Origin of the sequence: Paenibacillus taichungensis, from assembly GCF_050994985.1 — a bacterium.
Lineage (GTDB): Bacteria > Bacillota > Bacilli > Paenibacillales > Paenibacillaceae > Paenibacillus > Paenibacillus taichungensis.
In genome coordinates this window covers 6,054,968-6,285,653 of the sequence record NZ_CP194720.1, presented here as the reverse complement: position 1 = coordinate 6,285,653, position 230,686 = coordinate 6,054,968, and the positions used below count along the sequence as shown (strand labels likewise).

At 46.2% G+C, this 230,686-nt stretch carries 204 protein-coding genes, 1 tRNA gene, 4 pseudogenes and 1 other annotated feature (2 of these 210 cut by a window edge); of the genes and pseudogenes, 54 read left to right on the top strand and 155 right to left on the bottom strand.

Annotated elements, in window-relative coordinates; genetic code table 11:
* The 3 genes in view from ACR1R9_RS28420 to ACR1R9_RS28410 are tightly spaced (at most 26 nt apart) and all read left to right on the top strand, a layout consistent with a single transcriptional unit that may run on beyond the window.
* Positions 1–545 carry the 3' portion of a polyphosphate polymerase domain-containing protein gene (locus ACR1R9_RS28420; protein ID WP_076287341.1) on the top strand. The gene continues 274 nt to the left of window position 1, outside the view, so only the last 545 of its 819 coding nucleotides appear in the window; the start codon falls outside the window, past its left edge; it ends in the stop codon at positions 543–545.
* Complete coding sequence (locus ACR1R9_RS28415) at positions 538–1,218, top strand: DUF4956 domain-containing protein (protein WP_076287340.1); 681 nt, start codon at positions 538–540, stop codon at positions 1,216–1,218. The genes ACR1R9_RS28420 and ACR1R9_RS28415 overlap by 8 nt, the downstream gene beginning before the upstream one ends.
* 26 nt (positions 1,219–1,244) lie before the next feature.
* Positions 1,245–3,572, top strand: coding sequence for a carbohydrate-binding domain-containing protein (locus tag ACR1R9_RS28410; RefSeq protein ID WP_433922181.1), 2,328 nt, complete (start codon positions 1,245–1,247; stop codon positions 3,570–3,572).
* Positions 3,573–3,808: 236 nt separating this feature from the next.
* On the opposite strand, the gene ACR1R9_RS28405 is transcribed toward ACR1R9_RS28410, so the two are convergent.
* The gene (locus ACR1R9_RS28405) at positions 3,809–4,387 is read right to left on the bottom strand and encodes a class I SAM-dependent methyltransferase (RefSeq protein ID WP_433922182.1); all 579 of its coding nucleotides are present in this window, start codon (positions 4,385–4,387) and stop codon (positions 3,809–3,811) included.
* 156 nt (positions 4,388–4,543) lie between these two features.
* A complete protein-coding gene (locus ACR1R9_RS28400; protein WP_099857942.1) occupies positions 4,544–5,215 on the bottom strand; it encodes an FHA domain-containing protein in 672 nt (223 codons plus the stop codon).
* Between the two features lie 223 nt (positions 5,216–5,438).
* Between ACR1R9_RS28400 and ACR1R9_RS28395 the strand changes: the two genes are divergently transcribed.
* Positions 5,439–5,594, top strand: a complete 156-nt coding sequence (locus ACR1R9_RS28395) for a hypothetical protein (protein ID WP_163755688.1) — start codon at positions 5,439–5,441, stop codon at positions 5,592–5,594.
* Between the two features lie 394 nt (positions 5,595–5,988).
* Here ACR1R9_RS28395 and ACR1R9_RS28390 read toward each other — a convergent pair whose 3' ends face one another.
* On the bottom strand, positions 5,989–8,577 hold the full coding sequence (locus ACR1R9_RS28390; RefSeq protein WP_433948850.1) for a DUF2339 domain-containing protein: 2,589 nt from the start codon (positions 8,575–8,577) through the stop codon (positions 5,989–5,991).
* Between the two features lie 250 nt (positions 8,578–8,827).
* On the bottom strand, positions 8,828–9,862 hold the full coding sequence (locus ACR1R9_RS28385) for an LCP family protein (protein WP_326066741.1): 1,035 nt from the start codon (positions 9,860–9,862) through the stop codon (positions 8,828–8,830).
* Between the two features lie 110 nt (positions 9,863–9,972).
* Here ACR1R9_RS28385 and ACR1R9_RS28380 point away from each other — a divergent pair, with 110 nt between their 5' ends.
* Entirely contained in the window at positions 9,973–10,947 is a 975-nt protein-coding gene (locus ACR1R9_RS28380) for an aldo/keto reductase (RefSeq protein ID WP_433922185.1), read from the top strand.
* 96 nt (positions 10,948–11,043) lie between these two features.
* On the opposite strand, the gene ACR1R9_RS28375 is transcribed toward ACR1R9_RS28380, so the two are convergent.
* The 3 genes from ACR1R9_RS28375 to ACR1R9_RS28365 form a co-directional block, all read right to left on the bottom strand.
* A complete protein-coding gene (locus ACR1R9_RS28375) occupies positions 11,044–11,505 on the bottom strand; it encodes a MarR family winged helix-turn-helix transcriptional regulator (protein ID WP_099857938.1) in 462 nt (153 codons plus the stop codon).
* 99 nt (positions 11,506–11,604) lie between these two features.
* Positions 11,605–12,282, bottom strand: coding sequence for a TIGR00266 family protein (locus ACR1R9_RS28370; RefSeq protein WP_076287331.1), 678 nt, complete (start codon positions 12,280–12,282; stop codon positions 11,605–11,607).
* The gene (locus ACR1R9_RS28365; RefSeq protein WP_076287330.1) at positions 12,279–12,674 is read right to left on the bottom strand and encodes a winged helix-turn-helix transcriptional regulator; all 396 of its coding nucleotides are present in this window, start codon (positions 12,672–12,674) and stop codon (positions 12,279–12,281) included. The genes ACR1R9_RS28370 and ACR1R9_RS28365 overlap by 4 nt, the downstream gene beginning before the upstream one ends.
* 162 nt (positions 12,675–12,836) lie before the next feature.
* Here ACR1R9_RS28365 and ACR1R9_RS28360 point away from each other — a divergent pair, with 162 nt between their 5' ends.
* Both ACR1R9_RS28360 and ACR1R9_RS28355 read left to right on the top strand, forming a co-directional pair.
* Positions 12,837–14,045 carry an MFS transporter gene (locus ACR1R9_RS28360; RefSeq protein ID WP_433922186.1) on the top strand — a complete coding sequence of 403 codons (1,209 nt, stop codon included), beginning with the start codon at positions 12,837–12,839 and terminating at the stop codon, positions 14,043–14,045.
* A gap of 201 nt (positions 14,046–14,246) precedes the next feature.
* Complete coding sequence (locus tag ACR1R9_RS28355) at positions 14,247–15,092, top strand: aldo/keto reductase (protein ID WP_433922187.1); 846 nt, start codon at positions 14,247–14,249, stop codon at positions 15,090–15,092.
* A gap of 248 nt (positions 15,093–15,340) precedes the next feature.
* Here ACR1R9_RS28355 and ACR1R9_RS28350 read toward each other — a convergent pair whose 3' ends face one another.
* From ACR1R9_RS28350 to ACR1R9_RS28310, 9 genes are all read right to left on the bottom strand, one after another.
* On the bottom strand, positions 15,341–17,440 hold the full coding sequence (locus ACR1R9_RS28350; protein WP_433922188.1) for a glycosyl hydrolase family 18 protein: 2,100 nt from the start codon (positions 17,438–17,440) through the stop codon (positions 15,341–15,343).
* A complete protein-coding gene (locus tag ACR1R9_RS28345) occupies positions 17,441–19,012 on the bottom strand; it encodes a chitinase (RefSeq protein ID WP_099857934.1) in 1,572 nt (523 codons plus the stop codon).
* Between the two features lie 380 nt (positions 19,013–19,392).
* A complete protein-coding gene (locus ACR1R9_RS28340) occupies positions 19,393–20,469 on the bottom strand; it encodes a pectinesterase family protein (RefSeq protein WP_433922189.1) in 1,077 nt (358 codons plus the stop codon).
* A complete protein-coding gene (locus tag ACR1R9_RS28335; protein WP_099857932.1) occupies positions 20,466–21,578 on the bottom strand; it encodes a glycoside hydrolase family 88/105 protein in 1,113 nt (370 codons plus the stop codon). The genes ACR1R9_RS28340 and ACR1R9_RS28335 overlap by 4 nt, the downstream gene beginning before the upstream one ends.
* A gap of 44 nt (positions 21,579–21,622) precedes the next feature.
* Positions 21,623–22,606: a LacI family DNA-binding transcriptional regulator gene (locus tag ACR1R9_RS28330; protein ID WP_076287697.1), complete on the bottom strand. Its 984-nt coding sequence runs from the start codon at positions 22,604–22,606 to the stop codon at positions 21,623–21,625.
* A gap of 32 nt (positions 22,607–22,638) precedes the next feature.
* Positions 22,639–24,234: an extracellular solute-binding protein gene (locus ACR1R9_RS28325; protein ID WP_433922190.1), complete on the bottom strand. Its 1,596-nt coding sequence runs from the start codon at positions 24,232–24,234 to the stop codon at positions 22,639–22,641.
* 55 nt (positions 24,235–24,289) lie between these two features.
* Entirely contained in the window at positions 24,290–25,171 is an 882-nt protein-coding gene (locus tag ACR1R9_RS28320; RefSeq protein ID WP_063565907.1) for a carbohydrate ABC transporter permease, read from the bottom strand.
* Positions 25,172–25,200: 29 nt separating this feature from the next.
* Entirely contained in the window at positions 25,201–26,118 is a 918-nt protein-coding gene (locus ACR1R9_RS28315) for an ABC transporter permease (protein WP_063565906.1), read from the bottom strand.
* A gap of 475 nt (positions 26,119–26,593) precedes the next feature.
* Positions 26,594–27,487: a helix-turn-helix domain-containing protein gene (locus ACR1R9_RS28310; protein ID WP_433948852.1), complete on the bottom strand. Its 894-nt coding sequence runs from the start codon at positions 27,485–27,487 to the stop codon at positions 26,594–26,596.
* 117 nt (positions 27,488–27,604) lie between these two features.
* On the opposite strand from ACR1R9_RS28310, the gene ACR1R9_RS28305 reads away from it, so the two are divergent.
* Complete coding sequence (locus ACR1R9_RS28305) at positions 27,605–28,831, top strand: MFS transporter (protein ID WP_433922192.1); 1,227 nt, start codon at positions 27,605–27,607, stop codon at positions 28,829–28,831.
* An 85-nt stretch (positions 28,832–28,916) separates the two neighbouring features.
* The gene (locus ACR1R9_RS28300; RefSeq protein ID WP_433922193.1) at positions 28,917–29,696 is read left to right on the top strand and encodes an ABC transporter ATP-binding protein; all 780 of its coding nucleotides are present in this window, start codon (positions 28,917–28,919) and stop codon (positions 29,694–29,696) included.
* 114 nt (positions 29,697–29,810) lie between these two features.
* On the opposite strand, the gene ACR1R9_RS28295 is transcribed toward ACR1R9_RS28300, so the two are convergent.
* The 5 genes from ACR1R9_RS28295 to ACR1R9_RS28275 form a co-directional block, all read right to left on the bottom strand.
* Positions 29,811–30,539: a class I SAM-dependent DNA methyltransferase gene (locus ACR1R9_RS28295; protein ID WP_433922194.1), complete on the bottom strand. Its 729-nt coding sequence runs from the start codon at positions 30,537–30,539 to the stop codon at positions 29,811–29,813.
* 156 nt (positions 30,540–30,695) lie between these two features.
* Positions 30,696–31,991: a glycosyltransferase family 2 protein gene (locus ACR1R9_RS28290; protein ID WP_433922195.1), complete on the bottom strand. Its 1,296-nt coding sequence runs from the start codon at positions 31,989–31,991 to the stop codon at positions 30,696–30,698.
* A gap of 162 nt (positions 31,992–32,153) precedes the next feature.
* Entirely contained in the window at positions 32,154–33,029 is an 876-nt protein-coding gene (locus ACR1R9_RS28285) for a diguanylate cyclase domain-containing protein (protein WP_433922196.1), read from the bottom strand.
* 114 nt (positions 33,030–33,143) lie between these two features.
* Positions 33,144–34,244: a glycosyl hydrolase family 8 gene (locus tag ACR1R9_RS28280; RefSeq protein WP_433922197.1), complete on the bottom strand. Its 1,101-nt coding sequence runs from the start codon at positions 34,242–34,244 to the stop codon at positions 33,144–33,146.
* 53 nt (positions 34,245–34,297) lie between these two features.
* Entirely contained in the window at positions 34,298–34,804 is a 507-nt protein-coding gene (locus ACR1R9_RS28275; RefSeq protein ID WP_433956405.1) for a MarR family winged helix-turn-helix transcriptional regulator, read from the bottom strand.
* A 141-nt stretch (positions 34,805–34,945) separates the two neighbouring features.
* Here ACR1R9_RS28275 and ACR1R9_RS28270 point away from each other — a divergent pair, with 141 nt between their 5' ends.
* On the top strand, positions 34,946–35,386 hold the full coding sequence (locus ACR1R9_RS28270; RefSeq protein WP_076287315.1) for a GNAT family N-acetyltransferase: 441 nt from the start codon (positions 34,946–34,948) through the stop codon (positions 35,384–35,386).
* Between the two features lie 341 nt (positions 35,387–35,727).
* Here the strand turns inward: ACR1R9_RS28270 and rlmN are convergent, their stop codons facing one another.
* The 3 genes from rlmN to greA form a co-directional block, all read right to left on the bottom strand.
* The gene (rlmN, locus tag ACR1R9_RS28265; RefSeq protein WP_433922198.1) at positions 35,728–36,822 is read right to left on the bottom strand and encodes a 23S rRNA (adenine(2503)-C(2))-methyltransferase RlmN; all 1,095 of its coding nucleotides are present in this window, start codon (positions 36,820–36,822) and stop codon (positions 35,728–35,730) included.
* A gap of 176 nt (positions 36,823–36,998) precedes the next feature.
* Complete coding sequence (locus ACR1R9_RS28260) at positions 36,999–38,354, bottom strand: sodium-dependent transporter (RefSeq protein ID WP_076287313.1); 1,356 nt, start codon at positions 38,352–38,354, stop codon at positions 36,999–37,001.
* A 411-nt stretch (positions 38,355–38,765) separates the two neighbouring features.
* Positions 38,766–39,242 (bottom strand): transcription elongation factor GreA, encoded by a 477-nt coding sequence (greA, locus tag ACR1R9_RS28255; protein WP_063565893.1) that lies wholly within the window; start codon positions 39,240–39,242, stop codon positions 38,766–38,768.
* A 268-nt stretch (positions 39,243–39,510) separates the two neighbouring features.
* On the opposite strand from greA, the gene ACR1R9_RS28250 reads away from it, so the two are divergent.
* The 3 genes from ACR1R9_RS28250 to ACR1R9_RS28240 all read left to right on the top strand — a co-directional run bounded on the left by ACR1R9_RS28250 (position 39,511) and on the right by ACR1R9_RS28240 (position 41,671).
* Positions 39,511–40,347: an arylamine N-acetyltransferase family protein gene (locus ACR1R9_RS28250; RefSeq protein WP_433948853.1), complete on the top strand. Its 837-nt coding sequence runs from the start codon at positions 39,511–39,513 to the stop codon at positions 40,345–40,347.
* An 80-nt stretch (positions 40,348–40,427) separates the two neighbouring features.
* The gene (locus tag ACR1R9_RS28245) at positions 40,428–41,120 is read left to right on the top strand and encodes a 4'-phosphopantetheinyl transferase family protein (protein WP_433922200.1); all 693 of its coding nucleotides are present in this window, start codon (positions 40,428–40,430) and stop codon (positions 41,118–41,120) included.
* Positions 41,121–41,356: 236 nt separating this feature from the next.
* Positions 41,357–41,671 carry a hypothetical protein gene (locus tag ACR1R9_RS28240; protein ID WP_024629712.1) on the top strand — a complete coding sequence of 105 codons (315 nt, stop codon included), beginning with the start codon at positions 41,357–41,359 and terminating at the stop codon, positions 41,669–41,671.
* A gap of 184 nt (positions 41,672–41,855) precedes the next feature.
* Here the strand turns inward: ACR1R9_RS28240 and ACR1R9_RS28235 are convergent, their stop codons facing one another.
* The 12 genes from ACR1R9_RS28235 to ACR1R9_RS28180 all read right to left on the bottom strand — a co-directional run bounded on the left by ACR1R9_RS28235 (position 41,856) and on the right by ACR1R9_RS28180 (position 61,198).
* Positions 41,856–43,337, bottom strand: coding sequence for an MDR family MFS transporter (locus ACR1R9_RS28235; protein ID WP_433922201.1), 1,482 nt, complete (start codon positions 43,335–43,337; stop codon positions 41,856–41,858).
* Positions 43,334–43,570 carry an MbtH family protein gene (locus tag ACR1R9_RS28230; protein WP_072733826.1) on the bottom strand — a complete coding sequence of 79 codons (237 nt, stop codon included), beginning with the start codon at positions 43,568–43,570 and terminating at the stop codon, positions 43,334–43,336. The genes ACR1R9_RS28235 and ACR1R9_RS28230 overlap by 4 nt, the downstream gene beginning before the upstream one ends.
* A gap of 12 nt (positions 43,571–43,582) precedes the next feature.
* Positions 43,583–50,821, bottom strand: coding sequence for an amino acid adenylation domain-containing protein (locus ACR1R9_RS28225; RefSeq protein WP_433948854.1), 7,239 nt, complete (start codon positions 50,819–50,821; stop codon positions 43,583–43,585).
* Positions 50,818–51,867, bottom strand: a complete 1,050-nt coding sequence (locus tag ACR1R9_RS28220; protein WP_310854194.1) for an isochorismatase family protein — start codon at positions 51,865–51,867, stop codon at positions 50,818–50,820. The genes ACR1R9_RS28225 and ACR1R9_RS28220 overlap by 4 nt, the downstream gene beginning before the upstream one ends.
* Before the next feature lie 86 nt (positions 51,868–51,953).
* Entirely contained in the window at positions 51,954–53,567 is a 1,614-nt protein-coding gene (locus ACR1R9_RS28215) for a (2,3-dihydroxybenzoyl)adenylate synthase (RefSeq protein ID WP_433923784.1), read from the bottom strand.
* A gap of 3 nt (positions 53,568–53,570) precedes the next feature.
* On the bottom strand, positions 53,571–54,905 hold the full coding sequence (gene dhbC / locus ACR1R9_RS28210; RefSeq protein ID WP_433922204.1) for an isochorismate synthase DhbC: 1,335 nt from the start codon (positions 54,903–54,905) through the stop codon (positions 53,571–53,573).
* Between the two features lie 23 nt (positions 54,906–54,928).
* Positions 54,929–55,714 (bottom strand): 2,3-dihydro-2,3-dihydroxybenzoate dehydrogenase, encoded by a 786-nt coding sequence (locus ACR1R9_RS28205; protein ID WP_433922205.1) that lies wholly within the window; start codon positions 55,712–55,714, stop codon positions 54,929–54,931.
* 168 nt (positions 55,715–55,882) lie between these two features.
* Positions 55,883–56,743, bottom strand: coding sequence for an alpha/beta hydrolase (locus tag ACR1R9_RS28200; protein WP_099857915.1), 861 nt, complete (start codon positions 56,741–56,743; stop codon positions 55,883–55,885).
* A 485-nt stretch (positions 56,744–57,228) separates the two neighbouring features.
* A complete protein-coding gene (locus ACR1R9_RS28195; RefSeq protein WP_433922206.1) occupies positions 57,229–58,275 on the bottom strand; it encodes an ABC transporter substrate-binding protein in 1,047 nt (348 codons plus the stop codon).
* A 49-nt stretch (positions 58,276–58,324) separates the two neighbouring features.
* Positions 58,325–59,542, bottom strand: a complete 1,218-nt coding sequence (locus ACR1R9_RS28190) for an AraC family transcriptional regulator (protein ID WP_076287304.1) — start codon at positions 59,540–59,542, stop codon at positions 58,325–58,327.
* 270 nt (positions 59,543–59,812) lie between these two features.
* A complete protein-coding gene (locus ACR1R9_RS28185) occupies positions 59,813–60,562 on the bottom strand; it encodes a Bax inhibitor-1/YccA family protein (protein WP_433922207.1) in 750 nt (249 codons plus the stop codon).
* A gap of 279 nt (positions 60,563–60,841) precedes the next feature.
* Complete coding sequence (locus tag ACR1R9_RS28180; protein ID WP_090902968.1) at positions 60,842–61,198, bottom strand: nucleotide excision repair endonuclease; 357 nt, start codon at positions 61,196–61,198, stop codon at positions 60,842–60,844.
* A 672-nt stretch (positions 61,199–61,870) separates the two neighbouring features.
* Between ACR1R9_RS28180 and ACR1R9_RS28175 the strand changes: the two genes are divergently transcribed.
* Genes ACR1R9_RS28175 through ACR1R9_RS28165 form a run of 3 tightly spaced genes read left to right on the top strand, consistent with a single transcriptional unit; the run spans position 61,871 to position 64,710 of the window.
* Positions 61,871–63,322: a PLP-dependent aminotransferase family protein gene (locus tag ACR1R9_RS28175; protein ID WP_076287302.1), complete on the top strand. Its 1,452-nt coding sequence runs from the start codon at positions 61,871–61,873 to the stop codon at positions 63,320–63,322.
* 12 nt (positions 63,323–63,334) lie between these two features.
* On the top strand, positions 63,335–64,255 hold the full coding sequence (locus ACR1R9_RS28170) for a D-alanine--D-alanine ligase (RefSeq protein ID WP_076287301.1): 921 nt from the start codon (positions 63,335–63,337) through the stop codon (positions 64,253–64,255).
* The gene (locus ACR1R9_RS28165) at positions 64,252–64,710 is read left to right on the top strand and encodes a GNAT family N-acetyltransferase (protein ID WP_076287300.1); all 459 of its coding nucleotides are present in this window, start codon (positions 64,252–64,254) and stop codon (positions 64,708–64,710) included. The genes ACR1R9_RS28170 and ACR1R9_RS28165 overlap by 4 nt, the downstream gene beginning before the upstream one ends.
* An 84-nt stretch (positions 64,711–64,794) precedes the next feature.
* Here ACR1R9_RS28165 and ACR1R9_RS28160 read toward each other — a convergent pair whose 3' ends face one another.
* The 3 genes from ACR1R9_RS28160 to ACR1R9_RS28150 all read right to left on the bottom strand — a co-directional run bounded on the left by ACR1R9_RS28160 (position 64,795) and on the right by ACR1R9_RS28150 (position 67,210).
* Positions 64,795–66,300, bottom strand: coding sequence for a copper amine oxidase N-terminal domain-containing protein (locus ACR1R9_RS28160; RefSeq protein ID WP_256716704.1), 1,506 nt, complete (start codon positions 66,298–66,300; stop codon positions 64,795–64,797).
* A gap of 211 nt (positions 66,301–66,511) precedes the next feature.
* On the bottom strand, positions 66,512–66,643 hold the full coding sequence (locus ACR1R9_RS28155) for a hypothetical protein (RefSeq protein WP_256222229.1): 132 nt from the start codon (positions 66,641–66,643) through the stop codon (positions 66,512–66,514).
* 99 nt (positions 66,644–66,742) lie between these two features.
* A complete protein-coding gene (locus ACR1R9_RS28150) occupies positions 66,743–67,210 on the bottom strand; it encodes a YfbM family protein (protein WP_433922208.1) in 468 nt (155 codons plus the stop codon).
* 116 nt (positions 67,211–67,326) lie between these two features.
* Between ACR1R9_RS28150 and ACR1R9_RS28145 the strand changes: the two genes are divergently transcribed.
* Together ACR1R9_RS28145 and ACR1R9_RS28140 are read left to right on the top strand one after the other, a co-directional pair.
* Complete coding sequence (locus ACR1R9_RS28145; protein WP_433922209.1) at positions 67,327–67,803, top strand: DUF4385 domain-containing protein; 477 nt, start codon at positions 67,327–67,329, stop codon at positions 67,801–67,803.
* A gap of 97 nt (positions 67,804–67,900) precedes the next feature.
* Positions 67,901–69,661 (top strand): cellulase family glycosylhydrolase, encoded by a 1,761-nt coding sequence (locus ACR1R9_RS28140; protein WP_433922210.1) that lies wholly within the window; start codon positions 67,901–67,903, stop codon positions 69,659–69,661.
* Between the two features lie 251 nt (positions 69,662–69,912).
* On the opposite strand, the gene ACR1R9_RS28135 is transcribed toward ACR1R9_RS28140, so the two are convergent.
* The 5 genes from ACR1R9_RS28135 to ACR1R9_RS28115 form a co-directional block, all read right to left on the bottom strand.
* Positions 69,913–70,974 (bottom strand): LLM class flavin-dependent oxidoreductase, encoded by a 1,062-nt coding sequence (locus ACR1R9_RS28135; protein ID WP_310854206.1) that lies wholly within the window; start codon positions 70,972–70,974, stop codon positions 69,913–69,915.
* 174 nt (positions 70,975–71,148) lie between these two features.
* Positions 71,149–71,961, bottom strand: a complete 813-nt coding sequence (locus tag ACR1R9_RS28130; protein WP_175381955.1) for a class I SAM-dependent methyltransferase — start codon at positions 71,959–71,961, stop codon at positions 71,149–71,151.
* A 431-nt stretch (positions 71,962–72,392) separates the two neighbouring features.
* Positions 72,393–74,051: a DUF4179 domain-containing protein gene (locus ACR1R9_RS28125; protein ID WP_433922211.1), complete on the bottom strand. Its 1,659-nt coding sequence runs from the start codon at positions 74,049–74,051 to the stop codon at positions 72,393–72,395.
* Complete coding sequence (locus tag ACR1R9_RS28120) at positions 74,008–74,565, bottom strand: RNA polymerase sigma factor (protein WP_433922212.1); 558 nt, start codon at positions 74,563–74,565, stop codon at positions 74,008–74,010. The genes ACR1R9_RS28125 and ACR1R9_RS28120 overlap by 44 nt, the downstream gene beginning before the upstream one ends.
* A 192-nt stretch (positions 74,566–74,757) precedes the next feature.
* Complete coding sequence (locus tag ACR1R9_RS28115; protein WP_076287691.1) at positions 74,758–75,099, bottom strand: zinc ribbon domain-containing protein YjdM; 342 nt, start codon at positions 75,097–75,099, stop codon at positions 74,758–74,760.
* A 249-nt stretch (positions 75,100–75,348) separates the two neighbouring features.
* Here ACR1R9_RS28115 and ACR1R9_RS28110 point away from each other — a divergent pair, with 249 nt between their 5' ends.
* On the top strand, positions 75,349–76,503 hold the full coding sequence (locus ACR1R9_RS28110) for a VanZ family protein (protein ID WP_433922214.1): 1,155 nt from the start codon (positions 75,349–75,351) through the stop codon (positions 76,501–76,503).
* 169 nt (positions 76,504–76,672) lie between these two features.
* Here the strand turns inward: ACR1R9_RS28110 and ACR1R9_RS28105 are convergent, their stop codons facing one another.
* The 7 genes from ACR1R9_RS28105 to ACR1R9_RS28075 all read right to left on the bottom strand — a co-directional run bounded on the left by ACR1R9_RS28105 (position 76,673) and on the right by ACR1R9_RS28075 (position 83,884).
* Positions 76,673–78,133 carry a carboxylesterase/lipase family protein gene (locus ACR1R9_RS28105; RefSeq protein ID WP_433922215.1) on the bottom strand — a complete coding sequence of 487 codons (1,461 nt, stop codon included), beginning with the start codon at positions 78,131–78,133 and terminating at the stop codon, positions 76,673–76,675.
* 350 nt (positions 78,134–78,483) lie between these two features.
* Positions 78,484–79,494: a metallophosphoesterase family protein gene (locus tag ACR1R9_RS28100; RefSeq protein ID WP_433922216.1), complete on the bottom strand. Its 1,011-nt coding sequence runs from the start codon at positions 79,492–79,494 to the stop codon at positions 78,484–78,486.
* Positions 79,494–79,829, bottom strand: a complete 336-nt coding sequence (locus ACR1R9_RS28095) for a DMT family transporter (protein WP_076287289.1) — start codon at positions 79,827–79,829, stop codon at positions 79,494–79,496. Before ACR1R9_RS28095 ends, ACR1R9_RS28100 begins: the two co-directional genes overlap by 1 nt.
* The gene (locus tag ACR1R9_RS28090) at positions 79,826–80,593 is read right to left on the bottom strand and encodes an HAD family hydrolase (RefSeq protein ID WP_433922217.1); all 768 of its coding nucleotides are present in this window, start codon (positions 80,591–80,593) and stop codon (positions 79,826–79,828) included. The genes ACR1R9_RS28095 and ACR1R9_RS28090 overlap by 4 nt, the downstream gene beginning before the upstream one ends.
* Before the next feature lie 87 nt (positions 80,594–80,680).
* Positions 80,681–82,060, bottom strand: coding sequence for an ABC transporter substrate-binding protein (locus tag ACR1R9_RS28085; protein WP_433922218.1), 1,380 nt, complete (start codon positions 82,058–82,060; stop codon positions 80,681–80,683).
* 34 nt (positions 82,061–82,094) lie between these two features.
* Positions 82,095–83,009, bottom strand: a complete 915-nt coding sequence (locus tag ACR1R9_RS28080) for a carbohydrate ABC transporter permease (protein ID WP_433922219.1) — start codon at positions 83,007–83,009, stop codon at positions 82,095–82,097.
* A complete protein-coding gene (locus ACR1R9_RS28075; protein ID WP_099857897.1) occupies positions 83,009–83,884 on the bottom strand; it encodes a carbohydrate ABC transporter permease in 876 nt (291 codons plus the stop codon). The genes ACR1R9_RS28080 and ACR1R9_RS28075 overlap by 1 nt, the downstream gene beginning before the upstream one ends.
* Positions 83,885–84,084: 200 nt before the next feature.
* On the opposite strand from ACR1R9_RS28075, the gene ACR1R9_RS28070 reads away from it, so the two are divergent.
* A complete protein-coding gene (locus ACR1R9_RS28070) occupies positions 84,085–84,651 on the top strand; it encodes a GbsR/MarR family transcriptional regulator (protein ID WP_076287286.1) in 567 nt (188 codons plus the stop codon).
* Positions 84,652–84,789: 138 nt separating this feature from the next.
* Here the strand turns inward: ACR1R9_RS28070 and ACR1R9_RS28065 are convergent, their stop codons facing one another.
* The gene (locus tag ACR1R9_RS28065; RefSeq protein WP_433948855.1) at positions 84,790–88,365 is read right to left on the bottom strand and encodes an S-layer homology domain-containing protein; all 3,576 of its coding nucleotides are present in this window, start codon (positions 88,363–88,365) and stop codon (positions 84,790–84,792) included.
* Positions 88,366–88,657: 292 nt separating this feature from the next.
* Entirely contained in the window at positions 88,658–89,401 is a 744-nt protein-coding gene (locus ACR1R9_RS28060; protein ID WP_433922221.1) for an SDR family oxidoreductase, read from the bottom strand.
* Between the two features lie 237 nt (positions 89,402–89,638).
* Here ACR1R9_RS28060 and ACR1R9_RS28055 point away from each other — a divergent pair, with 237 nt between their 5' ends.
* Positions 89,639–90,028, top strand: coding sequence for a winged helix-turn-helix transcriptional regulator (locus ACR1R9_RS28055; RefSeq protein ID WP_433923785.1), 390 nt, complete (start codon positions 89,639–89,641; stop codon positions 90,026–90,028).
* A 108-nt stretch (positions 90,029–90,136) separates the two neighbouring features.
* Positions 90,137–91,183, top strand: a complete 1,047-nt coding sequence (locus ACR1R9_RS28050) for a CdaR family transcriptional regulator (protein WP_433922222.1) — start codon at positions 90,137–90,139, stop codon at positions 91,181–91,183.
* 106 nt (positions 91,184–91,289) lie between these two features.
* Here ACR1R9_RS28050 and ACR1R9_RS28045 read toward each other — a convergent pair whose 3' ends face one another.
* From ACR1R9_RS28045 to ACR1R9_RS28035, 3 genes are all read right to left on the bottom strand, one after another.
* A complete protein-coding gene (locus ACR1R9_RS28045) occupies positions 91,290–92,438 on the bottom strand; it encodes a glycerate kinase (protein WP_433922223.1) in 1,149 nt (382 codons plus the stop codon).
* Positions 92,439–92,461: 23 nt separating this feature from the next.
* Positions 92,462–93,757, bottom strand: coding sequence for a GntP family permease (locus ACR1R9_RS28040; protein ID WP_076287280.1), 1,296 nt, complete (start codon positions 93,755–93,757; stop codon positions 92,462–92,464).
* 162 nt (positions 93,758–93,919) lie between these two features.
* A complete protein-coding gene (locus tag ACR1R9_RS28035) occupies positions 93,920–94,354 on the bottom strand; it encodes an Lrp/AsnC family transcriptional regulator (RefSeq protein WP_064641603.1) in 435 nt (144 codons plus the stop codon).
* Between the two features lie 161 nt (positions 94,355–94,515).
* Between ACR1R9_RS28035 and ACR1R9_RS28030 the strand changes: the two genes are divergently transcribed.
* Positions 94,516–94,977 carry a VOC family protein gene (locus tag ACR1R9_RS28030; RefSeq protein ID WP_433922224.1) on the top strand — a complete coding sequence of 154 codons (462 nt, stop codon included), beginning with the start codon at positions 94,516–94,518 and terminating at the stop codon, positions 94,975–94,977.
* A 129-nt stretch (positions 94,978–95,106) separates the two neighbouring features.
* On the opposite strand, the gene ACR1R9_RS28025 is transcribed toward ACR1R9_RS28030, so the two are convergent.
* Positions 95,107–95,646, bottom strand: coding sequence for a hypothetical protein (locus tag ACR1R9_RS28025; RefSeq protein WP_076287277.1), 540 nt, complete (start codon positions 95,644–95,646; stop codon positions 95,107–95,109).
* A 96-nt stretch (positions 95,647–95,742) separates the two neighbouring features.
* Between ACR1R9_RS28025 and ACR1R9_RS28020 the strand changes: the two genes are divergently transcribed.
* Entirely contained in the window at positions 95,743–96,660 is a 918-nt protein-coding gene (locus tag ACR1R9_RS28020) for a phosphatidate cytidylyltransferase (protein ID WP_326066698.1), read from the top strand.
* Positions 96,661–96,864: 204 nt separating this feature from the next.
* Here ACR1R9_RS28020 and ACR1R9_RS28015 read toward each other — a convergent pair whose 3' ends face one another.
* The gene (locus ACR1R9_RS28015; RefSeq protein ID WP_433948856.1) at positions 96,865–97,446 is read right to left on the bottom strand and encodes a hypothetical protein; all 582 of its coding nucleotides are present in this window, start codon (positions 97,444–97,446) and stop codon (positions 96,865–96,867) included.
* A 229-nt stretch (positions 97,447–97,675) separates the two neighbouring features.
* On the opposite strand from ACR1R9_RS28015, the pseudogene ACR1R9_RS28010 reads away from it, so the two are divergent.
* The 4 genes and pseudogenes from ACR1R9_RS28010 (at position 97,676) to ACR1R9_RS27995 (ending at position 101,251) form a co-directional block, all read left to right on the top strand.
* Positions 97,676–98,550, top strand: a pseudogene (locus ACR1R9_RS28010) (DMT family transporter).
* A gap of 93 nt (positions 98,551–98,643) precedes the next feature.
* Entirely contained in the window at positions 98,644–99,693 is a 1,050-nt protein-coding gene (locus ACR1R9_RS28005; RefSeq protein ID WP_099857877.1) for a bifunctional transcriptional activator/DNA repair enzyme AdaA, read from the top strand.
* A gap of 70 nt (positions 99,694–99,763) precedes the next feature.
* Complete coding sequence (locus tag ACR1R9_RS28000; protein ID WP_433922226.1) at positions 99,764–100,537, top strand: isocitrate lyase/PEP mutase family protein; 774 nt, start codon at positions 99,764–99,766, stop codon at positions 100,535–100,537.
* Positions 100,538–100,732: 195 nt separating this feature from the next.
* Positions 100,733–101,251: a hypothetical protein gene (locus ACR1R9_RS27995; protein ID WP_076287273.1), complete on the top strand. Its 519-nt coding sequence runs from the start codon at positions 100,733–100,735 to the stop codon at positions 101,249–101,251.
* 55 nt (positions 101,252–101,306) lie between these two features.
* Here ACR1R9_RS27995 and ACR1R9_RS27990 read toward each other — a convergent pair whose 3' ends face one another.
* From ACR1R9_RS27990 to ACR1R9_RS27960, 7 genes are all read right to left on the bottom strand, one after another.
* Positions 101,307–102,005, bottom strand: coding sequence for a hypothetical protein (locus ACR1R9_RS27990; RefSeq protein WP_433922227.1), 699 nt, complete (start codon positions 102,003–102,005; stop codon positions 101,307–101,309).
* Entirely contained in the window at positions 102,002–102,877 is an 876-nt protein-coding gene (locus ACR1R9_RS27985) for an ATP-binding cassette domain-containing protein (RefSeq protein ID WP_076287271.1), read from the bottom strand. The genes ACR1R9_RS27990 and ACR1R9_RS27985 overlap by 4 nt, the downstream gene beginning before the upstream one ends.
* Entirely contained in the window at positions 102,874–103,254 is a 381-nt protein-coding gene (locus ACR1R9_RS27980; RefSeq protein ID WP_063565917.1) for a GntR family transcriptional regulator, read from the bottom strand. The genes ACR1R9_RS27985 and ACR1R9_RS27980 overlap by 4 nt, the downstream gene beginning before the upstream one ends.
* Positions 103,255–103,352: 98 nt before the next feature.
* The gene (locus ACR1R9_RS27975) at positions 103,353–103,523 is read right to left on the bottom strand and encodes an aspartyl-phosphate phosphatase Spo0E family protein (protein WP_076287270.1); all 171 of its coding nucleotides are present in this window, start codon (positions 103,521–103,523) and stop codon (positions 103,353–103,355) included.
* 241 nt (positions 103,524–103,764) lie between these two features.
* Complete coding sequence (locus ACR1R9_RS27970; protein ID WP_076287269.1) at positions 103,765–105,147, bottom strand: transcriptional regulator; 1,383 nt, start codon at positions 105,145–105,147, stop codon at positions 103,765–103,767.
* 274 nt (positions 105,148–105,421) lie between these two features.
* Positions 105,422–106,339, bottom strand: coding sequence for an aldo/keto reductase (locus ACR1R9_RS27965; RefSeq protein WP_063565845.1), 918 nt, complete (start codon positions 106,337–106,339; stop codon positions 105,422–105,424).
* Between the two features lie 174 nt (positions 106,340–106,513).
* Positions 106,514–107,404, bottom strand: coding sequence for a diacylglycerol/lipid kinase family protein (locus ACR1R9_RS27960; protein WP_064641592.1), 891 nt, complete (start codon positions 107,402–107,404; stop codon positions 106,514–106,516).
* Between the two features lie 343 nt (positions 107,405–107,747).
* Between ACR1R9_RS27960 and ACR1R9_RS27955 the strand changes: the two genes are divergently transcribed.
* A complete protein-coding gene (locus ACR1R9_RS27955; RefSeq protein ID WP_433922228.1) occupies positions 107,748–109,268 on the top strand; it encodes a leucine-rich repeat domain-containing protein in 1,521 nt (506 codons plus the stop codon).
* Positions 109,269–109,427: 159 nt separating this feature from the next.
* Here the strand turns inward: ACR1R9_RS27955 and ACR1R9_RS27950 are convergent, their stop codons facing one another.
* Positions 109,428–110,342, bottom strand: a complete 915-nt coding sequence (locus ACR1R9_RS27950) for an AraC family transcriptional regulator (protein ID WP_433922229.1) — start codon at positions 110,340–110,342, stop codon at positions 109,428–109,430.
* A 119-nt stretch (positions 110,343–110,461) separates the two neighbouring features.
* Here ACR1R9_RS27950 and ACR1R9_RS27945 point away from each other — a divergent pair, with 119 nt between their 5' ends.
* Positions 110,462–111,799: a glycoside hydrolase family 30 protein gene (locus ACR1R9_RS27945; protein ID WP_175381974.1), complete on the top strand. Its 1,338-nt coding sequence runs from the start codon at positions 110,462–110,464 to the stop codon at positions 111,797–111,799.
* Between the two features lie 117 nt (positions 111,800–111,916).
* Here the strand turns inward: ACR1R9_RS27945 and ACR1R9_RS27940 are convergent, their stop codons facing one another.
* Positions 111,917–112,879, bottom strand: a complete 963-nt coding sequence (locus tag ACR1R9_RS27940; RefSeq protein WP_063565840.1) for an endo-1,4-beta-xylanase — start codon at positions 112,877–112,879, stop codon at positions 111,917–111,919.
* 319 nt (positions 112,880–113,198) lie between these two features.
* Between ACR1R9_RS27940 and ACR1R9_RS27935 the strand changes: the two genes are divergently transcribed.
* Positions 113,199–114,389, top strand: coding sequence for an MFS transporter (locus ACR1R9_RS27935; RefSeq protein ID WP_310854230.1), 1,191 nt, complete (start codon positions 113,199–113,201; stop codon positions 114,387–114,389).
* Positions 114,390–114,632: 243 nt separating this feature from the next.
* Positions 114,633–116,918: a 5'-nucleotidase C-terminal domain-containing protein gene (locus ACR1R9_RS27930; RefSeq protein WP_326066688.1), complete on the top strand. Its 2,286-nt coding sequence runs from the start codon at positions 114,633–114,635 to the stop codon at positions 116,916–116,918.
* A 79-nt stretch (positions 116,919–116,997) separates the two neighbouring features.
* Here ACR1R9_RS27930 and ACR1R9_RS27925 read toward each other — a convergent pair whose 3' ends face one another.
* The 3 genes from ACR1R9_RS27925 to ACR1R9_RS27915 form a co-directional block, all read right to left on the bottom strand.
* On the bottom strand, positions 116,998–117,516 hold the full coding sequence (locus ACR1R9_RS27925) for a hypothetical protein (RefSeq protein WP_326101813.1): 519 nt from the start codon (positions 117,514–117,516) through the stop codon (positions 116,998–117,000).
* Positions 117,517–117,729: 213 nt separating this feature from the next.
* Positions 117,730–118,668 carry a macrolide 2'-phosphotransferase gene (locus ACR1R9_RS27920; protein WP_433922230.1) on the bottom strand — a complete coding sequence of 313 codons (939 nt, stop codon included), beginning with the start codon at positions 118,666–118,668 and terminating at the stop codon, positions 117,730–117,732.
* 124 nt (positions 118,669–118,792) lie between these two features.
* A complete protein-coding gene (locus ACR1R9_RS27915; RefSeq protein WP_310854234.1) occupies positions 118,793–118,933 on the bottom strand; it encodes a hypothetical protein in 141 nt (46 codons plus the stop codon).
* Positions 118,934–119,208: 275 nt separating this feature from the next.
* On the opposite strand from ACR1R9_RS27915, the gene ACR1R9_RS27910 reads away from it, so the two are divergent.
* The 3 genes from ACR1R9_RS27910 to ACR1R9_RS27900 all read left to right on the top strand — a co-directional run bounded on the left by ACR1R9_RS27910 (position 119,209) and on the right by ACR1R9_RS27900 (position 123,315).
* Positions 119,209–119,454 carry a hypothetical protein gene (locus ACR1R9_RS27910; RefSeq protein ID WP_433956404.1) on the top strand — a complete coding sequence of 82 codons (246 nt, stop codon included), beginning with the start codon at positions 119,209–119,211 and terminating at the stop codon, positions 119,452–119,454.
* A gap of 291 nt (positions 119,455–119,745) precedes the next feature.
* Positions 119,746–121,191: a DEAD/DEAH box helicase gene (locus ACR1R9_RS27905; RefSeq protein ID WP_433922232.1), complete on the top strand. Its 1,446-nt coding sequence runs from the start codon at positions 119,746–119,748 to the stop codon at positions 121,189–121,191.
* A 288-nt stretch (positions 121,192–121,479) separates the two neighbouring features.
* Positions 121,480–123,315 carry an AbfB domain-containing protein gene (locus tag ACR1R9_RS27900; protein WP_433923786.1) on the top strand — a complete coding sequence of 612 codons (1,836 nt, stop codon included), beginning with the start codon at positions 121,480–121,482 and terminating at the stop codon, positions 123,313–123,315.
* A 135-nt stretch (positions 123,316–123,450) separates the two neighbouring features.
* On the opposite strand, the gene ACR1R9_RS27895 is transcribed toward ACR1R9_RS27900, so the two are convergent.
* The 5 genes from ACR1R9_RS27895 to ACR1R9_RS27875 all read right to left on the bottom strand — a co-directional run bounded on the left by ACR1R9_RS27895 (position 123,451) and on the right by ACR1R9_RS27875 (position 127,009).
* Positions 123,451–124,038: a hypothetical protein gene (locus ACR1R9_RS27895; protein ID WP_433922233.1), complete on the bottom strand. Its 588-nt coding sequence runs from the start codon at positions 124,036–124,038 to the stop codon at positions 123,451–123,453.
* Positions 124,039–124,065: 27 nt separating this feature from the next.
* Complete coding sequence (locus ACR1R9_RS27890) at positions 124,066–124,623, bottom strand: class I SAM-dependent methyltransferase (protein ID WP_175381984.1); 558 nt, start codon at positions 124,621–124,623, stop codon at positions 124,066–124,068.
* A gap of 244 nt (positions 124,624–124,867) precedes the next feature.
* On the bottom strand, positions 124,868–125,413 hold the full coding sequence (locus tag ACR1R9_RS27885; RefSeq protein ID WP_433922234.1) for a GNAT family N-acetyltransferase: 546 nt from the start codon (positions 125,411–125,413) through the stop codon (positions 124,868–124,870).
* Between the two features lie 158 nt (positions 125,414–125,571).
* Positions 125,572–125,838 carry a CD3324 family protein gene (locus ACR1R9_RS27880; RefSeq protein ID WP_433922235.1) on the bottom strand — a complete coding sequence of 89 codons (267 nt, stop codon included), beginning with the start codon at positions 125,836–125,838 and terminating at the stop codon, positions 125,572–125,574.
* Positions 125,839–126,109: 271 nt separating this feature from the next.
* Positions 126,110–127,009 carry a helix-turn-helix transcriptional regulator gene (locus ACR1R9_RS27875; protein ID WP_433922236.1) on the bottom strand — a complete coding sequence of 300 codons (900 nt, stop codon included), beginning with the start codon at positions 127,007–127,009 and terminating at the stop codon, positions 126,110–126,112.
* A gap of 74 nt (positions 127,010–127,083) precedes the next feature.
* On the opposite strand from ACR1R9_RS27875, the gene ACR1R9_RS27870 reads away from it, so the two are divergent.
* On the top strand, positions 127,084–127,617 hold the full coding sequence (locus ACR1R9_RS27870; RefSeq protein WP_433922237.1) for a dihydrofolate reductase family protein: 534 nt from the start codon (positions 127,084–127,086) through the stop codon (positions 127,615–127,617).
* Positions 127,618–127,729: 112 nt separating this feature from the next.
* On the opposite strand, the gene ACR1R9_RS27865 is transcribed toward ACR1R9_RS27870, so the two are convergent.
* From ACR1R9_RS27865 to ACR1R9_RS27850, 4 genes are read right to left on the bottom strand one after another with little or no spacing between them, the layout of a single operon-like run.
* Positions 127,730–128,854 (bottom strand): SGNH/GDSL hydrolase family protein, encoded by a 1,125-nt coding sequence (locus ACR1R9_RS27865; RefSeq protein ID WP_099857841.1) that lies wholly within the window; start codon positions 128,852–128,854, stop codon positions 127,730–127,732.
* Between the two features lie 48 nt (positions 128,855–128,902).
* Positions 128,903–129,385 (bottom strand): SRPBCC family protein, encoded by a 483-nt coding sequence (locus tag ACR1R9_RS27860; protein ID WP_433922238.1) that lies wholly within the window; start codon positions 129,383–129,385, stop codon positions 128,903–128,905.
* A 55-nt stretch (positions 129,386–129,440) separates the two neighbouring features.
* Positions 129,441–129,809: a DUF4180 domain-containing protein gene (locus ACR1R9_RS27855; protein WP_099857839.1), complete on the bottom strand. Its 369-nt coding sequence runs from the start codon at positions 129,807–129,809 to the stop codon at positions 129,441–129,443.
* Between the two features lie 25 nt (positions 129,810–129,834).
* On the bottom strand, positions 129,835–130,431 hold the full coding sequence (locus ACR1R9_RS27850) for a TetR/AcrR family transcriptional regulator (RefSeq protein ID WP_076287251.1): 597 nt from the start codon (positions 130,429–130,431) through the stop codon (positions 129,835–129,837).
* Between the two features lie 205 nt (positions 130,432–130,636).
* On the opposite strand from ACR1R9_RS27850, the gene ACR1R9_RS27845 reads away from it, so the two are divergent.
* Entirely contained in the window at positions 130,637–131,395 is a 759-nt protein-coding gene (locus tag ACR1R9_RS27845; RefSeq protein ID WP_433922239.1) for an MBL fold metallo-hydrolase, read from the top strand.
* A gap of 37 nt (positions 131,396–131,432) precedes the next feature.
* Here ACR1R9_RS27845 and ACR1R9_RS27840 read toward each other — a convergent pair whose 3' ends face one another.
* Complete coding sequence (locus ACR1R9_RS27840) at positions 131,433–132,773, bottom strand: sensor histidine kinase (protein WP_433922240.1); 1,341 nt, start codon at positions 132,771–132,773, stop codon at positions 131,433–131,435.
* A 231-nt stretch (positions 132,774–133,004) separates the two neighbouring features.
* On the opposite strand from ACR1R9_RS27840, the gene ACR1R9_RS27835 reads away from it, so the two are divergent.
* Positions 133,005–134,075: an SDR family oxidoreductase gene (locus ACR1R9_RS27835; RefSeq protein WP_433922241.1), complete on the top strand. Its 1,071-nt coding sequence runs from the start codon at positions 133,005–133,007 to the stop codon at positions 134,073–134,075.
* Between the two features lie 55 nt (positions 134,076–134,130).
* Here the strand turns inward: ACR1R9_RS27835 and ACR1R9_RS27830 are convergent, their stop codons facing one another.
* From ACR1R9_RS27830 to ACR1R9_RS27795, 8 genes and pseudogenes are all read right to left on the bottom strand, one after another.
* The gene (locus ACR1R9_RS27830; RefSeq protein WP_099857831.1) at positions 134,131–134,502 is read right to left on the bottom strand and encodes a winged helix-turn-helix transcriptional regulator; all 372 of its coding nucleotides are present in this window, start codon (positions 134,500–134,502) and stop codon (positions 134,131–134,133) included.
* A gap of 206 nt (positions 134,503–134,708) precedes the next feature.
* Positions 134,709–135,128, bottom strand: a complete 420-nt coding sequence (locus ACR1R9_RS27825; RefSeq protein ID WP_175381992.1) for a MarR family winged helix-turn-helix transcriptional regulator — start codon at positions 135,126–135,128, stop codon at positions 134,709–134,711.
* A 67-nt stretch (positions 135,129–135,195) separates the two neighbouring features.
* Positions 135,196–135,930, bottom strand: coding sequence for an SDR family NAD(P)-dependent oxidoreductase (locus ACR1R9_RS27820; protein WP_076287245.1), 735 nt, complete (start codon positions 135,928–135,930; stop codon positions 135,196–135,198).
* A gap of 40 nt (positions 135,931–135,970) precedes the next feature.
* The gene (locus ACR1R9_RS27815; RefSeq protein ID WP_433922242.1) at positions 135,971–136,786 is read right to left on the bottom strand and encodes an SDR family NAD(P)-dependent oxidoreductase; all 816 of its coding nucleotides are present in this window, start codon (positions 136,784–136,786) and stop codon (positions 135,971–135,973) included.
* A 266-nt stretch (positions 136,787–137,052) separates the two neighbouring features.
* Positions 137,053–137,538: a hypothetical protein gene (locus ACR1R9_RS27810; RefSeq protein ID WP_433922243.1), complete on the bottom strand. Its 486-nt coding sequence runs from the start codon at positions 137,536–137,538 to the stop codon at positions 137,053–137,055.
* Positions 137,539–137,645: 107 nt separating this feature from the next.
* Entirely contained in the window at positions 137,646–138,269 is a 624-nt protein-coding gene (locus tag ACR1R9_RS27805; protein ID WP_433956463.1) for a polysaccharide lyase family protein, read from the bottom strand.
* Positions 138,255–139,215, bottom strand: a pseudogene (locus tag ACR1R9_RS27800) (rhamnogalacturonan lyase B N-terminal domain-containing protein); the annotation flags it as partial. The pseudogene ACR1R9_RS27800 and the gene ACR1R9_RS27805, both read right to left, overlap by 15 nt.
* A 506-nt stretch (positions 139,216–139,721) precedes the next feature.
* Positions 139,722–140,069 (bottom strand): DoxX family protein, encoded by a 348-nt coding sequence (locus tag ACR1R9_RS27795; protein WP_433956403.1) that lies wholly within the window; start codon positions 140,067–140,069, stop codon positions 139,722–139,724.
* Positions 140,070–140,217: 148 nt separating this feature from the next.
* On the opposite strand from ACR1R9_RS27795, the gene ACR1R9_RS27790 reads away from it, so the two are divergent.
* Positions 140,218–140,577 carry a winged helix-turn-helix transcriptional regulator gene (locus ACR1R9_RS27790; RefSeq protein ID WP_076287241.1) on the top strand — a complete coding sequence of 120 codons (360 nt, stop codon included), beginning with the start codon at positions 140,218–140,220 and terminating at the stop codon, positions 140,575–140,577.
* 139 nt (positions 140,578–140,716) lie between these two features.
* Here the strand turns inward: ACR1R9_RS27790 and ACR1R9_RS27785 are convergent, their stop codons facing one another.
* Positions 140,717–141,682 carry an SMI1/KNR4 family protein gene (locus tag ACR1R9_RS27785; protein WP_433922244.1) on the bottom strand — a complete coding sequence of 322 codons (966 nt, stop codon included), beginning with the start codon at positions 141,680–141,682 and terminating at the stop codon, positions 140,717–140,719.
* 148 nt (positions 141,683–141,830) lie between these two features.
* Positions 141,831–142,454, bottom strand: coding sequence for a hypothetical protein (locus tag ACR1R9_RS27780; RefSeq protein ID WP_433922245.1), 624 nt, complete (start codon positions 142,452–142,454; stop codon positions 141,831–141,833).
* A gap of 168 nt (positions 142,455–142,622) precedes the next feature.
* Between ACR1R9_RS27780 and ACR1R9_RS27775 the strand changes: the two genes are divergently transcribed.
* The gene (locus ACR1R9_RS27775) at positions 142,623–143,360 is read left to right on the top strand and encodes a glycosyltransferase (RefSeq protein ID WP_076287238.1); all 738 of its coding nucleotides are present in this window, start codon (positions 142,623–142,625) and stop codon (positions 143,358–143,360) included.
* Positions 143,360–144,091 (top strand): glycosyltransferase, encoded by a 732-nt coding sequence (locus ACR1R9_RS27770; protein ID WP_433922246.1) that lies wholly within the window; start codon positions 143,360–143,362, stop codon positions 144,089–144,091. The genes ACR1R9_RS27775 and ACR1R9_RS27770 overlap by 1 nt, the downstream gene beginning before the upstream one ends.
* A 106-nt stretch (positions 144,092–144,197) precedes the next feature.
* Here ACR1R9_RS27770 and ACR1R9_RS27765 read toward each other — a convergent pair whose 3' ends face one another.
* The 6 genes from ACR1R9_RS27765 to ACR1R9_RS27740 all read right to left on the bottom strand — a co-directional run bounded on the left by ACR1R9_RS27765 (position 144,198) and on the right by ACR1R9_RS27740 (position 152,156).
* Entirely contained in the window at positions 144,198–146,297 is a 2,100-nt protein-coding gene (locus ACR1R9_RS27765) for a TerD family protein (RefSeq protein ID WP_433922247.1), read from the bottom strand.
* 402 nt (positions 146,298–146,699) lie between these two features.
* A complete protein-coding gene (locus ACR1R9_RS27760) occupies positions 146,700–148,205 on the bottom strand; it encodes a malate:quinone oxidoreductase (protein ID WP_433922248.1) in 1,506 nt (501 codons plus the stop codon).
* A 358-nt stretch (positions 148,206–148,563) separates the two neighbouring features.
* Complete coding sequence (locus ACR1R9_RS27755) at positions 148,564–148,980, bottom strand: contact-dependent growth inhibition system immunity protein (RefSeq protein ID WP_433922249.1); 417 nt, start codon at positions 148,978–148,980, stop codon at positions 148,564–148,566.
* Between the two features lie 89 nt (positions 148,981–149,069).
* Positions 149,070–150,125: a WXG100 family type VII secretion target gene (locus ACR1R9_RS27750; RefSeq protein ID WP_433922250.1), complete on the bottom strand. Its 1,056-nt coding sequence runs from the start codon at positions 150,123–150,125 to the stop codon at positions 149,070–149,072.
* A gap of 389 nt (positions 150,126–150,514) precedes the next feature.
* Positions 150,515–151,237, bottom strand: a complete 723-nt coding sequence (locus tag ACR1R9_RS27745; protein WP_400348143.1) for an NPCBM/NEW2 domain-containing protein — start codon at positions 151,235–151,237, stop codon at positions 150,515–150,517.
* A 115-nt stretch (positions 151,238–151,352) separates the two neighbouring features.
* Positions 151,353–152,156 (bottom strand): DNA-binding protein, encoded by an 804-nt coding sequence (locus ACR1R9_RS27740; protein ID WP_433922251.1) that lies wholly within the window; start codon positions 152,154–152,156, stop codon positions 151,353–151,355.
* Between the two features lie 172 nt (positions 152,157–152,328).
* Here ACR1R9_RS27740 and ACR1R9_RS27735 point away from each other — a divergent pair, with 172 nt between their 5' ends.
* Positions 152,329–152,676 (top strand): helix-turn-helix domain-containing protein, encoded by a 348-nt coding sequence (locus ACR1R9_RS27735; protein WP_433922252.1) that lies wholly within the window; start codon positions 152,329–152,331, stop codon positions 152,674–152,676.
* Between the two features lie 10 nt (positions 152,677–152,686).
* Here the strand turns inward: ACR1R9_RS27735 and ACR1R9_RS27730 are convergent, their stop codons facing one another.
* The 8 genes from ACR1R9_RS27730 to ACR1R9_RS27695 all read right to left on the bottom strand — a co-directional run bounded on the left by ACR1R9_RS27730 (position 152,687) and on the right by ACR1R9_RS27695 (position 162,984).
* Positions 152,687–153,400, bottom strand: coding sequence for an MAE_28990/MAE_18760 family HEPN-like nuclease (locus ACR1R9_RS27730; protein WP_433922253.1), 714 nt, complete (start codon positions 153,398–153,400; stop codon positions 152,687–152,689).
* Positions 153,401–153,403: 3 nt separating this feature from the next.
* Positions 153,404–154,441 (bottom strand): DUF262 domain-containing protein, encoded by a 1,038-nt coding sequence (locus ACR1R9_RS27725; protein ID WP_433922254.1) that lies wholly within the window; start codon positions 154,439–154,441, stop codon positions 153,404–153,406.
* Positions 154,442–154,483: 42 nt separating this feature from the next.
* The gene (locus ACR1R9_RS27720) at positions 154,484–155,533 is read right to left on the bottom strand and encodes a DNA cytosine methyltransferase (protein ID WP_433922255.1); all 1,050 of its coding nucleotides are present in this window, start codon (positions 155,531–155,533) and stop codon (positions 154,484–154,486) included.
* Positions 155,534–155,982: 449 nt separating this feature from the next.
* Positions 155,983–157,677 (bottom strand): diguanylate cyclase, encoded by a 1,695-nt coding sequence (locus ACR1R9_RS27715; protein ID WP_433922256.1) that lies wholly within the window; start codon positions 157,675–157,677, stop codon positions 155,983–155,985.
* Positions 157,678–158,008: 331 nt separating this feature from the next.
* Positions 158,009–158,779, bottom strand: coding sequence for an AAC(3) family N-acetyltransferase (locus tag ACR1R9_RS27710; RefSeq protein ID WP_433923788.1), 771 nt, complete (start codon positions 158,777–158,779; stop codon positions 158,009–158,011).
* 193 nt (positions 158,780–158,972) lie between these two features.
* A complete protein-coding gene (araA, locus tag ACR1R9_RS27705; RefSeq protein WP_269054707.1) occupies positions 158,973–160,397 on the bottom strand; it encodes an L-arabinose isomerase in 1,425 nt (474 codons plus the stop codon).
* Between the two features lie 271 nt (positions 160,398–160,668).
* Positions 160,669–161,364: an L-ribulose-5-phosphate 4-epimerase gene (locus ACR1R9_RS27700; protein WP_076287227.1), complete on the bottom strand. Its 696-nt coding sequence runs from the start codon at positions 161,362–161,364 to the stop codon at positions 160,669–160,671.
* A 3-nt stretch (positions 161,365–161,367) separates the two neighbouring features.
* Complete coding sequence (locus tag ACR1R9_RS27695; protein ID WP_433922257.1) at positions 161,368–162,984, bottom strand: xylulokinase; 1,617 nt, start codon at positions 162,982–162,984, stop codon at positions 161,368–161,370.
* 395 nt (positions 162,985–163,379) lie between these two features.
* On the opposite strand from ACR1R9_RS27695, the gene ACR1R9_RS27690 reads away from it, so the two are divergent.
* Positions 163,380–164,471: a GntR family transcriptional regulator gene (locus tag ACR1R9_RS27690; protein WP_099857794.1), complete on the top strand. Its 1,092-nt coding sequence runs from the start codon at positions 163,380–163,382 to the stop codon at positions 164,469–164,471.
* Between the two features lie 97 nt (positions 164,472–164,568).
* Here the strand turns inward: ACR1R9_RS27690 and ACR1R9_RS27685 are convergent, their stop codons facing one another.
* Both ACR1R9_RS27685 and ACR1R9_RS27680 read right to left on the bottom strand, forming a co-directional pair.
* A complete protein-coding gene (locus ACR1R9_RS27685) occupies positions 164,569–165,330 on the bottom strand; it encodes a leucine-rich repeat domain-containing protein (protein ID WP_326066657.1) in 762 nt (253 codons plus the stop codon).
* A gap of 142 nt (positions 165,331–165,472) precedes the next feature.
* Positions 165,473–166,282, bottom strand: a complete 810-nt coding sequence (locus ACR1R9_RS27680) for a GNAT family N-acetyltransferase (RefSeq protein ID WP_433922258.1) — start codon at positions 166,280–166,282, stop codon at positions 165,473–165,475.
* Positions 166,283–166,327: 45 nt separating this feature from the next.
* Positions 166,328–166,564: a binding site (T-box leader), on the bottom strand.
* Positions 166,565–166,858: 294 nt separating this feature from the next.
* On the opposite strand from ACR1R9_RS27680, the gene ACR1R9_RS27675 reads away from it, so the two are divergent.
* From ACR1R9_RS27675 to ACR1R9_RS27660, 4 genes are read left to right on the top strand one after another with little or no spacing between them, the layout of a single operon-like run.
* Positions 166,859–167,944, top strand: a complete 1,086-nt coding sequence (locus ACR1R9_RS27675) for an iron-siderophore ABC transporter substrate-binding protein (RefSeq protein ID WP_076287223.1) — start codon at positions 166,859–166,861, stop codon at positions 167,942–167,944.
* Entirely contained in the window at positions 167,937–168,977 is a 1,041-nt protein-coding gene (locus ACR1R9_RS27670) for a FecCD family ABC transporter permease (protein WP_076287222.1), read from the top strand. The genes ACR1R9_RS27675 and ACR1R9_RS27670 overlap by 8 nt, the downstream gene beginning before the upstream one ends.
* The gene (locus tag ACR1R9_RS27665) at positions 168,974–170,005 is read left to right on the top strand and encodes a FecCD family ABC transporter permease (RefSeq protein WP_433922259.1); all 1,032 of its coding nucleotides are present in this window, start codon (positions 168,974–168,976) and stop codon (positions 170,003–170,005) included. The genes ACR1R9_RS27670 and ACR1R9_RS27665 overlap by 4 nt, the downstream gene beginning before the upstream one ends.
* Positions 170,005–170,820: an ABC transporter ATP-binding protein gene (locus ACR1R9_RS27660; protein WP_076287220.1), complete on the top strand. Its 816-nt coding sequence runs from the start codon at positions 170,005–170,007 to the stop codon at positions 170,818–170,820. Before ACR1R9_RS27665 ends, ACR1R9_RS27660 begins: the two co-directional genes overlap by 1 nt.
* Before the next feature lie 121 nt (positions 170,821–170,941).
* Here the strand turns inward: ACR1R9_RS27660 and ACR1R9_RS27655 are convergent, their stop codons facing one another.
* Together ACR1R9_RS27655 and ACR1R9_RS27650 are read right to left on the bottom strand one after the other, a co-directional pair.
* On the bottom strand, positions 170,942–171,649 hold the full coding sequence (locus ACR1R9_RS27655) for an ATP-binding protein (RefSeq protein ID WP_433922260.1): 708 nt from the start codon (positions 171,647–171,649) through the stop codon (positions 170,942–170,944).
* Between the two features lie 783 nt (positions 171,650–172,432).
* Positions 172,433–173,572, bottom strand: a pseudogene (locus tag ACR1R9_RS27650) (5-methyltetrahydropteroyltriglutamate--homocysteine S-methyltransferase).
* A gap of 165 nt (positions 173,573–173,737) precedes the next feature.
* Here ACR1R9_RS27650 and ACR1R9_RS27645 point away from each other — a divergent pair.
* Positions 173,738–174,073, top strand: a pseudogene (locus ACR1R9_RS27645) (SDR family NAD(P)-dependent oxidoreductase); the annotation flags it as partial.
* A gap of 98 nt (positions 174,074–174,171) precedes the next feature.
* On the opposite strand, the gene ACR1R9_RS27640 reads toward ACR1R9_RS27645, so the two are convergent.
* The 5 genes from ACR1R9_RS27640 to ACR1R9_RS27620 form a co-directional block, all read right to left on the bottom strand.
* Positions 174,172–174,672 (bottom strand): GNAT family N-acetyltransferase, encoded by a 501-nt coding sequence (locus tag ACR1R9_RS27640; RefSeq protein WP_433922261.1) that lies wholly within the window; start codon positions 174,670–174,672, stop codon positions 174,172–174,174.
* A gap of 133 nt (positions 174,673–174,805) precedes the next feature.
* Positions 174,806–176,659, bottom strand: coding sequence for a hypothetical protein (locus ACR1R9_RS27635; RefSeq protein WP_433922262.1), 1,854 nt, complete (start codon positions 176,657–176,659; stop codon positions 174,806–174,808).
* An 11-nt stretch (positions 176,660–176,670) separates the two neighbouring features.
* On the bottom strand, positions 176,671–178,962 hold the full coding sequence (locus ACR1R9_RS27630; protein ID WP_433922263.1) for a glycosyltransferase family 2 protein: 2,292 nt from the start codon (positions 178,960–178,962) through the stop codon (positions 176,671–176,673).
* Positions 178,962–180,059: a glycosyltransferase gene (locus ACR1R9_RS27625; RefSeq protein WP_433922264.1), complete on the bottom strand. Its 1,098-nt coding sequence runs from the start codon at positions 180,057–180,059 to the stop codon at positions 178,962–178,964. The genes ACR1R9_RS27630 and ACR1R9_RS27625 overlap by 1 nt, the downstream gene beginning before the upstream one ends.
* Before the next feature lie 232 nt (positions 180,060–180,291).
* Complete coding sequence (locus ACR1R9_RS27620) at positions 180,292–180,825, bottom strand: YceI family protein (RefSeq protein ID WP_433922265.1); 534 nt, start codon at positions 180,823–180,825, stop codon at positions 180,292–180,294.
* Between the two features lie 226 nt (positions 180,826–181,051).
* Between ACR1R9_RS27620 and ACR1R9_RS27615 the strand changes: the two genes are divergently transcribed.
* The gene (locus ACR1R9_RS27615; protein ID WP_326066649.1) at positions 181,052–181,774 is read left to right on the top strand and encodes a YheC/YheD family protein; all 723 of its coding nucleotides are present in this window, start codon (positions 181,052–181,054) and stop codon (positions 181,772–181,774) included.
* An 85-nt stretch (positions 181,775–181,859) separates the two neighbouring features.
* Here the strand turns inward: ACR1R9_RS27615 and ACR1R9_RS27610 are convergent, their stop codons facing one another.
* The 4 genes from ACR1R9_RS27610 to ACR1R9_RS27595 all read right to left on the bottom strand — a co-directional run bounded on the left by ACR1R9_RS27610 (position 181,860) and on the right by ACR1R9_RS27595 (position 186,665).
* Entirely contained in the window at positions 181,860–182,198 is a 339-nt protein-coding gene (locus ACR1R9_RS27610) for a hypothetical protein (protein WP_076287210.1), read from the bottom strand.
* Between the two features lie 203 nt (positions 182,199–182,401).
* Positions 182,402–184,525, bottom strand: coding sequence for a 5'-nucleotidase C-terminal domain-containing protein (locus ACR1R9_RS27605; RefSeq protein ID WP_175380699.1), 2,124 nt, complete (start codon positions 184,523–184,525; stop codon positions 182,402–182,404).
* Between the two features lie 184 nt (positions 184,526–184,709).
* Complete coding sequence (locus ACR1R9_RS27600; RefSeq protein ID WP_433948857.1) at positions 184,710–185,972, bottom strand: polysaccharide deacetylase family protein; 1,263 nt, start codon at positions 185,970–185,972, stop codon at positions 184,710–184,712.
* A 33-nt stretch (positions 185,973–186,005) separates the two neighbouring features.
* Positions 186,006–186,665 (bottom strand): hypothetical protein, encoded by a 660-nt coding sequence (locus tag ACR1R9_RS27595; protein ID WP_246317866.1) that lies wholly within the window; start codon positions 186,663–186,665, stop codon positions 186,006–186,008.
* 396 nt (positions 186,666–187,061) lie between these two features.
* Between ACR1R9_RS27595 and ACR1R9_RS27590 the strand changes: the two genes are divergently transcribed.
* Both ACR1R9_RS27590 and ACR1R9_RS27585 read left to right on the top strand, forming a co-directional pair.
* Positions 187,062–188,039, top strand: a complete 978-nt coding sequence (locus ACR1R9_RS27590; protein WP_433922267.1) for a YndJ family transporter — start codon at positions 187,062–187,064, stop codon at positions 188,037–188,039.
* Between the two features lie 172 nt (positions 188,040–188,211).
* Positions 188,212–188,661 carry a HEAT repeat domain-containing protein gene (locus ACR1R9_RS27585; RefSeq protein WP_433922268.1) on the top strand — a complete coding sequence of 150 codons (450 nt, stop codon included), beginning with the start codon at positions 188,212–188,214 and terminating at the stop codon, positions 188,659–188,661.
* Between the two features lie 457 nt (positions 188,662–189,118).
* Here the strand turns inward: ACR1R9_RS27585 and rlmH are convergent, their stop codons facing one another.
* The 4 genes from rlmH to ACR1R9_RS27565 form a co-directional block, all read right to left on the bottom strand.
* A complete protein-coding gene (gene rlmH / locus ACR1R9_RS27580; RefSeq protein WP_053781980.1) occupies positions 189,119–189,598 on the bottom strand; it encodes a 23S rRNA (pseudouridine(1915)-N(3))-methyltransferase RlmH in 480 nt (159 codons plus the stop codon).
* A 300-nt stretch (positions 189,599–189,898) separates the two neighbouring features.
* On the bottom strand, positions 189,899–190,066 hold the full coding sequence (locus ACR1R9_RS27575) for a CxxH/CxxC protein (RefSeq protein ID WP_063870633.1): 168 nt from the start codon (positions 190,064–190,066) through the stop codon (positions 189,899–189,901).
* Between the two features lie 324 nt (positions 190,067–190,390).
* The gene (locus tag ACR1R9_RS27570; RefSeq protein ID WP_433922269.1) at positions 190,391–190,912 is read right to left on the bottom strand and encodes a hypothetical protein; all 522 of its coding nucleotides are present in this window, start codon (positions 190,910–190,912) and stop codon (positions 190,391–190,393) included.
* Positions 190,913–191,210: 298 nt separating this feature from the next.
* The gene (locus ACR1R9_RS27565; RefSeq protein WP_063567361.1) at positions 191,211–192,488 is read right to left on the bottom strand and encodes a S1C family serine protease; all 1,278 of its coding nucleotides are present in this window, start codon (positions 192,486–192,488) and stop codon (positions 191,211–191,213) included.
* 731 nt (positions 192,489–193,219) lie between these two features.
* On the opposite strand from ACR1R9_RS27565, the gene ACR1R9_RS27560 reads away from it, so the two are divergent.
* Complete coding sequence (locus tag ACR1R9_RS27560; protein ID WP_053781978.1) at positions 193,220–193,432, top strand: hypothetical protein; 213 nt, start codon at positions 193,220–193,222, stop codon at positions 193,430–193,432.
* Here the strand turns inward: ACR1R9_RS27560 and ACR1R9_RS27555 are convergent.
* The 27 genes from ACR1R9_RS27555 to rpsF form a co-directional block, all read right to left on the bottom strand.
* Complete coding sequence (locus ACR1R9_RS27555) at positions 193,401–194,207, bottom strand: MBL fold metallo-hydrolase (protein ID WP_062327768.1); 807 nt, start codon at positions 194,205–194,207, stop codon at positions 193,401–193,403. The two genes, ACR1R9_RS27560 and ACR1R9_RS27555, sit on opposite strands and share 32 nt — an antisense overlap.
* A gap of 6 nt (positions 194,208–194,213) precedes the next feature.
* On the bottom strand, positions 194,214–194,957 hold the full coding sequence (gene yycI, locus ACR1R9_RS27550) for a two-component system regulatory protein YycI (RefSeq protein WP_091001357.1): 744 nt from the start codon (positions 194,955–194,957) through the stop codon (positions 194,214–194,216).
* 232 nt (positions 194,958–195,189) lie between these two features.
* Positions 195,190–196,470, bottom strand: a complete 1,281-nt coding sequence (locus ACR1R9_RS27545; RefSeq protein WP_090809392.1) for a YycH family regulatory protein — start codon at positions 196,468–196,470, stop codon at positions 195,190–195,192.
* Positions 196,454–198,304 (bottom strand): cell wall metabolism sensor histidine kinase WalK, encoded by a 1,851-nt coding sequence (gene walK / locus ACR1R9_RS27540; RefSeq protein ID WP_076287197.1) that lies wholly within the window; start codon positions 198,302–198,304, stop codon positions 196,454–196,456. Before walK ends, ACR1R9_RS27545 begins: the two co-directional genes overlap by 17 nt.
* Complete coding sequence (yycF, locus tag ACR1R9_RS27535; protein ID WP_062327757.1) at positions 198,304–199,026, bottom strand: response regulator YycF; 723 nt, start codon at positions 199,024–199,026, stop codon at positions 198,304–198,306. Before yycF ends, walK begins: the two co-directional genes overlap by 1 nt.
* Positions 199,027–199,288: 262 nt before the next feature.
* Positions 199,289–200,821 (bottom strand): peptidoglycan DD-metalloendopeptidase family protein, encoded by a 1,533-nt coding sequence (locus ACR1R9_RS27530; RefSeq protein ID WP_076287196.1) that lies wholly within the window; start codon positions 200,819–200,821, stop codon positions 199,289–199,291.
* 611 nt (positions 200,822–201,432) lie between these two features.
* Positions 201,433–202,218, bottom strand: a complete 786-nt coding sequence (locus tag ACR1R9_RS27525) for a hypothetical protein (RefSeq protein WP_076287195.1) — start codon at positions 202,216–202,218, stop codon at positions 201,433–201,435.
* Positions 202,219–202,444: 226 nt separating this feature from the next.
* A complete protein-coding gene (locus tag ACR1R9_RS27520) occupies positions 202,445–203,731 on the bottom strand; it encodes an adenylosuccinate synthase (RefSeq protein WP_076287194.1) in 1,287 nt (428 codons plus the stop codon).
* A 444-nt stretch (positions 203,732–204,175) separates the two neighbouring features.
* The gene (gene dnaB / locus ACR1R9_RS27515; RefSeq protein ID WP_062327745.1) at positions 204,176–205,537 is read right to left on the bottom strand and encodes a replicative DNA helicase; all 1,362 of its coding nucleotides are present in this window, start codon (positions 205,535–205,537) and stop codon (positions 204,176–204,178) included.
* A 1-nt stretch (position 205,538) separates the two neighbouring features.
* On the bottom strand, positions 205,539–205,982 hold the full coding sequence (rplI, locus tag ACR1R9_RS27510; RefSeq protein ID WP_024629550.1) for a 50S ribosomal protein L9: 444 nt from the start codon (positions 205,980–205,982) through the stop codon (positions 205,539–205,541).
* On the bottom strand, positions 205,979–207,967 hold the full coding sequence (locus ACR1R9_RS27505) for a DHH family phosphoesterase (protein ID WP_099857747.1): 1,989 nt from the start codon (positions 207,965–207,967) through the stop codon (positions 205,979–205,981). Before ACR1R9_RS27505 ends, rplI begins: the two co-directional genes overlap by 4 nt.
* Positions 207,968–207,978: 11 nt before the next feature.
* On the bottom strand, positions 207,979–208,899 hold the full coding sequence (locus ACR1R9_RS27500; RefSeq protein ID WP_256716698.1) for a DUF2232 domain-containing protein: 921 nt from the start codon (positions 208,897–208,899) through the stop codon (positions 207,979–207,981).
* Positions 208,896–209,198, bottom strand: coding sequence for a MazG-like family protein (locus ACR1R9_RS27495; RefSeq protein WP_024629547.1), 303 nt, complete (start codon positions 209,196–209,198; stop codon positions 208,896–208,898). The genes ACR1R9_RS27500 and ACR1R9_RS27495 overlap by 4 nt, the downstream gene beginning before the upstream one ends.
* A 264-nt stretch (positions 209,199–209,462) precedes the next feature.
* Entirely contained in the window at positions 209,463–209,888 is a 426-nt protein-coding gene (locus ACR1R9_RS27490) for a CBS domain-containing protein (RefSeq protein WP_063567369.1), read from the bottom strand.
* Between the two features lie 186 nt (positions 209,889–210,074).
* A complete protein-coding gene (locus ACR1R9_RS27485; RefSeq protein ID WP_063567370.1) occupies positions 210,075–211,109 on the bottom strand; it encodes an LCP family protein in 1,035 nt (344 codons plus the stop codon).
* A gap of 320 nt (positions 211,110–211,429) precedes the next feature.
* Entirely contained in the window at positions 211,430–213,022 is a 1,593-nt protein-coding gene (locus ACR1R9_RS27480; protein WP_433922270.1) for an MFS transporter, read from the bottom strand.
* Positions 213,023–213,254: 232 nt separating this feature from the next.
* Positions 213,255–215,675 carry a S9 family peptidase gene (locus ACR1R9_RS27475; protein WP_433923789.1) on the bottom strand — a complete coding sequence of 807 codons (2,421 nt, stop codon included), beginning with the start codon at positions 215,673–215,675 and terminating at the stop codon, positions 213,255–213,257.
* 121 nt (positions 215,676–215,796) lie between these two features.
* The gene (locus ACR1R9_RS27470) at positions 215,797–216,687 is read right to left on the bottom strand and encodes a D-alanyl-D-alanine carboxypeptidase family protein (RefSeq protein ID WP_076287189.1); all 891 of its coding nucleotides are present in this window, start codon (positions 216,685–216,687) and stop codon (positions 215,797–215,799) included.
* A 251-nt stretch (positions 216,688–216,938) separates the two neighbouring features.
* Positions 216,939–218,765, bottom strand: coding sequence for an oligopeptide ABC transporter substrate-binding protein (locus tag ACR1R9_RS27465; protein ID WP_433922271.1), 1,827 nt, complete (start codon positions 218,763–218,765; stop codon positions 216,939–216,941).
* A 19-nt stretch (positions 218,766–218,784) separates the two neighbouring features.
* Entirely contained in the window at positions 218,785–219,690 is a 906-nt protein-coding gene (locus tag ACR1R9_RS27460; RefSeq protein WP_063567375.1) for an ABC transporter permease, read from the bottom strand.
* Between the two features lie 29 nt (positions 219,691–219,719).
* Complete coding sequence (opp4B, locus tag ACR1R9_RS27455) at positions 219,720–220,682, bottom strand: oligopeptide ABC transporter permease (protein ID WP_099857737.1); 963 nt, start codon at positions 220,680–220,682, stop codon at positions 219,720–219,722.
* Between the two features lie 7 nt (positions 220,683–220,689).
* Positions 220,690–221,622, bottom strand: a complete 933-nt coding sequence (locus tag ACR1R9_RS27450) for an ABC transporter ATP-binding protein (protein WP_099857735.1) — start codon at positions 221,620–221,622, stop codon at positions 220,690–220,692.
* 4 nt (positions 221,623–221,626) lie between these two features.
* A complete protein-coding gene (locus ACR1R9_RS27445; protein ID WP_218642248.1) occupies positions 221,627–222,667 on the bottom strand; it encodes an ABC transporter ATP-binding protein in 1,041 nt (346 codons plus the stop codon).
* Positions 222,668–223,357: 690 nt separating this feature from the next.
* The gene (locus ACR1R9_RS27440) at positions 223,358–223,951 is read right to left on the bottom strand and encodes a M15 family metallopeptidase (protein WP_076287184.1); all 594 of its coding nucleotides are present in this window, start codon (positions 223,949–223,951) and stop codon (positions 223,358–223,360) included.
* 220 nt (positions 223,952–224,171) lie between these two features.
* Entirely contained in the window at positions 224,172–224,444 is a 273-nt protein-coding gene (gene rpsR / locus ACR1R9_RS27435) for a 30S ribosomal protein S18 (protein ID WP_062327715.1), read from the bottom strand.
* 55 nt (positions 224,445–224,499) lie between these two features.
* On the bottom strand, positions 224,500–224,985 hold the full coding sequence (gene ssb / locus ACR1R9_RS27430) for a single-stranded DNA-binding protein (RefSeq protein WP_024629535.1): 486 nt from the start codon (positions 224,983–224,985) through the stop codon (positions 224,500–224,502).
* Positions 224,986–225,033: 48 nt separating this feature from the next.
* A complete protein-coding gene (gene rpsF, locus ACR1R9_RS27425; RefSeq protein ID WP_024629534.1) occupies positions 225,034–225,327 on the bottom strand; it encodes a 30S ribosomal protein S6 in 294 nt (97 codons plus the stop codon).
* 201 nt (positions 225,328–225,528) lie between these two features.
* Between rpsF and ACR1R9_RS27420 the strand changes: the two genes are divergently transcribed.
* Positions 225,529–225,723 (top strand): YjzC family protein, encoded by a 195-nt coding sequence (locus ACR1R9_RS27420; RefSeq protein ID WP_053781958.1) that lies wholly within the window; start codon positions 225,529–225,531, stop codon positions 225,721–225,723.
* Positions 225,724–226,128: 405 nt separating this feature from the next.
* Here the strand turns inward: ACR1R9_RS27420 and ACR1R9_RS27415 are convergent.
* The 4 genes from ACR1R9_RS27415 to ACR1R9_RS27400 all read right to left on the bottom strand — a co-directional run bounded on the left by ACR1R9_RS27415 (position 226,129) and on the right by ACR1R9_RS27400 (position 227,726).
* Positions 226,129–226,219: transfer RNA gene (locus ACR1R9_RS27415), tRNA-Ser, on the bottom strand.
* 112 nt (positions 226,220–226,331) lie between these two features.
* Positions 226,332–226,541 (bottom strand): DUF951 domain-containing protein, encoded by a 210-nt coding sequence (locus ACR1R9_RS27410; RefSeq protein WP_063567381.1) that lies wholly within the window; start codon positions 226,539–226,541, stop codon positions 226,332–226,334.
* Positions 226,531–227,472 (bottom strand): mechanosensitive ion channel family protein, encoded by a 942-nt coding sequence (locus ACR1R9_RS27405; protein WP_326066637.1) that lies wholly within the window; start codon positions 227,470–227,472, stop codon positions 226,531–226,533. Before ACR1R9_RS27405 ends, ACR1R9_RS27410 begins: the two co-directional genes overlap by 11 nt.
* Before the next feature lie 14 nt (positions 227,473–227,486).
* Positions 227,487–227,726, bottom strand: a complete 240-nt coding sequence (locus ACR1R9_RS27400; RefSeq protein ID WP_433923790.1) for a DUF3343 domain-containing protein — start codon at positions 227,724–227,726, stop codon at positions 227,487–227,489.
* A 140-nt stretch (positions 227,727–227,866) separates the two neighbouring features.
* Here ACR1R9_RS27400 and yyaC point away from each other — a divergent pair, with 140 nt between their 5' ends.
* Positions 227,867–228,472, top strand: a complete 606-nt coding sequence (gene yyaC, locus ACR1R9_RS27395) for a spore protease YyaC (RefSeq protein ID WP_099857731.1) — start codon at positions 227,867–227,869, stop codon at positions 228,470–228,472.
* On the opposite strand, the gene ACR1R9_RS27390 is transcribed toward yyaC, so the two are convergent.
* The 3 genes from ACR1R9_RS27390 to ACR1R9_RS27380 all read right to left on the bottom strand — a co-directional run.
* Complete coding sequence (locus tag ACR1R9_RS27390) at positions 228,447–228,947, bottom strand: DUF4446 family protein (RefSeq protein WP_076287182.1); 501 nt, start codon at positions 228,945–228,947, stop codon at positions 228,447–228,449. The two genes, yyaC and ACR1R9_RS27390, sit on opposite strands and share 26 nt — an antisense overlap.
* Positions 228,948–229,181: 234 nt before the next feature.
* Positions 229,182–230,342, bottom strand: a complete 1,161-nt coding sequence (locus ACR1R9_RS27385) for an aminotransferase class V-fold PLP-dependent enzyme (protein WP_433922272.1) — start codon at positions 230,340–230,342, stop codon at positions 229,182–229,184.
* 152 nt (positions 230,343–230,494) lie between these two features.
* On the bottom strand, positions 230,495–230,686 hold the final stretch of the coding sequence (locus ACR1R9_RS27380; protein ID WP_024629526.1) for a ParB/RepB/Spo0J family partition protein. 654 nt of this gene lie beyond the right edge of the window; the window shows 192 of its 846 coding nt (coding positions 655–846); its start codon lies beyond the right edge, outside the window; its stop codon occupies positions 230,495–230,497.

The window sequence follows — 230,686 nt, the reverse complement described above, 5'->3', positions numbered from 1 at the left end:
AAGTATTTGGCCTGGTGAACAAACGCCGAACTGCCCTGAAGCTGGATGAAGCCTACGAATTCGTACGGACAGGCAAAGCGCCTGATCTCGCCGATTATATGAACAAACAGGTTGTCGAAGAGATCAAGTATTTCCTCCGGCTGTACGATCTGGAACCAAAAGTATATCTGGCGTATGAACGCAAAGCGTTGTTCGACAAGAACAGCCGCGATCTCCGCATCACCTTTGATACCAACATCCGCAGTCGCAGATACGATCTGAAGCTGGAGCAAGGGGATTACGGTGAACCACTGGTGAAAGATGGACGCTGGCTGATGGAAGTCAAAGCCGAGAAAACCGTTCCGATGTGGCTCTCTCAACTGTTATCCGAACACGGCCTATATCGCACCGGATTCTCGAAATACGGCAATGAGTACAGACATCTGGCCAGAACAACCAACCTGAACTACCAGACGGAACGAGAATTGCTGCCGGGTACCGATTTCAACCCATCCATAGAACAAGAAAAAACAATCACAGAAAGAGAGCGTGTAGTATATGCTTGATTCCATTTTCAGCTCAGCTTTAACAGACACCACCCTAACTTTTAGTAATGCGATTCTAACGATCGGACTTGCCATCATCATGGGGGTCATCATCAGCCTGACGTACATGAAGACAAATCAAAGCACTTATTCCCAAAGCTTTACACTAACTATGGTCGTCTTGCCAGTCATCGTAGCCATCATCATTCTTCTGATCGGCAGCAACATTGCCCGTGCATTCAGCCTCGCGGGTGCCTTCTCCATCATCCGATTCAGAAGTGCGCCTGGTGACCCGAAAGACATTGCTTATGTTCTGTTCACCATGGCTTCCGGTCTCGCCTGCGGTGTAGGCGCATTCGGTTATGCTGTAATGTTCACCATTATCCTGTGTGTACTGATGTTTGTCCTGAGTCGCTTCAACTTCGGAGGGAAGAAAGCCCAGCAAAAAACGCTGAAAGTAACCATTCCGGAAAACTTGAGCTACGAAGAAGCACTGAACGAAGTGTTCCATAAATTTAACGTACCTTTTGATCTCAAAAAAATCAGAACGACCGAACTCGGCAGTCTGTACGAGCTTGTCTACAGTGTTACCATTCACGAAAGTGTAAGCCAAAAGGAATTCTTGGACGCGATTCGTACACGAAACGGAAATCTGGATATCTCGTTAACGATGAGTCCAACACCAGAATACTAAATTGAATCCGAAGGGAACGATATACTATGAAAAAGAAAATCATAACTGGCAGCAAACTGTGGTCCGTCGCGATGATTACTGCAATGGTTACGGCTTGCAGCGCCCCGGCAGCAACCAGCAGCACTGCAAACGCCGCAGTGTCAACGACAGGGACAACCAAAACAGTATCCGTCAGTGAACAAACCTCAGTGAAATATGCCGATCTGGTCACGATGGATGCAGACGATACCAACGTTAGCTGGAGTGCAACAGATTCCACAACGATTAAGCTGAACGGTACGACCGCTTCCATCACAGGATCGGGTGTAAAAGCAGCAAACGGATCGGTAACCATCTCCGCAGCAGGTACCTATGTACTTAGTGGCAAGCTTACCGATGGACAGATTGTGGTCAATGTTGCTGATAAGGGCACCGTACATCTCGTATTAAACGGGGCAACCATCAATGATAACGACAGTGCAGCTATCTATATCCAGAAAGCGGGCAAAGCCATTATTACGTTGGAGGAAGGAACCGAGAATGCTGTCTCGGATGGCAAGACTTACGTATACGCAGACGCTACAACGGATGAGCCGGATGCAGCCATCTTCAGCAAGGCAGACCTGACGTTCAATGGTACAGGCAAGCTGACAGTTACGGGTAACTATAATGAAGGTATTACGAGCAAGGATGACCTGAAAATCGTCAGTGGCACAATTAACGTCAAATCCGCCGATGACGGCATCAAAGGTAAAGATATGGTGGCGATTCAAGCCGGTACCATTACCATTAATTCAGAAGGTGACGGCATCAAATCCACAAACGATACGGATACGACCAAAGGCTTCGTTGCCATTGCTGGAGGCACATTCAACATCCAGAGCGGCAGCGACGGCATTCAAGCGGAAACCGCATTGGTTACGGATGGCGGCACATTTGACATCGTAACCGGAGGCGGCAGTGCCAATGCACCAGAAAAAGTAGAAGAAGGACCATTTGGCGGCGGTGGCGGCGGATGGGGTGGCGGTACACCTCCAACCGATATGGGCACACCACCGGATGGGGAACCACCTGCTGATATGCCGAACAATAATGGAACGAACGCAGCAGGCGCAGCACCATCCAGCTCTACAAATGCAACAGCACCTGCTGATTCCAATGCAGATGCAGACACAAGCACAACAGCTGCAGAAGAAGAAACAACGAGTGCCAAAGCACTTAAAGCAGGAGCAGATCTTACCGTCAATGGCGGTACGTATACGATCGATTCCATGGATGATTCCCTGCACAGCAACAACAATGTGACCGTCAATGACGGCAAGTTCAGCATTGAATCCGGTGATGACGGTATTCATGCAGATCAGGCGCTTACCATTAACGGCGGAACGATCACTATTGCCAAGAGCTATGAAGGACTTGAAGGTGCAATTATCACTATGAACGATGGGAATGTAGATGTGACTGCATCAGATGATGGCGTGAATGCTTCCGGTGAAATAACTGCAACTGATGCGGATGCAACCACCACTGCAGATGGCAGCACTCAAACAGCCGATACCGATACAACTGCAGTCTCCAACACTTCTGTTACAGAGACGACTGGCACAATATCAACTACGGATCAGGCCAATCAAAGTACAGACGCGAATAGCAATACTCGCCCACAAGGCGGTGCTCCAGGTGGTATGCCGGGTGAATCCGCCAGCAACAGTGAGCTTCATATCAACGGCGGTTCCCTCACTGTCAATGCAGGCGGCGACGGACTGGATTCGAATGGCTCCATCTATATGACAGACGGTACGGTCATTGTGAACGGTCCTACAGACAGCGGCAACGGAGCACTGGATTATGACGGTAACTTCGAGATTAGCGGTGGATATCTGGTCTCAGCTGGCAGCTCTGGTATGGCTCAGGCAACATCTGAAGCATCGACTCAAAATACCATTGCCATGACGTTCCCTGAAACGCAAAAAGCAGGAACACTGGTACACGTGGAAGACAGCGAAGGCAATAATATCCTGACCTTTGCTCCAGCGAAAGATTATCAAACGGTGGTAGTCAGCTCCCCGGACCTGAAAAAAGATGGCTCTTACGTGATTTATTCCGGCGGATCATCGACTGGTAAAGCTGTGGATGGGCTCTATACAGACGGAACGTATAGTGGCGGAACCAAAGTGGTTGCCTTCCAATCCACAAGCAATGTAACTTGGGTGAATGAATCTGGTGTTACAACTGCCAATTCAGGTATGGGTGGTCCAGGCGGAGGCCGTGGCCAAGGTGGATTCGGAGGAGGTAGAAACAGAACGCAATCCGGTACATCGGGCACAACAACAGACACTACAGGTACAACGGGCACTACAGATACCGCCAAGTAAGCTAAGATTCAGGCTATAAAAAGCTAACGATTAAACAATTAAAAATAAGGGATGTCCCATACGTCATGAATATGACGAGGGACATCCCTTATTTTTGCTATTTTTTTCTATAGAAGCTGGTACACCCTATTCGCTCTCAATTGCCCAGGTCTGTGAAGGAATAACGTTGCTGATGTTCATTAAATGCTGCAACCCTTGATATCCATCTTTTAAAGATGCTGTACATTCGTTAGCGCTCAAAACGTATATACATACACCTTGGTACGCAGCGTATCCCGGCATGTAATCGTCCGTAGCGGTACCTTACCTGGCAGTGCAAAACAAACACTAATCACCTTTGCTCCCGGCGGAAGCTCCCGATTGAATTTGTCGACGAGACGTTTCATTGCTCCAGGGAACAAATAACAGATGACGCAATCTGCGTGTTCATATGAACTGGTATAGATGTTGCCACGGATGAATCGCAGCCGCCCCTCCAGAGAATGACGCTTTCCTTTCGCTCGCCGTAAGCGGACACTTAGAAAAGCAATGAATTTGGAGGCCCATAAGGGAATGATTGAATTTTCGATCCCCGTAAGCCGTTTGCCTGGGCAATGCCTCACCACATCCAGTCCGAGCGTTCCCCACCCGGAGCCTGCTTCAATAACATCGCCGTAACCGGGAATGCGGTTGACCTCCTGAATGACTGTCTGCCTGACGATGCTGGATGTAGGCATCGGTGAGATTCCATTTTTCCAACTGACCAGCACGATGGATACTACCGATATAAGTGTCACCACAGCAATGAGCCATGGTATAAATTGAAATATGAACATAACCTCAACCCTTTGGATTTTAATTAAGAGGCGGCATTTGCACCTTCATCATAACAAAAGAAGCTTCCCCAGGTCTAAAAAAACCTGACAGAAGCTTCCTGCTTGTTATTCTATTTTGGGTTAATCTCATTCCATCCCGCTGCTCATTTCACGCATTCAGTCCGGCACATGGGACTTCATGTATACACCCTTTTTGTACACCGACTTGATTGTAAAATGTACGCCCAGCTTGCGATTCGTCCGGTAGATGAGCGAGTTAATCTCGTCAATGCCCACCGGCTCACTCTCCAGCATGCTTCGCTCCGGCCACACTTGGCCGACAATCTGCTCCCGTGTCACAAAGTGATCCAACTGGCTGTACAATAGCTTGAACAGTTGGTACTCCTTCTTGGACAGTGGAATCTCCACTTCTCCAATCTGCACGGTTTGCAGGTGATCCTGTAACCGCACGCCTTCGCCCAGCAGGTCAGATAGCCGATATTCTCTCGTTTCTTCGAGATCCCCTTCTACACGAAGCTGAATCAAGCCGTTGACCAGCGTCAGGCTGTCTCCTTCGGCAAACGGATATTTCTCATAAGGAACGAGGCGTTGCCCGTTCAATTCCGTTCCATTTTTGCTATCCAGATCCTCAATCCACAGTTGCTGCTGCGCATCATAATGAATACGGCAATGCCGCTTCGATATCAACTGATTGTAGACAGACAGGTCCAATTCATCTCCACCCGTATAACGCCCCACTGTAATGGAACGCCCCTGGCTGACATAAGCGAATGAACCATCACTTTCCTGCCCTGGCGTACGAATGACGATTTTTGCCGTCTCCCGCATGTTATTCTCCCACCTTCAAATATCACTCTATCTCTATGAGCGCTTTCGTTCATAAATAATGATAAATTTATCAGATTTGTTCCATTGTTTGCATCCATCATAATTTATATAGTGTATACAGGCATCGTTATATGCTTTTCTCTACTATATCAGACGTTGTGCCTTTTTTCTCATAACCGTCGTATGCATGCCTTAGCCCAACCAACAAGAGAGGTCCCTCATCATGAACAAAAAAAACATTTTCATATATGTGCTGCTCGCCTTCACCCTGTCTATTACATTAACAGTGCTCTCTCGCATCAACGATGATCGCGGAGAATCATTGAAAGGCATAACCACAACCGAAACATCATGGTTGCAACTGAATACCCAGCGGTAAGTATACTCTATTATAACGTGATCAACAGAAAAAACGTTTCACGAATGTCATCTTATGCTGGGTCATACCATCCTGAATGAGGATCATATCTTAATCCATTCATCAGAATAAGGCCCCTGGACGCTACCAACCAGCGCTCAAGAGCCTCATTTTAATATAATTTTATGATATGGATACCGATCAGTGCATCCGATAATGAAATTATGTCAAAAGCGATGTTGCAACGGCATTCCCTGCACTTAACGCCGCTTTTTCCTGATACCAATTTTCCTCCACCCATACACTATGAGTGCTACAGGGCCAGCAATCCATAACAGTTGCCATAACATGATACTCAGGTCAAATCCCATGTTGCATCCCTCCCCCAAAGATTGTGAATGCTGCATCAACGATCCTAAAATTGGTTTTTTTCATCCCCCGGTAGATCGGATTCATCAGACTGTTTGGTCTCTCTAACCTGAATTTCCTCCATCCGGCTCGACACCTTCTGATACAGATAAGAAATGCCAAGCAGCAGTACGCCAAAGCTGAAATAGGCAATAATCTTGCTGCCCGATGTAAGCAATCCCACATCATAGAACACCATTTTCCCGGTGGAAAACAACGTCAGACCCAGACCGAGGCGCCGAATCATTACATATTTTCTGCGGAACCCATAGGCAATGTACAGGATCGCAAGCAGTAGATAGATTAGGCTGAATAACAGCCCTACATCTCCCCACTGGAATTGGATCGTCAGGAACACGGTGATGACACCCAGCAGATAGACCCCTGCGATAACCGGATACCATTCAATGCTTTTGAACTGCCCACGGATTGCCGTGATCAGCAGATCCCTTCCTGCAAAGAACACGCCCACATTAAAGATGATTAATACGAGTAAACCTACGACTTCAGCCGCTGTGTGCTGCTGAACATCCGGCTGAAGTGCCGGCATGGATAACGTTACTGCCAGTGCAATACAACAGCCCACCGCATGCAGGAAGACGATATAACCCTGCACGATCCGATCACGCAAAAGCCTCACTTTACCCAATCCATAGGCCATGGCAATGGTCAGCGCAGCGAACAACAGCCATTTGTAGAACAGGTATAACAGGAATGAGTCATCGACTGCTTTCATATACAATTCATTCGATTCATACAGCACATATAACCACAGATTGGCGAGTGTGACGTACTTGAATGCATTCAAAAAGCCAAGCTCTGTCTGGCTATATTGATACTTCTCCCCGGATAGGGAGCCGTTGCGATCTAAGGCGTAATAGAGCGTAATAAGCAGCGCACCCAGCGTAATGCAGGAGTATTTTAGCATGAAATAGGATTGCTCCCCCATGATGAACAGCACCAGCACGTCATAGTACACAAAGGTGAACATGCACAGAAGCACGATTCCCCATCCGGCGCGCTCCACCAATTTGAATCGCTTCAGATGTCCGAACGTAACAAGTAGAACCCCTTCGATTAGCCAGCCCATAGACAGCCACTTTGCACCAAACTGGAACGGTATAATCAGAATGGCAAAGGTCAGGGAAGTCACGTAGAACAATAGAAGGGTCTGCTTTTCCTGAGGCATCCTCTGCTGGATAAAACGGGCGAGCCCGAAATAGACCAGAGCGAAAATCAGAGCAAGCAAGCCTTGTGCGTCATTCCACCCTGCGGCATCGAACAATATATACAACATCAGGCAGCTGTTGCTCGTATTCATGGCCAGCAGTGCGAAGTCCCACCAGGTTAACTTCACGCGATGTTTGAAGGGATACGCCAGTGTAATGCCAAGATATAATGCAAATGTCACAATGGAATACACCATGCCGATCTTCTCACTTGGTGAGAGCCATAACAGGATGAGCATGGACGGTGTGTTGAACAGAAAACTGATATAATGCACAATCGGCCACCGTTTACCAAATGAAATCAAAACAATAATTCCGTTTAAGAGCAAAAGATAGATCATGGCAACATACACAGCCGAATCTTGAAGGCCGAAATAGGCCATGTAGGAGATTAATGGTAAATACCCTCCAACCAAACCAAGTGAGCAGATGGTCCTGGACTGATACCTCAACGATAGCAGCACGGATATGGCCGAAACTAACACCGACAAGGCAAGTCCCGTATATAACCCGATCATATGCAGTAAAAAGTAACTGTAGAAGATCGAGCCAAACAGAACCGATATCCCGCCTCCCAGCAGCCCCATCGCGAACGTCTGTCTTTTACGCCGGAACAGCCATTCTCCCCCGGCAAGCATAAGCGCACCAAGCAGGAAGAACGCTACGCCTTTCACCTCATCGCTGAACCAGGTCTTGTAGGAGTACTGAAAGGCTGCACCAACGCCAAGAATGATCAGCAGGATGGCGACCTTGTTGATCCAGCTCAGGCCAATCTTCATCTCCATCCGATTCTGGCGAATGCGCCGCTGAATGGTCTCTTCGCTTAAGCCTTCTTCTGCCATATGCTCATATCCTTGTTGCATCTGTCCGCGCAGCGCCTCTTCCCTCTCCCACAGGGTCTGCCTATGCAATGCAATACGTTCCTGCACCTCAGCAGCCAGATGAGCAATTCTTTCCTTCATCTCATTGGCGTCACCCTGAAGTTCCTCTGAAGCTCGGTTGAATATGGCATTCAAATTCACTTTGGCGCGGTGCTCATGCGCCACGAGCCGATCATTATGTACACTCGTCTTTCCCCGAAAGTAGGTCTCCATCTTCTCCTGGGATACACGAATGAGATTCAATTTCTCATCCAGCATCTGTTCGGATAGAGCCATGCGAAGACGGGCATTCTCCTCTTCCATTTTCCGTGTGCGTACTTCAAGATGTTGCAGCTTGAGTTGGTGCGCTTCATATTGCGTTCGCAGTTGTTCGTTCTGCACGATCAGATCATCCGATTGATACTCCTGAAGCAGTGCATTATATTCCTTTACCAGCTGCTTCTGCTGCTCCTGAACCTGGTGAAGCCGATCCTTGAACTCTTTCATGAGCTTCCTCCGTTGGGTGATGTTGATGTCGTTCCCTATATTTTACTATATGTATTCCATAAAATGGGGTTTAAGGAATAGAATCATTCAACCGTTCTCTGCGGATTGGAAGTCGTTACGGGATTTTTGCAAAATGCTTACATTACAAAAAGCCCGGGAAGCATCAGCTTCCTGGACTCTCATTCATTGATATAGTCATTCTGTACATGTATACAACTTCTGGTCATCTTACTGAGCCTTGGATACTTACTTACGCCGGATCTTTCGTATCCGCCGTCTCCGGCTCCATAATTTCAGTAGTATCCGGGTCTAGCCAGTTCGCGAGCAGGGTTCGCACATATTGCAGATCACTCTCTGACAAATCATAGTACCATGTGCCGCTGCGCGTTGCGCCTTCACCCTTCAGCATGTAATTGCTGATTGTTGGCGTGCTGTCTTTCATATATAGAGACTCGGCAAATTTCACGATGAAATCCGAGTTCATGTTGGTTGTAAAATTCGATCCAGCGATTTGGATAACGTCCGGAATCTTGGTCAGGTTTTTGACCTCAAGCGCACGATTCATGAAGGCACTTAGAAAAAGACGGTGCCGCATCGTCCGATTGAAATCGGAATCTTCCCGGTAACGGACATAGCCCAGCGCTTCTTCGCCGCTGTAGATCGGTTTGTTCGCTTCAACAAACAGCTTCTCATGCGTTTTCAATTTGTTCTCAATATTTTTCTTAATCGGCAATTCAACACCGCCAACCGCATCAACAATATCCTTGAGTCCGTTAAAATTAATCGCGGCATAGAAATCGACTTTGTTTTCCAACAAATGCTCCACGGTATCCATCGCCATCTTGGCTTCACCATGTGCATAGGCTGAATTAATCTTCGACTTCACATCCCGGCCGATAATATCGGTGTAGGAGTCACGTGGAATCGACAGCAGCAACACTTTATTTTCTTCCGGACGCACAACAGAATAGATCATGGTATCCGAACGGCTTGGTTCGTTATCTCGTTGATCAATTCCTAACAACAACAGCGAGAATGGATCGGTATGTTCTACAACGGGTGCATCCTTATCGCCAACAGGCTTGAAGGATTCATCGAGCGTTTCCTTTACGGTTTCCGAAGCAAACAGGTTAAACGCAAACACAACGAGTTGCTTTTGATAGATAAATCCGAGTCCCCCCAGCACAATCAAAGTACTCAGGATGATAATCAAAGGTTTCTTCCATCTCTTCTTTGGTTTCTTCGGCTTCCGTCTGGTTAAATGTGCGGCACTGTTCTCCATCATATCTCCTTTAATAACGGTCTTAGAATCATTTAACTATATTAATAACACGTTTTCAATAGATTACGTTATAATCTGCTATACAAGAAATGACACAGAAGGAGCGATGAACGATGGAATATCGACGTTTAAGGAATAGTGGTCTGCGCGTTTCCGCACTTGGACTCGGTACCAATGCCTTTGGTAAACGGGCGGATGACCCCACTTCTATCCGCATTATTCATGCGGCACTGGATCAGGGAATCAATTTTATCGATACCGCCAACATCTACGCCGGAACGGAATCGGAGCGGATTATTGGACAAGCCCTGATGGGCAGACGTGAAAACGCTGTGCTTGCTACCAAAGCCGGACTTCCCCGGCATGAAGGTCCCAATGGACGCGGTTCATCCCGCTATCATTTGCAGCAAGAGCTTGAACATAGCCTGCGGCGTCTGCAAACGGACTATGTGGATCTCTATCAGATCCATACCTTTGATCCGCATACACCACTGGATGAGACGCTGCGCACATTGGACGATATGGTCACTTCCGGCAAAGTCCGCTATATCGGAGCTTCCAACTATGCAGCCTGGGAACTGATGAAAGCTCTTGGTACCAGCGAACTAAAAGGATATTTACGCTATATCTCGACCCAAACCAGCTACTCTCTGGCTGATCGCACGCCTGAGCTTGAACTTGTACCGATGTGCCTTGATCAAGGCGTCGGTATTATCCCGTATTTTCCGCTCGCAGGTGGCATTCTGACAGGCAAATACAATGGTGAAGCTGGCGTGCCTTCCGGTTCCAGAGCGGATACTGATCCAGCCTTCAATCGTTTCTTGTTGGAACACAATATTAAATTAGGTGAGCAGGTCAGTGAAAAGGCATCGGCGTATGGCTGCTCCCCAAGTGTCCTGTCGCTTGCATGGCTACTGGCCCGCCCTGCTGTTTCAACGGTTATCGTTGGGGCAACGAGTACCGAACAGCTGGAGCATAATCTGGCTAGCCTGAACATGAAACTGACCGATGATATGATCTCCGAGCTCGATCAACTCAGCGACTCTTTCCGTCACGGTAAGCCATTCGCGACTTATCGGTTGGATTGAACCAACAGAAAAAACCTCCCGGCTAAAAAGCCCGGGAGGTACAACTTCACTACACATTGTAGTCTAATAAATCATAGAAAAAAATCTTTCTATGGTTTAAACATCTGTTTTATATCGAATAAATTCCTGCATAATTTCCATGTATTCGTCCTTACGATCACTTATATTATCAAAGAAAACCTTGTCGGCGGCTTCAACAAGATGAATACCTTCAAGCGCCAAGCGTGTTCCTTCCGGCGTTGTTGTAATAATATTCGCACGGGTATCGGTAAGATGACGCTTTCGAGTTATCAACTCTCTCTTTTCAAGAGCACGGAGAACTTGAGAAGTAACGTTAACATCCACATTGGCAAATTGCGCAAGCTGTACCTGAGTTACGCCCTTACCCTCTGTGTCGCGTTCATTGAGCCACACACAGGCATGCAATAATACAAATTGGGGTTGTGTTAATTCCAGAGGCTCGAGCACCCTGCGTATTTCCTTTTGCCACATCGTAGTAACCTGCCATAGCAAGTATCCTGGACTTTCCTGAGCATTTTTATACCGTGAGCTTTCCATCTCAATATACCTCCATCATTACACCTTGAGCTTCATCATTTCTTATAACGCTTGTCGGAACGTATGCGTTTCAACATTGTACATTTTCAGCAGATAACATTAGCGCGAAGGAATAAATTGCTTGACCCATTGACCAAATCCATGCGGATTACGGCTCTGAATCAGGACTGTCCCTTCACCACGGAATCGGCATACTAATCCTTCTCCACTGGTCACGCTGGATAACCAGCCTTGTGAAGCTTTCTCAATGCGATAATCCATATAATTGGGCCATGCGACCAAGTGGGCATTATCCACGATCACTTCTTCACCCGCAGCCAGATTGATCGCATGGATTGCACCATAGGATGATAGGAACACTGTTCCTCGCCCACTGATCTCTATAATAAAGAAACCCTCTCCTGAGAAGAGACCTTTCTTCAAGTTTTGCATTTTGGTATTCACCTGGATGCCTTCCGTTCCGGCCAGAAATCCATCTTTCTGTACGTAGAGCGAATAGGAACCATCAAGTTCAATGGCTTCCACATCCCCCATACTGGAGGGTGACAACAGAATTTCCGCAGATCCACCTGCAGCCGTCAATTCCTGAAAAAAGAATTTCTCGCCGCTGATCATACGTCCAAATCCGGCAAACATACCGCCTTCGGCAGATCCCTTCAATTCAACGGTTGGTGTCATGGATACCATGGCCCCGCTTTCTGCCTTGAACCGTTCTCCCCGTTGCAATTGCACTTTAAGCATCGCAAATGCACCATCATATAGAATTTCATAGTTCATGGCTTCATCAGCTCCTTGTTGTCCGTGTTAAAATCATTTAACCCATTATCCTCCAACACAGAGAATTTGTCTCCGTATTCCTTAATTATATGTTGATCTCCCCAGTTACATAGGGCATTCAGAATTGGTTCCAAACTTCGCCCATAATCACTCAGTTCATACTCCACCTTGGGAGGTACCTGATTATACACAATGCGGTTCACTATCCCGTCATCTTCAAGCTCCCTTAGCTGCTGCGTTAACATTTTCTGCGTAATTGCGGGCATAATACGCTTGAGATCACTAGTCCGCTTCTTCCCGTGTGTCAGATGGCAGAGGATGACGCATTTCCATTTGCCACCGATGACTTCAAGTGTTGCTTCAACTGAGATATTATATTTCTTTCTGATCATGCTGAATGTCCTCCCTGGAATTGTTATTCATAAAGCAATTGCTATATAGGCACTAAAAAGTACGTAGGGTACTAAAAAGTACGTACTATTCATTTTATGTCGAATAACTCATAATAGCATTTGCCGGTACGTAAATCTACATTCTGGGGAGTTGAACAAAACATGCTACAAGATTCAAAACGCAGTACCTGGGCACTGCTGGCGCTGGCAATCAGTGCGTTTGCCATCGGCACCACTGAATTTATCAGCGTTGGTCTGCTGCCCCTTATTGCAGATGACCTGGGCATTTCCGTAACGACAGCGGGACTGACCGTTACTTTATATGCATTAGGCGTAACCTTCGGGGCACCGATTCTGACCTCATTGACGTCAACGGTGTCACGGAAGACGCTGCTGCTTGCCATTATGGTTGTTTTTATCGCTGGTAACACCATGGCGGCGCTCTCGAGTGGAATTACCATGCTGCTCATTGCGCGAATTGTCTCCGCTCTGGCACACGGAGTATTCATGTCCATTGGTTCCACCATTGCGGCAGACCTGGTTCCTGCAAACCGCCGGGCGAGCGCTATTGCCATCATGTTCTCTGGTTTGACCATTGCTACAGTAACTGGTGTACCTCTGGGTACACTCATCGGTCAAAACTGGGGCTGGCGCGCAGCTTTCATTCTTATCGTTGTCGTAGGTGTTGTGGCCTTCATCGGCAACATGCTTCTCGTTCCATCCACGTTGCAACGTGGAACGCGAACTGCATTCCGCGAACAACTGAAGCTGGTGACTGGCGGACGGTTGCTGCTGGCTTTTGCCATTACAGCCGTGGGATATGGGGGAACGTTTGTGGTATTCACTTACCTGTCCCCACTATTGCATGATATCAGCGGGTATTCCGAGAAAACGGTCGCGGGAATTCTGCTGCTGTACGGGATCGCCATTGCTATCGGCAATATTATCGGAGGGAAAGCCGCCAACCGTAATCCACTCCGAGCACTCTTCTATATGTTTATCATTCAGACCGTCATTTTGGGCATACTGTATTTCACAGTTCCATTTAAGCTGGCAGCGTTACTCACCATACTCGGCATGGGTCTGCTTGCCTTCATGAATGTGCCAGGGCTTCAGATGTACGTCGTGACGCTCGCAGAACGTTATGCTCCACAAGCCAAAGACGTCGCCTCTGCCTTCAACATCGCAGCCTTTAACGCAGGTATCGCAATTGGTGCATATTTGGGTGGTGTAATCACAGATTCCATCGGTCTGATTCATACCACATGGGTTGGTGCAATTATGGTTCTGGCTGCTGTTCTTCTAACTGGTTGGGCAAGAGCGCTTGATCGTAAAGATCCCTATTCCCCATCAGAGACATCAGAGACGTAAGACAGGTCAGTTAGATCATCAGGCTAAACATGCGTCTTTCCTAGGTTGAAGCTACAACTCGGAACCGGTTTCGCCTTTTATTTTAATCTAGTATAATACGTTAATTCGAATTTAATCTACTATGACTTAATGAAGGATACTAGGATTTATCGTTTACATCGTTACTACCATTTTGATTCATAATATGAGGAGGACCTTCACATGACAGCACAACATTTGCAATCTACAGTAACTTTAAATAACGGCGTTCATATGCCTTGGTTCGGACTTGGTGTATTTCAGGTAGAAGAAGGATCTGAATTAATCGAGGCAGTTAAACAAGCGATTGCTCACGGCTACCGCAGCATCGATACAGCCGCTATCTATGGCAATGAATCCGGTGTAGGACAAGCCATTGCAGAGGCATTGAAAGAGAATAATCTGAAACGTGAAGAACTGTTCATTACTTCCAAAGTGTGGAATGCAGACCTCGGATACGAGGAAACTCTTGCTGCTTTTGATGTCACGCTGAACAAACTGGGACTGGAATATCTGGACCTGTATCTGATTCACTGGCCAAAAGAAGGCAAATATAAAGGCGCATGGAAAGCGATGGAGCAGCTGTACAAAGCAGGCCGCATTAAAGCCATTGGTGTCAGTAACTTCCAGATTCATCACCTTGAAGATCTGTTGCAGGATGCTGAAGTGAAGCCAGCCATTAATCAGGTGGAGTACCACCCTCGTCTGACTCAAGCTCCGCTAAAAGCGTTCTGTGAGAAAAACGGAATTCAATTGGAAGCTTGGTCCCCGCTGATGCAGGGTCAACTTCTGGACAATCCGGTTCTGACCGAAATTGCCACTGCGAAAGGTAAATCGGTAGCACAAGTCATCCTGCGCTGGGACTTGCAGAACGGTGTTATTACTATTCCGAAGTCTACCAAGGAAAAACGTATCGTTGAGAACTCTTCCATCTTCGACTTTGAATTGTCCAATGATGAGATGGAGCGTATTAGCGCTCTGAACGAAGATGTTCGCGTTGGACCTGACCCGGACAACTTTGATTTCTAATTGAAGATTCTAATTATGTCAGTATAAAATTCCAGATAAAATAAGTAGGGCAAATCCATGTTGGAGCCTGCTTTGACATACCATAGCCAAAAACCACCGGATCAAGATCCGGTGGTTTTTGATCTTCCCTTTTCTTATCAATTTCTGTTTAGCGCCGAGAAAAAATCCATGTGTCATATTCTCTTTCCATTAACTAAGCTCGCCAACACTGCACGCTTCAATTAAAAATGTTGTATTTCAATTTTTAACTATTGAAGCTGCCACAAGGCAGGAACGTTGGATGGTTCCCACCCCGCCAAGGAGGTGTGGGGCTGCAAACATTTATACGTCTTGCCGTTATATGTGACCAATTGTCCCGCAGTATAAGCTGTGTTGACCTGCCATGCGGATACACCAGGATTCGTCGTTTCGGCGGCTGTCTTCACACTTACCGCGTTGCTCGCTGCAGATACGTTGCCTGCCGCATCCTTTGCTTTTACTGTAAATGTATACGAGGTATCCGCCACAAGCCCGCTAATCGTTGCGGTCGTACCGGTTACCGTTGTTGCCAGTGTCGTTCCGTTGTACACGTCATAACCCGTTACACCCACATTGTCAGTGGATGCCGACCAGCTCAGCGTTATGCTGGATGTCGTTTGCGCGGTGGACACAAGGTTCGTTGGTGCAGTTGGTGCTTGCGTATCGCCTCCCGGCTGAGCCGTTGTGCTTACGGTTACAGCATTACTGGCTGCAGACAGATTACCTGCCGCATCTTTTGCTTTTACCGTGAAGGTATATGAGGTACCCGCTGTAAGTCCACTAATTGTTGCTGTCGTTCCGGTGACGGATGTCGCAAGATTAGCGCCATTATAGACGTTATAACCGGTAACGCCTACATTATCCGTTGAAGCATTCCAGGCCAGCGTCACCGAGTTTGCTGTCACGCCTGTCGAACGGGCATTCCCGGGTACGCTTGGTGCTGTCGTATCTACTGGAGGCACTGTGCCTCCGGTAGGCAGATCGGCTTTCAGTTTGTTTTGAAGTGTTTTGTTACGGTCACCGCTGAGCTCCCAGAACATCGCTCCGCCGAGTCCTTTGCTCTTGATATAAGCCGTTTTATATCCAATGGACTCCGCATCGTCATAACTGATAAAGCGCTTGTTGGACGCATTATAGAGATACGGCACTTTGGCGGTGTCATTCCAGTAACGTGTATATCCGTTTTTGTTGATGTAATTGGCTTCCAGATCATAGAAGTCAAAGGAGCCTGCTTCCCATGTTCCAACGGAAGAACCACCCGTACACGTCTGATACTGGCCGTTGCCTGCTTGTGCGCATCCATCCCAGCCACGACCGTAGAATGGAACACCAAGCACGAGTTTAGCGGCCGGTACGCCTGCATCCAGATGCCCTTGTGCTCCGGCTGCCACATTAAATGCATTGGCATCTGGCACGCCAGCAACTGAAGCCGCAGGATCATAATTCAATGGCGCATTATGTGCGCTGATTTTTTGCCAAGCGCCGTTAAAATCGTATGTCATAATGTTAATCCAGTCGACGATGGCAGCAATTTTTGCAAGCTCCGTATTGGCAGCATAGGTTGCAGACGCACCGCTTGCAATCGTAAGCAGATACTTCTTGCCGTCCACAGTTCCCGCCGCATCCAGCTTTTCACGGATTTTGCTCAAGAGCAATGTGTAGTTTTGCTTATCTTCAGGACGTTTGCTGTTACCATCGAGTCCGCCTGATACCGGGTACTCCCAGTCCAGATCTACCCCATCAAAATTGTACTTCCGTAGGAAGTCTACGGCAGAGTTAGCAAAGACCTCTCGGGTTGCAGCAGTCGCGGCTACATCAGAGAAACGGTTGGACCATGTCCATCCTCCAACGGAGATAATAGTCTTCAGATTAGGATTGGTTTGTTTCAACTTGTTAAGCTGATTGATATTACCCGCAATAGGCTGATCCCACGTATCCCCTGCAAATGTCTTGCCCGTATCGATCCATGGATCGCCGAGCACGATTGTTCCGTTCGGTACATTGATCGTTTGGCTTTTTTCATTCTGACAGGTCCAGGTTACAGGATTGGGTCCCGAAGGGTCCGGATTTCCATGAATGCCGTTCCAGCAAATATCAGCAAATGCATAGTTGATATGTGTCACTTTGGTCGGATCGATGTCAGCTACATTATAGTTTCTCCCGTACGCAGCCCAGGACGGATAGTAACCAACAATTTTATAAGAATCTGCTGCTTCGGCCGTAGCAGGTTGGAGCGTAAAGGAAGGTACGATGACGGATAAGAGCAGGGACAGACCAAGGAAAAACTTTGCAGTCTTCTTAAAAGCAGTGTGTTTATTTGAATTTATCATTTAATACACAACCTCCTCTGTCTTTTGCGTGCTAAACCCATTCAGGAACGGACGATGTGCGTTCGAGAACTGGTTATTCGTATATGCGTCCCAGTTGATTGACCAGGTCATGATGCCCTTGAGACCGGCATAGCCCGCAGGCTGGCGCAAGGTATAGGAACCGCCGTATGATACTCCTTTGATCAAATAATTCAATGCCTTTTGCAGCTCAGCTGGCGCCGTATAGCCGCCTCCAGCCGCCTGCTGGGAAGCTGGTACGCCAATCGCAATCTGGTCCGGACGCAGAGGGCTAAAGAATGGACCCGAGCTTCCACCTACGTTAAACCCTTGAAGCAGCATTTCGGCCATGGCGACATGGAAATCGGCTGTCCCTTGAGCGTAAGAGCGTCCATCCAGCCCCACCATCGAACCAGTGTTATAGTGCTGCACATGAAGCAGGGTCAGGTCATTGCGTAAGGCATGAATCACTGGAAGATACGCCCCCCAAGGACCACCATAGTTCAGATATCCGCCCTGTACGTAGGCCGTTTCCGGTGCAGCGGTCAGGACAAAATTGGCACCAAAGTGTGATTTAAGCGCTTTCACGCCGTTAATCAGGTTAACGATCTTCGGAGTCGTTGGACTGCGAAAGTCGGTATCGCCCGCATTTAAAGACAGGGAGCTTCCTTCAAGATCGATGTCGAGACCATTGAATCCGTAAGTCGAAATAATGGATTTTAGGGAATCCTCGAACTGTTGTCTCTTGGTCGCATCTGTGAGCTCAATCGTACCATTGGCTCCTCCCATAGATATCAGTACCTTCTTCCCTTGGCTTTGAAGGTACGCAATGTCCGACTTGAACTCTTCTACCGTAGCGTTATACGGAGTAAAAGCGAGTGTTCCGCTGCCGGGTGAAATCGGCTCGGCAAAGGAGACATTAATAACGTCATAGGCTGTTGACACGTTGCGCAGTTTAATGTTGGTAGAACCATTATCGAAGTTGTGCCAGTAGCCGATCAGCCATTTGCTGCCGCTAGGCCCAGGATTCGAAGATCCGGTGGAAGTGGTAACGCTGAGAGAGGTGCTTGCTGCGGACAGATTGCCTGCCGCATCTTTTGCTTTGACTGTAAAAACATATGTGGTGCCGGCTGTCAGTCCTGTTACTACAGCCGTAGTCGTTGAAGTGTTCGCCGCGAGAGTACCGTTCCGGTACACTTCATATCCGGTTACACCTACATTGTCCGTGGATGCGTTCCAGGTAAGATTGACCGATGTCTCCGTGACGAAGGATGAGGTTAAACCTGCAGGAACGGAAGGTGGTGTCGTATCTGGAGTTGGAGTTCCTCCTCCCGTACCTTCCCCCACGTATTTCCACAATGCAGGAACATTTGAGGGCTCCCATCCGGTCAAAGCCGTATGGGGCTGAATACATTCATAATCTTTATTTAAATAGGTTACTAGATCTCCTTGTTTGTATGCGGTGCCTGCCTGCCACTGGGCAGCGGCGTCTGCTCTTGGTGCAAACCACGTAATAATCAGAAGAAATGCCAAAGCGAATGTAATGACCGGGCGGAATCGAACAGCTTGATTCAAGCAAAATCCCTCCTGTATTCAGATTATTTTCACCTTGCAAACAAAGCTTCACTGGTGCACTTACATGTGATCCGCAATCTTAGAGCTTATAAAGCCGTCTGACGATGAGTATCGTTTCACTCCCTTTCTTTTTCAAAATGGACCTTCCCTCTCGTTTTCTTTTTTTGCAGACATCATCCAAATTTACAGGGAATTTACAGATCCTCACCCTGTATTTAATCAGTAAAATGCAATTGAGATAAGGGATAAATTATTTCTATGGGGGGCGAAAAATGTAATATACCGCGCAAAAAGGCCGTCTATCAGGTCATTAAGAGATTTGATAGACAGCCTTTTTTTTATTTTCATTTTATAAATTAACGGATGTATTCCTAAGTTTGTTATAACTTCGAGGAGGATAGTTCAAATGACAACATACCTTCGAAAGGTTGCCACCCATCATTACCAGATAAAATAACAGGAACAGTATATTCGGCCGCTTCCTGATCACTGAGTATTTTCGCCCATGGAACTCTCCCCATCACACTTCCGGCCCCAGGTCCGGCACTATGATATTCGAAGTACGCAACTGTTGCTTCCGCATCGGTCTTGTTCCAGTTATGCCAGCCCTCTTGCTTCACATGTGCCCCCATCCAGCAGTTCAGGAAACAGACTTTGGCATGATTACGCCACGGTCTGCCTAAATATACGGACTGAGCGGGGGCGTTGCTGGTCAGGTCACAATCGATAAACACATAGCCATATCGTGCGCCCTCTGGTGTGGAAGCAGCCGTGATCCAACCATTCACTTCTCCCTCTGCAGCAGCATCACTCAACCGATTCTTCGCAAAGATTTCACAGCCCTGGAACACTGCCGTAGCCGAGCCAAAAATAAAATCGACATCTCCCTCAATGTAACAATCTTCATAATATTGGCGCAGCTTCCGCCGCTCTGCCCCGTCACGCGGCCCCCCGAAGAAACTCCGGTCAATCGGCTGCTCAGGCAATGGTCCGGTAAAGATCGTGTCCTGGTGACCTATAAATCGGCAATGCCGGAAGGCTACCCGATCCCCATCCACATATACAGCCAACGCCTGACCCACCTCACGACCAGGCCCAGCCGAGTTGATGAAGGAAAGTCCTTCAGCGGTGAAATCATCTGCACCAATAAAGGCCGTGTACGAATGAAAGGTATGATACAACTCCCCGTTCGGGAACTTCTTGAGCGCATAATCATCATACGTGATGATAGTCTGATCGGCTCCCGCACCAACGAGGTGGACCATCGGCTTCTCGATATGCAGTTTCTCAATATAGGTGCCTGGCTTTATGCGAATCGTATACTTTTCAGTGCATTCTGCCGGAATCGCATCAATGGCAGCCTGAATAGTGGGAAAATCGCCGCTTCCGTCCGCAGCAACCAGGTAACCATTCCTGTACAGGTCCACATCTGATCCATGTGACAGAGGTTTGTTCATGGCAATCGCTCCATTTCCAGCGCGGCCAGCAGGAGTGGCGCCATGCCCATGAACGAGTCACTCACAATCTGCTCGCCGACATAATAACTGTATGAACCATCCCGATCCAGACTGAGCCCTGCCCCGTGACAGATCGCGTTCAGCTTCACGCCTTCCTCCGTTTCTTCCATCAAACGGGACGTCAGTCCATGCCATCCCTTCTCTGCGGCCTGCCTGAAATGCGGCTCAAGGTAACGCAAGCGAACGCCCTTCGCCATAGCATACACAAACATGCTTGAACCGGAAGCTTCCAGATAATTGCCCTTGCGGAATCCCTGATCCAGCACCTGGAACCAGAGTCCGCTCTCCTGCTCCTGTACACGTACCAATGCATTACACATGCGCTCGAAGATGCCAATGATTGTGCCCCGTTTCGGATGATGAATCGGAAAGTGCTCCAGACTATCCACGATCGCCATCGCATACCAGCCCATCGCCCGGCTCCAGAAGTGTGCGGAGCATCCGGTTACGGAGTCGGCCCAGATCTGCTCCTTCGATTCATCCCAGCCATGATAGAGCAGACCCGTGCGCGGATCACGCGTCTTGCTTTCGATTAGCAAAATCTGATGAGCCACTTCATCCCACAGATCAGGCCGGTCAAATATCTTGGCATATTGCGCCAGAAAAGGCGACGACATATACAATCCATCCAGCCACATCTGGAACGGATAGATTTTTTTGTGCCAGAATCCGCCCTCCGACGTTCGGGGCTGTCCTGCGAGCTGGGCGGCGAGCAGATGCGCAGCTTCAGCGTACCGCTGATCCCCTGTGGTATCCAGCAGTTCGAACAGGTTCTTGCCCTGATTGATCTGATCCAGGTTGTACTCTTCCAGGGAATACGTTCCGATGGAACCATCCTCATGAACATACAGATCCATATGTCTTTTCATAAAAGAAACATACTCGTCCTTGCCGTATTGCTTGCCAGTGCGTGACATCGCCATTAACGTCATCCCCTGAACATATGCCCAACGTTCCGAAAGAAACACATGATAGCCCTCTCCATCGCATTGCCGGTAAATCATCTCCGCTATTCGCTCCGACCAAGATAACTGCGTCTGTACCTGCATAAAAGAACCCTCCCTGGACCTTGAATGTTGTACTCAGCCTATCATTAATACTCAGACACCTGCTGCCGACAAATCGCCGTCGAGTTGCGATGATTCAGCTTCGGTTGGATAATCACCGGATAGTCCACCTGCTCATCACGGATCAACGATACGATCAATTCTGCTGCCTGTGCTGCCAGTTCATCCAGTGGTGGACCAATAGTTGTTAGCGCCACCTCGGCATACTGCATATCCGGCAGATCATCATAACCGATTAACGAGATATCATTTGGCACATTGTAGCCAGCTTCCAGCAAAGCCCGCAATGCACCTCGAGTTACCAGGTTGTTCAAGCCAATAAATGCCGTTGGTGAATCAGGTTCAAACGTATAATTCCGAATGGCAAAATACCCGTCCTCCCAAGAGGAATGTGCAGGCAGCACATGGCGTTGATCAAAATTAAGGCCTGTGCGCTGCAACGCTTCCCGATACCCTTCAAGCTTGATATTTTGGGAGTTTCCAATAAAACCAATTCGGCTATGGCCCAGTGATTTCAGATGCTCAACTGCTTTGTATATGCCCTCTTTCCGGTCAATCTTGATGTAAGGGGAATTCGGGGCTTCATCTGTACCAAGCACAAAACATGGCATGTTGAGTGTCGCGAACTTTTTCCAGAAGGCATCCCGATTGTCCAGAGCATAATCCCACAGGATACATCCATCCACGCGAAGCTGGCTGAAGACATCCAGCCCATCATCCGCGACGACCAAAATCATCTGGTATCCCCGCTTCTTCAGCTCCGCGTGCAGATTGCCCGAAATATTCGAGAACAGCGGATTGCTCAGTTCATCAAGAACAAAGCCGATAATGTTACTTCTGCCGGTGGAAAGCTGCTGTGCCATAATGTTTTTTCGATATTGATGCTTCTCCGCAACCGCGAGCACCTTCTGCCGCGTCGCCGGTTTGATGCGGGGATCACCGTTTAGCGCTTTGGATACCGTGCTGTAGCTCACTCCCGCCAGTTTGGCAATGTCCTTAATGGTTATCAAAATCAATCAACACCTCTCAACCCTTGGGAAGCTTATTGCTGTGCAGCCTTATACCGGTCATATTGCGCCTGTCTGCCGGCAATAACCTGCTCAATGTTCATTTTTTTCAAAGTCTCAATATAACTGTCAAACTGATCCAGACTGGCATCTCCGCTTATAAATTTGAAGTTCATCTCTTCCACATATGTCGTAATATCCGGCATGGACATGCTCTCTACACTCGCCTCATCTGGCAAAGCATATACAAATGGGAACGGTTCGTGGATGTAAGGCTCCAATTCCTTGTCGAGCTTGGCATGCCATTCGGCCACAACGGAATCCGCCGAATCGGTAGACTGAATGTTCGGTAGATTCACGGGACCAATGCCGAGTTTCTGGATATAGTCATTATCTTTGCCTTTGTCCGTGAATGTCTTCACGCCATTCTCTTCGGTGTACGTATCGTCCTTGATTCCCCACGTATAATACGTCTGCGCTTCTTCACTAACCGCATAATCCAGGAAACGGAAGGCGAGCTCCGGATTTTTGCTATCTTTGGAGATTCCAAAAATTCCACTCACAGGCGTACGTCCAATATAAAACTGGTCTCCATGCGGTCCTTTCAGTGGCAGAATGCCTTTGAAGATGGGCTCCGCCGGATCATAATCTTTGAACAACGGACTGTAGACCATCGACATGTACCAGCTAAAATTAAACGTGGCTCCGGTTACATCCTGCGAGATGCGAGAGGTCACCTGATCACTTGTGGTACTGGCATAGTCCACCCCGAGCAGTCCTTCTTTATACAGCCCGTTCAGGTATGTGAGATATTCCTTGTAGGCAGGTTCATAATAGCTGAAATGTACCTTACCCTGGTCATCCGCATAGAACTGATTGGACAGATCAAGACCAAAAGCAGGACCAAATGCCATCGGCACAAACTTGGATTCCATGGACAACGGTATTTCATCCGCCTTGCCGTTACCGTTCGGGTCGTCTGTCTTGAATTTGCGCAGCATCGCTGTGAACTCATCCAGTGTCGCAGGTTCGTTCAAGCCCAGCTTCTTCAGCCAGCGTTCATTCACCATAAACAAGGGCATGTAGTTTTTCGTAAGCGTTTGCTGCGGAACATAATACATTTTACCATCTGGCGTCGTTAAACTGGCTTTGACGGAGGGGGATTTGTCGTATATTTTTTTGAGATTCACACCATACTTCTCCACCAGGTCATTCAGCGGAATAAACAGACCACTGTTAATGTATTTCATGAGCTGATCCTGATCCGGCAGATAGACGATATCTGGCAATCCTGTTCCGGCCGCAAGCCTTGGATTCACTGCATCTGCATAATTCTGCGGCGGAATGAGATCCCAATCGACTGTTACCCCGGCATTACTCTCAATTTTCTTCACAATCTCCGCAGTAGAGAGATCCACATTGGTCGTCCATGCGTTGGTCCCGAGAATCGACAGCTTGGCATCTTTCTGGTCCGTTACCGGACCTGCCCCTGTGTAGTTGAACGCTGGCTCCGAGCTTGGTGAAGCACTGCCCTTATCTCCCCCTGCTCCTGTACTACTGCTGCATCCAGCGAGACTGATAGCAAGAATCACCGCGAGAACACTTTTTCTTCCGGCCCCTCTGATTATCATCCGTTATTCCTCCTTGTTATGAACAACCTTGGGTAATGCATGGTGATCGATAAGGCTATCCTTTCACGGCTCCGAGGGTAATCCCTTTGACGAAGTACCGCTGGATAAAAGGGTAGATCGTAACGATTGGCAGAATGCTGACCACAATCGACACATACCGAACCTGAAGTGTGGACACTGCAAGCGCGCCCGTGGTCATCGTGCCGCCCATTTTTTGCATGACCTCCGGTGATGCCATGATCAGCACCCTGCGCAGGAACATTTGCAAAGGCTGCATATCCTGTTTGCCCAGATATAACAGGGCTGAGAAGAAGTTGTTCCAGTGGAATACGGCATAATATAACGTCAGCACGGCAAGCGTTGGCTTGATAATGGGTATCGCCAGACGATACAGCATCGTCAGTTCATTGGCCCCGTCTATGCTTGCACTTTCGAAGATTTCATTCGGAATACCCTCGAAGGCTGAGCGGCAAATCATGACGTTAAACGTAATGACCAGCACAGGGAGCACCATTACCCAGCGGGTGTTATATAGCCCCAGTGACGTAATCAGCATGTAAACCGGGATGAGTCCACCCGAGAAATACATGGTGAAGGCAATGAAAAAGTTTAGCTTTCTGCGCAGGAAAAATTGCTGCCTGGATAACGGAAATGCAGCGAGGCACGTAGCAACAATATTCAGGAGAGTACCTATAACGGTGTACCACAGGGTGTTATAGAAGGACACCCACAACTCCCGGTATTGGAGCACCATTTTGTACCCGGACAAGGTGAATCCTACCGGCCACAACGCAACCTTTTGTTTGTCGATCGCATCAACTGAGCTGAATGAAATGCTGATCACGTACAGAAAAGGATACAGCGTAACGACGACTGCCAATATGGTCAGCAGGTAGACAAATCCATAGAATAACCGGTCACTTCTTGATTTTTGCATACAGGTCTCCTTTGGGTCGGGATGTGGTCTTACCAGAGTGACATCTTGGTCAGACGCCGGGTCATCGTATTAGCCGCGAACACAAGCACAAAGGTGATAATAGAGTTGAACAGGCCGACGGCTGTCGCAAATCCGTAGTTCTGTCCTTCAATCCCCATCCGGTACACGTAGGTAGATAACACGTCTGCAGTCTCATAGGTAGCGCCGTTATAGAGCAGATATACTTTCTCGAAGCCTACACTCATAATGCCGCCAAGCGACAGGAGCAGCAGGATGACAATCGTTGGCTTGATGCTGGGAAGTGTCAGGTGCCATAGCTCTTGGAATTTGTTGACGCCGTCAATTTTGCCGGAATCGTACATTTCGGGGTCAATGCCCATAATGGCCGCAATGTAGATGATGGAGCTGAAGCCAAAGCTCTGCCAGATATCGGAGCTGGTGAATATCGTTCGGAACCATCCGGCATCCATCATGAAGTTCACTTTCTCCATACCGAGCTTGGCAATCAGGGTGTTCACGATCCCGTCCGTAGGTGACAGGAAGTTAATAATCATGCCCGCGACAACGACGGTCGAGATGAAATGCGGAAGGTAGGTGACGGTCTGGGCGAACCGCTTGAACGTCTGATTCTTGATTTCTACAATACAGACGGCGAACAGAATGGGGATGGAGAAGCCAAACAGGAGCGGCAGGAAGGCGAGTAAAAACGTATTGCGCAGCAGCCTCCAGAAGTAGATGGAATTCACAAATTGATCAAACCACCTTAGGCCCACCCATTCCCCGCTGAACATTCCCTGCCCAGGCATGAAATTGCGGAAGGCCAGCAGCATGCCCGGCATGGGAACATACATGAAGATGACGTAATACAGAAAAATGGGTGAGAACATCAGCAGCAAATACTTATCCCGTTTGATCAGGCTGAACAGCGTGGACATGCGATTCTTCACCTTTTAGACTCCCCTTCGCATTAAAATTACAACGTTTGAATTTTCAGTCATAAACATGCCACTTCATGCACAATTCAGATCATTCCCTTAAACAAAGAATCCATAAAACCCCTTTCAAAATAGAATATTAGAACAAATAACAAACGATTGAATACGTAGATATAAACACAAAACCAAAATTACAACGTTGTAATTTTACCCTAAATGTATACGCTTACAAAAAACTATTTTTCCCATCTTAGCAAAGACCAACTGGTTTGGCAACAACAAAAATCAGTGTTTAATTGCGAAGAGGTCTACATGCTTTTGCCGATCTGGGAGACATGTTAGCGGGCAAAAAAGGCGCGAAAAAAGGGCAATGAACGTATTTCTTTCGTTCTGCCCGGTTCTTACCCTGCCTAAGCCAGCTTTCTGGCACAGCGCAGGATTGTTTTATTTTTGAAACGTTCACCCTTGGTTTCAACCTCTTCGGCTTCTACATCTGGTTTCGATACTCCATCGGTGTTACACCCGTCACGCGCTGAAACGCCCTGTAGAACTGACTGACATTGGAGAACCCCAGCCCAAAGCTGATGGTGGTCACTGAATCTGTTGTATGGCGCAGTCGTCGGGTGGCTTCCTCCACACGCAAATTCAGTACGTACTGATACGGCGTTGAACCTGTCAGCGCCTTGAAGGAACGCATAAAATGATATCTGCTCTGGTGCGCAACCGCCGCCATCGATTCAATGTCCATTGGACTTGTATAGTCACTGTGTATATACTCCAGCACGCGCCGCAGATGGGGGTCGATGAACGCGCCGCCGTGGCTGCTTGTTTGCTGATACAGATTCTGAAGCTGCCCATAAACCAGGCCAGCCCCCACTCTCCCCGCCACACCTATTCCTGCGGTTGCCAGCGTCAGGTTACTCCCATCCGGTTGACCAGTCAGCATCCGTCTAAGATATGTCTCTACTGCAAGCTCTGCTTCCTGTATCTGCAATGGTTCAGGCGCATCGTCAAGCAAAATGGCGTTCCAGCCTCGAAACAGTCTGCTAATTTCAGCAGGATCGAAGGTTTGCGTAGTCCGAAATTCGGTCTGCACCCCTTGCCCCCCTGACTCCTCCAAGCTGCCAACTGGCGGATTACGAAACTTGATAACGATAACCGCGGAATCCGAACCAATCTCGAAAAAGTGCTCCATCCGGGGATGTGCAATAATCCCTAGTCCTGCTTGTAGTGGATAAGCATGCTGTTCCTGCACTAGATGACATTGTCCTCTTACAGGCAACGTAACCTGATACCAATCATCATGCACATGGGGTTCATTGGCGAATCCGCCAGAGGCCTTCCACAATTCCAATCCATTCAGCATCATATTTAATTCCATCGTTTCCTCACCTGCTGACATTATAGCAAATCGTGCTCACTTTCCAAGCACTTTTCACAAAGACAATATCTGTCCGTATCTTTTATCATGGTAAAAAATAATTCGAGGTGATCTCCCGTGGCACAAGCCGCTGTAAGCAAAATGCAAATCAATCACTCCGCCAATTGGGCGCTTGCCGGGGTCAGCTTCGCCCATCTGCTGAATGATGCGATGCAGACCGTTGTTCCGTCTGCTTTTCCGCTGTTCCAGCAGACCATGCAGCTCAGTTTCGCCCAGATGGGCTGGATTGCCTTCACATTGAATATTACCGCATCGGTTCTACAGCCGCTGGTCGGTTATATGTCTGATCGCAAGCCCATGCCAATCCTACTGCCCGGAGGCATGTTGTTCTCCCTGATCGGTGTTTTCGGCTTTGCCTTGTCTTCCGAGTTATGGATGCTGCTTGTCTCCGCAGCATTGATTGGTATAGGCTCATCCATCCTGCATCCTGAATCCTCACGCGTCGCCCATCTGGCGGCAGGTCGAGGACGTGGAATGGCACAGTCCATCTTCCAGGTCGGTGGCAATACAGGTCAGGCTCTCGCCCCGTTGCTGGTTGCCTTTATCCTGCTCCCGCATGGACAGCTTAGTTTTCTGTGGCTAATGGCTTTTGCCCTAATCGGGATCATTATCCAGTCTTCCGTTAGCCGTTGGTATAGAGACAAATTGGCGGATAATCGCAGCCGTCAGCAACAGTCTGTACAGGCAAATGGCATTGTGCAGCCTACTGCCCAGCCCTTAAGTCGGGGATTTATCGCTTTTACAATGGGTATTCTCATCCTGCTGCTATTTTCCAAATTCGTGTATATTGCCGGTATGACCGGGTACTATGCCTTTTATTACGCGGATGCGTATAACCTACCTCTTTCGCAGGCCCAGATTTGCCTGTTCGTTCTGCAATTTGCGGGTATGGTTGGAACCTTGCTCGGTGGACCACTGGCTGACCGTTATGGACGTAAACCGATGATCTGGTTCTCCATCGCGGGTACTGCACCATTTTCACTGCTGCTGCCTTATGCAGGACCTGCTCTATCCATGGTATTATGCGGCATCATCGGTCTGATTCTGATGTCCGGCTTCAGTGTCATCATTGTCTACGCACAGGAATTGCTTCCGCGTCATATTGGGACGGTATCGGGATTGTTCTTCGGCCTGTCGTTCGGCATGGCGGGACTCGGCTCGGTTGTGCTCGGTTCCCTGATTGATGTGACCAGCATTTCATTCGTCATCAAGCTATGTTCTTTTTTGCCGCTGCTCGGGGTATGTGCTGTATTCCTGCGCCGGGATCGGCCAAGAAACGCCTAATATGCATTGAAACGTCAGTCGTTTTGTGACTACAATAAGGTCAGGATAATCGAGACAGAGGCTAAATAGAAGGAAGGAATAACTCATGATCATTGATGTACAGCATGTTACTTGGAAAAGGGGACCCATCACCCTGCTGAACGATGTCAGCTGGCATGTAAACGAAGGCGAACATTGGGCATTGCTTGGCCTGAATGGTTCCGGTAAAACCACACTCCTGAACATGATCACCGGATATCTCTGGCCCACAGAAGGTACGATATCCGTGCTCGGACACCGTTACGGGGATGTGGATTTGCGTGAGCTGCGAAAGTCGATTGGCTGGGTCAGCTCCTCCCTTCAAGAGAAATTGTATGGCACCGACCGCACCCAATATGTCGTGATCAGCGGCAAACACGCCACCATCGGACTGTACGATAAACTTTCAGACGAGGATCTGGATCAGGCACGAGAATTGATGCATACACTCGGCTGTCAGCATCTGTGGGATCGCGAATACCGTACCTGCTCTCAGGGGGAGAAGCAGAAGTTGCTCATTGCCCGAGCCTTGATGGCTAACCCGCGTGTTCTCATTCTGGACGAGCCCTGTAATGGACTCGATCTGTTCTCCAGAGAGCGGCTACTTGAAAGTATCAGTGAGCTGACGCAGAAGCCGGATACCCCTTCGCTCATCTACGTGACTCATCATACGGAGGAAATATTGCCTGTGTTCAGTCACAGCCTGCTGCTCCGACGGGGCGAGATCGTGAATAGCGGATTAACCAGCGAGTTGATGAACAAAGACGTACTGAGTAACTTTTTTGAAGCACCTGTGGATGTGGATCGACATGGAGAACGTGTCTATGTCAGAGCATCGGAAAAATAATTTTCTATATCTATTCACAGTTGAAACAGTCGAAGCAGCCCAAAATCTTATCCACATGTGGACAGGTTTTGGGCTGTTTGGCTATATTATGAATTATCCACAGTTTTCTGTGTATTATTTCCGGGCAGAGAGGAATAAAAACAATGGAATCCGCTGTCTGCGCAGGTACGTCTCCTCGTTCACAAAATGCTGACGCTGAGGCGCCGATTCCCGCAGATGCTGTACTTGAAATCCTGCCTGCTGTAATGCCATATAGTAGGATTCGATGGAGCGATGCATTTTTTTCACCGTACCTCCAAGCCATTGCTGCTCCCGAAATCCCTCCACAAAATACTGATCGACGATCCAGTTGGTTCGGACTCCCGAAGGCTGCAGCGTCGACGTGATCACAGGATGTTCTACCGAGAATACGAATGTGCCGTTCTCTTTTAACGTGTGGTATACCTTGCGAAATAGGCTGTCCACATCCTCAATATAATGAATCGCCAGTCTGGATATGGCCAGATCGTATGTATCCGCAGGATAGCTCCAATCTTCCATATACGCTTGCTCAATCTGGGCGTTCTGACCCTTTATCGATTCATGGGCAGCCTGAATCATATTCACTGAACCTTCAATTCCTGTATAACTGCCACCACGGTGCTCGGGACCCAACAGTTCTGCTCCGAACCTCGCATCACCACAGCCGAGATCCAATATGCACTTGCCCCCAACGTCTCCGACTAACTCCAGCATTACAGGCTTCTCCAACGTATCATTGGCATTCTCCTGCCACTGCCGGCGTTCCATATACTTCTCGAAATTGGCCCCATCGTCGTAAAAATCCGATCCCCGTTCGCTCATTGCGCAACCCCTCCGTTACTGGAATGAAGCTCAGCTCTCATATTCAGCCTGAAAGATTATACAGAATATCGGCATAGGTTTCTACAGCAAAAAGGCTGTTGCCCGAAATAATCCAGCAGACAGCCCTATGCATTAGTAAATTTTCGTTATACTGGCTCAGCCAAAGCGCTGCGTTTTGTACCATTTGCTCTCACGTTTCTTGATCTTGTCCATGACCAAAGAGTAAAAGGCTTTGATCGAGATGAGAATAAACAGCTGCGCATACGTAAAATAGGATACACAGGCGTATATGAAATTACGAGTATTGCTCTGTCCAATGTCTGCCGCGAGTGCAAGATTGATCTGCAATACATATATAAAGTACATAAACGCCCATCCAATGACAAGAAATACATACGCATCTCCGGCAAATTGGAACGGTGAACTCACTCCCGGTTTGAACATCGCAATGATCTGGTAGACCAGATTAACGAGAAAGATAATATCCGATACAATGATGGCAAGCATAAACCAAAAGTAACTGACCGCATAATAGATAACCAACAACTTGTTACGCCAGCTGGACCGGTTGAACAGGTTATGGATATTATCCAAAACAACCTGATAGTTCCCTTTTGCCCATCGTTCACGCTGTTTCATATACACGCTGACCTTTTCTGGCTCTTGTTGATAGGCTTCTGCCTGGGGCGCAAGGGCAACGAATTGCCCTCGATTCAAAATCTCAAAGGATAAAGCCGTATCTTCTGTGATCGCGGTAACATCCCAGCCGCCAATCTCACGAATCAGATCCGTTTTAATAATATAATTAGTCCCCGGAATGGAACCGAGCTGGAATAATTCCCACAGCCCTGTGTGGTAGACTCGTTGAGATGTGATAATCTCCAGATTAATGCATTTGGAAAGGAAGTTCTGCCCCCGGTTCCTTGCTTTATTTCTGCCAAATACGACACCATATTGCTCCGGGTTTTCCAACGACTTCTGTGTCAGAAACATCAGGGAATTTCGCTCAGGGGCAGCATCTGCATCAAAGATGCAAATCCATTCACCCGTGGATATCTCCAAACCGTCATTTAACGCACCAGACTTGCCTCCCGTACCCTTACGCTCCATAACGGTCACATTCCGATGTACATAACTGGTTTGGCTGAGAAATGTCCGCAGCTTCTCCGCTGTATCGTCCGTGCAGTTATCCGCAATAACGATGACCTGAACCTTATCTTCAGGATAATTTAGACGCAGGATATGCTCCACGGTAGCTACAATAACCAATCCTTCATTATGTGCAGGTACCATGACGGTTACGGTTGGATAATGATCCATGTTCTTAGGAATCTGAATCCCTTTTTTGTCCTGTTTTTGAATAAAACGAACGGCTCCAGCCATAATGACTATCGATTCAAATACGGCAATCCATATACTAAATATGGATAGTAGTAATATAAAATCAGCCACTTACCTTCCTCCGATCGTACTTACGAATCACCTTGGATCGAAAGCGAAGAGTGGCAATCGTTAATACAATTGTAAAAACCGCGAACATACAGCTGACCGCGATACAAATCGGGATGAACCATGACATGTAGTCCACTGAGCATCTCTCCTTTCACGCTAGTTTTAGATATACTCTCCAATGAGATCTGTCTCCGTGTTCCGTTCCAGCGCGGCAATAACAGCATCAATATCCTCATACTTGCCGAACTGTTCCTTCTGGAATACCAATGCACCGGATCGAATAACCGTCTGTAGTTCATTTCCTTTTTTATCAATCATCTGCAGATCCATCATCGCTTTTTTGATCCGTCCTGTAAGCACTGGCAAGTACCCCACATCGGTCATCGGGCAAATGATCACAAACCGTCCCCGATCCACATAAAACTTGTAATCCTCATACCGTATTTGCTTCTGGATCGTATTGGACAGCTCCAGCAGAAACTGTGCATATCTTACGGAACCAAGTGACTCCAGTACCAATGGCAAAAAATCAATCTTGAACATGGCCATGCTGAACCCATATTGCTCCGAATAACGTCTGGCAAGATTGCTTTGTTTAATGACCGTATCGGCAAGAGCATCCTTGTTGCCCAAGGATGTATCCGGATCAATCTGCGGATTACGTTCCTGCAGCTCCTGCAGACGTTCCATGACACGGGCACTACGCACAAGACTTGCCTTAATAAAAGCAGCCACAGCCACATTAGCCGGGATTAATAGCCACCATGAGAACGTAAGCACATTCACATCTGCATAGGTAACAAGCCAGACAAAGTAAGAGACCAGATATACAAATCCGGCGACGACAGACACTCCGACAGGTATCGCAAAACCAAGAACCAGCGCACCGAGCGTTGCGATACTAAACACCACATCCAGTGTGGTATAACTCTGATTCATATAAATTTTAAGATAGACAACGAGTTGCTGGATCACGGCTAATCCGATCAAACTGGCATATCCCCATGCAATACGACGAATGGGTGCTTTATTCCTCATAAGTACCTTCTCTCCAGTAAAATTTAATAGTGATCATTAGAATTCAACAAATTACGACATGAATAGACAAATATTATGCTAACACAATATTAAACACATAAAATGACAGAATTATCATTTTTCAAGAAACTTTTGTAATTCAGTCTCACCAAGCAAAGGGAACAGGTTATCAAACATATGTGTATCGCCATCAAATACGTACCCTCCCGGATAAGCGTTATCCAGACTGCGCAAGGTGATCATATGGTTATACAGCTGTTTGGCCCATTTTGGATCACCTGTTTGAACAGCGAGCAGCATGGCGAGTCCATAAACGGATGGAGATTCATAGGATACGGCGGGTGTACGCCCCGTACGTTTATATTGGCCCGGCAACTGATGACGGGTATTGAATTCAGTTTTCAGAAAAGAAATAAGCTTGTCCGGCGTCCGGTTGGTTGCCGTTAAATGGTTGGCGACAATTAGCTGATCGATCAGGTTGACCGTATCATCATATGTATATTCTTTCGTTACAACATTAAAGGTTTTAGGGTAAAATATGCCGTCATCCGGCATGCTTTTCAGCAGAGATTCGTATTTGGTATAGGTTCCTGGTTCCAGCATTTCATGCTCTTCCATCGCTTGCAGCGCCTGCAGATCAACATAAACCAGACTTAATATATCCGGTGAATGTCCATTGGCGAAATCGTGAAAATCAACATAATACCCCTTGGTCTGAACGGACTGCGTAAGTGTACGGACAATATGATTGGCTGTTGCCAGCTTCTCCTTCCGGCCCTGCTCCCATTGATCTGCCGCCTTCAATAATGCCCCAACGATTCGAAAATCATCGCCAAGCGCATTGGTGGTCACATGAGACTTCCCTTCCGTATCCAGCTTCCAGGCAATATAGTTTTGAGGCATCAGGAAATAGGTCTTTAAGAGATCATAACTCTGCTCAAATAACACCTGATCGTTCTTGGCTACGGCGTATTGCATCCACAGTCCGATGGATTCAGACAAAGCCTCCCGACCTGCCACAATATTTGGATCTACTGACGAAGCATCCTGAAGATAGGTGGCCAGTGTGCCATTCGAATTGGTCATATGTTTCTGTACAAAAGAAGCTGTCGGGGATGGATCGTTCATCACAAACCGCTCCTTCATAAAAATAATCCATGCTGCCGCGATACCAACTACCAGTATGACCAACCACACCAGTCTTCTCCGGTTCATGACCTGCATATTTCCCTCCTGTGTTGTTACAGCTCTGGAATATCACTCTTCGCTCATTCAGAATGATCCATATAAGGCCGGCGGCCGCCCTTTTTGACGAATTTCCAATCAACTTCAATGTTGTGGCGCATCCGGCGCAGAAGCTTAACCGCAATCTCGATCTCTTCCTCCGTTAAGCCCTCCAGCGTTACCTGGTCCGAATGAACACCCTCTCTGCGGATGAACTCCCAAGCTTCAAGACCAGCATCTGTCGGATATAACAGCTTATTCTTCTTATTACCCATTGCCGACTGTTTGACGACAAATCCGTCCGCTTCCAGTTTGCTAATGGCTCTAGCCGCAGTGGTCCGATCCACTTTGATTAATTCAGCGAGCTGATTGGGGATAATACCAGGATTCTCACATATGCGATAAAGATACAAATACTGTCCACGAGACAAGTTTAGATGTTGGAATTCAACGTTGCTGATCGAATCCAGGCAGCGGGCAATCATGCCGATTTCACGCAACACTTCTTTTTTTTCAGTCAATGGATTCACTCCTCTATAAAATTGTTGCATTCGCAACATAATTGATGATATAACTGATTTAAATCAGTTTAAATTTTAACCATGATAACACATGGAACAGGTATACGTTCATGCTATCTACCAGTTTACCATGCCATAATAGAATTACTATTGACTAAAGGAGAAACATTCATGAATACAACTATTGTTGAAGCTAATAACCAGGAATTGCTCGACGCCTGCTTCGCCATTCGTACCGCTATTTTTGTTGAAGAGCAAGGGGTGCCGGCTGAGGACGAATTCGATGCTTATGATGCACTGGAGACGGAAGCAAAACATATTCTGCTCTACGTAGACGGCGTTCCCGCTGCCTCTTCCAGGCTGCGTGTGGTCGAAAATGTTGCCAAATTGGAACGGATCTGTGTCATGATCGATTATCGGAAACACGGACTTGGTCGTGTGCTGATCGATAAGCTGGAGCAAATGGCACTCGCTCAAGGACTCGAGAAGGCCAAGTTGCATGCACAGGTACAGGCCTCAGGGTTCTACGAACGTCTCGGATACACGGCAGCCTCGGACGTATTCATGGAAGATGGCATTCCACATCTACTGATGACCAAGAACTTAAAATAAATACCAAAAAGAGCATCCTCAAAGTTCAAGAACAAGACTTTGGGATGCTCTTTTTGGTTTCTAATGAACCCAGCCCGTGCTATTAATGGAGATTTAAGTATTTGGGAGTGTAACGAATCGTACAAACCTTATTTTCTGTTTTTGCAACCTAACTTGCACCTTTTTAATGTGAATTTGACTGAATAACTTGATTGAAGTTCGTTAGCATTTCTAATTCACGTATTTTGCTCCAATTAGGTGCGAAGAGTTCATTAGATGTAGCGCCACATTGGGAGAGTATTTACTAAGTAAATAAGATGACAAAGAAGCCAGGCGTTAACCTGACTTCTTGGCTTACATCCTTATCCCAAAGCCAGACGACCTGGCTGAGATTCAGCGGCGTTGTTTTTCATCTGTTTACTGCGCAATTGTCCGCAGGCCGCATCGATATCGGTACCATGTTCCATGCGTACAGTTGCGTTAATGTTTTTCTTTTTCAATGTATCATAAAAGCCCAGAATGGACTCTTCCGTGCTCCGCTGATACTGACTGTGCTCATCCACCGGATTGTACGGAATCAGGTTGATACTGACCATACTCTTGCGGGTGGACAACAGTTCAGCCAATTCGGCCGCATGTTCCCGCTGATCGTTGACGTCCCGAAGCAAAATATATTCAAACATAATACGCTTGTTCGTCGTAGCCAGGTAATAATCCACCGCGTCCATCAATTGTTCAATCGGGAAGGCCCGGTTGATCTTCATGATCTGTGTCCGCAGTTCGTTATTCGGTGCGTGCAGGGAGATCGCCAGATTTACCTGCAGACTGCTGTCTGCAAATTCCTTGATCTTGTCAGGCAGCCCACTCGTGGATACGGTGATCCGTTTGGCTGCAAGCGCCAGCCCTTTACGATGCTTGATCACTTCAATAAAGTCAGTCATGTTCTGGAAATTGTCAAACGGTTCGCCAATTCCCATCACGACCACGTTAGTTACCCGCTCGCCTTGACCAGCTGCATCAAGATACTGTTGTACGTGCATAATCTGTTCGACAATCTCACCACCGGATAGATCGCGACTTTTCTTGATCAGCCCGCTCGCGCAGAAGCTGCAACCAATATTACATCCCACTTGAGTGGTTACACATACAGTGAGACCGTATTTTTGGCGCATTAAAACCGTTTCAATCAGATTTCCGTCCTGCATACGCAGCAGAAATTTCACCGTGCCGTCAGCAGATTCCTGCTTCACATGTTCACTCAGTGAGTTCATCGTGAAATGCTCTGAAATGACATCCAGACATTCCTGACGCACATCCGTCATCTCTGTAAAATCATGCACTCGCTCCTGATATAACCATTCCCAGATGCGGGAAGCACGGGATTTCTTCTGCCCATGCTCCGGCAGCCAGTCACGTAGTTGCTCTAATGTTAATCCATATATGGATGATTTAATCATGTTATTGTCCTCTTTTCGCAAAAAGCATATGGCTCATCGGTCTATCGAAAAAACCTCTACTCTGTATTGTCCCAAAATTGACGAGGGAACACAAGGGCTTTTGCATTTCTTCCAAGAGGTTTTATCAATGGCAAATCTGCACAGTAACTTATCGCTTCACTCCAATGCCCAACCGTTTAGAAGTGAATAATACCTGAGGTATGCAGCAGAACCAGAAGCACCAGAATTGGCGCTACATAACGCAGCATGAACAGCCATACCCGGAACCAGCCTGCACGCAAGCCGGATGCTTCGGCAGCCTTTTTCCAGAAGTATCCGGCAAAAATAGTAACAAGCAATCCACCAATCGGAAGTAAAATGTTGGACGCCATGAAGTCCATCCAGTCGAACACACTCTTCGAGCCAATCGTCCATTCAGGGAACAATCCGAGCGACAATACCGAAGGAAGCCCAACGATGAAGACGGCAAGTGAGATGGTCCATACCGAGCGACTCCGGCTCCAGGATAGTCTCTCCATGAAATATTTCACCGGAACTTCCAGCAAGGATACAGCCGATGTTAACGCCGCAATCGCCAGAAGCACGAAGAACAACCCGCCAAACACGAAGCCTAGCGGCATAGCCGAGAAGGCTGCCGGCAAAGCCACAAAGATCAGCGATGGACCCTGATCTGGTGCAATCCCGAAGGAGAAGGTCGTTGGGAAAATGATCAGACCTGCAATGAACGCATAAATCAGATCACCCGCACCTACAGCAACGGTTGCTGCACCCAGTGATTGATTTTTATCAACATATGAACCGTATGTCACAAGAATACCCATACCCAGTGATAGGGAGAAGAATGCATGTCCAAGCGCTACCAGCGCAGATTCGGTCGTAAGTTGCGAGAAGTCTGGATTCAGGAAGAAGGAAACTCCCGCACCAGCTCCTGGCAAAGTCACTGCACGAACCATCAGGATAATGAGCAGAACCAGCATCGCTGGAATCAGCACTTTGTTAAACTTCTCGATTCCGTTCGATACCCCTTTGGCTACGATCCAACCTGTAATCAGAACCGAAACCAGTTGCCACACAATCGGCATATAGCCGCCAACAAAGTCACCGAACTGTCCGGCATAATCCGGATTGTTATACAACGTGCCACTAAAGGACGTGATTGCGTACTGCAGCGTCCAGCCTGCAATGATCACATAAAAGGAAAGAATGATAAATGGCGTCAGTACTTGCAGCAATCCAGCCGCAAGCCAACCTTTTTGCCCACCCGCTTTAATAAAGGCCGTAGCCGCGCTTCCTCTGCCGCTGCGACCAATCGCAAGTTCAGCCAGCAATACGGGCAGACCAATCAACAGGAGACAAACGATAAAGAGCAGGAAAAACGCCGCTCCCCCGTTCTCTCCCGTAATATAAGGAAACTTCCACATGTTGCCGAGACCCACTGAACTACCAATGGCAGCCAGAATAAATCCGGCCTGCGAGAAGCGTTCACCTTTGTTGGGTCCGTCTTGATCCAGATTAGGCTTACTAAAATTCATCGTATCTACTCCATCACTTTAAAGTTTTCCCGTAATTATATACTACTCCACGTGTCAGGTCATTCGAAAATCGAAATTTGTCGAAATGTTATTTATTTACAGGTACTTGTGCAATAAATAGGTTGGCCTTTCCTTCTTCATTTAACATAGGAAGCAGCCAGCGACGTGTTGTCCACTGAACTTTCTAATATACAGTATGTGATAAAAAGAAGCATGCCAACCCTGCCCTGTAGATCGGTAATTCCAAAGGTGGCTGGGATCCATATCGTGATTCTGCTCTGGGTTGTATATGCCATGACCCGTGAAGTTCTAAATGGACGGAAGAAACGTAGCTGAATATGATCCTGTAAGAATAAAAAAAGAGGTGTTCCAGCAACCACTTACATGGTTACCGAAACACCTCTATTTGGATTAAATTTTAATTTCAAGCAACTCATATTTGATAATGCCCATAGGCGCATTTACATGAATGACACTGCCTACTTCTTTGCCCATCAGTTCTTTACCAAGCGGGCTCTCATACGATATTTTGTTATCAGCAACATCCGCCTCGGCTGGACCAACCAACATGTATTCAATCTTCTCGGCGAATTCAATATCATTAAGCAGAATGGTTGAGCCAATGCTTACTTTGTTCGAGTCGATATTGTCCGAAGTGATGACTCTTGCTTTGGTCAGCATTTTCTCCAGAATCAAAATGCGTGTTTCCATAAAAGCCTGATCATCTTTGGCTGAATGATACTCACTATTTTCCTTCAGGTCACCGTAACTGATCGCGAGTTTCAGACGCGCCGCCAGTTCCTTACGCTTCACCGTCTTTAATTCCCTCAGTTCGTCCTCCAGCTTTTCCAAGCCTTCCTGTGTCAAGATCACTTCATCATTAGCCATTTTTTCCATCTCCTAATCCTGCTTTCTATCTATATTCTAACCTATATCCACTCCAAACGGTTAACATACCAAGAAAAAGAAATAACGTTCCCATTGATGGAAAGATGTGTATGTGTCCTCTTAGACTGTACCGGTACAATTGAAATAAACCAGTGTATTCATTTCATCCGTTCACTTTTACAATGAATTCAGGGCAGCAGTTTATAACACGCTCACTACATGACTCGAGGTGATCTGGATGAATGTTACATTGACTCCAACTGAAATAATGGCCTACCTGAAACGGATAGGCATCCATGATATCAAGGAACCCACACTGGCATTCCTATCTGAAATCCAGCAGGCACATGTGCAGTATCTATCCTGGCAAACGGTCGATATTTTTGCAGGTCGACCTACGGGTCTTCAAGAATCGGTCCAGCTTATATTGCAAGGCCGCAGTGGTTACTGTTTTCATCTGAATGGCGCTTTCAGCGTTCTGCTTCGCTCTCTGGGATATACGGTGCATTGGCATCGTGCCGGAGTTCAGCCATTCGGAGAGCAGCCACGTGTGAACTCGTTCCATCTCGGTCTTTCCGTCTCTTTGCCAGATGCAGACCCGAATGTGGAACGTTGGATTGTGGACGTCGGTCTGGGCGGCATGCCCTTTGAACCGCTTCCCCTTCGTTATGGAACCTACGGATCGGCCCCGTTTACTTATACATTAATGCCTTCATCCGTTGCCCCTGGCGGATGGCGACTTGAATATGAGCCGAACGGGCCAAGTGAGGGTGTCGACTTCGCTCCCGAAGAGCTTACCAACCTGGAGGAGTTCATTCCCAAGCATGAATTCTACAGCCAGTCAGCCGATTCGCCTTGGCATAACGCATTTTTACTCCGTCAGAGGCATGCTCTCCAAAGCAACGAACTACGTGGATGTATGCTCCGGACGCATGACCGCGATGGTATCCGCAAGAAGGAAATTCAAACCTACACCGAGTGGAGAGACGTATTGGCTGAGAAATTCCATGAACCGTTGGTGAATTACACAGAACTTGAACGCAAAGAAATGTGGGGACGGGTACAGGCTGCACATGAAGAATGGAAAAGAACACAGCAGGTATAAAGCGGCACGGGCAGACCCGATAAACCGATGATTATAAAGGAAAGTGTGCAATCCATGCCGAATACATCGTCAGGTGATAAATGATGATAACGATTCAAGTTCTTCAAGTTCCGGCAGAATTGCCGGAGACATACTGGAACCTTTTTTTGTCTTACGTATCTGAGGAAAGACGAGGACAAGCTGCACGTTTTGTACATCAGGTGGATGCTTATCGCTCTGTACTGGGTGAAGTGTTGACCCGTGTGACGCTGAGCAAGTTAACTGGCCTGAGGCCGGGAGAACTTTCCTTTACACGTAACAAATACGGCAAACCTTCACTCAGTCTCAGTAACTATGCTGATGTTCAATTTAATGTCTCGCACTCCGGCGATTGGATTGCTTTAATCTCTGGCGGTGACGCTGATCTGGGTGTGGATGTGGAAAAAATATCGCCCATCGACATGAAGATTGCCGAGCGCTTCTTCTCTATCACGGAGAGTGGATTCCTGGCTGCGGAGCCCGCCGAAATGCAGCTGGAGACCTTTTACCGTCTATGGACGTTAAAGGAAAGCTACATCAAGGCCGTCGGCATGGGCCTGTCCATGCCACTTGATTCATTCTCCATGATCCGTAATGCTGACGGGAACTGGCACTCGCCAGAAGCAGCCAATTATCCATTCCTCAGCCTTCGACTGGATCACGGGCATATGATAGCTGCTTGTTCCGCAGGAGAAGCTTTACCTTCCCAGCCGGATGTCATCACAATCGAAGAGTTGTATCAGGCATTATTATGAAGGAGGGGTTACAAACCCTTCCTTCATTTTTTCATTTTATCAAAACGTGCATTAATCCCTTTCCGAACCATAATTTTCAAAAAAATGATTAACATTCTGTCCAGTTAATGGTACTATAGGACCAAAAGGAAGAGAAGTAGGTAATATAGATCAGGTATTTATAACTATTTTCTACAGTACATACTTGTTAATGCTCGATTCTCTCTCCATTTATTATTTTAGAAGGAAGTGGACAAATGCATATCTTTTTGCAAAACAATGCAGGTGTGACCAAAAACGTTAAGGTTGGTTTCAGCTGGACAACACTCTTTTTCGGTTTTTTCCCTGCGCTTTTCCGTGGTGATTTGAAATGGGCTGCCATCATGTTTTTGATTAGTGTTGCTCTTGGAGTCTTCACTGTGGGTATCGGAGCTTGGGTTAGTGGAATCGTATTCTCCTTCGTTTACAACAAAATTTACATTAAAGAATTGCTGGAAAAAGGCTACCGTCCTGCAAATGCTGAGTCTCAAGCGGTTCTTGAGAGAAATCAGATTATTGCTCGAGCAGCATAAACTTAGAAAAGAATGTAACCAACATAGCAATTTAGATTTTTATTGTAGATTTATGAACTAGCACGCATGTAAAAATACCGAAAAGTCCCTGACGAACCCGTCAGGGACTTTTTAATAATCAATGCACTGCATTCACGCACTCTGATCTGAAGAGATATCATGTTCAACTGCCAGGCTACAGAACTTAACCTTTCGATTGTACAGACGATTCCTGCGTCAATGATGGAGATTTCTTTTGCCTCCGGAAGAGACCCTGACCGCTGTTTTTCCGTATCGTTGCAGCCGCGTCAGCATCGCTGATTTTCAGGGCAAAGCATAAACCAATCAACAGAAACGCAGCAGCACCCAGTAAAGCCAAACGGTATGCCAGCATATTCGGCTCCATCGCTCCAGCCGCAGTAACCTTCGTTGTACCTACGCCAGCCAGAACAGCAGACAATAAAGCCATTCCAATGGCGGAGCCCAGCCGATTTTGCACCGTGAACCAGGTGGAGGCTCGTCCCATTGAAGGAGGCGGTATTCGGGCAAAAGAAGCAATCTGTACCGCGCCTACCGTCTGCCCCAGGAAGATCCCCACGCCGAACAATAATGAACGAATGAACCACGGATTCGTATCCACTGTAATCTGACTAAGCGTAATGAAAATCACAGCCGTGCAGATCAAACCCATGGATATCAGCTTACGCGGACCCAGTCGCGGATATGTCCAGGGCACAAGCTGCGAAGCGATCATAAGTCCCAGAGCTTCAGGGAATGTGGTTAGTCCTGTCTCCAGCGCAGAGGCGTTTAGCACGTTTTGATACATCAGTGGAAATACATACAACATGCCCAGCAGACCCGCTGCTCCACATACGGACACCAGACCGGAATAGCGGAATAAACGGTCTTTCAGCAAACGTAGATCAAGCAAAGGCTGCTTCGCGCGCAGTTCGGCAACCACGAGCAACGTGAGCAGGATGATTCCCGTCAGACCAGCTCCAATAATAAGAGGGGAAGTCCACCCTCGCAGCGGACCCTGACTAAGAGCGTACATCGTCAGAGCGAGCCCTGGGGCAGATAATAACCACCCCGGTACATCCAGTGGACCGGCTTCCTGTTCTTTGTGTTCCTTCAGATAAATCATTCCGAAGATTACCGCTGGAATGCCTACGGGTAGATTCACATAGAAGATCCATCGCCAAGAGAGCTGGTCCACAATCAATCCGCTCACAATCGGCCCTAGGGCCGGGGCCAGCGCGATGGGCAGTATGAGCATTCGAGAAACTTTGGCCCGTTCCTGGGGAGGGAAGGTTCGAAACAGCATCGCCATCCCTACTGGAGTAAGCAGACCACCCCCTGCACCCTGCAAAATGCGAAAGAACGTCAGCGTACTTAATTGATCTGCCGTCGCACACAGTGCGGAGGATACCGTAAACAGTGCCAGTGCCGATAAGAAAACTCGTTTCGTTCCCCATCGATCACCAAGCCACCCGGCGACAGGCAGGAATACAGCCAAACTCACCAAATACCCCACATTCAAGGTACCCGAAGCAGCCGGGGGAATCCCCAGCTCCTCACTAATGGTTCGTAATGCTACGTTCAAGACCGTTCCATCCATAGCCACCATAAACATCGCTAACACATAGACGATGCTGACAATGACCTTGGGATTCAGACCGAATTTCATCTGCTAGCCTCATGAACGGCTCCAGGCATACCGATTTCATCACAGAGGCTTAACGGTTTCAGATCTGTCCATTGCTCGGCGATGTAATCGAGACACACCCGGCGCTTGGCCTTGCCAAGCATCACGGTCCAACCTGCGGGTACTTCAAGGGATGCAGGCCAGAGGGAGTATTGCCCCTCCTCATTGATTAACACCAGATAATTGCTGTCTTCATATTCAAATGGGTTGCTCATCGCCTTATCCTCCTATTTATGTTGAATTTCGCGCTTGTTCAGCTCTTCCAGCTTGGCGGCCAGTGTTCGGCAGATTTCCTCCAGCGGTCCAGGCTGACAGAGGTCTTTGTGACGGCAAGCGATATCATGACGTTCCAATTGGCCCCCGATATACGCATTCCACATTTCCGGTTCAATCGGGTCAAACCAGTCCGGAATAATGGTGGAACGGAAGAAGATCAGATCCCCCTCGAATCGGGATGGCGTATAGGCCCCCAAGATCCGTACGGAATTTTCATAGGTCTTCCGCAGCTTCATGATCGTATCTTCGTCCAAACTTGCCAGTGCACTGCCCTCACTGCGCAATATGCGCATAGCCGTTGCCATATCCAGCGGCCCATCCCCAATGCTGTCCGGATCATAACCACCCAGTGCAAGCAATGCCGTTAAGGCTTCTTCCTCATCCGGTTCTCCGCGAATCGGCAGATAGTGGCTCGGATACGCATCCAGCATGGCAAGAAACTCCACTTCTTCCCCTTCCGATTGCAGTTGTACCGCCATAGCCTGGGCTACGTTACCTCCGAGAGACCAGCCAAGCAGACGGTAAGGTCCCTCAGGCTGTACCGAGCGGATATGGCGGATGTAGTCTGCTGTCATATCTTCCAGTGTAGACGGAAGTTCCTCGTACTCAGCAATTCCTCTGGCCTGTAACCCATAGAGCAGATATTCCATGCCCAGATGTTTCATCAGCCCAGCATAACACCAGCTAAGTCCTCCTGCAGGATGGACACAGAATATAGGCAGATGCTCCCCATGCGTTCTGAGCGGCAACAGCACTTGAAGCGAGCTTTTTCCGGAATCCGAATCCATCTCCAGTCGCTCCGCTAGTCCCGCTACGGTAGCTGTTTCGAACAAAATGCCGATGCCCGGCTCCCTTCCCATCGCTTCACGAATGCGGCTCATCAAGCGAACAGCCAGTAACGAATGGCCACCCAGCTCGAAGAAACTGTCATCAATACTCACACTCCGCATGCCCAATACTTCGGCAAACAAATCACAGAGGATCTCCTCCTGCGGGTTGCGAGGCGCTCTGCCACCTGTCGTTAATTGCATTTCCGGTGCGGGTAGTGCCTTGCGATCGAGCTTTCCATTAGCTGTAAGCGGCAGGCTCTCCATCGCTACAACCGCAGATGGAACCATATAATCCGGAAGGCTGGCAGACGCATGACGACGCAAGGCAGTCGATTCCGGTATCGTCCCTGTGTCCGAAGCCGGAACGATATAAGCTACAAGACGTTTATCCCCCGGCTGGTCCTCACGGACAATTACAGCAGCCTGTGCCACGCTTGAATGCCTTGCCAGCACCGCTTCAATCTCGCCAAGCTCAATGCGGAATCCCCGTATTTTCACCTGCTGATCCGCCCGCCCCAAATAATCAAGCGAGCCATCATGCAAACGCTTCGCCAGATCTCCTGTCCGGTACATACGTGTGCCTGGTGGACCGTATGGATCAGCAACGAATCGCTCAGCTGTAAGATCAGGCCGATTCCAATAACCACGAGCCAGACCTGCTCCGGCTACATACATCTCTCCGGTTACTCCTGTTGGTACAGGCTCAAGTTGATCATCCAACACATATACCCGAAGATCCGGTATGGCGCATCCAATCCAGCTGCTCGCGCCTTCCGTAGAACTGCCTGCATGCAGTTCCTGGTAGCTGACATGAACCGTCGTCTCAGTGATGCCATACATATTGATGAGTCTTGGCGCATCATCAGCATGACGTTCATACCAATCATCCAAGCGCCCAAGCTCCAGTGCCTCGCCTCCAAAAATGACATAACGGAGTGCAAGCTGCTGTCCCCAGGCCGGATTTTCCCTGTCAGCCTGCATGAGTTGGTAGAATGCGGATGGCGTCTGGTTCAATACGGTCACCTTTTGCTCAGCAAGCAACTGCAGGAACGCTCCAGGTGAACGGCTAATCTCATGAGGAACAACGACTAATCGCCCTCCATGCAGCAGCGGTCCCCAGATTTCCCATACGGAGAAGTCAAATGCATAGGAGTGGAACAAGGTCCATACATGACTCGCGTCAAAATGGAACCAGTGCTGCGTGGCATCCAATAAACGGATGACATTGGCATGCGGAATAACGACCCCTTTAGGCTTGCCTGTCGAACCCGAGGTATAGATCATGTAAGCCGGGTTCAGAGGTGTTACACGCCCATTGCGTTCACTATCCGCAGGGTTTCGATCATCCAGCATCTCCAATTGCTGCAAAGTATGCAAATCGTCCATATTAATACACTGAATTTCTGCCACCTGCGGAAGCAAGGTGTATACCTCTGTGCTCGTTACCATTACTTTCGGTGCTGCATCTGTCAGCATATGTGTCAACCGATATGCCGGATAATTGGGGTCAAGTGGTAGATAAGCGGCTCCTGCTTTTAGCACAGCGAGAATGCCCACAACCATTTCAACGGAACGAGGCAAGGCTAGCGCAACCATTTCTTCCGGTGCCACGCCTTGAGCGATCAGTAATCTGGCAAGCTGATTGGCTCTTGCATTCAGCTCCCTGTAATTCAAGGTGATATCCTCACAGGTCATGGCAGTCGCTTCCGGATGAGCAGCTGCTTGTATTTCAAAGCGCTCGGCTATGGTCAGTTGTGCATCCTCACTCAGCGTAAAGGACCATTCTTTTTCAAGCCGGGCCTGCTCTGTTAGGGTCACGACATGAAATCTGCTGATTCGCTCATCCAACTGCTGCACTGCATCTTCAAGCACCTGCATCAATCGGACCACAAGTTCACCTGCAGTAGACTCCCGGAAGAGATCTGCACTATATTCCAGCACACCTTCAATTCCGCCTGGAGATCCGTTATGCTGACGCTGCTCTGTCAGCTCAAGGGTTAGATCAAATTTGGATGAACCCACACCATGCATGCGGGTTTCCGCCACAATACCCGGTAGATCAAGACGAATATCCGGTGTATTTTGCAGCACAAGCATCACTTGAAAGAGCGGATGTTTGGAACGGGATCGAGGCGGATTTAATACTTCAACCAACCGTTCAAAGGGCAGATCCTGATGTTCATATGCTGCCAGGTCGACTTCTCGCACACGGGCCAGCAGCTCACGGAATGTTGGATCACCTGAAGTATCTGTGCGCAGCACAAGGGTGTTAATGAACATACCCACGACTTCATCCAGCGCATCATCGCTCCGTCCGGCAATCGGTGTTCCTATCGCGATATCCGTTCCTGCACCCATTCGGGTAAGCAGCAAGGACAGTGCCGAGTGCAGCACCATGAACAGGCTGACTTTATTCTCACGTGCGATGATCATCAATTGCCCATGCAAACGTTGACTGATCGTAAAAGGCACTGACCCACCGCGATAACTGGACACGACTGGACGTGCGTAATCCGTAGGAAATGTAACCTGCTCCGGTAAATGGGCCAGCTGGTTGCTCCAGAATTCCATCTGTCTTGCAATCAGACTGTCCTGCTGTTTCTCATTCCCTAGCAATCTCGCCTGCCACACCGCATAGTCGGCATATTGAATGCGCAGCGGCTCCCAGGCAGGTGAAGAACCCCGCAAGCGTGATGCATAAGCCACCGACAGATCGCGGATGAGCGGTGACAATGACCATCCATCCCCGGCAATATGATGCAGCAGCAACAACAGCACATGCTCATCAGCGCCGATTCTGAACAACTCGGCACGAATGCCTGGTTCAGTGGAAAGCTGGAAACTGTAGCGTGACGCTTCTGTCAGAAGCTCGGGAAGCTCCTGCTCCGTAGCAGCGGTTATATTCAATTTCACTTTGACGTCAGCAGCATTCAGAATATGCTGGCTCGCAGAACCCATTTCAGGCGGATACAACGTTCGTAATGTCTCATGACGGTCTACAATATCCTGCAGGGCGTTCTCCAGAGCATCCGTATCCAGCTTCCCGGCCAACCGGGCAACCAGCGGAATGTTATACGTCGGATTGGCGCCTTCCAGACAATACATGAACCACAACCTCCGCTGGGCAAAGGAGAGCGGAAGCTCCCCCTGACGTGAAACAGGCTGAATAACAGGTCTCACCGATTTCGCCTGATCCAATCGTTTGGCTAGGCCTGCGGCGGTTGGAGCTTCAAATACACTGCCAATCGTTAGATCTGCACCAAATACATCACGGATACGTGCTGTAATTCGTCCAGCCAGCAGGGAGTGCCCACCCAGCTCAAAGAAATCATCGTCAATGCCCACACGACCAACACCAAGAATCTCAGCGAACAGACTGCATAGAATTTCTTCTTGTGGCGTGCGCGCCTCCCGTCCATTGGCAATTGACAGCAAAGTAGGCACAGGAAGCTGTTTGCGATCGATCTTTTTATTCGGTGTCAACGGCATCTCAGGCAGTAGTGTGAATGCAGCAGGCACCATATAATCCGGCAACGCATCCGCCACGTAAGCTCTTAGTTCTGCCAGATCCATACGATTCTCGAGTTCAGACTCACCCACTACGTACGCTGCCAATCGCTGGTTTCCCGGTTGGTCTTCGCGAGCCATGACCGTGACCTGAGCTACGCCAGGATACCTGGAGATTACCGATTCAATCTCGCCCAGTTCTATCCGGAAACCTCTAATTTTGATCTGATGATCTGCACGACCCAAATAATCGATAGAACCATCCGGCAGCCATTTCGCCAAATCTCCTGTACGGTACATCCGACTGCCTGGCTGACCGAAGGGATTGGCTACAAAGCGTTCTGCAGTCAGATCAGGCCTGCCCAAATACCCGCGCGCAAGCCCTTCGCCTGCGATATAGAGTTCCCCTACTACACCCGAGGGTACTGGCTTTAAGCCTTGATCCAGCACATATAGCTGCGTGTTGCGAACCGGACCACCAATCGACGGTTTCCCCATTTCCCCTGTGTCGAACGAGGCAGCTGTGGAATAAATGGTTGTCTCGGTTGGGCCGTACTGGTTATTAACGTGACACCCCAGTTCCTGTAAAGAAAGCTTCAGTTCCTCCGTCAGCGCCTCTCCTCCAGTAATCAAGGTTAGCCCATCGAATCGCCCTGGCCGGCTCGTCACCAAAGACTGCCATAACGTAGGCGTAGCCTGCATGATGGTGGTTCCCAGCTCTCTCATCTTCCCAGCCAGAGCTACCGTATCAAGAATCGTCTCTTTGTGTGCAATATCCAGCCGGGCACCCGTCGTAAGCGGCAGAAATACTTCCAGTACGGATATGTCAAAAGCAATCGTAGTCACCGACAGCCAGTGGTCCTGCGGACCAACCTGTAGTCTCGTCTTCATATCCTCAAGCAGATTCGCCAGCCCCAGATGGGTTACGGCTACGCCCTTGGGCTTACCTGTGGAGCCTGAAGTGTAAATAATATACGAAGGATTGTGCAGAGAAGCTGTACTTGTCAGATCATCACCTTCGGGATTACTTCCAGGCCGGCGACTAACTGCCGTAGCAGTATTTGGTTCATCCATGACCATCATCGGTACACTGGATGTTGTCGGCAGACTGGAAACATGGTCCATCACCGTCACCACACAAGCAGGCTTGGCATCCTCCAACATGTAGATCAGACGCTCTTCGGGATAGTCAGGGTCAAGCGGCAGATAGGCGGCCCCCGTTTTGTGGACAGCCACAATGGCGATGACCACTTCGAGCGAACGAGGCAGAGCAATGGCCACCCGCTGTTCCGGTCCTGCCTGATATCGTTGTATCAATTCATGAGCCAACTGATTCGCTCGTTCATTCAACTCCGCATATGTCAGGGACTCCCCTTCGAATGTCAGCGCCGTTGCAGAAGGTGTGCGGCGGACCTGCTGTTCAAACAGTGCTGCTGAATTGCTATCGGCAGTCACCCCTCCCGTTCCATTCCATGTCACCAATACTTGTTCACGTTCGGCAGGGAGCAGCAATTCCAGTCGTCCCACCGTCTCCGTCTCCATGCCTTCCTGCATTACCAAGTTCAGCAGCTGCATATAACGAAGCTGATGGTTCTGCAGTTCGGAATCATTGTAGATAGACGGATTCGCATCAAAATCAATACTCAGCCCATGACCATGCCCTTGGTCCACCACATGAATGGACAGATCGTCTACCGGGCCCGTGGACAGGTTGTGAATCATGCCGCGCTGCCCTGCAAAGTTTAATTCATGGTGGAATGGCATGACATTAATCATGGGTCCGAACAGGCGACGATTCTCTCCAAGCAGCTTCAGATCACGCCGCAGATCCTGGTGCCGATAGCGTTGATGCTTTCGTACCGCCCGAATCTCCTGCATAACCTGTTTCAGCAACTCTGACACGGTCAGATCCGACTCTACGTTGAGACGCAGCGGAAGCACATTCATGACCATACCCGGAACCCGCAGGGAAGTTGATCCCAATCGGCACATCACGGGCAGGGCCAGCACAACATCGGTCGCCCCTGTCATTCGGTGAACGTAAATGGCCGTTGCCGCTACAAACAAATCCGGCCAGGTCACACCGAACCTTGCCGCTGCCGCCTGCATTTGCTCGCGCTGCGGTTGTGTAAACAGGCCACTCTGTCTCAGGAAGTAGGTAGAGGTTCGCGGAGCACGTTCCCCCAGACTGACAACATCCGGTTCGTCTGCATACCGATCCATCCAGAACTGACGATCCTGCACTTTGTCCACTGATCCAAGATAAGCCTCGTCTTCCTGAAGAACGGCCATCCATGAGCCAAACGACGCCCCCTGCTGGACTTGATCTACACCTTCTCCTCTTACCCTTGCAGAGTATAGGCTCGCCACCCTGCGGGTAATCAGCGAAACGCCGTATCCGTCAATCGCGATATGATGGATGCGCTGGTACCAGTAATAACAATCATGGCTCAGCTGGAACAATGCCTCCGTAAAGAGTGGACCTGTCGCCAGATTGACGGGATTGGCCAGATCCTTTTTCATCCAGTTTAGTGCTGCTGTGTGGGGCTCCGATTCCTCCCTCACGTCGATGACATGAAATGTCCAATGATTCGGGTTGGTGTTCAACGACTGCCATGGACCTTGTTCATTTTCGCCATAAACCATATTCAGCGACTCTGCTTCCGAAACGGTCTGTCGCACACTTTCTTCGAAGCGTCCTTTGTCTACGCTACCCTCAATGACCACATACTCGGCGGTATTGTACATCGGATTGTCCGGATTCAACTGCTGAGCGAACCAGATGCCGGACTGTGCAGAGGACAGGGGCCAAGCCGTGTCCCGACTGTGCGACGTATGCACGGCCCCGCTCAAAAGTAGTCTCCGTTCGGGAGCACCTTATTTTTGGCCTTATCCAGCAATGCTGCCCATGCAGCCAATGTAGGCAGCTCCGCCAGATCCACGAACGTTACCCCCGCTCCTTCCACTCGAAAGCGCTCAGCCAGACTCATAATACGAATGGAATCCAGTCCCCACATCTGAATCAGATCATCGTGCTCTCCAATGTTGCCAGGCTGCTCCTGGAGCATCTCTCCGACCTGATTTCTCAACGCTTCCAACGTGACTTGTTCAATGCCATGACTTCCGTCCTGAATTGGCTCTGCTGCGGATGCCGTTTGCTGCTCAGCCTCCGAACCAGCCACCTGAGCAGATGCAGCATAGGAGCGCTCCCCTTGCTCACCCACTTCGGATTTCAGTGCTCCTTCATTTCCGTCAGCGGCAGAATCCTTTAGCGATTCAAGTAAACGTCCGGTTGTCAGTGTTACCGCGCACCTTTCTGCTGCATACGTCAGGGCCATGCGATGTTTTTCCGCCGAGAAATCAGCTACTGCATCCGCAACCAGGAACGCCTGAATGTCTCTCATAAAGGCTTCACAAGAGGTCATCAGACATCCGATATGAGCATAAATACCGCAAACGATCAGTTGATCGCGGCCATCCCTCTGCATTAGTTCAAACAGGTCTGTTTTCTGGAAGGCGCTATATCGCCATTTGGTCATGAACGTATCTTGCGGAGCGGGTGCGAGCGCATCAATAATTTCTTTTTGCACAGGTCCTCCATCAATTCCCGCACCCCAAAAGTCCAGCTGTAACCCGCGCTGCTCCGGAGTCTGTCCGCCCGGTTGTGCGGAGTAGACCACCGGAATGCCCAGCTCATGACACTTTGAACGAAGTTGTGAAATATGATCGATCAGCTCCACAACAGGGGATTGTCCTGCCGTAAAGGCGTTCATAAAATATTGCTGCATATCATGGATCAGGAGTACCGAGCGCTTCGTATCCGGTGTCCATGTTACCTTGTTGACAGGAAGCTCCGACTCTACAGGCATTGCATAGGGTTGAATCTTTGGAAGTGCCATGAATATCCCTCTTTTCAGCTTTATTTATCACAATCATGTTCATCACTGCGCTACAGTGTACAGTGGCTATCTATCAGTCGTTACAATCAGGAGATGGGCTGTTTAGCCGTAATCATCTCACGCAACGCTTTTTTGCTTACTTTTCCAACTTGAGTTTTGGGAAAAGACTGCACAAACTCAATCCGATCCGGTATTTTATAGCTCGCCAGGCCCCGGTTACGCAGAAAAGATTTTACTTCGGCAGCTGACGGAGCTTCACCGCTCGGCACGATAAATGCACAGGAGCGCTCGCCCAGATATTCATCCGGCATGGATACTAATGCCGCATCATGTACGGCAGGATGGGCCAGCAGATGATTTTCCACTTCCTCGGCAGCCACTTTGTCGCCGCCACGGTTGATTTGATCCTTCGCCCGTCCTTCCACAACGAGATATCCATCAGTCGTAAGACTGGCAATATCTCCGGTACGATAGAAACCGTCCGTGGTAAACGATCTGGCATTATGTTCATCAGCCTTGTAGTAAGCTCGAATCGTATAAGGTCCTCTTGTCAATAAATGCCCCGATTGTCCCTGTTCCACATCCATGTCCTCGTCATCAACAATTCGTACTTCATCATACGGAGACATCGGCTTGCCCTGAGTGTTAACAATCACATGCAACGGATCATCCAGACGGGTGTAGTTCACCAGCCCCTCCGCCATGCCGAACACTTGCTGTAAGGTGCAGCCTAGGACGGGTTGGACACGTGCAGACACCTCGGCGCTGAATTTGGCTCCACCAACCTGAAGCACCTCAAGTGAAGGAAGTTTAATCCCCCGGGTAGCCGCCGCATTCAACCATATAAGTGCAAGTGGTGGTACAAGAGCCGTTATGGTTACCTTATGGCGCATAATGAGTGGAAAAGCTTCATCCGGGCTGGACCCGCGTGACAGTACAATGGTTCCACCCGCATACAGCGTACCCAGAAAGCCGGGTGAGCTCATGGGATAGTTATGTGCTATAGGCAGAACGGCCAGGTAGACACTATCTGGGGTAAGTCCGCAGACTTCCACACTTCTCCGCAAACTGTAGATGTAGTCATCATGAGTGCGGGGAATCATTTTGGACAGCCCGGTACTTCCACCAGACAACTGTAGAAAAGCAACATCCGAAGAAACTGGCTCATCCGGCAGTGTGACTGGTGCTGTATAAACATCCTCCAAAGCCGTAAATCGCCCCGCTTCTCCCGCCACGAATACATGCCGAAGTCCCGGAACCTCTGCCTGAACCTCTTCGGCCAGTGTGCGGTAATCAAACCCTCCATCCTGATCAGGTATCACGTATGCTACGGCCTCAGAGAAACGGGCAAAATACGTAATCTCACTCTTCCGATGTAAGGGAAGTGCATATACAGGCAGTGCACCAATGCGGAATAAGGCAAAACACACCTCGATAAACGCCGTAATATTGGTCAGCTGGATAATAACTCGATCATGCTGTCGTATTCCTTTGGCATATAAGCCAGCGGCCAGACGATCCACCCGATCGTTCAGCTCCGCATAGGTTAATTGTTGTTCACCACTGATAACGGCTACTCGATTGCCATATCGTTCTGTGCGCTGGCGGAGCATTTCTCCAAACGTAATTCCTTCCCAGCAGCCTTCCTGACGATAACGGTCGGCAACTTCCTCAGGCCAGGCCTGAAATCCTGACAGCATCATTCATTCCTCCTTCACACTGGACACAGATGAATCCAGACCCATGGCGAGCAGCATTGTTCCGAATTTCGCTGAGGTCTCTGCCAGCTCCGCTTCGGCTGTAGAACCTGCCACAATACCCGCGCCAGCGAACAGTTTAAGCGTATTCCCTTCCACTTCCGCACATCGGATCGTTACAGCCCACTCGCCGTCACCCTCACTGTCACACCAGCCCACCATGCCGGTGAATAATCCCCGTTCAAACGGTTCCTGTTCTCGGATGGCATCCCGAGCGGCCTGTACAGGCGTTCCACAGATTGCTGGTGTAGGATGAAGAGCAAACGCAAGTTCCAGTGATGATGTGTTCACATTAGCAAGCTCCCCGTGAATTTCCGTAGATAAGTGCCACATGGTTCGTGTTTGGATCAAGGAGGGTTCTGCCGGGACGGATAACTGCCTACACAACGGACGCAGCGCTTCCGCCACAGCCTCAATGACTACTGCATGTTCATGGCGATCTTTGGCGGAAGCCAGCAGTGCTTCTGCACGGCGACGGTCCTCAGCCGGATCATCACTACGGGCAGCAGACCCGGCGAGTGGATTGGCTCTCACTTTGGACCCTTTCCGGGTAACCAGCAATTCGGGGCTCGCTCCGATATAAGTCCGATGAGTTTCTTTTTCCGTCTCCACATCAGCGCGTTTGTTCGTTGTTATATTACCTTTTACTAGAGAGAGTTTCGTCATCGGAACAGCAAATGTATATCCGTGTGTGTTATCCCTGAACAAATTACGGAGTAACTGATGCGTGTTCACCAACGCCTGTGAAGTCACATGAAGTGTACGGGATAACACCACTTTGTGGAGAACGCCTTGATTCAGATCCCTCAAAACGTTGTTTACACTTTGCTGGAATATGGCTCCGGCAGGTTCTTCACGCACCTCACAACCCACTGCGGCCGGGCGTTTTTCCACCGCTGCTCTGGAGTCCGGGGATAGGGGTTCCGCCCATTGGATCTTCTCTGGAACGAATAGCTCTGCAGAAGAATGTATCGGATCGAACGGAATGGCGCCGACCACAATCGGTTTCGTTTGGCCCGAGCGTCTCGCCTTTTCCATCAACTGCTCCATCTGGTTAATGAAAAGCTGCGTTTCTTCATTCCGCTTTTGTTCAGTACCATTAACCGCGCCCATGAAATCAGTTGTATTCTCTTCCGATACCTCCATGGCAGACCATCGAATCTGCCCCCCTTGAGCTAACAGGGTATGTTGCGGTGAAGACCAGAAAAAGGACGTCCCCTCCCGATATTGTTCCAGAAGGTGTAAGGCGGAAGTTGCAGCAACCGTACCCGCTTTTGACATGATTATCATCTCCTTATCTTGATTCAGGCACCTAGCGTGGCGCCTCCGTCCACACACAAGTTATGCATCGTAATATGTCTAGCCTGATCCGATACCAAAAAAAGCACACTATCCGCTATATCCGATGGTAACGCCAGCCTGTTCAGTGGTATGCCCAGTCGGTATGCTTGCTGGGAACCGGCGATAACGGCCTGTGCTCCCTGCTCATCTGCCCACAATGCACGCTGCATATCGGTATCCGTCGAACCTGGAGATACAATGTTACAGCGGATATGGTCTGAGGCGTATTCAAGCGCCAAACATTTGGTGAACATGGTTGAAGCAGCTTTGGAGGCCACGTAGGCAGACATGTGCATCCGGGGCACGCCAGAAGCATTTGAACCGACAGTAACAATCGCCCCTGATTGACGTTCGGCCATGTAACGCACCACAGCACGTGACATGTAAAATACACCATGTGTATTCACGTCAAAAGTTCTTGTCCACTCTTCATCACGGAGCTCACTCACAGCCCCCGTGTATAGTACTCCCGCTGCATTCACCAGAATGCCAATCGGACCTAATGTCTCCTCAATACGCTGGATTGCATCTTCAACGGATTGATGATTAGATATGTCCACAGGAAAGACTGTTGCCTGATGACCCTGACTATGCAGATCTGTGACCAGTTGATTCAACTGATCCTCTCGTATATCGACAGCTGCAACAATAGCGCCTTGCTCGGCAAGCAATCTCGCCACGGCTTCACCAATGCCTTGTGCAGCACCGGTGACTACGGCTACTTTTCCATCAATTCCTGTGTAACTCACTCCCGTTCCTCCCTTGCATCACTGCTCCCTCTCCTGTTTGGAGAGATATGTTATCCTGCTGAATCTGATTGGATCATCCGTAAATCCATAACATTTCACTCCACTTGCCTTTCGCCCAATCTCCCATACCGATACCTCTAATTGAGAAATACTGTCGCCTCTTCCCTTCTACGACTCCGGGCTGCAGGCAAAACGAATAGCACGACTAATCAGAAATGGCAATACGGATACATGGTTTTCTTCTTCAAACTCGGTATATTTAATGTCCAGACCCGGCTGATTCAGCGCAGATAACCGTTCTGTAAGACTCGAAGCTTTATCATTGTTGCGGGCAGGATGCGTCTTCTCCTGTTCACCCATGCCAATCCACACATTGACGTTCACGGGATGCTCTTCCAGCCGTGCGACAAATTCCTGTTCCTCCGCCAGCATGACGTTCTGGTTCCAGTGAAGGGAAGGGCTACCCGCAATGTAATAGCGAAAAGCTTCTGGTTTCTTGAACAGCGTATGCAATACGAACAATCCACCAAGGGAATGACCAAAAATAGCCTGTCTGCTCCGGTCAATCCGATACTGCTGTTCCATATCCGGCTTCAGCTCTTCTTCGATAAACTGCAAGAATTCATCGGCTCCACCCTGTTTCGGTAAAGGTGTTCCGTCCGAATTCTGGGTATATTCCGTTGTGGCCTGCGGTGTAAAGTCATAGTAACGGTGCGGCGAAAAAGGGCCCGCTGTTGGATACCCAATGCCAACAACAATGGCCGGAAGTGCTCCGGTCTTCTCCGGTCTGCGGCCCTGTACACGAACAGCTTCGACCATCGTGCCAAACACCGAGTTGGCATCTAACAGATAGATCACCGGATACCCCGAAGGCGGTGGCGCTTCTGCCGGTTGGAATACCATGATCTGATAGGCATGATTGCCGTGGCGTGATTTCATCGTCCATTGTTCGGCGCGTGGAATCTGTACGGTACTGCGTGCGATATGTTCAAGGGTGCCAGATGCGGGTTGATTGGGCTGAAACGTCATTACGGATGGTTCCTCCTCGTTGTTCTGCGTATATAAGTTGAATATTGAATTACACATACACTCCACCGTCAGAATAACCTTCCAATCGCTGTTATCTCCAGATTTCCTCTATCCCCTCTTATAAAGGGAGAAATCCGGAGATAAAGGCGAACGCTTCGCTTCTCCAGGTTTTTTCTGACGTCTCCGTTTCTGTGTAGTTCATAAACTCAACTTATACTGTTATGTTTAATATAATTATTGAAATGTATGAGATTGATTCTCATTACCAATTATAAAAGAGTAAATCCGGCTGTCCCATGGACGATATCCAGAAATGATTTTGATTATCTCCATATTCCCACATTTCTGTAACTGACTTGGTTACCCCTAAAATAAAAAAACTCCCTCACGGAATACCTGAAACGCTGGAATATGTCCGGTTTCTGGCACTCCGCAGGGAGCTACATTTCTCATATTGTGATCAATACATCAATGGATTGCCTCTATTATTGCGTTAACGCCTTCAGCGTGTCGTCAATGACATGACCGTAAGCAATCAATCCGCCGCCCAGCCACGGAGCTGGCTCTACTGCGTACACATGTCCAGCTTTAACGGCTGGCATGCTGTTCCATACTTTTGTATCTGTCATTTCCTTCATGCTCCCCGGACCCTGTTCCACCGTGAAAATAAAGTCGGCATCAATCTCAGGCAACACCTCGGTCGATACCGTTGCGCTGTTCTCCGTTTGTACCAGTGTTGGTTTGCCGAGTCCCAATTGCTGATATACCACGTAACCACTAAAGTAGTTACCACCCATCATACTGATCCCACGAGGTGCAAAACGAATGATCGCTGCTTTCTTGCCCTCGGTAACTTTGGCGAGCTTGGCCTTAGCATCGTCTACCTTCGCATGATACGTTGCAATGGCTTTTTCGGCCTCAGCCGTTTTGCCCAGCAGATCACCAATTACCTGCAAAGACTTCTCGACATCACCCGAAGCATTCGTAAATACGTAGGTTGGTGCAATTTTCGAATAACTCTCATATACACCGTTCTCGGCATATTGGGCCGTGTGTAGAATAATAAAATCCGGATTGTACGCCATTAGTGCTTCAGGAGAAGGCAAACCACTGGAGAAATCCAGTGTTGGAACTCCGCTCAACTGGTCCTTAAGGTAAACATGACCTTGCGTACCACTCGCCCATTGAGCTACCGGTTTGACCCCCAGTGTCAGCAGAGAGTCTTCCAGATAAGGTGCAAAAACACGCTCCGTATGCTCAGGAACAATAACATCATGTCCCAGATCGTCTTTGACAGTTCGTTCTCCTTTGGTTTCTTCCGTGTTCTCTTCGGTTACAGCAGTCCCTGATGTGGCCGTGGTCGAAGCCTCCGTTGTTGGCTGCTCTTTCTGTGCTTCCCCCTCATTTTCTGATTTTGAGCCACAGGCAGATAGCAAACCCGTAATCAATACCAGTACGAGCAAGGCCGAGAATCCGGCACTACGAAATGGACGAACGGAACGGTGTCCGTTACCTTTTTTCTGTTGAAACATGACATATCCCCCTTGATAAACATTCTCATTTAGATAGATGGATTATATGTCATGTAGCCCGAGAATCACCATGGACGTTATCCAGATATACATTTGGACAATATCCCGTGAAAATCAGCAGCGCTTCATCCAGCATACGCATCACGCCTACGGCAGAGTAGTCAAACCAGGGATCACCTGTAATCAGATGAATCTGGTATTGCCTTACTGCCTTAAGCTGACGCCATACTGGCGAGTGTTGCAAACTGAGCCAGTATGCACGCGATGCGGCCTCAGGACACACCATAACAAGAATCCGATCTGGATTTAGCGCAGCCAGTTGTTCCAATGTTAACCGTGTATTGGCCTGAACATCGGGGAACGTCTCCAGTTGTAAACCATTGTTGTACAACACCTCTTCAATACCCGGATTTCGATACAGATAAAGGTGCTGCCCATACACTCGGACAACGATGACCTTCTCTCGGCCCACTTTCTGTTTTACGGAATCCCGTGCCTTCTCGACTCGCTGATTGTATACACCAATCCACTGCTCTGCCTGTTCTTCCCGTTCCAGAAAAGCAGCAATCATGCGTAACTGCGCACGCCAATCCAAGTGATACTTCGGTACAAAACAACAAGGTGCAATCTCAGCCAGTTTGGCCTGATCCTGGTCACTGATTTGATCCGTACCGACAATAGCGTCCGGCCGGATATGAACCAAACGCTCCACGTTGGCTTCAAATCTCAAGCTGGTATACGGGTCTGTCAGTCTCAAATGTGACTGAATCTCTGTTCGGTGCGCGTTATAATAATAAGCGGTCCATTTGGGATCAATCGGCGCAGCGACAGGCATGACATTAAGCGCCAGCAACTGTCCAATGATGCTGGAGGAGCAGGTGGCGATGCGTTTTCTCGCATTTTTGGCATAATCCGAAGGAGATACGCCCACTTCCTTTTTAAATTTGCGGCTAAAATAATACTCATCGCTATACCCTACTCTCAGCGCGATTTCACGGAGTTTGTACCCTGTTTCTTTCAGATATCGTTTCGCACGATTGATGCGAAGATCGGTCAGATATTCCATTGCACTCTGCCCGTAGGTCTTCTTGAATAGATCCACGAAATATTTCGCACTGATATTGGCTTTGTGGGCGAGATCTGCAATAGACAATGGTTCGTCATAGTGCTCGTCCATATATACTTTTACCTTGGCAAGATCCGTCTTGGGACTGCGGCCGGTAACGGGCAAGTGCGCAGGGGTCTGCGAATCATTTTCCAGTAACATAAGGCCACTCCTTTCGATCTGCTTGATCGGTTTGATATGAAATGTACAGGGCAATACAGCCGGTACTATATTAGACTAACGAAAATGATAATCATTATCAATTAAAATATCACATTCTTTTCCATTCAGTCAATCCATATATGGAAGAATGTACACAGTTCGATGTTAGGACTATCCAGTAAACAGTAAAAAAGCCAACTACGTGTTTGGGGCACGAGTTAGCTTTTGATGATGAGTAGCAAGGTTAAGTTTACAAAAATTTGAATTGAATTAATCCCGGCTCCGCAGCTTGCCGAGTAGACGAATAATTTCAAGATACAGCCATACCAGTGTAACCATCAATCCAAATGCACCGTACCACTCCATATATTTCGGAGCACCGTTGTCGGCACCACTTTCAATAAAATCAAAATCAAGTACCAGATTCAGTGCGGCCACAATGACGATAACGACAGAAATGCCGATTCCGATCAGGCTGTTGTCATGCAGATAGGGAACGGTGATCCCGAAAAAACCAAGAACAAAACTGAGGAGATACATAATCATGATGCCTCCGGTTGCTGCGACAACCCCAAGCTTGAAATTCTCCGTTGCTTTGATCAATCTTGTCTTGTATGCCATCAGCAGAGCAATAAAGACGGCCATGGTCAGTAAAGCAGCTTGCAGCGTAATGCCGTTATACAAGTATTCATACGTAGCCGAGAGTGCTCCGAGGAACATGCCTTCCGCAATGGCATAGATCGGCACAAGGTAAGGTGCCGCAACAGGTTTGAATGAAATAATCAATGCGAGGATAAAACCGACGATTGCCCCTCCATATGCAAGAGGAAGCACTTCCTGCCCATTGAAAAACATCATCCAGGATGCAAATGCACTGCCCAGCAGAATTACCAACGTAATAAACGCTTTGTTTACCGTACCGTTGATCGTCATTCTGGTTTGATACCGATCATCTCCATAACCTCTGGAGTCTTCAAACGTACTATCTTTGAGTGTAGGGTTACCGCTACGTCCGATCAAAACAATCACCTCTTCTATGTATTTGGTTAATCCTGTACTACCATCTCTAGGTTCTACATTGCTGTTTCTACGAACTACATATTAAATTACATATTGAAAAATAAAAATTCTAATGCTTCTAAGCAGACGTGGGATGCAATCCGCAGATCACATCCTTGTCTGTTGAAGCAAGCCATAGGCTATATGTCCCAAACCTTTGCGAAAAATACTTACACTTTATTCAGCACATTCCATCATTTGATTCCAATTCTTATCGCTTTTGGGGCACATTCGAGATACTTATTTGTACAACACTTTATCTACATTGTATTTCGCACGCATCGTGTTGATGATATAGGTCTCGTAAATTTCGCGGTCCACCGGATCTTCAATTACGCACACTTCGATGGTAGTTACTTCCTCGCGGTGTGACTTCATTGGTGATACCGTATCTTCAAAATGTTTCTTGATGCGCGGTCTTAATTTTCGTGCTTTCCCGACAAATAACAACTCATCATCGGCATTGTAAAACATGAAGATACCGCCTTTTTCCCGTGTAATCAGGTGGAAATCGGTGAATCCATAAATGTGGCTAAGCTGTGGATCAGCCTGCTTCGTGATGATGACATCTGGTGTTGGCACAGTAATATTAATCAATAGGTTCACTTCCTCATTATCTATAGGTTTACATCCTATCATATATTATAAAGGGAAACCATTTCATTAATAAGAAGCAAGATTCAAGCTTTTTTCAACTATTACGACAAATATTTCAAAAAAAAGGTTAACTTCCCTGATTCAAAGTGGTACTATAGGGGTATGAGGAAGAATTTGGGCACTAAGACATATGTCTTTATATCTACTTCCGTCTATTGTACCCTATGATTGATCATCTTTTTCATACTGAATTCTGTTACGTGCGCACGACAAGAGTACAGTTAGCAAGAACCTAGCTTTATAGCTTTACGATTCATCATCTATTCGACCCTTGCAGCAAGCAAACGTAGAAAGATCCTAGCTTTACGAAGAAAGTATAGAACTGGATTGACCTAGAAAGCCTGCAATTATAGCCGTACGAGAGTAAATAGACACACGTAGAAGGACAGATAGCTATCGATCCTAGAGAGACTAGTCATGCAACGCCAACCTAGAAAGTTATAAGCAGCAGCACTATAAAAGATGGATCACGTTTCACCCCAGCCCGGCATGATGCCAGGGCTTTTTTACGTTTGCGCAAACAACCAACCACCTCCGCAGGGAAACAGAGGTATCGTGGTTCTTTCTGAGGGGGTTATAATATGGCAAGATAGCAAATAAGGGAGTGATGGGATGTATTCCGATCTGCAACTGACGGAGGACCGCCCTGTATATATACAAGTCAAAGATTATATGAAGCGATTGATGCTCAAAGGCGGCCTGCAAGCCAAACAAAAGCTTCCTTCCACCCGCGAACTCAGTACACTCATGAAAGTAAGCCGCAGCACGATTCTGCTGGCCTATGCTGAACTTGAGGAGGAAGGCCTGATTTACGCGGTCAAAGGCAAAGGCAATTACGTAAGCTCCACCATTGATGCACCTGAGGCAACATCCGGGTGGCAGCTGGACTGGAACGAACGTGTCAGCGATTATGCAATCCAGGCAGAGCAGTATGATCTGATGAAACATGGCTCTGGCTCAGAGCGTGGTGAGATTTCATTTACCAGCATTGCGCCGGATGAGAAGCTGTTTGACATGCACAATGTCAAAAGAGCCTTTCTCGACCGGATGTCGCTTGAAGGTGAAGTGCTGCTGAATTACGGATATGCGCAAGGCTACAGGCCTCTCATGAAGTATCTACTGCGTTATATGGAAAATAAAGGTGTCGACCTATCCGGCAAGGATATTCTGATTACCAACGGATTTACGGAAGGTTTTGATCTGGTACTGGGCGCACTTCGCAAAAAAAGCGGCAGGGCTCTGTGTGAAAACCCGACACATCATACCGCTGTTAAAAATCTGAGACTTCATCAATTCCATCTCACCGGTGTGGATATGGAATCAGATGGTCTGGACCTGAAGCAGTTGGAACGGGAACTTGCAGCAAACCCGTATGATCTGGCCTACCTTGTGCCCTCCTACCACAATCCAACTGGGATCGTCACATCACCTGCCAAACGGACAGAGATCATTCGACTGATGAACCAGTACCATGTGCCGATAATTGAAGACGGCTTTAACGAGGAACTGCGCTATTCCGGTTCCCATGTCTCCCCTCTGATTGCCAGTGTGGGCAAAGGGAACGGACTCGTGTATCTGGGCAGCTTCTCCAAGGTATTGTTTCCGGGATTACGCGTAGGCTGGGTCATTGCGGATGCGGCACTGATTGATTATCTTGAAAGCATGAAACGGGCGCGCAGCATTCATACCTCGACGCTGGATCAGTCCCTGCTCTATCAATATCTGAGCAACGGCAATTTCGAGAAATATTTGAAGCGGGCTCGCACGGAGTACAAGCGAAAATATGAGCTGGTCGTCCGCTGCTTGCGGCAGTATCTGCCGATGTGCCGGGTTTCCGGTGAAGGCGGACTTCACCTGTTCGTACAATTCCCACCAGAATACCGCACGAGGGAGCTGCTGGCGGCTTGCAAGGCAAAAGGCGTTACCTTCATGCCCGGGGATACTTTTTATCTTGAACCTGGCCAGGGACAAAACACGATGCGTTTGGGTTTCTCCCGAGTCAGCGATGAGAACATTCGCAAAGGTATTCGCATCATTGGCGAGACGGTTGCTCAAATGAAATGAGGAGGATTACACATGAAAGTTGGCGTGATAATGGGTGGCACATCTTCGGAGCGGAATGTTTCTCTGCTCACCGGACAGGAAATGATCAACCATCTGGATGGACAGAAGTATGAGGTTATTCCGGTGGAGATCAACAGCAAACGTGATCTCATTGAGAAAGCCGCAGGATTGGATGTGGCACTGCTCGCTCTGCACGGCAAATATGGCGAGGATGGTACGATTCAAGGTACGTTGGAGTCGCTGGGTGTTCCTTATACAGGCTGTGGTGTCCTCGCGAGCAGCGTATGCATGGACAAAGATATGTCCAAACGCCTCATCCAGCATGCGGGTGTACCTACTGGCGAGTGGCTTCAGGTAAGCAGTTTGGATGAATTGTCATCAACCGCTGTGCAGCAGTTAACGTATCCCGTTGTAGTAAAACCCAATTCAGGCGGTTCCAGCATTGGTACGCAAGTGGTACAGGAACCCTCGACTCTTCATGCGGCTGTAGAAGCGGCACTCGTCTGGGACGAAGTCGTCATGATTGAGCAATATATTGAGGGTGAGGAGATTACCTGCGCCGTTCTGGATGGTCAGATGCTTCCAGTTATCTCGATTCGTTCAAATGCTGATTTTTTCGATTACACTTCCAAATATAATGACGGCGGCGCTGATGAGCAGGTCGTTCATTTGCCTGCGGATTTGCACAAACGTGTAGAAGCGGCAGCACTAACCTGTTACCGGGTGTTAAAATGCAGTGTCTATGCCCGTGTGGACATGATGATTCGGGATGGCATGCCCTATGTGCTTGAGGTAAACACCCTACCAGGTCTTACCCGAAATAGCCTGCTGCCCAAAAGTGCAGCCGCGGCTGGTATCTCCTTTGCCGGTTTGCTGGATTCCATCATTGATCTCTCGTTAAAAGAACGTCAAAAGGAGGCAACGCGATCATGAGTCTGAATATAACAATTCGTAACAGTACCCCTGAAGATCTGCAGGACATGGTCATTCTTATGGATCAACTCGGCTATCCAACCACGTATGCCGAGATGAAGGAGCGTTATTCGCACATCGCTGCGGATTCAAACTTTGCAACGTTGGTTGCCGAAGTCCGTGGCCGTGTCGTTGGACTGATCGGACTCCAAACATCTTATCTATATGAAAAAAACGGAAAGCACTGCCGTATTATGGCTCTTATCGTGCATGACCAGTTCAGAAGCTCCGGCATCGGTCGTCAGCTTATTCTGGAAGCAGAGCAATGGGCAGCCACTCATGGCGTGGATTCCTTATCCCTGAACAGCGGCAATCGCCCGGATCGTGAAGATGCGCATAAATTCTACCAACAGATGGGCTTTACCGCGGGAAGCACTGGCTTTAGCAAAAAGCCGCAGGCTTTGCAGCATAGCTGACTGTTTGGAAAGTAACATCAAAAAAACGCCCATTTCCAACACAAAGGTCGGAAACGGGCATTTTTTATAATATACAAATCTTACTTATGGCCGGTCGATAAAAATCCAGCCTGTTTCTTTTTCCTTATCTACAGATGCCCCAAGAGATTCGGCCATAAAGCGCAGTGGGACGTAAGTTTTGCCGTTTTTGCCCACATAAGCGGGTTCAACCATTGTTACTTCCTTGCCTGCAACAGTGGCCTTCTTGGAACCTACAGTCAGGACAATCTCATCGCCGGTGATATCGTCAATAACGACGATTTTATCCGACCCTTTGGTCCATTTCACTTCAGCATCCAATTCCTCGGACAGATAACGAAGAGGAACAAATGTTGTATTTTTAACAGTGACTGCGCCATAGGATTCGTCGTCCGGATACAACATGACATATTTACGGGTGATTCCCGCTTCATCTTTCAACAGCTGATACACAAGTGAATTGGAATCAAAATTGCGCAACATCTGACCTGGCGTGATATCTCCCTGCATCAGATCAATTGCACCAGCCGTTTTGTCCACGGCATCCACAGTTACTGGTCCACCAATATTCCACAGTTCGCTGTCACCATATACAGATACCGATTTGATCGGCAGATCTTCAGAAGCAGGCAACGCTACTTTGAAATCATAATTCTGTTTACGGATATTCAGTGCGCTGTCCAGATAAAAGTCCAATTTGAGATTGGTCTCAGTTCCGAACACCGTCTTCAATTCAGGTGTTTCGGTCAACAAGTTGGCTAGTTCCTTGTCGTAATTAGCAAGAATCTCGTCAAGACCGCCCTTAATCATTTCATACAATGAAGCAACTTCGGCATCCCGTGATTCGCTAATCGTAGAAGGAAGGGCACTGCCGTCGCCAATATCAACCGTGTTGAATGTAACGAGGATAGGGTAGAACACATCATACAGATCTCCAATCAGATCCTTGAGTCCTTGCTCATCCTGAGCAACACTTGTCAGAAACGGTTTAACCATGGCAAGAAGCTCTTCTCCACTGATCTCCACATGCAGCTTGGAGAGACTCAGCGATTCACCATTAACCGATTCCTGTACCGGGGTTACGGAAATATTTTTCGGGTTGGACAAATGCTTCAGCGCAAAGGTCAGCAATTTCGGGGAAAGCTCCTCGATCTGCTTCTCCAACGCCTTCGTATCTAGCATAGGAAGTGTGTCATCCTGCAAAGATATGTATAGAGGCTTTTGCGCTCCGTCTACATCAATGACCATTTCCGATTTATCCATCGACAGATGGAAAGGCAATTTCTTTCCTTGCATACTCAGTGTGCCTTTGACAGACGCCGTGTTGGAGTCCTTCACTTTGGCATCTTCAATATCCAATGAAACGGAATTAATGAGTTCAATCATTTGAAGCGCATCCTCATCGACGAGGTTTGCTGTAGGTTCAATTTTTATATGCATGGACTGTTTGGATTCACCGGACTTGACGGTTGTACTGTTGACAACGGCTTTGCCAATATCTACGCCACCTACGGCCTGACATCCCGTAAGCGCAACCATCATCAAAACGAGTGGTACGGCAATCCACTTCATTAGCTTGTGATTTTTGATACGATCTCCTCCTTAGGAAAAATGTGGTTCACTCCTATTATGAGGGTTATAGGTAATTGTTGTAAACCGAATCCATAAATAAATACCAAAAAAAGGCCGAACAATGGTCCGACCTCGGGTATGACGTATATTTAAAATTTGGTGTAATTTGCTTCAACAACAATATGCCTAGTCGAACCATAAACAGTTCAGTTTATTCTTTTTCCGTATCCTTGGACTCAGTGTCCTCATCGGATTCTTTACCATCGGTACGTGCAGGGGTTTCAAATTGATCCGGCTCGTCGTCTTGAATGGCTTTGTTCTCTTCATTCTGGTCTTGTGTCATATCGTATTCCCTCTCTTCTACCGGATTTTAGGCACAGTCTGTGCCTTGTTTCTATCAATAACCGGAATAATAACAAATTAAACAGACAGAGGTGGGAACTTAGAAAATATAAAAGACAATTCCGTTTCCGCTTGCAGCCGTTGCCTGATATAAAGCCTGAACATCATTCAGTGTCTGAACGATCTCCTGGAATGTCTCCTCTGCGTCCCAATCCTCCATGACAGGATACACGCCCTCAGCTACCATTTGTTCCAGGCTAAACCGTTCCTTCAATTCTTCAGGTGTCAGTTGTTCTAACGCCATGTACGCCTCGAGCACCTGTTCATTGTTCAGCTGGAACAGATCCATGTCTGAATAGTTGCCCAGATATTGTTCGCCTGCCAAAGGGACCACATATCCCAGAGGAGGCTGCCCCTCTACCACTTCACCAGTCAACGTAAACTGAAGCATCTGCCACATTTTATCGATATCCAGCTCGACCGAACAATCATGAACACTGACTTCACCTGACTTAATGGATGCAACCAATTCCTTGGTGACAACAAGATATCTGCCGGACATGCCCATACCCTTATCCCTCCTATGTATGTACTTCTCTTCTTTCCCATTAACCGTGCATGTTGTACAAGAATCGGGGTAAAGAGGTGAAAAGGAACAATAATCTTCAAGGAGGAGCGGAATCCATGAAAAAGTTTGATTACAGCCTCAATTACGAGGAGCTTGATCTGCGCAAGCAACCTGAACTATATACCGTTGGCCGGGGAGAGCAAGGTGTATTAATGGTGGAGCCCTACAAAAGCGAGATTCTACCGTACTGGCGGTTCAAAACACCCGAAATTGCGAAAGAATCCTCGCAGAAGATCTACGAATTATTTTTGGAGTATAAGGAAAAGGATGACTTTGCCGGTATGGATATGGCACGCAAGTTTCTGCAAATGGGCTATACGCGGGCCCGGCGGTATACGAATCATAAAGGCGGACGCAAATATTCGAAGGAGGACGGCTCCATCCTGCCTTATCAGAATAATAAAGTGAAGGCTGAATCAGCAGCCATTTTCAAAGCACAATGGGAGATCGCCAAAACGGACCCGGATTATGTGAAAATGAAGCAGAAGCACCGGGAAAAGTACGAGTCAGAGAACGTGCAGGAGCATGGGTGAAAATACATGATTCATGCAGATGTTCATTTTGATATAATGCAATACATCAAGCTTCACACACGAGATTAACGATGTACGCCCATCCAAAGGAGCCCTTATGAACCCACCTAGCCACCATTTCATCCTGACGCTTGTTTGCATGACCCTGTGTCTGTTTATTCTGCTTCCTTTGCCTGCATCTGCAGCCAAGTCTGAACTTGCCAGACAACATGAAATGACGGCCTTTGGTCCGCTACAAAGCGATGTTGACGGGATGCAGCCGGGATGGATCCTGGGAAATTCCCTGGATACGGTCGGATCTGATGAAACGTATTGGGGCAACCCGCGAGTTACCCGCGAACTGATACAGCAGATCGCTGCTCAGGGATACCGAAGTATTCGCATTCCCGTCACATGGGATGGGCATATTGGGGACGCACCAGACTACACTGTTGATCCAGCCTACATGGGTCGTGTTCAGGAGGTTGTCCAATGGGCGCTGGATGCCAACCTCTATGTCGTCGTGAACGTTCACCATGATTCCTACCTCTGGATCAGCCAACTGGAGACGGACCATGATCAGGTGCTTTCCCGTTATAAAGCAGTATGGACTCAGATTGCCAAGCAGTTCAAAGATGAACCACGTAAGCTGATGTTTGAAAGTGTTAACGAACCGCGCTTTCACCGCGGAGCAACAAATGCAGGCGACATGGGCTCAGGCAGCAATATTGATGAGGCACGGCAGTTAGAGCTTTTGCATGAATTGAACACTGCATTTGTAAAGTTGGTACGAGAAACAGGTGGAAATAACAGCGAGCGCCCGTTGGTCCTGCCTACGCTGGAAAGTTCACCAACACAGGTAAGACTCGACAGTTTGCAACAGACGATAGCTGGCCTAAAGGATCACAATCTGATTGCTACGGTGCATTATTACGGATATTGGCCGTTCAGCGTTAACATTGCAGGGCACACCACCTTCGATACGGATACGAAAAATGATGCGGCCAGCACGTTCAATAATGTGTACAACACACTGGTTATTCAGGGCATTCCGGTTATTCTGGGCGAATACGGCCTGCTCGGTTTTGACAAACATACGGATGTCATCGAACAGGGAGAGAAGCTGAAATATTTTGAGTTCATTGGTCATCAGTTAAAAGAAAAAAAGATCACGTCCATGTTATGGGACAACGGTCAGCATCTGAATCGACTAACATTCCAGTGGGCTGACCCGGATTTATTTCAGATGATTCAAGCGTCCTGGACAGGACGTTCTGCCGTAGGAGAAAGCGATCTGCTCTATTTCAGACAAGGTTCGCCTGTAGGAGACAGACAATTGACGATCAAATTAAACGGAAACAAGTTAGTTGCCCTGTATGCGGGTGATCAATTGCTGAAAGCCGGCACGGATTATTCGTTCATTGGCAACACCTTAACCGTCAAATCCACTGCGTTATCCCGGATGATCAGTTCAACTCAGAAGCTTGGGAACAATGGGATAATCACAGCGAAGTTCAATCAGGGCGCAAAATGGAAATGGAATGTAATTGTGTCCACGGAGCCCGAGTTGGGCCACGCAACAGGTATATTAGACTCCTTCTCCATTCCCACCCAGTTTCAAGGTGATCAGCTTGCCACGATGGAGGCTGTGTATTCATCCGGTGAGAACACAGCGCCACAGGACTGGACACCGTTCAAAGAGTTTTTGACCACATTTGCTCCTTCTTATGAAACGAATGAAATTAAGCTACAGCCCGATTGGCTCAAAGAACTGCACGACGGACAGATCGAGCTGACATTTCACTTCTGGAGTGGTGAGCTCATTCGCTACACACTGATTAAGAGCGGAAATCAGGTGACTGGCAAGGTAGAAAATTGAGCCTGTTCGCAGGTTGAGTTGAGATTGAACGCCCCGTTGATTGCAATGGGCGCTGCAGGATGCAGCATGACCTATGAAGTACTGAATTACTGAAGATTATTCAAATAGAGACGCTGCCAGTGGAGTATGTCAGCTGTGGACATAGCTAAGCCATGAATTGATAAGGAAATGAAAAAAGAGCAGGCACTTCATCGCTCGGATGAAGGACCTGCTCCTTTTTATAATTATATATAAGGAATTACTATCGCTAATTAACGCCCGGCTTCATTCTCAGCTTCCCAACGCGAGATTTCAGCCCGGACTTTGGGAGCGACTTCTTTGCCGAGCAGTTCAATGGCTCTCATTACCTCCTCATGCGGCATCGTGCCGAGGGGAGTGTGTAACATGAAGCGTGTGATACCAACTTCTTTACGCAGATAGATAATCTTCTGAGCAACGGTGTCCACATCACCCACATACAGCGCACCTTCCAGACTACGTGCCGCATCAAATGTTGCACGGCTGTAGTGTCCCCAGCCTCGTTCACGGCCCAGTATGTTCATTACAGCCTGGGCTGGAGGGAAGAATTTCTCCACGGCTTCATCTGTTGTATCTGCAATGAAGCCGTGAGAGTGGGAAGCCACAGTCAGTTTGGAAGCATCGTGACCTGCATGTGCAGCTGCTTTTTTGTACAACTCCACCAGTGGCGCGAATTGAACTGGGCGACCACCAATAATGGCGAGTACAAGCGGTAATCCAAGCAGACCTGCGCGGACAACCGATTCCTGGTTACCGCCACTGCCGATCCATACAGGCAGCTTCTCTTGTACCGGACGCGGGTAGATGCCTAGATTATTAAAGGAAGGGCGGTGTTTGCCTTCCCAAGTTACTTTTTCCGAATCACGCAGCTTTAAGAGGAGCTCCAATTTCTCGTCAAACAATTCATCATAATCATTCAGATCATAGCCGAACAATGGGAATGATTCGATGAATGATCCCCGCCCTGCCATAATCTCTGCACGCCCATTCGAAATGCCGTCCAGCGTTGCAAAATCCTGAAAAACCCGTACCGGATCAGCCGAAGATAGCACCGTTACAGCACTGGTTAGGCGAATGCGTTTGGTCTGTGAAGCTGCGGCGGCCAAAATGATAGCTGGTGATGAAGCGGCATAGTCGGCACGGTGATGTTCTCCCACGCCGTATACATCCAGCCCCACCTGATCTGCCAAAACAATCTCTTCAACGACGTCGCGAATACGCTGCGCATGACTTATAAGTTCTCCTGTGTTTACGTCTGGGTTCGTCTCCACAAATGTACTGATTCCAATTTCCATTGTCTATTCCTCCCTGTTATGAAGCGATCCGTCGTTCATCTAACCTATTGTAAGTAGATCACCTTTTGTTATTTATCTTAATATTGAACTATTTTGAGGAAAAATACAAGTGCCCCCTGTTCTCCAGAGGGCACTTTCGTGACATATTCTTCTCAAAATCCAATGATTTCATAATTATTTCTTTTTCCCAATGTACAACAGATGAGACGAGATTCCCAGTATTGACGGGTCTTTGGCCGCCTCAATCATATACTGGATCAACTCATCGTATTCTCCTCGTTCTTTCCAATATTGCTGCTGCTCTTCTGTGAGCATAGCTCTCAGACTGGACGATCCAATCAGGTCTACCGTTTCGAATCCGTGCTGCTCCATAAAAGGGTTAATATCCTGTATGTTGAAATAGTACGCCCCTGTAAACCGCCCTTGATCCAGATGATCGAATGTACCCTTTTCCACAAAAGACCGGATAGCTTCCATGTGGTCATGTGGTTTCCATTGCTGCGGGAATTGTAAAGAGGTAATGCCCATTCGCATACGGCTCTGCATCGCTACAAACACAGTTCCCCCACGCTTGGTGACCCGATGCAGCTCCCGTACCGCAGCCACTCGCTCTTCTTCCGTCTGCAAATGATACAACGGCCCCAGCATCAGAGACGCATCATATGTCTCATCTGCAATACCGTTCAGATGGGTCGCATCCAACACATGAAATCCGTCAAACTGCTGTGTCAAATCCAATTCCTTTGCCTTCTGTCGAGCCAAATCCACAGATGCAGGGGTCAAGTCTGACAGCGTGACATGGTATCCAAGTTTTGCAAGCTCCATGGCATATTTGCCTGGTCCTGCGCCATTGTCCAGCACAAGTCCGGTTGCCGGAAGTGACTCTCGGACATAATGCATATTAATGATGAACTCCAGCGGTTCTCGGTCCAGCCTTCCCCACTCGTCAAATCTGGAATAATACTCAATCACACGTGATCTTTCCATGATTCTGCACCTGCCTTTTCTCAACATTAAGGCCATATAAAAAAACAAAAACCTGCCACCTCAACTAAGAGGCGACAGGTCTGACCTTCGCGGTACCACTCTTCTTGATCCATGAACAGGATTGGAAACATCATACTCCAACCTATCCTGCCATAACATCTCAGGACCTGATGACGGAGGTTAACCGTCAGGATCTACATGAAGTCAGCGTATAGCATCATTTTCAATATCCAGCCCTTTCGTGTGCTGAACAACGACGATACTTACGTAACTACGATTCAATCCTGCTGCTCACAGGTGAGTTGGGGATAGGTTGGACTGCCTTGCACCATAACGACAGTTCTCTGGACCAAACCTTGTGCCTTAATACTCCTGATCAATGCATTTGACTGTTAAATTTCACTCAGTATAGTACTTCTAAATATTTCCTGTCAATTCTTATTTTCCAGTTGCACAGCTACTTCACGTTCCGGTTCTTCTGTGCTGTACATCCACGGATATACGATTGCTGAATCCGATGTGTAATTATTATACCGATCAATACCCAGGTTTTTTCCGTCACCTGCAAATTGAGTCTTGGCCGGAGTACCATAACTTCGTTTGCCCTTCTGGATCGTATAGGTCTGATTAATTCCACCAAAATGTAGATCATCACTATATCTCTCCACGTACAAATCACCGTCCTTACGGTAATATGTCCAATGGATTATAGAATCGCCCAGATTCGAATTAATGTATTGTGGTTTCTCCCCAATCTCGGATAAGGTAATTGGCTCAAATTCACCCTGAAAATAATTGACTTTATGGCGGGCATACAAGGTCATTGGGGTATCCTGATTAACTTCCAATCCAGAGGTTACTTCGAAGCGCAGTTCCGCTTCATGTGCCGGATCGTCCGACGGCCATACCCCTCCAATTAACTTGCTGCCATTTACATCAAGTGTGTATTTCAAATATGGTAATTGCATGAAATATTCGCTATGAGTAACGATCAGCCTGATTTGGGTGGGTGTAATTATGGCTTCCTTGATGACTGCTCCATCCGACTGATCCTCCAGAGGTATATTTAGCACTCTTGTACTCGTACCACTAAGCATCTCTGTTTTATCCAGACGTATACCGATATCCAGTGGTTGGTCCATTTTGCTTTCTTCTTTACTATAAGCCAGTACATAACTTGCTGCTTGTTGCTTCAACTTCTCTAAGTTATAGAACTGTTCCGATATATATTCACCATGTTCTCCTGGCTTTCCATATATGCCTGCTGCATTCCCTTCCAGAATCTGTCCTTTCTGATCGTATATCTTTAAATACGGAAAGGCATAGTCACGAACCTCCGGTTGATCAAAGGTTAATGATGTAGACAACATCATCTTATTTCCCTTCTCGTTGAATGCGCTCACTACAAGTTCACCCAAACCATCCTTGTTGATATTGAACACCTGTGATTGCTGCTGAAAAGGATTTAGGGTAATTTCCTTTTCTTCCGGAACTAATATTTGGATTCCACCTACAGTGAAGTCGACATTTGCTTCTTTTCCTGATGGTGTCCACTCCGTCTCAAAGTACCCTTTAAACTTTCCATCGGTCTGATCAGGAACATGGTAATACCTCCCTTCAATCAGTTTTCCACTCTCATCCCGCATGCCAATAGAAGGGAATTGTAATGTATCACCTCTGTACTTACCAGGGTCCAATGTATACAAAATAACTGTGCGATTATCATCGGAAAAGGCTGTATCTAAGGTTAAAGTCACCCCGTTGACCGTTACGGACTGATTCAGTTTCTGTCCAAGCTCCTTTTGCATGGCATTCTGGATACCACTACGGTCATTTAAAAGTTCACCCCAATTATAGTGGACTGCTGCATATACCGGCGTCGCCATGAGAATAACTGCAGCGGTTCCGATCAGTGCAGTCTTCTTCCATTTGATCTGTTGCGGCACATGTTCTTTATTCTCTGATACATGAAGCTCTGGGCAACGCTCTTGATCCTGTCGAATCTGATTCCACATGGCATCGAAATCGGGATAGCGAATATCTGCATCATTTTTCAGATGACGAGACAACAGATTTTCCGTATGTTTCACTATACATTTCCCCTTTCTGATGTTGCTTTCTGGCTTGATCCCATTTTTTCCTAAGCAATCGAATGCCCTTATATACTCTGGACTTCACCGTTCCCAGTGGCACTTCCAGAATCTCTGCAGTTTCGGATAAACTTAATTCGTTCATATAACGCAGCAGAATCGCTGAACGTATCTTTTCAGGTAGCTCATGAACCCATTGTGCCCAGACCTCGGACTCCTCCACATGTTCGATCAACGTATCAACCGGATCAGCGTTTCGTTGAGGGGTGAGAATATACTGCCTTTTCTCCCGCTGCTTGACTGTTCGTTCCCTCTTCAGAAAGTTAAGACAATGATTCACCGTAATTCTCATCAGCCATGTCTTCATGTATTCAACCTTCTGCCAATCCTGACGAAATACCGTAATAAAAACATCGTGGCATACATCTTCTGCATCCTGAGCATGATGGAGCATGTAATAACAAGTTCGGTACACATCCTTGTTGTACATCTCAAACAATTCCTTTTCGTTCAAAAGCTTTCCCTCCTTTCTCTGCATCAGCCTTTTCAAATCTATAGACAAAGCCGATCCTTCAAAGGTTCATTCTTACCCTTTCTCCACCCAACAAAAAAGAACCTTCACTTCCACATCATTGCAGAAATGAACGTTCTTTATGGTTTAAGACAAGTCCACTAACATGGCAATCCAGCCATGCCTAAAGAGAAGCTAGATTTTTTTCACAAACTCGGACTTCAACTTCATTGCGCCTAGGCTGTCGATTTTGCAGTCGATGTCATGATCACCGTCAATCAGTCGGATGTTTTTGACTTTGGTTCCCTGCTTAACTACCAGCGAGCTGCCCTTCACCTTCAAATCCTTAATAACCGTAACGGTATCGCCATCATTCAGGACATTACCATTGGAATCGCGTACTACTTTAGTTTCCTCCGCATTCTCTTCTTCTGATGCTAGCGCCCATTCGTGCGCACATTCTGGACACACCAACAGATTACCGTCCTCGTACGTGTATTCGGAATTACATTTGGGGCAATTAGGCAAATTAGACATATGTATTAAACTCTCCATTCATTTTGTGGCTTCCTCGCAAGTATACGGGAATGCAGTCCATTGTTCCACATAGGCCACAGTGGTTAATTGATTTTAAACAAAATTTAAGATTGCCCCGCCCCCTGATTTAAGGAAGGTTCCTTATACTGAAGCTATAAAAGGAAAATGGTGGAGTATCACAACGAAATACTATTCTTAAAAGTCGTGTCTTACACGCTGATATACATCCTATAAAAGGAGTTTCTGCTTATGTCACCCTATGTTTTCCCTGTCCAGACGGCTTTCTTTATTTTTGTCCTTATCGCCATGTTTCTGCTGGTGCCTTGGTTAATCTACGGATATCGAAAAGATGGATTTTTTAGCTGGTCGCGGTTTGGCGTCAGCTTTTCATTTATTTTCTACTTGCTGGCTGCATATTGCCTTGTTATTCTTCCTTTCCCGACCACGCGTAATACATGTGCACAGCAAGCAGCGGATACCGTCTATTACAACCTTGTTCCATTCACCTTTGTAAAAGATATTATGAAAGAAACACCAGTTGTCTGGTCTCAACCCGCCAGCTATATGGGAATGATTCAGGGCAGAGCTTTTCTGCAAGTTCTGTTCAACGTATTGCTTCTCATGCCACTTGGCGTGTATATCCGTTATTTTTGGCAAAAGAGATCTTACTGGAAACAGGCTTTGTTAAGCGGATTCGGCTTATCCCTGTTCTTTGAGATTACCCAGATCACCGGCTTCTACGGTTATTATGATTGCCCGTATCGGCTGTTTGACGTGGATGACCTGCTGCTGAATACTTCAGGAACGGTACTGGGATTTTTCGCAGCACCCATCGCGCTTGCCTTATTCCCATCTCGTGCAAGTATTCAGGCGAAAAGCGAACAAATCATCGAACAAAACAAGGTCTACCCTGTAGCCCAACTACTCGCACTCATTATCGACAGTGTAGTTGTCGTATTCCTGTCCAATCTGATGTCCATTTTCAATCTATCCCATACAAATGCCATGATTAGTATGCTAAATACCATGATTGCGATGCTGGTTGTATTTTTCTTTATCCCATCGCTGCGAGAAGGCAAAACACCAGGCTCAGCCCTGATGCGATTCAGATATATTGATCAACGGACAGGCGATCCTTCCAGCACTTCCCTGTTCAAAAGATTGCTCGCGCTTTACGTCCCTTGGCTGTTTGTGACCATTGCTCAAATCATAAACGAGTATGCTTTGCTAAACAAAAATGCGATGCTTGAGCCCTATAAAATATGGCTTTCTGTCGGCATTGTTGGTTTGCATGTGCTGATTCTTCTGGTGTTGTTCGTTCATGTCATGCTGGTGCTGTTCTCCCGGGGCAAGCGAGCCTTTTACTGTGATGATGTGTCTAAGACAAGAGCATCCCGAAAATAAATGCTGGACTCATTCCACTCACAGCACATAGGTTCAGGTGAAAGATAGTACTGTATCGTTTGCCATTAAAGTCGTCAAGTTGGTCCATCGTAAAAAAAGGTGTGCCTCGTCAACTAATGACGAGGCACACCTTTTAACTATGTTGAGATGAAGTTCAGAGGTCGCCGAACTATAGCCCCAGCAGCTCACGTTTGGAAGCTTCCGGATCATGGACCAACTCCAATTCATGATTAAAAATCAGCGTAGCGCGATCATCTTCGTAGGCAGGCCAATTTACTCCCGCTGTCTCAGGCTTGCCCTGCTTGGCAAACGAAATCCATGCATCCTGCACTTTACCTGCAAGTTTTACCGCGGCAGCATCCGGTTCGGCATTCATAAACTTCAATACAGGTAACGTATTAAAAGCAAAGAAGATATCGATGCTATGGATTGATTTATGCAGCAGTGGGTGCTCCGGCATCACCCAATCAAAGCGATACATCCATACAGGTGCATGTTTCTGCTGAGCTGCCGCATATTGCACAGCCGAGCGCCAGAAGAACAGATCCGTCATCACCTGAGCCTGGCCATCTGCAGTTTTGGGATAACTGTCCGCAATTGCTGCCCGATTCTCCAGATCAGGTGTCATGAAATCAACAGCCTTCACCATGTTGATTTCTTCGGAGTAAGGGATTTGAGGCTGAATAAACAACGAGCCTTCATGCAAAGTGGTTCCGATCAGTACAGGGATATCCTGTGCCGCGCCCTCTTCTACCGCCTGAAGAGGCGACTTCGGAAGTGTAACTTCATCCAGTACGGGCTGGAACAACAGTGCCATCCCTGCACCGCTTTGTTGTTTAACCGTCTCGCCAGCAGCGATGATTTGCTCCACTGGAATGGTTTTGAGTTTGTGCAGGTCATCTGGTGTTACACCCAGAACCTTCAACATACCATCACGAATGGCTGAAGCCTGCTCTGCTGGCATGACTTGTGAGGCTCCACTTTGCATAATGGCACGATGGAACAATCCTTTGGCAGCTGGCATCGCCATCAAAGACGCAATACTCATGCTGCCCGCAGATTCCCCGAATACAGTGACGTTATGCGAATCACCGCCAAAAGCTTCGATGTTGTCCTGTACCCATTGCAGTGCAGCAATCTGATCCAGTAAACCCACATTGGATGCAAAACCCTCCCCAAGCGGAGCCAGATGCAAGAACCCTAGCGGCCCCAGACGATAGTTGATCGTCACGACGATAACGTCTCCCCGGAGAACAAGTTGTGTTCCATCGTACATGGGCTGGCTGCCAGCGCCTGAAACGAACGATCCGCCATGAATCCATACCATCACGGGAAGTGGATCATGGCTTTCTTTTTCAGGTGCCCAGATATTCAGGTAAAGACTATCTTCCGATTCCACCGGCGGCTGTCCGGATATGGCCTCGGTTTGGGGATTTCTTGGCTGTATATTTTCAGGGCCGAACTGCGTCGCCTCTCTGACTCCATCCCACGACTCGGGTGAGACCGGGACCTGGAAGCGTAATTCACCCACGGGTGGTGTAGCATAAGGAATGCCTTTCCATACACTCGCTCCATGCAGAAGCTCTCCTTGAACCGTTCCATATCTTGTATTCACTTGAAGTTCCCTCATGCGCATATACATCCTCTCTACTGATCGATAGTTCCAGTTTACGACTGGTATTGTTCAGATCTGGGTGTAACTTTGAGCTGATGAAATTCTGTCTCAAGGTTTGTTTAATAACGTACACAAAGAATAACCTTCTATTGCTTCAACGCCCTCTCGTATGTACTAGCTGGCGCGTTTCCACTAATTTGAGTATAGATCTCCGCGATACCCATTTACAAGTTTGTCCAGATTCAAGTACCACTGCTACGTTTCACGTGGAACTTTTACAGCAATAATAAAGACTCCGCTTCAATTAACGAGCGAAGTCTTCTATTGTTGCCCTGCATATTTCATCAACTTACCCGATGTATGGATCAATTACCGCCGTTTACTTTTATCGGATAATGAACCGTATATTCTGCGCCTTCAATCCAGCTCCCGGTCACATGATTACGTCCCTTAACGACAACCCGATCACGGTATACATCGACATGCAAACTCTCACTTCCCTCCAGATGCTCGTCCTCATCCGTCCAGAGATAAGCTACAGAGGAAGCATTAAACATCGTTGGCAGCTGTCCGCCACCTTCGTACATGGTATGCTTAGCCTCTAATTGCCAATGGGTGTGCCCAGAGAAGAGGATGACCTGCGGATAACGACTTAGCACAGCCTTTACTGCTGCGTCCTGACTCACGCCATACCAACCCTGTTCCTTCATGGAACCCGCGACTGTATCCATCAGTGGTTGATGGAGAAAAACAAAAATCGGCTGCTCCGGCAATGCTTGCTCCGACAGTTTCGTTTCCAGCCATTGCAGTTGATCTGCAGACATATCACAATCTTTCGGATGAGGCTGCTCCGTACCCAGGAAGATATAATGATATCCGTCGATCCAGTGGTCGTGATACGATCCGTTCATACCTGTGATTGCTGTAAAATCGCTCAACCGCTTCTGCCATAACCCTTCAATCGAGATCGATTCATCCAGTTTTTCAATGTCATGAGCCTCGACTTGGCCCATATCCCCTGAATGCCCCAACACCTCGCCCACCTCATGCTGGTTCATTGTGGTCAAGTTCAGCGGCGGATCTCCCCATAAAATGGCTCCGATATCATGATTACCTACAGTGTAACGTATTTGAGGCAATGATTCGCCGTGAGCCTCCAATATACGCTGCAACTCTTGGTATTCTTGCTGCAGTCCACGATCGGTCACGTCGCCCACATGCATAATTCCACTGCTGCCATGGCTATACGTTGCGATGTCTTCCAGCGCTTTCTCCAGATGACGGTTATGGATATGATCAGCCTGCTCTCTCACATGAGTATCTGTGATGACCTGGAAGCTGATTATCGGTTGTTCGTGTTTATTTTCATTTCCCATCAGGAATCACTCCATTTCAGTCCAATAATGCCAATCAGAATAAAGCCCATCCAGACGATCGACATCGCCTTCAGACGTTCACCCAGAAAGTAATGTCCCACGATCCCAATCAATGTAATGCCTACGCCCGACCAGATGGCATAAGCAACACCCAGCGGCATATACTTCACAGCAAAATTCAACAGGGTAAAGCTCGCTCCATAACAAGCAAACATAAGAATGGAAGGCCATACGCGGGTAAAACCATCCGAGACCCTCATCAGAATCGTACCGCTCAGCTCCAATCCAATCGCTAGGGCAAGCAGTATCCATCCTGTATATGAATGACTCGTCATCGGTTTACCTCGACTTCCAGCAATTCATCAAACGAACGAACCGTAAGGTCCGCGAGCTTGATATGAGCAGGTTCACCGATAGCAATCTTCCAGGCAGCTCCGGCAGCACGAGCCATCTCCATATCACCATCCGTATCGCCGATCACGACAACTCTTGCAGTAGGTACACCCAGACGCTCACACGCCAGCAACAACATGTCAGGAAACGGTTTTCCCCGTCCAACCTGATCCGTTCCTACAACTACGGTGAAAAAAGATTCAATCCCCATCCATTTCAAATGACTTAGCGCATTTTCTGTCTCATCCGCTGTGACGACGCCCATTCTCAGTCCTTTGCTGCGACACTGCTCAAGAAAGGCAAGGACGCCTGGGAGGGGCTGAGCAGGGCGCTCCTTATTCATTGCATATTCTGCCTGTAGCAAACATTCCCTCACAATAATTTTCGCTTCCGCCCAGCTTAATCCTGCACGATAGCCATGCCAAGTTAATACGGCATAAACTTCCTCCATCGTTCCCATGGCAAGGGGCCCTCGCACATCATAACCGTTCATTCGTCCCTGCTCATCATGGAATGTTCCCCATATATGAGGAATCTCTGCTGCATTGAACTGAAGGCCACGGGCAGCAAGCTCTTCCCGGAAGTTCTCCATCACACGATCGGTCCAGAAGCCCCACATCGCTGTAAAATCAAGCAATGTCCCATCCTTGTCAAATAAAATAGCCTCAATTGGGGTAGAAAGGCTCCCCAGCATTAAATCGGGCATCAGTTACGCTCCTTGTCTGCTGAATTACTAAGTCAGAAAAGCGACACATGACTGCACCGCTCCTCCAAGTTAAGCTTGTTTCCCTTGTTATTTCACGCGATCCAATTCTTTTTGAGCCTTTTCTTTGGCTTCCTTCAGCGCTTGTGCCGCTGGAATGTTATTAATCTGCACCTGATCTGCTGCATCCTTCAGTGCGTCATTGATTTTGCCTCCAGTCGGGTCCTGGAACGGAGCCGAAGCATGGGAAGCCTGCTGCAGTGGAACCTTGATTTGCGGGTTCTCTTCACTGAACGTTTTGAAAGCAGGATCTTCTTGAGCAGATTGACGAACTGCAATGTAACCTGTGTTCATGGACCAAGCTGCTGTATTCGCTGTTTCCGAGAAATACGTCAGCCATTTATAAGCTGCTTGCTGCTGTTCCGGACTTGCTTCGGCCGGGATACCAGCCATGATCGCACTCGCTACAGGTTTGCCTTGGCCTACACCTTCCCAGCCTGGCTGTTCCATAGCTGCAACGATGCTGAAATCCAGATCTCCCTGGTCACCGCTGGAACCGGTGTATCCGGCTGCTTTATTTTTCATCACATCATCAATGGTTTTGTACCAGTACTCCCAGCCTTGGCCGCCAAAATGAATACCCATGGTCTTGTCCTCATTAATCCACTTGCGGAACAGCTCCCACGTCTCTACCCATTCTGGTGAATCAATCGTTACGGTCTTGCCGTCATCACTCAGAATTTTCCCGCCTTTACCCAGCACGGCGTCGATCATATTATCGCTACCCCACATCGGCTCCCAGCCATAGAAGGTTGTCTTGCCATTCTCCTGCTTGCTCATCTTCGCTGCTGCTTCAGCAAGTGCCTCCCACGTGGTCAGAGTGGCAGGGTCGATATTATTATCTTTCAGCGCATCCATACGGTAATACATGATCTGAGTTGTTCCGTACATCGGTAAGAAATATTGCTTGCTGTCTACTTTTCCCTGCTCCAGGAAGGTTTGCACGTAATCTTCCTTGTTAAAGCTCTGATCGGCAGCGATCAGCTCATCCAGAGGTGCATAGTAGCCTTTGCGCGCCCAGTCGATATTGGAGCTTAGTACAGCGGCGGGTACTTTTTTCGAGGCAATGGCTGCCTGCAGTTTTTGTTCCGTCTCCGTGTAATCTGCTTGTACAATCCCTTTCACAACAACTTCGTTCTGGGATGCATTGAAGGCGTCAATCGTCTTCTTCATGTTATCTCCCAGGTTACCACCCAGACCATACCAGAACTCAATCTCGACCGGACTACTTGATGCAGAATCAGCTCCATTCGCAGCAGCTGCATCTGAACCCATGCCTGTGCCGCTATCGGCAGAGGAACCACACGCGGTGATCAGGGCAAAACTCGCAGCCAGTACCAGCGACATGCCCCCTCTCCACCTGAGCTTTAATTTGTTCCGCCATTTCATACTCGCTTGACCCAATTTCATTTTGATTCCTCCTATATAAAGTATGTTGTGAAAATCAGTTCTTGTTCACGCCGGCAGTAATATTCACACTCTGCATGATCGTTTTCTGGGTAAACAGGAAAAGGATAAGCAGCGGTGCGATGGTAAAAGCACTGGCAGCCATGATCTGCGGCCATGCCAGACCGTAGGCTCCACCTTCCACGAAAAAGCTGCGCAGACCTGCGGATACCAATTGCAGATTCGGGTCTTTGGTAATGAGCATCGGCCAGAAATAGTTGTTGTACTGGTCAATGAATGTAATCAACACCATCACGGAAAATGACGATCGAACCAGCGGCGTCATAATGGTCCACAGAATGCGGAAGTGCGACGCTCCATCCAACTGGCCGGCTTCCACCAACTCGTGGGATACCTGCATGAACGCCTGACGGATCAGGAAGATAGAGAACACACTGACACAGTTGGACACAATCAGTCCGGTGTAGGAATCCAGTAATTTAAGTTCGCTGAGCACCAAATAACTGGGCAAATAAACGGCGGTACTCGGAATCATGTAGCCTACCAGAATCAGTCCGGTGAGTACCCCTTTTATACGAAATCGCATATGGGTGAGTGCATAGGCCATCATGCTGGAGTTAATGACTTGGATCAGACAGATCGCAGCCGCTACCCCTGTACTATTCAGAATGTAACGGGCAAACGGAGCAGCTTGCCACGCATCCACATAATTGTTCCAACGGAACGTTTCGGGCCAGAAGGTTGGCGGGAACTGCCAGATCTCGTCATTCGTTTTGAAACCGCTAATGACCATCCAGTAGAACGGAAATGCCATCGTCAGACTCACCAGAGCAAGCAGCAGATAGCGAAGTGCGGTAGCAAATCCTTTTCCTGCACGAGGGACCTTCCGTTTCTGCACTTCTTCACGACTATTATCTTTTCTTGTTTGGTTGGTTAAAGTGGTCATGTTCATTAGTAATGCACCAGGCGTCGACCGAGCAGGAAGGATACTCCCGACAGCAGAACGCAGATCAGAATAATAACGACGGCGATGGAAGAAGCCTCGCCCACATTGAAGGACTCAAATGCAGATTGATAATACATATAAAGCAGTGTTCTTGTTGATCCCGCCGGTCCCCCTTGCGTCATCACGTTAATCTGGTCATAAGCCTGAAGCGACTGGATCGTCAGGATGATGGACAGGAAGAACGTGGTGGGTGAAATCAACGGCAGTGTAATGCTTCGGAACTTGTCCCAACTGCCTGCCCCATCAATCGATGCCGCTTCAAGTAAATCGGATGGCAGATTACGCAATGCAACCAGGTAAAATACCATGGACCAGCCAATCGACTTCCACAGCGTGACGATGAGCACAGCTACCAGTGCCCAGTTCTGATCTTTCAGCCAGCCGATCGGGGATATGCCGACCCATCCAAGCAACAGGTTGGCCAGCCCCACTTCAGGTTCGAAAATCCAGGACCACGCAATGGAGACTGCGACAGTCGGAGTCACCCAAGGGGAGAATAGCAGGGTCCGGAACAGGCCGGAGGACTTCATCTTGCTGTTCATGAGCATGGCCAGCGCCAATCCACCCACAATCGTAGGCACTACACTTCCAAGACCGAACAACAGCGTAACTTTTAATGAACGGTAAAATTCAGAATTGGTTAGCAGATAGCTGTAGTTATCCAAACCGACGAATAATTTGTCAGGACTCATGAAGTCCCAATCCGTAAAACTCAGATATACAATGTATCCCAAAGGCCCCAGCCAGAAAATGAGTAATGGGATAAGGGCAGGAAGGGTGAAGAGAACCGCTTCTGTCTCCCTCCATAATTTCACACGCAATTTGCACACTCCTAATCGTCCAAATTTTATTTAATTTCTCTAAAAATCATGCCTTCAAACTCCCTTTAATCTCTTCTGTACAAAAATGATTGTATAATACATTTGAAAAAACTAATTCCGGGTTATGTTAAAATAACGCGAGGTCATGTAAAATATGAAAAGGAAACAGGGAGTCCCATCCATATACTAGAGGTGAGATTGTGGGAAAAGAAGCTGCCGAGGACCAGAACCATTCCTCGTTGTCCTATCGGCCCGAGCTGAGGGAGAAAGTCATTGACGCCATTGCCAATACCATGGATCTGTATGGAGTCAATCATTCATTTGGTCAACTGTATGGCATTATGTATTTTGAAGATCGCCCGATGACGCTGGAAGAGATGAAAACGTCCATGAACATGAGCAAAAGTAATATGAGTTATGCTGTACGTTCGCTTACCGAATCTCAGATGATCTATAAATTGGAGGAAAAGCGGGAACGTCAGGATCAGTATCTGGCCGAAACCAACTTTTTCCGTACGTTTCAGAACTTCTTCGGGGCCAAGCTTCAACGGGAAATCGACGTGATGCAGGAAAGCCTTCGGGAGGTCATTCCGCAGTTATCGGAGATTATTCTCGCCAGAACAACTCCGCCGGAGGAACGGGAAGACGCTTTGCGGGATTTGCATAAACTTCAGCATGCCGAGCAGTATTATGATTGGTTGCAGGGATTTGTAGACCAACTGCGGGATGGTGTTTTTTACAAAGACGCTCCACATGAAAGTGATTAATAAAGTGTATACACCTTATAAAAAAAGCCAACTCGGCGAGCAACGATGTGCTTGCTGAGCTGGCTTTAAATAATTAAAAGGGGAGCCCCGCCATGTTTTCATGGTTGGGGCTCCCCTTTTGTTATAGATATGGTTATCTTATTTCTGCGCCGCAGCCTCAATGTCTGCATAAGCCCAGTGTGTTGCTGGTACGTCTGTAAAAGTTGGCGTAGTTACGCCTGTTGCCGGCGTACGTTTGAACAGTACATTTAGTACTTTCACTGCTTCAGCGCGGGTCAGTTTACTGTCCGGTTTAAATGTACCATCGTTATATCCGGTCATCAGGCCAGCAGATAGTACGTAAGCAATCGCATCGGAAGCCCAAAGGTCGGCGGACACATCTGTAAATCCAGCACCATCTGTTGCTTGTGTTGTGCTGCTTGATGCATCTGCGCTTTGTTGCTGTATCCAGCGGTATGCAATGGTCGCCATTTGTGCACGGGTAATTGAACCCTCTGGCACAAATTGAGTAGCGTTCATACCGTTCATGATGCCTGTGGATTGCGCTTTTTCAATATCGCTTGCTGCCCAATGAGTTGCAGATACATCGTCGTAGTTTACAACGTTCGCAGATGCAGTTCCCGCATCATCAGACAGATTACGAGCCAGCATCGCTGCCATTTGCGCACGGGTTACGAATGCATCCGGGCGGAAATCAGCACCAAATCCGTTGATATACGGGTTGTGCGAACCTTGGGAAGCTTTCAGCCCATCCACCACAACGAGCGTGAACGTGCTGAATTTGTTAACTGTAAACTCGATGCCTTCACTGGAATCGCTGAGTTTCACCAGTTTGCCTTGAATCAACTCTTTCGTACCGTCACTGTGTTCGATGTACACAGCCAGGTTGTCCAAAGCTTGCTGGCGGGCAGCAGGATCAGTTGGCAGACTGTCGCGCAGCGGCAATGTCAGTGTTACTTCATGGCTTTGCATATTGGTTTCGATTTCAACTGGACGAGCCAGTACTTTCACGTTTGAATTTGGAGTAATCTGTTGAATCAATCGCTCCTTCTTCGCACGTTCTTCCACTTCTTTACGCTCGAATTCCTTTTTCAACGGAACGACGCGGAAGTATAGATCCTGGTCGAATCCGGCAATCGACTTCGTTGGAACCGAGATAATAGCGTTCTCTGTGGAAATCTCAAGGTTAAGCCCACCATCATTCAGCTGTTTCACCGCTGCTTTTGGCAGTTCGATGCGTGTCTCAGATACAGCATCTTTGGCGTCAGGGATGACAATGCGTGCAGTGTTCATGTTTAATTGCTTCGCTTTTTCCACTGATTCCTTGGCAATCGCCTCAGACATTTTCACAAGGTCCTTGATCGTGCCGTCGACTTCGGTTGTACGTGTAATTGGCGTTTTGGTCAAATTGGTGCCATTCGCTCCGTTCACGTCCACGACGATTTGTTCCTGCTTCGTCGTCGGTGTAGTCGTTACAGGTGTAGTCGCTGACGATCCTCCACCTGTGTTTCCACCCGGGTTAGGGTTAGGTGTTGAACCATTTCCGTTATTGCTATCGCCATTTGCCGTGAAGACAATCTTCACCGCGCGTCCTGGTAATAAGTCACTGATGGCTTTGTAACGAACCCATACCGTTTTGTCACCGCTAAAATCAAATTTCTGAATGGAAGCAACATCAATCCAGGTCTGTTTACCATTGAGGGAGATCTCCATCGTGTCATCCAAGCCAGTTATGGTGTTGTTGATATCATTTCCCGTTACATTAGGGGCCGTGAAAAATTGGTTGAATACATATTGTAAATTCCCAACATCCTCGTAGCGGTCTTGTTCATTAAGTACCCATTCGGCCAGTTCTTTCTTGCCTTCCGGGCTGAGATCAGCTCTCTTGGATAAATCAAGTTCACCTGTAAGATTGAATTTGTATTGGTCAAAGAAATTGTGTCCGTTAAACTGTTCATTCATAGTTGTCTCAAGCCACTGATCCATTTGATCTATAGTGGTGGCTTCCTCAAGAGGCTGGAAAGGCATTGATAGCAGTGCCAGCAGAAAGCGCGGATCTGCAATCCCTACTTGAGCCTGTTTTGCAATGCGTTCCAATCCCAATAAATGCAGGTACTTAAAAGCGAAAATTGGTTTGTTTACTTCGCTTAATTGTAGATGATGATCTCCAACTTGACGAAGCATATCTGTCTCAGGGTCTTTAAAATGATCGGGTCCTTCAGACAGTTTCTGCGCAAATAGGTCCAGCTTGTCCTGAAGTACGCCCAACCCTCTCTGCTCCCAGATCAACTGAGCTTGTACAGCAAGCTCAATCATATATTGAACTTGTTCCTTATTTTCATAGTTTCTTTTGATATTATCAATCAGGAACCCAGCCACATAATCTTTGACCTGCTTAGATAAAGAACCATATTCATTGGGGAAATCAATACCTAATTCCTGGTTTTCCATAGCCAGACGCATAGCATCTATATTTTTGTCGACCCTTGCAGTATTTACAGCAGCCAACGCATCAATTTCATTACCAGGGAAAAATTCGTTAAATGTAGTCTGAATGGATTCAAAACTTGCATATCCACCAATCGGTCTTTCAGTAAGCATATGATCAGCCAACTGTTCCTGCTCTTCTGGTGTCAAGTTATCCATTTTGCTTGTATCCAAAGCGAAGCTCGTTATCGGAGTTCCTGGATTCGCTTCGTTATAAGTCAGAATATTCTCATGAATTTTATTCAATTTATCCAGTGACGTTACCATTTCCTCAGTCGTATTTGCACGATTAATGAAAGGTGTATCTTCCACTGCTGTGTCTATATATCTCAAAACGCTTGAAATGGAAGATGTTTTTTTGAGTTTAAGTTCGTATAGATAAGCCGTTGTGCGTTTATCTACCTCGGAGGCAGTGCTATATGCAGCAATGAGTTGATAGAAATTAGCTTCAGCACTCGGAAAATCAAAATGAACTATTCTTTCTGCTTGCTTACTATACAGGTCATTAAGTGCAACTACTGCATTCGGTCCATCGATTTGGCGAGTCACTTCAAGAGCTTTCAGAGCTAATTGCACAAAGAACTCAACTTGCTCCTTGTTCTCATATCCTTTGCTTGTTGGCGCCTCGATATCTAATAAGTATTTTGCAATAGCCTCCTGATCTTCTACAGGCAAAGATTCAAAATCAGGCATACCAATGAATTGCTTATTACGAAGCAACAAAATAACATCTTGGATAAAGTCATTGCTGTTACCCCGGTCTGCTTTCTTTTTGAGCTCGTTATACTGGTCCAGTGCACTCAACTGCACAGTGAATTCGATTGATTGCATTTGATATGCAGTTTCCAAATTTCGATCTTTAACAACGACATTGAAATAGTACGTATCACCTTCTACTAAATTCGTGATTATTTTCGTAAATGTACCATCTGAAAGAGAAGCTGAGCCATTAATCCAGTCATCATCGTAGGCATGACCTGATGTTACGCTGATTTCTTCCATATTTTCAAGATCAGAATCATTGGATATGTAAACCTGGTAATTTACATCAGGTGGGGTAGAAGATCCGGATTCTGCATACTTCCATTGCAATTCGATTGAGTTCTCGTTTACATACTTTATCGTTAATAGACCATTATTTCCTGGTGTTAGATACGATGCTCCTGCACTTACCTTTCCTGCTGGTGCTGCTAACCATGGAGCTGCCAACACTAAAATGAGCAACATGCTAATTATTTTTCTGTATTGCATATACGCCTTCCTCCCTAATCTCACTTGTCGAAATATGGGCCTATTGTAGTACATAGCTCTGAACGGATTCTGAACATTCACTCCAATAAACGGAAAAAAATCCGGCCTGTAGGTGAAAAACAGGCCGGATCTCAAATATTTTTCGTCATTATTCATCATTTTTACTGCTGCAAGTAATTATAGAGACCTACATTGCACAAAATTTAAGATAAGTTTCACATTCTCTACAACCCTTCACCGCTCCTTGCACAACAAACAAGTAGACGCATCAAATCATCGTATATCCGCCATCCACAAACAATGTGCTCCCTGTTGTAAATGTATTTGTCATAAGATACGTAACTGTATGTGCAATCTCCTCATTGTAGCCTACACGCTTGAGCACAGACATTTTCTCATAGTCTTTAAAATGTTCACCGCGAGGTGTGCCCTCCTGTCCCTCACGCCAGATGGTTCCGGGGGATACGACATTCACACGAACAGGCGCCAGCTCCACTGCAAGTGCTTTGCCCAGACTTTCAATCGCTCCGTTACACGCTGCGTAAGAAGCGCCGCCATCCAACGGACGTTGGCTAAAGCCGCCCGACATTAACGTGATCGAACCCGAAGCCGATAGATACGGAGCTGCGTATTTGGCAGCAAAATACTGAGGCCAGAACTTGCCCTTGAAGCAGCTTTCGGCCGTCTCCCGATCTGAAGTTAACGGACCACGGGTGTATGCAGCTCCAGGGGTAAACAGGTGATCAAATGCGCCAACCTGATTGAAAAATAACTCGATTTGCTGTTCATCCTGATTGTCCAACACATAAACTTCAATGGATAACGCTCCAGTCTTGCCTTCGCCTGCGACTTGCGCAATCTGCTCCCTTGCTTCCTCTAGCCTGTTCTCCGATCGTCCCGCGATAACTACATGTGCACCAGCCTCAGCAGCCTGCACAGCTGTTGCAAGTCCAATTCCAGAGCTTCCCCCTATAATCACGACACGTTTATTCTCCAATGTAAATTGACTCATTCTGCATCTTCCCCTCGTAGCGCCAGAACTTTCGTTGTACCAGCGTTTTGTTCATTATTATTGAAAAGATTAGCGCTGAACAGTACGCAATTGGATCGTACCAGGTACGAAAATTCGTACTATTGGAACCAGATGACACAGTTATTCCTGCCCTATTCACATAGACAAAACAAGCGGAACGCGAAAAAATCAGGTATGATGGAGTTATATATAGTTGTTTAAATCGAGGTGAATACTATGGATTTGCAGGAGCCACGGTTACAAGGTGTTCTCGTTACGTTGGAAGCCATTAATGGAAAATGGAAACCACTCATCCTGTTTATTTTATTGAAGGAAGGCACGAAACGGTTTGGTGAACTAAGACGCATGATTCCTGATGTAGCGCAGGGCACGTTAACGAAACAGCTGCGCGAGCTGGAACAGGATCAGATTATTGTGCGCACTCTCTATGGCGATGTTCCACCGAAGGTCGAGTACAAACTGTCCGAACACGGGCAGACGATTGGTGCGCTGTTGGATGGCATGTGTGGCTGGGGCAAGGCGCATCTGGAATACTTGAACGGAACCCAGCAGAGGATTAATGCGAAGAAATTAGCCGGGGAATCCCATAACGAGGCAAAAGCTTAATAAAAAAACAACAAGGTAGCCCTTTACCTTTTAGTAAACAAACTTGTTTAAGACAAGCACGTCAGCTATACTTTCGTTCAGATGCACAACGGGAGAGGGGGATATGTAATGTTGCAACTTTCGGAAAAACAGGCACAGGATATTGTCGATAAAATGATGCAGGACATTCCGTACAACATCAACATCATGAATGAGCAGGGCATTATCATTGGAAGCGGACAGAAGGAACGCGTAGGCACGATTCACCAGGGAGCGGTCCGTGCCCTGACCACCGGAGACCGCGTCGAAGTCTGGCAGGATGGCAGACTGGAAAAGATGGGCACCAACGAACCGATTCGGATCAATCATCAGTATGTCGGTGTCATCGGCATTTCCGGGCATCCGGATGAAGTCCGTCCGTTCTGCAACATTGTGCGCACAACCGTATCTCTCCTGATCGAACAACGTAATCAATTGGAAAGTCTGGCCCATGAAGCTTCTCGGAAAAAAGCCTTTCTGGAACGGTTGCTTGCCCACTCGGGTTCCTATTCGCAGAAGATCCGGCGGGAAGCGGCGCAATACCATATCGATCTGCAGCTGCCAACGGTTCTTCTATACATTCGCTTTCCCCATGAAGCCCCTGATTTTGGCACGGAGACAAGCCGGGTATTCCTACAGCTTCCCTCGTTCTCGATGGAGGAGGATGGCCACGTGCAGCTTATTCTGATCCAGAGCGAATCGGACGTTGATTCGATAATCCAGCTTGTACATCAGGAACAACCTCAAGCCTTCATCTCTGTTAGTAGGCGTGACGCCAGTATTGCCATCTGTTACGAACAAGCGAGATCTGCAATGAACATCTTGCTTGCGCTTCGACCTGCGGCACCATTGATCCGTTATGATGATGTGCAGTTTCTGGTGCGCTTCAGCACGGCCAACCTAGTTCGCCATAACAACGTCGTCAGTAAACTGGAGGACACAGCCGATCTGCTTGACACGCTTCGCAGTTTCATTCATCACAATGGCAGCATGTCAACGACTGCAGAGGATCTCAACATCCACCGCAATACACTGCAATATCGGCTCAAACGGATCCAAGCCCTTACAGGCAAAGACCCGCGCAATTGGCTGGAGCTCATTGAACTTACGCACGGACTACTCGCGTCTTATCAGTAGAGTCCACAACAAAAAAAGACTGAACCGGAATGCCCTGTCCCTTGTGGACGTCCCTACGTTCAGTCTCTTTATACTCTTCGAACCCCACTAACCGAACCACAGAATGTTAAGAAATCAGACCCAATTTCAGCACTCTCGCAATATTCTCGGTTGTACGCTCCACATTCTCTGGGCCTTCGCGCAGAAGTCGTTCCAGATCAGCCGCCCCCGGCACAATACCAAACACCGCGTCAATACCTTCAGTGTACAACGTATCTATCCCTTCACCAACGTAACCTGCAATGGCGATAACCGGCTTGTCTGCTTCCTTTGCAGCACGCGCTACACCGTAAGGTGTCTTGCCAAATTTCGTTTGAAAATCAATACCGCCTTCGCCCGTAAACACCACATCCGCATGTACCAGCTTGTCACGCAATCCAGTGTATTCAATGACAATTTCAATGCCTTTGCGCAACACAGCCTGTGTAAAAATCAAAAGCCCTGTGCCCAAACCACCTGCCGCACCAGCACCCGGCACATCACGTATATCCTTGTGTAGCTGCCGCTTCACCACATCTGCATAATGGGAAAGATTAGCATCCAGCACCTGCACCATCTCCGGTGTAGCTCCCTTCTGCGGTCCAAACACCCGTGAGGCGCCATGCTCTCCGCATAACGGATTCGTTACATCACAGGCGACAATGAACTCCACATCCAGCAATCGTTCATCCAGCCCAGTCACATCGATATGCGCCAACTTATCAAGTGCGCCGCCTCCACGTGCAAGTGGCTGTCCGTTTGCATCCAGAAACGTTGCGCCAAGCGCTTCGGCCATGCCTGTACCCCCATCGTTGGTCGCACTTCCACCAATTCCGATAATGATTTTACGAATACCCTGATCCAGACACGCTCGAATCAGCTCTCCCGTGCCATAGGTTGACGTGCGAAGCGGGTTCCGGGTTTCCTTGGTCACCAGATGAATGCCGCTCGCCGATGCCATCTCAATCGCCGCTGTTAACCCATCGCCCAGAATGCCATACTGCGCTGATACAGGCTGCCCTAGTGGCCCGCTCACCTCTCTCTGGTGAATTACGCCGCCAGAAGCATCCACCAGCGACTGCACGGTGCCTTCGCCTCCGTCAGCCATCGGTACATGAATATAGTTGGCGGTTGGATAGATTTTACGCAATCCTTTTTCCATGGCCACACATACTTCTTTCGCTGTCATGCTCTCTTTAAATGAATCCGGTGCCAGTACAAATGTCGTCTCTCTCATCTTCTCCCACCCCATCCGTGTTATTAAAGGATAAATCCGTAGATTAACGTCGCTACAATCGCCATCGTTCCACCCACGATTGCTTCATAAGGAATAACGCCCATCCGCTGCTTGATTGTCATCTTCATGCTGTCAGCCGAGACGTGGAAGTAATTGCCCTGTGGCAGGGAATCGATAACCGTCGCACCCGTGTGCACCATAACCGCCGCTGCGAGCGGAGCGGTTCCCATGTTCAGAATTGCATCTCCGAATGAACCGGTGGCAAGGATAACTCCTGTCGAGGTGGAAGCCGTCGCTGCCGCCATCAGAATACCAGCAATCGGCGCCAGGAAGGTACCGGATATCCCGGACGCTTCAATAAGACTAACCACCTGACCAGACAGATCGGATGCAGAGATCAGTCCCGCGATGCCCCCGGCTCCGATCAGAATAAGCACGGTGGCAGTCATTTTATTCAATCCGGATGTCGTGTATTTCACAATGTTTTTGCCCTGACCCATCGCCAGCATGCCGATAATACCCGCAATCGGGAGAATGTACATCGCATCCACTTTGAATGTGGATAGTGCTGTGATACCTGTAATGGAGCCGATTGGATTAATCATCAGCAGGATGATCGCAACCAACGGTGCCACAATCGCTTTTCTCAGTGGTGGATACTGTGAAGTGTCCACTTCACCCTGCTCTGCTTCCTGATCGGTTACCATTACACCTTTATTTCTAAGCATTGAAGCTACGATAACGGTTACAATTAATCCGCAGATGGCTGGAATCACGCCTGCCAGCATGACATTGCTGAGATCCAGATTGAACCCCCGTGCTGCAGCGATCGTATTCGGATTCGGGGATATAATATTCCCCGCCTTGCCTCCACCGGATAAAGCAAGCAAAAGGGCCAGCTTGGATATACCCATTTTGTTACCAACAGACAGCGCAATTGGCGCTACGATCAGGACGGCAACGGGAATAAATACCCCAACGGCTGTAATAATCATCGTTGCCAGTGCCAAAGCCAAAATGGCCTTACTGCCGCCAAACTTTCGTACGATGGCCTGGGCGATTGTCTCTGCTGCCCCCGACTCCATCATGACTCCAGCTAATACCCCAGCAGCCAGTACACGAAGCACGGTGCCCATGACACTTTGAGTGCCGTTCACTAGTATATTTACAGTCTCTTCTAGATTAGCTCCGCCAATTAAAGCGCCTACAATTGCGCCCAGAAATAAAGAGTAGACCGGATTAAGCTTCTTCAGAATCAGTATAATCGCAATTGCAAGTCCTGCCAGCGCGCCGATCCAGCTAATTGTTAAAGGTTCCATTGTTCATTGCCCCCCATGCACTTGTTGAACACGCTTTCATTATAGTTGCTGGTGAGCCAAATAAATATTGATGATCAGACGAAATTCATTGTGCATATGCACAATGAATAGTGGCAAGACCGAATATCCTGCCACCATTACACTAACGTGCGTCGCTGCTTCCTAGAGCAGCACACGGTGTTCCATTATATTTTTCATACTGATATGGGATTTGGATGGACCAAGCTTCACAAGCGAGTCTTGGAACTCAGCAAGCTCTTCAATGGTTGCCGTCTGTACCTTGATCAGATAGTTGTACTCACCACTAATCCGATATAAATCCGTGACCTCAACAGCCTGTTCACAGAAGTGAACGAATTCCTCACAATGCTCTGTTTTGAGTAAAATAAAAGTCGTTGTCCCACGATTTAGTTTGGCCAGATCATAGATGGTTGAATATCCCGATATGACCCCATTTTCTTCCAGTTTGAGAATTCTCTCCTTGACCGAAGGTTGGGACATGTTCACCTCTTTGCTAATCTGTACAATTGGCATGCGTGCATGGTGCTGCAGCAGTCGCATAATTTGCTGGTCGATCTCATCTATAACATAACCCATTTGTAGTCCCTCCTGAGCATCAGGCTAATTTAATAAGTTTTTTTGGATAAAAGAGCTTATAAATTACAACTCTCACCCCATTATATCCTTTGATATCGCATGGTTCCAATGCAGCGTTCCCTTTATACTTTAGAAAACAATCTGAAGAAGGAGTGATGAGCATGAGTGTAAACGGACTGGCTCACGTAGCCATTCAAGCACGTAATTATGAGGATACCCTCTCGTTCTATACCGATGTATTAGGATTTAAAGTTGGTCACTCCTGGAGTCTGCCCGCCTTTCAAATTACCGAGGCTTGCATGCTGATCTCACCGGATCAACGCACCTGCATTGAACTGTTTGACCCCGGAGCCGTAATCGCGGCCGAAGGCGAACCAGCAGACTCTCCGGAAGCAGTGAAGCATGGGGCCTTGCTGCATTTCGCCTTTTACGTAGACCATGTGGAAGAGATATACGAGCGAGCGCTTACTCACGGTGCTAAGCCTTATGTTCAACCCGATTGGATCTCACTTGGTGAACCTCCACTTCAAGTTCGAAATGCGGTTGTGTATAGTCCAAATGGTGAAGTGATCGAATTCCTCGAAGAGGTTGATTTTGACCGTCCCTCTACACCGTCGATCTAACGTTATGCAAACCGAACAGCCTGTGGCCCGGATATCCGTGGCGGCAGGCTGTTTTATACTATGTTATTTGAGCAATAGGACAGCGAGCGTATGGGCATAAGACATACTCCTTGCCCTCATTTCCTCTCTTCAATCCGGCGTATAATCGCTTAACTTCCCTTCATACACCAGCTGCAGTTGTTCACTTTGGCGAAAATCATCCGGGGTCACCAGCGCAGGCAGCTTGTTCCACAGCTTGATGCCTGAACGTTGCAGAATCTCGGCAACAAATTGCGAACAAAAGTAGGAGTTGCTGAACTCTACTGGCTCCTTCAACGTAATGCCAATTACACCAAGCAGATTGTACATATATTTCTGGCGGCTGCGAATGAAGATGTGCAGCACCCGTTTCATTTTTTCCACTTCACGCTCCGTCACCTGAAGCTCATAAATCACACATGTGGTATTTGGATACTTACTGTATGTACCTGTCTGAATATCTTCCTTCACGAACCCGCCGTTCAGCGGATTGCTGGGATGCTTGCGCCCAAAGCTGTACAGCTCGGATAATTCGCGGTCAAATGAGATGGAGGCATGATTGTATGGTGCTCTGGTGTAACTCTGAATGACTTTGGTAAACAACGTTCCCGTATTCGTAAGCAGGATATAGATGGAGCGTGGTTCTGTCATAACGAAATTTCCCCTTATCAAGTTGGTACTATTCCTTCATAATAACATAGGTACCCTATATTGGAATCTTACTTCTGGATAAGCAGGTGATTGTACTTGAGCAGTTCACTCTTTACCTTAACACTGATTTTTATTGCTTTATTGGTCATACATATCGTGTACAAAATCATTACGAGGCTTCAGCCGGACAAGGATTATTCGGGCATTGGCAACAAAATCAAAACCTGGTGGGGCATGTTTGTCATCTTTTGTCTCGCCACCCTCTTCAATCCGATTGTCTCCCTGATCTCCCTCATGGTACTTACCTTTTTCGCGCTGAAAGAGTACTTCTCCATGATCCGCAGCACCCGCAAAGCTGATCGCAGGTTGTTTCTCTGGGCGTATCTGGCGATTCCGGTACAGTTCTACTGGATCTATATTGGATGGTATGGGATGTTTATCGTGTTTATTCCGCTATATGTCTTCCTGGTGTTACCCCTGCCACGTCTAATTAATAAGGGCACGGTTGGTTTCCTGCGCAGTGTTAGCTCGACGCAATGGGGTTTGATGCTAATGGTATTTGGACTTAGTCATCTGGCCTACTTCCCGTTCGCAACACCGGAATATGGTTCAAAGCTGGTCCTGTTCCTGGTCGTGTTAACCCAACTGAATGATGTGGTGCATTATCTGGCCTCGCTCTATCTGGGCAAACGAAAAGTGGTGCCCACGGCCAATCCTTTTTTGACATGGGAAGGGTTCGCCTGTGCATTCGTTGTAACCACCACCGCCTCTTATTTCATTCACCCTTACCTGACTCCGTTTGATGCACGTTTCGCGCTTTTCATCGGTGTGTTAATCGCTCTGGCTGGGTTCTTCGGAAGTCTGACGGTTTCTGTTCTGAAGCGGGATTTGTTAATTGGGGATGACAATAAGTTCGATGCGCTGAAAAAAAGCTACCTGAGCCGGGTCGACAGCCTGACGTACACCTCTCCAGTCATGTTCCACGTGGTGCGTTATTTCTTCGACTTTATGTAGGAACAGCAGTATCTGTTACAGATACGAGGTGCGGAAACGCTCAGTCGATAGAACAAAGTGAGAGCTCGCGTCATCAATAAAAAGCAGCCTTTACGGCTGCTTTTACTCATTTATGGGAGAAATGAAGGCATACGTTTAATGTGCCTATTTCATTTTCCATTTTGAATTAACAGAAAGCACCGAACACGGCTATGATATGCCTGATTATTTTAATTTAATTTCCTTCTCCGAGGTCACTTCTTTCCCCTCTTCATTGGTAAACACAAACGTCGCTTTGCCGCGTTCACCCTTCATCTCATCCGAATAGATAAATCCGGAGAATTGTCCGTCACCACTGATATAAAAACCTTCTTTTCCATTCGCGCCATGCTCGATCGCTTCCTTGTAGGAATTCACAATTGTTACCGTGTTGGATGTCCAGCGCATCTCGGATAAAGCGTAGCCCTCGGGAATTTGTTTTATCGCAAAATCAAAGCTATTGCCCTCGGACGGCTTATCCGTCTGGTCAATGACGATCATGACCTGTCCTTCTGCATCAGCGGAGGATTCCGATTGGGCCGTAGGCTTGCCTTCATTCCCACTTTCATTCGCCTGATTATTGTTATTCTTCGCCTCCATATTGGGAACGGAACTATTTCCCGCTTCCTCTATGGGCTGCTTTGATTGTGGATAGGCGTGTTCCTGTACGGATTCGTTGTTATTTTTCGCCCCACATGCGCTGGTCAACAGCAGAATACATAGAGCAGACACCCAGAGTATAGATTTATTTTTATTATTTTTCATCATTGGAACTCCCTCCATTGATCTAAAGTAACAAGCACGATGCATTCATCCAAAGAGAACTTTCCAATCAGCACCTTCTATAGTAATTACTACACCATATCGTCTCACATTAAGCTCCATATTATGTAAATGAGTTATAAATTCAATTCGTTAATACACTTCGATGAACCCTGAAATATTGGCGTGTTACCCTGAAAGGGTCAAAAAACATGCTATTTGAGGGGGAAAAAGGTTGAATCGCTTTGCTTTTATGATGCTTGTTATACTCGCCACTTCGCTTATGGGTTCATCCTTTGCTGTGGGCAAAATCGGACTGGCTTATATCTCACCCATACTGCTGGTTGGCATTCGATTTACGCTCGCTGGAGGACTAATGGCGCTGTGGGTACAAAATAAAAACCTTCCCGTGACCTCGCCTGACTGGCTCCGGTTGTTCGTCATCGGTCTGTTCCAGACGACGGGCGTAATGGCCTGCATTTTCCTGAGTATGCGCACCATACCTTCCGGGCAAACGTCCATTCTCACGTTTACAAATCCGCTATTGGTGGTTCTTCTCGGAAGTGTATTTCTTGGTTTGAAATATCGTGCATACCAGTGGTTTGGGGTGCTCATCGGTATAACGGGGGTGTTCATCACGCTTGGATTCCATCTTCAATTCTCCGGAGGAACGTTACTGGGTGTGGGTTCTGCCTTGTCCTGGGCAATCGCTACTCTCTTGGTCAAACAATGGGGCTCACGCTTCAGCACATGGGTGCTAACGGCATATCAGATGTTATTCGGCGGATTAACACTGTTATTGCTCAGTTTTACCATGGAATCAACCAAACTCATTCTGAACACCACATCCATAGGGGTGATTCTGTATCTGGCGATCCTCGGTTCGATTGTGCAGTTTGCTACGTGGTTTTACCTGTTAAGCAAGGGCGATCCGGGCAAGACAAGTGCGTTTTTGTTTCTTGCTCCCTTCTTCGGTGTCTTATCAGGTTGGCTGCTTCTGGGCGAAGTCATTCGGGATTACGTTTATATGGGCGGGCTAGCATATTCCTGGGGATCTTTCTGGTACACTGGACTGGACGAGCAAATAATAAGGACGTATTGATAAAATAAAATATTCATGCCTGAATTTCGGCGATGCCCAGTGCATCGTTTTTTTATAATATCAACAAGGATAAACTTTACTGATATAAGGACGTGCGCCCAATGATTTCTGCTGAACTGAAAGAACAATACTATGAGGCTCTTGTGGCTAAGGATTCGGAATACGAAGGTTTATTCTATGTAGGCGTCAAGACGACGGGTGTATTCTGCCGACCTACATGCCCCGCGCGGAAGCCCAAGTTCGAAAACTGCGAATTCTATGAGACGGCTCAGCAGGCTTTGCTTGCTTCGTATCGTCCTTGCCAGCGCTGCCGCCCGTTGTCTCATCCCAATCAGGTATCTGATGTGGTACGCGTATTGGTGGAAGCCGTGGAGAACCATCCGGAGAAACGCTGGAAAGGCCAGGACTTCAAGGCATTATCTATCGACGAATCGACGGCCAGACGTCAGTTCAAGAAGCGATTTGGCATGACCTTTGTGGAGTATGCCCGTGCCCGTCGTATGGGACTGGCCCTGAAAAATATTCGCTCCGGTCGAACGGTCATTGATGCCCAGCTGTCCACCGGTTACGAGTCCGGCAGCGGGTTCCGGGATGCCTTCTCGCGAATCATGGGCGCAGCGCCCACACAAGTAGATGAACAAAATGTCTTGAAGGCGTCCTGGATCGACACACGCCTTGGACCCATGATGGCTGTAGCCGATGAAAAGGCGCTATATCTGCTCGAATTCGTGGATCGCAGAGGTCTGGAGCGTGAGGTGGAACGTTTGCGTAAACGAACGAAGTCAGCCATTGTACCTGGAGTAACAGAACCGATTCGTTCCATTGAACGGGAACTTGCGCAGTATTTTGAGGGCACGCTAACTGTATTCCATACCCCGTTGTTCTGGTTAGGAACACCATTCCAGAAGAGTGTATGGGAGCAATTGATTGCGATCCCACCGGGCGAGACGAGGTCATATCAAGATATCGCGAATGCACTGGGTAAACCTACAGCATGTCGGGCGGTAGCACAGGCCAATGGAGCCAATCAGCTGGCCATTGTTATTCCATGTCACCGTGTGATCAATGCCAGTGGAGAACTGGGAGGATACGGAGGAGGCCTGACACGCAAAAACTGGCTTTTAACCCACGAGAAGCAGGCTCCTGAATAACTCAAGAGATATGAAATGAACGGCATGTGGTATGAAGAGGATTAGCTATGTAACGGAGGAGATAAGTCTTATGAGTACGCAACAAGAAAAAGCGGCGATGTTGCACCAATCCCATACGAAAGGCAATCCATTGATTCTGGTCAATGTCTGGGATGCCGGGAGTGCACTCGCCATCCAATCTGCTGGAGCAGCAGCAATCGCTACTGGAAGCTGGTCTGTAGCTGCTGCCCACGGTGAACAAGATGGAGAGGCGATGCCATTCCAGCTGGTACTGGACAATCTGGCCCGGATTACAGCGAGCGTGGATTTGCCTGTTACGATCGATATTGAGGGAGGGTATGGCAGGTTTGCGTCAGAAGTGAAGGGAAATGTGAGCCAAGTGATCCATCACGGTGCGGTAGGAATTAATATTGAGGATCAGCTCCCCTCTGGCGCGGGACTGTACGCTGTGGAGGAGCAATGTCTGAGACTGTCGGCTGCCCGAGAAGCCGCGGAGCAGGCAGGCATTCCGCTGTTCATTAACGCCCGCACAGATATCTTTTTGCAAAATGCACCTGAACGACACAATCACGCACTCCTGGAAGAAGCATTTATTCGCTCCAAGGCATATGCAGAAGCAGGCGCCAGTGGTCTGTTCGTTCCAGGCTTACAGAATCAACAACTGATTCAGGAATTGTGTGAGCGTTCGTCGCTTCCGGTCAACGTGATGGTTACATCCCATGAGCCTTCACCAAAACAACTTGCTGGGCTGGGTGTGGCACGCGTAAGCTATGGGCCTTATCCTTATCTGCAAGCAATGGAATACCTGAAAGAACTGGGACAAAGTATTCTATCTGGAAACTAACACAAAGGCGTGCTTTTCATTATTCACTAGAGGGAAGCGTACTTTTTCACGATATTCAATTAATGCTACTATTATAAGCGATCATCTATGATGTGAATCCTCAAACAGGTGCTAGACTGCGCCTGTTTTTTGATGCTTATCTTTTCACCTATGTATGTTATAATCACCACTACCCAACACTAACAGGAGGAAAATATGCTTAACGTTGAACAAAAGCTTGAAGTGCTACAATCGTATCCCCAACTGCAACGCAAAGATGTTTCTCTCGGTCGTGTTAATTTCCACTACGAAGAAAGTGCGTATGATAAAAAGATTGTTGCTCTCCATATTCACCCTAACGGTAACGGTTATATCTATGCAGGGCTACTGCCCAACTATGAGACCGATGCTAAAGGATTCGTCAATATTCGTGATTACTCCGAAGAAGATCTACGCACATTATTAGATGAGACAATCAAAGCGATGTCTCACAATCCCAACGCAGTTGAATTCGAGGTGCCAGAACAAGTAAAAACTGCTGCTCCTGCATTGGCTACAACCTCTACAGGTGGCGGAACATGGGTCGATGAAGATGGACATACGCTGACTTTAAAATATGAAGATGACATGTGGTATGTGTATTCCGGTGTTAATCTGGATATGGCTTTCGAAACACGTAGCGAAGCTGGCGAGTATCTCAAAGAAGAAGGATTCAAACCACAAGCTCAAGCCTAACCTATACAAAAAAACACGAGACGTGTATGTACACACTCGTGTTTTTCTGATCTGATCAGTCTTTTCTGCCTTTCATTGTAAGCGGCGCATTCCTCATCATCGGGTACGTGCTCAGAAGCAAAGCACCTCCAATGACCCCCAGAGTGGTGAACAATGCGATGAGATTGACATTTGTAAACCACTGGACCCACGTGCTCAGATCTGATAGAACAATTACCAGCGTAACGATTAAGCTAACCCCAAAGAACAGGACAAAAAAGTTGCGCATCCCCAATCTAATCCAACAAACAGTTGAGAAGATGGATAACCCCAGCACCAGAAAACCAATCATCAGATCAAACCATAGATAGGAAAAAAAATGATATTCACTTGAATACAGCATACCTGGTTGATAAAAGGTTACGCCAAGCGTCCCATATTCATGGAGAAGATGCATAATGAAATAGATGACGTTCAGTATCGTAATTGTTCCTACGACCATCCATACCGAAATGATATAAAAGGATTTCATAAACTGTATTCGTGTACTGCCCATACCGATCGCAACCGGAAACAATGTGATGATGCCCGCGACCGCAAAAGCACAGATTCCTCCGTACATTGGACCAAATAGTTGAGTAGTATACGTCACATCAAAGATGAATCCAATGGCCAGATAGACAACTGTAAGCATGAGTGTAATTGACGAGAAAATCATTAAATACCAGCGCATATCGTCCAGAATCAGCCGATTCGTACCTTTAACCGAGTTCATCGCTTAATCCCCTCCTGATTACGCGTCCTGTTGACCAAATAATCCTGTAATGTTGCCTTCTCAATGGAAAGCCCCTGCGTATGAGCGATGTCTTTCCACGTTTTCGAGTATGGCTCATCAATCATCACTTTCAAGGTCGATCCCATCTGGGAAGATTCTATGACCTTCACGTCTGCGGTGACTCGATTGACATCTTCAATTCTCCCTGTTAGAAGAACTCCTTTTTCGCGCATCTCTTCCATCGGCTGATTAAATAACACTTCCCCGGCTTGCAGAACGATGAGGGACTCACATAAAGGCTGAATCTCCTCAATATGATGGCTTGATATTAGGATTAGACGCGGGTTATCTTCATACGTCTCCAGTAAAGTATTGTAGAAATATTTACGTTTCTCAGCATCAAGTCCATTGGTGGGCTCATCCAGAATCGTTACTCTTGCGTTACTGGCAAGACCCAATATCATCTGAGCGGCGGTCTTCATGCCTTTTGAGAATTTGGTGATCTTCTTCTTCACTGGCAGTTCGAACATGTCGATTAGTTGCTCGGCGAGACCCTGATTCCACTGAGGATGGAAGTATTGACCGAATCGAACCATGTCGTTGATCGTCCAATTTCTACCCAGGGGATGGTTCTCCTGGATATAACACAGATTCTCCTGCGCAGCCAAGTTGTTGTATGGATCCTGGCCCATCACTTCAATGGTTCCAGTATCAGGCCGGTTATGGCCTGCGAGCAGACTCATCAGGGTTGTTTTGCCTGCACCATTTCTTCCCCACATTGCACTAATGATCGGCTCACTCTCATGTAACGTCACGTTTTTTAGCACCGGCGTCTGTTGATAGCTGTAGGTCACCTGCTCGATCTGAATCATAACTCACTCTCCTTATCTTTCTTGCCCCGGATCAAATCGATAATCATGTCCTCATTCATGTGAATCCGTCTGGCCTCTTCAAGTAAAGGTTTGATATATTCTTCGTAGAAATGCTGCTTTCGTTCAACAAGCAATGCTTCCCTGGCTCCCTTCGCAACAAACATTCCAACACCTCGCTGTTTGTAAATGATACCTTTGTCCACGAGCATTTGAAGCCCTTTGCGTGCCGTGGCTGGATTAATATTGTAAAAGCGAGAGAGTTCATTGGTTGAAGGGACCTGTTCCTCCACCTTCAATCTGCCGTCTACAATGTCATCCATAATCATCATGGATATCTGATGAAAAATAGGCTGAGATTCATCCAAATTCGATTTCATGCGATTCCAACTTTCATCCATTGTTAATTAGTTAGTCGGTTAGTTACTCATGTGACTAACTATAGTATACGGAAACCAATATGTAAATAGGCGAAGCACTAATTAATCAACTTTTTCATTTTGGCTCGATTGTATTGATTAATAAGACCGTCCAGAACTACAGATTGCTGGATGACTTCAGGATGAAGCAAACTGCCGTATTCCGACTGCAAGCGGTGAAGCTGTTGTCTGGCTTCTTCGATCTGTGACATTAACTCCAGGCAATCCATAGTACCCCTCCTTTTTGTCATATTTTAGTTTATTATGCCAATCGATAGGCCGCAAGGGGTACGACATACTTATTCTTCCACCAGACGCAAAAAAAGACGCCTCTGAATGAATATTCAGAAGCGTCCCTTACCAATTTTTTAAGTTCCGAATCCGTGGTCAGCAGTTCTCATAATTCCGGGGTCTGGAACTTCCTTGCCTGAGACAGGTTCCGTAGCAGGAGCTACAATGTAAATAATAATACTACATGTAGCTATCAGCAAAGCCAACTTTCTCTTCATTGAGTTTCTGCACCTCACTAATGATCAATTTGTATTGCTGTTTCGCCGTCTCAGTTGCAAACTCCCTATATTGCTCAAACAGTCCGACACCTCTAAGCATACCTCGTCCACTGCTAATTTCAATAGAGAATCGTAAACTATCCAGAACAAATTGTATTCCTGTGAAATACTCGTCTTTCTTTAGATAATACGCAGCGAGATCTGCTAAAAGACGTAAATATCGATCATCTGTAACCTGTCTGCTAACCTTTCCAATTCGGTTGCTCTGTTCCTGGTACGTAAAGTAGGATTCATACTGTTCGAGCACATCATCAATATTTTTATCATAGCGATTGGCAGCAGTCACAATATCACAAAGCGCCGGGAAAATTTCATTTTCTTTTGTTGAGATGTAATTCAAATATTCAGGCAACACATCAAACTGTCCGCTCATTAATTGATATATATAACGGTTGCCCTCAGCCCATTCCTGAAACTGATTCATAACTACCATCTCGTCTTGATTAGGGTTCTTAACCCAACTGTTATCCGTGTATAAAGAAACATATTTAAGCGCGCCTTGATAGTCTTTAAGTTGATAGCACGCACTACCTGAAGCCAAATAAGAATACAGAATGTAAAACACAATTGGTCTTTTGGTTTCTTCCTGTTTCCTTCTTCCATTCAGCTCATAATGGATGGTTGCTTTCACCCTAAGCTTCTCGGACAGCTCCTGAACTTTATTCCATCTGTGCAAGGCACCAAAGGCATTGATCAGTTCGTTGAGCGCATCCAGCTGATAACGTTCATCCAGCCGATCTACATAGTATTCGAATTGGGCCGCAATGATTAGATTTCGTTGCTGATCATTGCTCAGCCCCAATCTGAATAGTCGATACTGACATAGTGCAAGCCGTTCGGAGTGTTGCATTTTCTCACTTTCGGCTATCGTTTCATATAGTAGAACGGCCGGTTTGAATTTACCAGCATGGTAGAATTCTTCAGCCAGATCAAATAACAAAGGAATATAAGATAGATTATCCATCATCAACCGGATAACATCTTCAATACAATTCAATTTATTCAATTCTGCACATCGATGAAGGAATGGTCCCAGTCTTCGCCAGTCAGGGGCAGCATGGACAAAACACTCATCTATATACAATTCATAGAAGTAACCTTCTTCAAGTCTCATAGCTGAAGTGATTCGATCCAGCTGCTGCATCGCAATCGGACGATTCTTGTTCAAAATGTTGCTCAGCGTACCCGAGTTAATTCCTGACGTTTCCGAAAAAAGACTAATGGACATCTGCTCACGCTTCAGATAACTCTCTAAATGATCGCGTATCGTGGTTGTCGGCTCCAAACTAACACCACCCTCCAAAATAAAAAACCATAAACAGGATTAACGGTATGCAAAAGTAATTATATGTAATAATTAAGCAAGGGTCAATAAGATAAATTCAACTAATTTGTATTAATTACAAAATAATCCTTTTGTTAAAATAGAGGCCCTACCCTTATTTTATACCGGGAACGAATAAGCATCAAATAAAGGATAAAATAAAAACACGAGCGCTATATACGCTCGTGTTTTACATGCAATACAGCAGATCATTCTGCTATGTATTGATTTGGGTTTAAGGCAGCACATTGCCAGCTGCACGATAGATTTCGTACCACTCTTGGCGTGTAAGGTGAACATCGCCAGCTTTGATGCAATCCTGCAAACGCTGGATGTTCATTGTACCTGTCACGGGCTGCATTTGTGCCGGGTGGCGCAGCAACCAGGCAATTGCGATGGTCGTGTTGCTCACTTCATATTTTGCAGCAATCTCATCGATCTTCGCATTCAGTTCCGGGAACTTATCACTGCCCAGGAATACGCCTTCAAAGAATCCGTATTGGAACGGGGACCATGGTTGAATCGTGATATCATGCAGGCGGCAATAATCAAGAATACTGCCATCACGGTTAACCGCGGCATCGTTCTCCATATTTACGTTGATTCCACTATCAATCATCGTGGTATTGGTAATACTCAACTGCAGCTGGTTGGCTACCAGTGGCTGTTTAACGTATTTTTTCAACAGTTCGATCTGGTTCGGATTCTGGTTGGATACCCCGAAGTGACGCACTTTGCCTTCGCGTTCCAGCTGATCAAAGGCTTCAGCTACTTCTTCCGGTTCCACCAAGGTGTCCGGGCGATGCAGCAATAAAACATCAAGGTAATCGGTTTTCAAGCGTTGCAGAATGCCATCCACCGAATTCAAGATGTGCTCTTTGGAGAAATCAAACATGCCTTTGCGGATACCGCATTTGGATTGAAGAATCATATTTTCACGAACTTGGGGATTCATCTGCACAGCCTCTGCAAAGATCTCCTCACAAGCCCCGTTTCCATAAATATCAGCATGGTCGAAGAAGTTCGCGCCTGCTTCCATGGCGGAATGAACAAAATGTTCAGCTTCTTTGCTGCTTAATGAATTAATTCTCATGCAGCCAACGGCTACAACCGGTATTTCGAGTGCGCTGCTGCCAAGTTTAATTGTTCTCAAGATGATTTCCCTCCATATTCGAATAGTATCGTACATTCATTCTCATGATCTTTGCCAACTAGTATATACTTGTCTTCCGTCTATGATTGTGACACAGAACTGCAATCGGTTTCAATGGAATTTTAGATTTCTTATATGGAATAATGGAGGTTTTTTTCTGCATCGTTCCTCCACCTATACTTCTTCCGGAACTATCACTTCAATATGCCGAGGCAATACACTGATTTGAATGGGCAGAGAGGGCCCTTCTTCTCCATCCACATTTGTGCGAATGGCTTCTGTAGAACGGACGTGAACTTCTTTTGCCGTAAAATAATCAACATCCTTATGATTCTTCAGATTGCCAAACAACAGGGACGTTCCGAGTGTTACCGTATTAAAGACATTCATGCTACGGATTACAAAACAATGTATTAATCCATCATCCACCGCTGCTTCCGGGGACAATTTCTCAAAACCTCCAACCGAATTGGTCAGTGCCGCGAGAAAAAGTGGAGACTCCCCTTCCCAGAACTGCCCATCATACTCAATAGTGAGTGGCTTGGCCGGTGTGTTCATCAAATCTTTCAATCCTTCTTTCAAATAAGCGAATGAACCCAGCTTCGACTTCTCTTCAGAGGATACCGAGAATAACGCCTCTGCCAATGAACCCGCTGCCACCACGTTAGCAAACAGACGATCGTTGATTTTACCAAGATCCACCTTATGGATCTGCTCCGAACGTAACTGCCGAATGGCTTCCTCCGGATCAAGCGAGATATTCAGCGCACGCGCAAAATCATTCACTGTACCCAGCGGCACCACACCCAGTCTGGGACGATGCTCCTGATCCATCATGCCGTTAATCGTCTCATGCAGCGTCCCATCCCCTCCAATGGAAATGACGAGATCACAGCCATCTTTGCAGGCACTCAGACAGTAGTTGGTCGCATCGCCCTCACCAGCCGTCTCATTGACCACCACTTCATACTGCTGTGATTCAAGAATTTCTTGTACCTGGGACACATATTGCTGAGCCTCTTCTTTACCCGACGATGGATTACTAATGATCATGGCTTGGCGCATACCTGCATCTTCTCCTCCAAATGGCTTTCTTACTTCATCTATACCCTTTCTGCCATGGAGTTGAATAGCATCTGGGGGAGTTGTACAATTTTTTTTGAAAAAGATGACTGGAAGAGTGCAGTATGGGGTTTGTATCATATAGAATAGAAGTAGATGTTCTGCCTGTCATGAATTTCTTGTTCCTTTTGCCCCATGATGGGTTAATAACTATAGATGTGTTTATCTATTATATCTGTCCATATCGTAACTATAGTAGTTTACCGACATAAATTGGTACTCACAAATTACATAAGAACGGTACACTTACCTATCATCAAAATCGGAATCGGAGGGAATTCATGCAATGAGAAGAATGACTCTACTATTTCTAGTCTTCATCCTGAGTCTCGGGGCGGCTGGGCAAGCGATGGCCTATACTACGGCAGACTTGGGCGAAGGAATCATCAAAGATCCTGCACTAGAGAACGGACTGAAGCTGATTCTGAACAAACCGGTAGATTCCCCGCTAACCTCTTCCGATCTGGAGCAGTTGAACGTAGTGGATCTCAGCAATGCAGGCATTCAAAGCCTGTCCGGCCTGGAATACGCCACGAATCTGACACACCTCCGGTTATATGGCAATGAGATTGAAGACCTAACACCGCTGGCGCATCTGACTCAGCTTCGCGAGGTTGACGTTCGTAATAACTACATTACATCGATTGATGCACTCGCTGATTTGAAAGACCTGGGACGGCTGTATATCAGCAACAATTCCATTTCTTCCATAGAAGTTGTACGTGGATTCACCCGTTTACATACGTTTCACGCCAGCGGCAACCAGATTACCAGTCTCTCCGCACTGGCGGATGCAGATGATCTTCAATGGCTTGAAATCTCGAATAATGCGATAACGTACCTGACACCACTGGCGGATAAAAGAAAACTGAAACAGCTCAATGTGGCCAACAACCACATTCATACACTGGATGTACTGGCTGATCTGCCGAATACACTTCAGAAGCTGAATGTGGCAGGCAACGAGATCTCCGATCTGATGCCTTTGAAGCATATGACACGCCTGCAGGCGCTAGACTTCTCTGGGAATCAGGTTCAGCATCTGGCACCCTTGGAAGACCTGGTAGGATTGAAAGAACTGAATGCGGAGTCCAATCAGATCTATGATCTGGAGCCATTACGCCAGCTGTCCAAGCTGGAAGTACTGAAACTGTCCAATAACCGGGTGTGGAATCTGTCACCGATTGCCGGTTTTACTTTTACAAGAAACAGCTCTGCAAATACAAATACGATAACGGATATCTCGGCTTCCACTTCCTTATCCTCCGGTACGCAGACCTCGGTCTCTGAACCGGAACCTGCCGGACTCACGGTACAAAATAATTATCTGGATGTTGCGAGCGGCAGTGACACGATGCGCCTGCTAAACCAGATGAATGTGCGGGAGCAGAAACGTACTCCACAGGGCAGCTTCCAGCGGCTTATTGAAGGATCTACCACGGCCTATGTCGGGGATCGTGCTTACGCACTGGAGGCTGCACCCTTTATCGATGAAGGACGGACCTATGTACCACTCCGCTTTGTCTCCGAGCAATTGAATGCCAGCGTGAACTGGAATCCGGATACACAGGAGGTTCAGATTGCGCAGAATGGTACAGTGGTTCGGTGGACCGTGGGCAACAAACAGGTGATTGTCGACGATACACTTGCGATAAACGATGCACCACTGTTGATGAAGGATGGAAAGGCGTTTGTCCCGGTACGTTTTATTTCGGAGCAATTCAATACGACGGTTGCTTATATCGGAAGCAGCAAAACGATTCTGATCTTCGAAAACAAAGCGCAGGCCGAGAATGAACAACCTTAATTAAGCCAAGCATCATCAAGCACCGAGCACTTATCTCAACTTTTCTCAAATGCACAATTACATGCACAGCGAAGTCCCCGTCTGAACATCAGCGGGGATTTTTGATGAGCAGTATACAGGATACACTGGCAGCAATACGATTGGCGGAATGGCGATTATTTAATCAAAAAAACGGATGCTGCCCAGGGTCTGCCTGTATTCACTGGGACTCATGCCAGTCCATCTTCTGAACTGCCGACTAAAGTGCGCAAGACTGGAATACCCAAGCATGGTGGCAACCCGAGTGAGATTAAGATCAGGCTGGTGTATCAGCTGCTTGGCTTCGTGAAGCTTCAGTTCGGACAAATATCTGCGCGGAGAGATGCCGTATACTTTCTGAAATGTCTCCAGTGCATATCCAGGGCTGATTTGAAGCGAGGCCGCAATCTCTTCAATCCGAATTTCCTTATCCCCCAGCCCTTCCCGCTGGATGTTCCCGGCATTGAAACGGCTTTTGATTGCCTCAGCAATCAGTGTTGCATAGTGCGCCACAGTAGGCGATACGGCTTCTTGGGAACGGGAAGAACTTTGCTCTGCCAATATCGCCAAAATCTCCAACAAACCAGCCTGCATACGGAACAAATCTGATGTTGTATATTCTTCTTTGTGCTGAAGCAGATCCACCCATTTCATCATGACTTCCGTTAATCGCTGATTATCCTCGCCGCCACATGGAAACAACATCTGCACATGTCTACTCATCTCCTGGCGAAACAGAATCTCATCAACATTGAAATGGGCAATAAAGTAGGTAAGCCCTTGCTCCTGATTACATTCATTGGTATGTTTGCACCCAGGCTGGATGAGCAATATATCTCCTGCGTGGAGATCATAACGAATATTCTCCAGTATCGTCGTCTGCGACCCTTCCAGAATCAATATCAATTCAAAGGCCAAATGCGATTCCAGCGGCACTTGCCAGCCCTGTTTCACCTTCTGCATATGAGCACCAAACAGCTTGACGTTCCAGTCCGTCGCAGGTAGCCATCGGCTCTCCGGAGATAGATAAGAACGGTATGGTTCAGGAATGATCATGCATTTCACCACCTTGGATTAGGGCAAATTTTACGCGGTTCAGCGTATCTTCTTTTGCAAAGGGACTTGATATACTGACTGTACATCATACCTGAGATTCAAGCGAGGAGGAAATTCCAATGTCCCTGACATTACATGGTTATTCCACTACACCAGATCATGCGTGGAAAGAGATTTCTTATACAACTACAAATGAAAACGCTAACTTAAAGCTCACAGGTGAACAGCATCAGCTTGTAGAAGGATTTGGCGGTTGCTTTAATGAGCTTGGTTATATTGCCCTGTCCCACTTGAATGAGGAGCAGCGTCATGACGTATTTCATTCCCTCTTCCACCCGGAAGGAGAACATAAATTCAACATCTGTCGCCTGCCCATTGGCGCGAGTGATTATGCAGAGCAATGGTACAGTCACAATGAGGTGGACGGCGATGTGGCCATGGAACATTTTTCGATCGAACGCGATTTCAAATATCTGATTCCATACATCAAAGAGGCCCTGACCTATAATTCGAATCTGCAATTCTTCGCCTCACCGTGGAGCCCACCTACCTGGATGAAGTCACCAAAAGCCTATAACTATGGAACGCTGCGCTGGGAGAAGGATATTCTGGAAGCTTATGCGCTGTATTTCGTCAAATTCGTACAGGCGTACAAGGACGCTGGCATTACCATCCATCAGGTCCATGTACAAAACGAAGTCATCGCGGATCAGAAATTCCCTTCCTGCATGTGGACAGGTGAGCAGCTGCGTGAGTTTATCGCCGATTACCTGGGCCCTGCTTTTGATCAGCACGGTCTGGATACGGAAATTTGGCTGGGAACGATCAACGCACCTGATCCATGGGAAGAATTGATCAAAAAGAAAACAAATGATTTTGACGAATATGCCGGACTGGTGCTTAGTGATCCCAAAGCCTACGCCTATATCAAGGGAGTCGGTTATCAGTGGGCAGGCAAAAATGCCATCCAACGTACAGCCGCGAGCTACCCGGAGCTTCGTTACATGCAGACCGAGAATGAGTGCGGTGACGGTAACAACTCGTGGAACTACGCCAAGTATGTATTTAATCTGTACCAGCACTATTTCAGTAATGGAGTGAATGCGTATATTTACTGGAACATGGTTCTGGAGCCAAAAGGCCGCAGCACATGGGGGTGGGAGCAAAACTCCATGATTACGGTAGACCCGGATGCCAAAGGAATCATTCGGAATCCCGAGTATTATGTGATGAAGCATTTTGCTCATGATGTCGTGCCTGGTGCACGAAGAGTCGGACTTTCTGGAGCCTGGAGTGGCAAAGCCGTGGCTTTTCGCAACCCGGACAATAGTCTCGTCATTGTCATCAACAATCCGTTCAAGGACAGCCGGGACCTGCATTTGGCGTATGAAGGACAGACACTCCGGTTCGAGCTGGAGGCGGATTCCTTCAACAGTATTATCATTCCTCAATCCTAATACCCATTCAAACCACGAAATAGCGTCATGTCGCCCTACTTGATGTGGGCACATGACGCTATATTTTTGTCAAGCTATGGAAAGAAATGATTCTGTGAATGGTTCTGCCTGCCTAGCTTAAGGATTGTTCGCAAGATAATTTCTCAGCCATTGCAGCGCTGGACGCTCTGTACCATTCGTATTCACCAAATGGGAACCACTCACCCAAGTCTGACCTTGATTAAAGCCCCACAACGTCACACCTTTAACGGCCGAATGCTGCCAGAGGACAGGGAATTTCTGCTGGTAGCGCTGCAGCTGTGTGTTATCATCGCCGGTTATATCCAGTTCGGATACATAGATCGGCAATCCGGTTGCCGCAAGTTTGTTTAATACGGTATTCATTGTGCTGACAGAAACGTTATCCATATTAAAGTAATGACACTGGATGCCGATGCCATCAATCAGGCCTCTGCTCTTCAAAATATTGATGATCTGAACGTATTGATCAGCTGCATTCGGATCGCCAATAATCCCATATTCGTTCAGCAGAAGCTTGGCGTTCGGGAAAGCTTGTCTTGCTTGCTCAAAAGACCAAATAACCCAGTCCCACCCTGTCGCTCCATCACCACCAATGGCGTTACGATAGGAAGGTTTGGCATGTAATGGTTCATTGACTACATCGACAAACGCTGATTTGGAATATCTCTGGCCTGCTGCCTTGATCCACTGGATTACTTCAGCCTTCTGATCTGCAGCGGAGAGTCCACTAATCCAACCTGGCTCCTGACTTCCCCAGACAAGCGTGTGAAACTTGAACGGAAATCCATTGTTGTTGGCATAATTGTAGGCGATATCCGCCTGAGACCAGTTCATATTGTTACGCGTGGCTTCAACTGCGCCCCATTTCGTTGAATTCTCCGGCGTTACCTGGTTCCAATAGGGACTGAAATTGGAGGGAACACTGCTTGCAATGATATTGCCCAAAAACTTGCTTCCTTTGGCCAAACCTGCACTCACACTGCCAACGGCTACTGAGGTAGCGAGCACACCTACCAAAGCCAGTGAACCGACAGTTTTGAACCATTTGGACTTGAACATGATCTTCCTCCTTCGAATATTAGTATTTGATTTAATAGTAAGCGCTTACAAATTCCATTTTACTGGATAATATTGTAATTATCCATGTAGAAAGTATAGCTTGTCCCTCAGAAAGTATAGATGTTGGGGCACTAAAATGGTGACTTATCTAAATTGAGTTACATATTATTATATTTACAAATCTATAAATATAGATATAATGTAATTCTGAGAACTTATTATATCGGCCGTATATTTTTCTATAGGTAAGGAGGCTTTTTCTAGTCCATTATATCTATTTTTCTATATATATAAATTAATTTGGAGGTCTACACTTTACATGAATTCGAAATCACAACAGGTTAATCCGTTACTCATCCTCATTCTGGCGCTGGGTGTATTCGCCATCATCACTACAGAAGTAGGCATTATCGGAGTGCTTCCTCTGATCACACAGAAATTTAACATCACCGCTGCACAGGCTGGATGGCTGGTAAGTATTTTCGCTCTCGTTGTTGCCGTGTCTGGCCCTTTTCTGACTTTGCTTGTATCTGGTATCAATCGTAAAACCATTTTGTTAACTGCCGTGCTGTTGTTTGCCATTTCCAACGTAGTATATGCCTACACAACCCGGTTCGACATGATGCTAATCTTTCGGATTATCCCGGCCATTTTCCATCCGGTCTTCTTCTCCGTTGCTCTCGTCACGGGTGCCAAGCTGGTCCCACCGGAAAAAAGCAGTCAGGCCGTTGCCAAAGTGTTTACCGGGATCACTGCCGGCTTTGCATTTGGCGTGCCCTTAACTTCCTACCTTGCGGAACGCTTCTCGTTGGAGGTTGCGTTCTGGTTCGGAGCGGTTGTCAGTCTCATTGCTTTCATCGGTATATGGATTTGGCTGCCCTCGATGCCTGTGCAAGAGAAGATGTCTTATGGCAAACAGATCGGCATTTTGCGTAAACCTGCGCTGTGGCTAAATATTGCTACTGTCATTTTTATTTTTGCAGCGATGTTCTCCGTATACAGTTATTTCGCCGAATACCTAGGGCAAGTCACCCAAATGGGCGGTTCATGGATTAGTGTGATGCTCTTGGCCTTTGGTGTTATTATGATTGCCGGAAATTTGGTATTCGGACAGCTGCTGCATCGGAATATTCCGAGAACTGTTCTCCTCTTCCCGGTGCTATACATGGCGGCTTATTTACTCGTTTTCTATGCAGGTTCCTATTTCATTCCGATGGTTATCATGGTGTTCGTCTGGGGTGCGATTCACTCTGGCGGTCTGATTGTCAGCCAAACTTGGCTTACGACTGAGTCTCAGGAAGCACCTGAATTCGGAAATAGCCTCTTTGTCTCTTTCTCTAATCTGGGGATTACCCTCGGAACCTCCATTGGCGGCTGGTTCATTGCCCAACTTGGAATTCATCAGGTCATCTGGAGCGGAATAATCTTTGGTCTGCTTGCTTTGGTATCCATCGTTGTCAAAATAAAATTTTTCACCTCTCGTAGTCGTAGTTCAATAGAGACGGTTTAAAAGTTAAGTGCCCAGCATCATCTACAATCAAATATGATTTGGGTGTTGTTGAGGAAGAAGTTTAAACATATAAAGAGACGTGTAGAGACTACTCTAATCATTTCCAGTGAATTCCTATCGGATGATCCAGAGTAGTCTCTTTTATTTGTCATTTTGTGGTTTACATTTACCAAATGTTTATCTAGTATTAACTCCAATGATACATATCTTTACATAACACTAGATAACAAGGGAGATTACAACATGCGCAAATTTTCACCGAAACGTTACGCCGGATGGCCCTTATCATTCCTCTTATGTGCCTCCATCCTCTTCGCACCTTTTGCCTCCACTCCGGCTCAGGCTGCTGAAGCAGACAAGGAAACCAAGATTACATTGTTGGGAACATCGGACATTCATGGCCGATTTATGCCGTGGGACTATGCCCTGGACGGTCCAAACCCAACCGGCAGCATGACGCAGTTGTATACGATCGTGAAAAAAGTACGTGCTGAGAATCCAAATACGATTCTGTTGGATGCAGGCGATATGATTCAGGACAATTCTGCTGAACTGTTCAACGATCAACCCCAATCTCCCATGATGGTCGCAATGAACGAAATGAAATATGACGCATGGGTCATGGGGAATCATGAATTTAACTTTGGATTGGACGTATTAGAGAAGATTTCCTCACAGTTCAAGGGACAACCCTTGGTAGGTAACATTTTCAAAGAAAACGGCGACCGCTACATGCCTGCTTATACGATTATTGAGAAGGACGGTATCAAGGTTGGCGTCATCGGAATGAACACACCTATGATTACCGAGTTCGAGAAAGGTACGGATCACCTGGACGGCATCATTGTCAAAGACCCGGTAGAGGAGACCAAGAAGGCCATCGCTGAGCTGAAAGGCAAAGTGGACGTCATGGTTGGACTTATGCATATGGGACTCGATAACGAGAACGGGAACCCGGGCACCGGGGTTACGGATATTGCCAATGCCAACCCGGAGCTGGCTGCTATTTTTGCCGGACACATGCATACGCTGATTGAATCCCAAACGGTTAACGGCGTATTGATCTCCGAGCCGAACAAATATGGTTCACACATTTCACGGATTGACCTCACGTTTGCCAAAGAAGGCGACAAGGTTGTACTGAAAAGCAAGGAAGCACAAGCACTCGCTGTAAAAGCAGCTGATGGCTCTTATGAAGTGTCCGATCCCGGACTGGAAGATACACTGCATCCGTTCCACGAGTTCGCTCGTGCCGATGCCAACATTGAAGTAGCTGAGCTAAAAGGAACCAACCTGGTACCAGCAGATGAGATCAAAGGCATTCCTGCTGTGCAGATTCAGGAGACACCACTCTCTGACTTCTTCACTGAAGTCATGCTGCACTATAGCGATGCCGACGTAGTCGCGCACCAGATCGATAACGATAAAGCCAAGCTGGATGTCGGACCGATCAAGAAAAAGGATATTGCGTTCAACTACCAATTTACCTTTGGTGAAGTAACGGTATATGAAGTGACCGGACGTGATCTGAAGGATTACATGGAATGGTCTGCGGGTTATTTTAACTCCACACGTCCTGGTGATGTGACGATCAGTTTTGATCCGAAACGACGTGCTTCCAAATACAGCACCGACGATTTCTTTGGCGGGGTGACGTATGAAATTGACCTGACCAAGCCTTACGGCAGTCGGATTACGAACCTCAAATACAGCAATGGCACAGTGATTAAAGAAGAAGATACACTCAAGCTCGGCATGAATGCCTACCGGATGGAAGCCCTGATTGCCAAAGGTGGGGCACTGGAAGGACGTAAGTTCAAGCAATTGTGGTCCTCCAAGGATGCTTCGGCATTTGGCGAGATTCAAGGTACGATCCGTAATCTGTCCATTGCTTATCTCAAAGACGTGATGAAAGGCGTTTATGAACCGAAAATCCAGCACAACTGGAAAATCACGGGTGTTGATCTGACAGCACCTGCACGTGCAGATATCGTAGAGCTGATTAATGATGGCATCATGTCTGTTCCGACAACGGAAGATGGCAAGTATACCAATATTGCGTCCATTAACATTTTGGATGCGGTGACTGAAGAAGAAATGACTGCACTTGCCGCCAAAGCGAACGTAAGTATCGCGAAATTCTCTGGCGTAAAAACCAAAGGTGAGTTCTATCAAGAGCTGAATAAAGCTCGCAAGGCGTCCACTGGCAGTGCTGAGGAAGAGACTAATACACCTGAGAAGCCGACAACACCAACGGTACCGAAACCAGACACATCGAAACCCGACAAACCATCTACATCACCAAGTACAGGTAAACCGGGTACAGTCGTAAAAGGTAAACAAGCCAAGGTTACTGCAGCCTACCTGAACATGCGCTCTAGCGCTTCATCCAAAGCCAAAGTAGTTACTGCCGTACCGAAAGGCACCGTCCTTGAAGTAATCAGTACAGATAAGTATGGTTGGGTCAAAGTGAAACTGGATGGACGCGTAGCTTATGTCTACGGAAAATATGTAAGTATGCTGAAATAAATTGAAAGACCTCCTCCACAATGCATGTGGAAGAGGTCTTTTCTTTTTTGGATTTTAGAGCCATACGTTACGTGTCCACCTACTCCTGCGCCAAGCTTCGAACCTTTTTCACAAACTGATCCAGCTTGATTCCATTCGTTTGTTTAGTGAATTCAAGCGCCTCATTGGAGAACCCTTCGTAGGCAGAAAGGACATAATCCCCATCGACGATATAGTACGTGCCATAACGAGAGGAGTAATAACCTCCACGTTGCTCGGACTCTACTCCTTTTTTGATTGCTGTAACTATTCTCTGACCAGGCATAAGTTTTGGATCGAACGCCGCAAACGCTGCGTTATAGAACAGAAATGTTTCCTTGGCTACATCTCCTCCTGTAATCACTTCGTGCACCTTTACTTTGTAAGAGACGAACTCAGCTTCGTAGGGAGTCATACCCATAGTCTCCTGCTTTTCTGTCATTGTGCGTTCGGGTGTATCTGGTTCAGTGGTTATCACCATGCTGAAATCCGGAAGAACGCTCACAACCTCTGCCACAACAACTGCATCTGAGAAGTCCATGATCTCTCTAAAGGTCACTTTTTTCATCCATGGGGTCACGAGAGACTGTGACGATAATGGGTAGTCCTCCCTCAGCTCCTGTAACCGTTTTTGGGAGAGAACATCTAAAACATCTGATTGATCATCATCTGAGTTAGAAAAAGGGGCCGAGCAGCCCAATAGACCGACTGTAAACGTGATAGCGAACAACCAACACATTACACGAAGTTTTATCACGCACCCTTCTCCTCCCAGCGTTTCCTCAACCTTATATTAATCCCGCTTAACGTCCCAGCTCGCAAGCATGCCTCTCGCCATTTCCATATTGGATTCTTCCCCAGTGATTAATGCAAACTGCGCAACGATTGCCGGGTATGCCGCCCACTGCTCCCGAATATGCTCCAGCATCCGCGGCCATGTCCTTCCCCCTGCCTTCTCATAGCGATTAAGCAAATTCCGTAAGCCTTCCTCTTCGAAGAGCGCATAATAGATGACAAAATCCTTACCCGGGTCGGCAATCTCTGCCTCCGTCCAATCAATCAGCCCGGTAACCCGCTGGGCATCGTCGACGATAATGTGCGGCGGATGCAGATCACCGTGATTGAACGTTGAGTGTTCAGGCCAATAGCTGTCCGTTGTCAGCCAAGCTTCCCACCGCTTGGACAGTTGTTCTGGCACCTCAAAGCTTTGTTTAATCTCTTCAATATTGGCTGCAAAAGCTTCACGAGCTTCTGTAGGCGTCTTGCTGCGCACTCCGCCCTTTATCGCCTCATCAGGATCAATGTTATGCAATGCCACTAGTGAAGTAGCGAGCGAATCGAAGAAATCGTCGGATAAGCTATCCTGTGAAAATCGCCATGCGTATCCTCCCCCTGCCGGATCAACGACCGCAATCGGTTCTCCATCAAGTAAAGGATAAGCGATCAGTTCCGGTGTACAAATCCGCCACTCTGGTACCTCTACCGGTAGTCGGCTTTTAATAACCTCCAGCACCTTGCGCTCATTTTCGGCTCTTTCCCATACATCCTCGCGCCGTGGCTGGCGCAGTATCCACTGTTGTCCCTGTTCATCGGTGGCAAACGCTACCCGAAAGTCCATACCGGACTCGTTAATTTTCATGGATTCCTCAGCAATATGAAGCCCATTCTGTGCAGCTAAAGATGTTAGTTCCTTTTGAAATTCCAACTGCTCATTCACGTTCAATTTTGTCATTTCAGGATCTCCCCTTTTCCTCAATAAAATAAAAAACACAGACATCCATGCCTGTGCAGTTCATCTCGAATATTGGGTGTACCTGAATGCTCGCCAAAAAATAGTAGTACGTTAAAGGACCACTCTAAAAGAGCGTTTCTTTAATGACTAGCGGCATACGTGTAAATAGGCAAACCGATCCCGATGAGCTGCACACAGGCAGAAATACAGCAAGCGCAAACAAACGTTTCGCCATACTATCTCCATCGGATAAAATTTGCCACACGTATCCCTCCGTTCCGTAAGTTAACCATATGTTAACATATTCCATTTTCTAGTTCCAGCTTAAATGGCGGTTTTTTGTATTTTTTCAGCGATGTGTAGGAACCTTGGTAGCTCAAAAACCGTCATACCTAATAGATACATTACAAAGGATGGGGTGAGCAACGAATGTCCATTGTGCGAAAATTATCCCTAATGCCGCTTATTTTGCTTCTGTTAACGCTAGGATGTTCAGAAGAATCAGCAGAAAAGGAGGAGGGGAAAGCTTCTGTTAGCGGGGTGATCACGGATTTTGTTGAAGAAAAGGGACAGGTCCTCATCGATAATGAAGAAGATAACGGTAATAAATCAGGCCCCATCTTGATTTCTCTTCATACAAATGCCGAACTTATCATTGAAGGAGAGATTGTCGCAGCACCTTTGGATGATACACTGGTTGGTCGAAGTGCAGATGTATGGACAGGTGGGGTTATCGCCAAATCTTATCCTCCGCAGACTAAGGCTTTGAAGATGGTCATCCATTAATAGAAAGCATAACATTCGATACATTTCGTTACACGTGGAACGCTTTGATACACCTTCCCCCTTCGGAGGTAAGCCACTTCCCATAGGTGCTGCTCACAGTTTTTCTCGGAAAATGAAGTTTGGCAGCATTAAACTAAATGCTTATAGCAATTACTCCGTTAGCGCATCTATATATAGAGTATAATGAAGAGGTATACGATAAATGTACGGTGCAATGCTTATATGTAAGCATATCGCAAAATGCGATTCCAAACGCCCCTGTATTCAAAACTAACGTAAAAGAGGTTAACGATGAGTAAGCAACAATTTAAAGATTATGGACTTGGCGAAGAAATCGTAAAAGCGCTGGATAGCCTGGGCTATGAAACCCCAACGGAGGTTCAAACAAACGTTATTCCAGTTGCCCTTGAAAATAAAGATCTTGTAGTCAAATCCCAAACAGGCAGCGGGAAAACAGCGGCCTACGGCATTCCAGTCTGTGAGCTGGTAGATTGGAACGAAAATAAACCGCAGGCTTTGATTCTCACGCCAACCCGCGAGTTAGCTTTGCAGGTTAACGAAGATATTACCAATATCGGACGCTTTAAACGTATAAAAGCAACCGCACTATACGGTCAGTCTCCTTTTCATGTTCAAAAAGCCGAGTTAAAACAAAGAACGCATGTCGCTGTAGGCACACCGGGACGGGTACTGGACCATATCGAACGTGGCACCCTGCCGCTGGATCGGATCTCATACCTTGTCATTGACGAGGCGGATGAAATGCTGAATATGGGCTTCATAGAGACGGTTCAATCGATTATTCAAGCTCTGCCTAGTGAGCGAGTGACGATGTTATTTTCCGCGACGTTCCCTGAAGATGTGGCCAAGCTGTCACGCAAATACATGAACAATCCGGTGGAGATTGAGATCAAGGCAAGTGGTCTTACCACAGCCACGATTGAACATGCCGTGATTCACGTGCCAGAGGTGAACAAAACGGCGCTGCTTCAAGACCTGTTTATTGTTGAAAATCCAGATAGCTGTATCGTGTTCTGTCGTACGCAGGAGAACGTGGATAAACTGTTCCGTGTCATGGCTGACCTCGATTATCCAGCGGATCGTATCCACGGAGGCATGGAACAAGATGAGCGCATCGAAGTGATGAATGCATTCAGAAGAGGACAATTCCGTTATCTGATTGCAACGGATGTAGCCGCACGCGGGATTGATATCACGAATATTACCCATGTCATCAACTACGATATTCCTTTGGAAAAAGAGGGATACGTGCACCGTACAGGTCGTACGGGTCGCGCTGGTAAAACAGGCAAAGCCTTTACCTTGGTTACCCCGAAGGATGGCAGACGTCTGGCCGAGATCGAATCGTATATCGGATTTGAGATCCCTGTTGTTAAAGCTCCTTCCGAGGATGCTGTGGACCGTCGGCGGGAAGAGTTCGAGAAGCGTTTGAAGATCGTGCCTGAACGCAAAAAGGACAAGCGTGAACAGTTGAACCAACAGATCATGAAGCTGAACTTCAACGGAGGCAAGAAAAAGAAACTCCGTGCGGTAGACTTCGTGGGCACCATCGCCAAGATTGAAGGCGTCACTGCAGACGACATCGGGATTATTACCATTCTGGATAATGTAACCGATGTGGAAATTCTGAACGGTAAAGGCCCACTCGTGCTTGAGGTTATGCAGAATACAACGATCAAAAAGATGCAGCTCAAGGTTCGCAAAGGTCATAAATAGATTTTGAATCTGTTTAAATAGAGTGTTATTTAAAAAGGGATAGTGGCTTATTTTATAAGTCTACGATCCCTTTTTTTATATATTGAATGAGGTAAATTACTCGCTATCGCCGCTATATTCCGGATAAAGTTCCATTTGTTCATCAGGGTACACATTGTTCACTTGTACAAGATTCCATTTTAATTACACTAAATATGTAAACGCTTCACAAAGGACCGATATTAGGAGGTGTGTGTAATGGGCAATAGGAAAGCAGTCTGGTTTCTGGTCTTCGCGCTCACGCTAACCATGTTTGGCATTCATCCCGAACGGACCAGTGCGGCAAGCGTGACCATCACTAACGGCTCCGATTGGCTGGATACCGCAGGCAACCCCATTCAGGCCAATAGCGGAAACATTCTGAAAGTCGGCAGCACGTATTATTGGTACGGCGAGCATGCGGTCGGTGGCAAGTTTGACAGCGTTAATGTCTATACTTCAACCGATCTGAAGAATTGGACGTTCAGCAATGCCATTCTGACCAAGGATTCAGCCACCGAGCTGGCCTCCAGCAAAATCGAACGTCCCAAAGTCATCTACAACGCCGCCACAAAGCAGTATGTGCTATGGGCACATTACGAGAACGGTACAGATTACAATCTGGGACGGGTCGCGGTAGCAACGAGTAGCACACCAAACGGTAAATTCACGTATGAGGGAAGTTTTCGGCCTTTGGATTACGAGTCACGCGACATGACTGTTTTTGTAGATACAGACGGTACAGGTTATCTGATCACAGCATCCCGCAAGAATGGCGGGGCCAATGATACCATGGCTATTTTCAAAATGAACGCCAGCTATACCGGTGTGGAATCCTTTGTGGGTTGGCAATTCGAGAACGCCTATCGTGAAGCTCCTGCCGTTGTGAAAAAGGGCAATCGCTACTACCTCTTCACCTCTCAGGCTGCTGGCTGGTATCCAAATCAGGGCGCGTATGCCACCGCATCGTCCATGACAGGCACATGGTCCGCTCTTACACCTTATGGCAATCCATCGGCCTTCGGCTCCCAGATCCATGATATTGCCACCATTACAGGCAGCAACACCACATCGTATATTTATATGGGAGACCGCTGGAATCCACTCAATCTTGGTGAACATAAACATATTTGGCTTCCTTTAACCTTGAATGATTCAAACGGAACCGCCTCACTGGAATGGTACAAAGAGTGGAATATCGATGCTGTAACAGGCACGGTAACGCCACCTTCTCTTGTTAATCATGCCCAAGGCAAAACAGCTACCGCCATCTCCACAGCCTCTGGCTCAACTGCATCCAATGTTAATGACGGCAACTATCAGACTTCTTGGACAGCGTCGTCCAATACTTGGCCAGCCTGGTGGCAGGTCGATTTCGGTGCACCGAAGACTATCACGGAGATCGATATCTCCTGGTTTATGTATAAAGGATCGGAAGGCTATTATAAGTACAAAATTGAGATCAGCAACGATGGCGTCAACTACTCTTCGCTTGATCGAACCAGCAATACCACCTATGGGTTTACGACCGACGCTGTTCATTTTACCGCCCGGTATGTACGTATCAATATGGTCAATGCTGTCCTGTGGAACAATCCGGGTAACTGGTACACCCCAACCCTGCACGAGGTCAAAATGCTAGGCCCAGCAACACCTGATGCGACGAATTACAGCCGTTTCAGCTCCTTCAATTATCCGGATCGGTACATCCGTCATTCCAACTTCACTGCACGGATCGACGCCAACGTCTCACCTGTACTAGATTCCCAGTTCCGCGTTGTAACCGGTTTGGCCAGCTCTACAGGCATCTCCCTGGAGTCCATCAACTTCCCTGGCTACTTCCTGAAGCGCAATGCCAGCAACAAAATCGTACTTGAAGCGTACACGGATACCGCCACCTACAAAGGAGATGCCACTTTCCTGAGCAGCGCCGGCTGGGCTGACAGCTCCAAAGTATCCCTCCAGTCGTACAGCCAGCCCGGATACTACATCCGGCATTACGACTATGTATTGCAGCTGGATGCCATCAATGCCTCCAGTAGTGCAACGGTGAAGAGTGATGCCACGTTTGGGCGAGCTGATTTTCAGTTTAGAAATTGGAGATGAGAATGAGCATCCACATCTCGGGAGAGAGGCTGCTTCTTCAGGAATCTTAACTGGAGACGTGGCCTCTTTTGCTATATAAAATTTGTGATTGGTGTGTACGAGGAAGCGCTGAACCCATTTGACTACACCAGTCCATCATTGGCTGGAAGACTTATTGACGATATCCAAGAATGCCTTCATATTGTATGTGTCGTCCTGAATACGCCATTCTCCTTGTTCTTGTAAAAAGGTAATCTCCCCTTCTAACGGAATGGTCTTCGTTTCTACTCCATCATAATTCGTGAATACCAAATTTAGCGTGTACTCCACGAGCATCCAATCATTTTTACTTTCTTTCATCTTTGCCTTTATATCTTCAGCATGCAGTGACGCATCTTCTTTGTCTGCCACCTGAAAAGGCAAACCCATACTGTTTCTTTCAAGATTCCGTTCAGTCAGGAAAGGCTTCAAGATCTCTTTTTTGGCTAGCACCTTTTCTACGGTTAATAATTCTTCACCCTTCGTGTTATCGACGGCAAACTCCGCCTTTTTATATTCCAAGCTCATTTCAAGAGCCTGCTGCTCTTCCTGGGCAGATGCCTTTTGGTTCGTCAATATACTCAACTGACTCGTTGAAGATGGAGCTGGCTCTTGAATACTTTCGGTTTTTGGGGACTCGTTACACCCCATCATTACGACAGACATCAGAGTAACTATTCCGATGATATAATTTAATTTACGCAAAATCATCCTCCATCCTGTGCGTTCTTGTTATTGACTACAGCTGAATACATAAGCAGGCGGCAGGTTACGGTACACCCTTGTCATGCTTACGTTTTCGAAAAATTGCTTGAGTAATCCCCGTTTAAGTAACGTGTACTGAAAAGTAATGAACTTGCCATCTTGTTTCAAATATTGCCTTGATTTAGATAAAATGTCCAGTGATACCTCCGCAGGCAGACTCGCAAAAGGCAGTCCGGATACAATGTAATCAACCTTATCCAGTCCATATTGTTGTATGTGCTGATCGACATGCACGGCAGAATCGTGAATGATGTGTACATTCGGAAGATGACCGTACTTTTTGCGAAGCAACTGGCAGAAGCGGGCGTTGTTTTCAATCAGGATCAGAACCGTCCCTGGCTGCATGTTCGCAAGCAGCATTTCCGTAAATACCCCCGTGCCTGGCCCATACTCCACAATGCATGATGCACGGTCAAATGCGATGTCTTTCACCATTTTAGCTGCTAGATATTTTGAGCTGGGGGCAATGGCCCCAATCCATCGGGGACCCTGGATGTATTGCTTCAAAAAGGATAACCACTCCATGCTGTCCGACCCCCTAAGTTGATTTCTGAGATCCGTATAGAATTCAAATCTGAAGAAGCAGTCGATGAAACTAAGAAGAATAATGAAGATTTGCGACCTTGGCATGCTATATCATATTCCGGAAGGACAAACCTTGCGAATGCTGCGGGTTAAACGTGAAGAAATATCCACAAACAAAAAAAGAGCCTACCAGATTACTCCTTAGGCCCTTAGATATAATCAAATATATTATCTAAACTAACGATTAACGGTTTGAAAATCTGAAGATCAACTTTTCTCCATCATGCGTTTGGTCCTGAAGCTCCACATAGTTTCCCTGGGTATAGTTCGATACAGTTTTTCGCCAAAAGTGTTGACCTACTTTATTTTTCTCCGAAGGATTCGTGAACAACTCCCATCGGCCCCGATATCTCTGGAATACCTCTTTTGCAGCGTACTCTGCAATCCCCACACCTCTGAATGGCTGCATTAGAAAGAATTCATGTACAAAGAAATCCGTGTCTGCCGAACAATGCGGCGCAGTAGCCACAAATACAAAACCTGCTGGTACGCCATCTACTCTAATCAAAAATGTATAGAGAACGTTCGGTTTTTCCCACCATATGTTCTGGACATCATATTGATCTTGCAACGTTTTATAATCATCACCCATTTCGAAAATCCCATGTTGATTCGGAGTGTGTTCTGTTTTCAGCCCATAATGTCCGGATAAATCATGAAGGTATAGAGGATACATGTTTTTGATGATATATGCCTCATGGTTATGAGCTAACTGTACTTCAATTTTCATGTTGTTCCCCCCACAGATAACGTAATGTTTTGTTAGTAACAGTTCTATAATCTCATTGTATTGGTCTTCTTTCGCACAATATAGGCAGCAAACCATTTAAACTAATTCCTACACAAAAAGCCACATTCGATAACTCGAATGCAGCTCTAACCCTTAAATCACTTTTTGGAATATACAATTTTCTTGATACTGTCGATGGACAAACAATATTTTTCTATGAGCTGGTCGATGGACATACCCGCAACGAATAGCTGGCGAATCTCATCGTTTCTTTGCTTCAAAATCATCCGACTGCCCGAACTCTCGCCCCACTTTTGATGGGCTTCCTTCGGTTTAGGGATATACACCAATCCACCAGGAATGTGGCGCTGGATCTCCTTTAGCAATGATTCCGGAAAGATCGTGTCTGCGTTAATATATTTCATATTTGCTCCGCTCCTTAAAAGTTAAGATCTTTAAGGCAGCAGAGTCAACCGATGAACACTTGTTATACGCATTATAGTGGTGTGGCGGAAATAGATTTCAAGCTCTATACAAACAACCGCCGTTGTTCATCGCATGGACTCTGCATAGAGCGGATCGTGAAACTTCTTATGAATTGATTCATGGTAGCCCCCCATTCGGTGAATCCTATATAAGTTACTTTCATGGTACTCTTATATGTTCCATATGAGAACACAATATCCTTTACAACATTCAGTACTGGTTCAAACTCCGTTCTAGCATCTCTCTCACTTGTTGTTGCAGCTCCAGCGGCTCAACGACCTTCACTTCAGGCCCATAGGAGAGCAGCTTCCGCGCTGTAAAAGGAAACTCCTCAGGCGGGACAAGTCCTCTCCACTCATTCCCTTCAACCGACTTGAACAGTACATCTGATCCTGCCATTCTCGCCCCAAAATCCGTGAATTGTAGTACGACTTCTACGCTTTTTCTGTTTTCCTTATAATTCAGCCACTCTTTCAAACTAGGAACCGACTCGTTGATAGAATCCAGCATAACCAGCTCCTGCATTCGATCCACTCGATACAACAGCACCCGATCCTTCCTCCGGGCTGGCATATACCAATACCCGTGATCGTAATAGATGCCGATGGGGAAAGCCTGTACTTTTTTATGTCCCTGCCGGGAATGATATATAAATTCGATCTCTCTTTTATCTACTGCCGCGCTTAATATCTCTGTTGTTAGTGCCTCGACCTGCACAGCATGATGTTGAAGAAACGTAATGTGCTGCCTCATCCGTGTAATCAGATCCTGTACATCCTGAGGTAAAGTTGAATAATATTCCTCGGCGAGATGCTCACGAATCGATCCATACGGAAAATCCGGGACGTTCTCCAAATATTCAATCATCATAAACAAACCCAACGCCTCATGCTGTGTGAGTTGAAGGGGTGGCAAAATCCGATTAGGAAGCACTCGATAACCCCCGTTCACTCCAACCTCCGTATACAAAGGAAAGCCCAACTCCTGCAGATCATTCAGATCTCGCTGGATCGTACGGATCGACACCTGAAAACGCTCCGCCAATTCACGAGCCGTAAACTTCTTTCTCGAATCCATGAGTCGCATCAATGCGAGTTTTCGATTATTCATATTCACCCCACCTAACTACGTCAACTTTTGTCATAGTTGGAGTGTATCATACATTTCAGAAGGGAGCGATTGATATGTCTAACCATAAAGTCGTGTTATATATTGCGATGAGTCTGGATGGATACATTGCAAGACCGGATGGTTCGGTGGATTGGCTGTTCGATGTGGAAGGTAATGGTGGCGATAACGGGTATGGCGAGTTCTATTCAACGATTGGATCGGTGGTTATGGGACGTCTTACGTATGAAGAGGTGCTCAAGCTGTCAGAGGATTTCCCCTATGCGGATCGCCCGACATATGTACTTTCCCGTTCCCAACAAGCCCCTGCTCCACACGTACAATTTACGGACGAAGCTGTAGAGAACCTGATTCCTCGGTTGAAGCAGGACTCCAGCGGTGACATTTGGATTGTTGGCGGAGGCCAGCTGGTGCAAGCCGTTCTGGAACAACACTTGCTCGATGAGGTTGAGATTGCCATTATTCCGAAGGTTCTGGGTGAAGGAATTCCCCTCTTTCCAATAGGAACGGTACCAACTCATTTCAAAATGATTCATACGTACACGCTGGGGCAGATCATTTCGATCCGCTATCAGGTACAAGGGAAGTAACTTTAGCGTAGTTAACACATCCCTTTCGATGTATAAGGTGTACTAAAAGAAGAGCCAGGCCTCTCTAACTAAGAGAGGTCTGGCTCTTCCGATTTCAAATGTAAATTAAAATTTATTTTAAAATTTCCTTTAGATATTCCGCTAACGCATCAGCAGTTCTTCGATGAGATAACTCACCCGGATGGCTTCTGGCGCCTACCGTCTCCTCGGTCGTATTGGGAAGCTGTATCACCGAGACTTTCGTATCTCCAGCCTGTTTCGTATAAGCGTCAACAGCACGATAAATCGCTGGCATCATCGGGAACCCAAGCATGCCGTATGCCCATACGAGATGCGCCTCAGGATTGTTTTTTCGAAGTTGAATTAGGAATCGGGTCGCAGCATTCTCAAAAACAGCAAGATCCTCTTCATGGTAAGTCCCGTCTGCGTTAAGGCGTTGCTTGTACAACTTTCCGGTAGCGGGGTCCTTCCATGCCGGGGTTTGAAAAGCTCCTCCATCATTGCTTCCCAGGTTAATCACCACTACATCTGGCTGCCAGGCGTTAAAATCATGCTTGTCCCCTGCCCCAAGCGCTGCGTTCTTATCTCCGGTCACCAATCCACAGATTTGCTCGTAATAAGCAGGGATATTTGCATTCGGATTGTTATCCCAACTCGTCAGCACACCCCAGCCGCTCTGTGAGATGACGCGGTATTCTGCATTCAGCGTTTCTGCTGTCATGGCCGTATAATTATGTATGGCGCTGAACCACATCGGAATCCAATCCTCTTCCGCTTTGGCTCCAATTGCGCCTTCTCCGGATGTAATACTGTCGCCGATAAATTCAATCTTGTACGGTCTCTGCTCAACAGGCACGAAGACACCATCGGACTTCACTGCATTAATCTGCAAGGAACAGCCCGGATCTCCATTCATGGCCTGTACATCTTTGACGATGCGTACATTTTTCACCACATTCTCGTTCATTCCTCGGAATACGCAGATCCAATACCTTCCCGCCGTTAACATCTGTCTGCTCACCGGGACACCGTTAATCAGAATGCTGATCCAAGGTTCATACAGGTCATAATCAGATTCGAATTCCACCCACAACTCAGAGCCTTTTACATTAAGTTCAACCGCACTTCCAGTCCAAAACAAGGTTAGGGGCGACCGTTGTCCTGTCGTTCTGCCATGTACTTTAAGATTGCTGACATCAGATAACGCGTACGTCTGTAATTTCTCATTAGCCTTCACGATCTATTCCTCCCGCATGATTATCGCCCAAAGGGCGGTCTCATATGACTAGATTTTGAGAAAATGGTCTACATGCTTCTGGTACTTCCCGTACCAGATTTTCCATTCTGCTTCACGAGATTCCAAGGTACTGCCATCCAGTAATGCCTTAATGACGTTCAGACAGACATGCCACCCCGCTAGATCCTTAGGCGTATGGCTTGTGATGTGATGGATGGTTTCGAGAAGCAGCAGACGACACCCATTCGGCTCTGGATACAGCTCAAATCGAACCCGGTCTTCTGCCCAAGTATATTCGAGAACAGAGCCAGGGATAAGCTCGATAATGTTGAGTTCCATAAAGGTGCCATCCGGCATATTAAACTTGATGCTTCCACCTTCCCGAAGATCCGTTACTTCGAGTTCGGAGAACCATTTTGCAAGCTTTTCGTTTTCCGTCAAAAAGGACCATACATCCTCCGCAGCGTGCCTCCAATGACGTTCAAAACAAGCCAGGGTGCCATTCGGTACTCGCTTCAAATCTGCAATCATAATAGTACCTCCTCCATAAGGAATTAATCGATGACTTGCCGCTCTGCATGTGGAATTAATCGATATTATGCAAAGCCTTAAGCGCTTCCTCTTTGTTTTTCAAAAAGAAAACATGCTTGCCATGGTTGCACTCATAGATGAAGTCTCTGAGACTTTTGCTGTTGTATCCTTCAAAATCTCCGACTATGGCAAGTTTAACCTGGTAATTCACATATTTCTGCAAAATATCACCTGCAAGTTTGGTCTTCAGTTCGAAGAAATCTTCGGTGAGGTTGGATTTATCAATCAAGATTTTATGTGCGTCATCTGTATAGTTCACTGAGGCCATCAAATCCAATGCATCTTGAGTATTGTTAATAACGATGTCATTGCTTTCGACGATAGCGACCTTGGAGCGGCCCTGTTGATCAATGATTATATTCATTTTAATCCACCTTTCTCCTATTAAATTATTGGATTAATATTCGGTCATCCATAAATTGAGTGATATGAAGTACGGCATGCCGGATATACTTGCTATCTTCATAAAGCTTGCTTAACATAACGCCTCCCTCAATAATGGCGATGATGTTGCTGCTCACTTCCTCTAGTGCAATATCTGTTCTGAATTCCTTTTGCTCCGTACCCTGAATAAGGACCTGTGTCAGCTCATTCAGCAGATTGGTCATGGCATGCTGTGCCCTTTCTTTCAGCAAAGGGTGTGCATCATCACTTTCAACCGCAGTATTTAGTAGGGGGCATCCCCCTTCCAGCGTATTGTTTTCCATCATATCAATATAAACACCGCATATGGCGAGTAGTTTGTCTTTGGAACTTGTGACGCCTTCAAGAGCCTGTGAGTGGAATTGCAGCATCTGTGATACCGAGTAATCAAAAGCAGCCAGTGCTATCTCATCTTTACTTTCAAAATGATTATAAATCCCGCCCTTACGAACGCCGCATCGTTCTATAATTTCAGACAGGGAGGCACCGGTGTATCCCTTCGTGTTGAAAAGTGCTGCCGACTCACGAATAATATGTTCTTTGGTGATTTGGCCTTTGCGCACAATGCTCCCTCCTTTTCCATTCATACCGATTGGTCTTAAAATATCATACGCCTATGGCCTAATACAAGCATGTATTCATACGTATGCTGTACATGAAAACAGAAAATCAAGGATATTGCATGAGGAGCGTAGTTTGTGTTATTTTAAAACAGACCGGTCGGTATTATTAAACAAATACACGTTCCATCTAAGGAGAATATTCGCCATGACGCTAACCATTCAGCATATCCGCCATGCTACCTCCCTGATCACCATACAAGGAAAAACGATTCTACTTGATCCAATGTTAAGTGATACGGGAGAACTTCCGCCTATCCCCTTTACACGTCACGTTCGTAGAAACCCAACCGTCCCATTATCTGTGCCACTAGAAACTTTCAAACACATTGATGCGATACTCGTTACACATTTACATGTTGACCACTTTGACAAAACGGCAAAGAAAATACTCAACAAAAAGATGCCTGTACTTTGCCAGCCGGTAGATCAACAACGCATTTTATCGTGGGGGTTCGAGAATGTATTCCCTATCGAGCAGTTCAAACACTGGGAGGGGATAGATTTTACAAGAATTCGTGGTCAGCACGCAAAAGGAAACATCTCCAAACTGCTTGGCCCCGTATCCGGGTTTATCCTGAATACACCTGACGACGGATCGTTGTATATTGTGGGTGATTGTGTCCTTACAGATCAGATTAAGCAAGTGTTCGAGCAGCACAAACCCCGGATATGCATCGTCAATGCACCAAATGCTCAATTGTTATTTGGTTCCGTCATTACAATGATACCCGAGGATATCGGTACAATCCTGAAGACTTCACCCTCCACCAAAGTTGTCGCTGTACATATGGATGCCATCCGACATTGTACTTCATCAAGAAAGGATCTATTACAGTACATAGAACAGCAGCAGTTATTAGATTCAGTCGTGATTCCTGAGGACGGAGAATACATTTACTTTTGAAATATAAAGACTGGCACAAAATAACGCCCTATATTCATCACCCACGATCATGATAGAAAGCATCGTCTGCACAGTCTTCCTTAACAAGATTAGCTTTCGGAATCGATACGACAAACGCGGAGCCCCTATTGCCTTGCGGCGCTGATTTCACGCTAATTCGGCCTTCCAGAGACTGAACGATATCACGTACATGGGACAGGCCAATTCCGGTTGCTGCAATGCCCACTTCATTGAATTTGGTTGTATAACCCGGTTCGAAGATCACGTCTCGCTTCGCCTCGGGTACACCTTTCCCAGAATCGATAACCACAAATTGCACATCCGCTCCCTCTTCCAATACTCGAATCCGAATTGTTCCGTTGTTCTCAATGGCTTCCACGGCATTGGCGATCAGATTATTCATTACAGTTAAGAGAGGAATGTAGTAAGGGGAGTCGCAATCATATTGCTGGTCGATATGAATCCCAATCTTTTTGTTCAGCATTTCACTATATTTCCGATTTCCTTTGGTTGCAAAGTTCAGTACCTCGGAAAGGCTCATATTCACTGATTTTTCGCTATCGTACAATTTCAACAGACCTGCAAGGATACGTTGGGAGTCCTTTTTGACCTCATGAATCTGTTGAGCAATGCCGAGCGTCCGCTGGCTATATTGGTTCAATTCCTGCTCTCTGAGATCACGATAAAGGTCGTAGCTGTCTACGGCAATGCCTTCAATGGTATTCATGGCTTTTTTCAGATAAAAGACTTCACCGTACAGACCAGAGTTAACGCTCAGCATCTGCTCCATCCGCTTCTCCTGTTCAGCATGCAGCAATCGCATCTGCCTCACCGCAAAGCTGTTATACAGCCCGATGATAAAGTAGCTTCGCAAACCACCGAGCACCAGCAGATAAAGCCATTCTTTCATATAAAAGATATTTGTCCCACTCAACACACCGCGAATGAATAGCTCCACAAGATTAGAGGAAAAATCAATGCACGTAATCAATCCACCCAGCACAAGAGGCGGTATCTCATGGAATCTGTTCTTGAGTTTGCTGAGGCCATAGGTGAACACGACATAATATATTCCCGCGCCCAGATTATCCTGCATGCTTTCGATGACCGAGATCGAATTCACATGATTCAGTAAATCAGCCGATTGAAAAATGAAATTCGCAATCCCCGCCAAAATCCCTGTCTTTACATAAGACAGATGCGGCATAAGCATCAGCAAAAATAAAAGTATACTTACACCCAGACCAATCCGGAAGTAATCCTCTCGAAAAGGATTTATTTTAAAGAGCGCCCCCACAGCAGTCGCAAAAGCAACTGCTGTCATTTGCACATTTTCATTACGAACCCAATTGCGCATCATATTCCACCCATCATACATCCGATTAGCGCTCCTCATTCATCTGCGCTTAAGACGTTAAACATACTAACATATGAAGAATTCATTAGAAATGATAAAAATAAGGGAAGTACTTATTACGCTAAAGAGCCTCAACAACCTACCCCTGGCCCATATATTACTCTCAAGTGCGTATGTCACTTTGAGGTGCGTACTTCTCACCTTTCTTTTTCTGATCCACAATAATGACAGAAGAAGAGAGGAGCATGCCCATTGAAACCCAATCAATCTGTTACCAGTTACACAGCGCTTGTCATCGGTGCTGGAGGCGTCATTGGAAGAAACCTTATTGATTATTTAATGACACTTCCGGAATGGAATATTATTGGTGTATCACGTCGCGGAGGGGAAGATGCCCCTAGGTTACAATATATATCGGCCGATTTGCTGAACGAAGCAGATACTCAGGCCAAACTGTGCCATTTAACGGCGGTTACTCATATTTTCTACGCCGCTTATCAGGATCGCCCGACCTGGGCCGAATTGGTCCAGCCCAATCTCGACATGCTCGCCAATGTCGTGAATACCATTGAACCGATCGCCCCCAATCTCCAACATATCAGTCTAATGCAAGGTTATAAGGTGTACGGTGCACATCTGGGCCCATTTAAAACACCTGCCAGGGAAACGGATGCGCATCATATGCCCCCTGAATTCAATATCGACCAACAGCAGTTTCTTGAGGAACGGCAATCTGGAAGCAGTTGGACCTGGTCTGCTCTGCGTCCATCCGTTGTATGTGGATTTGCTCTGGGTAATCCAATGAACCTCGCCATGGTTATTGGGGTGTATGCATCCATTTCTAAGGAACTTGGCTTGCCACTTCGTTTTCCCGGAAAACCCGGAGCTTACCACTCCCTACTTGAAATGACCGATGCATCACTGCTCGCTCGTGCGACTGTCTGGGCGGCAACCGATCCACGCTGTGCTAATCAGGCGTTTAATATCACTAACGGCGATCTGTTTCGCTGGAATGAACTTTGGCCCAAAATTGCTGCATTTTTCGAACTGGAAACGGCACCACCCCTGCCTCTCTCGCTTGCAACCGTTATGGCAGATAAAGAGGTGCTTTGGAATTCCATGATTGAAAAGTATGATTTAATGAAGACCTCCTATGAGGATGTATCCTCCTGGCCCTTCGGTGATTTTGTCTTCTCATGGGATTATGATTTCTTCGCGGATGGATCCAAAGCCCGTCGCTTCGGATTTCACGATTTCGTTGATACAGAGAGTATGTTTATGGATATTTTCGAAAATTTACGCGAGCGTAAGATCATCCCGTAATAGATATAGCATGTACAATAAGCCGATTCCTGTTACAAGAATCGGCTTTGCACCATTAACCGTCAGATGTCGGCGGCTTAAATAAAATTTTTCCTCGATCACCATATACCTTTTCCACATGTGTATCGCCCCATCTGCACATCAGATGAAGAATCTCTTTAAGACTCCACCCATACTCCGTCAACTCATATTCCACCTTCGGCGGGACCTGGTGATGGGAAATGCGGAAAATAATACCCGCCTCCGTCAATTCACCAAGCTGTTGGGTCAACACTTTCTGTGTAATGGAAGGTAGCAGCCTCATCAGTTCGCCATTACGCTTCTTGCCAAAGGTAAGATGGAATAAGATAACTGGCTTCCACTTGCCGCCAATCACTTCAAGAAGAGCCTCAACTGCAGTGTTATATACTTTGATCGGTTCCTGCATATCAGCTTCTAACCCCCTTCCAAAATTCAGTGCATACTGAACAAATTGTATTTTGCACACCAGCGATGCGCTGGATCATTATTGAACTAGAAGCGCTTGGCAAAATGCCTCTTATCCTTATATCATAACTAAAATTCTGACTGGATAGGTATTAGTGTTACAAAAAAATAGCCTGCTTCCTTTATTTCAAAGGTTCAGGCTATTCTTCAATCATCCCGATTCATCTTCTCAAAAATATTAACTAATTGTGCTCGATCCTCTTGGGTCAGTTTCTGGAATAAATTTTTACGCAGCTTCTGCCCCTCCAATATTGCTCTTTCGAGGACTTCGATCCCTTTATCGGTAATGTTCAAATATATAATGCGGCGGTCAGCTTCATCTATAATCCTGACGGCTAATTTCTTGGCAACCAACTTATCAGCTAAATAACTGAGTGTAGGTGGGGTAAGGCCCAATAGTTTAGCAATATCTGAAGGTCGGCTTTTTCCATTTTGATTGAGATGACTGAGTACCAGCACATGAGAGACGCCGAGGTCCTCATTAAACGATTTGTTCCACTGTATAATCAATTTATTGGTGAAATTGTCCATGTTGTGTATGAGCTCAAAAATGTTCTGTTCTTCCATGTGATCCTCCTCGCAAAAATAAAACAACAGCCCTCATTCTACTTAAGGGCTGTCATCATTTTACACGCTATTGGGCTGAGTATCCACCATCGATAACCAGCTCAGATCCTGTAATGTACGAAGAATCATCCGATGCCAGGAACAATGCAGCGTTGGCAATATCGATAGCCTGCCCCAGACGTTGCAAAGGCGTTGCCTGAACGAGTCGATCAAGCAATTCCTTCGACGTGTTCAAGGCTTGAGTCATTGGTGTTTCGATGATCCCAGGGAAGAGAGCATTCACCCGAACACCTTGACGACCAAAGGTTGTCGCCGCTGCTTTGGATAATGCGCGTACTGCCCCTTTGGATGCCGAATAGTGGTTAAAGCCTTGTCCAATCAATGCGGTGTATGAAGAGATATTAACGATGGAACCTTTCTTTTGTGCTGCCATATAAGGAGCTACATGTTTCATGCCAGCAAATGGGCCGAAGCCATTAATGGAGAGCATTTTCTGCCAATCCTGCGCATTGATTTCCTCAAACGGCTTCTCTGAAGAAATGCCTGCATTGTTGACCAGAATATCAATTTTACCAAAACGTTCGTTAACTACTTTCGCTAATATCTCCCAATCTTCATCGGAGGAAACATTCAACTTCATTCCATACACATTCTCTTTTTGGCTTGCTTTCTCCAGCGCTTCCTCATTAATGTCTGCAGCAATAACGATGGCGCCTTCCTTTGCAAAGAGATCCACCATGCCTTCACCAATTCCTGATGCTCCACCAGTAATAATAGCTACTTTATTATCTAATCTTCCCATATGAAACGCTCCTAACGTAATTTATTTATACGACGCTGCTTTAGTTGATAGTCGTATTGTGTGAATTCATAAACTCTTCAAAATCGGGAACGGTTGGGTTGGCAATATAATGGCCGCCCTCAACCTGGATGGTCTGACCGGTAATGAATTTGGACTCATCTGAGGCCAGGAATACGACGGTGTATCCAATATCATCGGGTTCCCCGTGATAAGGCAGTGCGTTATATTTTGCGAACATATCCAATACATCTGGAGGCATGTTATTCTGGGCTGCCGGGGTCAAGATCAATCCAGGTGCGACAGCATTGCAACGAATGTTATGCTTGCCATATTGGGTGGCAATATACCTTGTTAGATTCACTACTCCTGCTTTTGAGGCACCGTAAGCAACCCGAACCGCATCGCCTGTAAAGCCAGCCATGGAGGCCGTATTAATGATGGAACCTCCACCCGCTTCAATCATATGAGGGATGGCGAATCTACAGCCGAGCAACACGCTTTTCAGATTCACGTTCATCAGCCGATCCCACTCGTCCAGATCTACGTTAACCACGTCCAAATCCTTCTTCAGGTTGGTCAGGCCAACGTTGTTGAACAGACTCGTGAGTTTACCATATTGTTGGACCGTAAACTCCACAGCTTCTTTAATCGAAAATTCGTCTCCGGCATCAAGAAATACGGCTACTGCTTCTCCGCCTTGAGCCTGAATGTTCGCTGCCGCTTCTTTTGCCCCATTGACATTGAAATCAGCAATAACGACTTTCGCTCCTTCTCTCGCCATCAATTGGGCTGCGGACAATCCTATTCCAGAAGCGCCTCCAGTTACAAGGGCTACTTTGTCTTTCATTCTCAACATGGTTCTCAAGCTCCTTTCATAAAGAAACCGAAAATAAATAGCAGCTCTATTATTCAGTTATTTAGATGGCTAAATATTAGATGTCTAAATAATAGCAGAGGAATGGTCTTTCTGCAACGCATACGGCCCTGTATCCTTATTTTGGATGCCTTTAGCGAAACAAGCGAAGTGTTATACAAATACAGCCCTCAAGGATTTGAGGGCTGTATTGCATCATGTTTCTTAATCAATGTATTGATCCATGTATTCTGAAAATTTTGATAGTGTCACTCTTCATTCTCCATCCCAGATTCAGAATAAGGCTTGCCTGCCGTATCATCTGGTGTCTGAACGTACCACTGAGCATATGTCGCGTTACCAGAATCGGATTCGGAATCGGATTTTTCTGGCTTACAAGTAAACTGGTAAGCAGTTATATCCTTTCCGCGTAAGGTTATAGTTACGGCAAGCTCCGGGTCGCCCCAGCTTGGATATTTCTTACGGTACTGTGCATCAATAATTTCACTTTGAAAAGAAGGGCTAGTCATAAATGCTGTGGTTCGAGTGAAAAGACGACGAATCTCTTCTTCATCCGGTTCTGTTTTGACCGTATATGCGACTTCGACCCGAGGTGTGGAATAACGAATCTCCGTCTTTTGAATAGCAGGAAAATCTTGCTCGATATCCTGCCGAAATGATTTGACTTCTTCTGAAGAGACGTTGGTGGAAGAAGTACAGGCCGTCAAGCAAAGAATCAGAGCTAGAATATTCACTACGTGCAATATTCCTGAACAATGTTTGATGCCATACATACAGTCACCGGCTTTATTTAATATATATGAACGTATGCAGATAAACCTCCCTCAGCACCCCGACTAAATTACTTCAACAATTCAACACAGTCATACACCCACCCAGCACTTAACCAATTGCCCAAGTCGCTGGAGCCACTGATTGGCGTAATGGTCACGGTGTTAGACCCATTAACGAAATAGGATGCCGGTATATTCCAGGAAAAGGTTGTATTGTTGCCCCGATAGGTCCCAATCGTAAAGCTCCGCGAATTCGGTTGGGATGAAGCTGCCGGATTGGTTAACGTATGACCGTTAATCGTTACACTGGGTCTTCCATTGTTGTATGCTGCCGTAATACCGATGTTAAGAACATGCGAAGATGCCGCTTGGGAAGAGTTCAAGCTAAAGGTAACGGTTGTGGGCGAGTTTTGTCCCCGGAACTGAATCGCTGGGAACTTGTTGGTTGCACTGCCGGTGGCATAACTGACAGGACCCCAGCTTGGATTACGGCTATCGGAAGGATGACGGATTGGAATCGTCTGGCCGTTCAGGAACTCCGATGGCGTACCATCCCAATTCCCAATACGCCAGATGCTGGATGCTTTACTTGGGTCATTGTTGATCGTACGCGTATTCAGCGTTGTCGTTGATCCTCCAGTGATGTTCACACTTTCCGTATAGACGGCCAGTTCCCCCTTATACACCGTCATGGTGTATGTACCTGGAATCATGCTGTATTTGGCAGCTGCCCCGCTCGAAGAGGCATTCACCCAATATTGGGCGTTGCTATTGGCAAAACCAACTGTATACGCATAACCCGTATCCATGCCAGAGAGCCCATTAAGCACGACATTACCTCGGCTGGATACCCAACCTATCAGGTTCAGACCCGACATCCAGCTAAAATCAGGTACGCTCGGCGTTGCACCGGTGGTGAAAATCAAGGCATACGGCCCATGCAGACCCATGCGCCAATTTTCAGTCTGGGCATGTCCTGAATTCATGTAATTGTAGACCTCCGTATCTCCACCGCTCTGGAACTGAATATCACGGAAGAACGGACCTCCCGAACTTTTCTCTCGGTCGCCATAGGCCATGAACACACCCACACCGCTACCCGTAACGCCTCGAATGGTCAGATCCTTAGCTTGATCATTGCCGTAACTTCGATGTACTCTGTCCGTTAGCGTAACCAAAAACGTCCTGGCTCTCAATCGCGCCGGTGTTATTCCGATTATTCGAATTGGCCGGAACTCCTGTTAATACGCTGCCGTTGCCCCGGAAAATATAGCGCAACTCACCCACAGACGGTTCTGCTGTGACGTACGTTGCCATATAGATAATGTTCTCACCGCCCCGTGATGCATAATAGTGGGTAAGCGTGCTGGTTGATACGGTGATCAACACGGTTGATCCCGAAGGAGATGTGTTCCAGGTTACATTGGCTGAGCCCAAACCAGAGCCGATATGGGACGCCTTGCTGGAGCCGTTCAGCTCCGTTCCGTTCATTTTGGCAGATATGATATCTCCATTGGTTTTATTCACCGTGTATACCAGCCCTGCTCCTGTGTTCACTTCAATCCTCGACCCGTTATCCGTAACATAGATGGTGGCCGCGTGTCCGGTGGATGTTGGATATAATACCGCTGCTGCCATCATCACCAGTAATAGAAACGAACTGAATGCCTTCTTCATTAAACGTCTGCTCACGAGCTAATCCCTCCCTGGAATAGTTTTTTAACGTTTTCGTAATGGACCAAAATCAGATTTAAATATCGTATATGTGATAGCTGAATTAAAAGTAAAGCGCTTACATTATAATGTATGACAAACGAGCCTATGTCTCATCTCGGTATTCTTGCTGTATGCGGCATATCCATGGAGTCAACTTTCTTCCATATCAGTCTCTTATACCACCACCTCCTATATAGAAATAATATAGATCCAACTTACTGGTAATATCATTAAATAATACCATTATATTACATACCGTGGCAATGAAAATAGCTATCAGCCTGCCGTAATCTCTCTCTGTTTTTTTGTATCTTATCCAGATAAAAAATAGCGACCGCTCTCCGTAACCCTACCGGAAATCAATCGCCTCGCCTCTACTTCCCGTTATCCAAAATATTTGTTCATTGTCCCTATCGTGATCTTGAAACTCAGAAGCGGCCTACCGCTACGAACACAGCTAACGCCAGGAACACGATATTCACGCCAATTTGCTTATACTCCTTACGGGCAATGTGGAATATGGCTCCTAACAGTACAACGACAGCAAGACCAATGGCCGCCAGTGGCGTCAATCCAGGGGCGATATCTGTTGCTTGAGGAACAATAAGTCCAATGACCCCAACCAGTTCCAAGATCCCGATAAAAAATACTAACCCTCTCGAAACTTCGCTTGCCCAAGGCCACGATTTCTTTGCCTGTTCATACTGGAATGCCTTCATCCATCCCGAGAAAATAAATCCTAAACCCAATATACCTTGAACAATCCATAACGCCATATTCATAACTCGTAAGCCCCTCTTCTTGTATATGATCAACACCTAGGCATATAATATTTTATGGGGTAACTATTTGGAAGTAGGCACTTAAACTAAACATAGTATACAAAAAGAAACCTTAGATAAATAAAGGAGTTGAGGGCATCATATGAGTACTTACTGCAAGTTTGAAACGGCGTTGGACATTCTTGTTGGAAAATGGAAACCGGTGATCTTACTTCGGCTTTTCGCCAATGGCACCATGAGATTTAGCGAGCTTCAGAGGGCCATCCCTGACATTACCAAGAAAATGCTCACCCAACAATTAAGGGAATTGGAGTACCATGACATCGTCCATCGTGAGGTCTATCAGCAGATACCTCCCAAAGTAGAGTACTCCATCACGGAGTACGGTCAACGAATGACCCCTTTATTACAGGCCATGAATGATTGGGGCGAGGGTCACATCGATCATTTGAACGAGCTTTATGGGGAAGATCTGACGACTGAGCTACCTGAACGCAGCTAAACAATACACCGGTGATCTCACCATTAACATTACGTTCTTCTTCTACAGCATGAATGAGAGGTTTTAACTGAAAAAGCTGCACCCTTTGTTACGGATGCAGCCTCTTCAATATTTTATATCACAGGAAGCTATCACCTTCTTACAGTGAACCCTCAAGGTTTGCAGGTTGATTTCCCTCATTCACCAAACCTTGAATAAAGGTCTCAACATTGGGCGCAAGCCAAGTGATCTTGTAGCCTTCTGCTTTATTCACATGGACAACCTCGGGCTCGCCGGCATTGCCGGATTCACGATAATCCAGCATCACGACCTCTGAATTGGAAGAACACTCACATAGAATGACACCAATCTCAGGATAACCCCCTTTTTCTATGATCGCTCGACTGCCCGCTTCTCCACACAGTGAATGTGCCTTTTCCCGTCCAACACCCAGGATATTGAAAATTTCAACTTGAATCTTCCCATCACTCTCCGCCTGACTAACCGGAAAATAACGATAGTGGGGCACACCACCATTATGTAGTTTCATCATGTTCACATAGAATGTCGGCAGCTTGAACACCAGCTGCTCTTCCACTGCTTCAATTTGCTCATCGGTAGGAGGGGACAACACATATTGATCGACGTTTGCTGGACTGTCATTCCAGAAGCTCGTCGATTCGGGATGAATCCCAGGTGCTGCTTCGATGTTGATTTCAGTCACCGAGTGAACTGTATCCACAGGCACCTCTACCGCTTCTTCTGTGAGCTCGTCTGCTGTTTTATTCCGAATCCATTCCAGGAACTCCTGTGTATCCTCATCTCCCGGCTCTAATCGGTCCGCTGCTTCGAAAGCTTCACGCGCGTTCTCATATTGCTCCAAATAATAATACGCCAGACCAATGCGGTAATGCCAAAGCGGGTCATTTTGTCCCTCTTCTTCAACCGACAGGAATTGCTCCACCGCCTCCTGGTAACGCTCCATATTATTCAAGGCTCTACCCAGATGGTTGACCAGAATATAATCCCGATCCTCTTCCCGAACCTCTGTAATCGCATCTATAATCTCTTCATACTCATCCTGTTCATGCCAAGCCTCTAGCCGTTCCAAGAGTTCATCATTCATTGACCTTGCCTCCCTGTCTTATTCGTTGTAGAAATTATATCAATAAATTATGAATAAAAAAAACGCAGCTTCATCGAGCTGCGAACAATAATCATCGTGAAGTGATCGAATGATAGATATCGATAATTTACGCCTACCTTGCTGTAACCTATTTGGTATTCATAACAAGCGAATATTTATTGAAAATCCAGGACTCTCTCATATCATTCATAGCTTCTTTGCTAACCCGAACAGAAGTCTTTTGCTCGTGTAAACCTTCTGGTGCAGGTACGGAAAACCGCAGCAATTTGGTTATTTTTTTTATTTCATTTGCCACTTCATGATATAACCCATACGTTAACGGCCGATGCTCCCGAATATCCTCGTATATATAATATTTCCCAATCTCATCTTCCAAATCCATTTGGACCCCTTTAGGAAACGATAGCACGATAGACGGCAATTCATCCTCCGCCCATTGTCCAAGATACGGGAAGCTGACACCCTCGTTTTTCAAGAAAAATCCAGACTTCCCCTGATCCAGCTTACTCAAGAGCGAATATACGAAATGAGGGGGAATCTCCTCTCTGTTCTCTTCCTTCGTAGCAGTAAAAGATTGATAAAATCGGCTATACGCTTCATATACCTGATCATAATCATACTTGGTCTGCGCATGATTGGGTCTGATAAATTGAACCTGTTTCTGCTCGAAAAGGGCTAGCAGGCTTTTGAACTCTTCAGGCGTAATGAAAAATTTCAGTTTATAAAATCCACTGTTCTTTAATCGTTCCATTCTCTCACCACCAATTGTAAAATGGAGTCTCCTATTTCACCACTATTAGTTGAAGAGAGCCTTATGTGCGAATTCTCCATTTTGTAGATATGCCGTTCCTCTTATTTGCTGTCCACATATTTTGAAGAGAGATAGTTTTGAACATAACGGATAAGGGGAGCGGTCCACATGGGAGTCATGCCAAAAAGCTCTATCAAAAAGCAGGGAGTTTCTATTATTGCCTGCACGAAACGCCAAAGCTATATAAGAAACCTATTTAAGAACTACAGCCGACAGATCCACGCCAAGAAAGAACTTATCATTATTATCAACAACAATAACATCCCCCTCAAGCCTTATCTCAGTCTAGCGAAAAAGTTCCCAAACGTACACGTATATCGTCTTCCGGAACGTACCTCCCTAGGTGCCTGTCTTAATTACGCGATCAAGAAAACGAAATACAATTATATTGCCAAGTTTGATGATGATGATTACTACGCTCCCTATTATTTGACGGAAAGCTTGCTGACCTTTCAAAGAACCAAAGCCGATGTCATTGGCAAGCGGTCTCATTATATGTATTTACGTGGGTCAAAGACGTTTATTCTTCGTTTTCCACAAGATGAACATCGACCTGTGACTCTAATCCCTGGCGCAACGCTAGTTTTTAAACGCAAGGTGATAAACAAAGTGCCTTTCCCAAATCAAAGCGTCGGTGAGGATGATCTTTTTTGCATTAGAAGCAAACGAAAAGGATACCGCGTTTATTCTGCTGGAAAAAATAATTTTGTCGCTATTCGCAGGAGAAACTCATCCAACCATACATGGATCATTAGCGATAAAGAACTGATCTCTCAGAGCCGAAAAATACCTTCTGTTACGAATTACAAGAAATATGTGCAGAAAAAGCCAAAGGGCTTATTATAATGGTGAACCCAGACCGTTCTCGTGATTTGAATGGAGTTTCTATCATTGTTTGTACCAATCGGCGACAATGCATGGGCAACCTTTTTCGTAACTACAGCAGACAGAATTACAAGATCAAAGAGCTTATCATCATATTAAATAATAATAATCTGCGTGTAAACGAATATATCCAGGCGGCAAAACAATATAGAAATGTAAGGGTTGTTTCTCTGCCGGAACAAGTATCGCTTGGACATTGCCTAAATTATGGAGCTTCATTATCTAATTTCAATCTCATCGCTAAGTTTGATGACGATGATTATTATGCTCCTCTCTATTTAACAGATAGCGTGCATACCCTGGGAAAGACCAGAGCAGATATTGTAGGGAAACGAGCCCACTACATGTACTTGAGCAGCAAAAAACTCCTTCTGCTACGTTACCCTACCAAGGCGAATCAATATGTTCCCCTGATTCAAGGAGCGACCCTGCTCGTAAAACGACATGTCATAAGCGAGGTTGGCTTTCCCGACCAGAATCGAGGAGAATGCGTGACGTTTTGTTCGGACAGCCTGGCAAAGGGCTATAAAATTTATTCAGGTGGTTCATCGCATTTCCTTGCGATTCGCAGGAGGAACTCCAAAGATCATACGTGGATCGTAAGCGATAAAGAGCTTTTAACAAGAAATGTTAAAGTGCTGAAAGTGAGAAACCCAAGAAAATTTATATGCCAACCCGATAACTTTATTTAGCAATTACAGATCGATGATTCTGTTAACGGCAGGTTGAATATCAAAAAAAGAGCAGCATTTCGCTGCTCTTCTCTTTTCTCGATCCCGGTATTCATATGTGATGGACTCAAGCCAAATACTCGGCCATAATCTGCTCGATATCAAACGGGGTAATTCCTTGTTCCACCGAATAGATCGTATCGGCCTGATCCAACGTATCCACCAGTTCACCTCTGGCCTTGGCATGAAGCGTGAACAAGTCGTATAGATCCGGCTTGCGTAGTGTGGTCAGGGCTTTGCCCATCAGGACCATCCCTTTTTGATTACCCTCGACATTATTGTAATATTCCGGGTGCCTAGTCAGTGCCAGATCCGTCCAAATGACCGTACGCTCCACTAGATCCATAATGACGGGAATGGCAATCTGTGTATCTGCCGTGATATCAATCTTGTTTGCCACCGTGGACGGCTCGAAGATCTCGCCAGAACCCGGCTTCTTACGCATCATCCAGCCCACAAAGCATTCCGGCAAATCGCAATATGGATGACTCGTAAAGGAAAGTAGACTCGCCACCACATAACGCCCACCATAAGCAACAATCGACGGAATATGCAGGTCAATGAACTCACTCGCACCATGAGGCGCTGTCACGATATCCCCGCTGTGAACGGCCTTGTAGTGGGATGAACGCAGATTCGTATAGGAAATATGCTCCACATAGTTCCAGTTCTCATCGTACATCACCGCAGACAGATCGATATCTACACGCCCCGTTGCTTGACCATTCACGGTGCCTTCCTTCCACCAGTTGAAGAAACGAATCGTATCTCCCTCGGCCATCGGCACCCGGCTTCCCCGAACAATCGTATGAAGGGCCTTGCTCGCCGATCTTTGGGAAAAGGGAACCAGATAATCATGGAGCTGTGGATCAACATACGTCTTTCCAAGCGAAGGAAGGGCGGCGAAACGCTGCACCAGCGCCTGCTCACACATCTGCACGACGGCACGACAAGTGTCATCGTCCATCTCGGGAAGCTGATTCGGAATGGCGAAAGCCTTCGCTACATTGCCTTTCGGAAAAAATACACGCAGATCCTGCGGTTCATTACGCCGGGCAAAATGCTCCCTCACCTGCAACAAAACCGGGGTCGATACGTGCTCCAGAATTTCTCCGAACGCCAGCAATACATACTCCTTATCCGTGTTAGAGCGCAACAAGTGATCCAATCTTCTCGCAAATTCACCAGGGCGCTGCTTCAGCAGCTCAATCAAACTCCACACATTATGGTATTGGAAGGCCAGCTCCACACTTCCGTTAAAGGTCGTAAACGACTTGTTATTACGCAAGATATCAAAAGCTTCCTCGCATCGCGGGTAACGAAGCTTATATTCAGATGGATGGAGAATTTCGCCCAGACGAATCCAGCGATTCTTGTAACGGAGCATGTCTTCCGTAATTGAACCGCATTGCTCCAGAAGACCAAGCAGCAGGCGTCTTTCACGCCGCTTGAATTTGCGAAAAGGTGAAGCCAGAGCCAGGCTGACATCCCCACCCGACCAAGCCACAGCAAGACGAAGCACATCCGTTGCCGTTCTGAAATACGGGCCGATTCGGTCGATATTAGCCTTTTCATACTTTAATAAGGAAGCTACTACGAACCCCACATTTTCCTTGAAAGGAATCTCGGCCGGCAACAGCGCATCCACTTCATCCGGTTCCGCAAGTTCCAGCACAGTATCGATATCTGCTTTGTCTGTCTCCGAGATGGAGCCGTTGGCTTCGATCAGTTGGCGGATGAGCGTCTGAAAGTCTGCCTTGTCTCCAAGGTCAATGACTTTTAGATTTATTTTATCCAGTAAAGGTACTCTTTCCACCGGTTCATGATTCGGATATACCAAGGTCAGATAATGAAGGATAGCATTCAGGTAGAGTTCCACCTCATCTTCCTCCATCACCTGCGCCGGGAATCCAGGGTACATCGGTTTGTAGTCCACATGTGCACCGACCATGATTCTCAGATCAGCCACAACCTGGGCCACCAATGCTTCAAATGGTTCCTTGGATAATGTTCGCACGGCTTGCATCAACTCATCGGAGAAGGTGTATCCAAGCGTTTCTATATTTTTAAGGGCAGTCGCCAAATAAACTTTCGGCAGCTGTTTCTCTCCTTGTTCTTGCTCGATCATGAGTTTGTTCGCTCTGCGCAAATAGATGGTATTGTTCATGATAAAAGAGTCCAGGAAAGCCATATCCCTACAATTGGTGGTCTGCTGTAGAAGGAAGGAATATGATAGCCTGGACGCCTCCTCTCTGAATTGAGATCTTCAGGAAAGCGGCGACCCTAAGTTCGCCAATGAAGTTAGAAGGAAGGATCGCTATAGCCTGAAGGCCAAAGGTCCGAAGCTTGTGACCCGAACCTTTGATGAACCCATCATCTCAGATTCCACGTTCTCCCAACAGGGCGAAAGTATTACGACATTCGAAACTAAGGAGGAATTCTCTGACTTGTATCGAGCAGTACTGAAGAACGGCATACAACTGATGGTACATAAAAAAAGAGCTAAGCACGGTTTTTAGCCGGCTTAGCTCTTTATCACACGCATGGTAAACAGGTTACATACAGCTCGTTACATCCGAACGACTGATTTCTCAGCCGTCAGTCCAAGCACCCGAGCGGTTGAAGCATGTACCTGGTTTAGAAGAGTAAGGTTGTCAACCAGTGATTCGCCATACGAAGGAACCATTTCCTTGATCTTTGGTTCCCAGGCATCCATATGCTGCGGGAAGCACTTCTGGAGAATCTCCAGCATCACGTGAACAGCAGTTGAAGCCCCCGGTGAAGCTCCGAGCAATGCTGCAATCGAGCCATCCGCCGCAGTAACTACCTCCGTGCCGAATTGAAGGGTTCCTTTGCCGCCTTGAGCCGTGTCCTTAATTACCTGCACACGCTGGCCCGCCAGTACCATATCCCAATCCTCGCTCTTGGCATCTGGAACAAAGTCACGCAATTCGGCCATGCGTTGTTCCTTGGATAACATGAGTTGTTGGATTAGGTATTTGGTTAGTGAAATTTCTTTGACGCCTGCCGCGAGCATCGTGAGCAAATTGTGCAGCTTCACGGACGTAATCAGATCGGCATTGGAGCCTGTTTTTAAGAATTTTGGCGAGAACCCGGCAAACGGTCCAAATAGCAGCGACTTCTGATTCTCAATAAATCGGGTATCCAAATGCGGAACAGACATTGGCGGAGCACCCACCGAAGCTTTTCCATATACTTTGGCATGATGCTGTTCCACGACTTTCGGATTTTTGCACACCATAAAGATGCCGCTAACCGGGAAGCCGCCGATATGTTTACCTTCAGGGATGCCGGATTTTTGCAACAAATGCAAGCTGCCGCCCCCTGCCCCGATGAAAACGAATTGCGCGGTGTGCCGTTCGACGGTTCCGCTCTTCAGATTTTTCACGGCTAATTCCCAAGATCCATTGCTTGTGCGTTTCATGTTCTTCACGCTATGTTGGTAGTGGATATCCACGTTTTGGCTCTTTAAATGTTCCATTAGCATACGCGTTAAAGCACCAAAGTTAACGTCCGTACCGGAGTCAATTTTGGTGGCTGCAATCGGTTCATTGCCCGTGCGGTTTTTCATCATCAGCGGAATCCATTCCGCCAGTTTTTTCTTATTATCCGAGAATTCCATGCCTACGAATAACGGATGTTTCGATAACGCTTCAAAGCGTCTTTTTAGAAACAGGACATTCTGCTCTCCATGTACATAACTCAAATGAGGAAGCGGCATAATGAAGTCCCGTGGATTACGAATCAGATTGCTTTTGACGAGATAGGACCAAAATTGCCTTGAGATTTGAAAATGCTCATTCACCTTAATCGCTTTGCTAATATCTACGGATCCGTCTGGTCGTTCAACGGTATAGTTAAGTTCGCACAATGCTGAATGCCCGGTTCCGGCATTATTCCATTCGTTGGAGCTTTCCTCCCCCGCACTGGCGAGCTTCTCAAAAACCTTAATATTCCAGTCTGGTGCCAATTGTTTAAGCAAAGTTCCCAAAGTTGCACTCATAATTCCGGCACCAATCAAGATAACATCTGTACTCGTTTGTCCCTGGCTCATGTCTACCGTCCTTATATCCTATATTTGCCAAAAGGATGTAAGCGTTATCGATTTGGCATTGCAGCAAGCCCCATTCTTGAACAGGCCCGCCCCTTCTCTGAATGATATAACCTTGATCTAGTGTATCAATAATATGGGTCAATTTAAATATGCAATTTGAAGATATTTGCTATTCCATCAGTATACGCTAGTTTATGTCAGATAGATAACCCGGTTATAGGGCTGAAAGATTAATTTGTTCAATAAAAAGAGACAATTCTGGTTGCGTAGCCTGAATTGTCTCTGAAAGTTGGGCGTGTTGGTACCTTTGCCTTTAATAATTCGTCCTAAAAAAAGATCAAGATGCTACTCTCCAATGTTATCCCTGATAAAGTTCTAATTTTTTCATGAAATTATTCAATAATTCAGTATACTCTTCCTGATCCTCTTCGTCAGCCCATTCAATATTAGACAGGTTTCTGTTAATATCCTGGAGCAAAGATGCAAGCTGTGATAATTCTTCAAATTGATTTAATTCAATCGAGTAGAGTATTTTTAATAAATGACCATCGTACATTTCCCCAGCAAGTGGATCATCTTTTAAAATTTCCACAGCTTTTTTTATACCAAGATCCATAAAAACATTTTGAGCCAGCATTCTACTGACATCTTCTAGTTCTATCTCATCTATTGTTTTATCGATAAGTCTGTTGTACCACTGATCCAAAGGATACTCAGATTCCTCGGTCTGAATATTTTGTTGTAGTGAGTATATCTCTTTAATTGGTTTGTTCATTTACTTTATTCCTCCAAATGGTTCAAATAAATCCTCAATCTTCTTTAAATTTGTGTTGGCCTTGTCCAAAGCAATTTGCAATGTACTTTTCAGAGAATTCGATAGATTAGGTTTTGTAATGAACCTTCTAAACCTCGTTTTATTTTACTTAATCCCTTATACGAGTCCTGCATCTCTTGCAAATGGTTCCAGTATCCTCCTGTTTTTTTATTTGGCACTGGATTTCCTTGTAAATCTCGTAACGTTCCCGAAAAATCCATATCAGTTAGATGCTTATCAATTATATTATCTAATGTTGTAAGGTTTCTTTGTTGTGCTCTAGAAAGGTCTTCGACAATAGGAACATTCGGCGTTCCCTCAGTTGCCTTTCCCTCTGACTTCTCAATTTTCTTCGCACTCAGTTCAGCATTCTTTATATTATTCTTAATTTTTGCTGCCAAACCGGATGACGATGTTCGAAACGGTCCTGAACGTCCTGGAAAGCTCCCGCGAACCATCTGAATCGCCATAAACAGTTGGGCAAACTTTAGAGAGGTAACCATGGTTCGAGCATAAGAATCAGAGACAGTTTCTCCTGTATAGGGATGTATTCCGTTCTGGAATGCCTTGATCTGTAACGCAAATATATCATCCCCAGGTGGTTCAACCTTCACACCTTCCATGCGATTAACATCCAGATGTCCATGATCCTTCTCATACGCCTGAAGGGCAGCCTGATCCGCATCACCATCCTCGTTGACAGGCATCCACACCCACTTTCCAAACATATTGATTCGTGCCATCCGATATCCCTTATCACCCGAGCTTAAATCACCTGCTGAATTGGTCATGATTGCTGCGGCACCGACTGCTCCAGTTGCACCACCCAGACTTACCAACTGAGCATCTGCATCCTGGAAGCGCGTAGCGATGTCCTTCAATTCCTTGGATGTATTCACCATACTCTCCAGCGCTTTATCCAGTATAGGGCGTGATTGCTCAAACTCATAGTAAAACCGCTCCTGCATCGCACCCATCCACATTGTCTGAATGAACATGATCTGTCTCGTCAGATCACCACGTATACTCTCCAACTGTTGTCTGGCTTGATCCACCTGATTCGATACGTGATGCAGCTGTTCAGGGGTTACTTTGATTGTACTCATACGTTTCTCCGCTCATTTAAAATAGGATTAACCTATGTTAGCAGAAGTTTTCGATACAGACCATCCGGCTAACATCCTGATTTGACCATGATAAAAACATAAGCTGTACACATCGTCGGTGCTATGGTCCTACATAGGTTCATATATATGTATCATTTTACATAAAATAGCCTCACCCATATTGCTATCCTCACTTGCGCAGAAGCTGATTCAAGTCTATAAGTACAAATAACCAAGATTATGAATGTAGTCAGTCGTACTATCATCTGTGATAGTTTTCCAACTACTGGTTTTTTAGTCTTTTTCGCTGCATTAATACCTGATGAAAATAAAGGACTGCCTATAATCTTATTAGATTACAGGCAGCTCTATTATATACCTTCAAGTTGTTATTTAATAAGCTTCGCATCGCCAAGAACGATATCTATTTGTCTTCCATTATCAAGGGTAGCTTCAAAAACAATTTTAAGTTTTAATACACCAGTAACATCAACATTAATGCTCTCTGGCATGTCTCCACCCTTCATATCATCTTTTCTATATAATTCTACTCCATCCCCTTTAACAATCAGGGACCCTGAGTTAGTCGAGTTACGAGTATAATCATCTATCCCTATATTTGCTGTTAACTTCTTGTATCCTCCATTTAAATTATAATCTATAGATATAGTTTGATCATCATAACTATATGGCTCATCAAGAATAACTCCAATTCCATGTAAGTATTTCTGGCCAGCTATAGTAAATTTTAGACCCTCTGGATTTGTCCAATTCTTAAAGTAAAGTCTATTTGTTTTACCATCAATTCTCGCATAGGAAACCTCATCCAAATACTTAAAAGTACCAGTTTTAGCACCAAATGAGGCAGTCTTAGTTTTCCCGTCATACGTGAAGGATTCCCCCATAGTTTGAGCTGCTGTTTTAGCAGGTACATACAAATTACCGTTATAAACAATCGATTGTGTCGTACTCTTATGTACTCCGTTAAACATCATCTTTACGTTCTCCATAACCACACTAATCTTAGTATTGGTTCCTGCAAAAGCTGTTGCCCCTGTTAGTAGTGAGCCTAATAATACACCTACAACCAAACCTTTAACCTTGTCTTTCATGTTTTCTCTCCTTTTTGGATATATTGATAAAATCAATAAGCAATCCAATAATACCCAAAAAGGAGTTTATTGTATATAGTATTGTTGTTAGATGAGACACCAGCAAATAACCCCATTACCCTATCTCCTCCAAAAACGCCCGATACCGCCCAATCTGCTCCTCCGTCGCATCTTCCCGCAACGATTCCCATAGTAACGCGCATTTTTTGAAATACCGATTCATCTCAAGCTCATCCGCTAACCTGAGTGCCTGCAAAATGAACTCCACCGCTTTCTTTTGCCTTCCCATGCATTGTTCGTATAAAGCTCGGTGATAACAATAATGGTACATATCTGCGTTGTTTGAAGAATCTAATTTCACACCAACACCTTGAACCTGATTCGCAAACATATGTAAAACTCGATCAATCTGCCAACGATACCGAACCGCGGCCTCCACAACCGTTCTTAGACCTGCTATACATTCCTCTGGATGTTCTAGTAGAAAATTCACATACTCCTCCAGCAGCTCTGCATGCCCCGCATCAATCTCCAGCGCATACCGATTCACCTGTGCTCGATGCCTAAACTCCTGCACTACCTGCATTCCCGCATCATCCAGCTCTTCCATCCACCCTAGCTCTGTATACTGATCGATACACGCCCGCGCCTGATCCACCTGTCCCATCTTCTGGTGAGCCACGCCCCGCATCTGGAGGCTGAACCCGTGATAATAGATCAACGGATGCTCAGTATGGATGTATGGTAAAGGTAATCCCTTGGTACTGTGCCCCTGTCGCTCTTCATGAATACACTGCACACATTGATACAACATGTCCGCCCTCTCCATCACCTTATTCCAATTTTCAAAAGCCACAGCCATATCCAACATTTCAACAATGATGTCCGGTTTGAGTGATTTCAGGATAGAATTTCGCAAAGAGAAGCCCTCCTTTGATAGTACAAGCGAACAGAATTTCTAAATACTTCTGTGAAGTAATGATATTCGTTTATTATACTACTTAAAATGCGTAAATAACACCATTATTGCTATATATTTTAACCTGACTTTTATGTCTCATCTTATCTAAGCTTATTATGAGGTGATTCATATGTCAGAGTTACGCCAATTAATAGGCACACGAATTAGAGCAATGCGAAATGCTAAAGGACTTACTCAACAAAAACTGGCTGATATTGCTGGGTTAGATTATAGATATATCGGAGCATTAGAAAGAGGCGAAAGAAACTTTTCCATTGATACATTGGAGAAAGTTCTACTCGCCCTGAATGTTACCGTAAACGAATTAATGTTTGTTGAAGATAACTTTCAAAATAAAGATATTCTGAGACAGCAAGCTATAATTGAATTTATTGCTATTGCAAGTAACTTGTCTGAAGAGAAAATTAAATCAATTCAAAGAATTAATAAAGAAATTATGAACTTAATAAATACTTAAAAATTCGTTTTTAAATATATTTGTAATTCTGTTGAGATATGTATTCCTCAACATTACTATTAAGTGACTTTAGATAATCAATGATTTCTTCTTTATAAACTTTTAGATCAAGTAATGAGGAATCTCTCGCGCTATCTATAAATGAAACATTACCATGTGCTATTGTGTTTCTTTTTGTTTTTACCTCTTTTAAGCCTGCACCCACTCTTGATCCATGATTTGTTGGTATGTCTAAGCCATGATTTTTGAACAAACTAATTATTAAGTTATAGTCAACGTTACCACTAAGGTTAATGTCTTTTTCTGTTAATGAAATTTTTTCACCATTAATAACAAAACCTATCATTTCTATAGCCTTTTTTTTATGCTGGTCAAAGTTAGTTGTAGTATAGCCTAACTTGTCATACGAAACATTAACCCAAATCTTTTGTAATTCTTGACGAATATCATTATAGCCGAGGTTTTGAATAGTAATTTCATCATAAATTTTCTGAATGAATGACCTAATTGTAGATTCTATCAAATTATAAAGCATAAGAAATGAATTAGATTTCAAGATAACTAGAAAATCAGAATATTTATAAGTCGGACTATCTAATTTTCCTTTCAGAACTTTTGATTGTTTTTGATCAAAAAAATTATACATTGATTCTAAACATGAAAAAAAGTAATTCACCTCATTAACTCTTTTTAAGAATTCCAGATCCTGAATTTGAGTTTCCATTTGCTATCCCTCACCTAGTAGCTTGTCTCGAACAAATTCAATTCTCTTTTTCACTCTAGTTTTTGAATTACTACCGTCTGATGTAGTAAGTTTTTTAAAATCATCACTATTAAGCCAGACCTCTACATCTCTGGGCTTCAAATCCTTATTGATTCTTAAAGCTAAATTTATCCCAACAGATAACGCCTCAAAACGAACTCTAGGTGTGCTTTTGGCTGATTTGTTCTTTCTAAAGCCATAAGGAAAGTACTTCTCTGCAAAATTAAGCATTCTTGTATACTCTTCCTCCATTAGGCCAGCATCAAATTTATCTTTCTCATTTTCAATGTATTCATCAATGAAACTCTGGACTCCATGCTTAAAGTTAACATAATTGTTTGAATAAGCAAAAAATCTTAAAATAAGCTCTATGTTTTCTTGTCTCTTCAAGAGTTTATCAGAAATCGGAGCAATTTCGAGAAGTTTAGGTCTTTCAGAGAGCTTAATAATAAAATCTAAGAATTCTCCTCCATAGGAACCTTTTCTTACTTCTGAATCGCTTGCTTTTAATGATGATGTATTTAACCTATTAAACAACTCTTTACGAATATCTTCACTTGTGTTTGATCTTAAAACTATTACTCTTAATGATTTTGAGTTCAGTTTTCTTTGCTGAGCAGGTGGTAAATCCTGAAAGTAAAAACCATTAATTAGACTTAGTTTTTTTAACCCCTGTAATTGTAACTCGTTGTTAAGAAATGCTGATAGAGTGCTTATTCTTTGAACGCCGTCTACTATTTCAAGTTCTCCAGTTTCAGTATCTGACAGAAAAATTAGGGGTATGGGTAATCCAAGTAACAAAGATTCTATAAGACGGACCTTGTAGTCATCGCCCCAGACAAATTCCCTTTGATATTCGGGAACAAAATACTCCCCCTCATCAAAATTTTCTACAATAAAAGCTATAGGAAAGTCTCTTATATCATAATCAACTCTAGATTGTTGCTCTAGTATTTGTTTTTCTGCTTTTTTTATATCCGAAGCTGTTATATTTTCATTCATATTTTCACACCCTTTTAATTTTAGATATCTAATAAGAACAAATTATAGATCATTAATCATCAAATGGTTTTTTATCGATATTCCTATAGCTTCACCTAGTTTAACAGGAACTGCATTACCAATCTGTACACCAAGTTCTCTAGTAGAAATTGTTGTTTCTGGTGGAATAAACGAATAGTCCTTTGGAAAAGTTTGTAATAGCGCTCCTTCTCTGTATGAGATTGCCCTATTTTGTTCTGGATGACCGAACCTCCCATTTCCATAGCCATAAAACTTTGTGGTTATCGTGGGTGCAGGTTTATCCCATTCCATTCTTCCATATACTGATTGATAAGTTTTGCCAGAGTTTTTCTTATGACAGGCTAATATCAATCTCTCCTCCCAATCCTTCCACGTACCACCGGGAACAGATTGTTTTATTCGCTCCAAATTTACATTGCTTAATTTAACACTTTTGTGTAGCTGATCTTCTTTATCAGTTTCCCCGCTGTTAATGGGAGTTAGTGAGCTAATTGTATCTCTGACTGTTATATAGTTAGCTTTATTATATAGCGGATCAATAAACTTTATATCACTCAGGCGTGAAGCCAACAATACTAATCTTTTTCTATTTTGTGGAACTCCATAATCTGGAGCATAGACGATTTTCCAATCAACGAAATATCCATTTAATTCAAGAGTGTTAATAAAATCCAAAAAAACTTTTTCTTTGGCTAATTGAGGAACATTTTCCATTGAAACTATCTCTGGTTTTACATTTTCGACCAATTGACCGAAATAATCTAGTAAATCCATTTTGCTTATTGTATTTTTATTATTCTTGTAACGAAAACTATATGATGAAAATGGTTGACAAGGAGCACAACCTATCAGTACTCTAATGTCAGTTTTTTCGGGGTATAATGATTTTATTTCGTCACTACTTATATCTTTTATATCTTTATTAATAAAAACTGACTTATTATTTGTCTCATATGCGTAACGGCAAGATTCTTCAATGTCGTAACCAGCAACTACATCTATTCCAGATTGCTGAATTCCAAAAGTCAGTCCCCCCACCCCACAAAATAAATCCACAGCTGCAATACTCAAGGTTATGGCCTCCCATCCTAATATTTTCTTTTCTAATTTATAGTGTTTGCACTTATATTTAGAGGTAAAAGATCTATAAAAATCAAGTCAAGCTATATTATATTTTAGCATCGATAAAGAGAACTAACTATAGTGATATTCCTTATATATGTTACCAATGAATTATTATTTATCTATTCACTACTCTTATAACATTTATACTACGGCATTTTATATAGTATCTAATTACTTAAGCCACACCGCAAAGGAGAGCCCTCTATCAAATTAATTCTTGTGGAATGAGCCTCGCTCGTTATAAAACTTTGACTCATATATTTCAAAACAATTTATTGTAAACGAATCATAAAATATTAAAAGTAAAACAGCTTAATAATATTCATTTTAAACTGTGGTTGATTTCAATGGGCCTGAATATATCCTTAAACTTTGAATCCCTCCCACTTTCATTCTCAAACAACTCCCCGCTCAAACGCCGCAAACTCAATCCGATTACGCCCATTCTGCTTCGCCTGATACAACGCCTTATCCACCGCAGCGAACAGTTGAGTCAAATACCCTTCTGGATTTTCCGGTACTTGATCAACTTCAAAATCCTCAATGGACAGAATTCCTATGCTAATCGTAATAGAAACCTGTTCGATCTCATGATCCACCACAATGAGGTTCGTCTCCACCGCTAATCTCACACGTTCCGCAATTTGTTGGGCTAACTCGCGCTCAGTGTGTGGAAGGTAGATCATGAATTCCTCCCCGCCATATCGCGTTAGAATATCGGTGCTCCGAATGGATTCCTTCACAGCCTGAGCCGTGCGATGCAGCACTTCATCCCCGATGACATGTCCGTAGCGATCATTGATCGCTTTGAAGTAGTCAATATCCAGCAGTATGAGTGAAAACGGCGTTTTATATTGAATGTTGGTGATAACCTCGTGATTCAGATGTTGGGTCAGATAACGACGGTTGTAGCAGTTCGTCAGACTGTCCGTCAGGGCGAGTTCTTCCAGCTTGCGATTGGCCTCTGACAACTCCAGACGAATGCGATCCAGGGCATGATTACGCTCCTGAAGCGTCTCGTTCTGCCGATTCATTTCTTTAACATAGAAGCGCTCTTGAGAGACATCCTGGAACGTAAGGATATGTCCAATAGGCGCGCGAGCAGCATCAACAATGGGAGACGCTTGGAGGATATAATGACGGATGTCATCCCGCCCCACGAGTACTTCAATTTGAGACAAGGTATTGTCCTTTTGCTTATACTCGTCCAGAAACTTCTGGCGGCTGCCCTCTACACGAACAGAACCCAGAAATGCCTCCATATCAAAAGAATCCCCCACATGCAGATCCATGAAGGATCTGGAGGCTTTGTTCAATTCAATAATCATCTCATTCTCATCCAGTACAAGGATGCCGTAAGGAATGGTATTGATCACATCCTCATGGGCGATGGAAACCAGATCGAACACATTGTACCTTTTAATGACATAGACGAAGAAAAGGTCGGACACGAAAATCCCCAGCGAAGTCAGTCCGGGAATAATGAACGGTAAATACGCTCTTAGAACCACATTAAGCAGAGCGTCGATTGTTGCAAAAGCAGCCAGCACGAATATGCCCCAGAGCGTAACTTTCACCTGATTTTTAATCATGGAGGACGTTCGAGAAGAATAAAGTGCCCGGAACAAAATAAAGAGGGACGTTACAAAGTAACTCACGAGTATAGCCATGACAACCCAGAACCAGTGTCCATATTCCCGCTCGATATAACCGCCTTCCAGCGGAGTTACAAACCAGCCCCACGGGTTCAGGATCACGCCAACCGCTCCAATAACCGCAGGGATGAACAATAGGAAGGATTTTTTTTGGCCTAATCGCTCCGCTTCACCCGTAATGAAGATCGTAAGCAGCAGCCAACCGCTCCCGAGTAAAGAAACGGCGACAAAAGATAACGTAACATAGAACAACTGCAAGCCAGGGTCCTTCGTCAACGTACTCGCAAATTGACAGAATGGCCAGAGCATCATCAACCCATGAAACAAAAAGTAAACCTTATGTAAGTTCGTAATTCTAACCGTTGCAAAAACATATACGTATACACCAAACAATAGGACGAATAGAAAGAGATCATACCATACTAATGGGCTCACGAATCTTCTCCTTTTTGCATGCGACAACGAAGATAGTATTGAACTGGGTTATTCCTTAACGCTATGTGAACCTTCGATAAACCTATAAAAGATATTTCTATATTATTGCTATTGGTTAATTTAACCACATCTTATCACACCGCTAATGGGGTGAGTAGCCCATACAATGGCAAACCAACCAACCTCTGATTGAATTTTGCGCAATTTTTGCGTTTTTGTGAATGAAATTGAACGTTTAGATGTAAACCGGGGGGAAAGAAGACCTTGTTAGCTGTCGTAAGAAGCAAGTAGGTACATATGTAGAGCCCTCCGTCACCGGACGGCCCTCTCCTCATTCGTATACAGTAGCCAAAGGCAAATTGTCTGAGAACAAATCCGGATTATCTTGGAGCATGCCCGTGATCACTTCCGTCAACAAAGCCGCATCACACACTCTGACAATCGCATCGCCAAGCTGTCCCTTATGCATCGCACCTTTACGTTCAAGAACGTCATCCACTTTCCAAAAATGCTCCGACCACGATAATCCGCAATGTCTCCGGGAAGGCACCGAAATTTCGGTTCCATCGGGTAAAACCGTACGTAACATCTCAGGCTCATCCGTTAATCTGCCCGGGATGTCGACCCATTCTTCGATACCATGGATAAACGTATTCCGTTTCAGATCAACGCCGACCAAAAGGATGGTTGCCTTCCGATCGAGCAGCTTCCCCCAGGCCGAGCCTCTAGCACAAGGTGTATCGAAAAGATGATCGTCCTTCGTAAATGCTTCGGCGTCGCGTCCCAGAGCAGCTACCGAATGTGTAGGGTGCCAAGAACGTACTACTTCAGGTCGTTTGCGAAATAGCTCAGGCAGAATACCGACACAGCATGGTGAGGATTCCACGTGGAACATCGGATTGTCCGCATTGATCGTGGACCATGTATGCGTTGGCAATACCAGCAGTCCGTCCTTCATATACTCGGTGAATGCATCCAACACCGTATCTGCACCGCCTTCGACTTCGCCCATGCTTTTCATGGAAGAGTGAACGAGCAGCGTCCCTTGGTCGTCAATACCGAGCTGACGCAGTTGGTGGAGCAAACTTTCTTGGGTATGTATCATGAATAGATAACCTCCTTTGGGCTATTATAGCAAAATAGAGCGTAGACGACGGTACTAACGTTATCCTTTGTATTGGAGAGAGCACGAGACCCGTTTCAGGCCATACACCATGCTCCTCACGGCAAGACAAAGGGCCGGGGAACCCCCCGGCCATAAGGAAAGAATTTGTATAAGTTCATGAATAACAAAACTATTTAATCACAACGTACTCCAGGTTCACCAATTTCGCATAAGTCACGATTTGATCCGTAGTCAGATTCAAAGATACTACGGTATGGTGACCGCCGCCATTCTCGATCCAAGCTCTAACCCCATCCTGGAAGTTAGGCTTCACGTTCCACAATACACGTGCTACAGGCAGATTAGGCGCTGGAACTGTCGGTTCAAATGCAGATACTTCGTTGATCAACAATTTGTAATGTGTTCCGAAGTCTGCCATGGAAACCACGACGCCTTCTCCTGCTTTGCCATCGAATACGAGACGCGCAGGATCTTCACGATCGCCAATACCCAGTGGGGACACGATGATTTTAGGTTTATTGCTGGCGAGTGTCGGGTCTACTTCAAGCATATGGGATTGAAGGATAGCCTCTTGACCAGCTGCCATCTCGTACGTGTAATCCTCCATGAAGCCCGTGTTTTCGTTATGGGCCATGACTTTGAGCAAGCGGTCGAGTGCAGCCGTTTTCCAGTCACCCTCTCCAGCAAAGCCGTACCCTTGAGCCATCAAGCGTTGAACAGCCAGACCCGGAAGTTGCTTCATGCCATGCAGATCTTCGAAGTTAGTGGTGAAGGCACTGTATCCACCCTCGTCCAGAAAACGTTTGATCGCAATTTCATAACTTGCTTGTACACGTACGCTAGCTTCCCAAGCTTCTTTGCTGTTCGTGCCATAATCGAATTCATACAGGTCTGCGTACTGAGCGATCAAATCATCGATTTCTTGCTCCGTTACGGCATTCACGTATTGCACGAGGTCGCCGATACCGAAATAATCGACAGTCCATCCGAATTGGATCTGTGCTTCTACTTTATCGCCTTCGGTTACGCCCACATTGCGCATGTTATCACCGAAGCGAGCAACTTTGATGTTAAAGCTTTCATTATAAGCTACCGCTACGTCCATCCAGTCAGCAACCTGCTGTTGCACTTCTGGGCGTTCCCAGTAACCAACAACGATTTTATTTTGTTTTCTCAGACGTGCATTGATGAAGCCATATTCGCGATCACCGTGAGCCGCTTGGTTCAGGTTCATGAAGTCCATGTCGATTGTCGCCCATGGAATGCTTTCATTGAATTGTGTCGCGAGATGAAGCAACGGTTTTTGCAGCAATTTCGTACCCCGAATCCACATTTTTGCAGGCGAGAACGTATGCATCCAGGTGATTACACCCGCCACTTCGTCGCGATAGTTCACTTCTTTCATAATGCTAGTGATTTTATCTGCGCTTACGGCCAAATCCTGCAATACGAGCGGGTATGGCAGAACGCCACTTGCATTAAGGGCATCCGTAATTTTCTGTGCGTTGGCTTTAACCTCACCCAGCGCTTCTTCCCCGTACAGATGCTGCGAACCTACGACGAACCAAAACTGTTTAGCTGCTGTTGCTGACATGTAATCATCCTCATTTCATTTTTATAGTTGAACAAATGGGTTACACTTACCACTCCGATTGCAGTACCATCTTCCGATCGCTGGTTATCCCCGGATTTCTTTGATCAATTTTAATAAGGATGATATCCGGTTATAAAGGCGAGCGCTTCGCTTCTACAGATTGGTACTGCACTCTCCGTTATCGTGTAAAAGTTTTATACAACTTCATTGGAAGTAGTAACAAACAACTTATTCGCTTGAATTATTATCAACCGATCGCTACATAACCAAATTACTTCTGTCCGTAATAGGCGTCTTTTCCGTGTTTCCGCAAATAATGTTTATCCAAAATGCCTTGCGGCAGTTCTTTTGCAAAGTTATTCAATTGCCGCGCATACAGGTTCATTTTGCACACTTCCTCCAGCACGACGCTGTTCACAACCGCCGACTTGGCGTCTTTCCCCCATGTAAACGGTGCATGTCCATGAAGCAGAACTGCCGGGATTGCCATCACATCCAGCCCGCGCTGTTCAAATGTTTCAATAATGAGGCGGCCCGTCTCCGCTTCGTATCCGCGATCAACTTCATCCTGGTTCAAGAAACGGGCACAAGGTACGGCACCATAGAAGGTGTCAGCATGCGTCGTCCCCATCACGGGTACGTCCAGACCAGCTTGCGCCCAGATGGTCGCCCAAGTGGAATGAGTATGCACAATACCACCGATTTCCGGGTAATGTTTGTATAGCACAGCATGTGTCGCGGTATCAGAAGAAGGTCTCATTTCGCCCTCCACCACATTGCCGTCCAGATCCACCACAACCATGTCGCTTGGCTTCATCTTGTCATAGCTGACACCGCTCGGTTTGATGACAAACAGGCCACTATCCCGATCCATTGCGCTGACATTACCCCATGTGAACTTCACGAGTCCGTGCTTCGGCAGCTCCAGATTCGCCTCATAGACCTCTTCTTTCAGTTGTTCTAACATGTGTTAGTCCCTCCCGTTCTCTACCAGATGATCTACCGCCGCCTGCTCAATCGCGAGGCCCTTCCGGTAGCGTTCGATAAATGCTTCAAACCCTTTGACATCCGATGCATCCGGCGAAACTTCCTCACCCTGGACATCGCTGAAGACCTTCTGCTCTAGGAACACATCCAGACTCTCCTGCTGATCTTTGTTGATCATGTACGAGGCCAGAAGCGCCATACCCCATGCGCCGCCTTCACCCGCTGTAGACATGACTGACACCGGCACGTTCATCGCTGCGGCTACAATCCGCTGACCGACGACAGGGGTCTTGAACAGACCACCATGAGCCAAAATGCTGTCAATCGCCACATGCTCGTTCTTCGTCAAAATGTCCATGCCGAGCTTGAGTGCACCAAACGCGGTGAACAGATGCGTGCGCATGAAGTTCGCCAGATTGAAGTTGCTTTCCGGGGAGCGGACGAACAATGGACGGCCTTTATCGATGCCGGTAATGTTTTCACCCGAGTAATAACCGTAGCTCAGCAAACCGCCACCATCCGGGTCAGCTTCCAACGCCTTATTGAACATCACGCTGAACAATTTACCGGTGTCGACTTCGTATCCCATAGCCTCGGAAAATTCACGGAACAATCCAAGCCAGGCATTAATATCGCTGGAGCAGTTATTGGCATGCACCATGCCTACCGGACTGCCGTCTGGTGTCGTAACCATATCGATCTCGGGATACACTTTGGATAATTCCTTCTCCAAGACGATCATTGCGAAAACGGACGTGCCGACGGAGATGTTGCCCGTACGCTTCCTCACGCTATTCGTTGCTACCATGCCCGTTCCGGCATCGCCTTCTGGCGGACAGAGCGGAATGCCTGACTGCAAATCATTCGAAGGGTCGAGTAGCTTAGCTCCCGCTTCGGTTAACTCACCAGCATTCTCACCAGCGAGATAAACCTTGGGAAGAAGGTCCTCGACCTTCCACGGATAACCTTTACTTGCGATCAGTTCATCGAACTGCTTGATCATGGATGGGTGATAGTTATGCGTAGACTCGTCGATTGGGAAAATGCCCGAAGCATCGCCGATACCGATGGCTTTATTGCCCGTCAGCAGCAAGTGTATGTAACCAGCCAGAGTTGTCAGGTGATCGATGCGAGGTACATGGGTCTCTTCGTTCAAGATCGCTTGGTACAAATGAGCGATGCTCCACCGTTCCGGTATATTGAACTGTAGAAGATCCGTCAGCTCCCTCGCAGCCTTCCCGGTGGTCGCGTTACGCCACGTCCGGAACGGTACCAGCAGTTCTCCCGCGCTATCCAAAGCGATATATCCATGCATCATGGCGGAGAATCCGATGGAACCTACCGTTTGCAACGTGATTCCGTATTTCCGCTCTACGTCTTGCTTCATCTCACGATACGCAGTCTGAAGACCTGTGATAATATCCTCTTGGTCGTACGTCCAATATCCGCCTTTCAGGAGGTTCTCCCATTCATAACTACCTGACGCGATGGTCTCAAAACGTTCGTCAATCAACACCGCCTTGATCCGTGTCGAACCAAATTCGATGCCTAGTGAAGTGGCTCCCTTGCTAATCGCTTCTTTCATATCCACATGACTCATGATCACGTAGTCCCCTCTCTGACCACAGTAGGTAAAAGTAAAAATATAATTGCCTTAAAGATGATTGAATTGGATTCATATTTCGGTTCATTGAAAAGAATGCGCTTTCCTTTTCTGACAGCCTTAGTATATTTTTTGTACGTACATTTGTCAATAATATATAATAGTTATACTTACATTAGTTAAGATATAACGTCTAAATGATCTCATTTCTGTGCTTAAAAGGTTATTTTGTAGGGTACACATTTCTGTTTAAGGATGGGAATTGTACGGTTTATTTTGTAAAACTGGCTGTTACATAGCCATTCCATTCGAATCATGATAAAATATGTACGTACAACTATGAATATGACGATGTTTTTTATAGATAAGTAACGATGAAAGAAGTGGACTGCGTGAAGCCAAAGTATCAGGTCATCATTGACGATATCAAAAGCAATATCCTATCGGGAACCTATAGCGTAGGCGAACAAATCCCTACCGAATCCGCACTTCAGGACAGTTACAACGTGAGCCGCCAGACGGTGCGAAAGGCCATTTTGGAGCTATCAAACGAGGGCTTTTTGAGAAGTGAGAAGGGTTCCGGCACCTATGTAAGCAATCTGTATCGATCCAGAACCGGTGGGAACACGATGAAAAAAACAATCGGCGTCATCACGACGTACATCTCCGATTACATTTTCCCCTCCATCATCCGCGGCATTGAAGGCCGATTAAATGAAGACAATTATTCGTTGCTGTTAGCCAGCACCAACAACGACGTTGCACAAGAGAAAAAAGCGCTAGAGATGATGCTCTCTTACGGTGTGGATGGCCTGATCGTCGAACCGACCAAGAGTAATCTGTACAACCCCAACATAGCGTACTACCTTTCCTTTAAAGAGCAGGATGTACCGTTTACAATGATTAATGCCTTTTATGAAGAGCTGGAGGTGCCTTTCTTCTGTCTGGATGACGTGCAGTCCAGCTACCTAGCTACTCGGGAACTGATCGCCAAGGGACATAGCCAGATCGGCATTATCGCGAAAATGGATGATTTACAAGGGAAATATCGGATGAAGGGATATATCAAAGCGCTGGGCGAAGCCAAGTTGCGGTTTCATCCCGAGCAAGTGCTTTCGTTCGATACGGCATCGAAGCCGGACCTCTCCACCAATTTGGAGGTGTTCCTGGAGGAAAACAGAGATGCGCTAACATCCCTTGTCTGTTACAACGATGAGGTGGGGCTAGAAGTCGTACATGCATGTAGAAAGCTGGGCATTTCCATTCCAGACGAGTTATCCATTATCGGCCAGGATAATTCTTATATCGCCAAGAACGCCAACATCAAACTCACGACGTTAACTCATCCCCAAGAGCAAATGGGCCGTGACGCTGCGGATTGGGTCATCAAGAAACTACAAGGCAAAAAGGATCTGCCCACCAACACCTACTACCAGCCCGTGCTGGTTGAGGGTGAAACAGTAAAAGAAATTGTGCTGGAATAGTATTGGGACTAAGCATGAAAAAAGGGCCGTTGAATTGTTCAACGGCCTCTATCCATATATAAGTGATTAAATTACTCCCACCGAGGAGAAACCGAATCTACTTCGTTTCAGCTTCATTTTCATATTCCAAACTTACAATGACACCTTTCTTCTCCAGTTTTTTTATAACCTGCTCCGCCTGTTCATTCAACGGATTGCCGGCCAACGATACCTCTATTAAATGGGGTATGGTGTCGAGCACTGCAATATCTTGAATGAGGTTATCCTCCACATAAAGATACTCCAATGTCGGATGGTTCTTTAACGGACTTAAATCCTGAATTTTATTTCCATCCATAATGATCCACTCTAGATTTATTTTCTGAAGAGGACTTATGTCTGCTACCTGATTGCCACTGGCAAGCAAACTGGTCAACTTATGTAAATTTTTCAATGGTGTTAGATTTTTAATTTGATTACCACTAATCAAGAGACTTTCTAGATTACTTAACCCGGAGAGTGGGGATAGATCTGAGATCTGATTCCCTTCAAGAACTAAGAACTCTAGTTTTTTCAACTTGCTGAGCGATGTAATATTTTTTATTTTATGACCAGGCATAATTAAATCCACTAGGTTAACGGCATGTTCAAGTCCTTGCAAATTGGAAATCTTGTTTTTGGTATCCTCGGCATATATCGATTTTAATTTCTTCAGATCGCTCGTCTTGACTTCTTTTTTAGATGATATCTTCAATGTTGCCCGAATAACTTTTGACAGAGCCACATCTTTAATAACAGGTGCAGCCGACATGGTTGTTGCCGGTAATAATATGAGAACCAAACAAAATACAATCATATTTTTTACGAATTGAGTAGGCATTTCAGTCTCCTTTAAGCATCTTAGATTATGTGTCATATGTTTATATGAAATTCCCAGAAAACTACATCTTTTACGATGGTACCTCCTTTCTACAACTTTGTCCATGATGAAGAAATTTGAACTGCTCTAAACTACTTTTCTCCTATTTGAATTTAATATCAGCCACTTGACCACTTTTAACAAAACCTATATTTTGATAAACCTTATTCGCATCAGGGTTCTTCAAATCAGCGTATAGCATCGGATCTAAACCCTCTGATATGAGGATAGAACATAATTCTGCCACAACTGCACTTGCATATCCTTTCTTACGGAAGGCAGACGGTGTATATACTGCATTAATTCTCGCATGTCTTGGAGAGCGATGTGCAATATTAGCCATGGATACAGGGTGACCATCTAGTAACCATAGATACAAATTACCTGTTTCTATAGCCGACTTTGCTGCTGAGATTTGACTAGACGGTTCTACTTTGACTCCATAAGCTGCTTCTGAGAAGCCAGCTAAAAATTCGGCCACGGTCTCCAAATGCTTTCTTGTAGCTAGGTGCAATATACCTTCTATATGAGCTGGCTTTCTTACCTCTGAACAAACGTAGGATTCCATAATCATATAAGGAACGAATTGAAGCCCATTAGCCTCTGAATATACGTTAGCAAAATGTTCAACAGTCGCCCGATCTCCTGATATACCTGGAAGCTCATTTCCCTTGAGAATTTCTAAAAGTTCTTGTAAGAGGTTGTTCTTTGGTTCAGCTGCAAGTTCTTTGGAAATCCACAACCAAGCGTTGTGTCCTTCGGTCTGGGCAAAGATCATTGTTTCATTAGATGCTTTTAGACAGGTTGAACGCTCTGACTCGCAAATACGATGGATAAGATTGTACTGAACTTCATCGGCCATAAACATATTCTGACGAAGTACTGGATCTTTTACACCAAACTTTTGCCACATACCCATTCCTCCTCGGTTCATAAAAAACACAAAAAAACCCATCCCATTAGGGACGGAGTCTATTCCGCGTTACCACCCTGATTGGTGTATGAATGAATACACCCTCTCTGCCATCGTCCAACAACGATGCTTCTATATAACGGTAGAGTACCGGGCCCGTCTACTATTATTTCGAAGGCCTGCTCTGAGGCGATTTTTGATCCGGATACCCACTGCCTCGCACCAACCGGCAGTTCTCTGAATGGCATTTCCGTATCTACTTGTCCTCTTCGTTGCATTTAATTGCAAAGTAATTAGATACACTATATTGATTAAGGGATATTATGTCAATTATTTCGAGTCGTAAAACTGCACTTTTCCATCGATATTCACTTGTTTAATGAAGAAATTGATACTTAACCGGAGGTTATCATTTACAAATTTTTCATTGACACTTCCTTTCAAATAAAGATATATTTATTGATGTTGATAATCATTCTCATATGTAAAACGTTTTATATTCATCTGCTTTGATGAGTTTTCACAGCCTGAAAGTCAGAATCAACAAATATATTACAGATTAGAAAGGGGAAACACATGAACACGAAAAGAAAGCTCTCTTTAATGACACTACTTATTTCGGTAGTGCTGATCCTAGCTCTGGTAGGTTGTGGAAGCAAGCCAGCAACTCCTGCAGCGAGTCCGGCTGCGAGTGATTCAGCAACGACCGAAACGACCGAAACACCAGCCGCTCAAGATGAGAATACCGAATATCCGATTACGATCAAGCATGCTTTGGGAGAAACCGTTATTGAGAAAAAGCCTGAACGTGTAGCTACGGTTCAATGGGCTAACCATGATGTCGTTCTCGCTCTTGGACAAGTACCTGTAGGCTTCTCGGCGGCAAACTTCGGCGTTCAAGATGATAGCGGATTGCTGCCTTGGACTGCGAAAAAACTCGAAGATCTCGGCGTAACAGACCCGAATGTTTTCAAGGACACAGACGGTCTTGATTTTGAAGCCATTTCCGATTCCAACCCGGATGTTATTCTTGCAGCTTACTCCGGTATTACTCAGGAAGATTACGATCTTCTTAGTGAGATTGCTCCAGTTGTAGCTTATCCGACTGCTCCTTGGGCAACAACATGGCGTGAACAGGTTCTCTTCAATTCCGAAGGTATGGGCATGAAAGCAGAAGGCGAGCAACTGATTAAAGACACTGAGGCTATGATTAATGAAAAAGTAAGCGCCTATCCTCAGATTAAAGACAAAAAAGTGGTTTGGGTAAACTTCTCAGCTGAAGATATGTCTAAACTGCATATTTATACACCTGTAGACTCCCGCGTCTCATTCCTGAATGAGTTGGGACTGGTTGTTCCAGAAAGCATCACTAGCCAAATTACGGACCCTAACAGCTACTCCCTAAGTCTAAGTGCTGAGAATGCTGAAGCCCTTAATGATGCGGATATCCTTGTTGGATACGGAAATGCCGAGTTGTTGCAAGCTCTTCAGGCTGATCCGCTTCTTGGTAAAATTCCAGCAGTTAAACGTGGTTCAGTAGCATTCATTGAAGCAGATACACCTTTGGTTGCTGCTGGAACGCCAAACCCACTGTCGATCTCTTATACGATCGATGATTATCTGAAACTGATCGGCGGAGCTATTGATAAATTAAATGAATAGTTCATCGATTCCGAATAACAATCAACCACGCTTGAATATCCCGAAAAATTTCGGGCTGGTTCTGGTCATCTGCTTTATCCTGCTCATCGTAAGTGTGGTAGCCTCACTGGTCCTCGGTTCTCGGCCAGTGGGGTTTCATGAACTAATCGACGGATTATTTCACCCGGAAGTAGACTCCTATGGGGCAAACATCGTGCGCAAGCGGATTTCCCGAACTGTCTTCAGTTTATTATGTGGGGTGGCACTCGGAGTATCGGGAGCAATTATGCAAGCCGTCACACGCAACCCGCTTGCTGATCCAAGTATATTGGGTGTTAACACAGGCGCATCTTTGTTTGTGGTATGCGGCATTGCGTTCCTGAACATCAGCAGCGCGGGGCAATATATATGGCTGGCTTTGGCTGGGGCTGCGATTACTGCAGTGTTTGTATTCGGAATCGGCTCTATGGGGCGTGGCGGCGCCACGCCCATTAAGCTTGTTTTGGCAGGTGCTGCTGTAAGCGCTGCTCTTTCATCTCTGGTCACCGCCATCATGATTCCCCGCTCGTATGTCATGGACCAATTCAGGTTTTGGCAAGTGGGAAGCGTCGGCTCGGCAACCTGGAGTGGGATCGGCACATTCATTCCATTTCTGATCATCGGAATTCTCATTGCGTTTATTACCGCTCCGGCACTTAACGCGTTAGCGCTGGGAGATGATGTGGCTACGGGATTGGGCGTTCGAACCGGAACACTGAGGCTTATTTCCGCCCTTGCGGGTGTACTGTTATGCGGAGCGGCTACCGCTCTGGCTGGACCTATTGGTTTTATCGGATTGTTATCCACTCACGTCATACGCCTTATTATTGGGCCTGATTTACGCTTCGTCATACCCATGTCAGCCATTGCTGGTGCGATCATTCTGACGATCTCCGATGTAGGGGGCAGACTCATTAGTAACCCTGGCGAGCTTGAAGTCGGCGTAGTGACTGCATTTATAGGTGCTCCCATACTCATTATTCTAGCTATGCGATCGAAAGTGCGTTCATTATGACCAACCATTCTATTGAATTTATTATGGCGGGAAGACGTCAAAGACGCCGCCGATGGATCCTTGTCACTAGTCTCCTTGCCGTACTGGCATGCATTCTATGCTGCGCCATGCTTTTATTAGGAAACACGATATATCCGGTGAAGGACGTCATTCAAGCCCTTTCCGGTGAAAAAATCAAGGGTGTCTCTTTTGCCGTGAGTACCATACGTCTACCCAGAATGCTGACCGGCCTTTTTGCCGGATTTGCGTTCGGTATTGCAGGTTACACGTTCCAGACCATGTTGCGGAATCCCCTTGCAAACCCCAATGTCATCGGGATCACGTCTGGTTCAAGTGCTGCTGCTGTTTTTTGCATCGTCATTCTTCATGCAAGTGGAACCGTCGTGTCCTTCGCTGCGGTAATTGCAGGCCTGGTCACCGTTCTGTTCATTTATGTACTATCAAGAGGAAAAGTATTTTCCATCGGACGATTGATCCTGATCGGTATCGGCATACAAGCGATGCTTGATGCTGTCATCTCCTATCTTCTTCTGGTTAGTTCTGAGAAGGATGTTCCCTCAGCGCTCAGATGGCTCACAGGTAGTCTTAACGGTTCACAGATGCACGAGCTTCCGCCTCTTGTGATCACCGTCATCATCTGTTCGCCGATCATCATCTTGCTGGGCAAACATCTCAGCATATTGGAGCTTGGAGAACAATCGGCATTTTCTCTGGGTGTAGACACGGACAAGACCAGAATTGCACTTATTGTAAGCTCTGTCTGTATGGTTGCGATTGCTACGGCTACCACAGGCCCGATCGCTTTTGTCTCATTCCTTTCGGGCCCTATTGCCAAAAGACTCGTCGGTGTGGGCTCCTCCAATATTATTCCGGCAGGTCTTGTTGGCGTCAACCTTGTCCTGGCATCCGATCTTATCGGACAATTTGCTTTTGAGTACAGATTCCCCGTAGGCATCATTACCGGATTACTCGGAGCGCCTTATCTGATCTTCCTGTTAATCCGAATGAATCGAAAGGGGGAACTATAATGAAAGCAACACATGTTTTTCAAGCCGAACAACTCGTCGCAGGCTATGAGAACAAAACGATTATACATGGTGTGGACCTCGTTATACCCAGTCATAAGATAAGCGTTATTATCGGATCCAACGGATGCGGTAAGTCCACGCTTCTTAAAACGATGGCCAGGCTCATCAAGCCCATATCCGGCAAGGTCACTTTAGACGGTAAGCCCCTATCCAAAATCCCACCCAAGCAGTTAGCTCGTGTGGTGGGGCTGCTACCCCAGTCTCCCATTGTCCCGGAAGGGATCTCTGTAGCAGATCTGGTCGGCAGAGGACGGTTTCCTCACCAATCCTTGTTCAGTGGCTGGACCAAAAAGGATTACGAGGCCGTTGCCGAAGCAATGACCATCATGAATATCACCGAGTTTGCCAATCATAATATTGATGAGCTCTCAGGCGGCCAACGACAACGTGTCTGGATAGCCATGGCATTAGCGCAACAAACGGACATCCTGTTTCTCGATGAGCCAACAACCTTTTTGGATATCACCTATCAAGTCGAGATTCTTGACCTGCTCACGGAGCTTAATCGGAAACACGGAACAACGATCGTCATGGTGCTTCATGACATCAACTTGTCCGCACGTTATGCAGATCATATCTTCGCACTTCATACAGGTAAGCTGGTCGCTGAAGGAGTACCCTCAGAGGTCATTACAAGCACACGGGTCAAAGACATCTTCGGCCTGGACTGCACGGTAATTGATGACCCGATTTCGGGATCTCCGATGGTTGTACCAAAAGGGCGATATCATGTGAATCATGAGGTAACTTCCTAACAGGATTTAAACCCAACAAATCTCTAACCTTAAAAGGGCAAGTTAGCGCCGTTGTCACGACTGACGCTAACTTGCCCTTCATTTATCGTAAGCTTTTAACATAAGACCCTTCATGTATCCTTTACTTCCCATCCGTAGCCAAGAAACGTACCGTAACGGTTGTTCCAACACCTTTCGTACTTTCATAATTAATTTCCCCGTCATATTTTTCTACAATATTAAAACAGATCATTAATCCTAATCCGGTTCCATTACTTTTTAATGAGTAAAACGGAGTCCCGAGTGACTTCACCTCATCCTCTGACATTCCACTTCCTTCATCAATGATTTTGATCTCGATATAATGATGATTCCTCTTGGCAATCACAGTGACGGGTTTCCCCATAGTCGAGGCTTCCAAAGCGTTTTTAATTAGATTCATCATCAGCTGCTTAAACTCGATTGGATTAATAAAAATGAAGCAATTCTCCTCTGCCTCGATATTCAGCTGATTATCAGATAACATCGCATAGGAACGAACCAGACCTGTCACGCTCTGAAGAGCATCGTTCACATCCACTTTTTCTGGTTGCTGATCTCTATTGGGCTTGGAAAGGGTTAGAAACTGAGAAGTAATCTGTTCAACGGTATTTAACTCATCAATCATTAAATTAAACTTCTTTTTGACTGAATCATCAAATGCAGGATCTTCTCTGTATAACTGCAAAAAACCTCGAACAACGGTGACTGGATTTCTAATCTCATGCGCCACAGCTGCCGTCAAATGGGCTATCATCTTTAAACGCTCCGATTGTTGTAATTGTTCATGATAGAGCTGCTGCTTTTTCATACGACTAAAGGACAAATGGAAAATGAGAAATAATAATACCTGACTCGCTATAATATTAATGAGGTTCCCCACGATGTCATGATGTACATACGAATATATTTTACCTTGATCAATCAGGATGATATAGCCAAACGTGATCACAATTAAAACTCCATTCAGAATGATGGAGAAATAAAACAATTTTAAATCAAAAAACAAAATGGCAAGTAAGGGAATCAAACAAATGAGAATGTACGTAGTCCAGGTCTCTGGATATAAGAAGAACATGGTATAGAAATAAGCAAAGCCAAACAGGATGATGATCTTTCTGAAAACATAGGTTTCATGCTTGGGGTAGATCAACAAACAAACCGCTAGAATGGCCACACAAAAAAAATGGATAACATAGCCCACTGTAATTCCGCTTAATTCTGTCGTCGATAGGATTAATCCAGATAACATAAGAGCAATGAGAGTTAACATCGAAATATAATATGTTTTTCGGTTCACCTGACTGTACAATTCTTTCATCCACTCACCACTTTAAATTAATGTCGACACCTTCGGTATGTATGTAGTCCTTTTCATTCCTATATTTAAAGGCATCCAACTGGATGCCCTTATCTATAATAGCATTGTATCTCATTTAACTACCTATATAATATGAAAATTTGAAATAAACGAGTCCCAACAACATAAACCCATTAATGGTCATACTAGGGCACGGCTCAAAATGCAAATTAGCCGTACGGATCAATGTCCGTACGACTAATTTCGGTTGAAAATATGCTTTCAGCTTATGGACTATTTCCAGAGCTCTTCAGCAATTTCTTTAATAAACGCAAGCTTCTGCCATTGCTGCTCTTCTGTCAGATGGTTTCCTTCTTCCGTGGAAGCGAATCCGCATTGCGGGCTCAGGCAAATCCGGTCCAGATCCACATATTGCTTCGCTTCTTCGATACGCTTCAGAATATCTTCCTTGTTTTCAAGCTCACCAAATTTGGAAGAGAACAGCCCAAGCACGACCTGTTGGTTGTCCTTCAGGAAACGAAGTGGTTTGAAATCGCCTGCCCGTTCGGTATCAAACTCCAGATAGTAACCGGAGTAGTTATCAATGTTCAGGAGCGTTTGCGCGATCGGCTCATAACCTCCACCAACACCTGCATATGTCGAAACGTAATTCCCACGGCATACATGTGTCGTTACGACGAGGTCCTCCGGCAAACCGGATACAACTTCCTCGTTCAACTTCGCAAGCTCGTTCGCATAATCGGCCACATTTACGCCAATCTGCTCCATGAATGCCATGAACTGCTGGTCGCAGAGTGCTCCCCACGTGCAATCGTCAATTTGAATGCTGCGGCAGCCCGCTTCATACAAAGCTAGAATTGCCTCTTTGTAAGCTTTAGCAATATCCGTAAGCAACTCTTCACGGTTCGGGTAAATGGCTTGCGTACTTTCTTTATTTTCTGCCCGGTCCAATTCAAACAGGAACTGTGCTGCAGCAGGAATGGATTAACGCGCAACGACGTCATCGCCAGCAACGCTTTTTAAGAATGCATAATGTGAAACAAACGGATGGCTACTGAAACTTACTTTGCCCGTCAGACGTGCTGTTTCGGGTCTGGATTTCGCACCGTTAAACTCATAGCCTTGATCAATGATGGTCCGGTCAACACCGTCAAGTCCCCAGAAGAAGTCCAGATGCCACCAAGAGCGACGGAATTCCCCGTCCGTTACAGCTTGAAGGCCAACTTCTTTTTGTTTTTGCACGAGCTTCACAATTTCAGCGTTTTCTACTTCCTCTAGTTGCCAAGAAGTAATTTCACCGTTTTGGTATTTCGCTCTCGCCTCTTTCAACGTGCTTGGGCGCAAGAAACTGCCTACAATATCATATCGAAATGGAGTGACGGTCCGCTGTTTAGGTTCTGTTTGAATGCTCATCGTTTAATCTCCCCGTAAATTAATTATAAGATTAAATATAACATATCCGATCGGATTTAATGTTCTATGAATGGGCTATAGCAGGTTATAGTTATAAGCTATAACTGAGTCCGATTTTCCTTTACCCGTGAGGTATATCCCTATCCTAAAGAGAAATTTAATTACGCTCCTTTTCATCTATCCATGCTGTTCGCTCCTTATCTTGCAACCAAAGCGGTACTTCACTCCTTTACAATCAGCCTGAGACACCAGCTTTCGGATACATCTGTAGAGGTCATTGAAGTTGCTCCTCCGGCAGTAAGTACAGATCTGGGTGGAGCAGGATTGCATACGCATGGAGAACCATTGGATGTTTTTGCAGATGGAATTTTCGAAGGATTACAGGAGGGTCATAAGGAAATTGGATATGGTACTTCTGTTGCTCGCTTACGTATGTCCCGAGATGAAGTCGATGAATACGCAGAAAATATGTATAACGCAACGAAAAACTTCATTGAATAACTCGCCTATGAGACACCGTGTGACTCACCCGTTTCTCTGTATATTAACAAAGAGGCCATTCCAGCTACGGAACGGCCTCTTTAAATTTTATATAAAACTCATGTATCTACTAACCTTGAATACATATGGAGATCGTTAAATGTTCCTTCTAATGTGAAACGGAGCTTTTGTAAGAGCTTTATCGAATTCACATTTTCGGGATCAACCTTTGCTTCGACTCGGTTCAGTTTTAAAGATGAGAATGCATGATCTACCAAAGTAGAGACCGCCTCTAAAGCATATCCTCTTCCCCACGATGATTTAGCAATATCATATCCAATTTCTGCTTTTAAGTTGTCATAATCCAAAGAATTATAACCGCAAGAACCTATAATTTCGTTGGACTCTTTTTTAATTATGGAGAAACGGATAGCCTTACGATCTTGAGAGAGATCATCCAGAAGTTTGATCATTTCTTTCGCTTGCTCTACGTCAGTAAAACAACTAACATTCATAAATTTAGTAACCTCGGGATCAGACCAAACGGTGAACAAGCTCGAAGAATCCGACACCTTCATTTTTCTCAATTGTAAACGTTCTGTGTGTAACTCTGTAATCAATACTTTTACCTCCATTAGGATTTAATAGTTAGGTTTAAGATATTGATATCTGCGCATAGTTCAGTCCCTTCATTTCCAGGCTATTTACATTATACCAAGAATTTTGACCGAATCAGAATCCACTCTATAGATCTCAAGTCAGCGTAAGAATGATCTGTTCTCCGGAACGGGTAATCTTGTAGATCCCCTCCTGCATGTCAATGCCATAGTGCTTTTTCAGCAACCACTTTGCGTTACGATCCGTCTCCACGACGACCAGATAATCGTAGCCACTCAGGAGATTGTCCATATTATCCTCATAGAACAACACGATCCCGTCCACATGTGGAGCATACAAGAAATACTTCCCGACATACTGCATGTAATAATTCGTGACCTGCTGGTCTCTATCCGAGGCGTAGAACAGATATCTGTTGTTGTCCTCCTGCCCATCTTTATACCAGCGATCGCCGGTAACCGCATGGATTTTGTAAGGGAGCGTTGTATCGTAGGTTTTGGCAATCGAGACAATCCCGTTGTATTCCGATAAAAGGATGGTCGCCGCAATCGCCATACAGCCGATGATTCCTTTTTGATAGTGCCCCTTCGTCTCGACCGTCTTAAAGGCTTGATAATTAGGCACTTCACCAATCCGATAGTGGAATGAACGCTCCAGGTCGATTGCAGCACACAGCACCAGCCCGCCGGCGAACAGCACTACAATACTCGAGGCATAACGCTCAAAACCTGCCAGTACGATCGCCTCATCCATCGGCATGGAGAAGAGATACAGCGCCAGAATGCCTGCATAATACAGCAGCAATACAACATCCAGTGCAATCAGTGCTTTCCACAAATTCCACTTCTTCTTGAGCACCACATAGGCAAATATCGAAGCCGCAATCGCTACAATCTCGAAAATGACAATACCGATGACCGGCCGTGTCGTAATATCCGTACTCGATTTTAAGAACAGCCACAGAATCTCATGCATCTGCTCCGCCGTTTTGCCGGATTGAATCCCGGAAGTGGCCACATCGAATTTGTTATCGACGCCCTGAAACACCGTTGCCATCCGCCAGCTCCAGCTGAAGTATGGAATCAGTGAACCGCAGATGGTGCCAATAACAGCCAGCGCACTTTTCCAACTGAACTTTTGTTTGTGCTTTAGCCATGTATACACCAGGAAGATCAGGCTGATGGCTGCGAAAATAATGCCTGTGCTTTTAATGACTGTCAGCACACCTGCAAGTGGGAGCATGATGATACATGCTCGCTTGATATCATGACGATATTGGTATATGACCGTCAGGATGGCGAGCGCATAGATAGGAAGCAAGAAATCCACAAGCAGGTTGGTAATCCGAATCGTTAGGTTGAAGAAAGAGAGTGTAGATAACCCGAGTCCAAGAAATGCATACAGCAGAAAACGTTTCTTCTCGGATACGATACCAAACATGGCGTAAAAACAGGAAAAGATGAGCAGACCTTGTGCCAGGAGCATCACGGACTGGGAATGTCCCATGAAGCGACAGACGTAATAAATAAATGATGAGGTCCCTAGCGGATAATTTTTAAAATCAATTAGGTTCGAATCCGGTGTCGGAAAAGTATCTGTGCTGAGCATCTGCTTCAAGACAATCGCCCAGTGGGAAAAATTATCGTAGTGCGTTAGTTGATTTTGGAAGAGTACCAGCAAGAAAATGAACGTCCCTGCCAGGAATGAAAACTGGAATAAGGAAAAAGAAATGCGAAAGGATGCTCCTCGGCGCATTCCGAGAAACACCATACCTCCGTACAATAGTAATCCGACGAAAAGAAGGACAAGGCTGCCAATGTAGAGTTGCCCTGCCAAACCGCTAAGAAAGACAATACATGCTATGGAGGAAAACACAAATACAGGGATGAACTCCCAACGTATCGATAGTGCCTTTCGAACAAACTGCATGTAACCCATAAAGGAGAATATCAATAAAACTCCCATCACAAATTGAAGCAAATACAGCATATCTATCTCTCCTAACCCTCTCTGGTGAAACGCTCGGCATGTGGATGGGTCAAATCACTCAGCAATTGATCAATCAAACCGCGCTCCACGATATCATCAATATTCTCCACCGAGAGAAGCACTTCGCGACGATTGGCTGTTGTTTTCCCTGTATGCTGCAAGATGACTTCAATATTACTCTTCGTATAAAAAGTAACGATCTCTCCTGCCGTAATATCACCATGAAGACCCGTGGCGGAAAAGAAACGATAATTGAAGCTGCGCAGCGTACATCCAGCATGATTGGTGAAATGAACTGGAAGCTGAAGGGAAAGCCTCGGCATTTTTCGTTGATCCGATCTAGGTTGAACAATACGTTTTTTTACATTGCGAAGCATATCGTCGTAAGCCGTATCCCACAGGTTCATCTGCTCTGGCAATGAGTGTTTACGATCGTAGATGATTTGCATGTATTGACGGTTATCCGTCTCATCCATCGGCTGAACCGTAGCGGAATAACGCCAGCCTTCTCCATCCTGTTTCACATAAACAATGACCGCTTGAAGATTGGCCTCATACCGCTCGGATTTTACGACCAGAGAGATCGTCTTCTGTTCAGGTAGATAAATGGGATACGGCACATAAAAGGCAATACCTTGTTCAGATACATCTACTGTCTTGGCCTGATAGCGCAGATTCGTGTCCTGGTCGTGGATCATGACATCCTCCTGCGCCCGAATCCGCTCTGTCTCCCGATACGCACGACGCCCGATCATGAAGAACAGGGCATAACACAGCGCAATCATATTATGAATGAGCCAGAAAATAATGATACTGCTGAAGAACAGCGCGATGCCATATTTACCGTTAACGTACCGAATCACAGCCGCAATCGAAAGCAAAAGCAGGAAGATATGCGGAAGTGCATATAACAAAGCAGACATCCATTTCCGACCGTTCGCTCTGCTTTTATTCGTAACCTTGAATTTTTTCTCGCGGATGCCCAGCGTTTCAAGGAGAACCGGCCATATCAGATAAGGCATAAATATCGTATCAATAACCTGACTCCAGCGCTGATTCCGAATATTGCTCGACAGATAACGCATCGATACACTGTAGAAGAAATAGGACGGAAGCCAGAATATTAAGATTTGCCAGAAGGTTGTGTTTACAATCTTGAAATCAAACAATGCAAATAAAATAGGAGCCAGAATGAAAATCAAACGGTTAAAGAAGGACCACCAGTATAAGAAACTGCTTAAATAGGTTACCCTCGTCCAGAAAGGAAGCTTCTCGGATATAGGAGCACGTGTATTCTGCAGGCTCTGAATAATTCCCCTTGCCCAGCGTATTCTCTGCTTAATCATGCTCGGGACTGTTGTTGTCGTCTGCCCGGCAGCTTGAACCTCTTGAGTCGCATAGGTAATATAGCCTTCCTGCTGTAGGCGGATGCTTGTCTCAAAGTCCTCGGTGATTGTGTTCAGCGGAAAACCGCCGATGTCTTCCATGCCTTGCCGGGAAATGATCGTATTACTTCCGGTATAGGCTACCGCATTCGAGGCATTACGCAGAATGTTCACTTCTCTGGAGAAGAAATCCTGTTCATTCGGAATTCCTTGCTCTGCATACAAGTTAAACTGGAACAGATCCGGATTATAGAAGCTTTGAGGGGTCTGTACCAGCCCCAGCTTGAACTTTTTATCTATTTCATCCTCACGGCGAAGCCGCCATCTCCCGTTCTCTTCTATAAACGTGGAGAGCAGGAAATACGGGACGGTTTTCATCAAAAAGGTGTGTTGCGGGATCATATCTGCATCAAAGGTTGCAATGAGTGGAGAAGAGGTTTTGCTCAGGGCATTATTCAGGTTACCTGATTTGGCATGCTTGTTGCCGGGAAAACCCAGATATCCTACGCCAAACTGCTTCGCAAGCTCCTCCACCTCAGGTCGTGCTCCATCATCACACAGATAGATGTGAACCTTCTGCTTGTCAGGGTAATCCATGAACGTACAAGCATTGACGGTTTTATACAAAAGATCAACCGGCTCGTTATGGGTGGCAATGAACACATCCACATGAGGATAAAAATCGGGAGGGACGATGGGAAAGTCGAGCTGGGTACGTTCCTTTTGCATCTTTTGAAAAAACAATTCAAAGGTGGTCAGTACGGTTACCGTTTCAGCCACAATTAAGAGCATGCCGAAGATGACGTTCAGAACGCCTTCTCCCCATGGCAGTGTAAAGAACATCCGCCATAGCAAATAAATCGACATCAGGATCATGGTGATGACAAAGAAAATATGTTGTCTTTTTTCGTTTTGCACTACAGCTGCTTCCTCCTTGCTGCAAATACCCATCTTCGCTGCAATTGAAAACTGAGCAGGAACAGCAAGGCATCACAGACAAATTTCGCGATTTTCTCATCCACGAAGAAAATCGTATGGAACAAATATACCCCCGTACTGGAAAGCACAATCACGAAACCGCACAACGTCAAATAACGCCATAGACTGCCCTGACTATCCTCTTTGCGGAATACAAAGTGCCTATTCAGTACATAGTTGACGACAATAGAGATAATTCTCGCAATCACGGTTGCGAGCAGAATTCTTAGATAATCCTGCTGACCCAATATAGGCCGCAAAAAGTCGATCAAAAACCATGCAATTCCCAAATCGACGACAGAACTCGCAACGGAAGAGGAAATAAACCGCAGGAAGTTGGAGAACAGCACACCCATTACCCGAGCGCTGTCCTGAACCGCTTTAAAGTGTGTGCCTGCATTTCCATTCTCATAGATGACTTGAATTGGCATGGTATGAATCGGTATACCGGACTGAATGCACGAGATGAGCATCTGCAGCTCATATTCAAAACGAGTGCCACGAACATCTTGCATGAAAGCAAGCAGCCCGGGGCCAAAGGCTCGAAGCCCTGTTTGGGTATCTGAAAGTTTCTTGCCGTAGAGCATAGCAAAAATAAAGGACGTCATTCGATTGCCCAGCAAAGATTTCGGCGGTATGCCTCCCTCACTGAAGTTCCTTACCCCGAGAACCAATGCATCAGGGTGCTGTCTGGCTTCTTTGGCAAGTCTGTATACATCCTCTGCTGCGTGCTGCCCATCTGAGTCCGCAGTGACGACGAACGAAGACGCACCGAACTGCTGTCCGATATACTTAAATCCGGTCTTAAGTGCAGCACCCTTTCCCAGATTTTCCGCATGCCGAAGCAAGACACACCCGTTCTCACTCAGCTCTTCGAAAATCGATTGATACGCCTCACCAGATCCGTCGTCCACAATGACAATATGGGTCAAGCCATATTCTCGCAATTGCCGTACATAGGCTAGAAGTCTCTCATCTGGCTCAAGCGATGGAATAAGGATGATCGTTTTGCCGTCTTCACTTTTATCTATAATCATCCTAGTTAAGCCTCAATTCGACATATTTTCACAAATTCTTTTTGAATACTGTGAGTATAACATCGAAAGAGTATACAGTAAACGAACAACTTGTATATATTTTGGTAAAAAAGTTGTATACATATTCGCATTAATGTATAGCCAAAAAATACTAGAAATAGGACTGTGGTATACACAACGAAAAACTCGCCATAATTATGGCGAGTGCATGTTCAGATATCATGTAACAATGCTATTCTATTCGAATTGCTTCGATATAAAGCTCGATGTTCACTTCATTTCCAACGACAATTCCACCCGTTTCCAGAGGCGAATTAAAGCTCAAGCCAAATTCATTACGATCGATACTGGCAGTCGAATGAAACCCCACACGTTCCCTGCCTCGAGGGTCTTTATTAAACCCTTCAAAAACGGTATGAAAAGTGATAGGTTTTGATACTCCATGCAGCGTTAGATTGCCTGCAAGTTCATATTGCCGCTCGCCAGCAAGAACGCAGTTGGTGCTTTGAAACGTAATCGCTGGATACTTGGCAGTATGAAAGAATTCTTCGCTCTTAAGATGTTCATCGCGTTGCCGCTGGCGAGTTGTGATACTATTTGTGTCGATGGAAGCCTGAATCCCCATAGTTGCTACATCCTTGGGGTCAAAACTTATAACCGCTTCGAACTGCTCGAATACACCTTTGATTTTATTAATCATTAAATGCGTCACCGAAAACTCAACAGAGCTGTGGTCCGGATCCACTTCCCATTTGACATTGCTCATAAATAAATTCCACCTCTATAATCATATGATGAGAAAGGTCGCCCCTTCTCCAAAGCACTGCGCTATTCGCATGTTCTTAATATACAAAAGGGCTACTGACAACGTAATGTCAGTAGCTTTTTTGCGTTCTAGCTTTTCTCATAAAATATAGACGAATGGCCGCTTATGCTGATCCCTAATTTGAATTAGAATTACCGTAGAAGTCTGGAAAAAGGCTGTGATTCCAATGTTAATCAAAAGAGATAAATGGCTGCAGTATCGCATTCTCCGCAATGCGTCCTCTCTCGCCGGACGGTTACCTGAAACACAGCTACTTAAAAAGGACACTTTAACGAAAGTGCTGCTTCAATATCAAAGCATCGTACTGAAACCTCGTAACGGAAGTTATGGAAGAGATATTATTTTTATCAAACGGAACGGTGTAAGAACCTATCGTATTCAAAATGAAAATAATGTGGTCATCATGAGAGACACCAACAAGGTACTTCAATGGCTCCACAAAAGAAATAAAAGTCATGGATACATTGTCCAAAAACGTCTGTATCTTGCCCAAATTGGGCACAAACCGTTCGACATTCGAATCATTGTTCAGCGCAAAAAAGGCTCTTCAGCCACTTGGAACGTTACCGGCTCCTACGCTAAAGTTGCGGCGCAGGGGTATCTGGTCACGAATGTGACTAGCCGCACCATTCCAGTGCTGGAGGCTCTCAAATTAGCTCGAATCGAAGATCGCAGCTTGCTTGTCAAAGCGGAACACATTGCACTATCAGCTGCCAAACGACTGGGAGAGCGTTACCCTAAGCTTAGACAAGTCGGGTTCGATATAGGTATCGACAGGAAACTTCGAATTTGGATTATTGAAGGTAATTATAAACCGGACCTACGGCCTTTCCAGCTTTTGAAAGATTCCTCAATGCATCGCAAAATATTATGGTACAAGAAACATTAAAGCAAAAAAAGAGACGACCGGCCTTTTTCTACGGCCAGTCGTCTTTTTAGGTTAAGTTTGATGCTTATGATGATCGCTTCAGTTATTACTTGCGGCGTCTCGTGGCACTAGTAACACGTGTCACTTGGAACTTATTTACCCCTACCTGTATAATGGCAAACTGGCTGTAAGAAGTACCGGAAGAAGTATACGGCTCGGCTTCAATATTCCCACTTGGCGTTCTAACCGTTGCGGTGATTCTAGTCAACAAACAAGCCCCACGACTGGAAGCTCTCCAAGTCTCGTCACGCAGAACACTATAGTTGTCGTCACTACAAAAGATGGATGCATATTCAACTTTTCCAGACGCATTAAACGAAGTAGAGTTATAGATCTGAACAGGGTCATAACCACCTCTTGGTCCTCCAGGTCTTCTATTTCCCATTATCAAAACCTCCTTATTATTGATAGTTTTATTAAATGCACTTCAAATGTTTTGGTAAGGTATAAATGTGGACAAGGAACAAAAAGTGCGTTTGTCCGGTGGTTGCAAGGACAGGGCATCTCATCGTGATGTATCTCAAAACAAAAAAAAGAACCACCCGCGTTGTTACACAGGTGGTTCGAGAATGATAGATTCTTTTTAAATTATGAAGCTTTTGCTGCAACAGCTTTTTGAATTAAAGCTTTTGCATCGTTAGTAGAAAGACCTTGTTTAGGTTGAAGCAGGTTTTTCTCTGCTGCACTAAGAATACCTTTGTCAATCAGTTTTGCCATAGATTTCACCGCATAGGTAGAAACGGTTTTGCCATCTTCAAAACCTGCAATGATCGTAGCCGCATTTTTATCAGATGCTTGATCTTTCAGCAATTTAGCAAGAATGGTAGCTGCTTCTTCACGAGTGATATCACGATCAGGGTTGAAGTTACCACCGTAACCTTGAATGAATCCAGCATGAGTCGCTTCAGCGATTGCATCTGCATATGAAGCGTTAGCAGCAACATCCTTGAATGCAGGTGCTGTAGCTACTTCGTTCAGTTTCAACAGGTCTACAAGAGCACTTACAAATTCAGCACGGGAAATGAATTCTGTTGTTGCAGGTGTTTCGGTTTCCTCTGTAGATGCAGCTAGATTCGTGATACGTCCTTCGATTTTAGCCACAATGTCAGCGCCTTTATACGTATCTACAATGTACTGGTAGAATACATCCAGATCGATAGGGCCAGCCAAGGATGATTTAGCATCTACTAGCACTTTATAGTTATCTCCACCTGCAGCCATAAAGTTGTTAACTACAGCTGTATATGTTTTTGCAGGATCAATAGGTGTGCCATCTTCCAGACTAAGGCTAGTAACACGTTCTGCAACTGGCTTGTTGAAGTCTGCAGTATATTTCAAACCAGAGATCTGTAGAGTTTTTGTGTTTGGTGTACCGTCAGCGTTGGTACCCCATTGTTGCTGCAACAACGTTTTAATTTGTTCGCCAGTCAACTCCAGTTTCACTAGAGTATTGCCAAAAGGTTGGATTTTAGCAAGATCAGCAAAGGTCACATCGCCTTTTGGCAAATCCGCACGAATACCACCTGGATTCATAAATGCAAAGTCAGCAGCACTTGCCTTATCCCCAAAGTCTGCTTCACGCATTGAATCTGCAATGAGGTTGCCCAGAGCAGCTTCGTTATTATAAGCATCTGTGCGGGTAACAGAACCATCCGTTGTACCAACTGGCTTAGTCAACTCAGGATGCTTGTCTAATGATTTTTTAATAATAGCCAACGTTTCAGGGTCTTCTTTTACACCCTCTTGGAAAGTCGTTGTAACGGTAGCTGATTTCTCCGTTACATCCCCAGTAGCAGGGTCAATCATCAATTTAATATCTTCAAATGCCGTACCATAAGAGAACGCTTGAACGATCAATTTTCCATTCACTTCACCGTTAGCCAAGGCATGATTGTCACCTGCGACGATAACGTCAACAGGGGAATCTGCTGGCAAAGCTTTTGCTAAATCAGCCGCTTCTCCAGTGGTTACGCCTTCTTTGGTTGTTGCTGGATCATGTGCCAAAACGATGATCGTTTCTACACCTTGATCTTGCAATTCTTTTGCATATTTATTAACGGCTTCAACTTCTTCTTCTGCGCTTAAGAAACGCACACCAGCTGTCCCAGATGGGGATACTTTGGCAGGTGTGGATTTCGTCACTAATCCGATGAATCCGATTTTGACTCCGCCTACTTCTTTAATAACATACGGCTTAATCAATGTTTTGCCAGTGGCAGTTTCAATGACGTTTGCATTGACGTAATCAAATTTTGCACCAGCATGAGTTACTTTGCCTTCTTTTGGATCAAGGCCACCAAAGATTTGTGCCTTCAAGGCAGCGATACCTTGGTCGAATTCATGATTGCCTAGAGAACCTACATCAAAGCCCATCATATTCATCCATTCCATGGTAGGCTCGTCACGATCGAGAGATGAGACTGGAGCAGATGCACCCACAGAGTCTCCATTATGGAAGAGTAGGGAATGTTCATATTTTGCTTGAGCTTCTTTTAAGTAGGTTGCTAGAATTGGAGCCGTTCCTGCCTTTTTATCACTAACGATCGATGTGGTATCTAACTGACCATGGAAGTCATTGATACCAATCAAGTGTACTTCTACATCTTTGCCTGCGGCAGAGACAGAACCCGCTGCGCCCAATAGTTGGGTGAGTAATAGTGCAGCAGTTGCCACACGAATTGTGCTTTGGCCCAGAACTTTTTTCCAATACATGAATTAACAAAACCCCTCTCCAATTATAGATCCTGAAATATTTTACCATAGTTCAATTCATAAAAGTCGTAGAATATATTAAATGGATGTAAAAAATTTAAAGATTGATAGAGAAAGGACATACCTGTATCTGGATTTTAACCAAAGTTAGTTCTTGGGGTTTCAATCTGTTCTGAGGTCTATTTTATTTGAAGATGACGAATTTTAAATTTTTTTCTTTTAAGTGTTTAAGAATAGCCGGAAGTGCTTCTAATGTGTTTTTGTTCTCATGCAGCACATATACTCCGCCAGCAGCTTCGACCTGATGAAAGTATCGAATAATATCCTCTGGCTTCTTCGCATTCCAGTCCTCTGGATCTCGATTCCAGAGAAGGGTCTTCATATTCAACTTCTTAACCTCGGAGACAAGTTTGTTGTTAACTGCACCGTATGGTGGACGGAACAAAGTAACCGTTTTATGCGTCAATGATTCCAGAACGCTGTTTGTCTTCGACAAGCTCTCGCTCTGATCCTGTGGGGTGTCCTTTGGAAGCAAACTGTGATCCCAGGAATGATTCCCAATCGCCATTCCATGTTCACTCGCATAGATAACAGCATCTTGATTGGGTCCCACCTTCTGCCCCACGAACAGGAATGTCGCCGCTACCTTCTGTTCTGTCAGAATGTCCACAAACTGCTTCGTGAGTGTGGAAGGTCCATCATCAAAGGTTAAAGCCACATATTCCTTCGGTAAACCAAAGAAAGACTCCTCTTTATCAATGTCGATGACTTCAAAGGATTCGTGATTACTGTCAGGCTGATCGGATACGTATGATAGGACGATAGGATTTGTTCTGGCAGCCGTAACTGAAGTTTCCGTTTTGTATGGTTCACTTATAGCTGTAAGCACCATCGGCGCTTCAAAATCATCGTCTTTTTCCCCAGCCATCGCCACCCCGACTGATCCGCTAAACGTATTTGCAGAATCGTCATTCCCCTTCGAAGTGATAGATAGAACAATCAGAAAGCCGATAGTTACCAGGGACAGAATCAAAATTTTGGGCATGTGTGCAGACAATTGCCGCAGGAGTTGTGTCCGTTGCTGAGCGGGTTCCGCTACTCTGTCTTCCACTGGAACGGGCGGAAGGTTCCTGATCCGCTTAATTTCATTTATGTATGCTTCGCTGCATGCAAAATACTGCACATCCCGGGAAACTTCTGTAGTTCTAATTATGGAACTATAAAAGGTATTTCGGTATGGATCCCACTTGGAATAGGGAGAGAGTCTGATCCTGTCTCCATTTAGTGGCTTCAACATTTCAAGCCCAATATATGTAAACTCGTCAATATTAATTTCGTATATAGCTTGCCTATCCTCTTGGGACACTGCGACCGTGATTTGATTTACACCATCCGAGGTCTTCCCAAGCGATAACAGCTCCATTACCTGCGTAATGTATGTCTCCATACCATTCGTCCTCTCTTCCGATCAGCAATGACTTTAATCGATTGGAGATTCCTCGGTTGTTCCTGCGTTCGATGCAAACGGAGATGTCAATCTGTTAGTAAAGTCATTTACAACATTAAGCAAATGCGTTTTCTCCTGGCGAAGAGCATCGAATTTCTGTTTCATTTGAGTGAGCTCGGATTCATATCTTACATTCTTCTCCTCAAGCTCGCTGATTCTCTTATTCTTATCGGTAATCATCTCATTGTGCTTCTGAAGCAGGCCGGCATAATTCTGGCGTTCAAGCTCAATTACACCTTTAAGCTCCTCATTTTGACCAGACATAGTGGATTGAAGCTCCCGAAAGTCTTCCATTATTTGATCGACCTTCAGATTCTTATCGGCCAGCTTTCGCTCCAGCTCCAAAATGCTCTTCTCGCGTTCCTCAATGACCTTGCCCAAGTTCTTTAGGTCTCTGTTCAAACGATCGTTTTGTCCGTTCGAATGGTTTAATCGATCCTGCAAATCATTATGACTCATTTCGACATGCTGCTTGTCCTTAATCATCTGCTCTACGGCGAATACCAGATCAAGCGAGCTCTTATCCATAAGACCCTTATTGATTAAAACAGAACTTGAGGGCTCTTCCTTCACCTCGGAAGGAGTCAAATTTAGCGACACTTCCTCTTGTGGCTCGTCCAAGTCCCTCCTCATGTCAAGGTCCTCTCTCGATTGCTGCTGCTCAAGTCTACTCTTCTTCTTTTGGAACGGTGAAAACATATATTAAATCACCTTTTCTAGGATAATGTTGATAAATGTCGATTTATGGCATATAACCGCATATTTATTATCGGAAATTTACCTTTATTTTTTAATATATTCGATAAATAAACATCAGAACGCAGAAAAAAGAGACGCGGACATCACTCCAGCGTCTCTTAGGGCTATTTTCCATGACTCCATCAACCGCAGTAAGATAAGCTTATTTTCATATATTGACAAATTAATGTGTTAGACTACTAAAAGAAGAATTGCCGATCCATACTAAAGAACACCTCACAACTGGATGCAGGCAGTTACTACGATAAACGTAGTTAGAAAGGAAACCCCATGAATCGTTCCTTGAAGCAACTAATGAAATCATTATTAGCACCAGCGTTCCCCGGTGGAATCATAACCATTCTGATATTTTATCTTGATTACTTTCAATTCGAACTTGTTGAAAAGTTTCTACTGTTTGCGGCTTTCGTCATTGTACCTCTTGTGATTTTACTTATGAACCATGACGAAAAGAATAAACATCAACGAATGGTTTATGCTGCTATGAAATGGCTCCAGTTTCCCGCTGCGCTTCTTACCCTAGCCTCGGTAATGAGTAGTAAGATGTGGGGGTTAGAAAGTACGACAATCCCAGGGATTCTGTCCCTTGGGTGGCTACTGTTCACACTGCTGCTTGGCATCTATGGCTTGACCACTATTATGATCTCTAAAGGAAAAGCAGCGGAATTAGCGATTGGTGCGGGGCTCGTTTATTTTTTTATCGGGGGCATTTGGTTTACCTTATATCAATATCATTTGAACCTCTTCCAAGCTAATCCTGCAACGCACGCATTAAGCTCAGTTCACTTTCATTTCTCATCTGCTATCGTTCCAATTTTTATTGGTGAACTTGGACGCATCATGACGAAGAAAAGCTGGTATCCCTGGGTCGTTGCCATCGATATCATCGGACCCATCTTGATTGCTATTGGTATGATTTTCTCCAAGCCAATTGAATACATTGGTGTCACTTTGTTCGCCTGTAATATTGTGATTTACACCGCTTATCTCCTTGCTTACTTGAGGAAAAACGCTTTGGATAATAAGGCGACCTTCTTTTTAGGCCTATCTTGTCTAGCCTTTTACACGGTTGCTGTGCTTTCCATTTTATATCCGCTACTAAAAAAGATATTTTTCTTAACCATACTTGATTTCATTCCCGTTTACGGATCTCTGCATGCATTTGGTTTTGTTTTATGTGGACTGATTGGTTGGGTGTACACTGTAGACTTCATTAAGAGAAAAAAGATGGTCAAGGAGAATAGATAGGTTGATACATCTATATGAGTGACTACATACAAAAACATGAATTGGTGAATGTGATGTATAGGCTGTCAATCGGCTTCATAGGAGTAGTTTAGTCAGGTTCGTGCTATAATAGTGTTCACATAAATAACATTCATCATTCTGCCGAGATGGCGATGATTAAGGAGATTGAATTTTGACGAACAACCATGATATTGGAGCAGTTAACGAACTACCGGAAAACTTTGAAGAGCTCAAACGAGCGGCTAATCGGACGAGCTGGAGAGACAGACTAAATGCGGTGAACGAATTGGGGAACTGGGATACAGCCCCTACCATTAAGTTACTGCAGCATGTTTTGACAAATGATCAGGTGTTCCAGGTGCGTGAAGCTGCATATTTCAAGCTGAAGCAGTTGGATGAAGATGTTCAAATGCCTGCCAAAAACAAAGGTGAGCTGTTTAAAGGTCTTAACAAAATTTTGCTACGGATTAAAAAAAGCCTTCCTGAAGGTCACACATTTGAGCAATTTAAGGAAAAACTGCAAAAGACACGCCTGGATATTTATGATACTTACGAGGGCGACAAAGATGCTGAGTTCGATTCCTGGCTCCATAGAATTTGGGAGACACTAGGTAGAAAATAGCCGCCGTGCAGGCTACAATGTAGACTTTCACAGTCTCCATCGGGCTGATTTAACATTGTAACTTTAACTCGACCCTTTGCTTTATCACGATCGCTATTATACCGTTCACCGTATAATAGCCGAGTACAAAGCCACTCCAGAAAAATGGAGTGGCTTCTTTATTTCATATATTTGATTGTCACCAGATTTTACCTCACTCTTTAGCCCTTTGAAGTATGAATGCATTAACATTTTCTCTGAATGAATTCGAGTTCCATCTCTCAGGATTTATCTACTATAACTTGTCCTAGATGTAATTTTGTTTCTTGGATTACTCTTTGAATGGTTTCTCTTAGCTTTCTATATCCTCTACATCTGGCATTACATATTCCGTTGCTATACCGTCCTCTCGCAACCCTATCGTCGATACGCTGTAAATACAGGCTACAACGAGCTTTTTCGCAAAAAAAACTCGCCCCTACTTATGATACGGTTCATTCCGATTAATCTTCACTGCGCGATAAATCTGCTCCACCAGCACCAGCCGCATCAACTGGTGCGGCAGAGTCATGCGCCCGAAGCTCAAACGTTGCTTCGCGCGACGCAGCACCTCATCGGAGAGCCCATGGCTTCCTCCGATGACAAACACGACATGGCTCGTCCCATACGTGCCGAGCTTGTCGATCTCCATAGCCAGCTCCTCGGAACTCCAGAGCTGGCCATCCAACGCGAGCGCAACGACATGCGCCTCGCTCTTCACATGCGCGAGGATGCGTTCACCCTCGCGCTCCTTCACCGCCCGCACCTCAGCTTCGCTCAGGGTGTCGGGCGCTTTTTCGTCTGCGACCTCGATCATCTGAAACTTGATGTACGGGGCGAGCCGCTTGGCATATTCCTGAATGCCCAGCGTCAAATATTTTTCCTTCAGTTTGCCTACGCCAATAATCTGAATCAACATGAAGATTCATTCCTCCTAATCGTCCTGCGAGATAATCTATAAGTAAGATGCTAGCTACAACGCATCGTTTGTTCCAATAATTAAAGCTAACGAACTCCACACACATTAGCTAGCCCCATTTCAGCTCCTTTAAAATCTAAAGAGTCTGAGACACGCTATTACAGACAAAACACGCCAAAAACACAAAAAGAGCGCTCCGACACGCTCTCTTTGTTCCTTACCTGTGATGTTCATACCGGATGGCAGGCGAGCGAGTGCATCCATGACAGACGCACCAACTGCGGATGCCTACACAGTACGCTAGACGACCAGATACTCGGCCTTTTGTTCGCACTCGGCGCACTTCGCAGGCGGGTCCCAATCGGCAAATTCCGTCTCCTTTAGATCAACGATATCCGGAGCGTCCTCATACTCATCAACAAACATGTCGATGGCGATGTCCACGTGTTCTTTGCATACAACGTACATCCGTTCAAGCATCCTTTCTGTATCCAGCTATGCTCCCGATTCACAACCGCTTATCCATACAGGATAGCCACTTCTCTGTTCTATCACACCTGCCGCGGAAAAGAAACCCCTAGCCCCCATTTATCGTGTCCAACTTCCGTCAATCCTCTCATTTCAGCACAAAAAAAACCAAAAAAGCGTCACTTCTCGACACCCCGTTGGCATCCCAAAGTAACACTTCTCCAAATTCCGAATCTATCCCACTCATTCGTTACTATTCAGATTACCACACATATGAAATCCATCGTCCGATTGTATTCAATCCACCCTCAATAGATATCGGTCTTACTCCAGCCCCGACTGCGCCTTCGTCAGCAGCTTGCCGCCCTGGAATGCGATTACTGCATTGGCTCCCGAACCCCCGGTGCCCTTATAGTTGTAGACCACCATATTTTCCGCTTCGCTCAATGCCTCGCCTTCGCCGCCAAGGATATCGATAACTTCCTCCACCGCCATGCCGACCTCAAGCTTTTCATACTGGGCAAACGTAATCAGCACCCCATCGCCCTTTCCAGCCGATCCGTTGTTTCCCGAGCCAACAGGTGCTTTACCGCCAGGCTCATTCACCGCAATCACAGTGGAGCTCAGCTCCTCCAGCTTTTTCTCCAGATCCGCAATCTTTTTGTTCTGCTCACTATTCTTCTCGCTCTGGTCCGCAAGCTTCTTCTCCAGACCTGTAATCTTCTCCTGTAAACCACTAACATCAGCAGTCCCTGACGGGGACACCTCAGAAGTACATGCGGACAAAACAAACAGCGCAGATACCAGGCCTGTTCCCCCCAACATGGTTTTCATCAAACGTTTCATTGAATTAACCCCTTCCACTCCAGATTGAGAATACCGATCGACAAACAGATGTTACTCGCACAGCCGCCCATCACCAACACATTCCCAACAGTTTACCATAAATGAAACCCTCTATAACAGAGACTTTGGCTCTGGTCCTAACCTATCATTGGGAAACGACAAAATCCCCCCTGTAACCTTATGAATTTGGTTTATATGTAAATCAAGATTAGTGCAATAAAAAAGAGCGGATCAACGAGTTGATCGACTCTCTTTTATTACCCTGTTTCTGTGTGCCATGCACATGAGAGCAATTCTCTTACTCCGGTTTATCCGTGAGCTTCACCGACACCTTCTCAGCGTTGCCATCCCGGTAAAAGGTGATTTCAATCGTATCGCCGATCTTCTTCTTATCGTACAGATATTTCCGCAAATCAAGCGTAGAGGTAATTTTTTGCCCATCAAATTCCGTAATGACATCATTCAGCTTCATGCCCGCTTCGGATGCTGGACCGGACGCTTCCAGTACAACCACACCGCTGTCCACGTGGGATGGCAGCTTCAAGTCTTTACGCTGCTCGTCATCCAGTGGGGCGTACGGATTGCTCAGATCGACAGTATACACACCCAGATATGGACGAGATACTTTGCCATTCAGCAGCAGGGAATCGACTGTTTTCATCACTTCATTCATCGGAATCGCAAAGCCGAGGCCTTCAACGCCTGTATCCGAGATCTTCATCGTGTTGATGCCGACCAATTTGCCGTTAAGATCGGCCAACGCCCCGCCACTGTTGCCTTCGTTAATCGCCGCATCCGTCTGAATCACGTTTTGTTCCCAGTCGTACACACCATCCTGATTAATGGATACCGGCAAGATCCGATCTGTGTAACTCACAATACCGGATGTCAGTGTGCCACCAAGGCCGAGCGGATTACCGATCGCCAGCACCGTTTGACCGCGCTGAAGTTTGCTGGAATCACCAAGTTCTGCGGCCGGACCGATGCCCTTATCATCTTGCACAGACAATACCGCAATGTCACTCACCCGGTCTTTGCCCACCAGCTTCGCCTTATGCGTTTCCCCATCCACCGTTACAATCTCCAGATCACTCGCGCCTTCCACGACGTGATGGTTGGTCATGATGTAGGCTTTGCCATCTTCCTTCTTGAAAATGACGCCTGATCCCAGCGCGGAATCCTCCATCGACAGGCTGCTGCCCGTCTTATGGTTCACGATGCTCACCACGGAAGGGCGAACCTTCGCCGCTGCCTGGATAATCCGGTCATACGGATCAGCCGCCTGCGCTGTCTGTGTACCGCCTCCGCCGTTCCCTGCAGCGTTCGCCAGAGGTAATGATGCAGGCTGCATGATAAAGCTGAACAGCGTAACGGTCACGATGGAGCTGATTACCGAACTGATCACGGCTACCTTGACCGTGGAGCTAAAGCCCGAGCGTGACTTGCGTGGATTCTGCCAGCGGTCCCGTCCTCTGCCCCTGCCTCCAGGGCGAATGATCTGAAGTTTACCTTTCTGTTCAGGTTCGGCGCGTCTTGATACTTTGGTTGAATAAAAATCGTCTCCAAACAATCCCATCGTGATCCTCTCCCCTTCGTTGTCACGCATCAAGACCCTGACTGCCGCCCGATCGTTTTGGCATGGCCAACGATGGTGTTCTCACATAGCCCACTCCGCCGGCAGACGAACCTTCCGATCGCTGTTACTCACAAATTTTATTGATTACCCTATAATAAGGTAAAAATTTGTTCATAAAGGCGAGCACTCCGTTTCTTCAGGTTCCTTCTGCCGTCTCCGTTACGTGAAGACCCCAACGGTTTTCCATGCTTTCTTGCATGTTTTAATAATCGTTTTGCATATCGCTGCCATTCCCATTAACTCGGAATGAAGCGTCTATGTACAACAGAACGAATATCCCATTCTGCCTGTGACTCTATCAGAAATGCTCTCGCATTCTACGACATGCCTTTTTGCGCGCAAAACAGCCTCTACTATAAAAGCTCCTTATATACTAAACACGCCAAATCTTAAAAAGTTGCATAATTACGAAGATTAACGGAAATTTCCGCTATAACGCGCTTAACAATAAAGGTCCATAGTATCTATCACCACAAAATCCAGTTCGCTAAGCGCAATTTTGCCTATTCCCGTGAACTTTTTCATCTTCTTAAGCAAAATGCGGCCCCTGGTTCAGCATACACGTCCCTTACGTGTAATTATAGCGGCAAAAAGAGGAATGTTTTCCATCAAGCCTGACTACAATAATAGTAAAAGACAATTCGAAGCTTCATAGAAGGAGGATTCACATTATGGATCGCACGCGTACACTCACAGCCATGGATGAAGTTCATATGGCGGCCAAGCTGGCCGATCTCAAGGAAGAACATTACCGCAATACCCTTGCCCTAAGCACGATTATTGAACTGCTCGTCGACAAAGGCATTCTGACCCGCGAGGAAGTGGAGCGCAAAGCTACCGAACTCGACAGCTTTATGGCTCACCCACCCTATCCCATGGCGTAGGCCGATCATAATACGTATCACAGAGCTTGAACTCATGATCCCGATAAAAGCAACCACGGCTCTCCATCGCATCACGTACGGTCATTTTCGCCAAGTCCATCATATTATGATCCCGGCTCAAATGTGCCAGATACGTGCGCTTGATGCGTCCGTTCATTAGTTCACTAAGCGCAGCTCCCGCCGCTTCGTTCGACAAATGCCCAATGTCGCTCAGAATGCGGCGCTTGGTGTTCCATGGATACCGCCCCATGCGCAGCAATTCGACATCATGATTCGCCTCCAGCACAAGTACATCCGAATCCGAGATCGCATCGCGAACCTTGTCGCTCATATATCCGAGATCCGTCGCGACGGACAACTTCTCACTTCCATCATCGAATGTGTACCCTACCGGTTCCGCCGCATCATGGGAGATGCCGAAGGATTCCACGCGCAGGGAGCCAAAATCATGCTTTTCTCCCGTCTCAAACACCCTCCGGTTTTCCTCTGGAATCGCCCCAACGGACTTCTCCAGGGCCGCCCACGTATTGGTATTTGCATAGATTGGTAAATTATATTTCCGAGACATCGCGCCTAGTCCTTTAATGTGATCGGAATGTTCATGTGTAACCAGAATCCCGTCCAGCTCTGTTCCCGAAATCTCCCGTTCCAGAAACAATGCCTCCAGCCGCTTCGCACTAAGACCTGCATCAATCATGAGGGACGTGCCCCCATGCTGTATAACCGTGGCATTCCCTGTCGAACCGCTGGATAACACGGTAAAATAAATCCCCATAACGCATTACTCCCCTGGTTTGTCTGTCTTGGGACTGAATACATCCCCACTGATGCCCTGCACGTACAACACTTCGCCACTTTCCAGCACGAACCGCCATGCCGGCATCGCCACCTGCATATCTGAATTGAACAACTGGCCGTAATAGCCCAACTGAATATCTTTCACAATCGCATCATTTGGCAAAAAGTTCTCGATCAGCGTACCCAGCGCCTTCGACGCCGGAAGCACCTGCTGATCGCTTTCCTCCGCTGTCGTAATCCGCACCGGAGTCTGACGGTAACCCGTAATTTTCTGATCGCTGTAGAATAGCTCCAGACTAACATTGAAGAGCGGCCATTTGCCATCCACCAACGGATGCAGCACAAATGCCCCATCCTCCGCCATCAGCTGATCCCATCGATACGTACCGATCTGGGGAATCTCGTCCTGTAGTGCATCCTCCAGCTCGCTTTGCGAGAAGATCAGCTTGCTGTCCACGGTATTTTCCAATTCAACATCAATGCCTGTCTTGTTATCTTCAATGAACTCATACGACAGTTTCGGCAGCTTCGGCGTCTCATTTGGAATAGGAGCCAGCACCTGAATGCCCTTCTCCTCCATCGCCTGTTGTGTATTATCCGCCAGCGAGGTGAAGTCCAGATTGGCTCCGGCCGTCTCCCGCGCATCCATCCAGATCTGGTATCCCAGCACCAGATTGAGCAGCAGGAAGGCATAGATCAACACATTTTTCGCCCGTCCCCAATCCAAAACATCCACCTCCATCATTTGATAAATACGACTACTATCACACTTACCACTCCGTGGTCAGAACAACCTTCCGATCGCTGTTATCCCCAGATTTCTTGATTCCCTTTTCCCAAGGGAGAAATCCGGAGATAAAGGCGAGCGCTTCGCTTCTTCAGGTTATTTCTGCCCCCTCCGTTAACGTGTGATTCTAAACCTCGCCCGGATATCAAATGTCTTCATATCCTATAACCCATCAAGAAACGGTGGTTTCCTCCCCGTTTCCGAAGCGGATTACCCACACCGGGATGAGCTTCAGCCCATCCTCGATGCTGGATGGACGGTACGCCGGATACACGTCTACGACCTTACGGTTGGTACCCGCCACCTTCTGGATGAGCGCCTTCAGCTTGTCCCCTCCGGGCAGGGTGACCGATTTCTTCGTCTCCGCACCTTCATTCAGATATTCGAGCGAACGCTCATAGCTGGATACCGTCTCCTGCTGCATCTCCATGCTGATTGTGCCGAACCTGAACTGCATCGAATCCATAATCGGGAAGCTGCTGTAATATTGCTGGAACTGAAGTTTCGTCTTCGTATCGGTTGTATCCAGCATCATGCGTGAACGGCCTTTCCAGCCGCCGTGCTGATTCACAAAATCAACCGCGGACAGCGCATCCTTCGCTGCATCAATCTGTCCCGCAGGCGGTGCCGCCGGATCGGTGTAGCTAATCCAGCGCTGTTCTTGCTTCACTTGTAGACTGCGTTTGCTGTCTGTATAGATCTCCGATCCATCCTTTTCCCGAATGTTTCGGGTCATGCTTGGATCAAAGAATAGGCTGCGCTGCATTTGTTCGACAGTGAACTGGCCTGTAGGCACGTCAGCCTCAATCGTCTCCAGTGCTTCTGCCGGGATATAATATCCACCGTCCATCAGCGTATAAGGTGTCCAGCTGCTACCGAAGTCGACATGCTGCTGCACGTCCTGTACTGTCAGATCCGCCTGCGTTGCCTCATAGACCACATCGCCTTTGGCGCTGAAGAACAGTGCGTGAGCCTTTGTTTCATTTTTGGCGGTATAGATCGAGATCCGGTTAATCGTTTCTCCCTGGAAGAGAGAGTCTGTCCCCAGGCGCATCACACGCTGTAACAACGCTACAGGGATGCCTTCCTTGAACGACAGCTCAAAGCCAGGATTCTCCTTACGAATCTGATCCCAATGGACCGATTGCACGCTCCGACGCTGGAAATCATCAAACGTACGTCCTTGCAATCGTGAATAAATCAACTGATAGAACGTATTGCCCGGATAAAACACCGTATGTTTGTCCTCTCCCAGATGAATAACCATCTGATCCGGGAAAATTAAATCTTCAATATTGCGCTCCTGGCCCATATTCTCTGTTTTCACATAGTTCGTCTCTGACGTCACAATCGAATCGCCACCACCGGGCAAACGATAGATTAAGAAGTAACTTTGTACCAAACTGGCAACGACGAGGGAAGCAAGCACCAAAGATTTAATCCGCTCTTTCAAGGTGCTCACCTCCTTCCTCACGCATAGGCAGTGTGAACGTTACCGTCGTCCCCACGTCCACCTCGGACTCCAGTGAGATATTACCGTCATGGGCCTTCACAATTTCCCGGGCAATGGATAACCCAAGCCCTGTGCCGCCCATACTGCGGGAACGAGCCTTATCTACCCGATAAAACCGCTCAAAAATGCGGTCCAGATCTCGCTGTGGAATCCCCATCCCCGTATCGGTCACTGATATGGCGAGAGTATGATCATCATTGCGTCTGGCTGCAATTGTAATCGTGCCGCCTTCGAGCGTATATTTCAGCGCGTTGGACACGACATTATCAAGCACCTGATCAATTTGGTCGCGATCCAGCGGAACCGCTGGAATCCCGTTCTCCACAGAAAGCACAGGTTGAATATCCTTCTGATGCATCTGGAACGAAAAACGATCTGACACTTCTTCCAACATCTCCATGATGTCAGTTGGCTGTTTGCGCAGCATCGCTTCCTTGGAATCGAGCCTGGACAGATGCAGCAAATCCGTAACCAAACGAATCATACGCTCCGTCTCATTCTGGATTACCCCAACGAATCGTCCAGCGAGCTGCGGATCTTCCAAAGCTCCATCATCCAGCGCTTCTGCATAGCTCTTAATGGTAGTCAGCGGTGTACGCAGCTCATGAGAGACATTCGCCACGAATTCACGTCGTGATGCTTCCAGTTCTTCCTGCTCCGTAACGTCCTGAAGCACAGCAATCGTACCTGTAATGCCTAGCTCACGACGATGGACCGGTGTAAACGTCATACGAATGACAACCGGATCTTCTTGTCCCGCAGGCGCAATCTGGAGCAGCGTCGAACCTGTAAAACCACTGGCTAACGCTTCAGCATCTTCCGGATCAATGCCTAGCAATACGGCAAAGTGTCGTCCCTCAATATCCGCCGGACGCATGCCCAGAATGCTGCTGGCACGGCGGTTCACCAGAATGACTTTGCCATATTCATCCGTTGCGACCACGCCATCGCTCATATTGGTCAAAATGGACGTGAGCTTCTCTTTCTCCTCTTCGTTCTGGGAGAGTGCATCTCGCAATCTGCTGGTCATATAGTTGAACGCCCGACTGAGCTGCCCAATCTCATCCGTTCCGAATACAGGGGTCTGCTGATCAAAGTTGCCTTCCGCGACTGCCGTCGCCCTTCGGGTGACTTCCTTGATCGGCTGCGTAATCGTATGTGACAGAATGACACCGAGCACTGCAGTTAATACCAAAGCTATCAAAATACCGGAGATAAAAATCTTGTTAATGCCCTCCATTGTGGCATATAACTCATTCATCGAGGCGGCGATGTAGACCGCACCGATAATCTTGCCGCCGGACAGCACCGGCTTGGCAACGACCTTTTTGCGAACATTATCCTCGTCCACGATATATTCCTCATTGTCCCGAATGCCTTGCAGCGCACGGCTGACAACGGTTTGGGTGTTTTTGCGCCCGACATAGTCTGAATGAGAACTTAGTGAGGTGGTCAGCACTTTGCCGCTGGCATCCAGCACCTGAATCTCGGCGCCGTTAATGTTGAACAGGTTGTTAACCAACACACGCAGGTTTTCCGTTTTGTCCTCGCCAGCCTCAGCTTCCCCACCAGCCATCGTCTCCCCTACTAGCACAGAGAGCATCTCAGCCCGCGCCTGCAAATCCTCAGTGAAGTTGCTGGTCAACGAGTTCTTCATCGCACTCACAAAATAAACGCCGATCAATTGCATCGCAATCAGAATCAGCAGTACATAGATAATAATCAGTTTCGCCTGAATCGTTCGAAAGAACGAAAATCGCGAGAAACGCCCCATTATATCCCCACGCTTTTGGGACTGCGCACGAGATAACCCAGCCCGCGGCGAGTCAGAATCGTTTCCGGTTTGCTCGGGTTCTCCTCAATCTTCTCACGCAGACGACGAATCGTAACATCAACGGTACGCACATCCCCGAAATATTCATATCCCCATACCGCCTGCAGGAGATGTTCACGTGTCATGACCTTGCCGGAATGCTTCGCCATATAATAGAGAAGTTCGTACTCACGGTGGGTCAGATCCAGCGGTTCGCCACCTTTGTAAGCTGTATACATGTCCATATCAAACGCCAGATCAAATAAACGCATGACCTGTTTCTCTTCGTCTTCCGGCGCTTCAGCCGTAATGGCAGGCTTCTGCCGTCTGCGCATCTGTGCTTTCACCCGGGCGAGCAGCTCGCGCGTACTGAAAGGCTTTGTCACGTAATCATCCGCGCCCAGTTCCAGACCGAGCACCTTGTCGATCTCGCCATCCTTTGCGGTCAGCATAATGATCGGCATCTCCAGATGGGCACGCACCTCGCGGCACACATCCATACCATCCTTACCTGGCAGCATCAGGTCCAGCAGCATCAGATCCGGCTTCTCGGATAACGCCAATTCAACCGCACGAATGCCATCAAAAGCGCAGATGACCTCGTACCCCTCTTTTTCCAAATTAAACTTCAGAATGTCCGCAATGGGCTGTTCATCGTCCACCACCAAAATCTTCCCCTGCATCGGCTGTCTTCACCCCTATATCCTGCTTGATCCGCCTGAGCGGTCTATCTCTCTTATTCAACTTATATAAATTGTGTTTCTACGATTTCATTGAATATAGTCTATATCATATGGCTTGTTGCCTATAGTCTATAGTTTAACATACCTGAAGCACCGTCACATCCCGATCAGGGCCAATGTGCAGCCCAAACTGAAAAATTTTTACAGCAGCAAAAAACAAGGCCAGCATCTTGTGCCAACCTTGCCCTGGATTGCGATATAACTAGTTCAAGTATGTCAACGGATTTTCCACCGTTCCGTTCTTGATAATCTCGAAATGCAGATGAGTTCCGGTCGAACGGCCCGTATTGCCCATGACGCCGATGCTCTCACCTTTTTCGACGACTTGTCCAACCTTAACACCAATGCTGTTCAAGTGCCCATAAAGTGTTTCGTATCCATTACGATGGTTAATAATAATAACATTGCCATAACCACTCTTCTGTCCTGCAAAAGTAATCACGCCCTCATCAGACGCCTTCACGTCCCGGTTACCGACAAGATCGACACCTTTGTGCTGACGACCCCAGCGTTGTCCAAAGCTGCTGCTCATCGTAGCGTTGGATACCGGCCAAGCAAATTCACCTGTACCTTCACCGACCACTTTGGTTCCACTAAGGACCACTTCAGTAACTGCTGCCTTGATGACTTCCTGACCAAGCCATTCCTCCTGAACGACTTCACCATTTTCCTTCGTTATCCGATATTGCATGCTTTTCAAACCGCTTTGACCTGGACGCACCACTTTGGTTGTACCTGCTTTGAGCTCAGCACTTTTGCGTACTTCCACTTGTGGCTTGATCTCAATCTGTTCTACCACCTGCTCTACCGATTTAACAGTAACGGCTGGTTTTGGCACCGTCAGTGTAAGCTCGTCCCCAATTTGCAGCGACGTTTCTTTAATGCCCGGGTTATGTTTGCGAATCTCGCTTTGCGTAATTTCGTATTTGGCAGCAATGGAAGAAATCGTATCTCCTTCACGCACGACATAAGTTACAGGCGCGTCTTTACCAACGGTTAAAGCTTCAACCGCCTCGGACACATCCCATATTTTGTTTGGGTCAGCCTTCACTACATCTGTCGCTACATCTTCCTTGATGCCCACCGACTTCAGCGTAGTACTCGGCCCGTCGGCTTTCTTCGTTGAGTTTGCCGATACCGACTTCGTCTTGAGCGAACTGCGCACAGCCGATGCCGATATGTACTTGTTCTGCACTTGTTCCAGAATCGCATCTGCTGTAGCCTGGTCCTTCACAATGCCGATTACTTCACCGTCTACCTTGAGCTCTACACCCTTGGCATAGGCGGTAAGCATATCGCCGAGCTTGTCCAGCGTCTCATCGCTGTTCACTACGGGCTTGTATGCTTTAATGGTTTCGGTCGTGATGCCGTCTGTGTTCAGCACCATTTCTGCTTCTGGATATTTATTTTGGAATTCCTCGGTTTTGTCTGCAAATAATTTCTGTAATTGCGTCTCATCCGTGATGGTGCCAATCTCATTTCCTTTAACCATCACTTTATAATATGGGACGGTGTTTGCAGCAACGTATTGTTTGCCTGCGAATCCGATCGATGCAGCGATGAATAAACCGCATGCTGCTGTTATGATCCATTTGCGCGAGGCCAGAACGCGCTTTTTGTTACTACTGAAGTTGGACATGCTCATGTTGTTTTTGTCTTCGGCCGTCCGGTGTTCCCCGGATTGTTCGTGTTCCCGGTTCTTGCCCGGTTGGCGTATGCCTCTGAAACCTTTCATGATTCTCTCCTTTTCAGCACTTCTCAGTTCGCATTTCTGTCAAGACATCACCCAATGTGTCTGTCCCATGCTTGTCGATATTTGTATTCGGGTGTCCGAAAATCAGGACTTTAGCTGCGCTCGTAAAAGTGTCAAAATTTTAACCTTTTATCACACCCGTATACTTTAACACAGGTTTTACACTCATTTCAACTGTACACGTCATAGCGAAAAGCCGCGCCACGCTTGGTTTTCCTGTATTATCCATAAGATGGCAGAACAGAACCCTTCCCCATAACGCCTCTACTTCAGGTATACTATGTACTTTTGATCATTTTTTAAGACTAGGTTCTAAGACCCACTGAAATGTGTTTTCTTTTTCATAAAAATACAAACTGAAATCCCTCGCCAGATCAACTCTGGTGAGGGATTTCGTTGAACTCTTGCTATAGAGTGCCTCATATGGGCTAGATTATATGCTAACCAAATTCTGCTTTTATTTCATTTTCCAAATGGCTTGAATAAATAAATTGATTCTACATTTAACTTTCAGAATTCGATCTCTCGATCCCCTTTTTGAATATTCATCAAAGGGTAGCAGACCTACGGATCTCACCCTATATGAACTTGGTCTATTCCGCCTGAAGGACTTCCATCAGATTATCATATTCTTCGCTCGTCAGATACTTGGAGATCACCTGCTCAATATCACGCAACTCCTGTTCCGTTAAGCCGCCTTCCATGGCGCCTGAAATTTGCTGCATCTCTTTCTGAGGCAGCTTGTTCATCAGCAGGCTGAAAATCTTTTCTTTTTCCTCCAACGGCAGCTTGTCTTTCTTGCCTGTGATGTCATCCGGAGATACTACAATCTCATCATTCCCTGAAGAAGCCGTACCAGTGGAGTTCGTACCTGTTCCGTTGCCGGATGCTGTATTGTTGCCAGTTGTTGTCCCAGAATCGGTACCGGCATTTGTACCAGCATCTGCGTCTGTTCCCGCGGCTGAGCTGCCCCCTGGATTTGATCCCGTAGCGGAGGAGTCCGTTCCTGAGCCTGCTCCTTGACCCTCGTCTGATCCCGTACCCTGTCCTGAGCTGTTGCCTGTATTCGCGCCTGTTTCTCCGCTTTCTGTTCCATTGCCCATGACAGATATCGCATCTTCTGGAACGTGTTCCTCCTCCGCACCTGCTGGCTGATCTGTCGTGCCCGTTCCCGGCTTCTTCTCTTCACCGGACTTACCACCTAATGCCCCCTGAAACATGGCCGTTAACCCCATAGGCTGCCCTTCCCACTGAATATTGAAACTCGCCAGCAGCGATTTTACATATGACTGAACGATTAATCCGGTTGTCAGCAGGGTCAATGAACTGACCAGCATCACGGTAAGCAATATTTTAATGAACCATTGAAGCAACTTCATTCCCGTTCTCTCCCTCCGTTTTCCGACCCCATATCACATTCAATGTTTCAGGATCTATGAGTCTACTGTTAACCAGTATTGACGGAAATCCGGGGATTATATCAGGAAGGCGTGCGAAAAACCCCAGCCATCGCTATTTAAGCGATAACTGGGGCTCTATGATGCCTATATAGGCATATCATTTAGATGAACGTTCAACTTCGTATAGCCGAGTTAACCTAGCTGCTTATTCGTAGATAGGAAGAACCTGATTCGTTTGCTCACGGTTACGACCTACAGAGAAGATAGCGATTGGAATGCCTGTCAGTTCGGACACACGCTTCACATAGTTCTGTGTGTTCACAGGCAGGTCTTCCAGCTTCTTCGCTGCTGTGATATCTTCGCTCCAGCCTGGAAGCTCTTCGTATACCGCTTCACATTCTGCCAGCATTTTCAGGCTTGCCGGATAGTGAGTGATAACCTCGCCGCGGAATTTGTATCCTGTGCAGATTTTCACCGTTTCCAGACCTGTCATTACATCCAGGGAGTTCAGGGACAGACCCGTAATTCCGCTGACACGACGAGCGTGGCGAACAACAACACTGTCGAACCAACCGACACGACGCGGACGTCCAGTTACAGTACCGTACTCATGTCCAGTCTCACGAATTTGGTCACCAACTGCATCATGCAGCTCTGTCGGGAAAGGACCATCTCCTACACGTGTTGTATAGGCTTTAGCCACACCGATAACCTGTTGAATACGAGCTGGGCCTACGCCAGAACCGATACATACGCCGCCTGCAGACGGATTGGATGAAGTAACGAATGGATAAGTACCTTGGTCAAGATCCAACATAACGCCTTGTGCACCTTCGAACAATACTTTTTTGTCCTCATCGATGTATTCGTTGAGCACCACTGATGTATCACGCACATAAGGACGCAGAATTTCTGCATATCCCAGGTAATCTTTCAGAATTTCTTCTACATCTACAGGCTCGCCACCATAGACTTGCTCGATTACACGGTTTTTTTCTTTTACCAAATGACGCAGTTTCAGTTCGAACTCTTCCGCATCCAGCAGATCAACCATACGAATACCGATACGGGCTGATTTGTCCATGTAACATGGGCCAATTCCCTTGCCTGTTGTACCGATTTTGTTCGGGCCTTTGCTCTCTTCTTCCAATGCATCCAATACCATGTGATATGGCAGGATGATGTGTGCGCGTTCGCTGATGGACAGGTTTTTGGTCGTAAAGTCATTGTCATGAATATAGTTAATTTCTTCGATGAGTGCCTTCGGGTTGATAACCATACCGTTACCAATTACACATGCTTTATCTGTGTAGAAGATACCCGATGGGATCATCGTCAATTTATATTTTTTGTTATCGATCAGAATCGTGTGTCCTGCATTGTTACCGCCTTGGTAACGAGCAACCACATCTGCGGATTCCGCCAAATAATCCGTAATCTTGCCTTTACCTTCGTCTCCCCATTGCGTTCCCACTACAACTACCGTTGACATAGTACATACCTCCGTGGGTGCCTTGCGCACCTTTGTATTGGTCTGTCCGTCCTCTATCTCGGCAGGAATTTAAAGTGAAATTACCAGCGGAGAAGCGTGCTAACGGACAGTGAAAATCCCCCTCGGTTTACATCCAAGGGAAGGTTTTCGCTGCTTTAACGCAGCAGTACTAGTGTACCAGTCCCTTTTTTCAAAGTCAAATCAAATGGCGAACAATTAGATATAGTCAAACTCTAATGTTCGGAATTGACTCTATATTGCGACGCAAAAAACCGGCGAAGCCAGTCAAATCTTGCTTGACGGCTAACCCCGGTTATACGCTACGCGTTTAAATCCAACGCTATATGTCGTATTCACAACGTATTTATGAGTTCATATGATCTAATGATTGATGTCGGGGACAGACGATTTCACTTCCCTACCGAAGCAGTCTGTGCCTGTCCCCTACATGGCAAAGGCATCATTATGTGCCCGCTCGTAGTTAACGAATTTATTAAAGTTTTTCAGGAAGACCAGTTCCACCGTGCCTACCGGACCATTACGCTGTTTGGCGATAATAATCTCGATAATGTTTTTCTTCTCGGTCTCCTGGTTATAGTAGTCATCCCGGTACAGGAACGCAACGATGTCGGCATCTTGCTCGATCGAACCCGATTCCCGCAAGTCACTCATCATCGGACGTTTATCCTGACGCTGCTCTACACCCCGGCTCAGCTGAGACAAGGCAATAACCGGAACTTCCAATTCCCGACCAATCTGTTTCAGTGTACGCGAAATCTCGGATACCTCTTGTTGACGGTTCTCGCCGGCTTTACCACGTCCACTAATCAGTTGAAGGTAGTCGATCAGAATCATGCCAAGGCCTTTCTCTTTCTTGAGACGACGGCATTTCGCACGAATGTCAGCTACGGTGATCCCTGGCGTATCGTCAATGTAGATGTTTGCTTCATTCAAGGCTGCAATGCCCATCGTCAGCTTCTGCCAATCTTCATCACCTTTGAAGTCACCCATACGCATGACACCCGCATCCAGATTGGCCTCTGCACAGATCATACGCTGTACGAGCTGTGCCGCTGACATCTCCAGACTGAATATCGCAACCGTCTCCTGCGCTCGAATGGCTACATTCTGAGCGATATTCAGGGCAAAGGCGGTCTTACCTACAGATGGACGTGCAGCTACAATAATCAAGTCACTACGCTGGAATCCGGCGGTCATCTTGTCCAGATCGATGAAACCGGACGGAATACCCGTCGTCGTTCCCCGGTTCTGATGCAGCGTCTCCACGCGGTCGAATACTTCCATCAGTACATCCTGAATGGCTATAAAACCGCTACTGGAACGTCGGTTGGAAATCTCCAGAATGCGCCGCTCTGCTTCTCCAAGCATAGCCGCGACATCTTCACCACCCGTGTATCCTTCACTCACAATTTGTGTAGCTGTACGAATCAGGCGACGCAGCATGGATTTCTCTTCGATAATCTGAGCGTAATAATCCACGTTCGCGGCAGTCGGAACACCATGAGCCAGCTTCGCCAGATAACTGACACCGCCGATATCCTCAAGCTCGCCTTTATCCTTCAGCAGCGAAGTCAGTGTCACGAGGTCAATCGGTTGGTTTCCCTCGCCAAGCTGGATCATCGCTTCAAAAATTAATTGATGGGGTTTATCATAGAAATCCTCGGTTTGCACCCGTTCCATCGCTGTAATCAGGGCTTCGCCCTGCAACAGGATTGCACCCAGCACGGCCTGTTCGGCTTCCAGGTTCTGTGGGGGAATCCGGTCGAATAACATTTCGCCGCCCATCTTACTCTTCCGTTACCTGTACCTTCAAGGTAGCCTTCACTTCAGGGTGAACCTTGACGGTGACTTGTGTTACGCCGAGTGTGCGAATAGGCTCGTCCAGCTCAATTTTGCGTTTGTCGACTTTCAGACCTTTCGCTGCCAGAGCTTCTGCGATTTGTTTGCTCGTGATTGCCCCGAACAGACGGCCGCCTTCGCCAGATTTTGCTTTCAGCTCAGTTACTTCAGCTTCCAGCTTTTTAGCCAGAGCTTCCGCTTCTGCTTTCTCTTCCTGCTTACGTCTGTCTTCCGCTGCCTTCTGGTTGTCCAATGTTTTCATGTTACCATCTGTTGCTGGACGTGCGATTCCCCGTGGCAGAAGGAAGTTCTGTGCGTATCCCTCGGATACTTCCTTCACTTGTCCTTTTTTGCCTTGACCCTTCATATCTTTTATAAAAATGACTTTCATTCGAACAAACCCTCTTCCTTTTCGATTTCAGCCAGTACGTTCGTCAGCCGTTTTTCCGCCTCTCCAAGCGTTCCTTCAAGCTGCACGGCAGCATTCGTCAAATGTCCGCCACCGCCCAGTCGTTCCATGACCACCTGAACATTCATGCGCCCCAGCGATCTCGCGCTGATGCCAATCAGTCCATCCGGACGTTCACTGATGACAAATGAAGCGACCACGTCAGTCATATTGAGCAATGTGTCCGCCACTTGGGCGATCATCATCTGTGGAATCTTGTTGCCAGGGTCTGTGACCGCCAGCGCAATGTTCCCGTATACCATTTTAGCATGCTTTATGATTTCTGCCTTAGCAATATATTCTGACAAATCTTCTTTCATCAGCCGCTGGATCATAATGGTGTCTGCACCACTACGACGCAGGAAGCCTGCCGCTTCAAACGTTCTCGATCCTGTATGGAGTGCAAAATGCTTTGTATCCACCGTAATCCCGGCCAATAACGCCGTCGCTTCCAGCGGAGTGAATTGCACCTTGTCATGAATATATTGGAGAAGCTCAGTCACCAGTTCTGCTGCCGAAGATGCATAGGGCTCCAGATAGATCAGCACTGCATCGTTAATGAATTCTTCACCCCGACGGTGGTGATCCACAACCACAACACGCGTAGCCGATTGAACTAGCTTCGGCTCCATTGTCATGGATGCCTTGTGCGTATCGACAACAACGAGCAGCGTATGCTCCGTCATCATCTGGGTTGCCTGTTCCGGCGACACAAAGGCTTTGGACAGCTTTTCATCCTTATTCACCTGTTCCATCATGCGTTCAATGGAAGGGTTGGGCCCATCCAGTACAATTCGTGCTTCCACATTGTACAGACTCGCCGCTTTCCATACCCCAATAGACGCGCCAATCGCATCCATATCAGGCATTTTGTGACCCATGATAATCACGCGGTCGCTCTCCTGCATCAAATCACGCAATGCATGCGCGATAACCCGGGCTCTTACCCGTGTACGTTTCTCCACCGCGTTGGACTTCCCACCGTAAAAGGACAACCGCTGTCCAGATTTTACGGCAGCCTGATCGCCGCCACGGCCAAGTGCCATATCCAGACTGGACTGAGCCAGTTCCCCCATCTCACTGATGGTATCCGAACCAAATGCCAGTCCAACACTTAGTGTCATCGGCACCTTAAGATCAGCCGTCATCTCCCGGACTTCATCCAGAATGACAAACCGGCTCTGCTCCAGTTCCTGCAAAGACTTATAGTTCAGCATCATGAGATAACGATCAGAGGAGAGGCGGCGCAGGTACACCTCATACCGCTTCGCCCAGGACGTGATCTCACTTGTTACGCGGGCAATCAGTGCAGTTCGCTGCTGGTCGTCCATACCCTGGGCTGCTTCGTCCAGGTTATCGAGGACCAGAATGCCCAGTGCAATGCGTTCATTCTCATATTTATCACGAAGAATGGCTAGCTCCGTAATTTCGTAAACATATACATACCGCTCCTGCGGGTTATGGATAACTCCATAAAATCGATCATCCAGTTGGAATTCGTCATGAAGTTCCTTGGACGGCTCCTTGGTCCCATCCTTTTTTTCCTTCGGTTGAGGAAGTTTAGGAAATAAATTTTGCAGCGGATTGCCTACCATCGTCTTCTCTTGGAACATGTCCGCGACGAAGCGATTATGCCACTCTACGGTACGATCTTCGCTGTACAGCACAATACCGAATGGGAGCATGCTGACCGCTTCTCCCTCCATTCGCTTAATCCGAATGGACAGGCCATTAATGTAGTCGTTAAGCTCACGACGGAACGCGAGCTCCGCCTTAATCATGACGATTCCCAGCGCCGAAGCCAGTATCAGACTAATCAAACCAAGCGTCCAGTTGTAGATGGTCACGAACATAACAAGCAGAAGCAGCAGTATGAACGCCCATACGGTATAGTAGCCGTGCCAGCGTTTCTTCAGAAATTTAGGCATGACTCATCACCCTATCGTTTTGGTTTCGATATTGCCTCGCGAAGCGGGAACGCCAGATCGATAATCCCGATAATCCGCAACGGTCCAATGAAGAAGACTGCCGCCGCCAGCAAATACGGTACAACCGGATTCCATTTCTTTGCATGTGAGAGAAAGAAGAAGAATCCGATAGCTTGAATCATGAAGCCCAAATTGATTAGAGGCGACAAGTTCATGGCAATCATGGTCCAGTACGATCCGTCACTCTGTCTGGATATCACTTCGAACAACAATGCCAGGAAGTAATACCAGATCAGGGCACGCGGCATACGCCATTCACGCGCAGGTGGAAATTTCGGTACAACCACACCCATAACGTTCAGAATCGGACGTGCAATGAGATGTGTGATTAGAGCCATGACCAGAGACGTGACCACCAAGGCGAATGGAATCATAAGCTGAGTCTGTCTTGCGACATCTTGAGTCATTTCAGGTGTCCATACAAACCCATTTACCATCTGACTGGATGAATTCGTCAGCGGTTCAATCGTCAATCTGACCACATCATCAATATAACTCGACAAATCAAACTGGAAGATTACACTTCCAATCAACAGGACCAACAGATATTCGGCCAGCATGGCTCCACTTCCTACCATTAGGGCGAACAGGGCTGACTTCTTTTTCTTGTACGCATTGCCCATAACAATGGCGGGCAGGGTGAACAAAAGCAGTAATAACAAATAAATCGGACTAAATATGACCAAAATAATCGCCACTGGGACGAGATGCCATATGAATGATTTTACTGGTAATGAAGCAAACAAAATAACTCCAGGTATCATCATGAAAAATATGGCCAGAACCGATAAAGGAGTTAACAGCGAAAGTAGCAAGAGCAGATAAACTACGCTCCAGACAGCTGATTTAAAGCTAAATTTCAACAAATTCACCTCTTACGCATGTGATCTTCTAGCGCGGAAATATCCTGGTACCAATCTTCCAACTGGTGACCTTCCTGTTTATGCTTTTTCAATTTCTCAACAAGCAGTGCATCCAGATCCTTGAAAGGAATACCGAGCCTGCGGCCCAATATGTAACTACTCATCATCAAACTGGCGAGACTGTCCCCGATTCGGGTTGTACTGCCTTCCCATAACGCTTTGAATAATCGGGATACCTGATCAAGCACTTCGGTTTTAAGCCATTCAATCACTTTAGCGCGTTTGGCTACATCCAGTTCTTTAGGCATATTGGCGAAAGTCACTCTCCCCCGAAAAAGCTTTATTCTCCATTATAGCATAAAAAGGGGGGCCGCAAAATTACCCCAAAAAGCGGAGAAGTCCTCCGAAACTTATCTCAGGTACTTTGCGGGGACCCCGTAGAACGAATTCGTATTTTATCTTGTCGAAAATTCATTTAAGTTCGCTCTTGTTCAGCTCTTCTTAAGTTTAACATGATACCGGACGGCTGTGATTATCCAAGCTGTTGCAACAATATCGAAATTTGTTTCGACTTACTTCACTTTCATGGATTCCTTGGCTACAATACCCTCACAATACTCAATAATCTGACTCCGTCTTACGATCCCAATGAAGCGCTCCATATCATCAACAACCGGCACAAAGTTCTGCACTTTGGCCAAATTAATCAAATCTTCCATGTTGGCTTCAATGGATACCGGTTTGATATCCAGCCGAAGTGGAACGTCCTTGAGCAGAAATTTTGAAGCGTTTTCAAATGTGATCTTTCCCTCGGCGTTCTTCATATACCACAACAGGTCACCTTCGGTAACTGTACCGATATACTTGCCTTCCTTATTCAAAATGGGCACCGCCGTGAACCGATGATATTCCATCCGTTCCAACGTTTGCCGCAGAGTAGAATCCGACGTCACGCATGTAACTTCTTGTTTGGGTAGCAAAAAAAATGCGATGTTCATACCCTTAAGTATCCTCCTTGTGAAATTTCATCAGTCAGCTTATTACATTCAACTTACATAGTACGCATTAGAACGCAAGATGTTCCAAAAGGACATAATTCCTTCTACAAAGTAAAAAAAAACAGCAGCCCGCCAATAAACGCACTGCTGATCGTTGTCAAAAACATAACGGCTGTATGGAATTGGTTACTCGATCTTCTGCCGGTCAGGAATCATCACTTCACCGGCTGGGGTCGACTCATCCATCCAGTTGTTAATCAGCTCTTTGGCATATTGGACGTCTTTCTCATCTGCCTTGCCATAATAAATTCCGTTTTTCCGCATCCCTTCGCCCAAAATAGTGAAGCTTGAGATTTGCGGTTTTTCCTGAGTCAGTACCTGTTTGGCCAGATCAATAATGAAGGAAGGCTGCATATCCGTCTGGAAGCTGTCTCCCATAATCTGAATCAATTCCGGGATTTTGCTAATGGCGTTCAGATTAAGCATCTCATTCGCCATGGCATTCAGGAAAATCTGCTGCCGCTTGGTGCGATTAAAATCGCTATCCTCACGGTATCTTACATAGTAAAGAGCTTCCTGCCCGTCATAGATCGGCTTACCGCCTTCAATTGTGAACTGCACATGTTCCGGGTTCTTGTTCACAATGTCCTCATCAATCGGCAGCTTCACGCCACCAAGCGCATCAACGACTTTTTTGATCCCGTCAAAGTTAATCGTTGCATAGTAACCTACATCCGCATCGAGAAACTTCTCCACCGTATTGATAGACATATTCTCCCCACCAAAGGCGTAGGCATGCGCGAGCTTGTCATAATCATCCTCGCCATCCTTGTTGGCATCACGTCCAACAATCTGCACATAGGTGTCACGTGGAATGGACACCAGGAGTACTCGAGATTCTTTCGGACGAACAACGGCATAGATAACCGTGTCTGAGCGCCCACGTGTTTTCTCATAGGCACGTTTGTCTGAGCCTAGCAGCAACACCGAGAACGGTTCTTTGCGATATACTGTTGGGTCGGGCGTATTGTTGCCCTCCTGCGGCACGTAGGAACGGGACAATTGATCTTCAACTGAACCAGCGAGAAACAGATCGAAGGCCGCTACAGCAAGCTGCTGACGAAACAAATAGCCCCCGATTAACAAAACTACGAGCGATACGAGCGTTATATATAGACCTTTTCTTCTTTTCTTCTTCTTATCTTTAGTTCTGCTTGTCATCCATCGATTCCTTCTTCACTGTCAAAATGAAATTCGATACTACTGCTATATAAGTTGAATTTAACTTATCCTGACCCCGCAACGGTACAGTGTTAATGATCCGTTCAACTTATATACTTACCATTAAACGTGCGCAATGGCTGGTGACACGGTGTTCTCTGAAGTTTTCTCTATCTGAAAAGAAAACGCCGCTCACGCTCGTTCTATTGTAATCATTGCTGGATGATGAAAAGTTACAATACGGTTAAATTGAAAAGAACAGCGCCCTTTTTTTACTGGCAAAAGGTGCACTGTTCTCTTGATGTGGAATGGCCATCCATTCAGTTTGTGGAGGCTGTCTCCACCCGATTCCTCTTCTCTTTATGACGCAGACGTCCTGTAATAACCGCAGCGACCAGCGTGAGTACACTGAAAATAACAGCAGACCAGAACAGCCCATTATAACCCTCGCCGGTCGTCTGATGTAGAGCCTGCAGCAGCACATCTCGAATGCCCGGATCAGGAATTTGGGACAGTCCTTCTGTTAAGCTGGAAATATCGCTCCCTGAGGCCGAACCGCCGCCAGACGCATATTGTTGGAGCGCTTCGGGCGGCACCTGAATGCCCTGATCTGCAAGACCCTGCTGAATATTGGATCCCAGGTTGGAGAAGGAACGAGCCAGGAAACCGGCAAAAATGGTGGGGGCGATCGCCATTGCCATCTGACGGAATAAGGAACTGGTCGCTACCGCAATGCCCTTGTTGTTCTCACCCGCTTGCTCAGTAACGAGTACGTTCACTGGAGCTCCCAGCATCATACCGAAGCCAATCCCCACAAGTACACTCGCAATCACGAATTGCCAGATATGCTCTACCCATAGTGGGAAGAGCAGGAAGCCGATAGCTGACAGCAATCCGGCTACAGATAACGTCCAGATTGGTCCTTTGCGGTCAACCAGATAACCGCCACCACCCGCACCAATGCCTGAAGCAAGAGCAAGCGGTGTAAACCAGTAGCCGGAGGCTGTGTTGGATACCCCGAGGTATTGCTCAACAAAGCCTGGAATAAAGATCACAGATGCCAGAATGGCTCCTGAGAAAAAGGCAATCAGCAGCGTCCAACGAAAGGACGCAATGCCCAGAAGCTGTGTAGATACAACAGGTTCACGTTGTGATCCTTCCAGGCTTTTTTCAAGAAAGTAGAAGAGGACCAGAATGACCACACCTGCCAGGAAGAAACCATAGAACGTCGGTGAGCCAAGACTTTGCAGCATATTTACGCCATCCAGGTTGCTGAAGCTGTACATCAGACTAAGCACACCCAGCGTCAGGACTGCGATACCACTCCAGTCCACCGCCTTACGGCTCAGCTCCTGTTCTTCATGAATATAACGGATGCCTGCAATAAACAGCAAAATGGCGATCGGCACATTGATTAAGAACAACCAATGCCAATTCCCCGTAATGTCGAGAATAAAAGCACCGATATTCGGCCCTAGAATCGCCGCAACCCCGTTCATCCCTCCCAGAAGACCCAAGGCTGTGCCCTGACGCTCCGCTGGGAACTTACTTAATACGTAAGAGCTCGCAATGATAAAAATCCCGCCACCACCCAGCGCCTGGATGACACGAGCAATCAGGAAGAAGGTAAACGATGTGCTTAGTGCGACGAGTAAAGACCCCATTCCGAACAAAGCCACTTCAATCAGAAACAGCTTCTTGCGGCCATAACGGTCGGAGAGCTTACCTGCAATCGGCACACTCACCGCAAGTCCGAGCGTATAGAGCGTAATTGTCCACGCTCCCCACGTCGGCGACACGCCAAACGACGCATTTAAAGTCGTCAGGGACGACGTAATAATTCCGTTATCCAGCGCAGCCATAAACACCCCGATAGCAAATAGGATAAGCGGCCATTTCATTTGTTTTTGCATCCCATGTTTCCTCCCCAATCAGATTGCAATCCAGTAGCGTAAGGCTGTAATGATACATATATATTAAACCAAATCGAACATTAATGACTCACTGGTCATTTTAAAACAGAATGGTTTCATATGTCAATTTGTTAATATGCTTGTATACCTCATTCAATTCCCTGCTCCAAAATAAAACCGTCCCTCAGGTTGAATGGAACCCGTGGGACGGCCTTCTTGTTGAACTAAGCTACTATTGCTGCATTAGGTGGCGATTCAGGAATTTTTCAATGGCACGATATAAATCCAGTTGATTTTCAACATTGCCGAAGCCATGTCCTTCATTGGCTTTTAACATATAAGGCACATCTACTCCACGCTTGCGCAGAGCCTCCACGATCTGATCAGACTCGGCCTGTTTGACACGCGGATCATTTGCACCCTGAACCACGAACAATGGGGCTTTCATCTGATCGATATGGAACAGTGGTGAGACAGCTGTCAGCAGCTCCTTGTCTTTCTCCGGATCACCCATACGTTCATAGAACATGTTGCGCTCCGACTCCCAGTAAGGTGGGAGTGAATCCAGCAGCGTGAACAGATTAGATGGCCCGACATAGCTAATTCCTGCGGCATACACTTCTGGTGTGAATGCCAGTCCTGCCAGAGCAGCATATCCGCCATAAGATCCACCGTAGATGGCTACACGCTTCGCATCAACCGTTCCCTCTTCAACCAGCCAATTTACACCATCTGTGAGATCGTCCTGCATCGCTTTACCCCACTCTTTGTTGCCGGCATCCAGGAATTCTTTCCCGTATCCAGTAGAGCCACGAAAATTAACCTGTAGTACGGCATAGCCACGGCTTGCGAGAAATTGAATTTCCGGATTGAACCCCCACGAATCCCGCGCCCAAGGTCCACCATGAGGAACAACAACCAGTGGCAATTGGGAAGTCTCGTCTCCTTGTGGAAGCGTCAGATAACCATGAAGCGTTAAGCCATCACGTGACTTGTACGTAATGGGTTTTACATCCGACATTTTACTCTCATTGATCCAAGGTGCCGCGTCAGCTAACTTATCCAGCTTACCTTTCTTGGAATCGTAGAAGTAATAGGTGCCCATAGATTTATCGCTATACGCAATGAACAGAACCTGACCTTCTTCACTTATGTTTGAAATGCTTACTTCTTTACCCGGAACTTTTGCCTGAATATCCTGCATCAATTTTTTGAAATCATTATCGAAGTATTCATAGTTAACCTTGTCAGTCTCATAGACAGCTGCAAGGATTGTGCCTTTTTCTTCAGAAGGAACGAAACTGGATACATCCACATCCTTATTTTCATAGATGGTTTTCGTTACTTTTTTGCTGCTTGGGCTATATTCGACAATCGCAGTTTTATCCCGCTCCAGATTGGATACTGCATAGATGTTTTTGTTATCATACGTGAACATCACCGGCGCAAATGTTTCTCCCAGCTTGGTGGTCATCAAATTCTCAAATGGTTTATCTTCCGATTCACGATACATCAACGAAGAGACATTACCATCACTGGATATGGCCACACGGATTTTACCCTCATGGTCCGTAAGCCAGCCCGTAATATTGCCCGGGTTCTCTGCAGCAAGCACAGCCTCACCTGTCTTGATGTTAATCCGGTACACGTCAAAGATTCGCGGATCACGTTTGTTCATACCTACTAGAATTTCATCTGGAATATTCTCCAGAGAGTCTACCAGGATCGCTCTTGTATTCGGATATGGTGTCAGATCCTTGCTGTTCTTCCCATCGATATCCGTTACATAAATATGATAGTTCTCGTCCCCTGCTTCATCCTTTACATATAACAGCTTATCCTTTGTCGCCCATACAAATCCCGCTATACTGCGTTCAGTCTCACTTGTGATACGTACCGACTTGTCCTGACCATTTTCTTTCACCACAATATTCATTCGGTTGTTCCACGGCTCCATGTAAGCCAGATGTTTACCATCCGGAGACATTTGGAATCCTGCTTGAGCCGGCTGTTTGAAGAAGTCTTCCAGAGGTGTAAGACCTTCTGACTGTACATCAAGCCCAAGAGCGAGGTACAACGCATCAGCAAACTCACCATGGGTCACTGAATTTTTGGCGTTAAACGCACTGCCTTCAATAATAAAATGCTGCTTCAGACGAATCGCATCCTCCGTATGTACCTTCGGAATCTGCGCCATATCACTGTATACAACCTGAATGCCATTATCCTTCAGTTCAAATGCCCGAGTAAACAACGATGCCATCTGTGCTCTTGTGAGAGGTGCATCTGGGGCATACCCTCTGGCTTGTCCTTGAATAAGACCACTTTGCTTCAGCGCGTAAATGGCAGGAGCAGCTTCATCCTTAGCCAATACATCTGCGAAACCTGTAAGAGACGCTGGAGCATCCAGTTTAAGTACACGCTGCAGAATGATTGCTGCCTGAGCACGAGTGATCGGCGTTTGTGATTCTCTCATTCCATCTGTTGTGCCATCTATGTATCCCAGTTGCTGTAGTGTCTGTGTTGCCTTCGAAGCAATGGATTCAGCGACTGTCGCCGCAGGCTTCACCGCTTCTGCTGCCTGGACCACTGGTTGAATTAGAGCGATTGACATCGCCATGCTAAGCGTGAGAGCATATACCTTTTTACTCATTGCGTTCAAGCTAGTTCCCCCTTTAAAGTGAATTACATCATAATTTGGAATTATACGTAAATCATTTTACCATGATCCACCATTGGTTAACAGCGTAGAGCCCCCACGTTCCATTACCCCCTTACTTTGAACCGGAAAATCCATAATTGAATAGCTTTCGTGTCTCGATGAAACGTCCCTCACGACTATCCGAACCCAGTACAACGGAGATCAGCCGCTTGCCATTGCGCTCAGCCGTTCCAACGAAATGATAGCCGGAATCCTCATCATATCCGGTCTTCAATCCATCGTTGCCATCGTAAGCATAGGGTCCGCCAATAGAGGACAGCATCCAGTTGGTGTTGCTCATGTACATTCCTTTTTGGTGCATTGATACCTGCATTTGGCTGGAAACTCTCAATATTTCGGGGTAGTTATTTAGCAGATAACGAGCAAGCTTGCACGCATCTATAGCAGTCATTACAGTCTGGCCTTGTATTTCCTTGGGACGATTCGGACCGAGTCGTTTTTCGCTTAAACCTGTTGCATTGGTAAACACCGTCTTGTCAGACAGTCCGATCTCGGTAGCCTTCTGATTCATCTTTTGTGCAAAAGTCTGCTCTGTCCCACTAATATGTTCAGCTAGAGCAATAGCAGCGTCATTCGCGGAATAGACGGCTACAATCTGGAATAGCTCCTGCACAGTAAATTGCTCTCCTTGTTTCAAACCCAGGTGGGTTCCACCTACTGAACTTGCATACAGGCTGATATTCACTGGGTCGTCCCAACGCAATTGTCCGTTGATCACGGCTTCCATTATCAGCAGTTCTGTCATTAATTTGCTGATTCCTGCAGGTGCAATCTCTTCAGAACCGTTAAAGTTGATTAGTATCTGCTCAGAGTTCATATCCATTAATACAGCCGATTCAGCCTTAATCCCCGGTTTGCCCACCAGCATGTCCGGTTTTACACCCAAATATATAATGACCAGTAGAGCCAGCAGCATTCCTGCCCGTATCCACCATCTTTTCATCGGAAAATCACCTCTTACAGATATAGACGAAGTGAAGAGGCATTTTGTCTGCACTTTTTTGAAAAAAAGTTAAATTTTTTTTATTTTTTTGTCACCAAAAAAACATGGACCCCATACCCCCATGCCAGAGTGTACGGAATCCATGTTTTTCAAAACTTTTTGTATTCATACCTAGAAGATTCTTTTCAATTAGATCTAGCAACCGAATTCTTAAAAGGACCCCAATCCTTATTGTTGCTAATGCTTTTTTATTACTCTGCTACAACCGCTTTATCTGCATTAACTTGAATGTCATTCAGATATAAACCTGTTCCGTCACCAATCGCGTAGTTCATTACACGTTTGTTCACTGGTGCTACAACAGCACGGTACAATGTCGGGAATACAGGAACTTCATCAACCATGTACTGTTGCCATTGGTTGTAGATCTCTTTACGTTTGTCTACGTCAAATGCTTCAGCAGATACACCTTGTGCCAGCAACTTGTCATTTTCTTCGCTGGAGAATCTCGAGAAGTTATACAGTGCATCACGGCCATACAGACCTGCTGGATCTACGTCAATACCAACGCCCCAAGCAGCTTGATATACATCAATATTTGGATCATCTTTACCTGTGTTACCTACACGGTCATAAAAGTTGTTGAACTCAACCATTTCCAGGTTTACTTTCAGACCGATTGCTGCCCACGATTGAACATAGTAACGTGCCAGTGGTTCAGCTGTGTCGCCACCTGTCATCGATACAAAGTTAATTTCAAGTGGGGAACCGTCCGGTTTCGTACGGAATTCACCATCCAGTTTATAACCTGCTTCATCGAGCAATTTTTTCGCTGCTTCTGGGTCATATGCAACACCCGGATTGTTAGAATCATGGAATTCTGGGTGAGACGGCGGAATCAATGTTGTTGCATTCCAACGCAGACCGTTATAGAAACGTTTGCCCACTTGATCGTTATCTACAGCCATCCACATGGCTTTACGCAGATTCTTATCACCCATTTTTGCTTCAGCATTTGTTACAACTTTGCCGTTGTCAGCATCCCATGTGCCCAGTTTGAAACCAATGTAGGTGTAAGCACGATCGATTGCACCCAGGAATTCAACGTTGGACATATTGGCATTGTCTTTATATTGATCTGTCGGGAATGAATCCACGAGGTCTACCCCGCCAGATTTCAATTCTTGAACAACCGTTGTTGGGTTGATTACTTTCAGAGTCACTTTATCCAGTTTTGGAGCTCCACGCCAGTAGTCATCGTTTTTAACGAAGGTTACAGACTCACCTGGAGTGATTGTTTCCACTTTAAATGCACCAAAACCGATTGGTTTTTCACGTACTTCTTTGGAAGAAGACATTTTCGCTACATCCATATCACCAAAGATATGTTTAGCCAGTGGATATGTCCATACGCCACCTGTCAGCAAGGAAGGTGTAGATTCCTTGTACGTAATGCTGATTTGTTTTTCGCTAAGAACCTTGATCCCAGAGATCGTTTTTGCTTTTCCAGCGTGATAATCATCCATACCTACTACACTTGTAAAGTTGGAATCATAACGTGGACCATCATAAGCCTTGTTACCGATAACTTCATAAGCAAACTGCAAATCTTCAGCCGTTACCGGCTTGCCGTCATGCCAGTTAACATTATCACGAATCGTCAGTGTAAACGTTTTGCCATCTTCCGATGTTTCATACGTTGCTGCACCATCGTTGGTATATACATAGTCTTTGTCCCAAGTCAGCAAACCTTCATCAAACCATTGCAAAACCATTGCATCTGGATTACCGGAGTAGAAGTTAAAATTCAATGTTCCTTCAAACGCAGTATCGGATACAAGTCCGTATGTTATGGATCCACCCTCAATTGCAGTGCCTTCATTCGTTTTGACGTTGTTGAAATCTTCGATCGAGTAAACGCCCTCTTCTTTAGTAGGCTTTTCCTCTGTTTTGGTTTCCCCTGTGTTCGTAGAAGGCGTTGGTGTTGCTGCCTCTTTCTCCGAGCACGCCGCAAGCGCAAGTACGAAGACCAACATCATCGTGAAAAATAGTCCCCGTGAAAATAATCCCTTTTTCATGAACCTTTCCTCCCTTTTTTTAACCTCTTCTTTGTCTTGCATCAGTCGCACGCTTCAGGGCCTGTCCGACATTATTTATACTCAACATCAATACCAGAATAAGTACTGACGCAGGTAGCCATATCCACCATCTGTATTCCAGTGTTTGCGGATTACGAGCATAGCTTACGAGTGTTCCAAGACTGGGTGTACTTTCCGGGAATCCAAATCCCAAGAAGGAAAGTCCCGATTCGAGGCCAATGTTGGCAGCGAGATTCAATGTCATCGTTACGATGATGATGGAGCTAAGATTAGGAAGAACCTGTGAGAGCATAATCTTCAGATGGGACGAACCTAATGTTTTTGAAGCTTTTACATAGTCCAGTTCCCGTTCCTGTAATGCTTTGGAGCGGATCAACCTGGCAATCCCCATCCAGAGAAAGGCTGTCATAATTAATGAGAAAGATACAATATTATATTTGGGTACTGCAGTAACAAAAGCGATAACAATCATCAGCATCGGAAGAATCATGAAGAAATCAACAACGCGCATAAACAGGTTATCAATCATTCCACCGAAGTAGCCGGATAAAAGACCCACCAGGATACCTATACAACCCGTCATTAGCGTGACGATAATACCAATGGTTAGAGAATTACGTGTACCGATGATCAGTTGTCCGAACACATCGCGACCGCCATAATCAGTTCCCAGCCAATACTGCGCGGAAGGCGGCTCATACAAGGCGAACAAATCTACTTTAACTATTTCAGCTTGATCCAGGATCAAAGAAGTACCATAGACCAGTAGTATGACCAGTCCCAAAAATATGAGCGAGATTAGTGCCACCTTATCTCTGACAAGCTCCCTCCACAAGATACTCAAGCTAGAGGGGCTCTTATCAATCTTCTGTGAAGTTATAACGACATCATTGGCCTTGCTCATCTTATTTTCACCCCGAAATCTTCAAGTTCTTACTTGATCCGAATACGCGGATCAACAATACCCAGAATAATGTCAGACAGCAACGATCCTAGGATTGTAGCTATGCCATATAACAAAACGAGTGCAGTTACTACACTGAAATCCCGAAGAGAAATGGAATTCAAGAACAACTGTCCCATACCTGGATAACTGAATATACTCTCAATGAAGATGGTACCTCCGATAAGTCCCGTTATCTCATAACCGAAAAATGCGGCGATCGGCAACAAGGAGTTTCTTAAAATATGTCTGTTGTAGATTCGAGATTCCGAGGCCCCCTTGGCTCTCGCAGTAAGGACGAATTCCTTGTGCTTGATATCAATAATTTCACTACGCAAGTATTGGACGGTAGATACCGTTGCAATTAATGCCATAGATAGTGAAGGTAATAACAAATGATAGAATTTGCTTGTTATATAGCTGAATGTACCTGGCGTTAGTCCAGGTTCCACGCTTCCCCCGGTTGGGAACCAGCCAAAATGGAATCCAAAAATCCATAACATCACCAGTGCGAAGATAAACAATGGGGCTGCAAAGCCCAAGTAGGTATAACCTGTGATCAACCGATCAGACCAGGTATCGTTGTACCGACCACTGATAATGCCAAGTGGAATGGCAATCAGATAGGTAAACACAAGTGTCGCCAGTGCAAGCCAGAACGTATTGGCTACACGTTGACCAATCAGATCAGAAACTGGCATTTTAAATCGGAAAGATTGTCCGAAATCGCCTTGTGCAGCATTTTTAATCCAATCCCAATACTGTACATACCATGGATTGTTTAATCCCAGTCGTTCCCGCTGTTCATCGAGCGCTTTTGGATCAATACTCGGATCGAGTAATCCGGTAAGTGCATCCCCAGGCATCGCCTTGGCCATCAGAAAGACCAAAAGGCTAAGCAAAAAGATCTGAGGGATCATAATGATAATTCTGCGTACTATCGTTTTCCACATATGGTCTTCAACCTTTCTGAGGTAGAGCTACTCGGTGAGTATCGGAAATGGATTGGAGCGAGTATGCCAGCCCTTCCTCATCAAAGAAGTTTCGGTATGAATTTTCATACTCGGATTTGACCTGCTGACGGAAGGCTACCATTTCTTCACGTTTTTTCGGGTCCATATCCGGAATGGCTGCAATTAAACGCTTGGTATAGATATGTTGTGGATTCTCAAAAATATCATCCGTTGTGCCTTGCTCCACATATCGACCTTTATACATAATTCCGATCTGATCACACATATGACGGATAATGCCGAGATCGTGACTGATGAACAGGTAGGTCAGATTCAGCTCTTTTTGAATTTCCTGCATGAAATTCAGCACCTGTGCTTGTACAGATACATCGAGTGCGGATACTGGCTCATCTGCGATGATCAGCTTTGGCTTTAATGCAATCGCACGAGCGATCCCAATCCGTTGCCGCTGACCCCCGGAAAACTCATGCGGATACTTATAGATCGATTCGGGACTCAATCCGACCTTCTCCAGAAGATCACGGACCTGACGTTTCTCTTCCGTAGCCGTCAGTCGTTCATAATTGCGGAGTGGCTCAGCAATGATGTCGATAACACGCTTCTTGGGATTTAACGAAGAGTACGGATCCTGAAAGATCATCTGCACATCACGCTGCAGTTGTCTATCTTTCCGCCTCTCAGTAGCTAGATCTCTTCCGTTGAAAAGAATTTTCCCGGCTGTCACATGGTTTAAGCCAATAACGGCTCTACCCGTAGTCGTTTTGCCTGAGCCTGATTCACCTACAAGGCCGTATGTTTGCCCCTGCTCAATGGAGAAGCTCACATCATCAACGGCTTTGATGTTACCAATTTCACGCTTGATCAACCCTCCGCGAATCGGAAAGTGAATTTTTAGTCCTTCTACTTCGAGTAATGCCATTATGTTATTCCTCCTCAGCTTGATCAGGGAAATGAAAGTGCTGATAACAGGTACAGCGTACAAAATGACCTGGCGCAATTTCATGCATCTGTGGGTTTTCTTCATGAGCCGAATCACTTATCCATGGAATTCGAGCCTTGAATCGGCACCCTTGGCGAGGAAGATTTTTCAGTGATGGAACAATGCCTTGAATGACATGAAGCTTCGATTTTTCTTCAGAAATAGTAGGAATAGAGTTTAGTAGAGACCGTGTATATGGATGCTTCGCATCCGTCATAAGAGTATAAATATCTGCAATCTCCACAATTTCTCCTGCATACATAACTGCTACACGATCAGCCATCTCGGCAACGACTCCCAGATCATGCGTGATCAGGATGATTCCTGCGTTAATCTCGTTCTTCAATTCGCGGATAAGCTCCAGAATTTGTAGTTGGATTGTAACGTCAAGCGCTGTCGTTGGTTCATCGGCAATCAGCAATTCAGGTTTATTGGCAATCGCAATCGCGATAACAACTCTCTGTCTCATACCACCCGATAGTTCGTGAGGATATTGCTTGTATAATTGTTCGGGACGCGGAATCCCTACTTGGTTGAGTAAATCAATTACTTTGTCTTTCTTTTCTTTCGAAGATAGCTTGGGTTGATGCAGTGTCAGAATCTCTTCGATCTGTTCACCGATCACCATCAGAGGATTTAATGCGGAAAGTGGGTCCTGAAAGATCATTCCCATCTCTTTACCGCGGAGTTTGTTTAATTTGTTGGGAGATATACCAGCAATATTCTGCCCTTTGTATAGAATCTCCCCTTCAATTTTGGCTTTGTTATGCAAACCCATTATGGAAAAAGCAAAAGCACTCTTGCCCGATCCTGACTCTCCCACAATAGCCAGTACTTCATTCTTTTTAACCGTAAGGTTAACGTGATCAACTGCTGCATAATAGTCATCTTCAATTCTGAATGATGTAGTTAGATTTCTGACTTCCAATAGCTCTGTATTCAAATCAATCACCCTAACCCCATAATTTCCGCAGACTGTATTCATGTGTAGAAGAATGCATCCACTGTATATTTCCATGTTCTTGAAGATAATGAACGAAAGTGTATACAAAATACCAAATCATTAGGAGAATCCATTTTTGACTACTGCTATTTAGACCGATGGTCAATTAATGCTGACAATTCCTAGCGGGATTATAATGCAAAATAATTAATGTAATCATACGTGTAAATTTAGATGACGTCAATGCTTAATTTGAGATTTATGGTATAAATGTTTTTTATAGCACAGTTTTGGGTATTAGTTATACTTTAAAGGGAATAAATCAAGGAATTTCAGAGCCAGGCGGATACTTTCAATGGTAAGGTTTGAATCTTAAATATACCGATTATCTAAATATATGACATTATCATTACACGTATTGTGTAGTTAAATGTTAGAAATGTAGATATAAAAAATTATTATGTTAGGTATGAGGGAATTGTGGAGGTCTTATTTTATTTGGAAGTGAAATTGGTTTCTATCCAAATTCTGTACTTTTAGAGGTGTAATTTAGATATTACTAAAGGATTGAAGTTAAATTTCTAGTTATTATAGTATAGTTTCATTTAATCGCTTATGTAAAGAACAAATTGTCATCTTTTATCATTTATTTTACAAAAGAAAGAAAAAAGCCCTGCAAAATGCAAGGCTTTTCTAATATTTATACATATAGATGTATATATAATATCCTATTTAGTGTGTGTCCGGAGGTCTTTTCCCACGCTTCAAATCGTTGATACTTAATCCAAAGTCCATCTGCAAGTGAGGATAATCCGGGAAGTTAGCCCAATCTCCTCCCCATGTAAACCCTAGTTCTTTGGCAAGCTCCACAACTTCCAACCAATCTGGCTTTCCATTGCCGTTATCATCACGTTCCATATCCCACACTACATCTCCTTCAGGAGTCCGTAACGCAAAATCAATGGCCAAACCATAGTTGTGATAGGACTCTCCCCCTTTGGCGTTGGTAACGATATTTCCGGAAAGGGAGCGTCCTTGATTATAGAGGGCATCTTGTTCGTCTATGCTGCGGAAATCATGTGTAATCACGACTTCAATTCCTCGTCTAGCTGCCTTTCGAACCAACAACTTCTCACTTTCCGCGACTACCGGGTGGAGTCCTGTGATCGGCACGGCTTCTTGTACGTTGGTTCGTGGCCATATATCATAGGTATCTCCTTTTTGCTGTAACCACACATATATAATGGAAAGCAAAAACGTAGCTACGATCCAAAATCGCAGACTACTCTTGCGTCTCTGTTTTACTTTACGTTTGGATGTATTCATGCTCTCTCCTGATGGTGGAATCTATATTCGTTCAACTCAAACTACCTGATATCAGCAATATAATAGACTCTATTATAAATCATTTACGCCTTAATTGCTTCTATCGTCGCAACTCTTACGATATCCAATTACCAGGAGATAACCAATCTTAATTATTATTTTCAGATGCAAAAAAGCAGCCGGCTATAAGCCGACTGCTTTGTATCCATGCTGAGTAAGACTACTCAGTTGTGTATGGCAGCAATGCGATTTGACGGGAGCGTTTGATGGCAATCGTCAGCATGCGTTGATATTTAGCGCTAGTACCTGTTACACGGCGTGGCAAAATTTTTCCGCGCTCGCTGATAAATTTACGAAGCAAGTCCGTATCTTTATAATCGATGTGAGTAATTTTGTTAGCTGTGAAGAAGCACACTTTACGACGTTTGTTACGGCCGCCACGGCGAGCCGGTCTTTTATCGTTGTCTCCGCCTTCTCTTTGCTTGAAGCTCATGCTTTTCAGTCCTTTCCTATCGTTTAGCCAATCACTCTAAGAGTGTCGGTTCACGTTAAAATGGCAAATCATCATCCGATATATCAATCGGTTTTCCGTCATCGGAAAAAGGATCCTGATTGTTGCTACGCGAATTATTGTTATTGTTCGCGCGCCCGCCGCCTCCGTAAGAAGGCTCTTCACGCATTGGTTGCCCACCGCCGCCACCGTTATTATCACGGTTAGCTGACTCCAAGAAACGGACGTTATCGGCAATGACTTCGGTCACGTATACACGTTTTCCTTCGTTATTCTCGTAATTCCGTACTTGAATGCGTCCTTCGACTGCAGCTAGGCGTCCTTTGCGCAAATAGTTTGCACAAGTCTCAGCAAGCTGTCTCCAGGTTACGACCGGAATGAAATCCGCTTCCCGTTCTCCCCCTTGACTTGTAAACGGTCTGTCCACTGCCAAAGTAAATTGCGTAACTGCTACTCCAGCTGGAGTATAACGCAACTCAGGATCCCGGGTTAACCGGCCGATCAGAATGACACGGTTCAACAATGTAATCCCCTCCTTCAGAGCGTATTGGTGCGTTGATCACGAGTTGTCTTAAGCAGACTTAACGTCGTTTGTAATGAGATAACGAATTACTTCGTCAGAAATCTTCATGAGACGCTCAAGTTCAGTAACTACTGCTGGTTCAGCAGTGAAGTGTACCAAAACATAAACACCATCACGGAATTTCTTGATCTCATACGCAAGACGGCGTTTACCCATAACGTCGTGAGCTGTAACTTCACCACCGCCGTTGGAGATGATGCCTTGGAATTTATCGACTGTAGCTTGAACAACTTCTTGCTCAACATCAGGACGAATAATGTACATCACTTCATATTTGCGCATAATTTTCACCTCCTTATGGACTCTGGCCCTCAATCTAGGTTGAGAGCAAGGAACGAGCACAAACTCGAACTATATTAATATAACAAAAATGACGCCCCAATGCAAGCAAACGTTCCCTCTTCTCATTACACATGATCATAACTCCAATGGAGCACACTACAGAAGCAACATTGAAATCCATTTTGCCGAGGAGGTTTTATCATGGGTGAAAGAACCGAGTTTGAACCAGGAGACAAAGCTCCAAACGATGGTGAGTACACCGAGGTTGGTGAGAAGAGCTTTCATACGGAGATTAATAATCCGAAACGGGTAACCCTCCAAAAGGGCGAAGCTTTCCCTGAAACAAGCAATCAGAATCGCAAGTGGAAAAAGCTTACCAAAGCCCGCGTCCACTAGGCGTAAAGATTTTTTTTCAGACTGCTGTATATAAAACGTACTAATGCACATAATACAATCAGGCGATGCACGAGAGAGGTGTGGTTCCGTTGGACAACGAAGCCGAACATTCACTGTTGGAGATTCATCACGTAATTTAAGAAGCACGATGGTTGTGTGTAAGGCCTTTGTCTGAAGCACGAGCAAGTTTCTGATCGTTACGACCGATTGTTTCCTAACAAACCGAATGCATCGCCGAATGAAGAGCCCTTAGGGGCTCTTTGTTTTTTTCAATTACAAATGATAATCAATCAACAAAATTAAAAATAAAAAAACCTTCCAGATGGAAGGCCTTTTTTGCATGTATAAAGCTCAACACACGTTGAGTAAGTTGTTCAATTACAATTACAAAGCAAGATCTATTAGTGGCGGAAAGGGTGGGATTCGAACCCACGCACGCTGTGACACGCCTAACTGATTTCGAGTCAGCCCCCTTGGGCCTCTTGGGTACCTTTCCGCAGCAATAATGATTATAGCATGATCATTTACAGAACGCAATACCTAAGCTGTGCCTGCATGTAAACGTTATTATGGAGTGCGAAAAGAGTAAACATTACCGCATTTTTTCATTAGGATTCAGACGAATCCTCTGTTGAACGAAGTACCTTTTTCATGTTTTTCTCGAATTTCGCTCTGGGAATTAATACACTGTGTTTACATCCTACACATTTGATACGAATATCCATGCCCATCCGGATAATCTCCATCTCATTGCTGCCACATGGATGCTGCTTCTTCATCTGCACAATGTCCCCAAGCTGGAAACTTTTACGCTCCACCAATGCCATCCCCCTCATCCTTCTCCTGAGCTGCTGCTTGCTCTAATGCTGCTTGATTGCTCATCTCATGATACTCCAGTGTTTTCTTCACATCACTCTGGATTTGGCGCTCTACAGATGCCCTGGAGTTAGGCAAGCATTCAGCAACAATGCGAACCACATATTCCGAGGTAGACATCGACTGGATACCAAGCACGTCAGGTACTTTAACGATATTCAGATCTCGATCCTCAATCCCAGTCAACGCTCGTTTCACCAAGTGTACTGACTCGTCCAGGGTCTGTTCGCCCTTCATCGGAATGTCCACAACTGCAAGGGAATTAGACATCGAGTAATTAGTTACACTTGCAATCGTACCATTTGGAATAATGTGTACCTCACCCTGCCAGCTAACCAGCTTGGTTGTTCTCAGTCCAATGACCTCAACCGTTCCTTTATAGGTGCCTGTTTGAATAACATCGCCTACTGCGAATTGATCCTCCAATATAATGAAGAAACCCGTAATAACATCCTTCACCAATCCTTGGGCACCAAAACCGATAGCCAGTCCAAGTACTCCCGCACTCGCTAACAATGGTCCAACTTTCACGTTGATCTCAGATAACAGTAACAGAATCATAATGAAATTACATGTTATGGAGGTCGCATTTTTCATCAACTCTCCCACCGTTATAAATCTCCGCGGATTGACGCGAATCTTGCCTTCCTGCTTTCGTGCCATCGTGCGATCTATAATACGTGATACAATCTTGATCACAATACGCGTAATAATGAAAATAATAATGATTCGGATCGAACTGAACAGAATGTTAAACCACATATCTGCATCGGCAACTTTAGCCCATAATTGGTCTGTCCAGCGAACTGCACTATTTATTGTTCCTTTCACATCCGGGCTAGTATTGCCCTCAGCAAACTGAAATGGCAACATAGATCAAACCTCCTCTACATGGGTATGTTATCATAGCTGTCAGCGGTTTTGAAATAGAGGCCTCGGATCTCCACAAATTCGTTACGAATGATCTGTATCACTCTCTCCAGATCTTCTTTTGGAAACTGAATACATAGAGCACAGCCCGCTGTGATCTCTTTTGGGGTAGGAAATAAGTCGATCTCAATCTCGGCAAACTCCAGCAGCATTTCTGCCCGCAGCGCCTGCTGGGTGGAATCAAAAGCAATCAGCATCCAATCATCAATCCACTCGTCCATGTCCGTCTCCTTTCGCGATACATTCATCCCTTTGAAAAAGCTTGTCCCCACGAAGTATAAAACGTTCTATCCTTCCATATACTGTTACTACTATTCCAAGGGAAAGGATAGATCCTATGAATCCCATTTCGCATTCCTTCTCATCTCAAGACATGGCCAGCCTGAAAATCCCACATACAGATCCAGGCATTCACTCAGCCATCATTCATCGTTTAATGTTCCATCTCTATAAAGCCCATTCTTTGCAAAATGTAGTTGTCGTCTGTATCGGTACAGATCGCTCTACTGGGGACTGCCTTGGCCCGCTCGTCGGCTCATCGCTTGCCAAGTGGGACAGCCCTCTATTCCATCTCTATGGCACATTAGATGAACCCGTACATGCAATGAACCTGCAGGACACCCTTCACAAAATACACAACACACATCACAACCCTTATGTAATCGGTATTGATGCCTGTCTCGGACAGTCCTCGAGTGTTGGATGTATCCAGGTCGTGAATGGACCGCTCAAACCAGGAGCGGGTGTAAATAAAGAATTACCGCCGGTCGGCGATATCCATCTTACAGGTATCGTTAACGTCGGCGGCTTTATGGAATACTTTGTTTTACAGAACACACGTCTCAGTCTCGTCATGCGCATGTCCGAGATTATATCCAGCAGTCTCTATTCCGCCATTCGTGAATGGCATACCCGTTCTACTCTGCTTGCTGTGCCAGAGTAATGGCTTCCTTTTCCTCAGGGGAAAGAGTATACGTGGACTCTCCCCCTTTAAGAGGTTTAGCATATACATAGGAACCGTCTCGATTATAGATACCAGTGAGTACCATACCGTCCTGGCTATCGTTAACCATTGCCATGGAGAAACTCAGATCACTGCCAAGCTCCCCATAAGCGTTATACCGTTTCACGCCCACTTTACCCTGGATACGGGTCAGCTTCTGCATGACAGTCTGTAACTGATCCGTTTGCAGTGTATGCTCATCCTCAATGCTGTCCATCTGAATTTTCAGATTGATTAACAGAGACTCCAGATCTTCCACTCCACTACCAGCCATCATGGCCTCATATTTCCGTTTAAACTTCCGTAGCTTTGCGCCTTGAGCAATACTTATGATAAGCAAAATCACCAAAAGTAAAGCCATGCCGCCAATAATCCATATCAGCTGTTCCAGAATCAGCTCATTTAATTCAGCCATGTAGTGCAACTACCCCTCTGTTGGTTTGTTCAGGTTAACGTTTGTACCTTCAAACGTACTCCACATCATCGATCCATTCAGCTAAGAAAAGCATCCAACGCTCTAATGTAACCTTCAAGCTTACCCTTATTATTCACCAGATAACCCATACAGCTAATCACTCGTTTTAGCCTCTTACCTCTTTTGCTTTTTGCTTATTCAAGCGATTGAAATTCATGTTTTATTAGGGCTGATTCATACCGGTTTTGATGCAGTTAATTCGATAACCGCTTCGATCAATGCATCGACATCTTCTTTTGATGTACTATACCCCACGCTCGCTCTGACAGCCCCACTTGCCGTTGTACCAGCTGACTCATGGGCAAGAGGTGTGCAATGAAAACCTGAGCGCACAGCGATGCCATAACTTCGGTCTAATTGAAAAGCGAGCTGAGCCGAATCATACCCTTCAACAGTAAAGGATAACAATCCCGTACGCGGCTGTCCAATTTCAGGGCCAAGCATTCGAATCCCCTGTACTGATGATAACCCATCCATCATATGCTGAGTCAAATCCCACTCCTGTTTATATATGAATTCAGGTGTCAGTTCAAGCACATGCTGCACTCCGGCTGCCAGACCTGCTATACCCACGGTATTGGGCGTACCCGCCTCATAGCGATCAGGACGAACAAGTGGCTGCTCAATTGCCTCAGATTGGCTTCCTGTCCCGCCGTGAAGCAATGGTTGCACATCCAGCTCAGGAGCGATGTACAGTCCACCTGTTCCCTGCGGTCCCAACAGTCCTTTATGCCCTGGAAAGGCAAGCATATCGATACCAAGCTGCTTCACATCCACAGGGATAATTCCAGCACTTTGAGCAGCATCAACAAGCAAAGTCACCTGGTGTTTTTTACACATCAGTGCAATTTCACCAATGGGCAGAATACTCCCCAGCAGGTTCGAACTATGCGTACAGACAACCAATCTTGTATTGGAACGAAACAAGCGTGCGAATTGTACCAGGTCGATCTCCCCGGCTGCATTAACAGGCACATAATCAACCTCTACATTACGAGATCTGCGCATGTACTCCAGTGGCCGTCTTACTGAATTATGTTCAGCCATCGTAGCAATGACATGATCGCCTTCTCTTAGCCACCCTTGAATAGCTAGATTCAAAGCTTCTGTGGTATTAGAACCCAGAGCGATATCATTGGCATTACGAACACCCAAAAGAGTGGATATCGCTTTTCTGGCACCAAATAAAACTCGGCTCGCCTGTACTGCCATCCGGTGACTTCCTCTGCCTGGGTTCGCCCCTGCCACATCCAGAGCCTTTATCATGGCTTCCCCGACAGCAGGTGGCTTAGGCCAAGATGTCGCTGCATGATCCAGATAGATAACTCCCTCCACCTCATGACCACCTCTGTCCCTAATTGATTGTTATGGTTTGATATAATCCCTAGAAACAAACAATGACATATCGTTTCTCCATGGTACAGAGGCGATATGTCATCACATGAAAAAGCCCCGCATGTTGTTCATCGATCATGGAGTCATGACTATTATTGCAACAGTTCCAACAGTCGCTCCAGATCTTGTTTGCTGTAGTAGTTGAGCTCAATTTTGCCTTTATCTTTGTTATGCTTAATTTTCACCGTTGTTTTAAACCGTTCACGTAAAGACTCTTCCAATGTATCAATAAACGGATCTTTTTTCTTTAACTTGGATTTTGCTTTCGCTTCACCCGTTTTGGA

Excerpts from the sequence above, each read along its gene's own strand:
- ACR1R9_RS27635 (WP_433922262.1), bottom strand. The coding sequence starts at position 176,659 with ATGCTGTATTTGCTTCAATTTGTGATGGGAGTTTTATTGATATTCTCC.
- ACR1R9_RS28275 (WP_433956405.1), bottom strand. The coding sequence starts at position 34,804 with ATGCAACAATTTTATAGAGGAGTGAATCCATTGACTGAAAAAAAAGAA.
- ACR1R9_RS27940 (WP_063565840.1), bottom strand. The coding sequence starts at position 112,879 with ATGTTCAAGTCCAAATGGTTCAAAACTGTCGGTTCACTGGCTTTGGTA.
- ACR1R9_RS27680 (WP_433922258.1), bottom strand. The coding sequence starts at position 166,282 with ATGTGGCAAAAGTTTGGTGTAAAAGATCCAGTACTTCGTCAGAATATG.
- ACR1R9_RS27930 (WP_326066688.1), top strand. The coding sequence starts at position 114,633 with ATGCGCAAATTTTCACCGAAACGTTACGCCGGATGGCCCTTATCATTC.
- walK (WP_076287197.1), bottom strand. The coding sequence starts at position 198,304 with ATGGGGCGTTTCTCGCGATTTTCGTTCTTTCGAACGATTCAGGCGAAA.
- ACR1R9_RS27995 (WP_076287273.1), top strand. The coding sequence starts at position 100,733 with ATGCTTAACGTTGAACAAAAGCTTGAAGTGCTACAATCGTATCCCCAA.
- ACR1R9_RS28370 (WP_076287331.1), bottom strand. The coding sequence starts at position 12,282 with ATGAACTATGAAATTCTATATGATGGTGCATTTGCGATGCTTAAAGTG.
- ACR1R9_RS27555 (WP_062327768.1), bottom strand. The coding sequence starts at position 194,207 with ATGGGGATTTATTTTACCGTGTTATCCAGCGGTTCGACAGGGAATGCC.
- ACR1R9_RS27870 (WP_433922237.1), top strand. The coding sequence starts at position 127,084 with ATGTCTAACCATAAAGTCGTGTTATATATTGCGATGAGTCTGGATGGA.
- ACR1R9_RS27400 (WP_433923790.1), bottom strand. The coding sequence starts at position 227,726 with ATGCTGATTGCTTTTGATTCCACCCAGCAGGCGCTGCGGGCAGAAATG.
- ACR1R9_RS28170 (WP_076287301.1), top strand. The coding sequence starts at position 63,335 with ATGAAAGTTGGCGTGATAATGGGTGGCACATCTTCGGAGCGGAATGTT.
- ACR1R9_RS28230 (WP_072733826.1), bottom strand. The coding sequence starts at position 43,570 with ATGAGCAACCCATTTGAATATGAAGACAGCAATTATCTGGTGTTAATC.
- rplI (WP_024629550.1), bottom strand. The coding sequence starts at position 205,982 with ATGAAAGTCATTTTTATAAAAGATATGAAGGGTCAAGGCAAAAAAGGA.
- ACR1R9_RS27890 (WP_175381984.1), bottom strand. The coding sequence starts at position 124,623 with ATGGAGTGGTTATCCTTTTTGAAGCAATACATCCAGGGTCCCCGATGG.
- ACR1R9_RS27570 (WP_433922269.1), bottom strand. The coding sequence starts at position 190,912 with ATGAAACGTTTGATGAAAACCATGTTGGGGGGAACAGGCCTGGTATCT.
- ACR1R9_RS28050 (WP_433922222.1), top strand. The coding sequence starts at position 90,137 with ATGTTGCAACTTTCGGAAAAACAGGCACAGGATATTGTCGATAAAATG.
- ACR1R9_RS27750 (WP_433922250.1), bottom strand. The coding sequence starts at position 150,125 with ATGAGTACAATCAAAGTAACCCCTGAACAGCTGCATCACGTATCGAAT.
- ACR1R9_RS28000 (WP_433922226.1), top strand. The coding sequence starts at position 99,764 with ATGAGTACGCAACAAGAAAAAGCGGCGATGTTGCACCAATCCCATACG.
- ACR1R9_RS28155 (WP_256222229.1), bottom strand. The coding sequence starts at position 66,643 with ATGACACAAGACCAGAATGAAGAGAACAAAGCCATTCAAGACGACGAG.
- ACR1R9_RS27755 (WP_433922249.1), bottom strand. The coding sequence starts at position 148,980 with ATGAACAAACCAATTAAAGAGATATACTCACTACAACAAAATATTCAG.
- ACR1R9_RS27460 (WP_063567375.1), bottom strand. The coding sequence starts at position 219,690 with ATGAGCAAGGCCAATGATGTCGTTATAACTTCACAGAAGATTGATAAG.
- ACR1R9_RS28410 (WP_433922181.1), top strand. The coding sequence starts at position 1,245 with ATGAAAAAGAAAATCATAACTGGCAGCAAACTGTGGTCCGTCGCGATG.
- ACR1R9_RS27990 (WP_433922227.1), bottom strand. The coding sequence starts at position 102,005 with ATGAACTCGGTTAAAGGTACGAATCGGCTGATTCTGGACGATATGCGC.
- ACR1R9_RS28300 (WP_433922193.1), top strand. The coding sequence starts at position 28,917 with ATGATCATTGATGTACAGCATGTTACTTGGAAAAGGGGACCCATCACC.
- ACR1R9_RS28130 (WP_175381955.1), bottom strand. The coding sequence starts at position 71,961 with ATGGAAAGATCACGTGTGATTGAGTATTATTCCAGATTTGACGAGTGG.
- ACR1R9_RS28145 (WP_433922209.1), top strand. The coding sequence starts at position 67,327 with ATGAAAAAGTTTGATTACAGCCTCAATTACGAGGAGCTTGATCTGCGC.
- ACR1R9_RS28325 (WP_433922190.1), bottom strand. The coding sequence starts at position 24,234 with ATGATAATCAGAGGGGCCGGAAGAAAAAGTGTTCTCGCGGTGATTCTT.
- ACR1R9_RS27955 (WP_433922228.1), top strand. The coding sequence starts at position 107,748 with ATGAGAAGAATGACTCTACTATTTCTAGTCTTCATCCTGAGTCTCGGG.
- ACR1R9_RS27840 (WP_433922240.1), bottom strand. The coding sequence starts at position 132,773 with ATGTATGATGGGTGGAATATGATGCGCAATTGGGTTCGTAATGAAAAT.
- ACR1R9_RS28105 (WP_433922215.1), bottom strand. The coding sequence starts at position 78,133 with ATGAGGGAACTTCAAGTGAATACAAGATATGGAACGGTTCAAGGAGAG.
- ACR1R9_RS27765 (WP_433922247.1), bottom strand. The coding sequence starts at position 146,297 with ATGAACAATACCATCTATTTGCGCAGAGCGAACAAACTCATGATCGAG.
- ACR1R9_RS28240 (WP_024629712.1), top strand. The coding sequence starts at position 41,357 with ATGCATATCTTTTTGCAAAACAATGCAGGTGTGACCAAAAACGTTAAG.
- ACR1R9_RS27675 (WP_076287223.1), top strand. The coding sequence starts at position 166,859 with ATGAACACGAAAAGAAAGCTCTCTTTAATGACACTACTTATTTCGGTA.
- ACR1R9_RS28140 (WP_433922210.1), top strand. The coding sequence starts at position 67,901 with ATGAACCCACCTAGCCACCATTTCATCCTGACGCTTGTTTGCATGACC.
- ACR1R9_RS27920 (WP_433922230.1), bottom strand. The coding sequence starts at position 118,668 with ATGACAAAATTGAACGTGAATGAGCAGTTGGAATTTCAAAAGGAACTA.
- ACR1R9_RS28400 (WP_099857942.1), bottom strand. The coding sequence starts at position 5,215 with ATGCGGGAGACGGCAAAAATCGTCATTCGTACGCCAGGGCAGGAAAGT.
- araA (WP_269054707.1), bottom strand. The coding sequence starts at position 160,397 with ATGTCAGCAACAGCAGCTAAACAGTTTTGGTTCGTCGTAGGTTCGCAG.
- ACR1R9_RS27980 (WP_063565917.1), bottom strand. The coding sequence starts at position 103,254 with ATGAAATCGAATTTGGATGAATCTCAGCCTATTTTTCATCAGATATCC.
- rpsR (WP_062327715.1), bottom strand. The coding sequence starts at position 224,444 with ATGAGCTTCAAGCAAAGAGAAGGCGGAGACAACGATAAAAGACCGGCT.
- ACR1R9_RS27595 (WP_246317866.1), bottom strand. The coding sequence starts at position 186,665 with ATGAGGAGGGACTTGGACGAGCCACAAGAGGAAGTGTCGCTAAATTTG.
- rlmN (WP_433922198.1), bottom strand. The coding sequence starts at position 36,822 with ATGATTAAATCATCCATATATGGATTAACATTAGAGCAACTACGTGAC.
- ACR1R9_RS28055 (WP_433923785.1), top strand. The coding sequence starts at position 89,639 with ATGGATTTGCAGGAGCCACGGTTACAAGGTGTTCTCGTTACGTTGGAA.
- ACR1R9_RS27780 (WP_433922245.1), bottom strand. The coding sequence starts at position 142,454 with ATGGAACGATTAAAGAACAGTGGATTTTATAAACTGAAATTTTTCATT.
- ACR1R9_RS28380 (WP_433922185.1), top strand. The coding sequence starts at position 9,973 with ATGGAATATCGACGTTTAAGGAATAGTGGTCTGCGCGTTTCCGCACTT.
- ACR1R9_RS27420 (WP_053781958.1), top strand. The coding sequence starts at position 225,529 with ATGGGTGAAAGAACCGAGTTTGAACCAGGAGACAAAGCTCCAAACGAT.
- ACR1R9_RS28385 (WP_326066741.1), bottom strand. The coding sequence starts at position 9,862 with ATGATGGAGAACAGTGCCGCACATTTAACCAGACGGAAGCCGAAGAAA.
- ACR1R9_RS28175 (WP_076287302.1), top strand. The coding sequence starts at position 61,871 with ATGTATTCCGATCTGCAACTGACGGAGGACCGCCCTGTATATATACAA.
- ACR1R9_RS28030 (WP_433922224.1), top strand. The coding sequence starts at position 94,516 with ATGAGTGTAAACGGACTGGCTCACGTAGCCATTCAAGCACGTAATTAT.
- ACR1R9_RS28085 (WP_433922218.1), bottom strand. The coding sequence starts at position 82,060 with ATGAAATTGGGTCAAGCGAGTATGAAATGGCGGAACAAATTAAAGCTC.
- ACR1R9_RS28190 (WP_076287304.1), bottom strand. The coding sequence starts at position 59,542 with ATGTTACTGGAAAATGATTCGCAGACCCCTGCGCACTTGCCCGTTACC.
- ACR1R9_RS27670 (WP_076287222.1), top strand. The coding sequence starts at position 167,937 with ATGAATAGTTCATCGATTCCGAATAACAATCAACCACGCTTGAATATC.
- ACR1R9_RS27390 (WP_076287182.1), bottom strand. The coding sequence starts at position 228,947 with ATGGCTGAATTAAATGAGCTGATTCTGGAACAGCTGATATGGATTATT.
- ACR1R9_RS27405 (WP_326066637.1), bottom strand. The coding sequence starts at position 227,472 with ATGTTGCCATTTCAGTTTGCTGAGGGCAATACTAGCCCGGATGTGAAA.
- yyaC (WP_099857731.1), top strand. The coding sequence starts at position 227,867 with ATGAATCCCATTTCGCATTCCTTCTCATCTCAAGACATGGCCAGCCTG.
- ACR1R9_RS27985 (WP_076287271.1), bottom strand. The coding sequence starts at position 102,877 with ATGATTCAGATCGAGCAGGTGACCTACAGCTATCAACAGACGCCGGTG.
- ACR1R9_RS27610 (WP_076287210.1), bottom strand. The coding sequence starts at position 182,198 with ATGGGAAATAGAAGACCTGGAGGACCAAGAGGTGGTTATGACCCTGTT.
- ACR1R9_RS28165 (WP_076287300.1), top strand. The coding sequence starts at position 64,252 with ATGAGTCTGAATATAACAATTCGTAACAGTACCCCTGAAGATCTGCAG.
- ACR1R9_RS28285 (WP_433922196.1), bottom strand. The coding sequence starts at position 33,029 with ATGAGGAATAAAGCACCCATTCGTCGTATTGCATGGGGATATGCCAGT.
- ACR1R9_RS28375 (WP_099857938.1), bottom strand. The coding sequence starts at position 11,505 with ATGGAAAGCTCACGGTATAAAAATGCTCAGGAAAGTCCAGGATACTTG.
- ACR1R9_RS27525 (WP_076287195.1), bottom strand. The coding sequence starts at position 202,218 with ATGAAGTTGCTTCAATGGTTCATTAAAATATTGCTTACCGTGATGCTG.
- ACR1R9_RS28250 (WP_433948853.1), top strand. The coding sequence starts at position 39,511 with ATGGCCTACCTGAAACGGATAGGCATCCATGATATCAAGGAACCCACA.
- ACR1R9_RS27730 (WP_433922253.1), bottom strand. The coding sequence starts at position 153,400 with ATGGAAACTCAAATTCAGGATCTGGAATTCTTAAAAAGAGTTAATGAG.
- ACR1R9_RS27685 (WP_326066657.1), bottom strand. The coding sequence starts at position 165,330 with ATGCCTACTCAATTCGTAAAAAATATGATTGTATTTTGTTTGGTTCTC.
- ACR1R9_RS27495 (WP_024629547.1), bottom strand. The coding sequence starts at position 209,198 with ATGCCTAAAGAACTGGATGTAGCCAAACGCGCTAAAGTGATTGAATGG.
- greA (WP_063565893.1), bottom strand. The coding sequence starts at position 39,242 with ATGGCTAATGATGAAGTGATCTTGACACAGGAAGGCTTGGAAAAGCTG.
- ACR1R9_RS27665 (WP_433922259.1), top strand. The coding sequence starts at position 168,974 with ATGACCAACCATTCTATTGAATTTATTATGGCGGGAAGACGTCAAAGA.
- ACR1R9_RS28340 (WP_433922189.1), bottom strand. The coding sequence starts at position 20,469 with ATGAACAAACCTCTGTCACATGGATCAGATGTGGACCTGTACAGGAAT.
- ACR1R9_RS28080 (WP_433922219.1), bottom strand. The coding sequence starts at position 83,009 with ATGAACATGACCACTTTAACCAACCAAACAAGAAAAGATAATAGTCGT.
- ACR1R9_RS27935 (WP_310854230.1), top strand. The coding sequence starts at position 113,199 with ATGAATTCGAAATCACAACAGGTTAATCCGTTACTCATCCTCATTCTG.
- ACR1R9_RS28200 (WP_099857915.1), bottom strand. The coding sequence starts at position 56,743 with ATGACGTTTCAGCCCAATCAACCCGCATCTGGCACCCTTGAACATATC.
- ACR1R9_RS27885 (WP_433922234.1), bottom strand. The coding sequence starts at position 125,413 with ATGAAAATTGAAGTACAGTTAGCTCATAACCATGAGGCATATATCATC.
- ACR1R9_RS27560 (WP_053781978.1), top strand. The coding sequence starts at position 193,220 with ATGGATCGCACGCGTACACTCACAGCCATGGATGAAGTTCATATGGCG.
- ACR1R9_RS27470 (WP_076287189.1), bottom strand. The coding sequence starts at position 216,687 with ATGAAAAGATGGTGGATACGGGCAGGAATGCTGCTGGCTCTACTGGTC.
- ACR1R9_RS27805 (WP_433956463.1), bottom strand. The coding sequence starts at position 138,269 with ATGACGGTGTATAAGGGGGAACTGGCCGTCTATACGGAAAGTGTGAAC.
- ACR1R9_RS28005 (WP_099857877.1), top strand. The coding sequence starts at position 98,644 with ATGATTTCTGCTGAACTGAAAGAACAATACTATGAGGCTCTTGTGGCT.
- ACR1R9_RS27855 (WP_099857839.1), bottom strand. The coding sequence starts at position 129,809 with ATGAATATAATCATTGATCAACAGGGCCGCTCCAAGGTCGCTATCGTC.
- ACR1R9_RS27905 (WP_433922232.1), top strand. The coding sequence starts at position 119,746 with ATGAGTAAGCAACAATTTAAAGATTATGGACTTGGCGAAGAAATCGTA.
- ACR1R9_RS28090 (WP_433922217.1), bottom strand. The coding sequence starts at position 80,593 with ATGCCCGATTTAATGCTGGGGAGCCTTTCTACCCCAATTGAGGCTATT.
- ACR1R9_RS27505 (WP_099857747.1), bottom strand. The coding sequence starts at position 207,967 with ATGCCTAAATTTCTGAAGAAACGCTGGCACGGCTACTATACCGTATGG.
- ACR1R9_RS28260 (WP_076287313.1), bottom strand. The coding sequence starts at position 38,354 with ATGAATTTTAGTAAGCCTAATCTGGATCAAGACGGACCCAACAAAGGT.
- ACR1R9_RS28235 (WP_433922201.1), bottom strand. The coding sequence starts at position 43,337 with ATGAAATTCGGTCTGAATCCCAAGGTCATTGTCAGCATCGTCTATGTG.
- ACR1R9_RS28160 (WP_256716704.1), bottom strand. The coding sequence starts at position 66,300 with ATGAAGTGGATTGCCGTACCACTCGTTTTGATGATGGTTGCGCTTACG.
- ACR1R9_RS27480 (WP_433922270.1), bottom strand. The coding sequence starts at position 213,022 with ATGCAAAAACAAATGAAATGGCCGCTTATCCTATTTGCTATCGGGGTG.
- ACR1R9_RS27600 (WP_433948857.1), bottom strand. The coding sequence starts at position 185,972 with ATGGAGACATACATTACGCAGGTAATGGAGCTGTTATCGCTTGGGAAG.
- ACR1R9_RS28355 (WP_433922187.1), top strand. The coding sequence starts at position 14,247 with ATGACAGCACAACATTTGCAATCTACAGTAACTTTAAATAACGGCGTT.
- yycF (WP_062327757.1), bottom strand. The coding sequence starts at position 199,026 with ATGCAGGGGAAGATTTTGGTGGTGGACGATGAACAGCCCATTGCGGAC.
- ACR1R9_RS27785 (WP_433922244.1), bottom strand. The coding sequence starts at position 141,682 with ATGAATGATGAACTCTTGGAACGGCTAGAGGCTTGGCATGAACAGGAT.
- opp4B (WP_099857737.1), bottom strand. The coding sequence starts at position 220,682 with ATGTGGAAAACGATAGTACGCAGAATTATCATTATGATCCCTCAGATC.
- rlmH (WP_053781980.1), bottom strand. The coding sequence starts at position 189,598 with ATGTTGATTCAGATTATTGGCGTAGGCAAACTGAAGGAAAAATATTTG.
- ACR1R9_RS28350 (WP_433922188.1), bottom strand. The coding sequence starts at position 17,440 with ATGATAAATTCAAATAAACACACTGCTTTTAAGAAGACTGCAAAGTTT.
- ACR1R9_RS28335 (WP_099857932.1), bottom strand. The coding sequence starts at position 21,578 with ATGCAGGTACAGACGCAGTTATCTTGGTCGGAGCGAATAGCGGAGATG.
- ACR1R9_RS27775 (WP_076287238.1), top strand. The coding sequence starts at position 142,623 with ATGGGAGTCATGCCAAAAAGCTCTATCAAAAAGCAGGGAGTTTCTATT.
- ACR1R9_RS28195 (WP_433922206.1), bottom strand. The coding sequence starts at position 58,275 with ATGTTTCAACAGAAAAAAGGTAACGGACACCGTTCCGTTCGTCCATTT.
- ACR1R9_RS28280 (WP_433922197.1), bottom strand. The coding sequence starts at position 34,244 with ATGAACCGGAGAAGACTGGTGTGGTTGGTCATACTGGTAGTTGGTATC.
- ACR1R9_RS28415 (WP_076287340.1), top strand. The coding sequence starts at position 538 with ATGCTTGATTCCATTTTCAGCTCAGCTTTAACAGACACCACCCTAACT.
- ACR1R9_RS27945 (WP_175381974.1), top strand. The coding sequence starts at position 110,462 with ATGTCCCTGACATTACATGGTTATTCCACTACACCAGATCATGCGTGG.
- ACR1R9_RS28320 (WP_063565907.1), bottom strand. The coding sequence starts at position 25,171 with ATGCAAAAATCAAGAAGTGACCGGTTATTCTATGGATTTGTCTACCTG.
- ACR1R9_RS27660 (WP_076287220.1), top strand. The coding sequence starts at position 170,005 with ATGAAAGCAACACATGTTTTTCAAGCCGAACAACTCGTCGCAGGCTAT.
- ACR1R9_RS27975 (WP_076287270.1), bottom strand. The coding sequence starts at position 103,523 with ATGGATTGCCTGGAGTTAATGTCACAGATCGAAGAAGCCAGACAACAG.
- ACR1R9_RS27950 (WP_433922229.1), bottom strand. The coding sequence starts at position 110,342 with ATGATCATTCCTGAACCATACCGTTCTTATCTATCTCCGGAGAGCCGA.
- ACR1R9_RS28365 (WP_076287330.1), bottom strand. The coding sequence starts at position 12,674 with ATGATCAGAAAGAAATATAATATCTCAGTTGAAGCAACACTTGAAGTC.
- ACR1R9_RS27605 (WP_175380699.1), bottom strand. The coding sequence starts at position 184,525 with ATGTATTGGAAAAAAGTTCTGGGCCAAAGCACAATTCGTGTGGCAACT.
- ACR1R9_RS28100 (WP_433922216.1), bottom strand. The coding sequence starts at position 79,494 with ATGGGAAATGAAAATAAACACGAACAACCGATAATCAGCTTCCAGGTC.
- ACR1R9_RS28360 (WP_433922186.1), top strand. The coding sequence starts at position 12,837 with ATGCTACAAGATTCAAAACGCAGTACCTGGGCACTGCTGGCGCTGGCA.
- ACR1R9_RS27760 (WP_433922248.1), bottom strand. The coding sequence starts at position 148,205 with ATGAGCCAGGGACAAACGAGTACAGATGTTATCTTGATTGGTGCCGGA.
- ACR1R9_RS28390 (WP_433948850.1), bottom strand. The coding sequence starts at position 8,577 with ATGAAAGAGTTCAAGGATCGGCTTCACCAGGTTCAGGAGCAGCAGAAG.
- ACR1R9_RS27795 (WP_433956403.1), bottom strand. The coding sequence starts at position 140,069 with ATGGCGTTATGGATTGTTCAAGGTATATTGGGTTTAGGATTTATTTTC.
- ACR1R9_RS28150 (WP_433922208.1), bottom strand. The coding sequence starts at position 67,210 with ATGGGCATGTCCGGCAGATATCTTGTTGTCACCAAGGAATTGGTTGCA.
- ACR1R9_RS27450 (WP_099857735.1), bottom strand. The coding sequence starts at position 221,622 with ATGGCATTACTCGAAGTAGAAGGACTAAAAATTCACTTTCCGATTCGC.
- ACR1R9_RS27860 (WP_433922238.1), bottom strand. The coding sequence starts at position 129,385 with ATGATTGCAGATTTGAAGCGAGTACCGAATGGCACCCTGGCTTGTTTT.
- ACR1R9_RS28220 (WP_310854194.1), bottom strand. The coding sequence starts at position 51,867 with ATGGCACTTCCAAAGATTCAACCCTATGCAATGCCTGTAGAGTCGGAG.
- ACR1R9_RS27565 (WP_063567361.1), bottom strand. The coding sequence starts at position 192,488 with ATGGGATTGTTTGGAGACGATTTTTATTCAACCAAAGTATCAAGACGC.
- ACR1R9_RS28065 (WP_433948855.1), bottom strand. The coding sequence starts at position 88,365 with ATGTTGCTCATTTTAGTGTTGGCAGCTCCATGGTTAGCAGCACCAGCA.
- ACR1R9_RS28040 (WP_076287280.1), bottom strand. The coding sequence starts at position 93,757 with ATGGAACCTTTAACAATTAGCTGGATCGGCGCGCTGGCAGGACTTGCA.
- ACR1R9_RS27725 (WP_433922254.1), bottom strand. The coding sequence starts at position 154,441 with ATGAATGAAAATATAACAGCTTCGGATATAAAAAAAGCAGAAAAACAA.
- ACR1R9_RS27745 (WP_400348143.1), bottom strand. The coding sequence starts at position 151,237 with ATGAAAGACAAGGTTAAAGGTTTGGTTGTAGGTGTATTATTAGGCTCA.
- ACR1R9_RS27475 (WP_433923789.1), bottom strand. The coding sequence starts at position 215,675 with ATGAGTAAAAAGGTATATGCTCTCACGCTTAGCATGGCGATGTCAATC.
- ACR1R9_RS27465 (WP_433922271.1), bottom strand. The coding sequence starts at position 218,765 with ATGAAAAAGGGATTATTTTCACGGGGACTATTTTTCACGATGATGTTG.
- ACR1R9_RS27440 (WP_076287184.1), bottom strand. The coding sequence starts at position 223,951 with ATGAATACATCCAAACGTAAAGTAAAACAGAGACGCAAGAGTAGTCTG.
- ACR1R9_RS28095 (WP_076287289.1), bottom strand. The coding sequence starts at position 79,829 with ATGACGAGTCATTCATATACAGGATGGATACTGCTTGCCCTAGCGATT.
- ACR1R9_RS27700 (WP_076287227.1), bottom strand. The coding sequence starts at position 161,364 with ATGTTAGAACAACTGAAAGAAGAGGTCTATGAGGCGAATCTGGAGCTG.
- ACR1R9_RS28135 (WP_310854206.1), bottom strand. The coding sequence starts at position 70,974 with ATGGAAATTGGAATCAGTACATTTGTGGAGACGAACCCAGACGTAAAC.
- ACR1R9_RS27735 (WP_433922252.1), top strand. The coding sequence starts at position 152,329 with ATGTCAGAGTTACGCCAATTAATAGGCACACGAATTAGAGCAATGCGA.
- ACR1R9_RS27830 (WP_099857831.1), bottom strand. The coding sequence starts at position 134,502 with ATGCAGGAACCGATCAAAGTATATAACACTGCAGTTGAGGCTCTTCTT.
- ACR1R9_RS28015 (WP_433948856.1), bottom strand. The coding sequence starts at position 97,446 with ATGATGAAAAATAATAAAAATAAATCTATACTCTGGGTGTCTGCTCTA.
- ACR1R9_RS28270 (WP_076287315.1), top strand. The coding sequence starts at position 34,946 with ATGAATACAACTATTGTTGAAGCTAATAACCAGGAATTGCTCGACGCC.
- ACR1R9_RS27485 (WP_063567370.1), bottom strand. The coding sequence starts at position 211,109 with ATGACAAGCAGAACTAAAGATAAGAAGAAGAAAAGAAGAAAAGGTCTA.
- ACR1R9_RS27520 (WP_076287194.1), bottom strand. The coding sequence starts at position 203,731 with ATGTCAACGGTAGTTGTAGTGGGAACGCAATGGGGAGACGAAGGTAAA.
- ACR1R9_RS27790 (WP_076287241.1), top strand. The coding sequence starts at position 140,218 with ATGAGTACTTACTGCAAGTTTGAAACGGCGTTGGACATTCTTGTTGGA.
- ACR1R9_RS27620 (WP_433922265.1), bottom strand. The coding sequence starts at position 180,825 with ATGAGCAATGTCAAATGGGAAGTGGATCCGGACCACAGCTCTGTTGAG.
- ACR1R9_RS27880 (WP_433922235.1), bottom strand. The coding sequence starts at position 125,838 with ATGAAATATATTAACGCAGACACGATCTTTCCGGAATCATTGCTAAAG.
- ACR1R9_RS28045 (WP_433922223.1), bottom strand. The coding sequence starts at position 92,438 with ATGAGAGAGACGACATTTGTACTGGCACCGGATTCATTTAAAGAGAGC.
- ACR1R9_RS27590 (WP_433922267.1), top strand. The coding sequence starts at position 187,062 with ATGAATCGTTCCTTGAAGCAACTAATGAAATCATTATTAGCACCAGCG.
- ACR1R9_RS27900 (WP_433923786.1), top strand. The coding sequence starts at position 121,480 with ATGTTTGGCATTCATCCCGAACGGACCAGTGCGGCAAGCGTGACCATC.
- ACR1R9_RS27445 (WP_218642248.1), bottom strand. The coding sequence starts at position 222,667 with ATGAATACAGTCTGCGGAAATTATGGGGTTAGGGTGATTGATTTGAAT.
- ACR1R9_RS27575 (WP_063870633.1), bottom strand. The coding sequence starts at position 190,066 with ATGTACGTTGTATGCAAAGAACACGTGGACATCGCCATCGACATGTTT.
- ACR1R9_RS28110 (WP_433922214.1), top strand. The coding sequence starts at position 75,349 with ATGTCACCCTATGTTTTCCCTGTCCAGACGGCTTTCTTTATTTTTGTC.
- ACR1R9_RS28115 (WP_076287691.1), bottom strand. The coding sequence starts at position 75,099 with ATGTCTAATTTGCCTAATTGCCCCAAATGTAATTCCGAATACACGTAC.
- ACR1R9_RS27625 (WP_433922264.1), bottom strand. The coding sequence starts at position 180,059 with ATGATTATAGATAAAAGTGAAGACGGCAAAACGATCATCCTTATTCCA.
- ACR1R9_RS27845 (WP_433922239.1), top strand. The coding sequence starts at position 130,637 with ATGACGCTAACCATTCAGCATATCCGCCATGCTACCTCCCTGATCACC.
- ACR1R9_RS28395 (WP_163755688.1), top strand. The coding sequence starts at position 5,439 with ATGAACAAAAAAAACATTTTCATATATGTGCTGCTCGCCTTCACCCTG.
- ACR1R9_RS28245 (WP_433922200.1), top strand. The coding sequence starts at position 40,428 with ATGATGATAACGATTCAAGTTCTTCAAGTTCCGGCAGAATTGCCGGAG.
- rpsF (WP_024629534.1), bottom strand. The coding sequence starts at position 225,327 with ATGCGCAAATATGAAGTGATGTACATTATTCGTCCTGATGTTGAGCAA.
- ACR1R9_RS28025 (WP_076287277.1), bottom strand. The coding sequence starts at position 95,646 with ATGACAGAACCACGCTCCATCTATATCCTGCTTACGAATACGGGAACG.
- dhbC (WP_433922204.1), bottom strand. The coding sequence starts at position 54,905 with ATGTCAAAAGCGGGTACGGTTGCTGCAACTTCCGCCTTACACCTTCTG.
- ACR1R9_RS28215 (WP_433923784.1), bottom strand. The coding sequence starts at position 53,567 with ATGCTGTCAGGATTTCAGGCCTGGCCTGAGGAAGTTGCCGACCGTTAT.
- ACR1R9_RS27825 (WP_175381992.1), bottom strand. The coding sequence starts at position 135,128 with ATGGAAGAACAGAACATTTTTGAGCTCATACACAACATGGACAATTTC.
- ACR1R9_RS27820 (WP_076287245.1), bottom strand. The coding sequence starts at position 135,930 with ATGGGAAGATTAGATAATAAAGTAGCTATTATTACTGGTGGAGCATCA.
- ACR1R9_RS27695 (WP_433922257.1), bottom strand. The coding sequence starts at position 162,984 with ATGAGTCATGTGGATATGAAAGAAGCGATTAGCAAGGGAGCCACTTCA.
- ACR1R9_RS27770 (WP_433922246.1), top strand. The coding sequence starts at position 143,360 with ATGGTGAACCCAGACCGTTCTCGTGATTTGAATGGAGTTTCTATCATT.
- ACR1R9_RS27490 (WP_063567369.1), bottom strand. The coding sequence starts at position 209,888 with ATGAACATCGCATTTTTTTTGCTACCCAAACAAGAAGTTACATGCGTG.
- dnaB (WP_062327745.1), bottom strand. The coding sequence starts at position 205,537 with ATGGGCGGCGAAATGTTATTCGACCGGATTCCCCCACAGAACCTGGAA.
- ACR1R9_RS28295 (WP_433922194.1), bottom strand. The coding sequence starts at position 30,539 with ATGAGCGAACGGGGATCGGATTTTTACGACGATGGGGCCAATTTCGAG.
- ACR1R9_RS27960 (WP_064641592.1), bottom strand. The coding sequence starts at position 107,404 with ATGCGCCAAGCCATGATCATTAGTAATCCATCGTCGGGTAAAGAAGAG.
- ACR1R9_RS27875 (WP_433922236.1), bottom strand. The coding sequence starts at position 127,009 with ATGAATAATCGAAAACTCGCATTGATGCGACTCATGGATTCGAGAAAG.
- ACR1R9_RS28310 (WP_433948852.1), bottom strand. The coding sequence starts at position 27,487 with ATGGAATTAAATATGATGCTGAATGGATTGGAATTGTGGAAGGCCTCT.
- ACR1R9_RS28035 (WP_064641603.1), bottom strand. The coding sequence starts at position 94,354 with ATGGGTTATGTTATAGATGAGATCGACCAGCAAATTATGCGACTGCTG.
- ACR1R9_RS27615 (WP_326066649.1), top strand. The coding sequence starts at position 181,052 with ATGTTAATCAAAAGAGATAAATGGCTGCAGTATCGCATTCTCCGCAAT.
- ACR1R9_RS28405 (WP_433922182.1), bottom strand. The coding sequence starts at position 4,387 with ATGTTCATATTTCAATTTATACCATGGCTCATTGCTGTGGTGACACTT.
- ACR1R9_RS27655 (WP_433922260.1), bottom strand. The coding sequence starts at position 171,649 with ATGAAAAAGCAGCAGCTCTATCATGAACAATTACAACAATCGGAGCGT.
- ACR1R9_RS28060 (WP_433922221.1), bottom strand. The coding sequence starts at position 89,401 with ATGAGTCAATTTACATTGGAGAATAAACGTGTCGTGATTATAGGGGGA.
- ACR1R9_RS27530 (WP_076287196.1), bottom strand. The coding sequence starts at position 200,821 with ATGAAAGGTTTCAGAGGCATACGCCAACCGGGCAAGAACCGGGAACAC.
- ACR1R9_RS27815 (WP_433922242.1), bottom strand. The coding sequence starts at position 136,786 with ATGTTGAGAATGAAAGACAAAGTAGCCCTTGTAACTGGAGGCGCTTCT.